Origin of the sequence: Enterovirga rhinocerotis, from assembly GCF_004363955.1 — a bacterium.
Taxonomy (GTDB): domain Bacteria; phylum Pseudomonadota; class Alphaproteobacteria; order Rhizobiales; family Beijerinckiaceae; genus Enterovirga; species Enterovirga rhinocerotis.
On sequence record NZ_SNZR01000011.1, the window covers coordinates 338603 to 566145 of the forward strand.

The 227543-nt window shown below is 68.9% G+C and carries 204 protein-coding genes, 1 tRNA gene and 1 pseudogene (2 of these 206 running past the window's edge); 105 read left to right on the top strand and 101 right to left on the bottom strand.

What is annotated here, in order from left to right; all coding sequences use genetic code 11:
• The 8 genes from EV668_RS02195 to wecB form a co-directional block, all read left to right on the top strand.
• A protein-coding gene (locus EV668_RS02195) for an efflux RND transporter periplasmic adaptor subunit (RefSeq protein WP_133768214.1) crosses the window boundary here: on the top strand, positions 1 to 812 show its 3' portion. The gene continues 445 nt to the left of window position 1, outside the view; only the last 812 of its 1257 coding nucleotides appear in the window; its start codon lies off the left edge, out of view; it ends in the stop codon at positions 810 to 812.
• 9 nt (positions 813 to 821) lie between these two features.
• Positions 822 to 3995 (top strand): multidrug efflux RND transporter permease subunit, encoded by a 3174-nt coding sequence (locus tag EV668_RS02200; protein ID WP_133768215.1) that lies wholly within the window; start codon positions 822 to 824, stop codon positions 3993 to 3995.
• A gap of 311 nt (positions 3996 to 4306) precedes the next feature.
• The gene (locus EV668_RS02205) at positions 4307 to 5326 is read left to right on the top strand and encodes a Gfo/Idh/MocA family protein (protein ID WP_133768216.1); all 1020 of its coding nucleotides are present in this window, start codon (positions 4307 to 4309) and stop codon (positions 5324 to 5326) included.
• A 166-nt stretch (positions 5327 to 5492) separates the two neighbouring features.
• The gene (locus EV668_RS02210) at positions 5493 to 6836 is read left to right on the top strand and encodes a DUF1800 domain-containing protein (protein WP_245512776.1); all 1344 of its coding nucleotides are present in this window, start codon (positions 5493 to 5495) and stop codon (positions 6834 to 6836) included.
• Between the two features lie 4 nt (positions 6837 to 6840).
• Entirely contained in the window at positions 6841 to 8067 is a 1227-nt protein-coding gene (locus EV668_RS02215) for a DUF1501 domain-containing protein (protein ID WP_133768218.1), read from the top strand.
• Between the two features lie 261 nt (positions 8068 to 8328).
• Positions 8329 to 8577 (top strand): hypothetical protein, encoded by a 249-nt coding sequence (locus EV668_RS02220; RefSeq protein ID WP_133768219.1) that lies wholly within the window; start codon positions 8329 to 8331, stop codon positions 8575 to 8577.
• Between the two features lie 14 nt (positions 8578 to 8591).
• On the top strand, positions 8592 to 10547 hold the full coding sequence (locus EV668_RS02225) for a heparinase II/III family protein (protein WP_133768220.1): 1956 nt from the start codon (positions 8592 to 8594) through the stop codon (positions 10545 to 10547).
• Between the two features lie 670 nt (positions 10548 to 11217).
• Positions 11218 to 12351, top strand: coding sequence for a non-hydrolyzing UDP-N-acetylglucosamine 2-epimerase (gene wecB, locus EV668_RS02230; RefSeq protein WP_133768221.1), 1134 nt, complete (start codon positions 11218 to 11220; stop codon positions 12349 to 12351).
• A gap of 97 nt (positions 12352 to 12448) precedes the next feature.
• On the opposite strand, the gene rfbA is transcribed toward wecB, so the two are convergent.
• Positions 12449 to 13336, bottom strand: a complete 888-nt coding sequence (gene rfbA, locus EV668_RS02235; RefSeq protein WP_133768222.1) for a glucose-1-phosphate thymidylyltransferase RfbA — start codon at positions 13334 to 13336, stop codon at positions 12449 to 12451.
• A 491-nt stretch (positions 13337 to 13827) separates the two neighbouring features.
• A complete protein-coding gene (locus EV668_RS02240; protein ID WP_133768223.1) occupies positions 13828 to 14541 on the bottom strand; it encodes an RluA family pseudouridine synthase in 714 nt (237 codons plus the stop codon).
• Positions 14542 to 14585: 44 nt separating this feature from the next.
• On the opposite strand from EV668_RS02240, the gene ftsY reads away from it, so the two are divergent.
• Positions 14586 to 15965 (top strand): signal recognition particle-docking protein FtsY, encoded by a 1380-nt coding sequence (ftsY, locus tag EV668_RS02245; RefSeq protein WP_133768224.1) that lies wholly within the window; start codon positions 14586 to 14588, stop codon positions 15963 to 15965.
• Position 15966: 1 nt separating this feature from the next.
• Here the strand turns inward: ftsY and EV668_RS02250 are convergent, their stop codons facing one another.
• The 3 genes and pseudogenes from EV668_RS02250 to EV668_RS02260 form a co-directional block, all read right to left on the bottom strand.
• Entirely contained in the window at positions 15967 to 16308 is a 342-nt protein-coding gene (locus EV668_RS02250; RefSeq protein ID WP_133768225.1) for a DUF2147 domain-containing protein, read from the bottom strand.
• Between the two features lie 69 nt (positions 16309 to 16377).
• Positions 16378 to 16707, bottom strand: a pseudogene (locus EV668_RS02255) (type II toxin-antitoxin system VapC family toxin); the annotation flags it as partial.
• A gap of 30 nt (positions 16708 to 16737) precedes the next feature.
• On the bottom strand, positions 16738 to 16998 hold the full coding sequence (locus EV668_RS02260; protein WP_166652311.1) for a type II toxin-antitoxin system VapB family antitoxin: 261 nt from the start codon (positions 16996 to 16998) through the stop codon (positions 16738 to 16740).
• Positions 16999 to 17078: 80 nt separating this feature from the next.
• On the opposite strand from EV668_RS02260, the gene EV668_RS02265 reads away from it, so the two are divergent.
• Positions 17079 to 17672 carry a septation protein A gene (locus EV668_RS02265; RefSeq protein ID WP_133768228.1) on the top strand — a complete coding sequence of 198 codons (594 nt, stop codon included), beginning with the start codon at positions 17079 to 17081 and terminating at the stop codon, positions 17670 to 17672.
• Between the two features lie 124 nt (positions 17673 to 17796).
• On the top strand, positions 17797 to 19587 hold the full coding sequence (locus EV668_RS02270; RefSeq protein ID WP_133768229.1) for a flavin-containing monooxygenase: 1791 nt from the start codon (positions 17797 to 17799) through the stop codon (positions 19585 to 19587).
• A 123-nt stretch (positions 19588 to 19710) separates the two neighbouring features.
• Here the strand turns inward: EV668_RS02270 and EV668_RS02275 are convergent, their stop codons facing one another.
• From EV668_RS02275 to EV668_RS02320, 10 genes are all read right to left on the bottom strand, one after another.
• Entirely contained in the window at positions 19711 to 20472 is a 762-nt protein-coding gene (locus EV668_RS02275; protein WP_245512780.1) for an ABC transporter ATP-binding protein, read from the bottom strand.
• On the bottom strand, positions 20469 to 21485 hold the full coding sequence (locus EV668_RS02280; RefSeq protein ID WP_133768230.1) for a FecCD family ABC transporter permease: 1017 nt from the start codon (positions 21483 to 21485) through the stop codon (positions 20469 to 20471). Before EV668_RS02280 ends, EV668_RS02275 begins: the two co-directional genes overlap by 4 nt.
• Entirely contained in the window at positions 21485 to 22531 is a 1047-nt protein-coding gene (locus EV668_RS02285) for an iron ABC transporter substrate-binding protein (RefSeq protein ID WP_133768231.1), read from the bottom strand. The genes EV668_RS02280 and EV668_RS02285 overlap by 1 nt, the downstream gene beginning before the upstream one ends.
• Entirely contained in the window at positions 22528 to 23022 is a 495-nt protein-coding gene (gene tsaA, locus EV668_RS02290) for a tRNA (N6-threonylcarbamoyladenosine(37)-N6)-methyltransferase TrmO (protein ID WP_133768232.1), read from the bottom strand. The genes EV668_RS02285 and tsaA overlap by 4 nt, the downstream gene beginning before the upstream one ends.
• A gap of 2 nt (positions 23023 to 23024) precedes the next feature.
• Positions 23025 to 23234 carry a TOBE domain-containing protein gene (locus EV668_RS02295; RefSeq protein WP_133768233.1) on the bottom strand — a complete coding sequence of 70 codons (210 nt, stop codon included), beginning with the start codon at positions 23232 to 23234 and terminating at the stop codon, positions 23025 to 23027.
• Positions 23235 to 23294: 60 nt separating this feature from the next.
• A complete protein-coding gene (locus EV668_RS02300) occupies positions 23295 to 24167 on the bottom strand; it encodes an HpcH/HpaI aldolase/citrate lyase family protein (protein ID WP_133768234.1) in 873 nt (290 codons plus the stop codon).
• Positions 24164 to 25990, bottom strand: coding sequence for a hybrid sensor histidine kinase/response regulator (locus tag EV668_RS02305; protein WP_166652312.1), 1827 nt, complete (start codon positions 25988 to 25990; stop codon positions 24164 to 24166). The genes EV668_RS02300 and EV668_RS02305 overlap by 4 nt, the downstream gene beginning before the upstream one ends.
• A gap of 76 nt (positions 25991 to 26066) precedes the next feature.
• On the bottom strand, positions 26067 to 27434 hold the full coding sequence (locus EV668_RS02310; RefSeq protein WP_245513028.1) for an ATP-binding protein: 1368 nt from the start codon (positions 27432 to 27434) through the stop codon (positions 26067 to 26069).
• A gap of 5 nt (positions 27435 to 27439) precedes the next feature.
• Positions 27440 to 28162 (bottom strand): response regulator, encoded by a 723-nt coding sequence (locus EV668_RS02315; protein ID WP_133768237.1) that lies wholly within the window; start codon positions 28160 to 28162, stop codon positions 27440 to 27442.
• Positions 28163 to 28165: 3 nt separating this feature from the next.
• Positions 28166 to 28720 (bottom strand): MarR family winged helix-turn-helix transcriptional regulator, encoded by a 555-nt coding sequence (locus EV668_RS02320; protein ID WP_133768238.1) that lies wholly within the window; start codon positions 28718 to 28720, stop codon positions 28166 to 28168.
• 89 nt (positions 28721 to 28809) lie between these two features.
• Here EV668_RS02320 and EV668_RS02325 point away from each other — a divergent pair, with 89 nt between their 5' ends.
• From EV668_RS02325 to EV668_RS02340, 4 genes are all read left to right on the top strand, one after another.
• Positions 28810 to 29694: a branched-chain amino acid aminotransferase gene (locus tag EV668_RS02325; RefSeq protein WP_133768239.1), complete on the top strand. Its 885-nt coding sequence runs from the start codon at positions 28810 to 28812 to the stop codon at positions 29692 to 29694.
• A gap of 22 nt (positions 29695 to 29716) precedes the next feature.
• Entirely contained in the window at positions 29717 to 30151 is a 435-nt protein-coding gene (locus EV668_RS02330) for a hypothetical protein (protein WP_133768240.1), read from the top strand.
• Between the two features lie 93 nt (positions 30152 to 30244).
• Positions 30245 to 31195, top strand: a complete 951-nt coding sequence (locus EV668_RS02335; protein WP_133768241.1) for a TIM44-like domain-containing protein — start codon at positions 30245 to 30247, stop codon at positions 31193 to 31195.
• 277 nt (positions 31196 to 31472) lie between these two features.
• Positions 31473 to 31703, top strand: a complete 231-nt coding sequence (locus tag EV668_RS02340) for a hypothetical protein (protein ID WP_425359608.1) — start codon at positions 31473 to 31475, stop codon at positions 31701 to 31703.
• Between the two features lie 6 nt (positions 31704 to 31709).
• Here the strand turns inward: EV668_RS02340 and EV668_RS02345 are convergent, their stop codons facing one another.
• Positions 31710 to 32099 carry a hypothetical protein gene (locus EV668_RS02345; RefSeq protein WP_133768242.1) on the bottom strand — a complete coding sequence of 130 codons (390 nt, stop codon included), beginning with the start codon at positions 32097 to 32099 and terminating at the stop codon, positions 31710 to 31712.
• Between the two features lie 132 nt (positions 32100 to 32231).
• Here EV668_RS02345 and EV668_RS02350 point away from each other — a divergent pair, with 132 nt between their 5' ends.
• Genes EV668_RS02350 through EV668_RS02370 form a run of 5 tightly spaced genes read left to right on the top strand, consistent with a single transcriptional unit; the run spans position 32232 to position 35133 of the window.
• A complete protein-coding gene (locus tag EV668_RS02350; RefSeq protein ID WP_133768243.1) occupies positions 32232 to 32762 on the top strand; it encodes a prolyl-tRNA synthetase associated domain-containing protein in 531 nt (176 codons plus the stop codon).
• Between the two features lie 59 nt (positions 32763 to 32821).
• Complete coding sequence (gene trxA, locus EV668_RS02355) at positions 32822 to 33715, top strand: thioredoxin (protein WP_133768244.1); 894 nt, start codon at positions 32822 to 32824, stop codon at positions 33713 to 33715.
• Between the two features lie 15 nt (positions 33716 to 33730).
• Positions 33731 to 34402 (top strand): LON peptidase substrate-binding domain-containing protein, encoded by a 672-nt coding sequence (locus tag EV668_RS02360; protein WP_133768245.1) that lies wholly within the window; start codon positions 33731 to 33733, stop codon positions 34400 to 34402.
• The gene (locus tag EV668_RS02365) at positions 34399 to 34611 is read left to right on the top strand and encodes a Trm112 family protein (protein WP_133768246.1); all 213 of its coding nucleotides are present in this window, start codon (positions 34399 to 34401) and stop codon (positions 34609 to 34611) included. Before EV668_RS02360 ends, EV668_RS02365 begins: the two co-directional genes overlap by 4 nt.
• Positions 34612 to 34617: 6 nt before the next feature.
• Complete coding sequence (locus EV668_RS02370; protein ID WP_133768247.1) at positions 34618 to 35133, top strand: hypothetical protein; 516 nt, start codon at positions 34618 to 34620, stop codon at positions 35131 to 35133.
• A 7-nt stretch (positions 35134 to 35140) separates the two neighbouring features.
• Here the strand turns inward: EV668_RS02370 and EV668_RS02375 are convergent, their stop codons facing one another.
• The 6 genes from EV668_RS02375 to EV668_RS02400 form a co-directional block, all read right to left on the bottom strand.
• On the bottom strand, positions 35141 to 39490 hold the full coding sequence (locus EV668_RS02375) for a translocation/assembly module TamB domain-containing protein (protein WP_133768248.1): 4350 nt from the start codon (positions 39488 to 39490) through the stop codon (positions 35141 to 35143).
• The gene (locus EV668_RS02380; RefSeq protein WP_133768249.1) at positions 39490 to 41487 is read right to left on the bottom strand and encodes an autotransporter assembly complex protein TamA; all 1998 of its coding nucleotides are present in this window, start codon (positions 41485 to 41487) and stop codon (positions 39490 to 39492) included. The genes EV668_RS02375 and EV668_RS02380 overlap by 1 nt, the downstream gene beginning before the upstream one ends.
• 189 nt (positions 41488 to 41676) lie before the next feature.
• Positions 41677 to 43347: a GMC family oxidoreductase gene (locus tag EV668_RS02385; protein ID WP_133768250.1), complete on the bottom strand. Its 1671-nt coding sequence runs from the start codon at positions 43345 to 43347 to the stop codon at positions 41677 to 41679.
• Between the two features lie 60 nt (positions 43348 to 43407).
• Positions 43408 to 44655: a CaiB/BaiF CoA transferase family protein gene (locus tag EV668_RS02390; RefSeq protein ID WP_133768251.1), complete on the bottom strand. Its 1248-nt coding sequence runs from the start codon at positions 44653 to 44655 to the stop codon at positions 43408 to 43410.
• A gap of 110 nt (positions 44656 to 44765) precedes the next feature.
• Positions 44766 to 45650 (bottom strand): beta-keto acid cleavage family enzyme, encoded by an 885-nt coding sequence (locus EV668_RS02395; protein ID WP_133768252.1) that lies wholly within the window; start codon positions 45648 to 45650, stop codon positions 44766 to 44768.
• Between the two features lie 71 nt (positions 45651 to 45721).
• Positions 45722 to 46669 (bottom strand): LysR family transcriptional regulator, encoded by a 948-nt coding sequence (locus EV668_RS02400; RefSeq protein ID WP_133768253.1) that lies wholly within the window; start codon positions 46667 to 46669, stop codon positions 45722 to 45724.
• Positions 46670 to 46858: 189 nt separating this feature from the next.
• Here EV668_RS02400 and EV668_RS02405 point away from each other — a divergent pair, with 189 nt between their 5' ends.
• From EV668_RS02405 to EV668_RS02425, 5 genes are all read left to right on the top strand, one after another.
• Positions 46859 to 47632 (top strand): SDR family NAD(P)-dependent oxidoreductase, encoded by a 774-nt coding sequence (locus tag EV668_RS02405; protein WP_133768254.1) that lies wholly within the window; start codon positions 46859 to 46861, stop codon positions 47630 to 47632.
• A gap of 84 nt (positions 47633 to 47716) precedes the next feature.
• The gene (locus EV668_RS02410; protein ID WP_166652313.1) at positions 47717 to 48823 is read left to right on the top strand and encodes a TRAP transporter substrate-binding protein; all 1107 of its coding nucleotides are present in this window, start codon (positions 47717 to 47719) and stop codon (positions 48821 to 48823) included.
• Positions 48824 to 48999: 176 nt separating this feature from the next.
• Entirely contained in the window at positions 49000 to 49542 is a 543-nt protein-coding gene (locus tag EV668_RS02415) for a TRAP transporter small permease subunit (protein ID WP_133768255.1), read from the top strand.
• 21 nt (positions 49543 to 49563) lie between these two features.
• A complete protein-coding gene (locus EV668_RS02420; protein ID WP_133768256.1) occupies positions 49564 to 50901 on the top strand; it encodes a TRAP transporter large permease in 1338 nt (445 codons plus the stop codon).
• A gap of 94 nt (positions 50902 to 50995) precedes the next feature.
• Positions 50996 to 51967 carry an HpcH/HpaI aldolase/citrate lyase family protein gene (locus EV668_RS02425; protein WP_133768257.1) on the top strand — a complete coding sequence of 324 codons (972 nt, stop codon included), beginning with the start codon at positions 50996 to 50998 and terminating at the stop codon, positions 51965 to 51967.
• A gap of 6 nt (positions 51968 to 51973) precedes the next feature.
• Here the strand turns inward: EV668_RS02425 and EV668_RS02430 are convergent, their stop codons facing one another.
• From EV668_RS02430 to EV668_RS02465, 8 genes are all read right to left on the bottom strand, one after another.
• The gene (locus tag EV668_RS02430) at positions 51974 to 52993 is read right to left on the bottom strand and encodes a 5-oxoprolinase subunit C family protein (protein WP_245512786.1); all 1020 of its coding nucleotides are present in this window, start codon (positions 52991 to 52993) and stop codon (positions 51974 to 51976) included.
• Complete coding sequence (pxpB, locus tag EV668_RS02435; protein ID WP_133768258.1) at positions 52990 to 53712, bottom strand: 5-oxoprolinase subunit PxpB; 723 nt, start codon at positions 53710 to 53712, stop codon at positions 52990 to 52992. The genes EV668_RS02430 and pxpB overlap by 4 nt, the downstream gene beginning before the upstream one ends.
• Positions 53713 to 53794: 82 nt before the next feature.
• Entirely contained in the window at positions 53795 to 54142 is a 348-nt protein-coding gene (locus EV668_RS02440; RefSeq protein WP_133768259.1) for a response regulator, read from the bottom strand.
• Positions 54143 to 54401: 259 nt separating this feature from the next.
• Positions 54402 to 54950, bottom strand: coding sequence for a hypothetical protein (locus tag EV668_RS02445; RefSeq protein WP_133768260.1), 549 nt, complete (start codon positions 54948 to 54950; stop codon positions 54402 to 54404).
• Between the two features lie 17 nt (positions 54951 to 54967).
• Complete coding sequence (locus tag EV668_RS02450; RefSeq protein WP_133768261.1) at positions 54968 to 55351, bottom strand: DUF3618 domain-containing protein; 384 nt, start codon at positions 55349 to 55351, stop codon at positions 54968 to 54970.
• Positions 55348 to 55740, bottom strand: coding sequence for a phage holin family protein (locus EV668_RS02455; RefSeq protein ID WP_133768262.1), 393 nt, complete (start codon positions 55738 to 55740; stop codon positions 55348 to 55350). Before EV668_RS02455 ends, EV668_RS02450 begins: the two co-directional genes overlap by 4 nt.
• Positions 55741 to 55749: 9 nt before the next feature.
• Positions 55750 to 56298, bottom strand: coding sequence for a hypothetical protein (locus tag EV668_RS02460; protein ID WP_208111471.1), 549 nt, complete (start codon positions 56296 to 56298; stop codon positions 55750 to 55752).
• A gap of 75 nt (positions 56299 to 56373) precedes the next feature.
• Positions 56374 to 57513, bottom strand: coding sequence for a YihY/virulence factor BrkB family protein (locus EV668_RS02465; RefSeq protein WP_133768263.1), 1140 nt, complete (start codon positions 57511 to 57513; stop codon positions 56374 to 56376).
• Positions 57514 to 57681: 168 nt separating this feature from the next.
• Between EV668_RS02465 and modA the strand changes: the two genes are divergently transcribed.
• The 10 genes from modA to EV668_RS02515 all read left to right on the top strand — a co-directional run bounded on the left by modA (position 57682) and on the right by EV668_RS02515 (position 66970).
• Positions 57682 to 58449: a molybdate ABC transporter substrate-binding protein gene (gene modA / locus EV668_RS02470; protein WP_425359609.1), complete on the top strand. Its 768-nt coding sequence runs from the start codon at positions 57682 to 57684 to the stop codon at positions 58447 to 58449.
• Between the two features lie 10 nt (positions 58450 to 58459).
• Positions 58460 to 59158 carry a molybdate ABC transporter permease subunit gene (modB, locus tag EV668_RS02475; RefSeq protein ID WP_133768265.1) on the top strand — a complete coding sequence of 233 codons (699 nt, stop codon included), beginning with the start codon at positions 58460 to 58462 and terminating at the stop codon, positions 59156 to 59158.
• A gap of 126 nt (positions 59159 to 59284) precedes the next feature.
• On the top strand, positions 59285 to 60121 hold the full coding sequence (locus EV668_RS02480; protein ID WP_166652314.1) for an ABC transporter permease: 837 nt from the start codon (positions 59285 to 59287) through the stop codon (positions 60119 to 60121).
• Positions 60122 to 60129: 8 nt separating this feature from the next.
• A complete protein-coding gene (locus EV668_RS02485) occupies positions 60130 to 60939 on the top strand; it encodes an ABC transporter ATP-binding protein (RefSeq protein ID WP_133768267.1) in 810 nt (269 codons plus the stop codon).
• A gap of 13 nt (positions 60940 to 60952) precedes the next feature.
• The gene (locus EV668_RS02490) at positions 60953 to 62320 is read left to right on the top strand and encodes an amidase (protein ID WP_133768268.1); all 1368 of its coding nucleotides are present in this window, start codon (positions 60953 to 60955) and stop codon (positions 62318 to 62320) included.
• Complete coding sequence (locus EV668_RS02495; RefSeq protein ID WP_133768269.1) at positions 62317 to 63009, top strand: DUF2848 domain-containing protein; 693 nt, start codon at positions 62317 to 62319, stop codon at positions 63007 to 63009. Before EV668_RS02490 ends, EV668_RS02495 begins: the two co-directional genes overlap by 4 nt.
• A gap of 9 nt (positions 63010 to 63018) precedes the next feature.
• A complete protein-coding gene (locus EV668_RS02500) occupies positions 63019 to 64005 on the top strand; it encodes a magnesium transporter CorA family protein (RefSeq protein WP_133768270.1) in 987 nt (328 codons plus the stop codon).
• Between the two features lie 61 nt (positions 64006 to 64066).
• Positions 64067 to 65071, top strand: coding sequence for a TRAP transporter substrate-binding protein (locus tag EV668_RS02505; protein WP_166652419.1), 1005 nt, complete (start codon positions 64067 to 64069; stop codon positions 65069 to 65071).
• Positions 65072 to 65082: 11 nt separating this feature from the next.
• Positions 65083 to 65910: an SDR family NAD(P)-dependent oxidoreductase gene (locus EV668_RS02510; RefSeq protein WP_133768272.1), complete on the top strand. Its 828-nt coding sequence runs from the start codon at positions 65083 to 65085 to the stop codon at positions 65908 to 65910.
• 91 nt (positions 65911 to 66001) lie between these two features.
• Entirely contained in the window at positions 66002 to 66970 is a 969-nt protein-coding gene (locus EV668_RS02515) for a TAXI family TRAP transporter solute-binding subunit (RefSeq protein WP_133768273.1), read from the top strand.
• A gap of 15 nt (positions 66971 to 66985) precedes the next feature.
• On the opposite strand, the gene EV668_RS02520 is transcribed toward EV668_RS02515, so the two are convergent.
• From EV668_RS02520 to EV668_RS02530, 3 genes are read right to left on the bottom strand one after another with little or no spacing between them, the layout of a single operon-like run.
• Positions 66986 to 67522, bottom strand: coding sequence for a methylated-DNA--[protein]-cysteine S-methyltransferase (locus EV668_RS02520; RefSeq protein ID WP_133768274.1), 537 nt, complete (start codon positions 67520 to 67522; stop codon positions 66986 to 66988).
• A gap of 15 nt (positions 67523 to 67537) precedes the next feature.
• Positions 67538 to 67747, bottom strand: coding sequence for a hypothetical protein (locus EV668_RS02525; RefSeq protein ID WP_133768275.1), 210 nt, complete (start codon positions 67745 to 67747; stop codon positions 67538 to 67540).
• Between the two features lie 35 nt (positions 67748 to 67782).
• Positions 67783 to 68973, bottom strand: coding sequence for an acyl-CoA dehydrogenase family protein (locus tag EV668_RS02530; RefSeq protein WP_133768276.1), 1191 nt, complete (start codon positions 68971 to 68973; stop codon positions 67783 to 67785).
• A 358-nt stretch (positions 68974 to 69331) separates the two neighbouring features.
• Here EV668_RS02530 and EV668_RS02535 point away from each other — a divergent pair, with 358 nt between their 5' ends.
• From EV668_RS02535 to EV668_RS02550, 4 genes are all read left to right on the top strand, one after another.
• Positions 69332 to 70384 carry a Ppx/GppA phosphatase family protein gene (locus EV668_RS02535; protein ID WP_133768277.1) on the top strand — a complete coding sequence of 351 codons (1053 nt, stop codon included), beginning with the start codon at positions 69332 to 69334 and terminating at the stop codon, positions 70382 to 70384.
• A complete protein-coding gene (locus EV668_RS02540) occupies positions 70381 to 71124 on the top strand; it encodes an RlmE family RNA methyltransferase (RefSeq protein ID WP_133768278.1) in 744 nt (247 codons plus the stop codon). The genes EV668_RS02535 and EV668_RS02540 overlap by 4 nt, the downstream gene beginning before the upstream one ends.
• Before the next feature lie 121 nt (positions 71125 to 71245).
• Positions 71246 to 74011 (top strand): valine--tRNA ligase, encoded by a 2766-nt coding sequence (locus tag EV668_RS02545; protein ID WP_133768279.1) that lies wholly within the window; start codon positions 71246 to 71248, stop codon positions 74009 to 74011.
• Positions 74012 to 74199: 188 nt separating this feature from the next.
• Positions 74200 to 74910, top strand: coding sequence for a DUF2459 domain-containing protein (locus tag EV668_RS02550; protein WP_133768280.1), 711 nt, complete (start codon positions 74200 to 74202; stop codon positions 74908 to 74910).
• Between the two features lie 6 nt (positions 74911 to 74916).
• On the opposite strand, the gene EV668_RS02555 is transcribed toward EV668_RS02550, so the two are convergent.
• The 3 genes from EV668_RS02555 to EV668_RS02565 form a co-directional block, all read right to left on the bottom strand.
• On the bottom strand, positions 74917 to 76092 hold the full coding sequence (locus EV668_RS02555; protein WP_133768281.1) for a vWA domain-containing protein: 1176 nt from the start codon (positions 76090 to 76092) through the stop codon (positions 74917 to 74919).
• A 61-nt stretch (positions 76093 to 76153) separates the two neighbouring features.
• On the bottom strand, positions 76154 to 76546 hold the full coding sequence (locus tag EV668_RS02560) for a type II toxin-antitoxin system VapC family toxin (protein ID WP_133768282.1): 393 nt from the start codon (positions 76544 to 76546) through the stop codon (positions 76154 to 76156).
• Positions 76536 to 76778, bottom strand: coding sequence for a FitA-like ribbon-helix-helix domain-containing protein (locus tag EV668_RS02565; protein WP_133768283.1), 243 nt, complete (start codon positions 76776 to 76778; stop codon positions 76536 to 76538). The genes EV668_RS02560 and EV668_RS02565 overlap by 11 nt, the downstream gene beginning before the upstream one ends.
• Positions 76779 to 76903: 125 nt before the next feature.
• On the opposite strand from EV668_RS02565, the gene EV668_RS02570 reads away from it, so the two are divergent.
• The 3 genes from EV668_RS02570 to EV668_RS02580 all read left to right on the top strand — a co-directional run bounded on the left by EV668_RS02570 (position 76904) and on the right by EV668_RS02580 (position 79823).
• On the top strand, positions 76904 to 77284 hold the full coding sequence (locus tag EV668_RS02570) for a HesB/IscA family protein (protein ID WP_133768284.1): 381 nt from the start codon (positions 76904 to 76906) through the stop codon (positions 77282 to 77284).
• 206 nt (positions 77285 to 77490) lie between these two features.
• A complete protein-coding gene (locus EV668_RS02575) occupies positions 77491 to 78924 on the top strand; it encodes a lipopolysaccharide biosynthesis protein (RefSeq protein ID WP_133768285.1) in 1434 nt (477 codons plus the stop codon).
• Positions 78925 to 78935: 11 nt separating this feature from the next.
• The gene (locus tag EV668_RS02580; RefSeq protein ID WP_133768286.1) at positions 78936 to 79823 is read left to right on the top strand and encodes a glycosyltransferase family 2 protein; all 888 of its coding nucleotides are present in this window, start codon (positions 78936 to 78938) and stop codon (positions 79821 to 79823) included.
• A 14-nt stretch (positions 79824 to 79837) separates the two neighbouring features.
• Here the strand turns inward: EV668_RS02580 and EV668_RS02585 are convergent, their stop codons facing one another.
• Entirely contained in the window at positions 79838 to 80887 is a 1050-nt protein-coding gene (locus EV668_RS02585; protein WP_245512787.1) for a GGDEF domain-containing protein, read from the bottom strand.
• A 171-nt stretch (positions 80888 to 81058) separates the two neighbouring features.
• Entirely contained in the window at positions 81059 to 82579 is a 1521-nt protein-coding gene (locus EV668_RS02590) for a DEAD/DEAH box helicase (protein ID WP_133768287.1), read from the bottom strand.
• Positions 82580 to 82932: 353 nt separating this feature from the next.
• Between EV668_RS02590 and EV668_RS02595 the strand changes: the two genes are divergently transcribed.
• Positions 82933 to 84285, top strand: coding sequence for an AmpG family muropeptide MFS transporter (locus tag EV668_RS02595; protein WP_133768288.1), 1353 nt, complete (start codon positions 82933 to 82935; stop codon positions 84283 to 84285).
• Between the two features lie 44 nt (positions 84286 to 84329).
• Entirely contained in the window at positions 84330 to 85244 is a 915-nt protein-coding gene (locus EV668_RS02600; protein WP_166652315.1) for a class I SAM-dependent DNA methyltransferase, read from the top strand.
• A gap of 30 nt (positions 85245 to 85274) precedes the next feature.
• Here EV668_RS02600 and EV668_RS02605 read toward each other — a convergent pair whose 3' ends face one another.
• Both EV668_RS02605 and EV668_RS02610 read right to left on the bottom strand, forming a co-directional pair.
• Positions 85275 to 86096, bottom strand: a complete 822-nt coding sequence (locus EV668_RS02605) for a MetQ/NlpA family ABC transporter substrate-binding protein (RefSeq protein WP_133768289.1) — start codon at positions 86094 to 86096, stop codon at positions 85275 to 85277.
• A gap of 350 nt (positions 86097 to 86446) precedes the next feature.
• Positions 86447 to 87121: a GntR family transcriptional regulator gene (locus EV668_RS02610; RefSeq protein WP_133768290.1), complete on the bottom strand. Its 675-nt coding sequence runs from the start codon at positions 87119 to 87121 to the stop codon at positions 86447 to 86449.
• 127 nt (positions 87122 to 87248) lie between these two features.
• On the opposite strand from EV668_RS02610, the gene EV668_RS02615 reads away from it, so the two are divergent.
• On the top strand, positions 87249 to 90638 hold the full coding sequence (locus EV668_RS02615; protein ID WP_133768291.1) for a molybdopterin-dependent oxidoreductase: 3390 nt from the start codon (positions 87249 to 87251) through the stop codon (positions 90636 to 90638).
• A gap of 100 nt (positions 90639 to 90738) precedes the next feature.
• A complete protein-coding gene (locus EV668_RS02620; protein ID WP_245512788.1) occupies positions 90739 to 92133 on the top strand; it encodes a short-chain fatty acid transporter in 1395 nt (464 codons plus the stop codon).
• A gap of 51 nt (positions 92134 to 92184) precedes the next feature.
• Here the strand turns inward: EV668_RS02620 and EV668_RS02625 are convergent, their stop codons facing one another.
• The 3 genes from EV668_RS02625 to EV668_RS02635 form a co-directional block, all read right to left on the bottom strand.
• Positions 92185 to 92985 carry an enoyl-CoA hydratase-related protein gene (locus tag EV668_RS02625; RefSeq protein WP_133768293.1) on the bottom strand — a complete coding sequence of 267 codons (801 nt, stop codon included), beginning with the start codon at positions 92983 to 92985 and terminating at the stop codon, positions 92185 to 92187.
• Positions 92982 to 93326: a winged helix-turn-helix domain-containing protein gene (locus EV668_RS02630; RefSeq protein ID WP_133768294.1), complete on the bottom strand. Its 345-nt coding sequence runs from the start codon at positions 93324 to 93326 to the stop codon at positions 92982 to 92984. Before EV668_RS02630 ends, EV668_RS02625 begins: the two co-directional genes overlap by 4 nt.
• 97 nt (positions 93327 to 93423) lie before the next feature.
• Entirely contained in the window at positions 93424 to 94383 is a 960-nt protein-coding gene (locus tag EV668_RS02635) for a LysR family transcriptional regulator (protein WP_133768295.1), read from the bottom strand.
• Positions 94384 to 94485: 102 nt separating this feature from the next.
• Here EV668_RS02635 and wrbA point away from each other — a divergent pair, with 102 nt between their 5' ends.
• From wrbA to EV668_RS02665, 6 genes are all read left to right on the top strand, one after another.
• On the top strand, positions 94486 to 95085 hold the full coding sequence (gene wrbA / locus EV668_RS02640; protein ID WP_133768296.1) for an NAD(P)H:quinone oxidoreductase: 600 nt from the start codon (positions 94486 to 94488) through the stop codon (positions 95083 to 95085).
• Between the two features lie 180 nt (positions 95086 to 95265).
• Positions 95266 to 96198, top strand: coding sequence for a ring-cleaving dioxygenase (locus EV668_RS02645; protein ID WP_133768297.1), 933 nt, complete (start codon positions 95266 to 95268; stop codon positions 96196 to 96198).
• A gap of 5 nt (positions 96199 to 96203) precedes the next feature.
• Positions 96204 to 96815 carry an alpha/beta hydrolase gene (locus tag EV668_RS02650; RefSeq protein WP_133769942.1) on the top strand — a complete coding sequence of 204 codons (612 nt, stop codon included), beginning with the start codon at positions 96204 to 96206 and terminating at the stop codon, positions 96813 to 96815.
• A 197-nt stretch (positions 96816 to 97012) separates the two neighbouring features.
• Positions 97013 to 98050 carry a branched-chain amino acid ABC transporter permease gene (locus tag EV668_RS02655; protein ID WP_133769943.1) on the top strand — a complete coding sequence of 346 codons (1038 nt, stop codon included), beginning with the start codon at positions 97013 to 97015 and terminating at the stop codon, positions 98048 to 98050.
• A complete protein-coding gene (locus EV668_RS02660; RefSeq protein ID WP_133768298.1) occupies positions 98047 to 99831 on the top strand; it encodes a branched-chain amino acid ABC transporter ATP-binding protein/permease in 1785 nt (594 codons plus the stop codon). The genes EV668_RS02655 and EV668_RS02660 overlap by 4 nt, the downstream gene beginning before the upstream one ends.
• Positions 99828 to 100571, top strand: coding sequence for an ABC transporter ATP-binding protein (locus EV668_RS02665; protein WP_133768299.1), 744 nt, complete (start codon positions 99828 to 99830; stop codon positions 100569 to 100571). The genes EV668_RS02660 and EV668_RS02665 overlap by 4 nt, the downstream gene beginning before the upstream one ends.
• Before the next feature lie 243 nt (positions 100572 to 100814).
• Here the strand turns inward: EV668_RS02665 and EV668_RS02670 are convergent, their stop codons facing one another.
• The 3 genes from EV668_RS02670 to EV668_RS02680 all read right to left on the bottom strand — a co-directional run bounded on the left by EV668_RS02670 (position 100815) and on the right by EV668_RS02680 (position 102771).
• Positions 100815 to 101261: a DUF192 domain-containing protein gene (locus EV668_RS02670; RefSeq protein ID WP_133768300.1), complete on the bottom strand. Its 447-nt coding sequence runs from the start codon at positions 101259 to 101261 to the stop codon at positions 100815 to 100817.
• 28 nt (positions 101262 to 101289) lie between these two features.
• Positions 101290 to 101874, bottom strand: coding sequence for a cold-shock protein (locus tag EV668_RS02675; protein ID WP_133768301.1), 585 nt, complete (start codon positions 101872 to 101874; stop codon positions 101290 to 101292).
• Between the two features lie 120 nt (positions 101875 to 101994).
• Positions 101995 to 102771, bottom strand: coding sequence for an SIR2 family NAD-dependent protein deacylase (locus EV668_RS02680; protein WP_133768302.1), 777 nt, complete (start codon positions 102769 to 102771; stop codon positions 101995 to 101997).
• Positions 102772 to 102841: 70 nt separating this feature from the next.
• Between EV668_RS02680 and EV668_RS02685 the strand changes: the two genes are divergently transcribed.
• The gene (locus EV668_RS02685; RefSeq protein ID WP_133768303.1) at positions 102842 to 103828 is read left to right on the top strand and encodes a heparan-alpha-glucosaminide N-acetyltransferase; all 987 of its coding nucleotides are present in this window, start codon (positions 102842 to 102844) and stop codon (positions 103826 to 103828) included.
• Between the two features lie 9 nt (positions 103829 to 103837).
• On the opposite strand, the gene EV668_RS02690 is transcribed toward EV668_RS02685, so the two are convergent.
• The 4 genes from EV668_RS02690 to EV668_RS02705 are packed head-to-tail and all read right to left on the bottom strand — an operon-like array spanning position 103838 to position 106689.
• Entirely contained in the window at positions 103838 to 104788 is a 951-nt protein-coding gene (locus EV668_RS02690; RefSeq protein WP_133768304.1) for a metal ABC transporter solute-binding protein, Zn/Mn family, read from the bottom strand.
• 16 nt (positions 104789 to 104804) lie between these two features.
• Entirely contained in the window at positions 104805 to 105668 is an 864-nt protein-coding gene (locus tag EV668_RS02695) for a metal ABC transporter permease (RefSeq protein ID WP_133768305.1), read from the bottom strand.
• A complete protein-coding gene (locus EV668_RS02700) occupies positions 105665 to 106480 on the bottom strand; it encodes a metal ABC transporter ATP-binding protein (RefSeq protein WP_133768306.1) in 816 nt (271 codons plus the stop codon). The genes EV668_RS02695 and EV668_RS02700 overlap by 4 nt, the downstream gene beginning before the upstream one ends.
• The gene (locus EV668_RS02705) at positions 106477 to 106689 is read right to left on the bottom strand and encodes a hypothetical protein (RefSeq protein ID WP_133768307.1); all 213 of its coding nucleotides are present in this window, start codon (positions 106687 to 106689) and stop codon (positions 106477 to 106479) included. Before EV668_RS02705 ends, EV668_RS02700 begins: the two co-directional genes overlap by 4 nt.
• 117 nt (positions 106690 to 106806) lie before the next feature.
• Between EV668_RS02705 and EV668_RS02710 the strand changes: the two genes are divergently transcribed.
• A complete protein-coding gene (locus tag EV668_RS02710; protein ID WP_245512790.1) occupies positions 106807 to 107337 on the top strand; it encodes a Fur family transcriptional regulator in 531 nt (176 codons plus the stop codon).
• On the opposite strand, the gene EV668_RS02715 is transcribed toward EV668_RS02710, so the two are convergent.
• From EV668_RS02715 to EV668_RS25545, 3 genes are all read right to left on the bottom strand, one after another.
• The gene (locus EV668_RS02715; protein ID WP_245513031.1) at positions 107313 to 108428 is read right to left on the bottom strand and encodes an acyltransferase family protein; all 1116 of its coding nucleotides are present in this window, start codon (positions 108426 to 108428) and stop codon (positions 107313 to 107315) included. The two genes, EV668_RS02710 and EV668_RS02715, sit on opposite strands and share 25 nt — an antisense overlap.
• Positions 108429 to 108711: 283 nt before the next feature.
• Complete coding sequence (locus EV668_RS02720; RefSeq protein ID WP_133768309.1) at positions 108712 to 111864, bottom strand: glycosyltransferase family 61 protein; 3153 nt, start codon at positions 111862 to 111864, stop codon at positions 108712 to 108714.
• Between the two features lie 500 nt (positions 111865 to 112364).
• Positions 112365 to 113492: a calcium-binding protein gene (locus tag EV668_RS25545; RefSeq protein WP_166652316.1), complete on the bottom strand. Its 1128-nt coding sequence runs from the start codon at positions 113490 to 113492 to the stop codon at positions 112365 to 112367.
• 380 nt (positions 113493 to 113872) lie between these two features.
• Between EV668_RS25545 and EV668_RS25550 the strand changes: the two genes are divergently transcribed.
• Positions 113873 to 113995, top strand: coding sequence for a hypothetical protein (locus EV668_RS25550; protein ID WP_280960082.1), 123 nt, complete (start codon positions 113873 to 113875; stop codon positions 113993 to 113995).
• A 278-nt stretch (positions 113996 to 114273) separates the two neighbouring features.
• Here the strand turns inward: EV668_RS25550 and tcuB are convergent, their stop codons facing one another.
• Positions 114274 to 115431 (bottom strand): tricarballylate utilization 4Fe-4S protein TcuB, encoded by a 1158-nt coding sequence (gene tcuB / locus EV668_RS02735; protein ID WP_133768311.1) that lies wholly within the window; start codon positions 115429 to 115431, stop codon positions 114274 to 114276.
• Positions 115424 to 116854 (bottom strand): FAD-dependent tricarballylate dehydrogenase TcuA, encoded by a 1431-nt coding sequence (gene tcuA / locus EV668_RS02740; RefSeq protein ID WP_133768312.1) that lies wholly within the window; start codon positions 116852 to 116854, stop codon positions 115424 to 115426. The genes tcuB and tcuA overlap by 8 nt, the downstream gene beginning before the upstream one ends.
• 423 nt (positions 116855 to 117277) lie before the next feature.
• Between tcuA and EV668_RS02745 the strand changes: the two genes are divergently transcribed.
• From EV668_RS02745 to EV668_RS02795, 11 genes are all read left to right on the top strand, one after another.
• The gene (locus tag EV668_RS02745) at positions 117278 to 118447 is read left to right on the top strand and encodes an ABC transporter substrate-binding protein (protein WP_245512791.1); all 1170 of its coding nucleotides are present in this window, start codon (positions 117278 to 117280) and stop codon (positions 118445 to 118447) included.
• A gap of 22 nt (positions 118448 to 118469) precedes the next feature.
• A complete protein-coding gene (locus EV668_RS02750; protein WP_133768313.1) occupies positions 118470 to 119336 on the top strand; it encodes a branched-chain amino acid ABC transporter permease in 867 nt (288 codons plus the stop codon).
• 3 nt (positions 119337 to 119339) lie between these two features.
• Positions 119340 to 120320, top strand: a complete 981-nt coding sequence (locus EV668_RS02755; protein WP_133768314.1) for a branched-chain amino acid ABC transporter permease — start codon at positions 119340 to 119342, stop codon at positions 120318 to 120320.
• 15 nt (positions 120321 to 120335) lie between these two features.
• Positions 120336 to 121100 (top strand): ABC transporter ATP-binding protein, encoded by a 765-nt coding sequence (locus EV668_RS02760; protein ID WP_133768315.1) that lies wholly within the window; start codon positions 120336 to 120338, stop codon positions 121098 to 121100.
• A complete protein-coding gene (locus EV668_RS02765) occupies positions 121093 to 121785 on the top strand; it encodes an ABC transporter ATP-binding protein (protein ID WP_133768316.1) in 693 nt (230 codons plus the stop codon). The genes EV668_RS02760 and EV668_RS02765 overlap by 8 nt, the downstream gene beginning before the upstream one ends.
• Complete coding sequence (locus EV668_RS02770) at positions 121785 to 122615, top strand: N-acyl homoserine lactonase family protein (protein WP_133768317.1); 831 nt, start codon at positions 121785 to 121787, stop codon at positions 122613 to 122615. The genes EV668_RS02765 and EV668_RS02770 overlap by 1 nt, the downstream gene beginning before the upstream one ends.
• A gap of 35 nt (positions 122616 to 122650) precedes the next feature.
• Positions 122651 to 124078, top strand: coding sequence for an aldehyde dehydrogenase family protein (locus EV668_RS02775; RefSeq protein ID WP_133768318.1), 1428 nt, complete (start codon positions 122651 to 122653; stop codon positions 124076 to 124078).
• A 48-nt stretch (positions 124079 to 124126) separates the two neighbouring features.
• Positions 124127 to 125311, top strand: coding sequence for an iron-containing alcohol dehydrogenase (locus tag EV668_RS02780; RefSeq protein WP_208111472.1), 1185 nt, complete (start codon positions 124127 to 124129; stop codon positions 125309 to 125311).
• A gap of 73 nt (positions 125312 to 125384) precedes the next feature.
• Positions 125385 to 126434, top strand: a complete 1050-nt coding sequence (locus EV668_RS02785; RefSeq protein ID WP_133768319.1) for a LacI family DNA-binding transcriptional regulator — start codon at positions 125385 to 125387, stop codon at positions 126432 to 126434.
• A 36-nt stretch (positions 126435 to 126470) separates the two neighbouring features.
• Positions 126471 to 127559 carry an NADH:flavin oxidoreductase/NADH oxidase gene (locus EV668_RS02790; RefSeq protein ID WP_133768320.1) on the top strand — a complete coding sequence of 363 codons (1089 nt, stop codon included), beginning with the start codon at positions 126471 to 126473 and terminating at the stop codon, positions 127557 to 127559.
• Positions 127556 to 128731, top strand: coding sequence for an NADH:flavin oxidoreductase/NADH oxidase (locus EV668_RS02795; RefSeq protein WP_342636816.1), 1176 nt, complete (start codon positions 127556 to 127558; stop codon positions 128729 to 128731). The genes EV668_RS02790 and EV668_RS02795 overlap by 4 nt, the downstream gene beginning before the upstream one ends.
• A 166-nt stretch (positions 128732 to 128897) precedes the next feature.
• Here the strand turns inward: EV668_RS02795 and EV668_RS02800 are convergent, their stop codons facing one another.
• The 8 genes from EV668_RS02800 to EV668_RS02835 are packed head-to-tail and all read right to left on the bottom strand — an operon-like array spanning position 128898 to position 137246.
• Entirely contained in the window at positions 128898 to 129560 is a 663-nt protein-coding gene (locus EV668_RS02800) for an ABC transporter ATP-binding protein (RefSeq protein WP_245512793.1), read from the bottom strand.
• Positions 129561 to 129601: 41 nt separating this feature from the next.
• Positions 129602 to 131365: a branched-chain amino acid ABC transporter ATP-binding protein/permease gene (locus EV668_RS02805; RefSeq protein WP_133768322.1), complete on the bottom strand. Its 1764-nt coding sequence runs from the start codon at positions 131363 to 131365 to the stop codon at positions 129602 to 129604.
• Positions 131355 to 132251 (bottom strand): branched-chain amino acid ABC transporter permease, encoded by an 897-nt coding sequence (locus EV668_RS02810; RefSeq protein ID WP_133768323.1) that lies wholly within the window; start codon positions 132249 to 132251, stop codon positions 131355 to 131357. Before EV668_RS02810 ends, EV668_RS02805 begins: the two co-directional genes overlap by 11 nt.
• Positions 132252 to 132281: 30 nt before the next feature.
• Complete coding sequence (locus tag EV668_RS02815) at positions 132282 to 133415, bottom strand: ABC transporter substrate-binding protein (protein ID WP_133768324.1); 1134 nt, start codon at positions 133413 to 133415, stop codon at positions 132282 to 132284.
• A gap of 31 nt (positions 133416 to 133446) precedes the next feature.
• Positions 133447 to 134241: an enoyl-CoA hydratase/isomerase family protein gene (locus EV668_RS02820; protein WP_133768325.1), complete on the bottom strand. Its 795-nt coding sequence runs from the start codon at positions 134239 to 134241 to the stop codon at positions 133447 to 133449.
• A complete protein-coding gene (locus EV668_RS02825) occupies positions 134238 to 134573 on the bottom strand; it encodes a Zn-ribbon domain-containing OB-fold protein (protein ID WP_133768326.1) in 336 nt (111 codons plus the stop codon). The genes EV668_RS02820 and EV668_RS02825 overlap by 4 nt, the downstream gene beginning before the upstream one ends.
• On the bottom strand, positions 134566 to 135729 hold the full coding sequence (locus tag EV668_RS02830; RefSeq protein ID WP_133768327.1) for a thiolase domain-containing protein: 1164 nt from the start codon (positions 135727 to 135729) through the stop codon (positions 134566 to 134568). The genes EV668_RS02825 and EV668_RS02830 overlap by 8 nt, the downstream gene beginning before the upstream one ends.
• A complete protein-coding gene (locus tag EV668_RS02835; RefSeq protein ID WP_133768328.1) occupies positions 135729 to 137246 on the bottom strand; it encodes an acyl-CoA synthetase in 1518 nt (505 codons plus the stop codon). Before EV668_RS02835 ends, EV668_RS02830 begins: the two co-directional genes overlap by 1 nt.
• 110 nt (positions 137247 to 137356) lie before the next feature.
• Here EV668_RS02835 and EV668_RS02840 point away from each other — a divergent pair, with 110 nt between their 5' ends.
• The gene (locus EV668_RS02840) at positions 137357 to 137989 is read left to right on the top strand and encodes a TetR/AcrR family transcriptional regulator (RefSeq protein WP_133768329.1); all 633 of its coding nucleotides are present in this window, start codon (positions 137357 to 137359) and stop codon (positions 137987 to 137989) included.
• A 62-nt stretch (positions 137990 to 138051) separates the two neighbouring features.
• On the opposite strand, the gene EV668_RS02845 is transcribed toward EV668_RS02840, so the two are convergent.
• Together EV668_RS02845 and EV668_RS02850 are read right to left on the bottom strand one after the other, a co-directional pair.
• Entirely contained in the window at positions 138052 to 139308 is a 1257-nt protein-coding gene (locus EV668_RS02845; protein WP_245512795.1) for an acetyl-CoA hydrolase/transferase family protein, read from the bottom strand.
• An 11-nt stretch (positions 139309 to 139319) separates the two neighbouring features.
• Positions 139320 to 140486 (bottom strand): acyl-CoA dehydrogenase family protein, encoded by a 1167-nt coding sequence (locus EV668_RS02850; RefSeq protein ID WP_133768330.1) that lies wholly within the window; start codon positions 140484 to 140486, stop codon positions 139320 to 139322.
• 392 nt (positions 140487 to 140878) lie between these two features.
• On the opposite strand from EV668_RS02850, the gene EV668_RS02855 reads away from it, so the two are divergent.
• The 3 genes from EV668_RS02855 (at position 140879) to EV668_RS02865 (ending at position 147826) form a co-directional block, all read left to right on the top strand.
• On the top strand, positions 140879 to 144025 hold the full coding sequence (locus tag EV668_RS02855) for a hypothetical protein (RefSeq protein ID WP_133768331.1): 3147 nt from the start codon (positions 140879 to 140881) through the stop codon (positions 144023 to 144025).
• Positions 144025 to 145677, top strand: coding sequence for an SWIM zinc finger family protein (locus EV668_RS02860; RefSeq protein WP_133768332.1), 1653 nt, complete (start codon positions 144025 to 144027; stop codon positions 145675 to 145677). The genes EV668_RS02855 and EV668_RS02860 overlap by 1 nt, the downstream gene beginning before the upstream one ends.
• A 319-nt stretch (positions 145678 to 145996) precedes the next feature.
• Positions 145997 to 147826, top strand: coding sequence for a reverse transcriptase family protein (locus tag EV668_RS02865; RefSeq protein WP_133768333.1), 1830 nt, complete (start codon positions 145997 to 145999; stop codon positions 147824 to 147826).
• A gap of 28 nt (positions 147827 to 147854) precedes the next feature.
• Here the strand turns inward: EV668_RS02865 and EV668_RS02870 are convergent, their stop codons facing one another.
• The 3 genes from EV668_RS02870 to EV668_RS02880 all read right to left on the bottom strand — a co-directional run bounded on the left by EV668_RS02870 (position 147855) and on the right by EV668_RS02880 (position 151264).
• Positions 147855 to 149153 (bottom strand): DUF1963 domain-containing protein, encoded by a 1299-nt coding sequence (locus EV668_RS02870; RefSeq protein WP_166652317.1) that lies wholly within the window; start codon positions 149151 to 149153, stop codon positions 147855 to 147857.
• A gap of 303 nt (positions 149154 to 149456) precedes the next feature.
• Complete coding sequence (locus tag EV668_RS02875) at positions 149457 to 150671, bottom strand: ABC transporter substrate-binding protein (protein ID WP_133768335.1); 1215 nt, start codon at positions 150669 to 150671, stop codon at positions 149457 to 149459.
• A gap of 518 nt (positions 150672 to 151189) precedes the next feature.
• Positions 151190 to 151264, bottom strand: a tRNA-Thr gene (locus EV668_RS02880).
• A gap of 381 nt (positions 151265 to 151645) precedes the next feature.
• On the opposite strand from EV668_RS02880, the gene murA reads away from it, so the two are divergent.
• Entirely contained in the window at positions 151646 to 152938 is a 1293-nt protein-coding gene (murA, locus tag EV668_RS02885) for a UDP-N-acetylglucosamine 1-carboxyvinyltransferase (RefSeq protein WP_133768336.1), read from the top strand.
• An 86-nt stretch (positions 152939 to 153024) separates the two neighbouring features.
• Positions 153025 to 153282: a hypothetical protein gene (locus tag EV668_RS02890; protein ID WP_133768337.1), complete on the top strand. Its 258-nt coding sequence runs from the start codon at positions 153025 to 153027 to the stop codon at positions 153280 to 153282.
• Positions 153283 to 153388: 106 nt separating this feature from the next.
• Here the strand turns inward: EV668_RS02890 and modC are convergent, their stop codons facing one another.
• The 5 genes from modC to EV668_RS02915 all read right to left on the bottom strand — a co-directional run bounded on the left by modC (position 153389) and on the right by EV668_RS02915 (position 161630).
• Positions 153389 to 154489: a molybdenum ABC transporter ATP-binding protein gene (gene modC / locus EV668_RS02895; RefSeq protein WP_133768338.1), complete on the bottom strand. Its 1101-nt coding sequence runs from the start codon at positions 154487 to 154489 to the stop codon at positions 153389 to 153391.
• 16 nt (positions 154490 to 154505) lie between these two features.
• Complete coding sequence (locus tag EV668_RS02900; protein WP_133768339.1) at positions 154506 to 156578, bottom strand: hypothetical protein; 2073 nt, start codon at positions 156576 to 156578, stop codon at positions 154506 to 154508.
• Between the two features lie 322 nt (positions 156579 to 156900).
• On the bottom strand, positions 156901 to 159693 hold the full coding sequence (locus EV668_RS02905) for a DUF4159 domain-containing protein (protein ID WP_133768340.1): 2793 nt from the start codon (positions 159691 to 159693) through the stop codon (positions 156901 to 156903).
• Positions 159693 to 160610, bottom strand: coding sequence for a DUF58 domain-containing protein (locus EV668_RS02910; protein WP_133768341.1), 918 nt, complete (start codon positions 160608 to 160610; stop codon positions 159693 to 159695). The genes EV668_RS02905 and EV668_RS02910 overlap by 1 nt, the downstream gene beginning before the upstream one ends.
• Positions 160611 to 160619: 9 nt before the next feature.
• Complete coding sequence (locus tag EV668_RS02915; RefSeq protein WP_133768342.1) at positions 160620 to 161630, bottom strand: AAA family ATPase; 1011 nt, start codon at positions 161628 to 161630, stop codon at positions 160620 to 160622.
• Positions 161631 to 161838: 208 nt separating this feature from the next.
• Here EV668_RS02915 and EV668_RS02920 point away from each other — a divergent pair, with 208 nt between their 5' ends.
• From EV668_RS02920 to EV668_RS02930, 4 genes are read left to right on the top strand one after another with little or no spacing between them, the layout of a single operon-like run.
• Positions 161839 to 162441, top strand: coding sequence for a DUF1285 domain-containing protein (locus EV668_RS02920; RefSeq protein ID WP_133768343.1), 603 nt, complete (start codon positions 161839 to 161841; stop codon positions 162439 to 162441).
• An 8-nt stretch (positions 162442 to 162449) separates the two neighbouring features.
• Complete coding sequence (locus EV668_RS02925) at positions 162450 to 163091, top strand: CoA pyrophosphatase (protein ID WP_133769949.1); 642 nt, start codon at positions 162450 to 162452, stop codon at positions 163089 to 163091.
• Positions 163088 to 163345, top strand: coding sequence for a DUF6111 family protein (locus tag EV668_RS25185; protein ID WP_245512801.1), 258 nt, complete (start codon positions 163088 to 163090; stop codon positions 163343 to 163345). The genes EV668_RS02925 and EV668_RS25185 overlap by 4 nt, the downstream gene beginning before the upstream one ends.
• A complete protein-coding gene (locus tag EV668_RS02930) occupies positions 163342 to 164550 on the top strand; it encodes a CCA tRNA nucleotidyltransferase (RefSeq protein WP_245512803.1) in 1209 nt (402 codons plus the stop codon). Before EV668_RS25185 ends, EV668_RS02930 begins: the two co-directional genes overlap by 4 nt.
• 9 nt (positions 164551 to 164559) lie before the next feature.
• On the opposite strand, the gene EV668_RS02935 is transcribed toward EV668_RS02930, so the two are convergent.
• Together EV668_RS02935 and EV668_RS02940 are read right to left on the bottom strand one after the other, a co-directional pair.
• Positions 164560 to 164754, bottom strand: a complete 195-nt coding sequence (locus EV668_RS02935) for a hypothetical protein (protein ID WP_133768345.1) — start codon at positions 164752 to 164754, stop codon at positions 164560 to 164562.
• Positions 164755 to 164778: 24 nt separating this feature from the next.
• The gene (locus tag EV668_RS02940) at positions 164779 to 165294 is read right to left on the bottom strand and encodes a YciE/YciF ferroxidase family protein (RefSeq protein WP_133768346.1); all 516 of its coding nucleotides are present in this window, start codon (positions 165292 to 165294) and stop codon (positions 164779 to 164781) included.
• Between the two features lie 402 nt (positions 165295 to 165696).
• Between EV668_RS02940 and EV668_RS02945 the strand changes: the two genes are divergently transcribed.
• Positions 165697 to 165945 carry a hypothetical protein gene (locus EV668_RS02945; protein WP_133768347.1) on the top strand — a complete coding sequence of 83 codons (249 nt, stop codon included), beginning with the start codon at positions 165697 to 165699 and terminating at the stop codon, positions 165943 to 165945.
• A 39-nt stretch (positions 165946 to 165984) separates the two neighbouring features.
• On the opposite strand, the gene EV668_RS02950 is transcribed toward EV668_RS02945, so the two are convergent.
• From EV668_RS02950 to EV668_RS02980, 7 genes are all read right to left on the bottom strand, one after another.
• Positions 165985 to 166602, bottom strand: a complete 618-nt coding sequence (locus tag EV668_RS02950) for a cysteine hydrolase family protein (protein ID WP_280960083.1) — start codon at positions 166600 to 166602, stop codon at positions 165985 to 165987.
• A gap of 246 nt (positions 166603 to 166848) precedes the next feature.
• Positions 166849 to 167673 (bottom strand): ABC transporter ATP-binding protein, encoded by an 825-nt coding sequence (locus EV668_RS02955; protein WP_133768349.1) that lies wholly within the window; start codon positions 167671 to 167673, stop codon positions 166849 to 166851.
• Positions 167660 to 168217, bottom strand: coding sequence for a GIY-YIG nuclease family protein (locus EV668_RS02960; protein ID WP_133768350.1), 558 nt, complete (start codon positions 168215 to 168217; stop codon positions 167660 to 167662). The genes EV668_RS02955 and EV668_RS02960 overlap by 14 nt, the downstream gene beginning before the upstream one ends.
• 98 nt (positions 168218 to 168315) lie before the next feature.
• The gene (locus tag EV668_RS02965) at positions 168316 to 169647 is read right to left on the bottom strand and encodes an ABC transporter substrate-binding protein (RefSeq protein ID WP_133768351.1); all 1332 of its coding nucleotides are present in this window, start codon (positions 169645 to 169647) and stop codon (positions 168316 to 168318) included.
• 39 nt (positions 169648 to 169686) lie between these two features.
• Complete coding sequence (locus EV668_RS02970; RefSeq protein WP_133768352.1) at positions 169687 to 170136, bottom strand: hypothetical protein; 450 nt, start codon at positions 170134 to 170136, stop codon at positions 169687 to 169689.
• 37 nt (positions 170137 to 170173) lie between these two features.
• Positions 170174 to 171250 (bottom strand): branched-chain amino acid ABC transporter permease, encoded by a 1077-nt coding sequence (locus EV668_RS02975; RefSeq protein ID WP_133768353.1) that lies wholly within the window; start codon positions 171248 to 171250, stop codon positions 170174 to 170176.
• A 285-nt stretch (positions 171251 to 171535) separates the two neighbouring features.
• Positions 171536 to 171886 carry a septal ring lytic transglycosylase RlpA family protein gene (locus EV668_RS02980; protein WP_133768354.1) on the bottom strand — a complete coding sequence of 117 codons (351 nt, stop codon included), beginning with the start codon at positions 171884 to 171886 and terminating at the stop codon, positions 171536 to 171538.
• Between the two features lie 230 nt (positions 171887 to 172116).
• On the opposite strand from EV668_RS02980, the gene EV668_RS02985 reads away from it, so the two are divergent.
• Entirely contained in the window at positions 172117 to 173007 is an 891-nt protein-coding gene (locus EV668_RS02985) for an MBL fold metallo-hydrolase (RefSeq protein ID WP_133768355.1), read from the top strand.
• Positions 173008 to 173226: 219 nt separating this feature from the next.
• On the opposite strand, the gene EV668_RS02990 is transcribed toward EV668_RS02985, so the two are convergent.
• The 8 genes from EV668_RS02990 to putA all read right to left on the bottom strand — a co-directional run bounded on the left by EV668_RS02990 (position 173227) and on the right by putA (position 182978).
• Positions 173227 to 174882 carry an ABC transporter permease gene (locus EV668_RS02990; RefSeq protein ID WP_133768356.1) on the bottom strand — a complete coding sequence of 552 codons (1656 nt, stop codon included), beginning with the start codon at positions 174880 to 174882 and terminating at the stop codon, positions 173227 to 173229.
• Positions 174883 to 175173: 291 nt separating this feature from the next.
• The gene (locus EV668_RS02995; RefSeq protein WP_133768357.1) at positions 175174 to 176199 is read right to left on the bottom strand and encodes an extracellular solute-binding protein; all 1026 of its coding nucleotides are present in this window, start codon (positions 176197 to 176199) and stop codon (positions 175174 to 175176) included.
• Positions 176200 to 176345: 146 nt separating this feature from the next.
• Entirely contained in the window at positions 176346 to 177440 is a 1095-nt protein-coding gene (locus tag EV668_RS03000) for an ABC transporter ATP-binding protein (RefSeq protein WP_245512805.1), read from the bottom strand.
• Positions 177441 to 177442: 2 nt separating this feature from the next.
• The gene (locus EV668_RS03005) at positions 177443 to 177784 is read right to left on the bottom strand and encodes a hypothetical protein (RefSeq protein ID WP_133768358.1); all 342 of its coding nucleotides are present in this window, start codon (positions 177782 to 177784) and stop codon (positions 177443 to 177445) included.
• Positions 177785 to 177894: 110 nt separating this feature from the next.
• A complete protein-coding gene (locus tag EV668_RS03010; RefSeq protein ID WP_245512807.1) occupies positions 177895 to 178263 on the bottom strand; it encodes a hypothetical protein in 369 nt (122 codons plus the stop codon).
• A gap of 97 nt (positions 178264 to 178360) precedes the next feature.
• Positions 178361 to 178540: a hypothetical protein gene (locus tag EV668_RS03015; RefSeq protein ID WP_133768359.1), complete on the bottom strand. Its 180-nt coding sequence runs from the start codon at positions 178538 to 178540 to the stop codon at positions 178361 to 178363.
• A complete protein-coding gene (locus EV668_RS03020) occupies positions 178537 to 179118 on the bottom strand; it encodes an ADP-ribosyltransferase domain-containing protein (RefSeq protein ID WP_133768360.1) in 582 nt (193 codons plus the stop codon). Before EV668_RS03020 ends, EV668_RS03015 begins: the two co-directional genes overlap by 4 nt.
• 59 nt (positions 179119 to 179177) lie before the next feature.
• Positions 179178 to 182978, bottom strand: a complete 3801-nt coding sequence (gene putA / locus EV668_RS03025; RefSeq protein WP_133768361.1) for a trifunctional transcriptional regulator/proline dehydrogenase/L-glutamate gamma-semialdehyde dehydrogenase — start codon at positions 182976 to 182978, stop codon at positions 179178 to 179180.
• A gap of 121 nt (positions 182979 to 183099) precedes the next feature.
• Here putA and EV668_RS03030 point away from each other — a divergent pair, with 121 nt between their 5' ends.
• The 8 genes from EV668_RS03030 (at position 183100) to EV668_RS03065 (ending at position 191057) form a co-directional block, all read left to right on the top strand.
• Positions 183100 to 183561: an Lrp/AsnC ligand binding domain-containing protein gene (locus EV668_RS03030; protein ID WP_425359578.1), complete on the top strand. Its 462-nt coding sequence runs from the start codon at positions 183100 to 183102 to the stop codon at positions 183559 to 183561.
• 243 nt (positions 183562 to 183804) lie between these two features.
• Positions 183805 to 185613 carry an IlvD/Edd family dehydratase gene (locus EV668_RS03035; RefSeq protein ID WP_133768362.1) on the top strand — a complete coding sequence of 603 codons (1809 nt, stop codon included), beginning with the start codon at positions 183805 to 183807 and terminating at the stop codon, positions 185611 to 185613.
• Positions 185614 to 185621: 8 nt separating this feature from the next.
• Positions 185622 to 186602 carry a Bug family tripartite tricarboxylate transporter substrate binding protein gene (locus tag EV668_RS03040; protein WP_133768363.1) on the top strand — a complete coding sequence of 327 codons (981 nt, stop codon included), beginning with the start codon at positions 185622 to 185624 and terminating at the stop codon, positions 186600 to 186602.
• Between the two features lie 13 nt (positions 186603 to 186615).
• A complete protein-coding gene (locus tag EV668_RS03045; protein WP_133768364.1) occupies positions 186616 to 186984 on the top strand; it encodes a cupin domain-containing protein in 369 nt (122 codons plus the stop codon).
• A gap of 250 nt (positions 186985 to 187234) precedes the next feature.
• A complete protein-coding gene (locus tag EV668_RS03050; RefSeq protein ID WP_133768365.1) occupies positions 187235 to 188656 on the top strand; it encodes an HD domain-containing protein in 1422 nt (473 codons plus the stop codon).
• A gap of 51 nt (positions 188657 to 188707) precedes the next feature.
• On the top strand, positions 188708 to 189241 hold the full coding sequence (locus EV668_RS03055) for a hypothetical protein (protein WP_133768366.1): 534 nt from the start codon (positions 188708 to 188710) through the stop codon (positions 189239 to 189241).
• 126 nt (positions 189242 to 189367) lie between these two features.
• Complete coding sequence (locus tag EV668_RS03060; protein WP_280960096.1) at positions 189368 to 189835, top strand: peroxiredoxin family protein; 468 nt, start codon at positions 189368 to 189370, stop codon at positions 189833 to 189835.
• A gap of 667 nt (positions 189836 to 190502) precedes the next feature.
• A complete protein-coding gene (locus EV668_RS03065) occupies positions 190503 to 191057 on the top strand; it encodes a hypothetical protein (RefSeq protein WP_133768368.1) in 555 nt (184 codons plus the stop codon).
• Here the strand turns inward: EV668_RS03065 and EV668_RS03070 are convergent.
• Positions 191029 to 192192 (bottom strand): M20 aminoacylase family protein, encoded by a 1164-nt coding sequence (locus tag EV668_RS03070; protein WP_133768369.1) that lies wholly within the window; start codon positions 192190 to 192192, stop codon positions 191029 to 191031. The two genes, EV668_RS03065 and EV668_RS03070, sit on opposite strands and share 29 nt — an antisense overlap.
• Positions 192193 to 192394: 202 nt before the next feature.
• Between EV668_RS03070 and EV668_RS03075 the strand changes: the two genes are divergently transcribed.
• Both EV668_RS03075 and pdeM read left to right on the top strand, forming a co-directional pair.
• Positions 192395 to 194911, top strand: coding sequence for a ligase-associated DNA damage response DEXH box helicase (locus EV668_RS03075; protein WP_133768370.1), 2517 nt, complete (start codon positions 192395 to 192397; stop codon positions 194909 to 194911).
• Positions 194908 to 195624, top strand: a complete 717-nt coding sequence (gene pdeM, locus EV668_RS03080; RefSeq protein WP_245512809.1) for a ligase-associated DNA damage response endonuclease PdeM — start codon at positions 194908 to 194910, stop codon at positions 195622 to 195624. The genes EV668_RS03075 and pdeM overlap by 4 nt, the downstream gene beginning before the upstream one ends.
• Before the next feature lie 36 nt (positions 195625 to 195660).
• On the opposite strand, the gene EV668_RS03085 is transcribed toward pdeM, so the two are convergent.
• The 3 genes from EV668_RS03085 to EV668_RS03095 all read right to left on the bottom strand — a co-directional run bounded on the left by EV668_RS03085 (position 195661) and on the right by EV668_RS03095 (position 200987).
• A complete protein-coding gene (locus tag EV668_RS03085; protein WP_133768371.1) occupies positions 195661 to 196437 on the bottom strand; it encodes a TIGR02186 family protein in 777 nt (258 codons plus the stop codon).
• Positions 196434 to 197360 carry a sulfite exporter TauE/SafE family protein gene (locus tag EV668_RS03090; RefSeq protein WP_133768372.1) on the bottom strand — a complete coding sequence of 309 codons (927 nt, stop codon included), beginning with the start codon at positions 197358 to 197360 and terminating at the stop codon, positions 196434 to 196436. The genes EV668_RS03085 and EV668_RS03090 overlap by 4 nt, the downstream gene beginning before the upstream one ends.
• 291 nt (positions 197361 to 197651) lie before the next feature.
• Positions 197652 to 200987, bottom strand: coding sequence for a tetratricopeptide repeat protein (locus EV668_RS03095; protein WP_133768373.1), 3336 nt, complete (start codon positions 200985 to 200987; stop codon positions 197652 to 197654).
• 248 nt (positions 200988 to 201235) lie between these two features.
• Between EV668_RS03095 and EV668_RS03100 the strand changes: the two genes are divergently transcribed.
• Positions 201236 to 203029 carry an acyl-CoA dehydrogenase C-terminal domain-containing protein gene (locus EV668_RS03100; protein ID WP_133768374.1) on the top strand — a complete coding sequence of 598 codons (1794 nt, stop codon included), beginning with the start codon at positions 201236 to 201238 and terminating at the stop codon, positions 203027 to 203029.
• Positions 203030 to 203204: 175 nt separating this feature from the next.
• On the opposite strand, the gene EV668_RS03105 is transcribed toward EV668_RS03100, so the two are convergent.
• On the bottom strand, positions 203205 to 203933 hold the full coding sequence (locus EV668_RS03105; RefSeq protein ID WP_133768375.1) for a transporter substrate-binding domain-containing protein: 729 nt from the start codon (positions 203931 to 203933) through the stop codon (positions 203205 to 203207).
• Between the two features lie 174 nt (positions 203934 to 204107).
• Between EV668_RS03105 and EV668_RS03110 the strand changes: the two genes are divergently transcribed.
• From EV668_RS03110 to EV668_RS03125, 4 genes are all read left to right on the top strand, one after another.
• Positions 204108 to 205316 carry an acetyl-CoA C-acetyltransferase gene (locus tag EV668_RS03110; protein ID WP_133768376.1) on the top strand — a complete coding sequence of 403 codons (1209 nt, stop codon included), beginning with the start codon at positions 204108 to 204110 and terminating at the stop codon, positions 205314 to 205316.
• A 362-nt stretch (positions 205317 to 205678) separates the two neighbouring features.
• A complete protein-coding gene (locus tag EV668_RS03115; RefSeq protein ID WP_133768377.1) occupies positions 205679 to 207889 on the top strand; it encodes a 3-hydroxyacyl-CoA dehydrogenase NAD-binding domain-containing protein in 2211 nt (736 codons plus the stop codon).
• An 80-nt stretch (positions 207890 to 207969) separates the two neighbouring features.
• Positions 207970 to 209109 (top strand): amidohydrolase/deacetylase family metallohydrolase, encoded by a 1140-nt coding sequence (locus EV668_RS03120; protein ID WP_133768378.1) that lies wholly within the window; start codon positions 207970 to 207972, stop codon positions 209107 to 209109.
• On the top strand, positions 209106 to 210056 hold the full coding sequence (locus EV668_RS03125) for an extensin family protein (RefSeq protein WP_133768379.1): 951 nt from the start codon (positions 209106 to 209108) through the stop codon (positions 210054 to 210056). Before EV668_RS03120 ends, EV668_RS03125 begins: the two co-directional genes overlap by 4 nt.
• 279 nt (positions 210057 to 210335) lie before the next feature.
• Here EV668_RS03125 and EV668_RS03130 read toward each other — a convergent pair whose 3' ends face one another.
• The 5 genes from EV668_RS03130 to EV668_RS03150 form a co-directional block, all read right to left on the bottom strand.
• A complete protein-coding gene (locus EV668_RS03130) occupies positions 210336 to 211799 on the bottom strand; it encodes an MFS transporter (protein ID WP_133768380.1) in 1464 nt (487 codons plus the stop codon).
• A gap of 215 nt (positions 211800 to 212014) precedes the next feature.
• On the bottom strand, positions 212015 to 212419 hold the full coding sequence (locus EV668_RS03135) for a type II toxin-antitoxin system VapC family toxin (RefSeq protein WP_133768381.1): 405 nt from the start codon (positions 212417 to 212419) through the stop codon (positions 212015 to 212017).
• Positions 212416 to 212685, bottom strand: coding sequence for a type II toxin-antitoxin system VapB family antitoxin (locus EV668_RS03140; protein WP_133768382.1), 270 nt, complete (start codon positions 212683 to 212685; stop codon positions 212416 to 212418). Before EV668_RS03140 ends, EV668_RS03135 begins: the two co-directional genes overlap by 4 nt.
• A 104-nt stretch (positions 212686 to 212789) precedes the next feature.
• Complete coding sequence (locus EV668_RS03145; RefSeq protein WP_133768383.1) at positions 212790 to 213737, bottom strand: bifunctional helix-turn-helix transcriptional regulator/GNAT family N-acetyltransferase; 948 nt, start codon at positions 213735 to 213737, stop codon at positions 212790 to 212792.
• Positions 213738 to 213772: 35 nt separating this feature from the next.
• On the bottom strand, positions 213773 to 214867 hold the full coding sequence (locus tag EV668_RS03150) for a zinc-binding metallopeptidase family protein (protein WP_133768384.1): 1095 nt from the start codon (positions 214865 to 214867) through the stop codon (positions 213773 to 213775).
• 149 nt (positions 214868 to 215016) lie between these two features.
• On the opposite strand from EV668_RS03150, the gene EV668_RS03155 reads away from it, so the two are divergent.
• The 7 genes from EV668_RS03155 to EV668_RS03185 all read left to right on the top strand — a co-directional run bounded on the left by EV668_RS03155 (position 215017) and on the right by EV668_RS03185 (position 220179).
• Positions 215017 to 215862 carry an alpha/beta hydrolase gene (locus EV668_RS03155; RefSeq protein WP_133768385.1) on the top strand — a complete coding sequence of 282 codons (846 nt, stop codon included), beginning with the start codon at positions 215017 to 215019 and terminating at the stop codon, positions 215860 to 215862.
• A gap of 123 nt (positions 215863 to 215985) precedes the next feature.
• A complete protein-coding gene (locus EV668_RS03160; protein ID WP_133768386.1) occupies positions 215986 to 216336 on the top strand; it encodes a RidA family protein in 351 nt (116 codons plus the stop codon).
• A gap of 178 nt (positions 216337 to 216514) precedes the next feature.
• Positions 216515 to 216649: a 50S ribosomal protein L34 gene (gene rpmH, locus EV668_RS03165; RefSeq protein WP_133768387.1), complete on the top strand. Its 135-nt coding sequence runs from the start codon at positions 216515 to 216517 to the stop codon at positions 216647 to 216649.
• Positions 216650 to 216696: 47 nt separating this feature from the next.
• Positions 216697 to 217113 carry a ribonuclease P protein component gene (gene rnpA, locus EV668_RS03170; protein ID WP_133768388.1) on the top strand — a complete coding sequence of 139 codons (417 nt, stop codon included), beginning with the start codon at positions 216697 to 216699 and terminating at the stop codon, positions 217111 to 217113.
• Positions 217106 to 218947 (top strand): membrane protein insertase YidC, encoded by a 1842-nt coding sequence (gene yidC / locus EV668_RS03175; RefSeq protein ID WP_133769954.1) that lies wholly within the window; start codon positions 217106 to 217108, stop codon positions 218945 to 218947. Before rnpA ends, yidC begins: the two co-directional genes overlap by 8 nt.
• A 207-nt stretch (positions 218948 to 219154) precedes the next feature.
• Entirely contained in the window at positions 219155 to 219814 is a 660-nt protein-coding gene (gene yihA, locus EV668_RS03180; RefSeq protein WP_133768389.1) for a ribosome biogenesis GTP-binding protein YihA/YsxC, read from the top strand.
• Positions 219811 to 220179: a DUF423 domain-containing protein gene (locus EV668_RS03185; RefSeq protein WP_133768390.1), complete on the top strand. Its 369-nt coding sequence runs from the start codon at positions 219811 to 219813 to the stop codon at positions 220177 to 220179. The genes yihA and EV668_RS03185 overlap by 4 nt, the downstream gene beginning before the upstream one ends.
• A gap of 6 nt (positions 220180 to 220185) precedes the next feature.
• Here the strand turns inward: EV668_RS03185 and EV668_RS03190 are convergent, their stop codons facing one another.
• Positions 220186 to 220491, bottom strand: coding sequence for a hypothetical protein (locus EV668_RS03190; protein WP_133768391.1), 306 nt, complete (start codon positions 220489 to 220491; stop codon positions 220186 to 220188).
• A 149-nt stretch (positions 220492 to 220640) separates the two neighbouring features.
• On the opposite strand from EV668_RS03190, the gene EV668_RS03195 reads away from it, so the two are divergent.
• The 5 genes from EV668_RS03195 to EV668_RS03215 all read left to right on the top strand — a co-directional run.
• On the top strand, positions 220641 to 222266 hold the full coding sequence (locus tag EV668_RS03195) for an acyl-CoA synthetase (RefSeq protein ID WP_133768392.1): 1626 nt from the start codon (positions 220641 to 220643) through the stop codon (positions 222264 to 222266).
• Between the two features lie 354 nt (positions 222267 to 222620).
• A complete protein-coding gene (locus EV668_RS03200; RefSeq protein ID WP_133768393.1) occupies positions 222621 to 223799 on the top strand; it encodes a CaiB/BaiF CoA transferase family protein in 1179 nt (392 codons plus the stop codon).
• Positions 223800 to 223964: 165 nt separating this feature from the next.
• Positions 223965 to 225446, top strand: coding sequence for an aldehyde dehydrogenase (locus EV668_RS03205; RefSeq protein WP_133768394.1), 1482 nt, complete (start codon positions 223965 to 223967; stop codon positions 225444 to 225446).
• A 330-nt stretch (positions 225447 to 225776) separates the two neighbouring features.
• Entirely contained in the window at positions 225777 to 226793 is a 1017-nt protein-coding gene (locus EV668_RS03210; protein WP_133768395.1) for a TRAP transporter substrate-binding protein, read from the top strand.
• A protein-coding gene (locus EV668_RS03215; protein ID WP_133768396.1) for a ribulose-bisphosphate carboxylase large subunit family protein crosses the window boundary here: on the top strand, positions 226793 to 227543 show its 5' portion. It continues 518 nt past the right edge of the window; the window shows 751 of its 1269 coding nt (coding positions 1-751); the start codon lies at positions 226793 to 226795; the stop codon falls past the right edge of the window. Before EV668_RS03210 ends, EV668_RS03215 begins: the two co-directional genes overlap by 1 nt.

Here is a 227543-nt window from a genome sequence, read left to right on the forward strand (position 1 = left end):
GCATGAAGCAGGCCGAAGCCGCCCTTGCCGGTGCGAAGGCGGCGCAGAGCCGCGCCCGGTTGAACCTCGACTACGCCACCGTCCGCGCGCCCATCAGCGGCCGCATCGGTCGCGCGCTTCTCACCGAGGGCGCCCTCGTCGACGCGAATTCCGCCCAGAACCTCGCCACCATCCAGCAGCTCGACCCGATCTATGTCGACATCACGCAATCGGTCGGCGAATTGCGCCGCCTGCGCAGGGATCTCGCCAGCGGCGAGCTGTCTCAGATCGCGCCGGACGTCGCGACCGTCCGCCTGATCCATGACGACGGCACGCTGTACGAGCATTCCGGCCGCCTCCTGTTCTCCGAGGTGACGGCCGATCCGTCGACGGGGCAGGTGACGCTGCGCGTCGAGATCCCGAACCCGTCCGGCGAGCTCTTCCCCGGCATGTATGCCCGGGCCCGGATCGAGCAGGCGATCGACCAGGACGCCATCGCGGTGCCGCAGCAGGCCGTCCAGCACGACCTCGACGGGCAGCCCCAGCTCTACGTCGTGCAGGACGACGACACCGTCGCGGCCCGTCCGGTCAGCCTCGGCGACGTCGTCGACGGGCAATGGATCGTGCGCGACGGCGTGAAGTCCGGCGATCGGGTCGTCGTCGACGGCTTCCAGCGCATTTCGATGGGGATCAAGGTCAAGGCGGTGAAGCTCGAAGGCGGGCGCTTGACGCTGAACGCCCCGGCTCCCGCATCCTCCTCGGACCGTCTCGCTCAGTCGGAGACGGCCTCGGCGCCGCGGCAGGAGCCGCAGACGACCGGCTCGATTCGCTGAGGCCCGGACATGGCGAGTTTCTTCATCGACCGCCCGGTCTTCGCCTGGGTGGTGGCGATCTTCATCGTGCTCGGGGGGATACTTGCGATCCCCTTCCTGCCGGTCGCGCAATATCCGGTCATCGCGCCGCCTTCGATCGCGCTCGCGACCTCCTATCCCGGCGCGACGGTCGAATCCCTCTACACCTCGACGACGAGGCTCATCGAGGATGAGCTGAACGGCGCGGCGAACATCCAGTCCTTCGAATCGGCGACGGACACGTTCGGCACGATCGAGATCACGGCCAACTTTGCCCCCGGCACGGATACGAGCCTTGCCGGCGTCGAGGTGCAGAACCGCCTGAAGCGCGTCGAGGCGCGCCTTCCGGCCGAGGTGCGGCTGCAGGGCATCCTCGTCGAGGAGGCCTCCGCCGCGACGTTGCAGATCATCACGCTCGAATCGACGGACGGGAAGACCGACGAGGTCGCCCTCGGCGACTTCCTGATGCGCAACGTCATCAACGAGATCCGGCGCATTCCCGGCGTCGGCCGGGCGACGCTCTATTCGACGGAGCGGGCGCTCCGCATCTGGATCGATCCAGACAAGCTGCGCGGCCTCTCGCTGACGGCCGACGACGTCACGAACGCCATCGGCCGGCAGAACGTCCAGGTCGCCTCCGGCGCGGTCGGCGCCGAACCGAGCCCGGCGAACCAGACCACGACGGTCCCGATCGTCGTGAAGGGGCAGATGACGACGCCGGAGGATTTCGGCGCGATCGTCCTGCGGGCGAACGAAAGCGGCGCGACGGTGCGGCTGCGCGACGTCGCGCGGATCGAGCTCGGCGGCGACGACTACAAGTTCACGACGCGCCTCAATGGCGGGCCGGCGGCCGGCCTCTCCGTCACGCTCGCCCCCGGCGCCAACGCGCTCCAGACGGCGAACGCCATCCGGGCGAAGATGCACGAACTCGCCCAGTTCTTTCCCGACAACCTGAAGTGGGACATTCCCTACGACATCACGCCGACGATCAACGTCTCGCTGAAGAAGGTGCTGCTCACGCTGATCGAGGCGGTGGTCCTCGTCTTCGCCGTGATGTTCCTCTTCCTCCAGAACTTCCGCTACACGCTCATTCCGACCATCGTCGTGCCGATCGCGCTGTTGGGCACCTGCCTGACGATGCTGCTCGCCGGCTTCTCGATCAACGTCCTCACGCTGTTCGGCATGGTGCTGGCGATCGGCATCCTCGTGGACGACGCGATCGTGGTGGTCGAGAACGTGGAGCGCATCATGCAGGAGGAGGGCCTCTCACCGAGGGAGGCCACCAAGAAGGCGATGGGGCAGATCACGGGCGCGATCATCGGCATCACGCTCGTCCTCGTCGCCGTCTTCATCCCGATGGCGTTCTTCCCCGGCTCGGTCGGCGTGATCTACCGGCAGTTCTCGATCGCGATGGTGACGTCCATCGCCTTCTCGGCCCTGCTGGCGCTGTCGCTGACCCCCGCGCTCTGCGCGACCATGCTGAAGCCCATCGAGGCCGGGCATGGCCATGCGAAGACCGGCTTCTTCGGCTGGTTCAACCGCATGGTGGACCGCGAGACCGCGCGCTACGGGCGCGGCGTCGGCATGATGATCCGGAAATCGGGGCGGGTCATGCTGATCTACGCGATCATCTGCGCCGGCATGGGCTATGCCTTCTGGCGCCTGCCGACGGGCTTCCTGCCGCTCGAGGACCAGGGCTTCTTCACGGTCGACATCCAGACCCCGCCCGGAGCCTCGTTCAGCCGCACGCAGCTCGCCGTGAAGGAGACCGAGAAGCACCTCCTCGCCCAGCCGGGCGTCGCGACCGTGACGATCCTCAACGGCTTCTCGTTCTCGGGCCAGGCGCAGAACACCGCGCAGGCCTTCGTGACGCTGAAGGACTGGTCGGAGCGCGACGCGGAGAATTCGGCCGCCAATCTCGTGAAGAAGGCCAACCGCGAACTCGGCCGCTACCGGGATGCGACGATCCAGGCGCTCGAACCGCCGCCGGTCGACAATCTCGGCAACGCGTCGGGCTTCTCGTTCCGCCTCCAGGACCGGGCGCAGAAGGGCTATGACGAGCTGAACAAGGCCCAGGAGCAGCTTCTCGCGCTCGCCCGCAAGAGCCCGCTTCTGCGCGAGGTCTATGTCGAGGGCCTGCCGCCCTCGCCGCGCGCGGAGCTGATCATCGACCGCGAGAAGGCCGGTGCGCTCGGCGTCGGGTTCGACGAGATCAACAAGATGCTGACGACCTATCTCGGCTCGTCCTACGTCAACGATTTCCCGAACCGCGGAAAGATGCAGCGGGTGATCGTCCAGGCCGAGGATTCCCAGCGTCTCCAGGCCTCGGACGTCCTGAGCTACGCGATCCGCAACGCGTCCGGCGCGATGGTCCCGGTTTCGTCCTTCGCCTCGCTCGAATGGCGGATGGGGCCGACCCAGATCGTCGGCTTCAACGGCTATCAGTCGGTGCGCTTCACCGGCGAGCCGGCGCCCGGCTACACCACCGGCGATGCCATCGCCGAGATGGAGCGGCTGATGCAGCAATTGCCGAAGGGCTTCGGCCATACCTGGACCGGGCAGTCGCAGCAGGAGAAGGAGGCGGGCTCGACCGCCTCGCTCCTCCTCGCCCTGTCGGTGCTGATCGTCTTCCTGTGCCTCGCGGCGCTCTACGAGAGCTGGTCGATCCCGACCTCGGTGCTGCTCGTCGTGCCGCTCGGCGTGGTCGGGGCGCTCGCCGCGGTCTATGCGCGGGGACTGCCGAACGACGTCTATTTCAAGATCGGCCTCATCACGATCATCGGGCTCGCGGCCAAGAACGCGATCCTGATCGTCGAATTCGCCAAGGACCTGCGCCACCAGGGCAAGCCGCTGGCGGAGGCGACGGTCGAGGCGGCGCGGCTGCGCTTCCGGCCGATCGTGATGACGTCGCTCGCCTTCATCCTCGGCGTGGTGCCGCTCGCCATCGCGACGGGCGCGTCCTCGAAGAGCCAGCAGGCGATCGGCACGGGCGTCATGGGCGGCATGATCTCGGCGACGGTGCTCGCGATCTTCTTCGTTCCGGTCTTCTTCTGGGTGGTGATCCGCCTGACGGACAAGGCGGCGCGCCAGGAGCCGCAGCCGGAGAAGCCGGCCGCGGTCGCGGCCGCGCCGGATGACGGGGAGGCGGCGCAAGGCGCGCATTGAGGACTGAGCCCGCTCTCGGATCCCTCCCCTCAGGGGAGGGCGAGTCGGCGCCAGCCGACCGGGGCGGGGTGACGCCGCGGTCGGGCTCTCCCCACCCGGCTCGACGCTTCGCCTCGACTCGACCCTCCCCTCCAGGGAGGGATCGGCGGCGCGCCGCCTTCGGGTTGCGCGGTTCGAGGCGCGGGCCTATGGCCCGCTCATCGGCATGACGCCCGCCGCGTTCGGCGTCGACGTTTCGAAGACGGCGTCATGCTGAGGGTCGCGTCGCGGCCCGTCTCGACGCACGCAATCCGGTCTGGGCAAGTCAAGCGATGGCATCCACCGAGTTCCCCAAGGTCGCCGTGGTCGGCGTCGGCATCTGGGGCAGGAACCACGCCCGCAACCACGCCGAGATCGGCTCGCTCGCGGCGGTGGTCGACAAGGATGCGGAGGCGGCCGCGCGCATCGCCGGCCAGCACGGTGTCCCCGTCAGGAGCTTCGACGAGGTGCTGGCCGATCCGGCCATCGAGGGCATCGTCTTCGCCCTGCCGCCCTCGCAGAACCTGCCGCTCGGCCGGCGCGCGATCGAGGCGGGCAAGCATCCCTTCGTCGAGAAGCCCCTCGCCATGAACGGGCGGCAGGGGGCGGAGCTGGTCGCGCTCGCCGAGGCCGCCGATCGCCGGCTGATGATCGGCCATATCCTGCATTACCATCCGGCCTTCGTGGCCCTGGCCGGCCTCGTCGCCGAGGGGCGGCTCGGCCGCATCCTCTCCTGCGTCTCGCATCGCATGGATCTCGGCCGCATCCGGCGCGAGGAGGATGCGCTCTGGGCGCTCGGCACGCACGACGTGTCCATGATCCTGCGGCTGATGGGCGCCGATCCGCTGCACGTGACGGCCACCGGCGGCCGGCACACCCATCCGACCATCGCCGACACGACGCATGTCGCCATGGATTTCGGCGCGGGCGCGGCGGCCGAGATCCGCGTGTCCTGGCTGCATCCCTTCAAGGAGCAGCGGCTCGTCGTGATCGGCGAGGAGGCGATGGCCGTCTTCGACGATCTCCAGCCCTGGGATACGAAGCTCGTCCTCTATCGCCACCGCTTCGGCGAGCGGGACGGGCGCCCCTTCGCCGAGAAGGCGGACGGCGAGCCGGTTCCCGTCGAGCCGGGAGAGCCGCTGAAGCGCGAATGCCTCCATTTCCTGGCCTCGATCCGCTCGGGCGAGACGCCGCTCACGGACGGGCGCGAAGGGCTCCGCGTGCTGCGCGTGCTCGAACGGGCGAGCGCGTCGCTCGCCGACGAGGCCCGCATCAAGGCCTATGAGCGCATCCGCGGCACGCCGCGGAGCTGACCGTCTACCGGGGCCCGGCATCCTGCGACATCCCGCCCGGGCGGGATGCCATATTGCGCCCGCATTGCCCGGCTCCACATGACGCCTGTCGCGAACGGGGATGCCCTTGCTCAGCAGGAGCGCTGTAGCCGCATTGGGACGATTCGGGCTCGGCCCTCGCCATGACATGAGCGAGGCCGTCGGGCGCGATCCCCTGGGCGCGTTCCGCGAGGAGATCGGCCGCGGCACCGTTCCTCAGCCGACCGCGCCGGACCTCATGCCGACCGCCCAGGCTCTCAAGGAGCTGGAGGAGGAACAGAACCTGTTCCGCGCGGCCCGTCGGAAAGGCAATGCCCGCGTCGCCGCCAATCCCCAGTCGGAGCCGACGCCCGAGGAGACCATGGTGCCGAAGCCGCCGCTGGTCTTCCAGCGGCAGCTGGCATCGGAGCTGAAGGCCCGCCTTCGCCTCGCGATCGAGAGCGAAACCGGCTTCATCGAGCGGCTGGTGTGGTTCTGGTCGAACCACTTCGCCGTCTCGATCTCGAAAGGCGCGCAGACGCGCGTCAGCGTCGGATCGTATGAGCGAGAGGCGATCAGGCCGCATGTCCTCGGCCGGTTCGAGGACATGCTTCTCGCCGTCGAGCAGCATCCGACCATGCTGTTCTACCTCGACAACCAGCTCTCGGTCGGCCCGAACTCGCCGGCCGGCCGCAATCGCCGCCGCGGCCTGAACGAGAATCTCGCGCGCGAGATCCTCGAGCTCCACACGCTCGGGGTGAATGGCGGCTATGGCCAGGACGATGTCGTCGCGCTCGCCAAGATCCTGACCGGCCATCAGATCGCGGGGCTGGACGGCCGCCTCGGCGAGCCGGGAACGACAGTCTTCAATCCCGGTCTGCACGAGCCCGGTCCCGTGACGCTCCTCAAGACGGTCTATCCCGATACCGGAGCCGACCAGGCGCGGTCCGCATTGAGGGCGCTCGCGCATCACCCGTCGACGGCCCGTCACATCGCCCGCAAGCTCGTCGTGCATTTCCTGAGCGACCGGCCGGATGCGGCAGCCGTCGAACGACTGGAATCGGTCTTCCGCAAGACCGGTGGCGACCTCAAGGCCGTCTCGCTCGCGCTCCTCGACCTGCCGCAGGCCGGCGAGACGGAGTTCTCCAAGATCCGGCTGCCCCAGGAATTCGTCGTCGCGGGCTTCCGCCTCTGCAATCTGCAGGCGGACAGGCTCTACGGCGTGTTCATGCAAGGCCTTCGCGCTCTCGGCCAGGCGGTGTGGAATCCGGGCGGCCCGGACGGCTTCCCCGACGACGCCGCACACTGGGAATCGGCCGAGGGGATAAAGACCCGCCTCGACGTCGCCGCCTCGATCGCCCGGCGGGCCCAGTCGCTCGACCCCCGCTTGCTGGCCGAACAGGGCCTCGGGGAACTCGCCGCCGCCGAGACCCTTCAGAGCATCCGGGCCGCGGAGAGCCGGGCCCAGGGCATCGCCATCCTGCTCATGTCTCCCGAATTCCAACGGAGATAGGCCAATGACCGGATGTTCCGACTATCTCTCGCGCCGCGCGGTGCTCGGATCGGCGGGTGCGATGTTCGCCTGGGGGTTCGCGCCCCGCTTCGCCCAGGCCGCCGGGGGGCGGGATACGCGCTTCCTCTGCATCGTCCTGCGCGGCGCGATCGACGGCCTGTCGGCCGTCGCGCCGCTGGGCGATCCGGCCTATGCCGGCCTGCGCGGCAGCATCGCGCTCAGCGCCACGGGCGAGGTGCCCGCGCTGCCGCTGGACGGCTTCTTCTATCTCCACCCCGCGCTGCCCGAACTGCATCGCAGCTTCCAGGCGAAGGAAGCCCTGATCTGCCATGCGGTCGCGACCGGATACCGGCAGCGGTCGCATTTCGATGGCCAGGACGTGTTGGAAAGCGGACAGCCGAAGCCCGGCATGACGGCGTCGGGCTGGCTCAATCGGCTGGTCGCCCAATTGCCCGCCGGCAGCACGGTGCGGGGAAATAGCGGCCTGGCCGTCGGCACCGTCCCGCCGCTCGTCCTGCGCGGACCGGCACCGATCGTCGGCTGGGCTCCTCCGGTGATCGGCCTCGCCGACGACGATCTCGCGGAGCGCGTGCTGAGCCTGTACCGGCAGCGCGACCGCCGGCTGGCCGACGTGCTGGAGCGAGGGTTGGACGTCCGCCGCACGGTGATGGAATCGGGGCGGGCTGCGGAGCGGATGGACGGCAATCCGGGTACGCCGGGCGGCATGCGAACGATCGCGCGGGGCGCCGCTCGCCTCCTGGCCGCTCCGGATGGGCCGCGCGTCGCGGCCATGGCCTTCGAGGGGTGGGACACCCATGCCAACGAGGGCGGAGCAAAGGGGCGGCTGGCGCATCTCCTCGGAGGATTGGATCAGGCGCTCGTGGCGATCCGCACCGAACTCCAGGAGCACTGGAAGGATACGGTTGTCATGGTCGTGACCGAATTCGGTCGTACGGCTCGCGTGAACGGGACGGTCGGCACGGATCACGGGACCGGCACGATCGCCCTGCTCGTCGGTGGCTGCGTGAATGGGGGGCGGGTGATCTCGGATTGGCCGGGGCTGAAGCCGGGCGATCTGCACGACGGCCGCGATCTGAAACCGACGCTGGATGTGAGGGCGTTGGCGAGCGGGTTGTTCGCCGATCTGTTCGGTGTCTCGCGGGCGCGGCTCGGTGAGGTCGTCTTCCCGGAGACGATCGGGCTCCGCCCGGTTTCCGGCCTCATCGTGTGAGGGCGGCGGGGAGGAGGCCATCGGGGGCACGGGCCATGTGAAGCCCCGTCAGGCCGTTGAAATCAAATTGAAACCAAGTGCGACATTCTGTCAAAGAAAGTGACCTAGTCCTTGAGGAAAAAGCGAGGCAAGGCGTGAGCCGATCATCGCTTCGACACAGGATTGGCATAGCGTGATGCTGCCTGACCAAGCGTAGAAGCCATCATCTGCCGGGGGCTTCGGCGGGTTGTTTGGTCCGGACAATTATTGAGGAGGGGCGAGTTGAATAACGACACTATTAAGACGTTGCGTGATCGGGTTGAAAACGACGGACTCTTGACGAAGGACGAGCAGCTTTTGGTCCTCCAAGATCTTTTTCGCGCGAATCGCCGCATTCTGGCTGCCAAAAAGGCCGGTTATCGCGAGAATGCGGCTGATCGGGGTGTCTGGATGTCTCCTTCGGCCCGTCCGGCAGAAAAGTCTGCGGGCTCCCAGGACGATGAGACGGTCTCATCTTCGCAGATACTTTGAAACTCATTAAATCCATGACGGTTTTCATGAAGGCCTCGGGAGCCAAGACTCTCGAGAAGTTGACCAAGCTCGCGACCTCGCCCGGCCCGCCGACGCGCGACGAGGTCGGAGAGGCGCGCTCGCTCCTGCAACGGATCAGAGCTTTGCCGGCTGCAGGCAACAGCGAGCGCCAGCAGGCCGTCGAGGCCTTTGGCCGGATCCGAGAGTCCTATGCTGCCGAGGTCGAGCGTCGCCGGGTCGAGCCTGCCGCGAAGGCCGAGAACCACGACAGGGCGATCGGTAAACCGTCCGAAGCCATCCGAATTGAGCCGGATCGTCTCTCGGCCGCTTTGGCCGCCGTCCGCGGCCGTCCCCTGGTCCGACGGACGCGAAGCGCGCTGATCGAGTCGGATTTCGGTGTGTTCGGCGGGGTGCCGACCGGCGGCGCGGAATCGGTGATCGTCGCCGTGCAGGAGGCCGAAGGCTGGAAGGCCCGGAGCGATACGCTCGGATGGGTCGTCCCGGATCCCATCGACTGGTCCGCGGACCCCTTCGGGGACAAGAATTGGGTCGCCCAGTTCCACGGCTGGCGGCTGATGAACGTCTACCTGCGCGCCTATTCGGCCTCGCGCGATCCGGAGATGCTGCGCCGGATCGTGCCATGGATGGTGGCGTGGGCGCAGTACCGGCGCGATCTCGCTCCCGATCGGCACAATCACGTCGACCCGCAATCCGGCATGCGGTCGACCGGCCTCGCGGTCGTGCTGGACTCCATTCGCCGCGGCGAACTTGTGGTGTCGGCGGAGGACGAGGTCGCGTTGCACGATCTCGCGCTCGATCAGGTCGCGTGGCTGGCAGGCGGAAACATCGCCTACATGAACCACGCCTATTACCAGATCATCGGGCTCGAGCTGATGTGCCGCGTGCTCGACGACGAGCCCTGGGCGCCGCTCTGCCGGGATCATGTCGCCGGAGTCTTCGAGGAGTTTCTCGCCTCGCAGTTTACCGACGAAGGGGTGCATGTCGAGAATTCGCCGAGCTACCATTTCTACGCGATCAGCCAGATCATGCGCGGCAATCTCGGCAGCCTCAGCGACAAGGCGGCGGAGATCGTGGCCAGGGCGGACGAGGCCTATCCGTGGTTCGTGCTTCCGCATGGACGCCTCGCGACGATCGGCGATACCTCGGACCGTGAGGATCCCGTGCTCGCCGATGCCCGGGACCATGTCCGCGTCGTCGGCGATGCCACCTACGCCGTCGCTCCGTTCTGGTCGTCCGGATATGCCGTGGTGCGTTCCCTGCCCGACGTGCCGCCGTCCGACGCGTCGATGCTGATCCTGGCGGGGACGAGCCGCACCCATATCCACAGCCATGCCGACAAGCTGAGCTTCATTCTGTTCGAACGCGGCCAGCAGGTTCTGATCGACACCGGCAAGTACGGCTACACGCGTGATCCGATGCGCTCCTATGTCGAGAGTGCGGCGGCTCACAACACCGTGGGGCTGGCGACGACGGATATCGGCCGCCTCGCCTTCCGGCTCGGCTCCGCCAGTCTCGATGCCCCGCGGGTCGAGGGTGATGAGATCGTCCTCGGGGGCGAGGTCGAGTGGACGCCTCACCGCTACGCCGATTTCGCCTTCGGCCACCGGCGGGAGCTTCGTTACGCCCCGGGCAGGCACCTGACGATCCACGACACGCTGCGATCCGACACGGCGATGTCCTATGCGAGCCGCCTCCATCTCGCGCGCGATATCGAGCTCGTCCGCGAGGGGCCCGTCTTCACCGGGCGGCTCCTGGACGGAACCGGGCTGCGGATCGAATGCCTCGAGCCGGATGCGGAGATCCGAACCTATCGCGGCAGCATGGATCCTGTCCGAGGCTGGGAGACCGTCGATTATCTGAAGATGGAGCCGGCGACGACGCTGGAGGCGGTGTGCTCCGGCGACGATCGCGTCATCCGATGGACGGTCAGCTTCCTGCCGGCGACATGACGTCGTGCAAGCGAAGCTCGCGCGGTGCGAGGGTCGTTCGGTGAGGTTCGCGTGGTCCGTGTCAGCGACGTTTGAAGGAGAGAGCTGTTGCCGGATGGAGACATCGCGTGCTGAGCGGAAGTGATAGCGTCGCCCTCGCTATGCGCAACGAACACCGCTCAACCGCAGGCGTCCAGCCGACGCGGCCGAACGTGCCGGCCGAGGCGGTCTTCACGCCGTTCTTCGGCCCGAGCGTCCGGGCGGGATCGGGCGCCGCATACGATCCTCACTTTCCCGGTGCGAAAGAGGCTCAGACGGCTCAGGCCGAACGCCAGGGCCCGGGACGACGGGCCTTGCCGTCGGTCTGAACCGTCCGGCGCGTGTGATCGTAGTTTCATCGAAGCGCCCTATCGTGCGTCATGCGGCGGGGCCGCCCGTCCACGAAACACGGGGGAAAAGGCCATGGGCTAAGGCGACACGATTTCGTCGCAAGCCGCTCACGGTCGTTTCGGCTCACGCGGGGATGTCGCCGGATCGCGTTCGGATCGCATGGGGTGCCTGCCTGCTGATCTGCCCGCCGGGTCGGTGTTGAAGTAGTATGTTGCGTCTGTTGGTCTCCGTGACGAGACGGAGAGCAGAACGCAGATCGATCGAACGAAGCCCGCAAGTTTCCGTGAGGACATCGGTGAATATGATCAACGCAGATGAAAAGAAGCACGTCGTATGCGTTGTGGGCACGCGGCCGGAAGCCATCAAGATGGCGCCGGTCATCGCCGAGCTGAAGCTTCGTCCCTGGTGCAGGGTGACGGTCGTGGGCACCGGGCAGCATCGCGAGATGATGCACCAGGCGCTCGGCGCCTTCGGCCTCGGCGTCGATGTCGATCTCGACGTGATGACGCCCAACCAGCGCCTTTCGACCCTGTCGTCCCGGATCCTGTCGGGCTTCGACGCCTATCTCCAGAAGGAGAATCCCGATCTCGTCCTCGCGCAGGGCGACACGACGACGGTGATGGCGGTCGCCCTATGCTGCTTCCACGCCAAGGTTCCGCTGGGCCATGTCGAGGCCGGGCTTCGGACCTCGCAGATCGACAATCCCTTCCCCGAGGAGTTCAACCGCCGCATCGCCTCGCTCGCGGCTGCGCTGCATTTCGCGCCGACGGGGCGGGCGAAGGAGAAGCTCCTCGCCGAGAACTACGATCCCGCCACCGTCTTCGTCACCGGCAATACGGTGATCGACGCGTTGCTCACGATCCTGAAGCAATATCCCGAGTCGTCGGCCAAGTCCGACATCGTGCTGGTGACGATGCACCGGCGCGAGAACCATGGCCTGCCGATGGAGCGTGTCTGCGAGTCGATCGCCCGGCTGCACGATCGCTATCCTCATCTTCGGTTCCGCCTGCCCGTCCATCCCAATCCGGCGGTCAAATCCGTCGTCGAGGCGAAGCTGAAGGGGCTCGAGCGGATCGTCCTGTCCGACCCGCTCTCCTATGGCGAACTCGCCTGCGTGATGCGGGACAGCCTGCTCATCCTGACCGATAGCGGCGGGATCCAGGAGGAGGCGCCCATCCTGCGCAAGCCCGTCCTCGTGCTGCGGTCGGAGACCGAGCGGCCCGAAGCCCTCGATGCCGGCGTCGGCAAGCTCGTCGGGACGGATAGCGCGCTCATCGAGGCGGAGGTCGACCGCCTCCTGACCGACGAGGCCTATTATGCCTCGATGGCATCGGGAGCCTCTCCCTACGGAGACGGCCAGGCGGCCCAGCGGATCGCGGATCGTTGTGCCGCCTATCTCGGGCTCGGCGGCACCGTGATGCCCGACTTCGCGTAGGCCCGAAACGGGGCCCGGCTTCCGGGCGACAGAGGGCGTCTGAGCCTGCCGTCATGTCGATGACGGCAGGCTTTCTCGTTCCAGCTCCCCGCGGGGTTCAGGAGCGACCGCGGCTGCCGAGTTCCTTGGCCGTCCGGATGAGATACTGCCCGTACTGGCTCTTGCCGATCCGGCCGCCGAGCTCGGCCAGCTGGTCCGGAGCGATCCAGCCGTTGCGGCAGGCGATCTCCTCGGGGCAGGCAATCCGCAGGCCCTGGCGCTGCTCGAGGGTGCGCACGAACTCGCCGGCGCCGAGAAGGCTGTCCGGCGTTCCGGTATCGAGCCAGGCGAAGCCGCGATTCATCGACTCGACGGAGAGTTCGCCCCGCTCGAGATAGACGCGGTTGACGTCGGTGATCTCGAGTTCGCCGCGGGGCGAGGGCTTGAGGCCCTTGGCGATGTCGACGACCTGGCCGTCGTAGAAATACAGCCCGGTGACGGCCCAGTTCGATTTGGGAGCCGTCGGCTTCTCCTCGATGGAGATGGCCTTGCCGGCCGCGTCGAACTCGACCACGCCGTAACGTTCCGGATCGCTGACGTGATAGGCGAAGACGGTCGCCCCGGCCTGACGCTCCTTGGCCCGGTGCAGCACCTCCGCCAGCGCATGGCCGTAGAACAGGTTGTCGCCCAGGATCAGCACGGACGGCTGGCCGGCGACGAAGTCCTCGCCGATGAGATAGGCCTGAGCCAGGCCGCCCGGATGAGGCTGCTCGGCATAGCTGAACTCGAGGCCCCATTCGGCGCCATCGCCCAGCAGCTGCTTGAAATGCGGCAGGTCATGCGGCGTCGAGATGATCAGGATCTCGCGAATGCCGCCGAGCATCAGCGTCGAGAGAGGGTAGTAGATCATCGGCTTGTCGTAGACGGGCAGAAGCTGCTTCGACATCGCCAGCGTCATGGGATGAAGCCGGGTGCCGGAACCGCCGGCCAGAATGATACCCTTCATCGTCTATCCTTGCTCTCTGAGGCAGGTGCTCATGGATAAGCTCTCCTATGCCGAGAATTGTCGTGCAATGATGGCGAGGTCGTGCGCGAGGCCGCCTGCATGCATCGAAATGGCGGCTGCCCTGAACCGTCCCTTCAAGGGTCAGGCTCCCGCGCAACCACGCTCCCCGTAGCCAGGCTCGACGTCAATCGTATGGCGGCCGAAAGAGAAATGTCCGGGATGATCTGCCGCGATGCTTTCGTCGAGGCGCGCGCTGTCGAATATGCGAGCTCGACGACTTTGCCAGGCATGCGTTCGACTTCGCCCACGTCCGCCTCTCCAGCTCAAGGTTCGATGATCGAAGCGGCGGAAGCTGCGCTTGAGGGCTCGACTATAGGGCTCGTCTCGATGCGGCTCAAGCGCGAGTCGCGCGACATCGCGAATGGCGAAGGGTCCACAGGGCCTCGATGTGCTGTCGAAAGACTTGAGATGTCTTCGTCATATTGGCGCGCTCACGGAGCGGTATCGGCGGGGGGCGCGGCCGGCATCGCGGGCGCATCCTGCACGATGCGGCCCAGCGCCTCGGCCATCGGCGGCGGGACCGGCGCTTCGACGAGGATGGCCGGCTTCTTCGGATAGAGCGGAACCGTGACCGAGCGCGCATGCAGCATGAGGCGGGGCGCGCGCGTCCCGCCATAGGTCGCATCGCCCAGGATCGGCCAGCCCATGGCGGCGCAATGGACCCGCAACTGATGGGTCCGCCCCGTGACGGGCGTCAGTTCGAGCCAGGCGAGGCCGTCCACGCTGCCGAGCCGGCGCCAATGCGTGAGCGAGGGCTGCCCATCCTCCGCGACCCTCATCCGCCAGTCGCGCCGGTCGGGCGAGCGGCGGGCGAGGGGGAGGTCGATCGTGCCGGCCTCCTCCTGCGGGCCGCCCTCGACGAGGGCCCAGTAGCGCTTCTCGACCGCCCCGGTCGCGAAGAGCGAGGAGAGCCGGGCGAGGGCACGCGGATGGCGTCCGAGGACGAGGCAGCCCGATGTGTCGCGATCGAGCCGATGGGCGAGTTCCGGCCGGCGCGGCAGCCCGAACCGGAGATCGTCCAGCCAGTCGGTCAGCGTCTCGCCGCCCCGCCCGTCACGGTGGACCGGCAGGCCGGACGGCTTGTCCAGAACGAGCATCAGGGCATCGCGGTAGATGAGGCGAGCCGTTATGGTGGCGGCATCCATGCCGCCGGGCTACGCGCCGAAGGGCGGCACCGCAAGGATTGATGATGGCACTCCAAGGCCGAAAGCCCGGTTGGCTTCTCGACAGGATTCTCGGACGGCGGAGCGAGGAGGAGAAGCCCGCCGAGCCGCCCGCTCCCGCCGAGCCGATGCCGGCACCCGAGCCGGCTCACGGCGCCGAACCGTCGCCCCTGTCGCCCGCATCTCAATCCGAGGGCGTGCCCGATTTCACGACGGCTGCCGCCGAGGTCCCGCCGGCGGAGAGCGAGCCCGTCGGCGATCTGGCCGGCGCGGACTTGGCCGGCGCGGACTTGGCTGGTGCCGACCTGCCGGCGGAAGCGGGGACACAGGCCGATCCCGACATCCCGCAGGCGGAGGCGCCGGCCGAAGGCACGCCGCCCGACCTCGGCTCCGAGGGTGCGGACGGCGGCGCGTCCTTCGAAGCCTCGCTTCGCGAGGCACCTCAGGATGAGGCCGCCTCGGCCCCAGCACCGCCTCCGGAGGAGCCGCGGCGCGGCTGGTTCCGCCGGCTCACGGACGGGATGCGCCGCACCTCGTCCGCCATCGGCGAGAGCGTGACGAGCCTCTTCACCAAGAAGAAGCTCGACCGGGCGACGCTCGAGGATCTCGAGGACGTCCTCGTCGGTGCCGATCTCGGCGTCGAGACGGCGACGAAGATCACCCAGGCCATCTCCGCCGGCCGCTACGATCGCGAGATCGAGCCGGCCGAGGTGAAGGCGATCATGGCGGCGGAGATCGAGAAGGTCCTGGCGCCGATCGCGAAGCCCCTCGTGATCGACCGGGGCCGCAAGCCCTTCGTGCTGCTGATGGTCGGCGTCAACGGCGCGGGCAAGACGACGACGATCGGCAAGCTCGCCCAGAAGTTCCGCGGCGACGGGCTCGCGGTCACGATCGCGGCCGGCGACACCTTCCGCGCCGCCGCGATCGAGCAGCTCAAGGTCTGGGGAGAGCGGGTCGGAGCGCCGGTCATCGCGCGCCAGCAGGGGGCGGACGCCGCCGGCCTCGCCTATGACGCGTTCGAGGAGGCGCGCGGGCGGGGCGCGGACGTCCTGATGATCGACACGGCCGGCCGGCTCCAGAACAAGGCCGGCCTGATGGCCGAGCTCGAGAAGATCATCCGCGTGCTCCGAAAGATCGATCCCGAGGCACCGCATGCCGTGCTGCTGGTGCTCGACGCGACGGTCGGCCAGAACGCGCTCTCGCAGGTCGAGCTCTTCTCGAAGACGGCGGGCGTGACCGGGCTCGTGATGACGAAGCTCGACGGGACGGCGCGCGGCGGCATCCTCGTGGCGCTGGCGGCGAAATTCGGCCTGCCGGTGCATTTCATCGGGGTGGGCGAGGGCGTCGAGGACCTCGAACCCTTCACCGCGCGCGACTTCTCGCGCGCCATCGCGGGTCTCGAGTGAGCTAGCGCCTGGTCCAGGTCTCGGTCCGGCAGGCGGCCGTGCCGGCGAGGCAGCCCGTCAGTTGCACCGTCCGGCCGGACAGCGTCGCCCAGCCGCGATAGGCGCGGCCGGTCGCGGGATCGACGACGGTTCCGGAATAGCGCCCGTCGCCGGAGGCCGTCACATTGCCGATCCGCGTGCCGGCATGCGGGCCGGAGCGGAGCGTGATGCAGAGCTGGCCGGAGCAGGGGCGGACGACGGCCCGCCACCCCGCCGCATTGCGCCAGGAGCCGAGGATCGGATCGGCGGCGACGGCCGGCACGGCTCCGAACAGGGCGAGGACCAGGACGATCGAACCGCGCATCAAGACCCCTTCTCGCAATGCCGATACGGGGAGAGTCGCGAGAGGCCGGTCGGGTTCCACCGGCTGGGCTCAGCTTGCCAGGGCGGAGGCGAGATCGGTCTGCCCGAAATCGCGACCTTTGAAGAGCAGGGGCGCGCCGAGGTGCCGTGCCAACGCGTAGGCGAAACAGTCGCCGTAGTTCAGTCCAGCGGGGTGTCGTCCTTTGCCGTAGAGAGAAAACGCGTCGGCCGCGAGCCGAGCCTGCTCATGATCGACGGCCGAAACGTGGATCGCTTCAGCCCGCAGCCATTGATCAAGGACGTCTCGGCCGCCGAGCCGTGCGGACGCGATCATGGCGCATTCCAGATAGCTCCCGGCGCTGATGACGCGTTCCGGCGAACGGCGCAGCGCCTCTGACGATGCAGACGAAGACGGAGGTGGCGACGACGATCACCTCGGGAACCCATCCGCGTCATAGGCGAGGATCTCATCGAAGGGCCTGTCGTCGATCACGGGCAGGCTGTTCCACGCCTGCTGCAGGCGACGCGCGTTGTCCATTCCGGCCTTTACATCTTGTGCGACCTCGCCGTCGCTTCTCAGCTTCTCCTCACGAAGGAGGGAGAGGAGAAGGTCGGTCGTTCCTTTTCCGGTGCGTCGTTTCAACTCGGCCAGAAGCTCTTCCGCCTCGCGGTTCTTGATGTTGATGGGCACCTGAAGATCTCCCGTGCATTGCAGAATGCCCTCTGTTTTCTGTATCACGAGCCGCTCGCGCCCCAAAGACCGACTGGACCATGGACGAACCCCGCCGCTCCCCGCTCAATCCCCTCGCCAAGCTTGCGCTCGAACTCGGGCCGCTGGTCCTGTTCTTCTTCGCCAATGCCTACGGGGATCGGTTCGGCATCGCGCAGGATCGCCGCATCTTCGTCGCGACGGGGCTTTTCGTCGTCGCGACGCTGATCGCGCTCGCAGTGCATTACGTGCTCGTGCGGCGCCTGCCGATCATGCCGCTCGTCTCGGCGGTGGTGGTGGTGGTGTTCGGCGGGCTGACCGTGGCTTTGAACGACGAGATCTTCATCAAGCTGAAGCCGACCATCGTGAACACGTTGTTCGGAATCTGTCTCCTGATCGGGCTGTATTTCAGGAAGCCGCTCCTCGCGATCGTGCTCGATTCCGTCTTCGACCTCACCGAAGAGGGCTGGCGCAAGCTGACCTTCCGCTGGGCGATCTTCTTCTTCGTCCTCGCCGCTCTCAACGAGATCGTATGGCGCACCCAGACGACCGATACCTGGGTGAACTTCAAGGTCTTCGGCATCATGCCGCTGACCCTCGTCTTCGCGCTCGCCCAGACGCCGCTCCTCATGCGCCATGAGGTGAAGCGGAGCTGACCGGGTCGGCCTCAAACGGCTCTCCGGCGGTTGCGCGGGCGGGCCGCTTTGACGACACTGCGCTTCGAATGCCGCAGCGACGGCACGGCCGGCGGGTTGCCGGCCACGGATCGAGGAAGCGCAGATGTCCGTTACCGAGGAGGCCAGAGCGGCCGTCGAATCCTGGCTCGCCGCCTTTGAGGGGGCTCTGTCCGGGGGCGACGAGGCGGCGCTCGCGGCTTTGTTCGAGCCCGATTGCCATTGGCGCGACGTCCTCGCCCTGACCTGGGATTACACGACCGTGAGCGGCCGCGATTCGGTGGTCGCCGGGCTGGCCGCTCGCGCCCTGGGGACGCGTCCGCGCGGGTTCGCGCTGGCCGAGGGCCGCACACCTCCCCGTTCGGCGATGCGCGCCGGGCGGACCGCGACCGAGGCGATCTTCTCGTTCGAGACCGACGAGGGGCGGGGCAGCGGCGTCGTTCGCCTCGACGCAGGCGAGGATGGCCGGCCGAAGGCCTGGACGCTGCTGACCACGCTCGACGAGATCAAGGGGCACGAGGAGCGCATCGGGCGGGCGCGTCCGAAGGGCCAGGCCGAGGCCCGCGATTTCAGCGGGCCGAACTGGCTCGACAAGCGCCGCGCTGCCGCCGCCTATGCCGACCACGATCCGGCGGTGCTGATCGTCGGCGGGGGACAGGCCGGCCTCGCCATCGCCGCTCGCCTGCGCCAGCTCGGGCTCGACGCGCTGATCGTCGATCGTGAGGCCCGGGTCGGCGACAATTGGCGTCGCCGCTACCACGCGCTGACGCTGCACAATCAGGTCCAGGTCAACCACCTGCCCTACATGCCCTTCCCGCCGAGCTGGCCGACCTACATCCCGAAGGACATGCTGGCGAACTGGTTCGAGGCCTATGTCGAGGCGCTCGAGCTCAATTTCTGGACGGAGACCGAGTTCGAGGGGGGCTCCTGGGACGAACGCGCGGAGCAATGGACCGTCACGCTCCGCCGCGCCGACGGCTCACGGCGGACGATGCGCCCGCGCCACGTCATCCTCGCCACCGGCGTCAGCGGCATTCCGAACCTGCCCGACATCCCGACGCTCGACCGCTTCGCCGGCACGATCATGCATTCGGGCCGCTACGAGGACGGGGAGGCCTTCGCCGGTCGGAACGCGATCGTCATCGGCACCGGCAACAGCGCCCATGACGTCGCGCAGGACCTCGCGTCGAGCGGCGCCACGGTGACGATGGTCCAGCGCAGCCCGACCCTCGTGGTCAATGTCGAGCCGAGCGCCCAGCTCGCCTATGCGCTCTACGACGAGGGACCGCCGCTCGAGGATTGCGACCTCATCGCCACATCGATGTCGACCCCGCTCGCCCGTGTGGCCCACCGCCGGCTCACCGAGCGCTCACGCGAGCTCGACAAGGACCTCCTGGCCGGCCTCGAGGCCAAGGGCTTCCGGCTCGATTTCGGCGAGGACGGGACGGGCTGGCAGTTCAAGTATCTCACCCGGGGCGGCGGCTACTACTTCAACGTGGGCTGCTCCGATCTGATCGCGAAGGGCGATGTCGGGCTCATCCAGCACGGCGACATCGCCGAGTTCACGCCGGACGGATTGCGCCTCAAGGACGGCCGGACGATCCCCGCCGATCTCGTCGTCCTCGGCACGGGCTACAAGGGCCAGGAGGAGCTGGTGGCGAAGCTCTTCGGCGAGGAGACGGCGCGGCGTGTCGGCCCGATCTGGGGCTTCGGCGCGGGCGAGGAACTGCGCAACATGTATGTCCGCACGCCGCAGCCGGGCCTCTGGTTCATCGCCGGCTCGCTCGCGCAGTGCCGGATCAACTCGAAGTTCCTCGCCCTCCAGATCAAGGCGATCGAGGAGGGGCTGCTGCCGGCCTCGCGCGACGAGCCGGTGCGAGAGCTGGAGATGGCGTGAAGGGGGCGCGCCGCCCAAGGAGCGCGGCCGCCATCCTCCCTCCTCATGCTGAGGCGCCCCGCGCAGCGGGGCCTCGAAGCACGCGCTCCGGTCGAAGAGGAGCGGGAGGCTGAGGCCTCGCTCCTACCCCGGTAGGAAGGCGCGCCTCTCGCCCTCCCGCACCTCCTCGACCGGCGTGCCGTAGAGGCGCTCCAAGCGCTCGCGCAGGAGGATGTCCCGGGCGGGGCCGCTCTCGATCATGCGGCCGTCCCGGATCGCGGCGACGGCATCGGCGTGGCGCAGCGCCTGGTTCGGGTCGTGGGTGGTGAAGAGCACCGCGAGCCCAGCCTCCCGGAGGGCGCCGATCTCCCGCAGCACGCGGCCCTGGTTGCCGAAATCGAGGCTCGCCGTCGGCTCGTCGAGCAGCACGACGGCCGGTTCGGCGGCCAGCGCGCGGGCGATCAGCGTCAATTGGCGCTCGCCGCCCGATATCTCCGTGATCGGGCGCTCAGCGAGGCGAACGATGCCGAGGCGCGCGATCGCGGTCCGGGCGGCTTCCTCGTCGGAGGTAGAGGGGCGGGCGAAGGGCGAGGCGAAGGCCGTCCGGCCCATCAGCACGGTCTCGAAGACGGTGAAGCCGAAGCCGGCTCCCTGGCTCTGCGGCACGTATGCGATCCGCCGCGCCCGCTCGCGGATCGGAATGGCGGCGAGGGGCACTCCGTCGAGCCGGACCTCGCCCGCGAGCGGCGGGATCAGGCCGAGCAGCGTCTTGAGCAGGGTCGTTTTGCCGCCGCCATTCGGGCCGAGGAGCGCCGTCGCCCGTCCGGCAGCGAGGGCCATGTCGAGCCCCTCGCCGACGCGGCGGCCGGGATAGCCGATGGCGAGGCCGCGCCCTTCCAGGATCACGACCAGCCTCCGCGCGCCCTCGCGAGAAGGACGATGAAGAAGGGCGTGCCGATCGCCGCCGTCAGGATGCCGAGCGGCACCTCGATCGGCGCCATCGTCCGGGCGAGCGTGTCGATGAGGAGGAGATAGCCGCCGCCGAGGATCGCGGCCGTCGGCAGCAGACGCGGGAAGCTCGGCCCGACGAGGAAGCGCGCGAGATGGGGCACGACGAGCCCGACCCAGCCGACGATCCCCGAGGCGGCGACGCTCGCCGCCGTGACGAGCGTCGCCGCGATCACGATGGCGAGGCGGAGCGGGCCGGTCGCGGCGCCGAGCGAGCGGGCCTCCTCCTCGGGCAGGGACATCACGTTCATGCGCCAGCGCAGGAGGAGCAGCACGGCCGTCCCGGCAAGGACCGGCACGGCCAGCGGGAGGATGTCGCCCGGGCCGATCCCGGCGAGGCTGCCGAGCAGCCAGAAGGTCATCGCCGGGAGCTGGTTGTAGGGGTCGGCGAGGTACTTCACGAGGCCGATCCCCGCGCCGAGCAGAGAGCCGACCACGATGCCCGTGAGGACGAGGGCGAGGATCGCATCGCCGCCGCGGAGCGCGCTGCCGATCGCATAGACCGCAGCGACGGCGAGGAGGCCGCCCGCGAAGCTCGCCGCGCCGATCCCGAGGATGCCGAGCGAGAAGAAGATGCCGAGGACGGCGCCGAGCGCGGCACCGGTCGAGGCGCCGAGGATGTCGGGCGAGACGAGCGGATTGCGGAACAGGCCCTGGAACGCGGCCCCCGCGCTCGCGAGCGCGCTTCCGACGAGGAGCGCGGCAAGGACCCGCGGGCCTCGGATCTGCAGCACCACCGCCTCGACCGCAGGGGAAAGGCCGGTCGGCGCGCCGGTCAGCTTCGCGGCGAGGACCCGGAGCAGATCGGCGGGCGAGACCGGGTAGCGGCCGAGCGAGAAGGCGAGAAGGACGCCGGACAGGAGCACGAGCAACGCGGCCGCGAGGCCGAGCCAGCCTCGACCGGGGCGCATCACTCCCGACCCGCGAGAACCCGCGCCAACGCGTCGTCGCTCGGGGCGACGTGGTAGAAGGTCTGGTAGAAGCCGCGCGCCGTGGCCAGCATATCCTCGGGGAACAGCTCCGGGTGGAGGATCTTGCCGAGCCAGAGCAGGCCGATCAGCCGGTTCACCGAGGGCGGGAAATCGATCCAGCCGAAGGGCAGCCTCGGCGAGAGGTGGACGCGGCCTTCGCGCACGGCCCGCACCGGCGCCCAGGCCGGATCGTCGCGCACGGAGGCGGCGAAGCTCCGGTCGATCGTGACGATCACGTCCGGGTCCCAGGCGAGGACCTGCTCGATCGAGACCGTCGCGAGCCCGCCGCCCTCCTCGCCCGCGACGTTCACGGCCCCGATGAGAGCGAGGCTCTCGACGTTGATCGAGGTGCCGCGGCCCGTCTCGAGCCCGCGAGGGCCCCGGGCCACATAGACGCGAGGACGCTTTCCTTGCGGCACGCGGGCGATCCGTTCGGCCACGCGCGTCAGGATCGCCTCGGAGGCCCTCGCCATGCGCTCGCCGTCCTCCGGCCGGCCGATCAGCCGGCCGAGGTCGCGATAGGCCTTCGGTGTCGCCGAGAGCCGCCCGTCGAGGAGGGCATAGGGGATCCCGGTCTGCTCCTGGACGCGATCTGCGAGCGAGGCGAAGGTGCCGCGCGTCGAGCCGGAATCGAGGATCAGGTCCGGCTTAAGGGCGAGCACCACCTCCAGATTGGCGGTGTTGCCGCGCCCCGTGATGCGGCCTGTCTCGGGCCGGGCGCCGATCTCGAGAAGGAGGAGGTCACGCTCCTCGCTACTGAGCGCGCGGGGCCAGCCGATCAGGAGGTCGGGCGCGAGCGTGTAGAGGAGGATCGCAGCGGGAGGACCGGCGGCGAAGACGCGCTGGACCATTGCCGGGATCGGAACGGTGCGGCCGGCTCCGTCGGTCAGGCTCGCGCCGTCCGGGACGGCGGTGCCCTGGGCGAGCGCGTGCGGTATCGCGAGGGCGGCGAGGCCGCCGGTGAGGAGGCCGCGCCGACCGATCATGGGCCGGTCTCGAAATCGCCCGGCTGGGCCGGGGCGAGAGGGGTGAAGGAGCAGCGGTCCGGTTTGAGATCGATCAGCGGCGTGCCGTCGAGGCAATCGAGCCCGCGCACGAGGACGGTCGAGCCCTCGATGCCGACGAGCGCGGCGACCGAGGTCCCGATGGGGTTGGGGCGCACGGGCGAGCGCAGCGAGAAGACCCCGCGCGTCGTGCCGTCGCTCTTGGGGCTCTGGAGCAGGATGTCGCGGCGCGACTGGTCGAGCCAGTAGAGCACCTCGACCTTGTCGTAGCCCGAGAGACCGGCGAGCCCTCCTGCCCAGGGCTCATCGAACTCGATCCGGCAGACCGGGCCGTCGAGACGGCCCTGTCGCGGGCAGGCGAGCCGATCGGTCCAGGGCGTGCGGATCCTGCCGATGAAGACGAGGCCGGCGTCCTCGGCCGGCGGCATCGCGACAGCGACCTCGCCCTCGCGGATTTCGTTCCGCCGGACCATGGTCAGTCCACCGCCACCATGACGTCGGAGGCCTTGATCACGGCATAGGCGTCCTTGCCCGCCTCGAGGCCGAGTTCGTCGACGGCCTCGTTGGTCACGGAGGCGGTCACGATCGAGCCGTTGCCGAGATCGATCTTCACATGGGCCGTCGTTGCGCCCTTCTTGACGTCGACGACCGTCCCCTTGAGGCGATTGCGGGCGGAAATTCTCATCGTGTTTTCCTCCTGTGTCCCAGGGCTAGCCGCCGGGCGGCAGGCTGGCAAGGCGCCGCGTCAAGCCGAGGCGGCGATCGCGTCGGCGAGCGCGACGGTGCGTTCCGCCATCTCGGCGTGAAGCCGCTCGACCATGCGGCCGTTCAGCGAGATCACCCCCCGGCCCTGGTTCTCGGGCAGGGCGAAGGCCGCGATGATGGCCCGCGCCGCCTCGATCTCGGCAGGGGGAGGGGCGAAGACGTCGTTGGCGATGGCGATCTGATCGGGATGGATCAGGGTCTTGCCGTCCATGCCGAGGTCGCGGCCCTGTTCGCATTCGGCCCGGAAGCCGTCGAGATCCTTGAGGTCGTTGTAGACCCCGTCGAGCACGTCGAGCCCGTGGGCGCGGCCGGCGGCGAGGGCGAGGGCGAGCCAGGGCAGCATCGGCGCCCGGCCGGGCACGAGACGGGCGCGCGTCTCCTTGGCGAGGTCGTTCGTGCCGAGGATCATGCAGGCGAAGGGCGATGTGCCGCCGCGCGCGGCCGCGGCGATCGCGTCGATGTGCAGGATGGCGAGCGGCGTCTCGATCATGGCCCAGATCCGCGTCGCGGAGCCGGCGGGGATCGCCTTCTCGACCGCCTCGATCTCCGCGGGGCTCGAGACCTTCGGCAGCAGCACCGCGTCGGGCTTCGCGGCGATCGCGGCTTCGAGATCGGCGCGTCCCCACTCGGTCGCGGTGCCGTTGACGCGGATCACGACCTCGCGGGAGCCGAACCCGCCCTCCCGGACCGCGGCGGCGACGGCATCGCGCGCCGCCGCCTTGGCGTCCGGCGCCACCGAATCCTCGAGGTCGAGGATGACGGCATCGACCGGCAGGGTGCGCGCCTTGGCGACCGCGCGGGCGTTCGAGCCCGGCATGTAGAGCGCGCTGCGGCGGGGGCGGACGATCGTCATGCGTGAACCTTGTCGATGGTTTGGGCCGGAGACATTCCGGCGGGGGGGAAGCAGAAGGCCACTCGTGTACCCTCTCCCTCGCGGCTGTCGATGGCGACCGTGCCGCCGTTCTGACGGGCGAAGCCGGCGACCTGGGCGAGGCCGAGCCCCGTCCCGACGCCCGCCGCCTTGGTCGTGAAGAAGGGTTCGAAGGCGCGCCGCACCACCGCGGGCGTCATGCCGCTGCCTGTATCGGCGACCGTGAGGCAAACGTCGCCCGGGGCGCCCGTCTGAGGCGGGGTCGCTTTGGTCTCGATCGTCACGGTGCCGCCTTCGGGCATCGCGTCGCGCGCATTGACGACGAGGTTGATGAGAGCCGTCTCGAGGCCGGCCCGGTCCGCGAGGATGGGCGGCAGGCCGGAGGCGAGATCGAATTCCAGGGCGGCCTTCTTGCCGATGCTCTGGTGGAGGAGATCCGACAGGCCGGAGACGATCTCGGAGACGTCGAGCCGCTGCGGATCCGGCGGTTGGCGCCGGGCGAAGGCCAGCAGTCTCGCGCAGAGCTGCGCCGCGCGCTCGGCGCCCGCCCGCGCATTGGCCACGTAGCGTTGCAGCGGCGTGTCCTCGTCGCCCAGCCGCCGGGTCATGCGATCGAGATTGCCGATGACCACCGTCAGGAGGTTGTTGAAATCATGGGCGACGCCGGAGGTGAGCTGACCGATCGCCTCGAGCTTCTGCGACTGGCGGAGCTGCTCCTCGAGTTCGTCGAGGCTCCGCATCGCCGCGGCCCGTTCGCGCTCGGCGCGGGCGACGTCCTCGTAGGCCCAGAACTGGCGCATGGAGGCCGCGGTCACGGCGGCCACCGCCGCGGCGAGGAGGCCTGTGACGACGCCGAACGCGATCGCCTGATCCCGCCATTCGGCGAGGACGCTTTGCGCGGTGCGTTCGATCGCCGTCGCCATCGGAAAGCCCGGGACGAGGTTCCAGGCGACGAGGCTCGGGGATCCGTCGATGGGGGAGGGGCCTTCCTCGACGCTCGGCGGCCTCGCTCCGATCAGATCGCGGAGAGCCGGCGCGTCGGTCCGCTGGCCTATGCGCTCGGTCGTCGGGTAGCGTGCGACCAGGGTCCCGTCGAGACGCCAGAGGCTCATCGATGTCCCGCGGCGCAGGACCAGCGCGCTGTAGGATCGCGCGAAATAGGACAGGTCGATGGCCGCATAGACGACGCCGGCGAGTTCGCCCGACGGGCTCAGGAGCCGCCGGGCGAGGTAGATCGACCAGTCTCCCGTGGCCCGGTTCTGCAGAGGTTCGCTGAGGAACGGCTCTGGGGCTCTCTCCCGCGTCATCCGGCGAAAGTGGTCCCTGTCGGACAGGTCGATCTCGGGCGTCGGGAAGCCGCGCGAATGCGCGACGAGACGCCCGTCGCGATCGATGACGCTGAGAGCGGCGAGCTGCGGCAGGCCGACCACCCGCAGGCGCAGCATGTCATGGAGCGTCCGGTCTCGGCGGTAGCGATCCAGCGCCTCCGGCGAGGCGCCTCCTTCCTGCCGGATGTCGCCCTCGACGGTCTGCAGGACGAGATCGATGCTCTCCAGGGCGCGCCCGATGCTCTGCGCCGAAAGACCGTTGAGGTTCAGGAGGGCGACCTTCGCCGCCTTGACCTCGCGCTGGCGCGCTTCGGCAACGAGAAGCATGGCGCCGATGCCGACGAGCGCGAGCACCACGACGCCCGTGGCCAGCGCCGCCTGGACGGGGCGGCTGGCTCGCAGACGCGTCAGAAAACGTCGCGAAGGTGTGGTCGGCGCGCCTTCGGGAGGCAGCTTTCCGGGCATCAGCGTCGCCATGCCTCTCCTGCGGCTTGCGGTGCCGCAAGGGTAGCGAAGAGGAGACGCTCCGGGAAGCTTGGCCGTGGCGTTGCGCTCACGCCGGCAGCCGGACGGTCGCCCGCAAACCCCCGAGCGGGCTGTCGCCGAGGATGATGTCGCCGCCATGGGAGCGCGCGATATCCCGCGCGATGGCGAGGCCGAGGCCGGAGCCGCCCTCGTCCTGGTTGCGGGCTTCGTCGAGCCGGACGAAGGGCCGGAAGACCTCTTCCCGCTTGTCCGGGGGGATGCCGATGCCGTCGTCGTCGACATGGATCACCAGCCAGCGCGTCTCGTGATTGGCGGTGATGGCGATGCGGTCGCCGTGGCGGGCCGCGTTCGAGACGAGGTTGAACAGCAGGCGCCGGAAGGCATCGACGCGGACCGCGATGTTCGGTTCGCCGGCGATATCGAGCGTCGTATGGTGGCCGGCCCGCTCAGCGTCGGCCTTCAGCTCCTCGAGCAGCGGGCGCAGGTCCGTCGGCACGGCGGCCTCGCCCGTGTCGCCGCGCGCGAAGGCGAGATAGCCTTCCAGCATGCGGTTCATTTCGTCGACGTCGCGCTTGAGATCCTCCGTCTCGGGCGTCTCTTCGAGAAGCGCGAGCGAGAGCCGGAAGCGGGTGAGGATCGTGCGCAGATCGTGGCTGACGCCGTTCAGCATGGTCGTGCGGCTCTCGAGCGCCCGCTCGATGCGCCGTTTCATGTCGATGAAGGCGAGTCCGGCCTGACGCACCTCGCGTGCCCCGCGCGGGCGGAACTCGATCTCGCGGCCGCGGCCGAAATCCTCGGCCGCCGTCGCGAGCTTCTGGATGGGTCTGATCTGGTTCCTCAGGAACAGGATGGCGACGGTGAGGAGCACGAACGACGTCGTGACCATCCAGACGAGGAAGATGTGCGAGTTCGAGGCATAGGCGAGGCTGCGGCGGGCGAGGACCCGCATCACCCCGTCCTTGAGCTGGATGCGGATCTCGATGAGGTTCGAGCGCCCGACCGTGTCGATCCAGAACGGGCGGCGGACCTGCTTCGTGATCTCGTCGGACAGCGCTTCGTCGAGAAGCGAGAAGAACGGCTTCGGACCCGGCGGCGGAAGCGCATCGCCCTTGCGGAACTCGACATCGAGCACGAGCCGCTCGGCAGCGATCCGCGAGAGCTGATCCGGGCCCGGATGGAGCGGGTCGGTCTCGTAGAGGTCGATCAGGGCGGCCATGTCGGCGGTCACGGCTGCCGACAGGCGCTGCGTCACGAGCTGCCAATGGCGCTCCATGAAGACATAGGCGACGACCGATTGGAGCAGGACGACCGGTGTGATGATGATGATCAGCGAGCGGGCGTAGAGGCCCTTCGGCAAAGCCCCGGACAGCGCCCGGCGCGCGAGCCGGAACGCCCCGCGCAGGTGGCGGAACGAGGGGCGGGCGGGCGCGCGCATCGCCATCACGCGTCGATGACGAGCCGATACCCGACGCCGCGGACCGTCTGCAGAAAGGCGGGGTTCGCCGGATCCAGCTCGATCTTGCGGCGCAGCCTGTTCATCTGGACGTCGACCGCGCGTTCGTTCGGCCCGCCGCCGGCCCCGCCGGACAGTTCCTCGCGAGAGACCTCTCCCCCGCCGCGCTGGCCGAGCAGCGCCAGGATCTCCCGCTCGCGATCGGTGATGCGGATGACCTCGCCGCCGCGGGCGAGCTCCCCCCGGTCGAAGCGGAAGGTGAAGGGTCCGAACCGGATCGTCGCCGGCAGCGGCTTCGTCTCCGCCTCGGCCTGGGGCGCGCGTTTCAGGATGTTGCCGAGTCGCAGGATCAGTTCGCGCGGGTCGAAGGGCTTGGTCAGGTAGTCGTCGGCGCCGGTTTCGAGCCCCTTGATCCTGTCCTCCGGCTCGGCCTGCGCGGTCAGCATCAGCACGGGCAGGGCGCAGCCCTCGGCGCGCCGGCCACGCAGGAACTCGACCCCGCTCTCGCCCGGCATCATCACGTCGAGCACGATCGCGTCGAAGACGACATTCCGGGATTTGGCGCGCGCATCCGGCGCGCTCGCGGCGGTCGTGACGCGATAGCCGCGCTCGCGCAGGAAGCGGGATAGAAGCTCGCGCAGTCGCCGGTCATCATCGACCACCAGGATGTGGGGCGCGTCGTCCGGCGGGTCGGTTCGTGGGGACGTCATCCCTCAGGGATTATCACTCCCGCCGGGCTCCCGCACCCCGCAGCGTTCCGGCCGGTCGATCATCCTGCTCAGGAAAAGACGCGCTGCGGCCTCCAACTCGCCGTCCTCGTCTCGGCCGAGCGCGCGCCGGATGCGCCGCGTCTGGATGCGGACGAGGCGATCCGACAGGTCGAGCCCCGCCTCGGTCGGATAGAGCAGGCGCTGCCGGCGGTCCTGGGCGCCCACGCGCGCCTCGACGAAGCCCTTGTCGACCAGCTCCTTGAGGACCCGGTTCAGGCTCTGCTTCGTGATCTGGAGAAGATCGAGCAGGTCGGCCACGGGAAGCCCCGGCCGGCGCGCCACGAAATGGACGACGCGATGATGGGCACGTCCGAAGCCGAGTTCGCTGAGGACGCGGTCCGGATCGCCGACGAAATCGCGGTAGGCGAAGAAGAGAAGCTCGATGAGCTCGTAGGCGGGCGGGAGCGGCCGCGCCTCGGGCCGCCGGCCCGCGATGTCTTGCGCGCTGTCCAGGGAGGTCGTCACGCCATCCTCGAGATACGTCAGCCTTGTTGACATATCTCAGGGGCGCCGATAGCCGTCAAGTCGTCTTCGAGCCCGGTTCGCCGACCCGTTCCGGCTGCACGAAGCCCCGGGAGGAACGGTCAATGAGCGTGGTCCCCTTCGATCAGCGCGACGGCTGGATCTGGTACAACGGCGACCTCGTGCCGTGGCGGGACGCGAAGCTCCACGTGCTCTCGCACGGGCTGCATTACGCGTCGTCCGTCTTCGAGGGCGAGCGGGCCTATGACGGCGTGATCTTCAAGTCGCGCGAGCATTCCGAGCGCCTGAGGCATTCCGCGGAACTGCTCGATTTCGAGATCCCCTATTCGGCCGAGGAACTCTGCGCGGCCAAGGCGCTGTGCGTCGAGCGGAACGGCGATCCCAACGTCTATGTCCGGCCGGTCGCCTGGCGCGGCTCCGAGATGATGGCCGTCGCGGCCCAGAACGCGACCATCCACGTCGCCATCGGCGTCTGGCCCTGGCCCTCGATGTTCGACGTCGCGACCAAGATGAAGGGCATCCGGCTCGACATCGCCGATTGGCGCCGGCCCGATCCGGCCTGCGCGCCGTCCGCCTCCAAGGCGGCCGGCCTCTACATGATCGCGACGATGTCGAAACATGCCGCGGAGCGGAAGGGCTATGCGGATGCCCTCATGCTCGACTGGCAGGGCCGCGTCGCCGAATGCACGGGCGCGAACGTGTTCTTCACCCGCGGTGGACAGCTCCACACGCCGCTCGCCGACTGCTTCCTCGACGGCATCACCCGGCGCACGATCATCGACCTCGCCCGGCGCCGCGGCATCGAGACCGTGGAGCGCCGCATCATGCCGGGGGAACTGCCGAGCTTCAACGAGTGTTTCATCTGCGGCACCGGCGCCGAGGTGACGCCGGTGTCCGAGATCGGTCCGCATCGCTACGTCCCCGGAAACATCTCGCGGATGCTGATCGAGGATTACGCTGCCGAGGTCCGGCCGGGCGCGGCGATTTGAGAGCACTCTGACGGAGACCGAGATGCGCCTTTCGATTCTGTCACTGGTGGCGCTTCTGGCTGCGGCGCCGGCCGTGGCGCGGGAGCCCGCAGCCGCTCTGCAATCCTGGGGCATCCTCGGAAGCTGGGCTCCGTCCTGCGAGGCCCCTCCGAGCGACGACAACGTCTATTACATCTGGCTCGAGCGGGACGGAGATGCCTTCCTCCAGCGCAAGGGCGGCACCTTCGGTGATACCAGCCCCATCAGCGCCGCCCGCGTCACGCCGGAGGGCCTCCTCGAATACCATGTCAGCTTCGGCCGGCAGGTGATGATCAACAGCTGGGGCCGGGGCGAGAAGGGCATCCGCATCTTCGCCAACCGCTACGAAGGCGGTCGCCCGACCGTCCGGGACGGGCGGCTCGTGCATAACGGAAAGCCGACGCCCTGGCATTCGCGCTGCGACGGCGCGCCGGCCTGATTTCGGTCGCGCTTCCGCCCCGTCATGCCTTGTGATCGGGGCAGCCCCGTTCCATATACATGCGCGAGGGGATGCACCCTCCACGAGGAACGCATGATCAATCGCTTCAGGACCCTTACCCGCACGGCGCTCGTCGCCGGGCTCGTGACGGTGCTCGCGGCGCCGATCGCCGAGGCGCGGCCGGGCGGCGGCAAGAGTTTCGGATCGCGCGGCGGATCGTCCTGGTCGGCACCGAAGCCGACGCCGACGGCCCCGCGGGGCGGTGCCCCGATCCAGCGCAGCGAGACGCCGAGCACGGCGCAGCGGCCCGGCATGGCCGCACCGACCGCGGCTCAGCCTCGCCGCTTCGGTCTCGGCACCGGCATCATGGCCGGTCTTCTCGGCGCGGGCCTCTTCGGTATGCTGACGGGCAGCGGCTTCTTCGGCGGCATCGCCGGGCTCGCCTCGATCCTCGGCTTCCTCTTCCAGATCGCGCTGATCGCCGGCCTCGTCTGGCTCGCGCTCCGCTTCTTCCGCAGGCGGCAGGAGCCGGCTTTCGCGACGCCTGGCGCCGCGCCTCAGCCGGACCGGTCCGCAGGTCCGATGCCGGGCGCGCAGCGCAGCGGCCTCGGCGGTTTCGGCGGCGGCGGGCGTCAGCCGATCGAGATCGGGCCCGAGGACTACCAGGCCTTCGAGCGCAGCCTCGGCGAGATCCAGCTCTCGTATGGCCGCGGTGACGCGATGGCACTGCGCCGCCTCGCGACGCCCGAAATGGCCGGCTACATGGAACAGGATCTCGCGGCCGATCGGGCGCGTGGCATTCGCAACGAGGTCAGCCAGCCGAAGCTGCTCCAGGGCGATCTCGCCGAGGCGTGGCGCGAGGGCACGACCGAATACGCGACGGTCGCCATGCGGTTCGAGATCGTCGAAGCCCATGTCGAGATCGCGCGCGGCCGGGTTGTCGAGGGCAACCGGACCGCTCCGACCGAGGCCACGGAAATCTGGACCTTCCGTCGCGACATGAAGGGCCCCTGGCTCCTCTCGGCGATCCAGCAGGCGGCCTGACGGGCCGTCGACCCACGGAATGCGGAACGGCCGGCGTCATCGCCGGCCGTTTTCGTTTCGGGCGGCCCTCGCGCGCGCTCGAAACGCCGCCGAGTGCATGAGCGCAGTCGGGATCAGCCTCCTCACCTGCGACCGTACGCAGCGTCTTCTTCCGGAACCGTCCGCCTTCGCTCTGGTTGGTCCGGGAAGCTCGACAATTCGGAGAGGAGACGAACGAATGCACGTCGTTCACCACGCCGTCGCGCCCGCCTGTGGAATGATGCCGATATCTGCCTGGATCGCCGGCCCCGGCTCGCCCCGTCCCGCCAACCCGGACCATGAGCCGATCCCCGGCGGCAACATTCCGACGGAGGTGCCGCCGACCTCGCCGGACGAAATGCCGGATATCGGCCCGACCGGGCCGCGAACGCCTTATCCGGTCAACGATCCCGGCATCAGCGAGCCGACCGGACCGGGTTCGGAGCCGGATTATCTTCCCGGCAAGCCGTCGAGCCCGATGCAGCTGTAGCCGTGCTCAGTGGTCCCCGAGGGACTTGCGGATGTCTCGGGGAGAGTTGAGGATTTCGAGGAGGCCCTGCGCCACGTGCCGGGCCTCTTCGTCGTTCAGGCGCAGCACGAAGGGGGGCAGGGGGCCGGCCTGGAGAGCGACCACAGCCTGGCCATCCTCGTCGGTGCCGATGTCGATGGCGGGCGAGGTCACGTCCAGATACTCGTCCTCGCCATAGGCCTCGGTCGGCTCGGCCTGGGGATCCTCGTCCTGGTCGATCTTCAGCAGCATCTGGCCGAGCGCAAGGATGAGCGACTGGGCCGTGCCAGGGTCCATCACCACCGCAGTCGTATGATCGTTCTTCTCGAAGGCGAGTTGGATGTTGTTGCCTTCGAGAGTCACCGAGATGCCGGTCATATCGTGTCCGAGCCAGAACTGATAAGCCCCATATAGGCGCTTTGTTCGGCCAGTGTGAGAGGAGGTTGGCTTTCATCGGCACATCGTGAACAGCAGCCGGGTGACGAAACGGAAGCGCAAGCCCATCACGCCATGAAAACGACACCCGAGGCGATCCTCGCGCGCCTGTCCGCGCTCGGCATCCCGCACGAGACGCACCGGCACGAAGCGGTCTTCACCGTGGCGCAGTCGGCTCCGGTCAAGGCTGCGATCGCGGGCGCGCATACGAAGAACCTGTTCCTGAAGGACCGCAAGGGCAGCCTCTTCCTCGTCACCGCCAAGGACGACACGCAGATCGACCTGAAGCGCCTCCACGAGACGATCGGGGCGGCGAGCCGCCTGTCGTTCGGCTCGGCCGAGCTTCTCGTCTCCGTCTGGGGCGTCGAGCCGGGCTCGGTGACGCCCCTCGGCGCGGTGAACGACGTTCCGGCCAGCGTCCGCGTGATCCTCGACGAGCGCCTGATGGGTTTCGAGCGCGTCAACGTCCATCCGCTCGTCAACACCATGACGACGGGCCTCGCGCCCTCCGACCTCGTCGCATTCCTCGTCGCGACTGGGCACGAGCCGGCCATCCTGGCGCTGCCGGCTCCCCCTTCCGAGCCCGACATGCGCTCCGGCGATTGATTGACCCGCGCGCGCCTCCATCTTAGGGCTTCGCCGCATTCCCCACGCCGAGGCCTTCCATGCTCGCTGCAACCGCCGCGCCCGCCGACGGATTGATCAAGGACACGACCACGGCCGCGTTCCGGCAGGACGTGATCGCCGAATCGATGAACCAGCCGGTGCTCGTCGATTTCTGGGCTCCCTGGTGCGGCCCCTGCAAGCAGCTGACGCCGATCATCGAGAAGGCCGTCACAGCCGCCGGCGGCAAGGTGAAGCTCGTCAAGATGAACATCGACGAGCATCCGCAGATCGCGGGCCAGCTCGGCGTCCAGTCCATCCCGGCCGTCTTCGCCTTCGATCGCGGCCAGCCGGTCGACGGGTTCATGGGCGCGCTGCCCGAGGGCCAGGTGAAGGACTTCATCGAGCGTCTGGTCGGCCCGGGCTCGGCCGCTGCGGACGATCTTCTGGCGGAGGCCGCCGCGCGGGCCGAGGCGGGCGACGCCGGGGGCGCGGCCGAACTCTATGCCGCGGTCCTGGCCGAGGACCCGGAGAACGTCGCGGCCATCGCCGCCCTCGCCAAGCTCCATCTCGATCTCGGCGATCTCGACGGCGCCAAGCGCTTCCTGTCGATGGCTCCGGCCGCCAAGGCCAACGATCCGGCCATCGCCGGGGCGCGGGCCGCGATCGAGGTCGCCGAGCAATCGGCCTCGCTCGGCGATCTCGCCGAGTTCGAGCAGCGCCTCGCGGCCGATCCGGACGACCATCAGGCCCGGTTCGACCTCGCGCTCGGCCTTGCCGGCAAGAACCGCCGCGAGGAGGCGGCCGACCAGCTCCTGACCATCGTCCGCAAGGAGCGGGCCTGGAACGACGAGGCGGCCCGCAAGCAGCTCGTCCAGTTCTTCGAGGCCTGGGGGCCGATGGACCCCGCGACGCTCGCGGGGCGCCGCCGGCTCTCCTCGATCCTGTTTTCGTGAGGTGCGGCGGGAGGGCTGGCCATGAACGTCGTCTATGAAGGCCCCGGCGACCTGCCCGAGACGATCCCGGTCTTCCCGCTTGCCGGTGCGCTGCTTCTGCCGCGCGGGCAGATGCCGCTCAACATCTTCGAGCCGCGCTATGTCGAGATGATCGATGCCGCGCTGCGCGGGCCTCGCCTCATCGGCATGATCCAGCCGGAGGCGGACCAGGATTCCCGGACCACCGTGCCGCGCCTCTACCGGGTCGGCTGCGTCGGGCGCCTCGTCCAGTTCGCGGAGACGGGCGACGGGCGCTACCTCATCTCGCTCGCCGGGATCGCGCGCTTCGCGATCGAGGAGGAGCTGCCCGCCACGACGGCCTTCCGGCAATGCCGCATCACGGCGGAGCCCTTCGCGAACGACTTCAAGCCGAGGCTCGGCGAGGAGGAGGTGGATCGCGAGGCGGTGCTCAACGCGCTCTCGCGCTTCGCCGAGGCCCGCGGTCTCAAGATCGATTGGGAGGACGTGACGAAGGCGCCGAACGAGGCCCTCGTGAACGCGCTCTCCATGATGGCGCCCTTCGGCCTGCGGGAGAAGCAGGCGCTGCTGGAGGCGGCGAGCCTCAAGTCGCGTGCCGAGACCCTCGTCGCCATCACCGAGATGGAACTCGCCAAGACCGATCCCGGCTCGCAGAGTACGCTGCAATGACCGACGACACGCCCACCGTTTCCGGCTCGCCCGCGCCGCGGCTCGATCCGAAGCTTCTCGAGATCCTCGTCTGTCCCCTGACGAAGGGTCGGCTCGACTACGATTCCGACCGCCAGGAGCTCGTGAGCCGGGGCGCGCGGCTCGCCTATCCCATCCGCGACGGCATCCCCATCATGCTGCCGGAAGAGGCGAGGGCGCTGACGGAGTGACGCTGCGTGGCTTCGGAGCCTGACCGGCGCGCCGCAGGGCGCGTCGCAAGCGCATCGTCATGGGAGCCGGCGGAGTTTTCGGTTCAGTCCTTCGTCCGGGAACCAGGTGGGGTCGCGCTTTACGCCAAGGTCGTCTGTGACACCGGCGAAGCGGCTCGGCGGATGGTCGGGCGCCAGGCCGCCATCCACGGAAATGCCGCCGCTGTTCAAATCGCGGCAGGCGTATCCGCGCATCGGCGCGAGGCCCTGATCCTCGCCACCGCCGGTGAGCTTCCGTCAGGCTGGTTCGACCTCGTCTCCCCGCTACCGGGGGACCGCAGGAGCGACATCTCTCCGGTTCTCGCCGCAGCCGCAATGACGGTGATCCTGCTCCCCATCGCCCTCGTCGTCGTGGCGTTCGTCGTCCCGGCGGCGCTGGATCGGCTGCTGTTCTCCCTGCTCATGGTGGTCGCAGCCCCCATCGTCTTCGTTGCGATGTGGTTTTTGACGTTCGCCGTGATCCACTTTTCCGAGAAAGAGTAGCCCTGCCTCACCACTCGAACTGAGCGCCGAGCCCGACGGAGGTTCCGCCGGTCGCGCCGACTTCGCCCTGGACGCGGATCTCGTCGGTGATGCGCACGTCGACGCCGACGCCGGTCTGGGCGGCGGTCTGGCCGGCGCGCACGCCGACGCTGACCCGGTCGCCCAGCGACTGCTGAAGCCCGCCCATCAGCCCGCCTGAGCCGAGGCCGAGATCGACGCCCGAGAGGCCGAGCGAGCGCCGCAGGCCCTCGAAGGCTCCGTCGCCGCCGGAGAACTGGGCCGCCGTCTGGGCGAGCGCCACGGCCTGGAAGGCCGAGAGCTGCCCGGAGGGGGAGTTGAACAGGAGCCGCGACAGCACCTCGTCCGGCGGCAAGTCCGGGCTCGAGGTGAAGGCGAAGTTCGGATTGTCCGCCGGCCCGCTGACCGTGATGGTGATCGCGGCGCCGCCGGAATTCGTGTTGGCCACGAAATCGAGCTCGGGCGTCAGGCCGCCGGTGAAGGTGAGCCTGCCGCGGGAGAAGTCGAGCCGCGCCGTGCCGATCTGGGTCTGGCCGCGCTGGAGGTCGAAGCCGCCATTGGCGACCGGCTTCGAGAGCGTTCCGCCGAGGCGGAGCGACCCGCCGAGCTGGGCGTTGATGCCTCGCCCGCGCACGCGGATCGCGCCCGGCACCGTCAGCGTGAGGTCGAGGCTGGGGTCGAAGGCGGGGGCCGCCCGGCCGCCCTTTCGCTTCTGCTCGAGGGCGAGCCTCTTCTTCGCTGCGCGGGTCGGGTTCTTGTGGCGCGTGTTCGGGAGGGGCTTCAGGCTCCCGGGCAGGCTCTCGGGAATGCCGACATCGGCCGAGAGGATGTCGACGCGCCCGGCGATGCGCGGATCGCGTGCGAGGGGCCCCGAGAGGTTGAGGTTCAGGTTCGCGACGGCGGTGGCGAGCGAGCTGCGGATGAGCTCGGCATTGTTGCCGGCGATCCTGATCTCGCCTGGGAAGCCGGCACCGGGATCGAGGCGGACCCGGCCGGAGACGTTGATGGCGCCGCCGTTGCGTGTCGAGGCCTGGCCGCGCTCGATGACGATCTCCTGGCCGCGCGCGACGATGCGCGCATTGAGGTTCGAGAGCTGAACGCCTTGAGCCGCATCCGAGAAGCTGCCGCCCGAGAGGGTCGCGGAGCCGTTCGCGTTGGGTGCGGACGGCGTGCCCGTGAGCCGCGCATCGACCTCGACCCGGCCGGTCAGGCGCCGGCCCGCCGCGCCGAGGAGGCTCGCGGTCGCGGCGCCCGCATCGATCGCGCCGCGGATGGCGAGATCGAGCGCCCCTTCGCCGCCCGTGGGCACGGAGCCGTTGATGCGCAGGGTGCCGGCCCGCCCGGCCGTCACGTTGGACTCGATCGTGGCGCGGCGTCCGCCGAGGCGGCCGTTGGCGGTGATGTCGATCCGGCCGAGATTGAAGCTGCGGATCTGCGGCGCCGAGAGGTTGTCGATCCTGGCGCGGTACTCGCCCGAGGGATCCGACGGCGTGCCCTGGATGCGGGCCTCGCCGGTGAAGGTGCCGCCGAGGCCGAGCCCGGGCGAGGCCATGTCGGCGACCGAGAGCGGCACGGCGCGCGCGTCGGCCCGCAGGTCGAGCTTCGAGCCGACGAGCCCGTCGAGGCTCACCCGCCCGGAGCCGAGCGCAACGACGACGTTGCCGAGTTCCGCTCCGCCCTCGGCCAACGTCACGGTGGCGGGGCCGGCGAGCGCGAGCTTCTCGCGCCCCCGCGTCGCCGAAAGGCTCGCGATCTCGAGCCGCGTCCGGTCGCCCGGCACCACACGGCCGCGGGTATCGAGGCTGAAGCCGCGGGCATTCGCCGTCAGCGTCACGTCGGATGCGGTGCCCGCGCTCTTCGCGTCGAGGCGGACCCGGCTGATCCGCTCGCCGGCGACGGCCGCCTCGTCGATCGCGGCCCGCCCGGAGATCGTCGGCCGGCGGTAGATGTCGCCGAGCGCGAGATCGGCATCGGCCCGGTTCACGGTCACGCCAAAGGCGGACAGCCGAATGACATCCGCCTTGATCCTCGCGGCCTGGCCGCCGCCCTGGCTGTCGAGGGTCACGTCCGCCCGGACGGTCCCGGTCATGCGGCTCATGACGAGGGGGGAGAGGTCGTCGAGATTGGGGGCGTCGATCGCGATGCGGCCCTGGGCGAGGTTCGCCGCGTCGAGCGTGACGCCGCCCGTCGCCTTGACCGAGCCGATGGTGACGTCGATCCCGTCGAGAACCGTGCCGCCGCCGGCCGGCCGCGCGACGCGCAGGCCGCCGCGGGCGGGCTTGCGGTCCACCGTTCCGTCGAGCTTGAACGTCCCGTCGAGGGCGCCGGTGACGTCCTTGAGGTCGAAGCCGAGGGCGAGACGCGGGATCGGGCGCCCGAGCGCGGAGCCGTCCGCGACCGCGATCTCGCCCGTCACGTTCGGTGCCTTGATGCCGCCCGTCACCTTCGCCTGGAGGGTGCCGCGCCCGGTGAGGCGGGGATCGGCGCGCTTGAGGTCGGGCAGGTTGCCGGTGACGGCGAGGTCGGCGTCGTCCTGGTTGATCTGGCCGTTGACGCGCGCCTCGGCGAAGCTGCCGGTGAGGGTGAGGTTGTCGAAGCCGTAGCCGCCGGTCGGCTCGACGCGGATCGTGCCGCCGAGGCCGAGCTTGCCGCCGAAGAGGCCGTCCACCGGGGCGATGCCGGTGGCGAACCGCGTGATGTTGCCGTTCAGCGTCGCGTTGATGCGGTTGGCGCGGGGCGTGCCCTCGAGATCGGCGTCGAGATTGGCGGAGCCGGCGAGCCTCAGCTTGGCGACGCCGCTGAAGGCGGCGAGGTTTTCGGCCGAGATGCCGAGCTTGCCGCGCAGCTCGTCGGAACCGACCCGGCCCGCATAGCGCAGCCCGACCGTGGGCGTCGCGACGCGCAGGGTCTCGACATCCATCACGCCGGCGGAATCGGCCGTCCCGCGAAGCGTCAGGGTCAGGGCGTTGCCGAGCGCGCGGGCGAGCGCCGGGTCCCGCGGCGCGACGCCGCTCGCGCGGGCATCCGACGTCACCGTCATGAGGCGCTTCCCGCTCGGCTCCTTGCCGGCGGGCGCGACCTTCACGTTTGCCTCGAGGCCGCCGAGCCTGCCGGCCGGGAGCACGGCATCGGCGACCGAGAGCGTCGCGTCGAGATTGGGCTGGGCGAGCTGGCCGGTCAGGCGACCGGCGAGGGCGAGCTTCTTGATCTCGACGCCGCCGGTCGCCGTCGCGCCGTCACGGTTCGGCAGGTTCGTCGCGCTCAGCGTCATGTCGGCGACGCCCTCCTTCGAGAGCGTGCCGGCGATGTCGAGCCGCGCGGCCGCGGCGACGAGATTGATGCCGGGGATCGAGAGGGAGCCGTCGTCGCCGTAGCGGGCGCCGCCGGTCAGCTTCGTCGTGCCGGCGAAGACGGGCGCGGCGACCTCGGGCAGGAGACCTTCGATCCGCGCCGAGAGGTCGAGCGCGATCTGGCGGGCGGCACCCTCCCGGTTCACGGTGGCGCCGCCCTGGGCGCCGATGCTGGGGCCGGCCGTGAAGTCGAGCTTCGCCGCGAAGGCGTCGAGCGTGCCCTTGCCGTCGAGATCGAGCTTGACCGGCGGCTCGCCGGGAATGCCGCCGACCTTCGAGATCAGGCCGCCCTCGGGCTCGTCGACCTTGACCGAGAGATTCAGTCTCTCGCCCTCGGGGATCAGTCCGAGGCGGACGGCGAACGTGCCGGGATAGTCGACGCGGCGGGCGTCGAAGGTGAGGTCGAGGCCCTCCTTCGGATCGTTGCCGAGTCGCGCGTGGCCGCTGGCCGTCAGCTTCGCCGCCGTGCCGAGGATGGGCTCGCCGAGATCGAGCGCTTCGAGCTTGAAGGCCTTGACCTCCACCTTGACCGGCAGCTCCGGCAGAAGAGGCTCGTTCTCCCCCGCGACCTCGGTCTCGGCCGGGATCGGCCTGCGCGAGACCGTCAGCGTGCCGATGTCGAGCTCGTCGATCTGGAGGCGGCGCTGGAGGAGCGCGAGACGGCTCCACGAGATGCGCGCGCGGTCGAGCTTCAGCCAGACGCCGTCGCGGTCGGCGATCTCGATGTTCCGGATCGTGGCGTTCGAGGAGAGGGCGCCCTCGACGGCACCGATCGAGACGCGGGTCGCGGGCGTCGAGAGGGCGCGCGAGATGAGGCTCGCGAGGACGCCCCTGTCGTCTTCCGGCTGGGCCGCCGGTGCGCCCGGGGCCGACGGCGCGGGCTTGTTGCCCGATCCGAACCAGCCGCCGAACTGGGCGAGCGCTCCGGCCGAGGCGGTCGCGAGACCCGCCGCGAGGATGATCGTCGAGAGGCGTCGCCGCATCGCCATCAGAAGGCCTGCCCGAGCGAGACGTAGAGGACGACCGGCTGGTCGCCGCGGCGCTTGTTGATCGGCATCGCGACATCGACCCGGATCGGTCCGATGCTGGTGTAGTAGCGCAGTCCGACGCCGGCCGACATCTGCGGGTCTCCCTTGGTCAGGTCGGGGACCTTGCCGCCATAGGCCGCGCCGACGTCGAAGAAGGGCACGATCCCGATCGTGTCGGTGACCTTGATGCGCGCCTCGACATTGGCCTCGAAGAGCGAGCGGCCGCCGACGACCGTGCCGTAGACGCTGAGCGGCGAGATGGTCTGATAGCGGTAGCCGCGCACGGAGCCGCCGCCGCCGGTATAGAAGCGGTAGTTCGAGGGGACCTCGCCGAGGTTCGAGGGGCCGTCGAGCAGCGAGCCGACGCCGACGCGTCCCGCCAGGACGTAGTTCTTGTCCTCGTCGAGCGCGTAATAGCCCGACACGTCCGCCGTGCCGCGCGTGAAGCCGACGCTCGATCCGAGGAAGCCCGGATAGGTGGCGAGGTTCGCGTTGACGCGGAAGCCGGTCGTCGGGTCGAGCAGGCTGTCGGTGTTGTCGAATTTCAGGCCGACCGGGATGCCAACGAGGTCGTAATCGACATTCGAGATCGTATCGGAGGTCTGGCCCTTCTCGTATTTCACGCCGCCGGTGAAGAAGAGCGTCTCGTCCCACCGGTAGCGGAAGCCGACCGTGCCTCCCGCGAGGCGGTTGGTGTAGCCGCCGAACCGCGCGCTGCCGACCCGGTTGCGTTCCACGATGCCGTCGAGCGTGAAATCGAACGGGCTGCCGCCGATGGCGGGCTTCAGGAAGCCGACCGTGAAGCGCGCGCCGATATCGGAGATCTTGAGATCGCCGGGATCGCGGATGCGGCTGCCGTCGATGCGCGGGGCGAAGAAGGCGGCTCCCTCGAGCCGAAGCCGTTCCGCCCCGCCGAAGAGGTTGCGGTTCTCGTAGAAGACCCGGCCGGTCGGGCCGTCGAGCGTGGAATGGGCGACCTGGAAGCCGACGAGATTCGGCGAGCGGTCGGTCACTTCGACGAAGACGGGCAGGTTGCCGTAGGAATCGAGCGCGGTCCCCTCGCGAACCCGGACCGAGCCGACCGCGGGGATCGTCGCGACCGACTTCCGCATGTCGTTCAGCTTCTTCGGCGTGTAGGGCTCGCCGTAATCGAGATAGATGAAGGAGCGCGCGACATCCTGAGGGAAGGTCTGCGGGCGCTTCATGGTGATGGCGCCGATGCCCGCCTTCCGGCCCGTGTCGACGGTGAAGACGATGTCGACGGTCTGCGAGGCGTGGTCGACGACGGGCGCGGGGTCGAGAACGCGAACCAGCGGATAGGATTGGGCGCGGAACCAGTCGGTGATCCGCGCGATCGCGGCCCGCATGTCGGGCGTGCGCGCCGGGTCGCCGGGCTCGAGCTTGAGAAGCCGGGAGGGAAATTCCTCTTCCGAGAACGGGCGCCCGGTGGCCTTGTTGACGACGGCGATCTGGCGAAGGCGGAAGAGGGGGCCGAGATCGGCGACGACCTGGACCGGCACGCGCGCCCGGCCGCGATAGGCTTCCGCCGCGCGGGCAGCGCCGTTCGCCAGATCCTGGCCGAGCGAGAGCGGGCGGCCTGCGACGAGGATCGTGACCTTGGCGTTGTAGTACCCGGCGCTCCACAGCGCGTCGATCATGGCGGGGTAGTCGCCGCGCGCCCTGGCCTCGAGGGTCACGCCGTCGGGCGGAGCGTCGCGGCGAAGGCTGTAGAGGTTCGACACCTGCCGGATGACGGAGGACAGGTCGTCGTCGCCGCGCGTCTCGAACGAGACCTCGTAGGGGAGGGCGCCCTTGCTGGGTTCCGGGATGCCGTCGCCGAAGAGTCCGAAGAAGTCGAACGCGAAGGCGCGGTTGGCATTCAAGCCGCCCACCACGGACACCGTCACCAGGAGTGCCAGACCCAAATGCTTGGGGCCGGCTCGAAGAACGCGACGCATTTACCCTCCAGCCGGCACGAGGGCGAATTACGCACGCCCGCCGGATGTCGCCCGATTCATGTCCTGTCAGCCCTAACGGGAGATTAGCGCGGGCCGTTCGGGCATCACACCCCGGTTGGCGGACACGTCGGCAACCGGGGCATATGGGCAACAGGTCGGGCGGATCGCGCAGGGGCGTCCCTGTACGGCTCAGGCCGCGCGGGCCGGAATCTCCGCCCGCGGGGGCGCCGGAATGCCGCGGATGAGGTCGGCGCCCTTTTCAGCCAGCATGAAGGTCGCGGCCCCCGTATTGCCGGACGGCATGGTCGGCATGATCGAGGCGTCGATGACGCGCAGCCCCTCGACACCGATGACCTTGAGTTCGTCCGTGACGACCGAATCCGCGCGGTCGGCCGGCCCCATCCGGCAGGCGCCGATCAGATGATAGGCCGTCGAGCCGTCGGTGCGGGCGAAGGTCAGGAGATCCTCGTCGCTCGTCGCCGCCGCGCCGGGCGCTGTTTCCGACTCGATGAACCGGGCGAGGTGGCTCGTCGCGTAGAGCCGGCGGATGAACCTGATCCCTGCGACCGCGACCCGCTGGTCCCGCTCGGCGGAGAGATACATCGGCTGGATCGCCGGGGCCTCGAACGGGTCCGTGCTGCGGGCGCGGACCCAGCCGACGCTTTCCGGCCGCTCCTGGTAGAAGCCGGCGGTGAGGCCCGGAAAGGCGTCGAGCACGCCGGTCTCGCTCTTCCTGTAGCTGGCCGGCGCGAAGAGAAGCTGGATATCCGGATCGTCGAGCGATTCGTCCGTCTTCCAGAAGCCGCCGGCGACCGAGGGGCTGACCGACAGGATGCTCGGCTTGCCCATGAAGTAGCGCGCGATCTCGCGCCAGAGCTTCGGGCCGCTCTGGCAATCGTTGATGGTCTCGAAGCCGGCCTTCACCCGCGCCACGACGCGGATGCTGTAATGGTCCTGGAGGTTCTCGCCGACCGGCAGGTCCCGGACCACCGGCACGCCGAGCTGCCCCAGCACGCCGGCCGGGCCGATGCCGGAGATCTGCAGGAGCTTCGCCGTATTGGCGGTGCCGCTGGAGACGATCACCTCCCGCCGCGCCTTGATCTCCCGCGCCTCTCCGCCCCGCTCGCGACGGTAGCGCACGCCGACGGCGCGGACGCCGTCGAACAGGATCCTGTCGACATGGGCGTCGGTCAGGATCCTGAGATTCGGCCGCGATTTGGCGGGCTTCAGATAGACCACGGCCGAACTCATCCGGCGGCCCTTGTGGATCTTGCGCTGGTAGTAGCCGGCGTAGCCCTGCTGGGCGCCGTTATAGTCCTTGCCGCGCGGCACGCCGACCTCGTGGCAGGCTTCGATGAACGCGTCGCAGATCGGGTGGCGCCAATCGCAATCGGTCACGCGGACCGGGCCCTCGCTGCCGCGATAGAGCGGATCGGCCTCGCCCTCGGTGATGCGGGATTCGGTCCGCCGGAAATACGGCAGGAGGTCGGCATAGCTCCAGCCGCGGTTGCCGCGCTGGGCCCAGGTGTCGAAGTCGATCGGCAGGCCGCGCGTGTAGTTCAGCCCGTTGATGGAGGAAGAGCCGCCGAGGGTGCGGCCCTGCGTCGTGTTGATGCGTCGGCCGGCTGTGCCGTCCGAGGGCTCCGTCGTGAACTGCCACGCGTAGCGCGGGTTCTTGGCGATCTTGATGAAGCCGCCCGGGATATGAATGAAGGGATGGCGATCCGGCGGGCCGGATTCGATCAGGCAGACGGTCGAGCGTCCGTCCTCGGTCAGCCGGTTGGCCAGCACGCAGCCGGCCGATCCAGCGCCGACGATCACATAGTCGAATGTTTCGGCTGTTCCCGTACCGGCGGCCATGCGTCTTTCCTCTCCATCCATCATGCGCTCCACCGGCTTCAGCCCGAGCGCGAAGGCGTTCTAGATCGCCGATCCCTTCGCGGGTCTTGCGATCGCAGCGATCTCCTCGGACGACACCCCGAGCAGGCCGCCGAGGATGTCCTCGTTGTCGGCTCCCATCGGCCGGCCGGTGAAGCGCAGCTCGGCCGGCGTCTCGGACAGGCGCGGCACGGCGGCCGGAAGGACGACCTTGCCGATGCGCGGATCGTCGAACTCGACCATGTTGCCGCGCGCCTTGAAATGCGGGTCCTCGAAGATGTCCGCAATGGTGTTGAGCGGCCCGCAGGGCACGCCGCCTGCCGAACAGGCCGCGAGCACCTGCTCCTTGGTCAGGGTGCGGACCCAGTCCGCGACGATGCCGTTCACCTCCGAGCGCCGCTCGAGACGGGCCGCCGTCGTCACGTAATGCGGCGAGGTTGCGAGCTCCGGCCGTCCCATCACCTCGGCGAGCCGCGCCCACATCTTGTCGCTCGTGCAGGCGATCGCGATCCAGCTTCCGGTCGCGGTCTCGTAGTGGCTGTGCGGACAGACATTGACCGTGTCGGCGCCCATCCGCTCGCGCACGTAGCCGTGCCTCGCATAGGCGGGCGCGATCTCGTCGAGCAGGCGGAAGACGGATTCGTAGAGGCCGAGATCGATGAACTGGCCCCGCCCCGTGCGCTCGCGGACGCGAAGCGCGAGGAGGATGCCGATCGCGCCCCACATGCCCGAGCAGTAATCGGCCATCGAGGTCGAACCCGGCACGACCGGCGGGCCGTCCGCCTCGCCCGCGAGCGTCGAGAGACCGCTGAAGGCATGCGCGATCCGCGCGAAGCCCGGCTCGTCCTTCATCGGGCCGGTCTGGCCATAGGCGCTGATGCGCAGCATCACGAGGCGCGGATTGATGGCCCGCAGATCCTCGAAGCCGATCCCCCATTTCTCGAGCGTACCGGGGCGGAAATTCTCGACGACCACATCCGATTGCGCGACGAGCGCGCGGAAGAGGTCCGCGCCTCGCGGCGTCCGCAAGTCGAGCGTCACCGACTTCTTGTTTCTCGATTCGGACAGCCAGACGAGCGAGTCGCCACATTCGGTCGGGGTCCCGAAGCGCCGGAGGGGATCTCCCACCACCGGTTGCTCGACCTTGATGACCTCGGCGCCGAAATCGCCGAGGATCGTTCCGCAGAACGGCGCGGCGATGAAGGTGGCGATGTCGAGCACGCGGATCCCTGCGAGGGGCGCGCTCGGCGACGCATCGCGCGGTGGTTGTCCTGACGGCCCTTCGCTCACCTCGAACCTCCCGTTTTGTCGCCTTGCCGGCGTTTTCGAACGTTGGTCACTAGAAGCCGGGGGGCATGTGCGCAATCCGAATTATCGGCCGGATTGTCTCGAATCCAAGATCAATCCGCTGCGAGCCGGAGGAGCCGTTTCGTCTCCGCGACATCGGCGACGGGGCGCCCGGCCGCATGTGCGATGCCGGCCGCGCGCCGGATGACATCCTCGTTCGGCGGGGCGCCGAGTTCCCCGTAGGGATAGTCGCCGATCCCGATCGACAGGTTGCCGCCGCGCCGGATGATCGTATCGGCCAGCGCGAGGAGGTTTCCGCCGAGCACGTTCGCGGTCCAGTGCACGGAGCGATCGCTCGGCAGGAACGCCAGATGCGCGTCGAGCCCCGCTTCCGTTCCGGGGTGGCCCGTCAGGAAGACGCCGTCGGTCATGTGGAACAGGAGGTAGACCGGCTCGCCGACGAGGCCGGCATCGACGAGCGCGAAGGCCCGGCGGGTGAAGCCGACCGCCCAGCTCACGAGAATCGGCTTGATGCCGAGCCGCTTCAGCTCGCCCGCATGGGCGATCAGCGTGTCCGTGCGGTTCTCGTAGATCCGATCCGCATGGGAGAAGCGGCGCGTGACAGGGTCGTAGAGCTCCACGTTGGCGCTGCCGGTATCGAGGGGCGCGAAATCCGGCTTCGTCGCCGGATCGGCGGCGAGGGCGATGATGGTGTCGATCCGGCTCGCCGGGTCGGCGTCGTTCGCGACGAAGCCGAGCGTCGGATGGATGAGGATGTCGCAGCGCGCCCGGACCTTGGCGATGATCTCGGCATTGGCCTCGACGGCATTCTCCGGCCCGCCATCGGGCCGGCGGGCATGGTAGTGCAGGATCGAGGCTCCGGCCTCCCGGCAGCGGACCGCCGTCTCGGCGATCTCGTCCGCCGTCCACGGCACGTGGGGATTGATGTCCCGCATCGCATATTCGTTGATGCGGGCTTCGATGATCAGCGGCGTCATGCAGGCGGTTCCTCGTTATCTGGTCCCCGGCGAGGGGGCTTTTCTTGATTGATGGCGGCCGGCCGGGCGCGTCAGCGGGCCTCCCGGCGTGGCGGGCGCTTCCGCGGCTGCGCTCTCTTCGGATCGATCATCGCGCGGCAGAGCTGGGCGAGGCGGGCGGCGGCGGGCGACATCTCCTGGCCCCGGAGCGTGATGATGCTCACCTGCCGCAGCAGCGTCGGCGTGATGCGCAGGACGCGGACATCGGGATGAGGCGCATCCGGCAGCACCACCTCCGGCAGGATGGCGACGCCGAGGCCGGCGGCGGACATGGCGAAGAGCGTCGGCGCCTGGCTGAACTGGTAGCGCGCGGTGAGGGCGAGTCCGCGCTCGCGCATCGTGCGTTCGAGCAGGCCGCGCAGGGCGGTCGCGTTGTCGAGGAGAAGGAGCGGGAGCTCCGCCAGCGTCGAGAGATCGATCGTCGCGCGCCGCCCCCGCAGCATGCTGCGCGGCACGACGGCGTAGAGCGGATCGTCGACGAGGGGCTCGAAGGCGAAGTCCGGTGACGCCACGGCGGGCCCGATCCCGAAATCGACCTCCCCCCTGCGGATGCTCTCGAAGAGCGGCTGCGAGGTGATCTCGCGGACATGGACGGTGATGCTCGGATAGTCCGCCATGAACGCGGCGAGCACCGCCGGAAGACGCGTCGAGGCGACGGTCGGCGAGCAGGCGAGGGCGATCCGCCCATGCCGGATGTCGACCTCCTCCTGGATGCGGCGCAGGCCGCTCTCGACCTCGTGCAGGGCGCGCCGGCCGGCTTCGAGGAACTGCTCGCCGGCCGATGTCAGCCAGACGCGGCGCGTCGTCCGATGGAAGAGCGCGATGCCGAGCTGCTCCTCGAGCTGCCGGATCTGGGTCGAGACCGCCGATTGCGAGCGATGCGTGATCTCGGCGGCCTGGCGGAAGCTCGCGGTATCGGCGACCAGAAGGAAGGTCTGGATCAGCTTGAGATTGACGCGGCTGATGAGCGGGACGGACACGGGCCGGGGGGATCCGATTGATCGATATGCCCGCACAATCCCTAAAATAATAAACCTTGTCCAATCACGAGCAGGCCCCTAGTTTCGGCCCGGACGAGGCGATCGGGACGGCGAAGACCGCAAGACGCCCGGGAGGAGGGGACGTGGGGGAAACGTCGCAGCGGATGCGCGGTGTGGGGCGGCACAATGATGCCTGAGGCGCAGAATCTTCATCGGCTGGACGGTCGGACCGCGCTCGTGACCGGCGCGGGCGCGGGGATCGGCGCGGCCGTGGCTGTCGGGCTCGCGGCCGCGGGCGCGTCCGTCGTCCTGGTCGGCCGGCGTTCGGGGCCGCTCGACGAGGTTGCAGCGGCCGTGGCGCAGGCGGGCGGAACGGCGTCGGTCCGGCCGTGCGACGTTCTCGATACCGAGGCCTTCCGTGCGATCGTCGCCGGGCTCGACCGGCTGGACATCCTCGTCAACAACGCCGGGACCAACATTCCCGAGCCGATGCTCGAGGTGAGCGAAGATCATCTCGACCAGGTGCTGAACCTCAACGTCCGCTCGCTGTATCTCGCCTCGCAGGCCGGCATCCGGAAGATGCTCGATCGTCCCGACCGCCGGAGCATCGGCGGCGCGGTCATCAACGTGTCCTCGCAGATGGGTCACGTCGGCTCCCCGAACCGGACCGTCTACTGCATGACCAAGCATGCGCTGGAGGGGCTGACCAAGGCGATGGCGGTGGAACTCGCCCCGCAGGGAATTCGCGTCAACACCCTCTGTCCGACCTTCACCGACACGCCCCTCGTGCGCCGCGTCGTGGATACGGACGAGAAGCGGGACTACCTCTACTCGCGCATCCCGATGGGCCGGCTCGCGACGGTCGAGGAGGTCGCGGCCGGTGCCGTCTTCCTCGCCTCGCCGGCGGCCGCCATGATCACGGGAACGCATCTGCTCGTCGACGGAGGCTGGACGGCCCAGTAGCGGGCGCTCGCACGTGTCGCGGAGAAGCCGGACGATACCGGTCGCGACGACGCACAATTCAAACAAGCAACAGGGAGGATCGGCATGTCGAGTTTGAGAGGAATGGTGGCCGTCGGGGCTTTCGCCTTCGGCGTCCTCGCAGCGGCGGTGTCCGGGGCGCAGGCCCAAGCGACCAAGACCTTGAGGATTCAATCCTCGTTCCCGCCCACGAGCTTCATCGCCGAGAACCAGAAATACTTCGCCGACCGGGTCGCGGCGATGTCGGGCGGCAAGCTCAAGATCGAGATGCTGCCGGTCGGATCGGTGGTCCCGGCCTTCGAGGTGCTGGACGCGGTCAATGCCGGCGTCATCGACGGCGGCCACACGGCCATCGCCTATTGGCTCGGCCGCAACCGGGCGGCGACCCTCTTCGGCCCCGCGCCCGGCGGACCGTTCGGGATGGACGTGATCGACTATCTCGGCTGGATCAACGACGGCGGCGGCCAGAAGTTCTACGAGGAGTTCTACAAGGACGTCCTCAAGCGCGACATCCATCCGATGCCGCTGACGGCGCTGCCGAACCAGCCGCTCGGCTGGTTCAAGGAGCCGATCAAGAGCTGGGCGGACCTCAAGGGCAAGAAGTGCCGGCATGCCGGCATCACGGCCGAGGTCTTCGGCGCCGCCGGAGTCGCGGCGGTGAACGTTCCGGGCGGCGAGATCGTGCCTTCGGCCGAGCGCGGCGTGATCGAGTGCGGCGAGTTCTCCGGCATCGGCGAGGACACGAAGATCGGCTTCGCGACGGTCTGGAAGCACTTCTACGCCCCGTCCATGCACGAGCCGGCGACGGTGCTCGAGCTGATCATCAAGGGGCGGGTCTGGAACTCCCTCGCGCCCGAGCACCGGGAGATCATCCGCTCGGCCGCGATGGACGCCAATATCCGCTCCTCGTTCACCATCAACCGCACCAATGCGGAAGCGATGGCGGCCGCGAAGGCGCAGGGCGTGACCGTGCACAAGACGCCGGACGACATCCTCATCAAGACGCTCGAGGCCTGGGATGTGATCGCGAAGAAGGAGGCCGAGGTGAACCCCTTCTTCAAGAAGGTCTACGAGTCGCAGCGCGAATACGCTTCGAAGGTCGTGCCGTCGCGGCGGTTCAACGACGTGCCCTACTCGATCGGCGCCAACTACTACTGGCCTGAGAACAAATGACGTGACGGCCGCTGCGAGGCGGCCGCTCCGTTCCGCCATGCGCCGCATGGCTCCCCTCCTCCGCGGTGCGGGGGAGGGACGAGACGAGATGACCCTCCGGCCGTCCGGCTAGCGCCCCTCGGGCGCTCGCATGGCCGCCACAGGCTGCCGACCATGGCCTCAGCGAGATACCAGCCATGAAATCCACCATCCTGCGCGTGATCGGGGTGATCGACCGCGTGACGGCCTTCACGGGCTATGTGCTCGCGCTCCTGATCGTGCCTCTCGTCGGGGCGGGCGTCTTCGAGGTCGTCGCCCGTTACGTCTTCAACGCGCCGACGAACTGGGCCGCCGACGTGTCGGTCATGTCCTCGTCGACGATCTTCATGGTGGGCGCCGCCTATGCGCTGCTGAAGGGCGCGCATATCCGCACCGATCTCCTGTGGGACAACTTCTCGGACCGCACCAAGGGCGCGATCGACGCGGTCGCCTATCTGCTTCTCTTCCTGCCGGTGATGGCGGTCCTGTTCTTCATCTCGGTGGACGACGCCCTCTACGCCTACCAGATCGGCGAGACCTCTCAGCTCGGTCTCTGGCGGCCCGTCCTGTGGCCGTTCCGGGCGATGATCCCGCTCGCCGCCGCGTTGCTGTTCTTCCAGGGTATCTCCGAAGTCCTGAAGGCCCTCTGGCAGTGGAAGACGGGCATCGTGCTGACACACCACGAAAAGATCGAAATCTGAGGCCGGCCCGGGGCGACTGACATGGACTTCAACGCTTTTCTGGGCCTCCTGATGATGTTCGCGATGATCGCGATCATCTTCGTCGGATTCCCGATCTCCTTCACGCTGCTGTTCATCGCGCTGGTCTTCGGCTCGATCGGGCTCGGCTACGAATCGACCTTCTACCTCTCGTATCTCCAGATCTGGGGAACGATGAAGGATGACATCCTCCCGGCCGTGCCGCTCTTCATCTTCATGGGCTACATGACCGAGCAGGCGGGCCTGATGGAGCGCCTGTTCAAGGCGATCCGGAACATCCTCGCGCCCGTCCGCGGCTCGCTCTATCTCGCGGTCATCCTCACCGCGACCATCTTCGCCATGGCGACCGGCATCGTCGGCGCGGCCGTCACCGTCCTCGGCATCATGGCCGGGCCGATGATGGCGCGGGCGGGCTATTCCGCGCGGCTCTCGGCCGGCTCGATCGCGGCCGGCGGCACGCTCGGCATCCTGATCCCGCCCTCCGTCATGCTGGTCGTGATGGGGCCGACGATCGGCGTGCCCGTGAACCTGCTTTACGCCGCCTGTTTCGGGCCGGGCTTCATGATCGCGGGCCTCTACATCGTCTATACGCTGGTGCGGAGCTTCATCAATCCGAAGCTCGGCCCGCCGGTGCCGGTCGAGGAGCGGGTGACGGACTGGAAGGAGCTCGTGCGCGAGTTCCTGATCGGCGTCGTTCCGCTCGCCGCCCTGATCGGCTTCACGCTCGGCACCATCCTCGCCGGTCTCGCGACCGCGACGGAAGCGGCGGCCTGCGGCGCCTTCGGCGCGACGCTGCTGGCGCTGCTCTACGGCAAGCTCAACATCACCGCGCTGCGGAATGCGGGCCTCTCCACCGTGACCACCGCCTCGATGGTCATGTTCCTGGCCGTCGCCTCGAACATCTTCGGCGCGGTCTTCACGCAGCTCGGCGCCTCGAACCTCATCACGGCCTTCATGTCGAGCCTGCCGCTGCCGGATCTCGGCAAGCTGATCGCGGTGATGGTGCTGATCTTCATCCTCGGCTGGCCGTTCGAATGGCCCGCCATCATCCTCGTCTTCCTGCCGATCTTCCTGCCGGTGGTGCAGGACCTTCAGCTCGGCCTGTCGGGTGCGGAGCTGATGCTCTGGTTCGGCGCGCTCGTCGCGGTGAACCTGCAGACGGCCTTCCTCTCGCCACCGGTCGCGATGTCGGCCTTCTACCTGAAGAACGTCATGCCGAGCTGGGGCCTCGGGACGATCTACAAGGGCATGTTCGAGTTCATGATCATCCAGATCATCGCGCTCGCCATGCTGCTCACCTGGCCGTCCATCGCCCTTTGGCTGCCGCGGGTGCTGCATTAGCGAGGAGCGGCGGAAGCGCGCCGCTCCTTCCCATCTCACATGGCGCGCCGACGCTTCGCGGGCGCGAAACCTTGACCGAAAGACTCTCGTTCCCATGACACGACCCTACGGATTCGACCGCGGCCGCCTCCAGCGCTCGGAACTCGCCGTGCCGGCAACCTCCGAGCGCTTCTTCGCCAAGGCCGCGGCCGGACCCGCCGACGCGCTCTTCCTCGACCTCGAGGACGCGGTCGCGATCGAGCGCAAGGACGAGGCGCGGGCCATGGCGGTCGAGGCCATCAATGGGCTCGACTGGGGCACGAAGACCCTGGCGGTGCGGGTGAACGGCCTCGACACGCCCTGGGGCTACAAGGACATCATCGCGCTCGCCGAATCCTGCCCGCGGCTCGACCTGATCCTCCTGCCGAAGACGGGCCGCGCCGAGGACGTCTACGTCGTCGAGACGCTCCTGTCCGCCATCGAGCAGACGACGAAGCGTCCTCACCCGATGGGTATCGAGTGCCTGATCGAGACGGCGGCCGGCCTCGCCAATGTCGAGGCCATCGCGGCGGCCTCGCCCTCGCGCCTCGAGGCGCTGATCTTCGGCGTCGCCGATTTCGCGCTCAGCATCGGCGCCCGCGATGCGCTGACGGGCGCGCCGAACCCGCTCTACCAGGTGCTCTCGACGCCCGATGCGGGGGCCGAGCGCGTCCGGCACTGGAACGACCCCTTCCACTTCGCGCTGGCGCGCATCGCCACGGCCTGCCGCGCCAACGGCATCCGGGCGATCGACGGCCCCTTCACGAATTTCGGCGATCCCGAGGGCTACATCGCCTCGGCCGAGCGGGCGGCGGCGCTCGGCTTCGAGGGGAAATGGGCCATCCACCCGACCCAGATCGATCTCGCGAACCGGGTCTTCTCGCCCCAGCCGGAGGAACTCGCCTGGGCCGAACTCGTCGTCACGCGGATGGAGGAGGCGAAGGGGCGCGGCGCCATCGCCATCGACGGCAAGCTGATCGACATCGCCCATCTCAAGCGGGCGCGCGTGGTGCTGGAGCAGCGCGACAGGATCGCGGCGGCGGGATAGGCCCGCTCACCCCTCCGCGAGCGCGTCCTTCGCCTCTCCGGCGAGGTTCAGCGCCAGCATCTCCTCGACGCTCGGCAGGCCCGAATGGACGACGCGGAGCTGCGATGGGAGCGCCGCGATCGCCGCGCGCTGGGCGCGCAGGATCGCGTGGGCTTCGGCGACCGGAACGGCGGCGAAGCGGACCGCCGTTCCGACCCGGCGCTGGGCGAGGCGCGCGCGGTCGACGGAGATCACCGTCGCGATCTTCGGATAGCCGCCCGTCGTCTGGTGATCGGACATCATCACGATCGGAAGGCCCGAGCCGGGCACCTGGACGGAGCCCGCGACGAGCCCGTCGGAGACGATGTTGAACCCGCGCAGATGCTCGATCGGCTGGCCGGCGAGCCGGTAGCCCATGCGGTCGGCCTCCTCGGAGACCGTGTAGGTGTTGCCAAGGAAGGCCTCGACGGCGTCGGGCGGGAAGAGGTCGTCCTGGGGGCCGAGGACGACGCGGATCGGATCGGCATCGGGCCGCCAGGGCGGCAGGTCGTGTTCGGGGCCGGCCGGATCCTCGGCGGAGCGCAGCGGAATCCGGTCGCCGGCCCGGAACGGCCGGCCGTCCAGCCCCCCGATCCCGGCGCGCGGCTGGAGCGAGACGCTGCCGAGCTGCGGCGCGACGTCGAAGCCGCCCGCGACGGCGAGGTAGGCATAGATGCCCTCGCTCGCGCCGCCGATCGTGATCGTCGCTCCTTCGGGCGCCGTGCAGGATGTCGAGGGCGCGACCGGGGCGCCGTCGACCGTGAGCGCCATGCGGGCGCCGGCGAGCGCGATCCGGGCCGGCCCGCCGACGATCTCGAAGGTGCCGCCGACGAGCATGAGTTCGATCGCGCCGATATCCGGCGGATTGCCGACCAGGGCATTGGCCTCGGCGAGCGACAGGCCGTCCATGGCCCCGGAGCGCGAGATGCCGCTGCGGCCGGCCCCGATGCGGCCCGCATCCTGCAGGCTCGTCATCGGTCCGCAGGTCTTGACGAGAAGCGCGCTCACGAGACGGCCTCCGCGACGAGCTGCCCGGCCTCGGCCTCGCGGTCGAGCCGGATGAAATCGGCCTCGTCGATGCGCCGGAAGCGGACGCCGTCGCCTGGCTGGATGATCACGGCCGGCTCGCGCGTGGGCATGAAGTTCCGCACCGGCGTCCGGCCGAGGAGGTGCCAGCCCGACGGGGCCGCGAGGGAGGCGACGAGGGCCTGGATGCCGCCGATCGAGATCGTCCCCGCCGGCGTCTGGAGGCGGGGCGAGACGCGCCGTGACGTCGCGATGGAGGGATCGAGCCCGCCGAGATAGGCGAAGCCGGGCAGAAAACCGAGCATGTAGACGCGGTAGGTCGGTGCCATGTGCCGGCGCACGAGTTCGTCGGGCGTCAGGTCGTGCGTCGCCGCCGTCGCCTCGAGGTCGATGCCGTATTCGCCGCCGTAGCAGACGGGGATGTCCCAGATCGTGCCGGCCCTGTCCTCGCCCTTCAGATCGCGGGCGAGGTCGACGAGCTGTGCGCCGAGGTCGTCGTAACTCACGAGCGCCGGATCGTAGCGCACGAGGAGCGAGCGATAGGTCGGGATCGTCTCGACGATGCCGGGGAGGGCGGCCGCGGCACGGTCGAGTTCGAGAACGCGCGCATTCAGCGCCGGATCGATCTCTTCGCCGAACTCCACCGTCAGACCGGTATCTCCCGAGGGGAGAATCCGGGGGGGAGGAGGCGGCTGCGTCATGCCCGGGAGCCTAGCCTCCGTCATGCCGCAGCGCCAGCCGGAAGAACGGCCGCTTTTGTGCGGCCGCGCTGTGTCGTTCCGCTCAGCAGGCGATGCGGTGCCCCGGGCTCAGGCTGTTGCGGATCGCGGCCTGGCTGTAGGGCTTCGGGATGAAGCGCGCATGGCGCAGCCGCTCCGGCAATTCGCTCTGCCGCGAGCCGGACACGAAGGCGAAGGGCACGCGGCGCTCGTCGAGCCCGGCCGCGAGCTCGAAGCTCTTGCCGTCCGGCAGGTCCACGTCGAGGAAGGCGAAATCGGGCGTGTCGGAGAGCTGCTCGTGCATGTCCGCGAGGCTGCCGCAGAGGCCGACCACCTCATGGCCGCAGCCTTCCACGATGAGCTGAAGGTCGAGGGCGATCAGGGGATCGTCTTCGAGGATCACGATACGCATGGTACGCTCCGTTACGCCGCGTCCCGCGGGGCGGAGACCGGCTCGGCTCCGCAGGATGCCAGGGGAGAACCGGTGGGCGTGACCGCCCGTTCCAGCTCCGTCGACCACCAAGGCGCAGGATCGGCGCGCACGGTTAAGCTTAAGTTACGCGTAATCGAATCGCTCGAATTCGATCGATCTTACGGTGCGCCATCAATAGAAAAGGGCGAAGCCGAGGCTTCGCCCTTCATCCCGTCCACAGTGATGTCGTGACGAGGTGCTAGCGATCCGGCCGCCGCGTCCCGCCGGCGCCCTTGAGGTTCTCCCCCATCAGCGCGCGGCCCTGTTCGGCGACATCCCGCGCGATGTCGTGAGCATAGCGCAGGCCGTCGCGCTTGAACTCGTCGGCATAGCGCCCGAAGGCGCGGTTCTCCCGACGCGTCGCGGGCAGCAGCGAGCCGATGAGAAGGCCGGCGGCAAGCCCCGCGACCCCGACCATGATCGGGTTCTCGTCGATGAAGCTTTCGACGCCGCGGCGGCCGCGCCTGAACTCGACCGCACTCCGGCGCCGCGCGTAGGTCGCGTTCCTCGCGACGGATTCGTAGCCGTCATGCGCCCATTCCGAGGCCCGCTCGTAGCGGTCCGAGACCGCGTCACGGACGTGCTCGGCGGTGCGGGAGGCTTTGTCGGCGACGTTATGCGCCGCGTCCCGAACCGCCTCCTGGGCGCGGTCCAGCGGACCTGTCGCCGCCTCCTCGTCACCGCGCCGTTCGGGCTTGCGGTCGAGGCCCACGGGGTCGCCGCCGTAATGCTTGTCCACTTCGCTCATGATCGCCTCCGGTGGTGTCAGGCCTCGACGCGCTTCGTCTCCGCGCCATCCGCGAGCGGATGGCGGGACGAGACGTCGGGGTCGTAAACGCGTGTATGTCCGGTGTTCAGCGCGGGCACCGCGACCTCCTCGCCTGGGGTCCGCTCCCGCTCACGGCTCCGCCCCATCCGGTGGATGAGGAAGCCGATGCCGGCGGCCGCCAGCATCACCGGGAGGGGATGGCGGTTGAGAAGGCCGCGCAGCACGTCCTGGCTGCCCTCGAGCCTCGCGACGGCCGGGCGCGCGACGAATTCGTCGACCATCCCCGTCACCGTGAGCTTGTCCTGGATGCGGCCGATCGTCTGCTGCAGCCGGGCACGGGTCGCCTCCGCCTCGGCTTCGAGATCGCTCATCTCGCTCATGGCGCGGCCCTTTCCGAGAGAATGTCGGCGTCGCGCCGGACCGACCGCGCCGTCCGGGCCGGGGTCAGGCTCGCCGCGGAGACGTAGCGACGGCCGATCAGGATGAGGACGAGCGCGATGACGGCGAGCAGCCCGCCGACGATCAGCGCCGAGATCCATTTCGAGCCGGTGACGATCTCGAGCCCGTAGACCAGGGCCTGCGTCAGCCAGATGAGCGACGCGACCGCGAACACGGAGGCGGCGAGGAACATCCCGGCCCCCTTGGCGAAGCCCGTGGCGTTCGAGGCCATCTCCGCCTTGAAGAGGGAGAGTTCCGTCCGCGCGAGCGAAGCGCCGTCCCTAAAGACGGCGCCGACGAGATCCTGCAGGCTCGGTCCTGGCTCGGCCATGGCGCGTCCTCAGACCTTTGCCGCCGGGCGGCGGCGGCGCTCCGCGACGACCGCGCGCCTCGCCGCGGACCCCGCCGACAATTCGTCGGCCGACGACTTGATGAAGCGCGCGAGAAGGAACCCCGCCGCGAGGGCAACGGCTCCGACGACCGCCGGGGACCGGCGGGCATAGGCTTCCGCCTCGTCGTAGAGATCCCCGAAGCTCCGCTCGCGCAGGCCGCCGGCAAGCTGATCGAGCCCGTCGGCCGCGCTTTCGACGAAGGCCTGGATGCTCGGGCGCTCGCCGAAGCTGCGTCCGGTCTCGCGCAACCCCGTCGCGATATCGGAGACCGATTGCGCCGCCTCGTCCTTGCGCCGGTCGGCGAAGCCCGTCGCCTGGTCCTTCGCGCCCTGGAAGAACTGCCGGCCCTGATCGACCGCCGCGCTTTTCAGGTCATGGGCGGCGCTTTTGACCTCGTCGGCGACGGAGCCGAGATCGACGGGCTTCTCCTCAGCCTGACGCGAGGACGAGCGTGCCGCGTCCGGCTCGTCCTTCCAGTCCCGAACCCGATCGACCATGCCTCGTTCCTCCGGTTCCAGTGATGCTGCGCTAACACCGGCGCTTTCGCCGGGTTCCCGCCTGAGAGCGTATCGTCACTGCCCGACCCCGATCGAGTCGGCCATACGGGCTCCACGCTTCCCGATCGGGCGCGGCGGTCCGTCCGTCGTGTCCCTGGCCGTCTGATGCTCGGTCTCGGCGCTGATCTCGGCGCCGACCAGGACCACGGTCGCGGAGAGCCACATCCAGGTCATGAAGCCGATCACCGCGCCGAGCGAGCCGTAGGTTTCGTTGTAGGAGCCGAAATTCGCGACGTACCAGGAGAACAGCATCGATACGCCCATCCAGCCGAGCGTCGCGAAGATCGCCCCCGGGCTCAACCAGAGCCAGCGGGCCCGCCTGCGGCTCGCCCCGTAGCGGTAGAGGATCGAGATGGCGACGAAGGTCAGGAGAGCGAGGGCGGGCCAGCGCCCTGCCCAGACGATCCAGCCGGCCATCGAGCCGAGGCCGACGAATTGCAGCACGACCGGGATGACGACCACGGCGACGAGCGCGAGGACCAGGAAGGCGATGGCCGCGAAGGTGAAGGCGAGGGACCAGAGGTTCAGCACGACGATGTTGCGCTTCTCCTCCTCGCGGTAGGCGACGTTCAGGGCATCGAACATCGCCTTCATGCCGGCATTCGCGCTCCAGAGGGAGATGCCGAAGCTGACGAAGAAGGTGACGCCGAGCGCCGTCTCGCCGCCCGAGGCGAGGCGCTTGACCTGCTCGCCCACGATGTCGATGGCCCCGTCGGGCAGGAAGCCGGAGAGGGCGGTGAGATGCCCCGCGATCGTCGCGGGGTCCGCGACGAGACCGTAGAGCGCGACGAAGGCGCCGATCGCCGGGAACAGGGCGAGGAGACCGTAGAAGGCGACGCCGGCCGCGACCGCGAGGATGCGGTCGCGGGAGATCGAGTCGAAGACGCGGGAGGCGATGTCCCACCACCCGCGCGGCGGGATCGCGACGGGATGTTCGGCCTGCCGGCCGCGGCCCGGTTCCGCCGCACGCGTGGTCCATTCGTCCTGCCCGCCCCTCGGCTTGACCGGGTCTCCGGCCTCGACCGGCCGCCGGCTCGCACCTCCCATGAGCCTGGCCGCGCCGACGATGGCGAAGGCGGCCGCGAGAGTCCCGACTGAGGCGGAGAGAGAACCGCCGGCCTGAGAGGAGACGGGACTGGACGATGGGTCGGGCATTCACGGTTCTCGAGCCGGGCGAGCCATCCACGCGGCGTGACGCAAACGGTCACACCCCGCCCGCGTTCCCGCTCCGTCTCGGTAGACGGCACTCCGGCGACGCTGTATCCGTCAAGATATCGCGATGGGAGACACCGCATGAGGCCGATGACGCGTCTTTGGATGGGAATGGCGGGCCTGTTCGCCTGCATCCTCGCGGGAGGGGCTCAGGCGCAGAATGCGCAGGGGCCGACCGTCTTCGCCGCCGCGAGCCTGAAGAACGCGCTCGAGGAGATCACGGCCGCCTGGGCGAAGGACAGCAAGCCGCCGGTCAAGGTCTCGCTCGCCGCGTCCAACACCCTCGCCAAGCAGATCGAGCAGGGCGCTCCGGCCGATCTCTTCTTCTCCGCCGATCTCGACTGGATGGACTACGTCGCGGGCAAGGGCCTCGTCCGGCCCGAGAGCCGCGTCAACCTTCTGGCGAACGCCATCGTCCTGATCGCGCCGAAGGATTCGACCGCGACCGTCAAGGTCGGTCCGGGGATGGACCTCACGGGCATCCTCGGCCAGGGCCGGCTCGCGATGGGCAACGTGGATGCGGTCCCGGCCGGGAAATACGGCAAGGCCGCGCTCGAGAAGCTCGGCGCCTGGGCCGGCGTGAAGGACAAGGTCGCCCAGGCCGACAGCGTGCGGGCGGCCCTGCTGCTCGTCTCGCGCGGGGAGGCGCCGCTCGGGATCGTCTATGCGACGGATGCGGCGGCCGATCCGAACGTGAAGGTCATCGGCACCTTCCCCGAAGGCAGCCATCCGCCGATCGTCTATCCGGTGGCGGTGTTGAAGGACGCGAAGAGCGAGGCATCCGCCGCCTTCCTCGATTATCTGCGTGGTCCGGTGGCCGGTGCCGCGTTCCGCAAGCAGGGCTTCACGATCCTGAACAAGCCGCATTCCGGATCGTAGACCGTCCTTCATGGACTGGTCCCTGCGTCCCGAGGAGTGGACGGCGCTTCGGCTGAGCCTGCTCGTCGCGACGATGGCGACGCTGGTCAGCCTCGGCCCCGGCCTGCTGGTGGGCTGGCTGCTGGCCCGCAAGCGCTTCTTCGGCAAGGCGGTGCTCGACGCGCTCGTGCACCTTCCCCTGATCCTGCCGCCGGTCGTGACCGGCTACATCCTCCTCGTCGGTTTCGGCCGGCGGGGCGTGATCGGGTCGTTCCTCGAAAGCACCTTCGGGATCGTGCTCGCCTTCCGCTGGACGGGCGCGGTGCTCGCCTGCGCGGTCATGGGCTTCCCGCTTCTGGTGCGGGCGATCCGTCTTTCGATCGAAGCCGTCGACCGGCGTCTCGAGGATGCCGCCGGCACGCTCGGAGCCCCGCCGCCCTTCGTCTTCCTGATCGTCACGCTGCCGCTGATCCTGCCCGGCATCCTCGCCGGTGCGATCCTGTGCTTCGCCAAGGCGATGGGCGAGTTCGGGGCGACCATCACCTTCGTCGGCAACATTCCCGGCGAGACGCAGACCCTGTCGGCAGCGATCTACACCTTCCTGCAGGTGCCGAACGGCGATGCCGGCGCCCTCAGGCTGACGCTCGTCTCGGTCGGTGTGTCGGTCCTCGCGCTGATCGGGTCCGAATGGATGGCGCGGCGCATCGGTCGCCGCATCGCGTCGGCATAGGAGCGTGCCCAGGCGCGCTGTCCGGCCATGCGGGCGCCCGCATTGGCAGGGAAGCGGCCCTTTGCTAGACGGCCCGATCCCGCGGGCGCCTTCGCATCCCGCATCGCCAGGTTGGCTCCACCGCCCGTGACGTCCCGGTCCGTCATCGTCCTCAGCGCCGACGAAGTGCGCCGCGCTCCCTACGCGCTCGCGTTCGCCGATCTCGTGCGCGGCTTTCGCATGTCCCAGCTCTGGGGGGCGATGGCGTGGTTCGAGATCCGCCAGCGCTACACCCGCTCGACGCTCGGCCCGCTCTGGCTGACGCTGAGCCTCGCGATGTATACGGGCGCCATCGCCGTCATCTACGGCGCGCTCTTCAAGACGCCGCTCTCGGAGCTTCTCGCCTATCTCACGGTGGGCATGGCGATCTGGACCTATTGCACGGCCATCCTCAACGAGGGCTCGATCGTCTTCGTCGTCTCGGAGGTCGCGATCAAGCAGATGCCGGCGCCGCTGAGCGTGCACATCTACCGGCATGTCTGGCGGACGCTGATCCTGCTCGCCCACAACGCCATCGTGCCGGCTCTCGTGCTCGCCTGGGTGCATCCTCTCGCATCGCTCAAGGGCGTGCCGGAGGCCTCGATCGGCCTCCTCATCCTCGTGATCAACAGCGTCGCTGTCGTCATCACGCTCGGCACGCTCGGCGCGCGCTTCCGTGACCTCTCCCTCCTGATGACGAACCTGACCTCGCTCCTGTTCTTCGTCACGCCGATCTTCTGGCGGGCGGAGCAGCTCGGCGACCGGCAATGGATCGCGCTCGTCAACCCGACCTATCATTTCATCGAACTGATCCGGGCCCCGCTGCTCGGAGGGCATGCGGCCCTCTCGACCTGGATCTTCGCGCTCGTCTTCACGGCGCTGAACTGCGCCGTGGCCTTCCTGCTCTACGCCCGGTTCCGCTGGCGCATCCCGTACTGGCTCTGAGGCGCGCCATGAGCTCGATCGACGTCGAAGGCGTCAGCGTCAGCTTCCCCCTCTACGGGGGAATGGCGCGCTCCCTCAAGAACCGCATCATGTCGAGCGCGACGGGGGGACGCGTCGGCTCGGACCGGCGCTCGCGCACCGTCATCCAGGCGCTCGAGGACATCAACTTTTCCGTCCAGCACGGCGAGCGCGTGGCGCTCGTCGGCCATAACGGGGCCGGCAAGACGACGCTGCTGCGGGTCCTGTCGGGCATCTATCCGCCGCTCGCCGGCCGCCTCGTCATCGACGGGCGGGTCGCGCCGATCTTCGATATCGGCCTCGGGATGGACCCCGAGGCGACGGGCTACGACAACATCCGCATCCGCGGCCTCTATCTCGGCCTGACCCGCAAGGAGATCGAGGCCAAGATCCCCGAGATCGCCGAGTTCACCGAACTCGGCCCCTTCCTCGACATGCCGATGCGGACCTATTCGGCCGGGATGCAGACGCGCCTGTCCTTCGCCGTCTCGACCAGCGTCGATCCCGAGATTCTCCTCCTCGACGAGGGCATCGGGGCGGGCGATGCGTCCTTCATGGAGCGGGCGCGCGAGCGCCTGCGCGGCTTCGTCGAGCGCTCGGGCATCCTCGTCCTCGCCTCGCACGATGCCGGGCTTCTCGCGCGGCTCTGCAGCCGGGCGATCCGGCTCGAACACGGGCGGATCGTCGATGACGGCCCCTTCGACGACGTGATGGAGCGCTTCGGCAAGGCGACGGAGCGGCATCTCGCCGAACAGTCGCGGGATGCCACCGCCGCGCCGCAATCCGACAGCAAGTCCTGAGAGCGAGACGCCGATGCCCCAACCGTCCTTCCCGACCCTGGCCCGACTTGCCGACGATCTGGAGGCGGGACGGACGACGAGCCGTGCCCTCGTCGAGGAATGCCTCGCCCGGATCGAGGATCCGGCGGGGGAGGGCGGCCGGACCTTCATCAGCGTCGACCGCGAGGGGGCGCTCGCGGCGGCCGAGGCGATGGACGCTCTCCGCCGCGCGGGTGCGCCTCCGTCGCGCTATGCCGGCATTCCGGTCGCCATCAAGGACCTGTTCGACATCGCCGGCCAGGTCAGCCGCGGCGGCTCGAAGGCCCTCGACGACGCTCCTCCGGCGGAGCGCGATGCCGTTTCCGTCGCGCGCCTGCGCCGGGCGGGGCTCGTCGCCATCGGCCGCACCAACATGACCGAGTTCGCCTATTCGGGCCTCGGGCTGAACCCGCATTACGGCACGCCGGCCTCGCCCTGGCGGAGGGACGAGCAGCGCATCCCGGGCGGCTCGTCATCGGGATCGGCCGTCGCGGTCTCGGACGGCATGGCCTATGGCGGCCTCGGCTCGGATACCGGCGGCTCTTGCCGCATCCCGGCCGCCTTCACCGGCACGGTCGGTCTCAAGCCGACCGCCCGGCGCGTGCCGCTGGACGGCGCCCTGCCGCTGTCGAGCAGCCTCGATTCCATCGGCCCGATCGCCCGTTCGGTCGCCTGCTGCGCGGCACTCGACGCGATCCTGTCCGACGGCCCCGAGCCGGCCGCGCCGCTCGCCTCCGTGGCCGGCCTCCGCTTCGCCGTGCCGACCACCCTCGCCCTCGACGATCTCGACGCGACGGTGGCCGAGGCCTTCGACCTTGCCCTGTCCCGCCTGTCTGAGGCCGGTGCCCGCATCGAGCGGATCCCCGTGCCGGAATTCGCCGAGATCGCGCCGATGAACGCGAAGGGCGGCTTCACGGCCGCCGAGAGCTTCGCCTGGCACCGCAAGCTGCTCGCGGAGAGGCGCGACCTCTACGATCCCCGCGTGTCGTTCCGCATCGCGCGGGGCGAGTCGATCTCGGCCGCCGACTACATCGACATCCTGGAGGCGCGGCGCTCGCTGATCGCGCGGGCCGCCGAGCGCCTGTCCGCCTTCGACGCGGTGCTGATGCCGACCGTGCCGGTCGTGCCGCCGAGGATTTCCGATTTCGACGGTGACGAGAAGGCCTATTCGCGCATCAATCTCCTCGTTCTGCGCAATCCGACCTTCATCAACATGATCGATGGCTGCGCCCTCTCGCTGCCCCTGCCGGCGGCGGAGGAGGCGCCGGTCGGGCTCATGGTCGCGGCGCCCGGCGGCGAGGACCGGCGGCTGCTCGCCGTGGCCGGCGCCATCGAGGCGCTGTTCGGGGGAGGGCGGGCATGACCGGCCAGGATCTCGGCTTCGCCATCCATACGCGCACCGGCACGATGTCGGTGCGGCTCCCCGTCCGGCGCGCGGTCATCGCGGGCTGGACCGGGCGCGACGCCGCGGCGCGCGATCATCACATCGCCGAACTCGAGGCCCTCGGCATCGCCCGCCCCGCCTCGACCCCGATCTTCTATCGGGTTTCCGCGACGCGAATCCTCTTCGCCGACGCGATCGAGGTCAGCGGCGGAACCTCGAGCGGCGAGGTGGAGTTCGTGCTCGTGCGGGCCGGCGGCAAGACCTATGTCGGCGTCGGCTCGGACCATACCGACCGCGAGGTCGAGACCTACGGTGTCACCGTGTCGAAGCAGATGTGCGACAAGCCGGTGGCGCCGGAGTTGTGGCCCTACGAGGAGGTCGCCCCGCATTGGGACCGGCTGATCCTTCGTTCCCACGCCGTGATCGACGGGGCACGCGTCCTCTACCAGGAGGGCGCGCTCTCCGGCATGCTTCCGCCGGGCGAGTTGATCGAGAAGGGCTTCGGCCCCGGCGGCATTCCCGACGGAACGGTCATGTTCGGCGGCACCTTCGCCGCCAAGGGCGGCATCCGGCCGGCTTCGCGCTTCGAGTTCGAGCTCGAGGATCCCGTGCTGGAGCGGCGGATCGGTGCCGGTTACGACATCGTCGAATTACCGATCCTCGGCTGAGGCGCTGCCATGCTCCAGGTCCATCGCAGCGCCGGACCTGGGACGCCCCTGACGGCCGCGCCCGACGCCGTCCTCGACCCGGCCGCGATCTGGCTCGACCTCGACAATCCCACGCAGGAGGAGACGGCGTTCGTTCTGCGCATGACGGGGCTCGTCGTGCCGAGCCTGACGCAGCTGAGCGAGGTCGAGATCTCCTCCCGCCTGCGGCGCGAGCACGAGGCGGTCTATCTCTCCGTCCCGATCGTCTTCCGGGACGAGCACCGCCGCGCCCGCATCACCCCGGTGGGCTTCCTGCTGACGGAGAAGCATCTCGTCACCGTCCGGTTCGAGGATCTGAAGGCCTTCAAGTCCTGCCGCGAGACGATCGAGAAGCACGACCTCCATCATCCGTCCGCTCCCGGCATCCTCGTCACGCTGCTCGAAGCGATCGTCGACCGGCTCGCGGACGTGCTCGAGGAGACGGGCGAGGATATCGACCAGCTCTCCGAAGAGGTGTTCGGACGGGATGCGGACCCCTCGCGCACGCGGCGCCCGAAGGTGCAGGGCCAGCGTCTCCGCGTGACGCTCCGCCAGGTCGGGCGCTACCGCCAGCTGATCTCGAAGATCAGGGCGACCCTCCTTGCGATCGGGCGGCTCGCCCCCTTCCTCGAGGAGGAGGCCTCGTGGCTGTCCGAGCCGACCCGGGCCCGGCTGCATACCGTGGAGCGGGACGTCGTCTCGCTCGACGAGTACGAGGCGCATCTGTCGGACAAGGTGCAGTTCCTGCTCGATGCCGATCTCGGCCTCATCAATATCGAGCAGAACGACACCTTCCGCGTCCTGACCGTGGTCTCGGTCGTCGGCATCCCGCCGACGCTGGTCGCGAGCCTGTACGGCATGAACTTCGTCAACATGCCCGAGCTGAAATGGGAATACGGATACGTTTGGGGTCTGTCCCTGGTCGTGCTGTCGGCGGTCCTGCCTCTCGTGTGGTTCCGGTTGAAGGGCTGGTTCTGAGCGATTGACAATGACGGCCCGGCGGCCTTCAGGAGGGGCCGTCAGGGAGGACTTCATGACCATTACGGCAACCCGGCGCGCCGCGCTCGCCGGTTCGGCAGCGACGCTCGGGCTCTTTTCGATCGGGACGGCGCGCGCCGCGGATTTCACCTACAAATTCGCGACCAACCTTCCGACCAGCCACCCGCTGAACGTGCGCCTTCAGGAAGCCTTCGACCGCATCAAGGCCGAGACGAACGGCGCGCTGGTCATCAACCTCTTCCCGAACAACCAGCTCGGCTCCGATACCGACGTGCTGCAGCAACTGCGCACCGGCGCGGTCGAGTTCTTCACGCTGTCCGGCATCATCCTGTCGACCTTCATCCCGACCGCCTCGATCAGCGGGATCGGCTTCGCGCTGCCCGATTACGACACCGTCTGGAAGGCGATGGACGGGCCGCTCGGCGCCCTGATCCGGGCCGAGATCGCCAAGCAGCCGATCGTCGCCTTCGAGAAGATCTACGACAACGGCTTCCGCCACCTCACGACCAGCACGAAGCCGATCAACAGCCCGGACGACCTGAAGGGCGTGAAGATGCGCGTGCCCGTCAGCCCGCTCTGGACCTCGATGTTCCGGGGCTTCGGCGCCTCGCCCATCTCGATCAACGGCGCCGAGCTGTATTCCGCCCTCCAGACCAAGGTCGCCGACGGCCAGGAGAACCCGCTCGTCGCGATCTGGGTCACGAAGATCTTCGAGGTCCAGAAGTACCTCGCCCTCTCCGGCCACATGTGGGACGGGTACTGGCCGCTCGCGAACAAGCGCGCCTGGAACGCGCTGCCGAAGGACATGCAGGCCATCGCCGCGAAGCACATCAACCAGGGCGCCGTCGACCAGCGCGCCGATCTCGCGGCGCTCGGCGGCAGCACGCGCAAGGATCTCGAAGCGGCCGGCATCGTCTTCAACGAGGTCGACAAGGCCGCCTTCCGTGACCGCCTGCGCGAGGCCGGGTTCTACAAGGAATGGCGCGGGCGCTACGGCGAGCAGAACTGGAAGGTGCTCGAACAAGCTGCCGGCTCCGAACTCTGAGGACCGGCAGCATGAGCGAATCGACTGCACCGCGCGGCCTCGGGAGGATGGAGGGCAAGGTCGCCCTCGTCTTCGGTGCCGGCTCGTCCGGACATGCGTCCGGCCATACCGGCTGGAGCAACGGCTCGGCGGCCTCGGCGCTCTATGCGCGGGAGGGCGCGCGCGTCGTCGCGGTGGACCTCGTGCCGGCAGCGGCCGAGGCGACGCGCGACATCATCCTGAAGGAGGGCGGCGAGGCCATCGCCGCGAGCGCAGACGCGACGAAGTCCGACGACGTCGCCGCCGTGGTCGGGCAGGCGCTCGCCGCCTATGGTCGCATCGACGTGCTGCACAACAATGTCGGCGTGACCATCATGGGCGGCCCGCTCGAGATCTCGGAGGAGAGCTGGCGCCGGGGCCTCGACCTGAACCTCACAAGCGCCTTCCTCGCCTGCAAGCACGTGCTTCCCGTGATGATCGAGCAGGGCAAGGGGGCCGTGGTCAACATCTCCTCGGCAGCGGGCGCGGTCGTCAACGAGTACCCCTACGCATCCTATTATGCCTCGAAGGCCGGGCTGAACCATTTCACCCGGGCCATGGCGATCCAATACGCGAAGCAGGGAATCCGCGTGAACGCGATCATGCCCGGCATCATGGACACGCCGCTGATCTATTCGCAGATCTCGGGGCAGTACGGCTCGGTCGAGGACATGGTCGCCGCGCGCAACGCCCGGTCTCCGACCGGGCGGATGGGGGATGCCTGGGACGTCGCCCGCGCCGCCCTGTTCCTCGCCTCGGACGAGGCCAAATACGTGAACGGTGTCATCCTGCCGGTGGATGGCGGCTTGACCTGCCTGTAGCGACGGCGCCGGCCGTCCGGGTCGGCGGCGTCCTCACAACCCTTTCGAGACGGGAGAGGCGATCGTGAAGCAGGCAGGGGTGAGCCGGCGCATGCTGATCGGTATCGCCGGGGCTGCGGCGATCGGCGGGACCGCGATGATGGCGTGGCCCGCCCTGGCCCAGACGCGTCCGCGCTATCTGCTCGCCACAGGCGCGGCCGGCGGCAGCTTCCATGAATACGGGCCGGTTTTCGCCGAGATCGTCGGCCGGCGCGCGAGCATCGACCTCGATATCCATGCGACGGCCGGCAGCAACGACAACATCCGCGCGCTCGCGGCGGCCGAGGCGGATCTCGGCCTCGTCAGCCTCGGTCCGGCCTACGGGGCCTGGAACGGGCTCGGCCGTTTCGCGGCCGACGGCCCGCAACGCGGCCTGCGGGCCCTGTTTCCGATGTACGAGGCGCCGCTCGCCCTTCTCGCGCTGCCGGGCAAGGGCATCGGCAACCTGTCCGACCTGCGTGGGCGAAAGGTCGGCGTGGGTCCGGCCGGCGGGCCGGCCGACATCGTCTTCAAGGGGCTCGCCAAGGCGCTCGGGATCGAGGCGCGTGCCGTGACGGGCGCGCCCGGCGATCTCGCGCGCAAGCTCGAAGCCGGTCATCTCGACGCGCTGTGGTCCGGCTCGCCGCTGCCTGTCGCGGCCTTCGCGGACGTGCTGGAGAAAACCGGCGGCGTGATCCTCGGCCTCGGAGGCGATGAACTCGCGGCCCTGCGCGCCGCCTTCCCGTTCTTCACCCCGGCGGCGATCCCGGCTGCCACGTATCGCGGCCAGAGCGCCGCGGTCGCGACGGCGTCCGTCTGGAATTTCGGCCTGTGCACGGATCGTCTGCCCGACGACGTCGCCTATGCCCTGACGCGCGCGGCTCTGGGCGATGCCAAGGAACTGGCGGCCTTCGTGCCGGCCGCGGCCCGCACGAAGGCCGCCGACGCGGCTGCGAACACGTTCCTGACCTTCCATCCGGGAGCCGCGCGCTACTATCGCGAGGCGGGGGTCGCGATCCCGGCCGCGCTCGCGCCGGGCTGAGCCGCACGGCTCCTCTCAGAAGAGGCTCGGCTGTCCGTCGGGCGCGGCTCGCTCGATCGCGAGCAGCCGGTGCTTCGTCTCGGCGCCGCCCGGGGCGGAGAAGCCGCCGATCCGCCCGCCCGCCGCGAGGACGCGGTGGCAGGGGACGACGACCGGGATCGGGTTGCGGCCGAGCGCTGCGCCGACGGCGCGGGCCGCGCCCGGCTCCCCGATCCTCCGGGCCATCTCGCCATAGGTCATCGTCTCGCCGGGCGGGATGGTGAGCAGCACGTCGTAGACGCGCCGGTCGAAATCCGGCACGCCGTCCCAATCGAGCGGCAGGTGGGAGAGATCCCTCCGGCCGTCGCCGACCAGCGCGCGGATCGCCTCGATCGCCGCCGTCGTGGCCGGATCGGGCGAGGCCGGCACGGCGTCCGGGAAGCGGCGCAGCAGCTCGCTTCGCGTGGCCGCCTCGTCGCCTTCCGGAAGCCGCAGGCCGACAAGCCCGCGCTCGGACCAGACGAGACCGATCGTGCCGATCGCCGTCTCGAAGAGCGCGAAGCGGCGAGCCATCGGTCTCGGCCGGGCTTACTTGCCGTAGCCGGGTGCGCCCATGGTCGGCAGGACCGGGGCGGTGGCCGCGCCGTAGACGTCCATGCGGCGCTGCGTGCCGTAATCGTCCGAGCGCCCCGTGCCGCTCGTCGCGCTGGCATCGCTGCGGCGGTTGGCGGCGCTGGGGGTGCAGGCGGCGAGGCTCGCTGCGGCCAGCATGGCCGCGATCAGGCCGAATGTCTTCATCGTGTCCTCTCGTTTCCCAATTCTCGGAAGGGTGCTCAGCGCCCCATGCGCTTTGCGACCTCTTCCAGCATCACCTCGGTCGCCCCGCCGCCGATGGACTGGACGCGGGCGTCCCGCGCCATCCGCTCGATGGTCGATTCGCGCATGAAACCCAGGCCGCCGTGGAATTGCAGGCAGGCGGCCATGACCTCGTTCACGAGGTCTCCGCAATAGGCCTTGACCATGGACACCTCGCGCGTGGCGTCCGCGCCCCGCGCGTCCAGCCAGGCGGCGTGGTAGACGAGTTGGCGTCCGGCCTCCACCTTCGATTGGAGCATGGCCATCCTCTGCCGGATGGCGCCCTTGGCCCAGAGCGGCTCGCCGAAGGCCTGCCGGCTCGTCAGCCAGTCGAGCGTGAGGTCAATCGCGGCCTGGGCCTCGCCCATCGCCATGGCGCCGATCACCGTGCGCTCGTTCTGGAAGTTGCGCATGATGGCGTAGAAGCCGTGGCCCTCCTCGCCGAGGAGGTTCGCCGCAGGGACCCGGCAATTCTCGAAGAAGAGCTCTGCCGTATCCGACGAGCGCCAGCCGTGCTTGTCGAGCGCGCGGCCGACGCGCAGGCCGGGCGTGCCCTTCTCGACCAGGAACATCGACACCGACCGCGACGGGCGCTCGCCCTCGCCGCCGGTCTTGGCCGCGACGCAGTAGAGATCGGCGAGGACGCCGTTGGTGATGTAGATCTTCGAACCGTCGAGGACATAGGCGTCGCCGTCGCGCCGGGCGCGGGTGCGGATGCCCTTCACGTCGGAGCCCGCGCCGGGCTCCGTCACCGCGACGGCGCAGATCTTCCGGCCGGCGACGATGTCGGCCATATGCGCGTCCTTCTGCGCCTGCGAGCCGGCATGGGCGATGTGCACCGAGGCCATGTCGGTATGGACGAGCGCGGTGATGGCGAAGCCCGAGAAGGTCGAGCGGCCGAGTTCCTCGGCGAGGACGACGGTCGCGAGCGTGTCGAGTTCCGAGCCGCCATATTCGGCCGGGTAGCGGATGCCGAGGAAGCCGAGTTCGCCCATCCGCAGCAGGATCTCGCGCGGCGTGAAGCCCTGCTCCTCCCAGGCGAGGCCGTGCGGCTTGACCTCGTCCTCGACGAAGCGACGGATCTGCTCGCGCAGCATCTCGTGCTCGGGTTCGAAATAGGGCGAACGAGAGGTGCCGGATTCGGCGTCGGCCTGAGCAAGCGCGGTCATGGGGGAGGGTCCCGAGCGTTTCCGAGCGTCTGCCCGTCATAGAGGTTTTTTGCGCCGGGTCACGTCGGCCGACACCGCCGTCCCCGCCCGATTCCCGAAGCGCCGCGTCAGGGCCCGCGCCGCGGAAAACGGATGATCGAGCGCCTGTCGTTCCTGAACTTTCGCTGAACTCTTGGTGCGGACCGTGACGATTCCCTTGGCATCATCGCCATTCGCTTGATAGGCTTGTCCGACACGGGGCGCGCCGGCGGCAAGCCGGCCCGTCCGGAGATATGGGGCCTTGCCAGATCTGAGCGATCCACTCGCTCACGCCGATTGGGGGCGTGGACCACAAGGGGCACGCGCTCCCGCCGAAGGCGTGGCACAGGCCCCCCGTCGCTCCTATCCGCACGCCGTCAAATCGAGACCGAATCCCCGCCGGGCCTCGCCGGCCTATGCCGCTCTCGATCTCGGCACGAACAATTGCCGGCTCCTGATCGCCGAGCCGTCCTATCACGAGTTCCGGGTGGTCGACGCCTTCTCCCGCATCGTCCGGCTGGGCGAGGGGCTGGGCCTCGGCGACACCCTCGGGGAAGAGGCGATCGAGCGGACCGTCGCCGCCCTCAAGGTCTGCAAGTCGAAGATCGACTCGCGCAACGTCCTGCGCTCGCGGCTCGTGGCGACCGAGGCCTGCCGCCACGCCTCGAACGGCCTCGCCTTCATCGACCGCGTGCGCGACGAGGTCGGGCTCGATATCGAGATCGTCGACCGGCAGACCGAGGCGACGCTCGCGGTGATGGGCTGTGCGTCGCTCGCCCATCCGAAGGCCGGCTCCGTCATCATCTTCGACATCGGCGGAGGCTCGACCGAGGTCGCCTGGCTCGACGGGCAGACCGGGGGCGACGCGATCTGCGCGAGCGAGCGCATCCGGGCCTGGGACAGCCTGCCGGTCGGCGTCGTGACCCTGGCCGAGCGCTACGGCTCGGCGCGCGTCACCCACGCGATCTTCGAGGACATGGTGGCGGAGGTCGGCGGGCGGCTCCTGCCCTTCGCGCTCAAGGCCGGTCCGGCCGCCGCGACGCCGGGCTTCCACCTCCTCGGCACCTCCGGCACCGTGACCACGATCGGCGGCATCCATCTCGGGCTCGAGCGCTACGACAGGCGCCGCGTCGACGGGATGTGGATGCATGGCGACGATGTCGAGGTCGTCACGGACCGGCTGATCGAGAGCAGCCTGCAGGAGCGGGCGAGCAATCCCTGCATCGGCCGCGACCGGGCCGATCTCGTCCTCGCCGGCTGCGCGATTCTCGAGGCGATCCGGCGAGCCTTCCCGTCCCAGTATCTGCGCATCGCCGATCGCGGGCTGCGCGAGGGGATCCTGATGTCGATGATGCGCGAGGACAAGGTCTGGTCGCGCCGGAGCCGCACTTGAGCGCATCGGAACGGGGCGGCCGGGGAGCGGGCGCCGGAGGCAAATCGGCGCCGGGGCGACAGAAGGTCAGGAAGGGTGGCAACCGCACCCCCTCCCAGCGCGCCTGGCTCGAACGTCAGCTCAACGACCCCTATGTCGCGCGGGCGAAGCGCGAGGGCTATCGCTCGCGCGCGGCCTTCAAGCTGATCGAGATCGACGACAAGTACCGGCTCTTGAAGCCGGGCGGACGGGTGATCGATCTCGGAGCCGCCCCCGGAGGCTGGGCGCAGGTGGCCGCGGCGCGGGTCGGCCGGGCGACGGGGCGCGGCCGCGTGGTCGGGATCGACCTCCTGCCGATCGACCCGCTGCCGGGGATCGACCTCATCGAACTCGACTTCATGGCCGACGAGGCGCCCGATCGGCTGCGCGAGCTTCTCGACGGGGAAGCCGATCTCGTCATGTCGGACATGGCGGCGAACGCGACCGGCCATCGCAAGACGGACCATCTCAAGATCATGGGGCTCGCCGAGGCGGCGGCCGAGTTCGCGCGGGCCGTGCTCGCGCCCGGCGGCGCCTATCTCGCGAAGGTGCTGCAGGGCGGAACGGAGAACACGCTCCTGGCCGATCTCAAGCGCGATTTCGCGGTCGTCCGCCATGTGAAGCCCGCCGCCAGCCGCTCGGATTCCGCCGAGCTCTACGTGCTCGCCACCGGATTCCGCGGCCGCGCCGATTCGCCGGCATCCGAGCCGTCCGAGGACTGAGTCGCCGCTCTATGCGCCGTCCGGGTCGGCCGGCGCGCCGGGCTGCCCTCGCGCCGCGGTGTTGACGAAGCGGTCCGCCACCGGTTGAAGGACTGTTTCGTTCCACGACCGGCCGTTTCCGATGATCGACAAGACCTTCGACCCCACCTCCGTCGAGGCGCGCATCTCCGCGCGCTGGGAGGAGGCGGGCGCCTTCCGGGCCGGCCGCGCCGATCGCGGCGAGGGCGAGCCCTTCTGCATCGTCATCCCGCCGCCGAACGTGACGGGCTCGCTCCATATGGGGCACGCCCTGAACAACACCGTGCAGGACATCCTCTGCCGCTTCGAGCGGATGCGCGGCCGCGACGTCCTCTGGCAGGTCGGCACCGACCATGCCGGCATCGCGACGCAGATGGTGGTCGAGCGCCAGCTCGCCGCCGCCAAGGCGCCGGACCGCCGGTCGATGGGCCGCGAGGCCTTCATCGAGCACGTCTGGAAGTGGAAGGAGGAATCGGGCGGCACGATCATCAACCAGTTGAAGCGCCTCGGCGCCTCCTGCGACTGGTCGCGCGAGCGCTTCACCATGGACGAGGGCCTTTCGCGCGCCGTCCTCAAGGTCTTCGTCTCGCTGCACCGCGACGGGCTCGCCTATCGCGACAAGCGGCTCGTGAACTGGGACCCGAAGTTCTCGACCGCCATCTCCGATCTCGAAGTGCAGCAGATCGAGCTGAAGGGGAACCTCTGGTACATCCGCTATCCGCTTGAGGATGACCCGCAGCGCTATATCGAGGTCGCGACCACGCGGCCCGAGACGATGCTGGGCGACGTCGCGGTCGCGGTCCATCCGGACGACGAGCGCTTCAACGGCCTGATCGGCCGCAACGCGATCCTGCCGCTCGTCGGACGCCCCATTCCGATCGTCGCCGACACCTATTCCGACCCCGAGAAGGGGACGGGCGCGGTCAAGATCACCCCGGCGCACGACTTCAACGATTTCGAGGTCGGCCGCCGGCACGGCCTGCGCATGATCAACATCTTCGGGCCGCAGGCGGAGCTTCGGCTCGTCGAGAACGACGACTTCCTCCGGGACCTGCCGCCGTCGGAGACGCTGGACGCGATCCTCGCGATGGAGGGTCTCGACCGGGCCGAGGCGAGGAAGCGCATCGTCGCGATGCTGGAGGAAGGCGGCCAACTCGCCGCGATCGAGCCGCATACCCATGCGGTCCCGCATGGCGACCGCTCCGGCGTTCCCGTCGAGCCCTATCTGACCGACCAGTGGTTCGTGGACGTCAAGGGCCTCGCCGAGCGCGCCATGGCGGCCGTCCGCTCGGGCGAGACGCGCTTCGTGCCCGAGAACTGGGAGAAGACCTACTTCCAGTGGCTGGAGAACATCCAGCCCTGGACCGTGTCGCGCCAGCTCTGGTGGGGCCATCAGATCCCGGCCTGGTACGGCCCGGACGGGCAGGTCTTCGTCGCCGAGAGCGCCGAGGAGGCCGCCGCCGAGGCGCTCGCCCATTACGTCGTCAAGGGAACGCTCACCGAGGCGGAGGCCGAGGCCCTCGCCAACGATCCCGAGCGGCTCGACGGCTTCCTGACGCGCGACGAGGACGTGCTCGACACCTGGTTTTCATCGGCCCTCTGGCCCTTCTCGACGCTCGGCTGGCCCGACCGGACGCCCGAACTCGCGCGCTACTACCCGACGCAGACGCTCGTCACCGGCTTCGACATCATCTTCTTCTGGGTCGCCCGGATGATGATGATGGGGCTCTACTGCACCGACCGGGTGCCCTTCGACACGATCTACATCCACGCCCTCGTGCGCGACGAGCGCGGGGCGAAGATGTCGAAGTCCAAGGGCAACGTCATCGATCCGCTCGAGCTGATCGAGAAATACGGGGCGGATGCGCTTCGCTTCACCCTCGCTGCGATGGCCGCGCAGGGCCGCGACATCAAGCTTTCGCTCCAGCGGGTCGAGGGCTACCGCAACTTCGCGACCAAGATCTGGAACGCGGCCCGCTTTGCCGAGATGAATGGCGCGGTTGGGGCCGACGGCTTCGATCCGGCCTCGGCCAAGGACACGCTGAACCGTTGGATCCTTGGCGAATGCGCCAAGGCGGCGGCGGAGATCACGAAAGGGATCGAGGAGTACCGCTTCAACGAGGCGGCGGGTGCGGCCTACCGCTTCACCTGGAACACGTTCTGCGACTGGCATCTCGAACTCGCCAAGCCCGTTCTCCAGGGGCCGGATGGACCGGCCAAGGACGAGGCGCGGGCGACCATTGCCTTCGTCTTCGACACGGTGCTGACGCTGCTGCACCCCTTCATGCCCTTCCTGACGGAGGAGCTGTGGGAGCTGCGCCGCGCCGGCGCGAAGCGGCCGCTCCTCGCCCTCGCGCCCTGGCCGGCTCTCGGCGATCTCAACCGGCCCGAGGCGGAGGCCGAGATCGGCTGGCTGGTCGACCTCGTCTCCGAGATCCGTTCGGTCCGCTCCGAGATGGGCGTGCCGCCCGGCGCGCAGGTGCCGCTCGTCCTCGTCGCCCCGTCGGCGGAGACGCGCGCCCGCGCCGAGGCGCATGACGGGACGCTGCGGCGGCTCGCGCGGCTGTCGGACGTGACGGTCGCCGAGGCGGCGCCGCCGAAATCCGTCCAGGTCGTCGTGCGCGGCGAGGTCTCCGCGCTGCCGCTGGAAGGCGTCATCGACCTCGCGGCCGAGACCGAGCGTCTGACCCGCGAGGGCAAGAAGCTCGACGACGAGGTCGCGAAGATCGACGCTAAGCTGTCTAAGCCCGACTTCCTGGCGAGGGCGCCCGAGGAGGTCGTCGAGGAGCAGCGCGAGCGCAAGGCGGAAGCCCTGGCCCGCCGCGCCAAGATCGACGAAGCCCTCGCCCGCCTCCGCGACGCGGGGTGAGGGGAGCGGTTCCGGTCGAGCATGTCACGGGGCTCCGCGCCTGATCCCTCCCCTCCAGGGGAGGGCGAGTCGGCGTCAGCCGACCGGGGTGGGGTGTTGCGACAGCGGGGTTTCCCCACCCCGGTTCAAAGCTTCGCTTCGACTCGGCCCTCCCCTCCGGGGAGGGATCGCCCGGAGGGGAGGGCCGCATGAGGTGGGCTCTCCGGGTCTTTGCGGTTCTCGCCGTCGCGTTCGGCCTTCTCGCCGTCCTGACCATTCGCTTCGGCGATCGGGCCCTCTATCCGCCGAGGCCCGGCGAGGGCGCGGTCACGATCCATCTCGTCAGCAACGGCTACCATACTGGCCTCGTCCTGCCCCGCCAGCAGGTCTCGGAGATCGCGGGCCGCGAGGGCCGCGCTCTGCTGGCGACGGTCGCGGCGCGGTTCGCGCATTACGACTGGATCGAGACGGGCTGGGGTGAGGACGCCTTCTACCGCGAGGTGCCGACCGTCGCCGCGCTGAACTGGCGCCTCGCCCTGCGCGCCCTGTTCCGGCCGGGCAACGCCTCGGTGATGCATGTCGTCGGGATCGAGGGGGACCCGCTCGCCCCCTACCGCGATGAAGACACGCGGCGGATCGTCCTGTCCGAGGCCGGATTCGCGCGTCTCCTCGCCGGGATCGACGCCTCCTTCGCGCGCGGCGGGGACGGAGCGCCGGAGGTTCTCGGCCAGGGGCTCTACGGGCCGAGCCTGTTCTACCGCGCCGTCGGGGCCTTCAGCCTCGCCAGCCTCTGCAACCATTGGACGGCGCGGCGGCTGAACGAGGCAGGATTGCCGGTCTGGCTCCTCCCCGCGACGCTGCCGCGGGGGATGCTGCTCGATCTCGACTGGCGGGCGGGGACCCGGTCCTCGGCGACCTGAGGCAGCTCAGCGGGTGAGGCTGCGCATGGCCGCGTCGATGCCGTCGAGGGTCAGCGGAAACATCCTGCCGCCGAAGAGCTTGCCCATCATCCCGATGGACTGCGAGTAGTTCCAGCGGGTGCGCGGGGTGGGGTTCAGCCAGACCGATTTCGGGAACTGCGTCGTCAGCCGCTCGATCCAGACCTGCCCCGCCTCCTCGTTCCAATGCTCGACCGAGCCGCCGGGCATGGCGATCTCGTAGGGGCTCATCGAGGCGTCGCCGACGAAGACGGCGCGGTAATCGGACGGATAGGTCCGCAGCACGTCCCAGGTCGGGATGGTCTGGTCGTGCCGGCGCCGGTTTTCCTTCCACACCCGCTCGTAGGGGCAGTTGTGGAAGTAGAAATGCTCGAAATGCTTGAACTCGGACCGCGCCGCCGAGAAGAGCTGCTCGGCCGTCTCGATATGCCAGTCCATCGAGCCGCCGACATCGAGGAAGAGCAGCACCTTGACCGCGTTGCGGCGCTCGGCGCGCAGCTTCACGTCGAGCCAGCCCTTGTTGGCGGTCTCCTTGATGGTCTCGTCGAGGTCGAGCTCCTCGGCCGCGCCGGTGCGGGCGAACCGGCGCAGGCGCCGCAGCGCCACCCGCATGTTGCGGATGCCGAGTTCGACCGTGTCGTCGAAATCCTTGAAGTCGCGCCGGTCCCAGACCTTCACAGCCCGGAAGTTGCGGTTCTTGTCCTGGCCGATCCGGATGCCTTCCGGATTGTAGCCATAGGCGCCGTAGGGCGACGTGCCGGCGGTGCCGATCCATTTCGAGCCGCCCTGGTGGCGGCCCTTTTGCTCCTCGAGCCGCTGCTTGAGCGTCTCCAGCAGCTTGTCCCAGCCCATCGCCTCGATCTGCGCCTTCTCCTCCTCGGAGAGGTACTTCTCCGCCATCTTGCGGAGCCATTCGTCGGGGATCTGCGCCGCTTCGAGCCCCGCGCCGAGCGTCTCGAGGCCCTTGAAGACCTGTCCGAAGACGCGGTCGAACTTGTCGAGGTTGCGCTCGTCCTTCACGAGCGTCGCGCGGGACAGATAGTAGAATTCCTCGACCTTCTTGTCGGCGAGGTCGCGGTCGAGCGCCTCCATCAGCGTGAGGTATTCCCGCAGCGTGACGGGGACCTTGGCGGCTCGCAACTCGGTGAAGAAGGTCAGGAACATGCCCGGTTGTCGGGCGCCCGGGCAGGGCGGTCAAGCGGGGCTGGGGGCGGGCTGGCTGACGCTACAGCAGCACGGTCTGGATTCGAGCCCGGCGCGCGGCGGAGAACTGGCGTTCGTCCGCGGTCACGAGTGTCGTCCCGACGCGATCTGCGAGAGCGATGTACAGACAATCGTAGACCGGATGTCCGAGCCGCCGCATGAGTTGCATGGCGGGTGCGATGAGATCGTCCGTCGCGGCTGCGCCCGCGAAGAGCTGATCCATCACATCCATGCTGCTCTCGAGGGCGGATGGTGTCATGGCGCCCCGCCGAACGCCTTTCCAGAGCACATGCGCGACCTCCAGCCGGATGATGCCGGGGGCGATCAAGTCCTCGTCGGCGAGAAGGGCGCGTGCCTCGTTTGTCCGATCCTCGGCGAGGAACCATTTCACTGCGACGGAAGCGTCAACGACCATCGTCCTCGCCGTCGCGCAGCCTGCGAAGTTCGGCGCCGCTATCGACCATGCCGCGGGTGCTTTGCGCTCGAATGCGATCGATCTCGGCGATCAGATCCGCCTTGGATGGCCGAGCCGCTTCGCGGAGGGCGCGCCGGGCGAATTCCTCCAGCGAGGTACCGCTCGCTCGGGCTTTCCGCCTGAGCTCCTGCACGACACCCTCCTCCAGGTTGCGTACGAGAACCTGCGCCATTGCCGATCCCGGTCCATCCTTCCTGCTATCCGGACGATAGCACGTCGCCGCCCGCCCCGCCTTTGAAAAAGGGCCGCGGTGGGCTTACATTGTCCTGCATCAAGCAAGCCGCTTCGGGATCCATCATGGCCGCGTCTGGCTTCAAGGTCGTCACCCTCACCGATTCCGCCGCCGAGCGCGTGCGCTCGATCATGGCGCGGTCCGAGAAACCGATCGCGGGCCTTCGGGTCGGCGTGAAGAACGGCGGCTGCGCGGGCATGTCCTACACGATGGAATATGCCGATGCCGTCGGACCGCACGACGAGGTCGTCGAGGACAAGGGCGTCAAGATCCTGATCGACCCGAAGGCGATCATGTTCCTGCTCGGCACGCAGATGGATTTCCAGACGAGCAAGATGTCGTCGGGCTTCACCTTCAACAACCCGAACCAGACCTCGGCCTGCGGCTGCGGCGAATCGGTCGCGATCACGCCGGCCTCCGCCGAGCGGCTCGGCGCTCCGGCCTGACGCCTCGTCCGCCTGTCCCGGCGAAAGCCGGGGTCCGGGCCGGATTTTGAATCCCGGCCTTCGCCGGAACGAGCGGCGGATGCCCCAGGCGGACATCGCGTCCTTGATGCTTCGTTGACGGTCCCGAGCGGATTGTCTCGGCGTCTCAACCTTCCCTTGAGCGAGCCCTGATATGGCACGGCGATGTCGTCGCCGGCCGTTCCCTGATGGGCATTGTCCTCACCTTCGCGCTGAACGCGGTTCTGAATCTCGTCGTCGGCCTCGTCGTGGCGGGCGTGCTCGGCCCCGCGGAGTACGGCCGGTTCGCCATCGCCTCGATGGCCGCGATCGTGCTGTTCACCGCCCTGTTCGACTGGGTCAGGCTCTCCGCCACGCGGTTCACCCATGGCGACGCGAAGGAGGCCGGCCTCGATGCCAGCCTCGATGCGGCCTATCTCGCGATGGTCGCGCTCGTCCTCGTCGGTGCCGCGGGCATCGCGGTGGCGGGGCCGAGCCTCGGCCTGCCGCCCGGTCTCGTCCTCGTGGTCGCCGTCGCCGCGGCCGCGACGGGCCTGATCGAGATCGGCGCGGCGCGGACCCGCGCCCTGTTCCTGAACGGCGCCTATATCCGCCTGATCCTGGCGAAGAACGTGCTCGCCTTCGTCCTCATGGTCGCGGCGGCCTGGCTGACCCATAGCGCCCTCTGGGTGCTGGCGATGTTCGCCCTCGCGAACGGGCTCGCCTCGCTCGCATCCGGGAGGCGTCTGAGGCCGGTGCCGTCGGCGCTCTCGAAGGCGACGCGAAACCATCTCGCGACCTTCGCCCGCTACGGCTTTCCGATCGTCGTGGCCAATCTCGTCTATCAGGGGATCGTGCTCCTCAATCGGGGCGTCGTCGCGGATCGCTTCGGGTTCGCCGAGGCTGGCCAGTTGTCGCTCGCGACCGACCTGACGATCCGTCTCTTCCTGTCGGTCGGGGCGGCGCTCGACGCCTATCTCTTCCAGGTCGCCGTGCGGCGGCAGGCGGAGGAGGGCGAGGCGGAGGGGCGGCGGCAGATCGCCCTCAACATGCTGATCGTCCTCGCGGTCCTGTCCTTCCTCGGCGCATCCTATGCGGCCGCCATGCCGGCCCTGGAGGCCATCTTCGTGCCGCAGCAATTCCGCGGCTCGTTCGGCCCGCTCGCCCTGGCGATGCTGCCGGGCGTGCTCGCCTTCTGCTTCGGCCAGTTCGCCGTGGGCCCGGTCTTCCAGCTCACGCACCGGACCTCCGCGCTGCTCTGGACGACGCTCGTCGCGCTGGCCGTGGATGGAGTGCTGCTCTGGTTCGTTCCGGCCGAAGCTGGTCTCCTCGCCATCGCGGCCATCCACTCGCTGAGCCTCGCGGCGGGCCTCCTCGCCGCGCTCGTGACGGCCTCCTCGCTCCGGGGCTGCTGGCCAACCTTGGGCCAGGTGGGGACGGTCCTGCTCGCAGCCCTGCTCGCGCTCGGGGCGATGTGGCCGATGCGGAGCCTCGGCTCGCCGTGGCTCGCCTTGATCGCGGCCGGTCTCGTCGGGCCCGTCGTGTTCGCCGGGACGCTGTGGCTGCTCGACCTCGGCGGATTGCGCCAGGCCCTCGCATCCCAGGTCCGGCGGCTGCGCCGCGCCTCCGCTTCTCCGACATGAGGACGCCGGGCATGAGTGGAAACCGTCTTGCGGTCATCGTCGCGACGAAGGGGAGGGCGCCTCTCGCCGGCACGCTCGTCGACAGCCTGTTCGCGCAGACGCGGCCGCCCGAGACCGTGATCGTCGTCGGCTCCGAGGCGGCCGACCTGCCGGCCCTCGATCCGGCCCGCCCGGAGGTGACGGCCTTCGTCGGCCGGACCGGCTCCTCGCTCCAGCGCAACGACGGGCTTGCGCTCGTCCGCGACACGCATGACGTCGTCGCGTTCTTCGACGACGACTTCATCCCGTCCCGGTTCTGGCTGGACCATGCCGTCGCGGCCTTCGCCGCGAGGCCGGATCTCGGCGGCTTGACCGGCATCGTCCTCGCCGACGGCGCGAAGGGGCCGGGGATCGCGCTCGACGAGGGGCGGGCCATCGTCGCCGAGGCCGATCGCGCACCGGAGGCGCAGGGAAGTGCGCTCGACGAAAGCTTCGGTCCCTATGGCTGCAACATGGCCTTCCGGACGAGCGCCATCGCGGGCCTTTCCTTCGACGAGGCGCTGCCTCTCTACGCGTGGCTCGAGGATTTCGATTTCGGCGGCCAGATCCGCCGGCGCGGCGGCCGCACGGCTCGGGCCGAGGCGCTGTGGGGCGTCCATCTCGGCAACAAGACGGGGCGCGAACGGGGCGCCCGCCTCGGCTATTCGCAGATCGCCAACGCGGCCTACCTCGCCCGGAAGGGCAACGTCTCCTCGGTCGAACTGGCGAGGCTGGCCTTCCGGAACCTCGCGGCCAACGCGATCTGTTCGCTGCGGCCGGAGCCGCATGTCGACAGGGCGGGCCGATTGCGGGGGAATCTCCTGGCGGTCGCAGACCTGTTGCGAGGCCGCATCAGGCCCGAGCGCATCCTCGATCTTTGAGGACGGAGGGCGGCTCAGGCCGCGCTGGCGAGCGGGGGCTCGTCCAGGTCCCAATCGGCGAAGGAGGCGTTCCGCCCGGCCTGCTTGGCTCTGTACATGCAGGAATCGGCGCGTTCGAGGAGCGTCGTCGCCGTGTCGCCCGGCCGGAGTTCCGCGAGCCCGAGCGAGATCGTGACGCGGCCGAGCGATTCGCCCGTCGAGCGCTTCAGGAGTTCCCGGCCCATGACGTTGCGGCGGATCTTCTCCGCGCAGGCGAAAGCCTCGCCGGGTCCGATTCCGGGGGCCAGCATCGCGAATTCCTCGCCCCCGAAACGGGCGAGCGTCGCGCCGACGGTGACGTGCTCACGCATCGCCGCTCCGACGAGCCGCAGGACCTGGTCGCCGGTAAGGTGCCCATAGGTGTCGTTGAAGCGCTTGAAATGGTCGATGTCGATCACGGTCAGGATGAGGGGCGCGCGTTCCGCCGAGGCGTGAGCGACGTTCGCCGCCAGCGTCATCTCGAAGTGCTTGCGGTTCGCAAGTCCCGTCAGCGCGTCGGTCAGGCTCTCCGTCCGCACTTCTTCCAACACCTTGTGAAGGGATTCCACTTCTCCGCGCGAGATCTTCAGCCGCTGTTCGAGTTCCTGGTTGCTCGCCGCGACGGCGCGGGTGGCGCCGATCAGGGTCTCGACGATTTCCTTCATCTGGGTCTTCTCGAGGCCGGGCTGAAGGTTGCTCTGGATCGCCTCGAGCGAGACGCCGTATTCCGAGGTCGAGCCGGCGGCGGCTTCGATCAGGTTGATGACGCGCCCCATCTCCATGAGAAGGCGCGAGCCCACCTTGTCGGTCTCCTCGCTCAGGGCCATCGTGCCGATGTGAGCCGCGTAGAGGCGGTCGATATCGTCCGCCGCGAGAAACAGGTTCTCCGACAGGTGGGATTTGACGGCTTCGTTGAGGCGCGGCCTCAGCCCCGTGACGTAGGTGTACCAGAGTTCATAGGATTGCGGCGACGCGCCGCGCGCATAGGCGCGCATCAGCTCCCACGCCCGTTCACCGATGGCGATGGTCCTGTCGACCCTCTTCATGGTCGTCTCCCCGACCGCCGAACTTCTGCGGTCGCGCTTCAACTAGGGCGGGAGAATGCATGGCGTCTGCGAAGGACAGGTTAAGCGGGGCTGCCTTCTATGTGTCATTAAACGTACAAAACCGCCGGCCTGACGGGATCGACGGCCGCGACCCCCCGCGGCCGGCCTTTGTCAGGCGCTCGATTTGGGGCGCACGGGCCGGGCCAGGAAGGCCGGAACGTGATCGCCGAGCCCGACCACCGTCCGGCCGTCATCGGACGAGTCCGCACGAGGGTTGCGGCGGCGGCCAGGTTCTTGAGGCGCCGGCGAGGCGGCGCGGGGCGCAGGCTGCTCGCGGACACGGGCGGGGCGTTCTTCCGCCACCTCCTCATGGATGGGCGGGCGTGGATCGCTTCGGCCCTCCGACGGGCTGCGCTCACGGCGGGGCCGGGCACTGCGCTCGCCGCGTCCGGGCTTCTCGGACCGTTCGGCGCGCTCGGCACGGCCGGTCCGCTCGGTGCGCCCGCCTCGCGCGCTGCGTCCGCCGCGTCCGCTCCGGGGCCGCGACTCGCCTTCGGGAAGGTCTGCGACACTGGGGCCCTGCCATTCGACGCTCTGGCCGATCAGGCTCTCGATGGCGGCGAGCGACTTCTCGTCGCCGGGCGCGATCAGGGTGAAGGCGTGGCCCGTCCGTCCGGCCCGTCCGGTCCGGCCGATCCGATGGACGTAATCCTCGGCGTGGTGGGGGACGTCGTAGTTGAAGACGTGGCTCACGGCCGGGATGTCGAGCCCGCGGGCCGCGACGTCGCTCGCGACGAGGAGCGGAATCTCCCCGGTCCGGAACTTGTCGAGCGCCGCCATGCGGGCGCGCTGGTCGAGGTCGCCGTGGAGGGCGCCGGCGCTGAAGCCGTGCTTCTGCAGGGATTTGTGCAGGATCGCGACTTCGCGCTTGCGGTTGCAGAAGATGATCGCGTTCTTGAAGTCGGCCGAGTTGCGGATCAGGTCGCGCAGGCTCTCGCGCTTCTCGTGGCCGTCGGCACCGGTCGCGACGAGGCGCTGGGTGATCGTCGTCGCCGCGGAGGCGGGCCGGGCGACCTCGGTCCTCACCGGATTGTGCAGGAAGGTATCGGCGAGGCGCTGGATCTCGGGGGGCATCGTCGCCGAGAAGAACAGCGTCTGGCGCGTGAACGGGACGAGTTTCGCGATCCGCTCGATATCCGGGATGAAGCCCATGTCGAGCATGCGGTCGGCTTCGTCGATCACGAAGAGCTCGACGCCCGTCAGCAGCAGCTTTCCGCGTTCGATATGGTCGAGCAGGCGGCCCGGCGTCGCGATCAGCACGTCGACACCGCGGGCGATCTTCGTGTCCTGATCGGAGAAGGACACGCCGCCGATGAGGAGCGCGACCGACAGGTTGTGATTGGCGCCGTAGCGCTCGAAATTCTCGACGACCTGGGCTGCGAGCTCGCGCGTCGGCTCCAGGATGAGCGTGCGGGGCATGCGTGCCCGCGCCCGCCCCGTCTCGAGCAGCGTCAGCATCGGCAGCACGAAGGCGGCCGTCTTGCCTGTCCCCGTCTGGGCGATGCCGAGAACGTCGCGGCGGGCGAGGACGTGAGGGATGGCCTGGGACTGGATCGGAGTGGGCTGGTCGTAGCCTGCGGCTGCGACTGCTCCTAGGACCTTCTCGCTCAGACCGAGATCAGCAAAAGACATACAGGGGAGAGACCATGCAGGGTGCGCGCTTGCGGACCCTCGACAGAGACCGGAGCGTCCTCACGGATACTCCGGAGATGACGCCAGCAAGCGGCGGCACCTGCGGCCGCGCTGACCTGGGCGTATAGCCCGAGGAGGGCGGGCGCTGTCAATAAGGAAGATGACAGTGCACCTTACGATGGCATGCCGCGAAGATCGCATGCCGTGCCGGCATGCGTGCCTGGCAGCCTTTGGCCTGCGACATCGAGGAAGTGCTCCGTCGGTCGCAGTGTTCGCCGTCGACTGCCCTTCTTTAACCATCCATCGACGATACCGGATGGGATGGCCGGCTGCGACCGGCGCGCGAGACCGGCATGCTGACGAAGCTCCGTCCCTATCTCGACCGGCGCGTCATGCTGATGCTGGCGCTCGGCTTCTCCTGCGGCCTGCCGTTCCTGCTGGTGGCAGGCACCTTCAGCGCGCGTCTCGCCACGGCCGAGATCGACATCAAGGCGATCGGGCTCTTCGCCTATCTGCTTCTGCCGTACAGCCTGAAGTTCCTCTGGGCGCCGATCGTGGACGCGATCGATCTGCCGTTCCTCTCCCGCCGGCTCGGCCGCAGGCGGTCCTGGATGGTGGCTTCGCAGGTCTGCGTCGCCCTCGCGCTTCTCGCCATGGCAGCCGCCGACCCGATCTCCAGCCTTCCGCTGCTCGGTCTCGCCGCCTTCCTGATGGCGTTCTCGGCCGCGACGCAAGACATCGTCATCGACGCCTGGCGCATCGAATCGACGCCCGTCGAGCGCCAGGGGCTGATGCTCGCCGCCTACCAGCTCGGCTATCGTCTCGCGCTGATCACGGCGGGAGCCGGAGCGCTCATCCTCGTCAGCGAACTCGCCGGGCCGGATGCGGCGAAGGAGGCGATGTCGGCCTCCTGGAAGGTCGCCTATCTCGTGATGGCGGCGCTGATGCTGGTCGGGATCACGGCCTCCCTGCTCGCCCCGGCTCCGCCCGAGGCGGCTCCCGCAGCCGGCAAGCCGCGCGAGCCCTTCCATTTCGGGCGCGCCATCGTCGCCCCGCTGGCCGATCTCTACCGCCGCCAGGGGCCGCGCCTGATCGCGGTGCTGGCGCTCGTCGCCTTCTATCGGCTCCCGGATTTCGTCTCGGGCGTGATGGCGAACCCGTTCTACATCAAGATGGGCTACACGCTGCCGCAGATCGCCGCCGTCTCGAAGCTCTACGGCATCTGGGTCGGGATGCTCGGCGCCTTCGTCGGAGGATGGGCGATCATCCGCTACGGCCTCTATCCGGTGCTGATCGCCGGGGCGATCGCGGGCGCGGCCTCCAATCTCGCCTTCTCCTGGCTGGCCATGGGGCCGCCGGAGGTCTGGCGGCTGACGGTCGCGATCTCGGTCGAGAACTTCTCCGGCACCTTCGCGGGCACGGCGCTGATGGCCTACATGTCGAGCCTGACGGGCCTCGGCTTCGCCGCCACCCAATATGCGCTGCTCTCCTCGCTCTATGCGCTGCCGGGCAAGCTCGTCTCGGGCCTGTCGGGCTTCATGGTCGCGGCCTGGGGGTTCCCGGTCTTCTTCGCGGCTACGGCGGCCGTCGGTCTTCCGGTCGTCATCCTCGCGATCCTCTTCGGGCGAGGGGAGGCCGAGAAGGAAGCCGGGCCCGGCTCGGATGCCGGGGCGCCGGACGCGGTCTCGCCGCCCCGCCCCGCCTGACCGGGTGGATCGCCGGTTTCGGGCGCGGCTCCGCGAGTTTCAGCATGGATGCCTCCGGCGAGGACCTCGCCTCTTCCGACGCGGCCGCTGTCGATGCCGCCCTGACGGCGGGCGATCCCGCCACCGCGGTGCGCCTTGCGCGTCAGGCCATCGCGCTCGCGCCGCGTTGTCCGGCGATCTGGTTCGGGCTCGGCGCGGCGCGCGAGTCGCAATATCGGGGCGCGCGCAGCATCGACGAGGCGGTCGAAACCTACCGCGACGCCCTCGCCGCCTTCGACATGGCCCTGCTGCGGGACCCTGCCGATTGCCGCGGTGCCGCCCTGCGGCTGGCTCGGCTCGGGATCGGCGATCCGCTCGCGGCGATGTCGCCGGATCATGTTCGCGCGCTGTTCGACGACGAGGAGGCCCGCATCGAGCGGCGGCCGGCTCCGTTTCACGACGCCCTCCGCCGGGCCGCGGGCGAGCTGGGGCGGCAGGCCCTCTTCGCCCACGCGCTCGATCTCGGCTGCGGCACGGGCCTCGGCGCCGAGACGGTCCGGCCGCAATGTGCCCACCTGGCCGGGATCGACCTCTCGCCCGCCATGCTCGCCGAGGCGCGTCGCAGCGGGCTCTACGATGACCTCGCCGAGGGCGACCTCCTCGATTGGCTGGCCGAGCGGCCGGATGGCTCGGCCGACCTCGTCCTCGCCGACGACGTCTTCGCCTATCTCGGGGAACTCTGGCCGGTCTTCTCGGAGACGGCGCGCGTGCTCGCCGAGGGAGGGCTCTTTGCCTTCACCGCGCGATCGCACGAGGGCAGGGGGACGATCCTCGGCGAGGATCTCCGCTACGCCCATGCCGAGGCCCATCTTGCCGATCTCGCCGCGTCGCACGGGCTCCGCCTCGTCCTGTCCGAGGCGCGGCCATGCGAGGATCGTGGGCGGCCGGTGCCGGGCCTGCTGGTGGTGCTGGCGCGCTGACGGCCGCGCCTTCGAGCGGAGAGCCGCGCTTCACCAAGCCGGCAGGATCGACCCCTTGAACTTCGCGGCGATAAAGTCCTTCACGGGCTGCGAGCGGTAGATCTCGATGAACTTGCGGATCCTCGGGTCGTCCTTGCGATCGGCCCGGGCAGCGAAGAGCAGGGTGAAATAGGGCTTGGCCTGCGCATCGGCCGCCTCGGCGACCAGCGCCTTGTCGAGGTCGAGACCGGCGAGATAGGCGTAGTTGGACGAGACGAAGGCCGCGGCGACGTCGTCGAGGGAGCGGGCGAGCTGCGCCGCATCGATCTCGATGATCTGGATCCGCCTGGGGTTCTCCACCACGTCGGTCAGCCCGGCGGAGAGGCCCGCATTGGGCTTCAGCTTGATGAGGCCGGCCTTCTCGAGCAGCAGCAGAGCCCGCGCCGCGTTGGTCGGATCGTTCGGGATCGCGACCTTCGAGCCCGCGGGGATATCCGAGATCTTCGTGAACTTCTTGGAATGGATGCCGGCGGGGACGAGGATCGAGTCCTCGAGGCCGACGAGTTCGTAGTTGCGGGCCTTGATCTGGTTCGCGAGGTAGAACTTGTGCTGGAAGTTGTTGAGATCGATGTCGCCCGCCTGGAGGGCCGCATTGGGCAGGTTCCAGTCGCTGAACTCGATGATCTCAGCCTTGAGGCCCTCCGCCGCCGACAGGCGGGCGGCCTCGCGCAGGATGTCGCCATAGGGCCCCGCCGAGACGCCGACCTTGAGGGGCTTTGTGGCATCCGCCTGAGCCTGGCCGGGGCCGCCGAGCGCGAGTGCGAGCAGCAGGGACGAAGCCAGGGCGAGGAAGCGGGAGCGGCTCGGGATCATGGGGATGGGGTCGTCCGGTGCGTTCGGATGGTGATCGGGCCCAAGACTCGCGTCGCGTCCGCGCTGCGTTTCCTTCTCTCGGCCCCGGCTGATGCGTCGACCTAGACCGGTCGAAGTCGGGAGCGTCAACGAAACAATATTTTCCAACCTCGGCGGATCGAGAGAAGAAACGATCTGTTTTGGATTGAAAGCGCCGGTCCACCTGCGTCAAGAAGCAACGATATGTTTCGATATGATGTTCTGATGGAAAATCGTTCTACTTCGCTGGTCGCATTCCTGCATTGAGCGGAGCGGCTGTTCGCTCCGGGGCCGGGGCGGGGGCTATAGTCCCGTCGCAGATGCCGTGCGGATCAACTGCGCGGAAGCTGGGCACCCGTCTGGGTCAGCGCGTCGACGAAGATCGGCTCCCACGAGCGGATATGCCGCCGCATGAGGGCCTCGAGCCGGTCCGCCTCTCCGGCTTCGGCGAGAGAGATGATCTCGTAATGCTCCGCGATCGATTCGATCTGGCGCAACTGCCCCGCGCGCGAGCGGATGCCGTAGAGGCGCATCGTGTCGCGCAGGCCCATCACCGTGTCCGTCAGCGCCGTATTGCCAGCCGCTTCCAGGAGGATGCGATGGTAGGCGCGGTCCGCCTCGAGATAGCGCCGCACGTCGTCCGCCTCGACGGCGCTCCGGATCTCGTCGGCGAGGGCGCCCAGCGCCGAGAGGTCCTTCCGGCTCTTCAGGGCCACGATCCGCGCCGCGTGGAGTTCGAGGATTTCGCGCAGGTCGAAGACGTCGCGAAGGGCCTGAAGGGTCGGCTCCTTCACCCGGAAGCCGCGGTTGCGAACGGGCTCGAGCAGGCCGCCCCGCGCGAGTTCGAGGAGGGCTTCGCGCGCCGGCGTCGATGAGACGCCGAGAGCGGCGGCGAGGGTCGGGGCGGTATACATCGTGCCGGGCGGGCTTTCCCCGGCGATGATCTCGGCGCGCACCCGCTGCAGGACCTGTTCGCGCAGATTTCCGGTGCCTTGATCGCCGTTCATTCCCGGCCGTCCCCCCTTCTCAGCGAGTCGCACTCTTACGAGACGCGCTTGACGGACGCCATCGCCTGCTTCTAATGGTAATGCATTACAGAAATGTGTTACACCTCGCCGCTGCGAGGAAGGGTCGATGGCGCGACGGTATCCGGGATACTGCACCCTTTGCCGGTCGCGCTGCGGCTCGGTCACGGTCGTGGAGAACGGCCGGATGACCGGCGTCGAGCCGCTGCCGGGCCATCCGACCGGCGGTGCGCTGTGCGCCAAGGGCCGGGCGGCGCCGGAGCTCGTTCACAGTCCGCGACGACTCACCGTTCCGCTGCGCCGGACGAGGCCGAAAGGGGAGGGCGATCCGGGCTGGGTCGAGATCTCCTGGGACGAAGCCCTCGATGAGGTCGCATCGCGTCTGGGCAGCGTCCGCCGCGAATCCGGCGCCGAGGCGGTCGCCTTCGCCGTCACGACCCCGAGCGGCACGCCCATGGTCGACAGCTCCGAATGGGTCGAGCGGTTCGTGCGCTGCTTCGGCAGCCCCAACATCATCTATGCCGTCGAGGTCTGCGGCTGGCACAAGGATTACGCCCACGCCTACACGTTCGGCCGCGGCATCGGCTTCCCCGACTACGAGCAGGCCGATGCGATCGTGCTCTGGGGCCACAATCCGGCCCGGACCTGGCTCGCCCAGGCAACCCGGATCGCGGATGCGAAGCGGCGGGGCGCGACGGTCGCGGTGGTCGATCCGAAGCCATCGGGTTCGGGCCAGCTCGCCGATCTCTGGCTGAGGATCCGGCCCGGCGCCGATGCCGCCCTCGCCATGGCCGCGATCCGCCACCTGATCGCGACCGAGACCTACGATTCCGATTTCGTGACCCGCTGGACCAATGGTCCGCTGCTGGTCGACGCCGCGACGGGTCGCTTCGTTCGGGCCGGCGATGTCGGCCTCGCGGGGGAGCCCGAGGCCTTCGTCGTGCTGGGCGCCGAGGGGCGCCCGGTCGCCTACGACACACGGCGCCCGCTGGCAGGCCCCGTCCGGCTGGATGCCGAGGCGGTCCTGACCGGCGCGGGTGGTGCGCGCATCGAAGCGTCGACCGCCTTCCGCCTCCTGCGCGAGGAGGCCGAGCCCTACACGGCGGCGGCCGTCTCGACCCTGACCTGGCTCGACGAGGATTCGATCCGGGCCTTCACCGCCCTCTTCGAGGGCGCGCCGCGCCTTGCCTACCATTCCTGGACGGGCGTCGGGCAGCACAGCAACGCGACGGCGATCGAGCGCTCCATCGCGACGCTCTACGCGCTGACGGGCGCCTGCGACCGTGAGGGCGGCAATGTCTGGGCGGTCCCGCCGCCGACGCGGGCCGTGAACGACCTCTCGCTCCTGCCGCCGGGCCAGAAGGAGAAGGCACTCGGGCTCGACCGGCTGCCGCTCGGGCCGCCGGCCAAGGGCTGGGTGACGGCGCGGGACTTCGCGGCGGCGGCCCTCGAGGGCAGTCCCTACCGGGTTCGCGCGCTGATGAGCTGGGGCACGAACTTCCTCGCCTCGCAGAGCGACGCCGATCGCAATCGCGCGGCCCTGCATGCCCTCGATTTCCATGTCCATGCGGACATGTTCATGAACCCCACCGCCGAGCAGGCCGATATCGTGCTCCCGGTGAACATGCCCTGGGAGCGCGAGGCGCTCCGGATCGGCTTCGAGATCACCCAGGCGGCCGCCGAGACGATCCAGTTCCGCGAGGCCATGCTGCCGCGCCACGGGGAGGCGAAGGCCGATTACGAGATCGCCTTCGCCCTGGCGGGCCGGCTCGAGATGGGCGAGCACTTTTTCGGCGGGGACATCCGGGCGGGCTGGAACCACCAGATCGCCCCGCTCGGCATCACCCTCGACGATCTGAAGCCGCACCCGGGCGGGCGTCGCTTTCCCCAGAGTTTCCGGCACGGCAAGTACGGGGCTCCCGCCGAAGACGGGAGCGTGCCCGGCTTCGCCACCCGGACCCGCCGGGCCGAACTCTATTCCGAACTCCTCCTCGATCACGGCCAGGCGCCGCTGCCGAGCCATGTCGAGCCCGGCGAAAGCCCCTTCCGCGCCGATGCGGATGCGCGCTTCCCGCTGGTCCTGACGACGGCGAAGAACGGCTGGTTCGTCCACACCTCGCACCGTCACGTCGCCTCGCTGCGCAAGAAATCGCCGGATCCGGCTGTCGAGATCAGCCCGGCTCTCGCCGCGTCGCGCGGCCTTCGCGAAGGCGATTGGACCATCGTCGAGACGCAGGGCGGCACGGCCCGCCTTCGCGCGCGGATCAACGAGGCGCTGGACGACCGCGTCGTCGTCGCCGAATTCGGCTGGTGGGAGGATTGCCCTCCGCTCGGCCGCAGCCGCAGCGACGGCGCCGCCGGCATCGGTTCGAACCTCAACGCGATCCTGAGCGACCGGCATGCCGACCCCGTCAGCGGCTCGGTGCCGCTGCGGGCGATCACCTGCGAGATCCGCCCGGACATGCCGGCCAATCGCGGGCGCTGGCGCGGGCGCCGCGCCTTCGCGGTCACGCGGATCCGGCGGGAGGGCGAGGAGACCGTCGCGCTCGACCTCGCCCCGCGCGACGGGGCCGCGCTGCCGGACGCCCTGGCCGGCCAGCATGTCGAGCTGAGCCTGCCCGGCGAGGCGGCGGGACGCTCCTATTCGCTGACGGGAGGGTGCGACGCGCCGACCGTGCTCTCGCTCGGGATCAGGCGCCAGCCTTCGGCCGATGGGAAACCCTCCCTGTCCGAGCGTGTCCATGCGCTGAGGGCGGGCGACGAGGTCCTGCTCACGGCACCGTCCGGCGTGTTCAACCCGCCGCTCGGGGGGACGCGGCCGATCGTCTTCCTGGCCGCGGGGATCGGCATCACGCCGTTCCTGAGCCATCTCGAAACGCTCGCCCTCCGGCCGGCCGCATCGAGGCCGTCCGAGATCAGGCTCTTCCACGGCTGCCGTCACGGCGAGCTGCATCCCTTCGCGGAGCGGCTCGCCGAACTCGACGCCGCCCTGCCGGAACTGCGACGCGTCACGGCCTATTCGGCGCCGCGGCCGGAGGATCGGCCAGGGCTCGATTACGACCACCGTGGCCGGATCGACATCTCCTCCCTCGAGCCGATCCTGGACCGCCGCCCGCTCGTCTATCTCTGCGGCTCGTCCGGCTTCGTCACCGACATGAAGGCGGCGCTCGTCCGCATCGGGATCTTCGCCTTCGACATCTTCGCCGAAGCCTTCGTCTCCCCCGCTTCCGTCCCCGACAACCTCGCGCCGCAGGAAATCCGGCTCGCGGGGAGCGACGCCTCCTTCCTGTGGCAGCCGGAAGCCGGCTCGCTGCTCGATGCGGCGCATCGGGCCGGAGTGCCCCTGCCGAGTGGATGCCGGGTCGGCCAGTGCGAAAGCTGCGCCGTCACCGTCGTCGCAGGAGAGGTCGCTCACCTCGTCGAAGTCGACACCGAGCCCGGCCGCTGCCTCGCCTGCATGGCAGTCCCGCTCGGGCCGGTCACGCTCGCAATCCAGTAGTAGCGGCACTGCGCCGCCCATTCCGAAGAGGGGTCTTACGATGAGCGATACCGCACGATCTGCGGGCGACGCACCGCATGAAGCGTCCGGCGAGACCTGGATGACCCGGTTCTCGCAGCGAATGGTGGTCTTCGCCGAACGCTGGTTCCCGGACGCCTATGTCTTCGTGCTCCTCGCCGTCATCGTGGTCGCCGGCGGCGCCATCGCGCACGGCTCCTCGGCGCTCGCGGTCAGCCAGGCCTTCGGCGACGGCTTCTGGAACCTGATCCCCTTCACGATGCAGATGGCGCTCGTGGCCATCGGCGGATACGTCGTGGCGATGTCGCCGCCGGTCGCGGCGGCCCTGAAATGGCTCGCCCGGATCCCGACGAGCGGACGCGGCGCCGTCGTCTTCATCGGCGTGCTGTCGATCCTGCTTTCGCTCGTGAACTGGGGCGTGAGCCTGATCTTCTCGGGCCTGCTCGTCCGGGAGATCGCCCGCCGCCGCGACATCCGCCTCGATTATCGCGCGGCCGGCGCGGCAGGCTATCTCGGCCTCGGCTGCGGCTTCACGCTCGGCATCACCTCCTCGGCGGCTCAGCTCCAGGCCAATGCGGCCAGCATCCCGTCCTCGCTCCTGCCCATCACGGGGGTCATCCCGTTCACGGAGACGATCCTGACCTGGCAGAACGGCGTCACGACGATCTTCATCACCATCATGTCGGCGATCATCTGCCACTACTCGACGCCCGTCGATGCACGCGCCAAGACGGCGGAGGATCTCGGCGTCCGGCTCGACAACGACCAGATCGAGGTCCGCAAGCCGACGCGTCCGGGCGATTACCTCGAGTTCAGCCCGATCCTGACCATCCTGATCGTCGCCCTCGCGCTCGGCTGGCTCTGGCAGACGTTCCGCTCCGGCAATCCGCTGATCACGCTGTCCGGTCTCAACACCTACAACTTCGTCTTCCTGCTTCTCGGCATCCTGCTCCACTGGCGCCCGCGCAGCCTCATCGAGGCCTTCGCCAAGGCGATGCCGAGCGTCTCGGGCGTCCTGCTGCAATTCCCCTTCTATGCGGGCATCGCGGCGATCCTGACCAAGGTGCAGAACGGGGCCGGCACGACCCTGTCGGACACGATCGCGACCTGGTTCGTCGGCCTGTCCACGAACTCGACGATCTTCTCGTTCGTGGTCGGGATCTACTCGGCCCTGCTCGGCTTCTTCATCCCGTCGGCCGGCGGCAAGTGGATCATCGAAGCGCCCTACGTCATGAAGGCCGCGAACGAGATCGGCGCCCATCTCGGCTGGACCGTCATGGTCTACAACATCGCCGAGACGCTGCCGAACTTCCTCAACCCGTTCTGGATGCTGCCTCTTCTCGGTATCCTCGGCCTCAAGTCGAAGGATCTGATCGGCTACACCTCGGTCCAGTTCTTCATCCACTTCCCGCTGGTGATGATCCTCGCGGCGATCCTGATGTCGACCTTCACCTATGCTCCGCCGGTGATGCCGTAACCTCGGCGGAAGAGCCGGCAACGGGGGAGGCGGTCGCGCCTCCCCCGAAGCTCAGGCGCCCCAGCGAGCGGGGCGCTTCTCGGCGAAGGAGGCGAGGCCTTCCTTCGCCTCATCGGATTGCCGCTTGGCGGCGTGAGCCTCGACGAGAGCCTGGAAGCCCTCGTCGATGATGTCGGCGAAGGCGCCTTCGAGCGTCAGCGCCTTGGTCTCGGCGATCGCATCGGGGCCGTTCTCCAGCACATGCCCGACGATCTTCTCGCCCGCGGCCGCCAGCCCGTCGAGCGGCACGACCTCGTGCACGAGCCCGATCCGCCGCGCCTCCTCGGCGCCGAAACGCTCGCCCGTCAGGGCGTAGCGCCGGACCTGCCGCACGCCGATCGCGTCGTTGAGCTGCGGGATGATGATCGCCGCCGTCAGCCCCCAGCGCACCTCCGCGATCGAGAACAGGGCATTCTCGGCCGCGATCACCACGTCGCAGGCGGCCGCGATCCCGGTGCCGCCGCCGAAACAGCCGCCCTGGATGAGGGCGATGGTCGGCACGGGCGCAATGTTGAGGAGGCGCACGGCCTCGGCGGTGGCGGCGGAGACGCGCAGATTCTCCTCGGCGTCGGATTCGCGGACCGCGTTGATCCAGGTGAGGTCCGCCCCGGCCTGGAAATGCCGCCCGTTGCCGGAGAGCACGACCGCGCGCAGGCCCTCGGCGTCCGAGAGCGCCTCGAGCGCTTCGAGCACGCCGTCGATCAGGGCCGCGTTATAGGCGTTGTTCACCTCCGGCCGGTTGAGCACGACGCTCGCGACGCCCCTCGCGTCGATGTCCCAGAGAACGGGGCCGGTCTTGCGTGACGTGCTCATTCTGTGTCTCCCCCCGGGCTGCTCAGGCGGGCGAGGTGCCGCTCCGCCATCTCCTCCGCCTCCCGTTCGATCGTCCGGTAGCAGGCGACGAGCCTCGCGCCAAACGGCGTCAGCCGGGCGCCGCCGCCGCTTTTTCCCCCCGGCTGCGCCTCGATGACGGGTTCGGCCAGCGTCCGGTTCATCTCGTCGACGAGGAGCCAGGCGCGCCGGTACGACATGGCGAGCGCGCGCCCGGCGGCCGAGATCGAGCCGTGCTCGGCGATCAGTTCCAGGAGCCTGATCTTGCCGGGACCGACCCGGACGCCGGGGGCGAGATCGATCCGGATGCTGAGGGAAACCATGGGGGACCGTTCCGACGCCTGCGGGTGCTGTTGGAGCGCCCGGACGGGCGCGGGAGACAGGATAGACGATCGCGCCGATCGCGACAGACCGATGCGATCAGTCCCGCCGGGCGCGGGCGGGCTGCGGGGCTGCGAAAGCCTGGTCGCATTTCGCCCAGGGCGCGCTCGACAGGCTGCGCGCGAGGTGCTCCATCAGCACCGTCACGCGGGCGGGGCGCAGGCTGCCGGGCGGCGTGACGAGGTGGAGGGCGATCTCGGGCAGCGACCAGCCGGGCATCGCCGGCTCGAGCAGGCCCGCCTCGAGATCCTGCCAGACCATGAATTCCGGCTGCACGGCGAGGCCGAGCCCGGCTCGGAGGGCCGGACCGAGGGCGTCGCCGTTATTGGCCCTGAGCGGCCCGACCGGGCGGATGGAGGCCTCCTCGCCCGCGGGATCGACGAAGATCCAACGGTCGGGCGTCGCCAGATAGGCGTAGCCGAGACAGACATGCCGCGCGAGGTCGCTGGGGTGCTCGGGCCGGCCCATGCGCTGGAAATAGGACGGCGCGCCGACGAGAAGGCGCCGGACGCCGCAGAGCCGGCGCGCCCGCAGGCTGGAATCGGCGAGCGCCGCGATCCGGAGCGAGAGATCGAAGCCCTCGCCCACGAGGTCGACCAGCGCGTCGCTGAGATGGAGATCGACCGAGACCTCGGGATAGGCCGCGAGGAAATCCGGCAGGACCGGTGCGACATGGGCGATGCCGAAGGACATGGGCGCCGCGAACCGGACGAGCCCGCGCGGCTGCGTCGAGCCGGCGGTCGCCTCCGCCTCGGCGGCCTCGCCCTCCGCCAGGATGCGGGCGGCATGGACAGCCGCGCTGCGTCCGGTCTCGCTCAGCGAAACGCGGCGCGAGGTCCGGTGGAACAGGGTCGCGCCGAGGCGGGCTTCGAGGCGGCTGACGGCCTTCGACACCGTCGCCTTGGAGAGGCCGAGATCGGCCGCGGCGCGGACATAGGAGCCCGTCTCGGCGACCTTCGCGAAGATGGCCCAGGCTTCGAGATCGGGTAGACGCTGCATCGCAAATCCGGAAACGATCCGTTTCGACTGTTTCTCTTTCGGAGCCGGGAGACAAGCGCCACTTTGGGTCCTCGATCAACCGGACCCGAAAGGCCGATCCCGATGCCCAAGGTGCTCGTTCTCTATTATTCCAGCTACGGCCATATCGAGACGATGGCCAATGCCATCGCCGAAGGGGCCCGGTCCGCCGGGGCCGAGGTCGCGATCAGGCGCGTGCCGGAGACGGTGCCCGAGGATGTCGCGCGCTCGAGCCATTTCAAGCTCGACCAGGCCGCTCCGATCGCCACCATCGACGAGCTTCCGGATTACGACGCGATCATCGTCGGCACGGGAACGCGGTTCGGGCGGATCTCGTCGCAGATGGCCGCCTTCCTCGACAAGGCCGGCGGGCTCTGGGCGCGCGGTGCGCTGAACGGAAAGGTCGGTGCCGCCTTCACCTCGACGGCGAGCCAGCATGGCGGGCAGGAGACGACGCTGTTCTCGCTCATCACCAACCTCCTGCATTTCGGCATGGTCGTGGTCGGGCTGCCCTATTCGTTCCAGGGCCAGCTGCGGATCGACGAGGTGACGGGCGGGGCGCCCTACGGCGCGACCACCATCGCCGGCGGCGACGGCTCCCGTCAGCCGAGCGAGACCGAGCTCGACGGTGCTCGCTATCTCGGCAAGCACGTCGCCGAGGTGGCCGGGAAGCTCGCCGCCTGAGCGCGCGCCTCGCTTCTCCCCTTGCGGGAGAAGTCGAGTCACGCGTCGGCGTGACCGGATGAGGGGCCTCAGAAACACGCCGATACCGGTCGCGCGCGCCCCTCACCCGGCCGCCGCCTCCGGCGTCGCTCGACCTCTCCCGCAAGGGGAGAGGTCACACCCACGCGAAAGGATACGACGATGACCCACGGTATCCATCACGTCACGGCGATCGCGGGGCCCGCGCGCCGGAACATCGACTTCCACACCCGCATCCTGGGGACGCGGCTCGTGAAGAAGACGGTCAATTTCGACGATCCGGGCACCTATCATCTCTATTACGGCGACGAGGCCGGCACGCCCGGCACGATCCTGACCTTCTTCCCCTGGGAGCATGTGGCGCCCGGGCGGATCGGGATCGGTCAGACGCAGGAGACGGCCTTTCGCGTGCCGCAGGGCTCGATCGGCTACTGGTCGCAGCGCTTCGTCGAGCAGGGCGTCAAGCATCAGGCGCCGGTGCGCCGGTTCGGCGAGACCGTACTCTCCTTCGAGGACCCGGACGGGATGCCGCTCGCTCTCGTCGGCGTCGCGGGAGCGGAGACGGAGCCGGCCTGGACCGGGTCCGACATCCCGGCGGAGCACGCGATCCGCGGGTTCCACGGCGTCACGCTGCTGCTGCGCGAGGCCGAGCCCACGGCGGCGATCCTGACCGACGTGCTCGGCTTCCGCGAGGTCGGCCGCGAAGGGACGATTCTGAGGCTCGAATCGGACGCGGCTGCCGGCAGCGTGGTCCAGCTTCGCGCGGTCGGGGATTTCCCGTCCGGACGGGCCGGCGGCGGCACGGTGCACCACGTCGCCTTCCGTGCGTCGGACGACGCCGCGCAGGCGGAGATGGTCAGGCGCCTCGCCGAGGGGCACGGCATCGAGGCGACGGAGCAGAAGGACCGCAACTACTTCAGGTCGGTCTATTTCCGCGAGCCCGGCGGGGTGCTGTTCGAGATCGCGACCGACGATCCGGGCTTCGCGGTCGACGAGCCCGTCTCGTCCCTCGGACAGACCCTGAGGCTGCCGGGATTCCTCGAGCCCCGGCGGGGCTCGATCGAGGCGGTCCTGCCTCGGCTCGAGGCGGCGTGACGGCGATGGCACTGACCTTCATCCATCGCTACGAGCCGGCGCAGCCTTCGGCGCCGGCCGGATCTCCGCTGCTCCTGCTTCACGGGACCGGCGGCGACGAGACCGATCTCCTGCCCCTCGGCAGGATGATCGCGCCGCGCGCGGCCCTGCTCTCGCCACGCGGCAAGGTGCTGGAGCGCGGCATGCCGCGCTTCTTCCGGCGGATCTCCGAAGGCGTCTTCGACGAGGACGACCTCACCCGCCGGACGAACGAGCTGGCCGAATTCGTCGGCGAGGCGCGGGAGGCCTACGGGCTTCCGGCTCCCGTCGCGGTCGGCTTCTCGAACGGCGCCAATGTCGCGGCCGCCCTGCTGCTGCTCCGGCCCGGCGTGCTGGCGGGCGCGGCGCTGATCCGGGCGGTCGTCCCGTTCCGCGAGCCGCCGCCGGCCGATCTCGCCGGGACGCCGGTCCTCGTCCTGTCGGGTGCCGCCGATCCGATCGTGCCGGCGGCGGATTCGGAGCGGCTCGCCGCGCTTCTGACCGAGGATGGCGCGGCGGTCCGGCACGTCACCCTGCCGGCCGGCCACGGCATCACGCGCGAGGATGTCGACCTCGTGCGCGACTGGTTGCCGGCCTGAGGGCAGCCAAGCCAAGGGGCAGCGTGTCGCGCGCCGCCCCTTGGTCGAGCCTCCCGGTCCCGGCTCCATCTTCGACGGATTGCGCATTTCGCGGTTGCTTGACGCTCCCGCCCCTTCGCGGCCATGTGGGGCTGCGTGCGGAAGCCGGACGCGGCCCGTCCCGCGAGGTCGTGCCGGCCCGCGTGACGGGAACGGCCTTGGACCTTTCGATTTCGCTCATCCTCCTCCAGGACGGCGTCGTGAACGCGGCGATCTACGCGTTGCTGGCGCTCGCCATGGTGCTGCTCTTCACCGTCACGCGCGTGATCTTCGTGCCGATCGGAGAATTCGTCTCGTTCGGCGCCCTGACGCTCGCGGCGCTCGAAGCGGGCCACATGCCCGGGACCGCTTGGCTGCTGGTGCTCTTCGGTCTCGCGGCCGCGGTCGCGACGCTCTGGGCCGAGCGACGCAATCTCACCACGCGCATCTGGCTGAAGACGCTCGGCGAGACGATCGTCCTGCCCGCTGCCATCGTCGGTCTCGTCCTGCTTCTCGCGCCGCTCAAGCCGCCTCAGGCGGTCCAGGTCGCGCTGGCGCTGCTGATGACGGCGCCGCTCGGCCTCTACATGTATGCGACCGTCTACCGGCCCATCGCCGAGGCCTCGGTGCTGGTGCTCCTCATCGTCTCCGTGGCGCTGCATATCGCGCTGGTCGGGCTCGGCCTCGTCTTCTTCGGGGCGGAGGGATCGCGCACCACGGCCCTGTCCGAGGCGAGCCTCGCGCTCGGCGATCTCGTCGTCAGCGGACAGGCTCTCTCGGTCCTCGCCGTGACGGCGGCGCTGATCGCGGGTCTCTACCTCTTCTTCGAGCGGACCCTGATCGGCAAGGCGTTGCAGGCGACGGCGGTGAACCGGCTCGGGGCGAGGCTCGTCGGCATCTCGCCCGCCTTCTCGGGCCGCTTCGCCTTCGGCCTCGCGGCCCTGATCGGCACGCTCGGCGGCATCCTGATCTCGCCGTTGACGACGGTCTATTACGATACCGGCTTCATCATCGGGCTGAAGGGCTTCGTCGCCGCCATCATCGGCGGCCTCGTCAGCTATCCCATCGCGGCCGCCGCTGCGATCCTCGTCGGGGTGATCGAGAGCTTCGCCTCCTTCTTCGCCAGCGAATTGAAGGAGGTGATCGTGTTCATGATCATCGTGCCGATCCTTCTCATCCGCTCGCGCGGGGCGCTGGTGCTGGAGGACGAGGAGTGAGCCGCGCCGTCTCCATTCCCGCTCTCGTCGCGCTGCTCGCGGCGATCGCGCTGCCCCTCGTGCCGGGCGTGCCGACCTACTGGATCACGGTCGCGAGCTATATCGGCTTCTCCGGCATCGTCGCGCTCGGCATCGTCGTGCTGACGGGCGTCGCGGGCGTCGTCTCCTTCGGCCAGGCGATGTTCGTCGGCTTCGGCGCCTACACGACCGCGATCCTGACGACCCGCTACGGCTGGCCCGCCTTCGCGACGCTGCCCGTCGCCATCCTCATCACGGGCACGCTGGCCTGGGGGATCGGGGCGATCACGCTGCGCCTGAAGGGCCATTACCTGCCCGTCGCGACCATCGCCTGGAACATCTCCTTCTTCTATCTCACCGGCGGGCTCGACTTCTTCCGCCGCTTCGACGGCATCTCGGGCATCCCGCCCATCGCCATCGGCGACTTCACCTTCACGAGCGGCGGGGCGAGCTTCTACTACCTGACCCTCGCCATCGTGGCGCTGCTCGTGGTCCTGACGGCGAACCTCCTCGACAGCCGCGTCGGACGCGCCATCCGCGCGCTGCGCGGCGGCGTGCTGGCCGCCGAATCCTTCGGCATCGACACCGGCCGCGCCCGCATCCTCGCCTTCGTCTACGCGGCGGTGCTGGCCTCGATCTCGGGCTGGCTCTACGCGCATTTCCAGCGGGCCATCAATCCGTCGCCCTTCTCGATCAACGCCTCGATCGACTACCTCCTGATGGCGGTCGCGGGCGGGATCGGGCAGATCGGCGGGGCCTTGCTCGGCTCGGGCATCGTGACGATCGTCCGCGAGAAGCTGCAGGACGTCCTGCCCCATCTCATCGGGACGCAGGGGAATTTCGAGGCCATCGTCTTCGGCTTCGTCCTGATCCTGATCTTCCAGTTCGCGCCCGAGGGGCTGATGCCCTATCTGCGCCGCCTCGGTGGCCGCCTGAGCCGGGCGGTGTCGCCGGAGAGGCCGGTCGTCGCGGCGCCGCCGCCCGCGCGCCTGCCGCCGGAGCGCGGCACGGAGGTGCTAGGCGTCGCGGATCTGCGCAAGACCTTCGGCGGGCTCGTCGCCGTCGACGATATCGGCTTCACCGTGCGGGCGGGCGAGATCGTCGGGCTGATCGGTCCGAACGGCGCCGGCAAGTCGACCACCTTCAACCTCGTCACGGGCGTGATGCCGGCGAGCGCGGGCGAGGTGCGCTTTCTCGGCCAGCCCGTCCAGGGCTGGCTGTCGCGCCGGATCGCCCGGCTCGGGCTCGCGCGGACCTTCCAGCACGTCAAGCTCGTGCACGGCATGAGCGTGATCGACAACGTCGTCATCGGGGCCCATCTCGACGGCCATGCCGGCGCGATCCAGGGCGCGCTGCGGCTCGACCGGGCGGAGGAGGAGCGGCTTTTCGCGCGGGCGCGGGCCGCGATCGCGCGGGTCGGGTTGTCCGAGTACGAGCAGACGATCGCGACCGAGCTCGCCCTCGGCCAGCAGCGCCTCGTCGAGATCGCGCGGGCTCTCGCGGCCGACCCCGTCATGATCCTCCTCGACGAGCCGGCCGCGGGGCTGCGCCATGCCGAGAAGACGGCGCTCGCGGATCTCCTGCGCGACCTGCGCGAGAGCGGCATCGCGGTGCTGCTGGTCGAGCACGACATGGATTTCGTGATGGGGCTGACAGACCGGTTGGTCGTGATGAATTTCGGCTCCGAACTGGCGCAGGGCCGCCCGGCCGAGATCCAGAGGAACCCGGCCGTTCTCGAAGCCTATCTCGGGAGCGCGGCGTGACCCCGGCCGACGGCGCGGCGCCGCTCCTCGCGCTCGAGCGCTTCTGCGTCGCCTATGGCCGCGTCGAGGCGGTGCACGAGGTCTCGCTGAACGTGCCCGAGGGATCGATCGTGACGATCCTCGGGCCGAACGGCGCCGGCAAGACGACCCTCCTCTCGGCGATCATGGGCGTCCTGCCCGCGCGGGGCGGCGCCACCTTCCGCGGCGCTCCCCTCGGACGCCGGAGCGTCGAGGAGCGCGTCCAGGACGGCATGAGCCTCGTCGCCGAGAAGCGCGAACTCTTCGTCACGATGAGCGTCGAGGACAATCTGCGCCTCGGCGGCTTCCGCCGGCGGGGCACGGCCGCCTTCGACGAGGCGCTGGAGGCGATGTGGCGGCTCTTTCCGCGTCTCGACGAGCGCCGCAGCCAGCTTGCGGGGACGCTCTCCGGCGGCGAGCGGCAGATGCTCGCGACCGCCCGTGCCCTGATGAGCGGCCCGCGCCTCCTGATGCTCGACGAGCCCTCGCTCGGCCTCGCGCCGCTGATCGTGAAGGAGGTCTTCCGCATCATCGCGGAACTGCGCCGCACCGGCGTCTCGATCCTCCTCGTCGAGCAGAACGCCCGCGCCGCCCTCGAGGCCGCCGACTACGCCTATGTGCTGGAGAACGGCGAGGTCGTCCTCGAAGGCCCGGCCGCCGATCTCCGCCAGGACGAGCGCGTCATCGCGACCTATCTCGGCATCAAGTCGGTCGCGACCTGAGGGTCCGGCCGGAAGGACGACGGGTTCCTTCGATCGTCGGCGGAGCGGTCGAGTTACCGCATCGGTCTCGCTCCGCCCCACCCTCCCCTGGAGGGGGAGGGTCGACGGCGAAGCCGGCGGGGTGGGGTGACACCCACCTCTCCGCTTCCGCAGCGTCGTCGAGGCGGAGATCCCGCATCACCCCACCCCGGACCTTCGGTCCCACCCTCCCCCTCCAGGGGAGGGTGGGCGTGTCGGGATTCCTCAGCGCGAGCCGGCGAAGAGCGGGTGCTCGACCTTGTCGCCGGCCTTGATGCCGAGGCGCTTGGCGGTGCCCGCGATCACTTCGAGCACGGACAGGACCGGCTCGCCCGAGGAGACGACCCGCGTCGACAGCGGCTCGGTGTTCTCGGCGATGCGGGCGATGCTGCCATCCCTGCGGATGAAGATCATGTCGAGCGACAGATAGGTGTTCTTCATCCACATCGAGATCGGCTCGACGCGCTTGAAGTCGAACAGCATGCCGCGGTCCGGCGCCATGCTGCGCCGGTACATCAGGCCCTGCGCCCGCTCATCGTCGGTCCGCGCCACCTCCACCTCGAAGGCGTGGCGTCCCGATTGCGAGACGATCGTCAGCGGCTCGAAGGTTTGCGCCGAGGCGGAGCCGGCAAAGCCGACGGCGAGAAGGAGGAGGCAGAGGAGAGCACGCATGGGACCGGAGAATAGGTCCGAGCCGGCCTCAATGCGAGACCGGCAGCGCGCTTTCGGCGAACCGGACCTCGGCCGCCATGGTCCCCTTCGAGCCGTCGCCGTAGCGAACGAGCACGCGGTCGCCGGGCTTCAGCTCCGCGATGCCGTAGCGCCGCAGGGTCTCCATATGCACGAAGATGTCCGGCGAGCCGTCCCCGCGCGTGAGGAAGCCGAAGCCGCGCAGCCGATTGAACCACTTCACCGTGGCCTGTTCCAGCGCGCTGGTCGGCGTCACCGAGACATGGGTGCGCGGCATCGGCAGTTCGGACGGATGGAGCGCGCTCGTCTCGTCCAGCGAGACGACCTTCAGCGCCTGCAGGCCCCGCGGCCGCCGCACCGCCTCGACGACGACCCGCGCGCCTTCGTTAGCGGCCTGGTAACCGTCCTTGCGTAGACAGGTCACGTGCAGGAGGACGTCCGGCAGCCCGTCGTCGCTGGCGATGAAGCCGAAGCCCTTCGCGACGTCGAACCACTTGATCCGGCCGGAAACGCGGATGATTTCGGCCTCGGCGGAGCTGTCCGCCTCGTGGGCCGGCTCGCGGCCGGCATGCTCTACGATACGCTGTTCCGACATCGCCGCCTGCTCGAATCATGAACGCCTGATTCGCCTGTCACGATAGCATCGGGGATCGCCCGCGAAAGCGGCAAGTGAGGCCGTCCACCGTTGTGTCCGGGATGCACGGGACAGCCTGAGTCAATGCGTCGCGGCGAGCGGGCCGAGGATCGCGCCGATCTCGCCGTGCAACACGAGGTCGGCCACGTCGTCGAGCGCCGTCGGGTCGCGGTTGACGATGACGAGCCGGGCGCCGTTGCGCTTGGCGATCTGGGGAAACCCGGCCGCCGGATACACCTGGAGCGACGAGCCGATCGCGATGAAGAGGTCGCAGGCGAGCGTCCAGTCCGCCGCGCGCTGCATGGCGGCCTCGGGCATGGCCTGCCCGAAGGAGATCGTCGCCGATTTGACCGGCTCGCCGCATGCGACGCAGCGCGGGGCGCGGCCGCTCGCCTCGAACTCGGCACGGATCGCGGCGAGCTCATGCCGCCGCCCGCAGCCGAGGCAGGTCGCGTAGGTGCCGTTGCCGTGAAGCTCGACGATCTCGTCGTCCGCGAGCCCCGAATCCTGGTGCAGCCCGTCGATGTTCTGCGTGATCACGCCGGGCGACAATCCCCGATGGACGAGCCGGGCGAGGGCTGCGTGCCCCCGGCCGGGCTTCGCTCCGCGATAGAGGTCGTCCATCGTGAACTTGCGCCGCCACGCTTCGCGGCGAGCATCCTCGCTCGAGACGAACAGCTCGAAATCGATCGGCCGGTTCGCCAACCACGGGCTCCCCGGAGACCGGAAATCGGGAATGCCGCTCTCGGTCGAGATGCCGGCCCCGGTGAAGCTCACGATGACGCGCGAAGCATCGACCCATTCGGCGAGGCGCGACGCGGCGGCGGGATCGGTGGGAGGGGGGATGGTTGCCGACATGATCTGCCTCCTTTAACCGGAACCGCGTTGATTGGTTGCCAGTCGAGGAGCTTCGGCCGCCGGCCGCGTCATGATTCCGGTCACGAATACCGAGCTGGAGGGTCGGGCCCGGTCGGCGCCCCGCATTCCGGCCATCGACATCGCCCGCGGCCTCGCCGTGGTTGCCATGGTCGTCTACCACACCGCCTGGGACCTCTCGACCTTGGCCCTCGTCGATCTCGACGTGACGGGATCGCGCGAATGGAATCTGTTCGCCCGCTCGATCGCGGCGAGCTTCCTGGTCCTCGTCGGAATCGGCCTCGTCCTCGCCCATGGCGACGGCATCCGCTGGCCGCATTTCCTGCGGCGCGTGGCCGTCATCGCGACCGGCGCGCTGGCCATCACGGCCGCCACCGCCTTCTTCTTCCCGTCGAGCTACATCTTCTTCGGCATCCTCCACAACATCGCGCTGTCGAGCCTGATCGCGGTCCCCTTCCTGGCCCTGCCGCCCCTCGTGACGGCGGCGGTGGGTTTGGCGATGCTCTATCTGCCGACCGTCGTCGCGGGCGGCGTGTTCGACACACCGATCCTCGCCTTCCTCGGTCTCGGCCGCATCCCGCCCGTCACCTACGATTGGGTGCCGGTCGTGCCCTGGACGGGCTACGTCCTCGCGGGGATCGCGGTGGCGCGCCTCGTCGCGGGCGTGCTGCCGCGCGGGGAGGGCGGGCGCATCGGGCGCCTCTTCGCGACGCTCGGCCGCTACAGCCTCGTCATCTATCTCCTGCACCAGCCGCTCATCTTCGGCGCTCTGTTCGGGGTGCAGAAGCTCGTCGGACCCAATCCGAGGGCGGAGATCGCCCCCTTCGTGCGGGACTGCACGCAGACCTGTACCGCGTCAGGGCAGGAGGAGGGCTATTGCCGCAGCCGCTGCGAGCGCACCGTCACGTGCACGGCGGATGCCCTGCGCCGCGAGGGCATCTGGGCGGCTGTCCGCGACGGCACCGCCAGCGCCGAGTTCCGCCAGCGGGCCGGCAACCGCCACGCGGAATGCCTCAAGAAGACCCTCGAGGGCGGCTAGAGCGGAGGATCACTCCGCCAGGGCCCCGGCCAGCGTCTTCGCGTTGTGGCGCATGAGGGCGGGATAGGTCGGAGCCGGGCCGCCTTCGGCGGAGAGGGCGTCGGAATAGAGCTTGCCGCCGATCTTCGCCCCGCTCTCGCGCGCGATCTGCTCGATGAGGCGCGGATCGGCGACGTTCTCGAAGAACAGGGCGGGGATCTTGTCCGCCTTCACCTGCCGCACGATGCGGGCGACGTCCTTGGCCGACACGTCCCCCGACCGGGATACGCCGCGCGGGGCGACGAAGCGGATGCCGTAGGCGGCGCCGAAATAGGCGAAGGCGTCGTGATCGGTGATCACGCGCCGGCGCGCCTGCGGGATCCGGGCGATCTCGGCCTTGATCTCGGCGTCGAGCCGGTCGAGTTCTCCGAGATAGCGCGTGGCTTGGGCCTCGAAGACGGCCTTGCCGGCCCCGTCGGCGGCCACCAGCGCGTCGCGGATCGCCGCGACGTAGAGCTTGGCATTGGCGACGCTCTGGAAGGCGTGCGGATCGGCGTCGTGATCGTGGGCATGGCCGTGCGAATGCCCATGGCCGTGGCCATGCCCGTGCGCATGGCCCCCTCCGGGCGCGGCGATCGGCTTGACGCCGCGCGAGGCGACGACGACCGGCGCCTTGCTGCCGGACGCCTTCACGAGGCGGTCCATCCAGCCTTCGAATCCGAGCCCGTTCACGACGACGAGGCGCGCCTGGGCGAGCCGGGCCGCGTCGGCGGGGGAGGGCTCGAAGCCGTGCGCGTCGGCATCGCGCCCGACGAGCGAGGACACCGAGACGCGGTCCCCGCCGATCTCGCGGATGAAGTCGGCGAGGATCGAGAAGCTCGCGACGACGGGGAGCGGCGCGTCCGCCGCAGGCTGCTGGGCCCGGACGCCGGTCGCGGCCAGCAGGCCCGAGGCGAGGAGGATGCGACGTGTGATCGTCATGACGAAACCTCGTGGTCTATCCGCGCAGATGGCCCGCGGCCTGCGCATGGATGAGGGCGCCGCGCCGGCCGAACAGCATCGACAGGAGATAGATCGCCCCCGCGGACAGGATGATCGCAGGCCCCGACGGCAGGCCGGCGTGATAGGACAGCAGCAGGCCCGCGACGCTGGAGAAGGCCGCGATCAGGATCGCGATGCCGATCAGCGGGGCGAGATCGCGCGCCCAGAACCGCGCCGCGACGGCCGGCAGGATCATCAGCCCGACCGCGAGGAGCGTGCCGAGCGCCTGGAAGGCGGCGACGAGGTTCAGCACCGCGACGGCGAGGAAGGACAGATGCGTGAGCGCGCTCGCCCGGCCGGACAGGCGCAGGAACAGCGGATCGACGCATTCGATCACGAGCGGGCGATAGGCCACCGCGAGCCAGCCCAGCGTCACCGTCGCGACCGCGCCGAGCAGCACCAGCGCATCGTCGCCGAGCGCGAGCACGCTGCCGAAGAGGAAATGCAGGAGATCGACGCTCGATCCCCGCATCGAGACGAGGGTCACGCCCGCCGCGAGCGAGAGCAGGTAGAAGGCCGCGAGGCTCGCATCCTCGCGCAGGACCGTGTGGCGGGCGACGAAGCCCGCCCCGAGCGCGACCGCGACGCCCGCGACGAGGCCGCCCGCCGTCATCGCCGGAACGGACAGGCCCGCGACGAGGAAGCCGATCGCCGCGCCCGGCAGGATGGCATGGGCCATCGCGTCGCTCATCAGGCTCATCCTCCGCAGGACGAGAAACACGCCGATCGGCGGCGCCGAGAGCGAGAGCGCGAGGCAGCCGACCAGGGCCCTCCTCATGAAGGCGAATTCGACGAAGGGCCCGAAGACGGCGTCGATCATGCCGCCGCATCCTTGCGATGCGCCGTCGCGTGATCATGCGCATGGCCGTGCGAAGGCCCGTGCCCGTCATCCGCGCAAGGCTCCCGGTCGCTGGACCAGGCCTCGACGAGCTGTCGTGAGCGGACGAGGTTCTCGGGCGTCAGCACCTCCGCCGTCGATCCCCAGGCGACCGGGTTGCGGGCGAGAAGGAGCGTGCGCGGGAAGGCGCGGCGCACCTGATCGAGATCGTGCAGGGCCGCGATCACGGTGCGTCTCTCCCGATGCCAGCCGGTCATGACCGCGAGGAGGTCCTCGCTCGTGCGGGTGTCGACCGCCGCGCAGGGCTCGTCGAGGAGGATCAGCCGCGCATCCTGCACGATGGTCCGTGCGAACAGCGCCCGCTGGAGCTGTCCGCCGGACAGGGTGCCGATCGGCCGGGCCTCGAACCCCGTCAGCGAGACGCGGGCGAGGGCGTCGGCGATCCGGAGTTCCTCCTCGCGCCCCGCCCGCCGCCAGGCGCCGAGGCGCCGCCAGGCTCCGGTCGCGACGAAATCGTGGACGTTGATCGGGAAGCTCGCGTCGATCTCGGCCCGCTGCGGCAGATAGGCGAAGTCGCGCACGGTGCGGCCGCAGAGGTCGAGCCGGCCTCCGAGCGTCGCCACCTGTCCGACGATCCCGTTCAGGAAGGTCGATTTGCCGGCCCCGTTCGGGCCGACGACGGCAAGCAGGTCGCCCTCGTGCACGATGCCGTCGAGGTGATGGACCGCGGGGCGGCGGTCATAGCCGAGCGTCAGGTCATGGAAGACGAGCGCCGGAGAGCCGGCGGAGGTCACGCGAGGCCGAGGCCTATCGCCGCCCAGAGCAGAACCGTGCCGACGCCTGCGATCGCGAGTCGGCCGGCGAGCCCCATCCGCATCAGCGAGGCAGGCAGCCGGGGGGCCGCGCGCACCTGCGCCGGTGCTCGCGGATGGGCGAGCGCGCCCATGGCGGAGCCCTGGGAGAGGCTCACGCTCCGGGCGGGGCTCTTGGCGAGAGTGACCATGACGGCTCGGGATGATATCGTGAAATCCGTCACTATGTTATGTTGTAACGCTCACGGTTTCAATCCCGCGGGATCGGATCGGGAGGGCGAGAGAGAACGGCAGGATCGAGACGGGAGATGCCTGACCCCCATCGACACGACCACGACCACGACCATCACCATGCCCATGCCGGACACGACCACGGGCCGTGTGGGCATTCCGATCCGGCGGCCTTCATGCGGCACGCGGAGGAGATCTGCCGCGCGAAAGGCACCCAGCTCACGCCCCTGCGCCGGCGCGTGCTGGAAGCGCTCGCCGCGGCGGAGAGGCCGCTCGGCGCCTATGATCTCGTCGAGCGGCTCGGCCGCGAACGACGCATCGCGCCGATTTCGGTCTATCGCGTGCTCGACGTCCTGATCGAGGCGGGCCTGATCCACCGGATCGCGACGCGCAACACCTATCTGCCGTGCAACCACGCGCACGAATCCCATGCCGCGACGGTGTTCCTCGTCTGCTCCTCCTGCGGGGGGGTCGACGAGGTGACGTCGGACGAGATCGCCGCGAGCCTCACCGGAACCGCCGCGGCCACCGGCTTCCGTCCCGGGGCGCGGGCGGTCGAGGTCGAAGGCGAATGCGCCGGCTGTCAGGCCGCGGCCTCTCCGCGGTGAGAGCGTAAGGCCCGGCTGAGGTCGATCTTCGGCTGCTCGGCCGGGGGCGAGAGAGGGGGCTCCTGCCCCGTCTTCGGCGTCAGCCGCGCCCAGGAAGGGCGCTCGTAGAGGAAGCCGAAGCGCGTGCCGCGCACCAGCCGCTCGCAGAGGAGCGGGAACAGGACTGCGACCAGGGTCACGATCGCCGCGACGATGCCCGGATCGGAGATGACCTCGTAGCGTGTCAGCAGAAGGCGCGTGAAGGCCATCGGCAGGAAGAAGGTCAGGTAGATCGCGATCGATTTCGAGCCCGCATAGCGCAGTGGCTCGGCAACGCGTGCCCGGGTCAGGAGCACGCCGATCACGACGATGGCCGCCGCTCCCGCAAGGCCGAGCAGAAGGGAGATGCCCGGCAGTTCGGCAAGGGTCGTGGCGCCGAGGAAGGATGCCGGCGTGAAGGCGAGACCTCCGTTGATCACCGCCCAGATGCCGAGGCCGGCGAGAGACGCGGCGACGTGCGTTCGCGCGAATTCGGCGAGCCGGAAGATGCGGTCCGCGAACAGGTAGCCCGCGAGGAAGAAGACCCAGCGCTCGCAGAACTCGTCGATCAGAAGATAGCCGGTCTCGATCGGTGCCATCTGGAGCAGGGCCGCGGCGGCGAGAACGACGAGCCCGGGCACCGGCCGCAGCAGCTTCGTGACGACCGAGAACACGGCCAGCAGATAGACGAACCACAGCGTCGAGAAGGGCTCGACCATCGAGACGGCGAGGTGCTGGAGGAACCCGACGATCGTCCCGTCCGAGACCTGGCTGAACTTCACGGCCGACTGGATGACGAGCCACAGCACGTAGAAATAGGCGAAGTGGAGGACGCGCTTGTCCGCATAGACCCGCCAGGGCCGATCGATCACGCGCGAGAGGAACAGGCCCGAGAGCAGGAAGAAATCGGGCATGCGGAACGGCTTCGAGAAGGCCACCGCCCAATGCATGAAGCCTTCGCGCCCCATGGCGGCTTCGACGCCGAGCGTGGCATGCATCATCACGACGAGGACGATGCAGATGCCTTTCGCCGTATCGACCCAGTCGAGGCGCGGCGCGGCCCCCGTCGGCACGACGGGTCCGAGGGGCCGGCCCTCCGGCGGCCGATCGCCGCCTTGCGGGGCGTAGCTCACGATCTCCATGGGGACGGGAGCCTAGACGTCAAACCTTCCGCGAGGGTTATCGGAACCACCGAATGCGCGCGGTATTTGAGGCGAATTGTCGAGGACCGGTTCGTTTCAGGCCGGCTCGCGCGGCCGGATCGGGCGCCCCGCGACCTGCCGCCGGGCGATGACCGATCGAGATCGACCGCCACCGCTCGCGGCATGAAAAGCCCGGTCGGCCGATGGCACGCGCTCAGTCTTTGGCGATCCCGCCTGAATCCCCGGTTGGCCGCCCACGAAAAGCCTGCCGCATTCCGAACAACGCGCCGGCGAGCCGAGCCCACAGGCGACGGCCGAAGACCGAGCCGGACGACATCGGACCGCGCGGCTCGACGATTGGGGCGTCGATGGGGTCGTCGGCAACCGGCTTCGTCACCTCGACGAATGCCGCATCGGCCGTTGTGGTGCCGACATTCGCGCTTGGCCGCTCGTGACTTCCGCGAGGCGGCAATCCCAGTCGGTCGGAGATGACGATCAGGAGATCATCCGCCAAATCGGGCGGCAGCAGCGCCAGACATCGATGCGTCACGAAGATTGCGTCGGCGCCATACCGCTCGATCCGTTCCGGGGAACCTTCGGTCTGAACGAGTGACTGTAGCCTGCTGGCCATCGCCGCGGCCCGTTGAGGATCTCTGCCCGACCAGTACCACATCAGCATCGCAGCGATCGGCCAGGAGGCCTCGGCGTGATGGGTCGCCTCATCCTCTTCGGCGGGCGTCAGGTCCTTTCTTGCGCGCTGCGCGAGATTGACGTGGGTATAGATCCAGGCCTCCGAATGCAGCTCGATCGTGCGCTGCGCAACGCCAGTCGCGTCGCCTTCGGCGCGTTGCGTAACGAAGCCGTTCTCCGCCAGGTACTGAAGCAACGGCTCGAACTCCACCACCTGCGGCAGAACGCGCCACATGGAGGTGAGCGGGACCTCGCGCCCGCCCGAGCTCAAGCACTGAATGAAGGTGGTGGGCGCCCCAGCCACAACGGCGCTCAGGAAGTATTCTCTCATTGGCAGCCCATCGACAAACATATGAAGATGCGGCCGATGCAGCGAGAATAAGATATTGTGCATGGCTGTGCCGCTGCAGCCAAATATGTGCCTGTGGGAGTTGAAGACCTTGATTTGCTCCTCGAAGCTCATCGTCTCCGGATGGGCGATGGCGAAGCCGTTGTCCGACAGGATTTTTTCGAGAGCGGCCTCTCCAATGGTTTGCCGATAGCTGCTCGAGAGCTTGTTTCTGCTGATATAGAGCGGCTGATCGCTCACTTGGTCTGGACCATGTTCGCCCAGCACTCTTCGAGCCGCATCGCGGTAGAGTTCACCTGTCCGATCATGGGCCCAATGGGCGAGTTCCGAGATCGCTTCCGGGACGTGCACGCGCCGCAGGAGGGTCGCTTCTGTCGGAAAGAGCAGGCGCTCGGGATCGATGCCGAAAGCCGACAGAACCTTGCGCTGGACCGCGGTGGTTCCCCTGCCGTTGAACACGATGGGTAGCGACGGGTCGAATTGGGCGATGGCCCAAAGTCGGCACGGTGTCTCCAGGATGAAGTGTCCGTACTGACCGAAGATCCAGCCGCCGTAGATCACGTCCTGCGCCAGAACCTGCGCGGGCTTGACCTGCATCGGCTTCGGCCAACGGCGGCCGGAAGCCTCCGCGATCACGCTGCCGTCCTCATGCAGAAGGCCGCCGCGGTCACCCGGACCTCCGTTGGTCACGGCGACGGAATCCGGCACGAAAATCAGGTCTTCCAGCGTGCTCACGCGCAACTCGTGCGAGCGGATACCCAATCGGTTGACCATGTCCCGAATATGGTTGACGTCTTGATCAAGAAACCGAAAGGAGAATGCATCGCCGCTGAGATTTTTCTCACCGCGTTTGATTGCTAACTCGCTTGCGTTTCTTCGCCTCGTGTTGCCATTTTGCGCTGCGCCGAGCTTGTCGAAGGCGGCAGCCTGGAGATCATGGGCCAGATCGGCCGGCAGCGACGTCAGAGAGCGGCGCATCGCCAGGATCGTGTCGGCGCCGTATCGCTCGATCCTCTCCGGCGATTGTTCGGCCTCGACGAGCGTCAGCAGCTTGCCCGCGAGTGCCTCTACACGCTGCTGGTCTCGGTCCAGCGAGTACCACATCAGCGCCGCGGCAACCGGCCACGAGCCTTCCGCATACTGGACAGCCTCATCCTCCTCGGTCGATGTCAGCGGTTCTTTGCTTCGCTTCGCGAGAATGATGCGGGAGAATACCCACGCTTCGGAATGCAGAGCTGTCGCGTGATCGGAAACATAGGCCGTGTCGTTGCGGGATATTTCGGTGATGAACCGATGCTCTGTCAGATATTGCAGAAGTGGCCAGAATTCAATCAGTTGCGGGAGCAGGCGATGGGCGGCGGTTCGTGAGTCCTTGTGCTTCCCTGAGCTTAGACATTGAATGAAGGTGGTTGGTGCCTCCGCAATAGCGGACGTCAGAAAAAACTCCCTCGGTGGTAGCCCATCGACGAAGATATGCAGATGCGGTCGGTGAAGTGAGAACAGGGCGTTATGAAGCGCGGTGCCGCATGTGCCGAAGATGTGCTTGTGGGAATTGAAGAGCTTGATTTGATCGGCAACGCTCATCGTTTCCGGATGAGCGATGGCAAATCCGTTTTCGGTCAGGATGCTCTCGAGTTCCGACTCGCCGATCGTCTGGCGATGGCTGCTGGATAGCTTGTTTCTGCTGATATAGAGGGGCTGATCGCTGATGTGGTCGACGGCACATTCACCCAGAACCCGTCGTGCTGCGTCGCGGTAGAACCCGCCAGTCCGATCATGAGCCCAGTGGGTCAGTTCCGCGATCGGCTCCGGGATATGCACGCGCCGTAGCCGGGTCGGTTCGGTCAGGACGATCAGGCGCTCGGGATCGATGCCGAAGACCGAGAGAAGCTGATGCTGGGTCGAGGTGAAGGCCTGCACGTTGAACACGATGGGCAGGGACGGGTCGAATTGCGCGGCGGCCCAAAGGCGGCACAGCGACTCGAGGAGGAAGACTCCGTAATGGCCGAAGACCCGTCCGCCGTAGATGACGTCCTGGTCTACGACCGTCGTGGGCGTGACGGGCATCGGCTTCGGCCAGCGCCGGCCGGCGGCCTCTGTGACCACGCTGCCGTCACCGTGAAGAAGCCCGCCGCGGTCGCCTGCGCGCCCGTTGGCCGCTGCGACGGCATCCGGAACGAAGATCGCATCGTCCAGCGTCTTCACGCGCAGTTCGTGTGATCGAACGCCCAGGCGGCGAACCACCTCCCGCATGTGGCCGAGTTCGTGATCCAGATAACGAAAGGAAAACTGATCTCCGCTCAGCTTTCTCTCGGCATTCCTGCCCATCGCCGCGTTCCGCTCCGTTTTGGTCGAGGCTTTGGTGCCCCTTGTCGGAGAGCGCTATAGTGTCGCGGGCGTGGGCGCAACTTGTTGTTGCTCCTCGGCGGCCGGACAGGGGCGTGGGCTCGAGCGAGTTCTGCTGATCCGGAAGGTGAGCCGTAGCCGAGGGCTCGATGGGTGAGCTCCGTTGTGATGCGCACCAGTCAGGGACCCAGCCGGCGGTGTTGGCCTCCGCTATGGGGCTGGATTCGACGCAGCCACGTTTGGCTGTACGGCCGAAGGCTCCCGCCATCCCGTTTGCCGGCTGGCGATCAGCGTCATTCGAGGCGCGACAGTGATCCACATCGCCATCGACCGCATCGTCCTACGCCGCGTCGCCCGCCCCGCAGTATGTCCAAGAGGACTCTGGGATGGCCGTCTTCGGCACAGGGGTGCCGACCGGGACGTCCGTCCGGCCCGATGATCGGCGTGGATCGATGTGTTTTCGCGGGCTTCCGCCCGCGCGCTCAGATGACGATGTCGAAATGCGCGGCGGTGAGGGTGGGGTTGGTCGTGAGGACGGCGATGAGCTGCGGTGCCTCGTCCCGGCCGGAGCCGTCGGCATCGTAATAGAGATGCCCCTTGCTCTCGACATAGAGGAAGCGATCCGTCGCGCTCGTCGCCCGCCCGGTCGTGCTCAGCACGAATTGCTCGGGCGTGAGCTCGTCCCCGGCGATCAGGCCGCCGCCGAAGAGCGAGGCGCTGATCTGGAGCATGTCCTCGGCCGCCGCGAAATCGCGGATCATGTCGCGGTCGGCCGTCGTCGCGGTGAGGACGAAGGTGTCGGCGCCGATCCCGCCATAGAGGTTGTCGATGCCCGCGCCGCCGATCAGCGTGTCGTTGCCCGCGCCGCCTCGCAGCGTGTCGCGCCCGCCCCCGCCGAAGAGGACGTTGTCGCCCCCGTTGCCCTGGATCAGGTTGTCGAGGTTGTTGCCGGTCGCGGTGGTGACGCCGTCGCGCAGGATCAGCCGCTCGACCGAGACGCTGTGGGCGAGGACGTAGCCGTCGACGCCCAGCATGGCGGTGTCGTAGCCCTCGCCGGCGACCTCGAGGATGACGTCGCCGCGATCGTCGATGTAGTAGGTGTCGTTGCCGGTGCCGCCGATGAGGGTGTCGGCGCCTGCCCGCCCGTCGAGCCTGTCGTTGCCCGCTCCGCCCCAAAGCGTGTTCGTGCCGGCATTGCCCATCAGGATGTTGTCGAGCTCGTTGCCATAGCCGATGAGATCGGCGCTTCCCATCAGGAACAAGTTTTCGACGTTGTCGCGGAGCACGTAGTTCGCGAGCGTCGTGCGGACCTGGTCGATCCCTTCGCCGGCGAGTTCCACGACGACGTCGTTCACATTGTCGACATAGTAGATGTCGTTGCCGGTGCCGCCCGTCATCGTGTCGGCCCCGAGGCCGCCATCGAGGCGGTCATCGCCCGCGCCGCCGCTGAGGCTGTCCGCAGCCGAGCCGCCGATCAGGATGTCGCCGAAATCGCCGCCGACGAGCGTGCCGGTGCCTGTGTTCCCTGCGAGGCTGATCAGAAAACCCCGGTCGGTCGCGGTGATCGAGTTATCGACGAACGGGGCGGCGACGCCGTCGTCGTAGGTCATGGCGGAGTCAGGGTGAGCGCCCTGCTGGTATCGAGGCGATTGATCGTAGCGTCCGACGTAAACCGAGCGTGAGGGAAAGCCGCCGTTAATCCAGTTCGTAGCGCTGTTCGGATTGATGTCTCCGCCGAGCGTGAAGTTGACAAACATGATTGCCCATCCTCGCGCGTCGCTATGATGGTTGCGCGCCCATGTGCCCGGAACCGAACGAACCAGCCATCAGATGCGGATGATCTCTCTCGTTCATCGCGATTTTGATACGGTTCTTCTCATGCTGGCAAGGGCGGGGAGGGGTGCGATGGCGTCCGCTCCCCTTCAGGGAGCGAGCGTTGTCCTTCACATCCACGCGCGATGGCCTCAGGACGGGAGCAGTCGGAGGCATCGTGATGATGCTGGTCGGCGTTTTGCTTTTTGCCGTCAACGATACGCTCGGCACGTTTCTCCTCGGCACCTATGCGGTGGGCCAGCTCATGCTGGGGATCGAGCCTGCTGCTCGGTGGAGGTGAGCCGTTGTTGAGGGCTTGATGGGGCGAGCACCGTTGTGACGCGGGCCGGCCAGGAACCGAGTGCTGCCTTGGCTGAGTTTTCTCGCGGCAGGCTGGCAGGTTATGCGCCGCCAGCTCCACGGTGTCGGTGCGCGGCCCGAGGAAGATTTCGGCGGCCTCGGGGCGAAAGGGCCTCGCTCTCCATCATGCCGAGATCGCAGCAGGGGGAGGGCGATGGCTCTCGCGAGCGATTGTGCGGCGCCGCCGCCCGAGCCGGCCCCGCCTTCCCGCGGCCTGCTCTAGCCGTGGCTCTCCAGCCGGCGCTCGTGGGCGTAGCGCACGAGGGCCAGCGCCCGATAGATGCCGTGCACGAACTTGCCGTAGGGCATCGTCAGGAAGAGCGCGAAGACGACGCCGAGATGCACGGCTAGCATCACGCCCATGGCGGGCGTCGCACGCAGGACGAGCAGGAGCAGGCCGGTCAGGCTGGTCAGGAACAGCATCGCGATGAAGGCGACGTCCATCCCGAGACGCGTCTCGTCGATGAGATCCGGCTCGCGCCGCCACTTCGCGGCGAGGAGGCCGGCCGGGCCGATCAGAAGACCGATGCCGCCGACCGTGCCGAGCACCACCGGCAGGTCGTACCAGGGATACGGCGCCTCCAGGCCGAGGAGGTAATGGTAGAGCGTCGCCGTCGAGGTGGCGGCGAAGCAGAGCATGAAGCCGTAGAAGGTCAGGTGATGATAGAGGCGCCGCGCATCGCTCGGCTTCTCGTCGTCGTTCATGCAGCCGACCCCGCCGCCGTCGAGATAGCGCAGGCTCCCGGCGTCCTTGACCGCCTGCCAGATCGACGCCCAATCGGTGATCGCGGCGCGCGGCGCGGCGATGTCGCGCCAGAAGGCGCGGATGCCGAGGGCGATCGCGACGACGGCATAGAGCGAGACCGCGCCGAACAGGGCGACCATCGTGTTGTGCGGCATCAGCCGGTAGAAGGCACCGGGACCCGTATGGGTGCCGAACAGGGTCGCCGCGTCGTGCCAGGCGGCGAAGCCGATGATGAAGGCGGCGACGCCGAAGGCGGCCGCGAGCGCGATGAAGAGCCCGTTCCGCGCGAAGACGCCCGCCAGCGCGCCCGGCCAGACATAGTGCGCGTAGCTGTCGTTGCGGACCTTCGCCAGCACCTTCGGCACGTTGACGTCGAATTCGTGCGGCGGAGAGAACTGGCAATCCCAGTAGCAGGCCCCGCAATTGTGACAGAGATTGGCGAGGTAGTTGAGGTCGCCGTCCGGAAAGGCCCGGCGCATCTCCATGGCCGGGAAGACGGCGCACAACCCCTCGCAATAGCGGCAGGAATTGCAGACCGTCATCAGGCGGTCGGCCTCGGCGAGCGAGGCCGTGGCGTGGTTCGGCACCGAGCCTGCGGTCGCGGTGCGCTCAGCGAAGAGTGCTTCAGACATCGGTCGCTTCCTTCGCCGCGATGGTTCCCTGGGCTCGATTTCCGCGGGCGGTCCGCGCCGCCTCACGCCCTGCGATGCGGCCGAAGACGCCGCCGATCGTCATGCCGATCCCGGCCGCGTAGCCCTCGCCGAGAACGTTGCCGGCCATGATCTCTCCGGCCGCGAACATGTTCGCGGAGGGGCGGCCATCCGCCATCAGGATCTGCGCCTCCTCGTTCACGCGCGTGCCGAGATAGGTGAAGGTGATGCCGGGGCGGACGGGGTAGGCGTAGAACGGAGCCTCCTCGATGCGCCTTGCCCAATGGGTCTTCGGCGGGTCGAGCCCGTCGGTCCGGCAATCGTCGAGGACCTTGTCGTCGAAGGTCCCCGGCTGCACGGCCGCGTTGAATCCGTCCACCGTCTCGCGAAGCGCGGCGGGCTCGAGCCCGAGCTTCTCGGCGAGGCCCTCGATCGTCGACGCCGAGATCGGCGGGAAGAGCGAGGGCATGAACAGCTTGAGCGAGGAGGCGTCGAAGATGATGTAGGCGATCTGATCGGGCTGGGCCGCGACGAGGCGCCCCCAGATGGCGTAGCGCTTCGGCCAGATGTCCTCGCCCTCGTCATAGAAGCGCTGGGCGTGCTTGTTCACGACGATGCCGAAGACGACGCAATCGAGCCGCGTGATGATGCCGCCGTCGTATTTCGGCGCCCGCGCATCGATCGCGACGGCGTGGCACTGGGTCGGATCGCCGACCTCCTGGACGCCCGCGTCGAGAAGCAGGCGAAGGATGGTGCCCTTGTTGTTCCGTGTGCCGCGGATCAGGAAGTTCTCGGCGGCCTCGCCCCAGTAGCGCTTCAGCCATTCGATGTTGGATTCGAAGCCGCCCGCCGCCGCGACCAGCGCCTTCGCGCGCAAGGTCTCGCCGTTGACGGTCGCGGACAGGAACATGCCGTCCGCGATCTCGAGCGCCGTGACCTCGGCCTCGTAGCGGATCTCGACGCCGAGCGTCTCGGCGGTGCGATAGAGCGCATTCAGCATGGCGCGGCCGCCGCCGAGGAAGAACGAGTTGGTGCGCCCGAGCGAGAGCGTGCCGCCGAGCGAGGGCTGCCAGCGCACGCCCTGCTCCTCGATCCAGGTCAGCATCGTCTTCGACTCGCGGATCATGTGGCGCGCGAGATCCTGATCGGTGCGGCCCTTCGTGACCCGCATCAGGTCCTCGAAGAACTCCTCCTCGGTGTAGGGCCCGGAGAGGCTCTCGGTCGCCGCGTCGTGGGCGCAGCGCATGTTGCGGGTATGGCGCGTGTTGCCGCCCCGCCAGAAGGCGTCAGACGCCTCGAGCACCAGAACGCGCGCGCCTTCGCGGCGGGCGCTGATGGCGGCGCAGAGGGCGGCGTTCCCGCCCCCGATCACGAGGACGTCGTACGAGGTTTCGTCGGAGGGCATGTGGGGGCGGTGGGGGATCGTGGGGGAGCCCGTTGGGGCGACTAGTATGCAAGTGTATACATATATATCTTAGAACGTGTCAAGACTGGATCGGCGTAGGTGCGGGCGTCTCCATCCCGATGTCTTCGAGATGCGGCGTCGCCGTTCGCCGGGTGGTGTTCACCGCCGTCGGCCCGGCCGAACACGAGCGTCCGATCATCCACAAGGCATGATGAAGCGTTTCATATTTTTGCGCTTTCGCTCGCCTCGTGGCGTATCGTGGCGTCTTGACGAGGTGCGAGATGGGTCCTCGGCGGCGTTGATTGCGCAGGGATTTGCGGGGCCCGCTTGACGATGCCGATCGGATGTGGCTTTCGTTCGTTCGAATTGAAGCGTTTCAAAAAATCGCAACGGTCGTTACCGATATCGAAAGGGAGAAGTAGGTTGCAGACAAAAGCAGCGAAACGCATCGCGGTATCTCTGATCGCCCTGACCGTCGCCGGCGGCGCACAGGCCTGCGAATTCAAGATCGGCGCGGCTGGCCCGCTCTCGGGTGCGGCGACCCAGTGGGGCATGGCCATCAAGGGAGCGGCCGAATTCGTCGCCGCCGAGGCCAACCAGCGCGGCGGCCTCAAGGTCGGCGGCGAGACCTGCAAGCTGCAGGTCGTCTCGATCGACACGAAGTACACGGCCGAGGGAGCAGCCGCGGCTGCCAACAACTTCGCCAGCCTCGGCGTGAAGTTCATCCTCGGGCCGATGGGCTCGCCCGAAGTGACCGGCATGAAGCCGCTCGCGAACCGCAACAAGATGATCATGTTCAGCGACAGCTATGCGCGCGATGCCATCGGCCCGCGCTGGCCGCTGACGTTCCACATGGGTCCCGGCCCGGCGGCCTGGGGCGATCCGATCGTCAAGCTCGCCAAGGAGAAGTTCGGGATCAAGTCGGCTCTGACGATCGCTCCGAACGATCAGGCCGGGACCGATGTCGCCGAGGTTGCGGCCGAGGTCTACAAGAACAACGGCGTGACGACGCGGCTCGAGTACTACCAGCGCGGTACGACGAACTTCGCGCCGATCGTGACCCGCATCATCTCGGCCAATCCGGACGTGGTGGATACGGTCTCGACGCCGCCCGGCGATGCGGGCATCCTCATCAAGCAGCTCCGTCAGGCAGGCTATCAGGGCGTGATCGGGCGCCTCGGCGGCCCCGGCACGGAGGAAATCCTGCGCATCGCGGGCGGCAAGGATGTCGTTCGTAACTTCTACTGGTTCGAGCCGGTCTATATCGACGAGAAGGTCCGCAAGCTTCAGCAGGACTACAGGTCCCTGCTCAAGGCAGAGCCGCCGGAGAACAACTTCTTCTACCTGTTCGTGGCGGGCGGACGCGCGCTGACCCAGGCGATCGAGAAGGCCGGAACCCACAAGGACGCCGAAAAGGTGGCCGAGGCGCTGCGCGTGCTGCAGGTCTCCGACCCGAACCTCGGCGAGGGCAAGTGGATCGGCCAGAAGACCTACGGGATCCGTCAGGAGCTTTCCCTGCCCTTCGGCATCGGTCTGATCGAGAACGGCGAGCACAAGCCCGACCTGCGCGTCGAAGCGCCCACCGACGAATGATCCCGGACCCGAGGTAGCAACAGTGGTAGAGATCGTTTCGGCCGGCCTGATCGGCCTGTCGCTGGGGGCGCAATACGCGCTCCTGGCGCTGGGCTTCACCTTGATCTTCGGGATCATCGGGGTCGTGAACTTCGCCCACGGGGGATTCTACCTCCTCGGCGGATATGTCGCCTATGCCTGCGTCAGCATGGCCGGGCTGCCCTACCCGGTGGCGGTGCTCGCCGCCGCCCTGGCCACGGCCGCGCTGGGCTATCTCTTCGAGTTGCTCCTCCTGGAGCGGGTGATCGACGATCACCTCTCCACCCTCATCCTCACGCTCGGCTTCTCGCTCGTGATCACGACCGGCATCGTGCTGGTCTTCGGGCCGGACGCGCCGCTGTTCCAGTTCCCGGTGCAGGGCGTTGTGCGGTTCCTCGGCATCATCGTGCCCTTGGCCAACATCATCGTCTTCGCCATCTGCTTCGCGGCGATCGGCGTGGCGTATGCGCTGATCTACCGGACGAATTTCGGCCGCAGCCTCCGCGCCCTGTCGGAGGACCGGGCCGTCGCGGAGGCGCTGGGGATCCGGGCGCGGCTGATGTTCCCGCTGGCCTTCGCGCTGGCGACGGGCCTTGCCGGAATGACCGGCGCCCTCGTGACGCCGATCCTCTCGCTGACGCCCCATGCCGGCGAGCCGGTCCTGGCCGCGTCGTTCCTGGTGGTGATCCTGGGCGGCCTCGGCAGCCTCGGCGGCGCGACCCTCGCCGCCTTCCTGGTCGGAATGATCGAGGCCTATGCCGCCGTCTATCTCGGGGGCTCGAAAGGCGCCCTGATGCTGTTCGTGCTCGTCCTGATCGTGCTCCTGGTCCGGCCGACGGGTCTGTACGGCCGCACGGCCCGCGGAGCCTGACCGATGCAGACGAAAACCTCTCTTCTGAGCCGCATCGGCGCGGCGGAGCTCATCGCGCTCGCCGTGATGGTCTCGGCGCTGGCCCTGCCGTTCTTCGTCTCGAACGCCGCGACGGTTTCGCTGCTGACGCAGATCATGATCGGCGTGATGGGCGCGCTCAGCGTCTACATCATGCTGCGCATGGATCTGATGATCTTCGCGGTCCCCGCCTTCATGGCGATCGGCGGGTATACGGCCGCGATCCTGAGCGTTCGGCACGACGTGACGGATGTCTTCCTCCTCGTCGCGGCCTCCTTCGGCATTCCCTTCCTGGTCGCGATCCCGCTGGGCTTTCTGGTCCTGAGGATGCGCGGCGTCTATTTCGTCCTCGTCACCTTCGTGCTGGCGGAGATCATGCCGCTGCTGCTGTTCGAGACGCCCCGTCTCACCGGCGGCTCCAACGGCATCGCCGGCCTGCCCGCCGTGGTCGCGTTCGGGCGCCCCATCGAGGACAGCACCAGCATCCTCTTCATGTGCACGGCGCTGGCCCTGCTCGCCACGGCCATCACGGTCGCGCTGACGCGGGTGTTCCGTCCGCAATTCGAGTCGATCCGGGAGAACGAGCTGCTCGGCCAGAGCCTCGGATTGCTCGCCTGGAAGTACAAGATCTACGGCTTCTGCGTGTCCGCCGGCATCGCGGGTCTGGCGGGGTTCGCCCTCGTCGAGATGCTCATGACCGCGCATCCGAGCTCGTTCTCGGCGCTCTCGTCGGTGAACTACGTCGCCTACACGATCGTCGGCGGCCAGGCCTCCATCCTCGGCCCGCTCGTCGGGGCGGCCCTCCTGGTCTGGGCCTCCAATCTCTTCAGCCTGCAAGGAGAGGTGTCGCAGGGCCTGTTCGGCATCCTGCTGATCGTTGCCGTGATCTTCGCCAAGGGCGGGATCGTCGGGGTCGTGGAGAAGCTTCGGCCGAAGCCGAAGGCCTCGCGCCTCACCGCATCCTAGACAAGGGCTGATCCCATGCGCGACCCCGCTCCCAGCGGCTCCGCCGTCCTGCAGGCCGACAACGTCTCGAAGCGGTTCGGCGGCAACACGGTCTTCGCCGACGTCTCCCTGTCGCTCGGCGACAAGGAGATCGTCGGGGTCATCGGCCCCAACGGTGCCGGCAAGACCACGCTCATCAACATCCTCTCCGGACAGCTCGAACCGACCGCCGGACGGGTCCGGCTGCGGGGAGGCGACGTCACCGGCGTCAGTCTCGCCAAGCGCGCCAAGCTCGGCGTCGTCCGGACGTTCCAGCAGACCAAGACGTTCAAGTCGGGAACGGTCGAGGAGAATCTGCGCCGGGCGCAGATGTTCTCCGGCAGCAACCTGCGGATGGACGAGCCCTATGTCCGGGCGCTGCTCGACCGCGCAGGACTGCTCGCCCGCCTCGATCACCTGTCCGACACGCTGCCCTACGGGATGCAGAAGATGCTCGGCCTGATCATGGCGATCCTGACGAAGCCCGGCGTGCTCCTCCTGGACGAGCCGGCCGCCGGCCTCGAGCGCAGCGAGCGGTTCTTCATCGACGATTACGTCGCGGCCGTCGTGCGCGAGCTCGGCGCGAGCGTGCTTCTCGTCGAGCACGACATGGAACTCGTCAAACGGCTATGCCCGCGCATCGCGGTTCTGGACGGTGGACGGCTGATCGCGGAAGGCCCCCCGGCGGAGGTCCTGTCCCGCCGCGACGTCATCGAGGCCTATCTGGGCACGGCGGACGAGGAGGATTTGGCCGATGCTTGAGATCCGCGATCTCACGGTCCGCTACGGCGGCATCCTCGCGCTCGACAAGATTTCGATCACGGTGCCGAAGGAGGAGACGGTCATCCTCGTCGGAGCCAACGGCGCCGGCAAGTCGAGCCTGATCAACGCGATCATCGGCATGGTCCCGACCGCCGGCGGCAGCATGACGTTCGAGGGAGTCGATCTCGCGAAGGTCGCGCCCTCCATGCGTGCCGGCCACGGCATCGGCTATTCCCCCGAAGGCCGCCGCGTCTTCCCGACCATGACCGTCCGCGACAACGTGCTCGCGGGTGCCTCGCGCATCGGCCGGGCCGCTCAGGCCGACGTCTACGACAAGCTCGCGACCCTGTTCCCGATGCTCCGGGACAAGTCCGACGATCTCGCGGGCTATCTCTCGGGCGGCCAGCAGCAGATGGTCGCGATCGCCCGCGCGATGAGCGCATCGCCGAAGCTTCTGCTGCTGGACGAGCCGTTTCTCGGCCTCGCTCCCGTCTGGATCCAGCAGATCTCCGATGCCATCCGCCAGTTCAGCAAGTCCGGCGTGACCGTGCTGATGACGGAGCAGATGGCGGTTCCGGCTCTCAAGGTCGCGACGCGCGGCTACGTGATGCGGGGCGGGGCGATCCTGCGCGAGGGTCCGGTGGCCGAGTTGCGCAGCGCGGCACTGGCGGAGGAGTATCTGTGATGTCGTCCGCACCGTCGAAGACGCCGGCCTATCGCCTGTACACGATGCTCTATGCCGAGAGCCCTCCGACGCGGCGCGCGCAGCACAACTTCATGTCGGCCGTCGATTTCCACGACATGCCGATGCCGCTCGACTTCTATTGCTGGGTCGCCGTGTCGGACGATCGGGTCTGTCTGATCGACAGCGGTTGCGACAAGGAGACCTGCGACAGGCGCGGCCACATCTTCCACCGCTGCATCACCGAGGGGCTCGCCGATCTGGGCATCCGGGCGGAAGACGTGTCTGACGTCGTCGTCACCCACATGCACTGGGATCATCTCGGGAACCTCGAGAAGTTTCCGAATGCCCGCATCCACGTCCACAAGACGGAGATGGCGCACGCGACGGGTTGCAGCATGTGCCATGAGCCGCTTCGGCGGCCCTACGACGTCGAACAGGTCTGCACCGTTCTGCGGGCGCTCTATGCGGGGCGGGTGAGCTTCACGAGCGAGGCCTCCGAGATCGTGCCTGGCGTGTGGATCCATCCCGTCGGCGGCCACGCGCCGGGCCTGCAGATCGTCGAGGTCGCGACGGAGCGCGGCAAGGTGGTCCTCGCCTCCGACGCGATGCATTTCTACGCCAACGGCGAACTCTCCAACCCCTATCCCGTGATCGTCGACGTGCGCGAGTATCTGGACGGGCTTCGGTTCCTGGAGCGTCTCGCCGAGACACCCGATCACATCATTCCGGGGCACGATCCGAAGTTGCGCGATCGCTTCCCGCCCGTCGCTGGCCTGAACGGGATCTGGGACGTGTCGCTTGCGCCCCTGACGCCATCGACACGCCCGTGAGGGCCTAACCCCATCCCGTATGGAAGTTGAGAGACATGGCTCGAGCGAGCAATCAAGACAGGCTGCTGATCGATGGCGAATGGGTCGAAACGCCGACCCGCTTTCCGGTTCACGATCGCTTCTCCGGCAAGCTGATCGCGGAGGTCTGCGCGGCCTCCGTCGAACTCGCCGACCTCGCGGTGGCGCGGGCCCTGGCCGCGCTGGAGGCGGGCGTGCCGGCGCCTCATGAGCGGGCCGAGATCCTGTATCGGGCCGCCCGGCTGCTCGACGCCTACAAGGATCGCTTCGTCGATTCGATGGTCTCGGAAGCGGGCTTCACGCTGATCGATGCCGCCAGCGAGGTGTCCCGCGCCAAGCTGACGCTGGAACTCTCGGCCGAGACCGCCAAGACCCTGTGCGGCCATGTCGTACCCTTCGGCGCCCATCCCGGCTCGGAGAGGCGGATCGGCTTCACCGTCCGCGACCCGATCGGCGTCGTCTGCGCGATCACGCCCTTCAACTCGCCGCTGAACACGGTGCTGCACAAGATCGGCCCGAGCTTCGCCGCGGGCAACCCGACCGTGCTCAAGCCGTCCTCGCTCACCCCGCTGACGGCCGGCATTCTGGGCGAGCTGCTGCTCGAAGCCGGGATGCCCAAGGGCTTCCTGCACATCGTCCACGGGAACGGCGACGTCGGTGAGGCGCTCCTGCGGAACCCGGACGTCGCCTTCTACACGTTCACGGGCAGCACGCGCGTCGGCAAGATCATCCAGCAGCATGCGGGCCTGCGCCGGACCCAGATGGAACTCGGGTCGATCGCCTCGACGATCGTCTGCGCCGATGCGGACCTGTCGGTCGCGCTGCCCAAGATCGCCAATGCCGGGCTGCGCAAGGCCGGGCAGGTCTGCACCTCGGTGCAGCGTCTCTACGTTCATGAATCGATCTACGAGGCCGTGGTCGGGACGCTGGCCGAGCTGGCGCGCGGCCTGAAGGCGGGCGATCCCCGCGACGAGGCCACCAAGGTCGGCCCGCTCATCAGCCTGCAGGCGGCCGAGCGCGGCGAGGCCTGGATCCGCGACGCCGTCGCGGCCGGCGCGACGCTCCATTGCGGCGGCACCCGCGAGGGAAGCGTGATCACGCCGGCGGTCCTCACCGACGTGCCCGAGAGCTGCGAGGCCTGGTGCCGCGAGGCCTTCGCGCCGCTGATCGTGGTGCGGCCGTTCAAGGACCTGAAACAGGCGATCGACGGCGCCAACGACACCCCGTTCGGCCTTGCCGCGGGCGTCTTCACCAAGAACATGGACATTGCGATGCAGGCCATGCGCACGCTTCGCTTCGGAACCGTGCAGATCAACGAGACGTCGTCGGCCCGCGCCGACGTCATGCCCTTCGGCGGCGTCAAGGAGAGCGGCTTCGGCAAGGAAGGGCCTGCCTATGCCGCGGTGGAGATGTCCCTCGAGCGTCTGATCGTCCTGAACCCCTGAAATCCGTGATCGACGCGGCTGCCGCGCGATCGGCGGCCGCTCGGTGAAATGTCTCAGAAAGCGCACCTGGTCATGCTGCTCGCCCAATCGTCCTATTTCTGCCCGACGCGCATCGTCATGGGATCGGGAAGCTACAAGCAGCTCGACGGCATCCTTGCGGACTTCGCCGCGAGGAAGGTCCTGCTGACCATCGACCCGGCGCTTGTCGAGACGGCCTTCGTGGCGGACGTGCTGGAGATGCTCCGCAAAGCGGGCGCGGGCTTCGAGATCTTCTCGAACATCGAGCCGGATCCGAGCGACACGTCGGTCGCCGAGGCTCTCGATCTCAGCCGCGCGCTCGGTTCGGAACTGGTCCTCGCCATCGGCGGCGGCTCCACGATCGACGTCGCCAAGGCCGTGGCGATCGTCAGCACCAATGGCGGGCGCATCCACGACTACGAGGGCATCGAGAAGTTCTCGGTCCCGCCGCTGCCGCTGATCGCGGTTCCCACCACGGCCGGCACCGGCTCGGAGGTCTCGGGCTCCTGCGTGATCAGCGACACGCAGCGCGGGTTGAAGATGTCGATCCGCCACGCGTCGCTCAATCCGGCCCGCGTGGCGATCCTCGACCCCCTGGCGCTGCGCACGGTTCCCACGACGGTCGCCGCCCATTCCGGGCTGGACGCCTTCGTCCACGCGTTCGAGTCGTATATTTCCCGCAACGCGAACCCGTTCACCGACGCCGTCAACCTGCACGCGCTTCGCCTGATCTCGGCGAATATCGGACCGCTGGTGGCCAATCCGGAGAATGCCGAGGCCGCGCTCGCCATGCTGACCGGCTCGGCCTTGGCGGGAATGGCCTTCGGACAAACCGGCCTCGGCAACGTGCACTGCATGGCCCGCTTCGTCGGCGCCAAGTATCACATCCCGCACGGGCTCTCGAACGCGCTCTGCCTGCCGGTCGTGGCCCGTTTCAACGCGATTGCGAATCCCGCCAAGTATGTCGAGATCGCGCGTGCGATGGGGTGCCATGTCGAGGGCCTGAGCCAGACGGACGGCGCGCAGGCGGCGGTCGTGGCGATCCAGGATCTCTGCGCGGAACTCGGGATCCCGCGCCATCTCGCCGATGTCGGCGTGAAGAAGGAGCACATCCCGGAGCTCGCCGAGCTCTGCGTGCGAGCCGGCTACAATCGCTGGAACCCGCGCACGACGTCGAAGCGGGATTTCGAGAGGCTCTTCGCTGAAGGGCTCTGACGACGCCACCAGGCCGCGTCCGCAGCGTCACGGAAGCTGAAGCGCGGCGAGCGGCGGGCGGAGACCGAGGACGATGGCAGGCAAGAAGGGGCAGGGGGGTATCGCGGGCGGGCGCATCACGGCGCAGGACGTCGCGGCGCGGGCCGGGGTGTCCATCGGCACGGTCTCGCGGGTGATCAACAGCGTGCCGGGTGTCAAGCCGGCCATCGCCGCCAAGGTGCAGAAGGCGATCGACGAACTCGGCTGGAGCCCGAACCTGGCCGCGCAGACCATCCGCGCATCGTCCTCGCGCATGATCGGCTTCATCTTCTCCGATATCCGAAATCCGCTCTACGCGATGATGACGAAGGGCGCGGAGGAGGTCCTGTCCGCGCGCGGCTACCTGCTGGTCACGGCCAGCAGCGACGGTCAGGCCGCCAAGGAGGTCGCACTCATCAACCTGTTCAAGCGGCGCCGGGCCGACGGCATGATCCTCACGGTGGAGCGGGAGGGCGACGCCGAGGTCAATCAGACGGTGTCTCGGGCCAGCATGCCGTATGTGATGATGGAAAGAGAGCTGCCGATCGGCGGGATGTCGGTCGGAGCGGACCATTACAACGGCATCCGGCAGGCGACCGACTACCTTCTCGGACTAGGGCATCGCCGGATCGCCGTCATCACGGGCGGGCGCGGAACGCGGGTCGCGCGGGACCGCATGCGGGCGTTCCAGGATTCGCTGGCCGCGCGCGGGATGGCCCCCGACGACGACCTGATGAAGCTCGACAGTTTCGCGTCCGAATACGGATACCGGCAGATGAGCGTCCTGCTGGGGATGCGGGACCCGCCGACGGCCGTTCTGTCGCTCGGGGTCCGCCTGCTGCCGGGCGTCGTCTCGGGGCTTCGCAATCTCGGCAAGTCCTATCCGGACGATGTTTCGCTGATCTGCAGCAACGATACCGATCTCGCCACGATGGCGTCCCCGCCCATCACCGCCGTTCGCTACGACGCGATGGCGCTGGGCCGCCTCGCAGCCGAAGCGCTGCTGGATCGGATCGGCTCCGGCGAGGCCCTGACGTCGCCGCTGCGCATCGAATTGGCCACCGAACTCGTCCTGCGCGGTTCCTGCCGCGCGCTGACGGACTGACGGCGGCCCCGTTCATTCTCGAGGATGGCAAAACGCATGGACCTGCTCTTTCAACCCTTCACGCTTCGCGATCTGACGCTGCCGAACCGCATCGTGGTCTCGCCGATGGCGCAATACTCGGCCGGCAATGACGGCCACGTCACCGATTGGCACCTGATGCATTACGGCACGTTCGCCGCGTCCGGAGCGGGGCTCACCGTCCTCGAAGCCACGGCCGTCCTGCCGGAAGGGCGCGTGTCCCCGAACTGCCTCGGCGTGTGGGACGATGCCCATATCGCGGGCCTGAAGCGCGTCGTCGATTTCTTCCGGCGTCCCGCCGGCGGGATGGTCGGCATCCAGTTGGCCCATGCGGGCAGGAAGGCGTCCGTGGCGCCGCCCTGGACGGGCGTCGACGCGCTGACGAGCAAGGACGGCGGCTGGGCGATCTGGGGCGCCAGCGACTGCCCCTATCCGGGCCGCGAGGCGCCGATCGCGCCGTCGCCGGCGGATCTCGAGCGGATCGCCGACGCCTATGTGGCGGCCGTGGGACGTGCCGACCAGGCGGGCTTCGACCTCATCGAGCTGCACTGCGCTCACGGCTATTTCCTGAACAACTTCCTCTCGCCGCTCAGCAACACGCGGCAGGACGAATGGGGCGGCGATCGCGAGGGGCGGATGCGCTACCCCCTCGAGATCTTCCGGCGGCTTCGGGCGGCCTGGCCGGCCGGTAAGCCGATGGGCGTGCGCATCTCCGCGACCGAGTGGGTCGAGAACGGCTGGGACCTCGAGGATTCGGTCGTGTTCTCGCAGCGGCTGAAGGATCTCGGCTGCGATTACGTCGCGCTGTCGAGCGGCGGCACCTCGCCGGATCAGAAGATCGCCGTCGGCCCCGGCTATCAGGTGCCCTTCTCGGAAGAGGTCCGCCGGCGCAGCGGCATCCCGACCGTGGCCGTCGGCATGCTGTCGGATCCGCAACTCGCCAACGACGTCCTCGAAGCGGGCCAGGCCGATCTCATCGCGATCGGGCGCGGCATGCTGTTCAATCCGCGCTGGGCCTGGCACGCGGCCGCCGAGCTGCAGGGCACCATGCGCGTGCCGCCGCCCTACCTCCGCTGCCATCCTTCGATGAGAAACCTGCCCCGATGATGCTTGCGCAATCCGAGCCGGCGCCCGCCTCCATCAAGCTGCTGGAGCCGTTCACGCTGCGAGGCGTCGAACTCCCCAACCGGATCGTCATGTCGCCGATGGCGATGTACGCCGCCGACGAAGGGGAGGTGAACCAGTTCCATCTGACGCACTACCACAAGGTCGCCATGGGCGGAGTGGGGATGGTGGTCGTGGAGCAGACGGCCGTCTCCCGGCGCGGGCGCATCACCAATGGCTGCCTCGGGCTGTGGCACGACGGGCAGATCGAGGGGATGCGCCGGCTGGTCGCCGGAATCCACAGCTTCGGCGCCAAGGCCGCGATCCAGATCAACCACGGAGGCCGCAAGGGCAGCGCCCAGCGCGCCTGGCAGGGCAACGGCGCCCTGACGGCGGACGACATCGCGCGCGGCGAGGAGCTGTGGGTCCCCGAGGGGCCCTCGGCGATCGCCTTCGCGGAAGGCTGGCCGATACCGGACGCGATGTCGCTCGACGACATCGCGCGCCTGCGGGCGGATTTCGTGGCGACCGCGCAGCGTGCGCTGCAGGCCGGCTTCGACGTCATCGAGATCCATCTCGCGCACGGCTATCTTCTGCAGAGCTTCCTCACGCCGCTCGCGAACAAGCGCGAGGACATCTACGGCGGCTCGCTGGAGAAGCGGATGCGCCTGCCGCTGGAGATCGCCGAGGACCTCCGGTCGGCCCTGCCGGAGAGCGTGCCGATCATCGCGCGCATCTCGGCCACGGACTGGGTCGAGGGCGGCTGGACGCTCGACGACAGCGTCGTCCTCGCCGCAGAACTCAAAAGCCGCGGGATCGATCTGATCGATTGCTCCTCGGGGGGCAATCTGCTGCGGGGCGCGACGAATGCGAGCCTCGCGCGCGGGCCGGGCTATCAGGTTCCGTTCGCGGACCGGATCCGCAACGAGGTCGGCGTGCCGACGATGGCTGTCGGCATGATCCATTCCGGGGCCCAGGCCGAGCAGATCCTCCAGGAGGGCAAGGCCGATCTGATCGCGATCGGCCGCCGGATGCTCTTCGACCCGTTCTGGGCGCTTCACGCGGTGCACGAGATGGGGCTGGACGACGACTTCGTCCGCTGGCCGAAGCCCTATGGCTGGTGGCTGGAGAAATGGGCGCGGTCGGTGATGACCACGCCGCAGACGCCCGAGTGAACCCTCGGCGATGATGGGCGACGGGTGGCCCGGCGCGAACCGCGCCGCTCCGTCGCGACCATGCGGTGATCGACCCCATCGCGTAGCCGGAGGAGGCCGGCGCGGAGCCTTCGGCGCCTCCGAGCCCGGTCCGCTCCGCGGCGGGCTGGGTCGACCTTTGGCCCGGCTATCCCAGATAGCTGTCGATCAGCGATCGGCTTTTCCTGAGGTCTTCGGCCGGCCCGGAGATGACGACGCGACCGCGCTGCATCACATGCCCCTCGTCGGCGATCTCGAGCGCGAGGTGAGCCAGTTGCTCGACCAGGAGGATGGCGAGGCCGCCATCGGCCAGGCTCCTCAATGCGTCGAGAATGGTGCGCACGACCTGCGGAGCCAGGCCGAGAGACGGCTCGTCCAGCATCAGGAGCTTCGGTCGCATCATGAGGGCGCGGCTGACCGCGAGCATCTGCTGCTCGCCGCCGGACAGGTTGCCTCCGAGAATGTCCTGCCTCTTGTCCAGCACCGGAAAGCGCGCGAACTCGCGGGCCAGCCCGGTCTCGATCTCGGCTGCGCCCAGCCCCGCGACGCGCTGGGCGCCGATCAGCAGGTTGTCCCGCACGCTCAGCGTAGGGACGATCTGCCGGCCTTGCGGCACATGGACGAGCCCCGCGCGGGCCAGCCGATGCGGCTCGGACGCCATGGTCGGAGTGCCGTCGAACACGATGCGCCCGGCACTGGGCCGGACGACGTTGGAAATCGTCCGTAGCAAGGTGGTCTTGCCGGCGCCGTTGGCCCCGATCACCGAGACGAGACGCCCGGCCGGAACGGCGAGCGAGACGTCGTGCAGCACCTGCACGACGCCGAAGCCCGCGGAAACGTTCTCCAACGTGATCACGCCGCTTGTGTCTCCTGTCCGAGATAGGCGCGCAGGACCGCCGGATCGGCCTGGATGGCGGCCGGCAGGCCGGCGGCGATCGCATGGCCGAAATCCAGGACCGTGATCGTGTCGGCGATGCCCATCACGAAATCCATGTTGTGCTCGACGACGAGCACGGTGATCCCGGCCTCCTTGAGCCGGCGCACGATCCCGGCGATCGCCTGGGCCTCCAGCGGGTTCAGGCCGGCCACGGGCTCGTCGAGAAGGAGCACGGAGGGGCGCTGCGCGATGGCGCGGGCGAGCTCGACCAGCTTCCGATGACCGTAGGCGAGGTCCTTGGGCAGGTGATGGGCGTAGGGCCCGAGCCCCACGAGTTCGAGGATCGCGAGCGCCTCTTCGCGTTCGCCCGCCTCGTGGCCCCGCCCCGTGAACCAGCGGGCGACGTCGGTGACGATGCCGTCGCGGGCGCGCATGCCGAGCATGACGTTCGCAAGAACGTCGACCCCGCCGATCAACTGGAGGTTCTGGAAGGTCCTGACGAGGCCGAGCCGCGCCCGCTGATGGGCCGCGAGCGCCGTCACATCCTCGCCTCCGAGCAGGATCCGCCCTGCGCTCGGCCGGTACAGGCCCGCCACGACGTTGATGAAAGTGGATTTGCCGGCTCCGTTGGGGCCGATCAGGGCATGGACCTGGCCGGGCGCGATCGACAGCGACACGGTCGTCAGGGCCGAGACGCCCGCATAGTTCTTGGACAGCCCCTCCACGACGAGGTCTCGCGGCTGGGCGCTCTCGATCTCGTAGGCCGGCCGCGCCGGGGCCGTCTCGACCGCCGCGTCCTGCCGCCGCTTGCCGGCGAGACGGCGGAAGAGACCGACCAGGCCCTCCGGCACGAGCAGCAGCACGGCGAGCAGGATCGAGCCGTAGATCATCGGGCCGTATTGATGCAGGCTCGCGATGGTCTCGGTCAGTCCGAGCAGAACGGCGGTCCCGAGCAGCGGCCCCCAGCTATTGCCGAGCCCGCCGATGACGGCCGCGATCAGCAGGCCGATGGTCAGGCGGATGTTGAAGGCGTCGCTCGAGACGAAGCCGCTCTGGTGCGCGAACAGGATGCCCGCGAGGCCCGCGAAGACCGCGCTCGCCGCAAAGATGCCGATGCGCCACGCCGGGACGTTGAGCCCCACCGTCTGAGCGAAGGCCTCGCTCTCCTTGATGGCCCGCAGACGCCGGCCGGTGGCGGACCCGAACAGATAGTCGCTGCCGATCTGGCAGAGGAGCAGGAGGCCGGCGGCCACCCAGAAGAAGTAGGTCGGCCCCATGGCGAAGTTGCCGAAATCGATCTGGGGGATGGCCATGAGCCCCATCGTGCCGCCGGTGAGGCCGACCCACCGTTGCGCCAGGATCTCGACGATGAAGCCGAAGGCGAGCGTCGCCATCGCGAGATAGAGCCCGCGGGTCCGGAGCGCGACCATGCCGACCGCGAGGCCCGCGAGGAGCGTCAGCAGCAATCCGGCGAGCGCCGTCAGGCCGATCGGCCAGCCGAGCGTCGTCGCGAGGATCGCCGTCGCATAGCAGCCGATCGCGTAGAAGCCGCCATGGCCGAGAGACATCTGGCCGGACAGGCCGAGCAGGATGTTGAGGCCGATCACGGCGATCGCCGTATAGGCGTAGATCTGGCCGAGATGGACGTAGAAGGGGTTCGGCGCGAGCGACGGCAGCAGCACGATCAGGAGGGCTGCGGCCGCGTAGCCGACGAGGCGCAGGCGGGTGTCAGCGGACATCGGCGGCTCTCGTGCCGAAGAGGCCGGTCGGCCGGAACGCGAGGAGGATCAGCACGGCGATCAGCGGATAGAGATCGCCGAAGGCGCTGTCGAAATAGTTCGAATAGGCCTCGGCGATGCCGAAGAGGAGCCCGCCCGCGAGCAGGCCGAGCGGATTGCTGAAACCGCCGATGGAGGCGACCGCGAAGGCCTTGATGGTGAAGACGAGACCCATATGCGGCTGCACCGAAACGAGCGGCCCGACGAGGAAGCCCGAGATGCCCGCGAGCATCGAGGCCAGCACGAAGACGAGGATGACCGTGCCCTTGACGTTCACCCCGAGGAGGGCGGCGGCCTCGGGATTGAAGGCGACCGCATAGATCGCCTTCCCCCATCGCGTCCGGAACAGGAACACGTAGAAGGCCGTCACGGCGAGGAAGGCGACGAGGATGATGGCCAGCTCCTCGACGAAGATGCCGACCTCGCCGATCCGCACGACGTTGTTGCGCGTCGCCGAGAAGATCGGCGGCGCGTATTGGGCGGACTTCCCCCAGACGAGTTCGACCACGTTCTGCAGGATCAGGGCGCAGCCGGCCGTGGTCAGCACCCAGGCGTAGCCGCCCGTCTGGTCCCCGGCTCGGTCGAGGGGGCGGATCGCGACGCGCTCCAGCCCCCAGCCGAGGATCGCCATCGCGGCGAGCACGGCCAGGAGCACGAGGGGCGCCGGGACGCCCGCGAGCAGCAGACCGAGCGACAGGTAGGCTCCGACCATCAGGAAGTCGCCCTGGCCGAAATTCAGCCGGTGCGTCGCCAGATGCGCGATGAAGAGCCCCTTCGCGGTCAGCGTATAGATGGCGCCGACCGCGATGCCGCTGATCAGAAGCTGAAGCGCATTCGTGAAAGACATTCGCGTCGCCCTGTCCGCCCGCTCCGCCGATCAGTATTTCAGCCTGACGACTTGGCCGCCCTTCCAGACGCCGAGGAAGACATGCTCCTTGTCGAGGCATTCGTGATCGGTGGGCGAAAACGGCTTGGCCGGCGTCGCCGAGATGGCGGCGATGCCGTCGATCGCCTCGAGCGCGTCGCGGATCGCCTTGGGGTCGCTCTTGCCGACCTTCTCCACGGCGGCGAAGACGACCTGGCCGGTGTCGTAGCCGAGCGCAGCCAGAACGGGCCAGCGATAATCGCTGCCGTATTCCTTGCGCATCCGGTCGTCGAACGCCTTGGCCTTCGGATCGGCGAGATCGAGCGCCTGACCCATCACGGTTCCCTCGATCGCCTCCCGCCCGACGATCTGCTCGACCTTGAGCGAGGACAGGCCCCAGTTGCCGGCGATGACGGGGCGGTAGTCGAGACGGGCCATCGGCCGATAGACCAGCTCGAAGGATTCGTGGAAGTTGAGCACGAGCTCGGCGCCCGCATCGCGCATCTTGATCATCTGCGGCGTGAGGTCGTTGACGCCGGGCGCGGCAGCCTCCGTCGCCACGAGTTCGCGGCCGCGCGCCTTCAGGCCGGCCTCGACCTCCTTCGCGGTGACGCTGCCGTAGCCGGTCGTCGAATGGACGAGCCCGATCTTCTTGAAGGTCTTCACGCCCCAGTCGAGGATCGCCTCGATCTGGAACTTCTCGACCATCGAGCAGCGGAAGATGTAGCTCGGCTTCTGGTCGATGAACTGGGTCGTGATCGGCGTCGCGATCGACGGACCCGCGACGAGCGGGATTCCGGCGCGCTGCAGGATCGGCGCGAAAGCCAGGACGTTGCCGCTGCTGACGGTGCCGACGACGACCGGCACGCGATCGTTCTGGACGAGGCGCTGCACGACGGACACGGCGCGCTGCGGATTGGCTTCGTCGTCATAGACGACGAGTTCGATCTTGGTCTTCGGGCTCTTCGCCAGATGGTCCTTGAGCGCGAGCTTGAGGCCCTGGAGATAGGATTCGCCGAAATCCGTGATCGCCGGCGGACCGCTCAGTCCTTGGACGACGCCGACCTTCACCGTCTCCTGCGCAAGCGCGCTCGTGCAGAACGCGGCGATGGCGGCCGCGAGGGCCAGGCTTCGTGCTCGCTTCATCTTATTATCCTCCCGTCGTCTTTATCGTTGCTCAGTCGCCGCGGAACCGGGCGGCTCGTTTTTCCCGGAAGGCCGTCGTGCCTTCGCGAATGTCCTGCGTCCCGCCGAGGTCGTAGAAGGAGCGCGATTCCAGCCGCAAAGCCTCCTCGAGCGTCATCCCGACGGAGCGTCGCATGACGTCCTTGGCGAAGCGCTGCGGGAGCGGGGCGCGGCTCGCGAGCATGGCGGCGTAATCCATCGCCTTGCCGAGGAGCTGATCCGCCGGGTGGATGCGGTTGACGAGGCCGATCCGGAAGGCGTGCTCGGCGTCGATCCTCTCGCCGGAGAGCACGATCTCCATCGCATGGCCGAGCCCGACGATCTGCGGCAGTCGGATCAACCCGCCGTCGCAGGCATGGAAGCCCCATTTCACGTCCTGCAGCGCGAACTCGGCATTCGGCGAGCAGAACCGGATGTCGCAGGCGAGGGCGAGCTCGAACCCGCCGGAAATCGCGAAGCCGTTGATCGCCGCGACGATCGGCTTGCCGATCTCCATATTCCGCGTGATGCCGCCGAAGCCGGGACCGTCGGTGTAGCGCTGGCGGAATTCCGGGGCAGGGCGGTTGGCGAAATCGATCGTGTAGGTCTTCAGGTCGGCGCCCGCGCAGAACGCCTTGTCGCCCGCACCGGTGATGACGGCGACGCGAGCCTCCGGATCGGCATCGAAACGGCGCCAAGCCTCGACCAGCGCGTCGTTCGCCGCGAAATCGAGCGAGTTCATCGTGTCGGCGCGGTCGATCGTGATCAGCGTGACCGGCCCGCGGGTTTCGGTGAGGATGTCGGTCACGTCGTGCGCTCCGTGAACAGGTAGGCTCCGTCGTGTTCGCCGGTCGCCCGCAGCGGCAATGCGAGCCTGAGGCGGTCCGGATCGCCCGCGATGCGGCCGGTGAGACGCAGGCCGGATTCGAGATCGACGACAGCGATCACGTAGGGGGCCTGGCCCTTGAAGCGCGTCGGCGCACGGCGGATCGTGGTCCAGGAGACCAGCGCGCCGTCGCCGGGCAGCTCGGTCGGTTCGAGATCCGGGCTGTGGCATGCCTCGCAGAGATCGCGGGGGCCGGGATCGAGCCTGCCGCAGGCGGCGCAGCGCAGGGCTTTGATCAGGACGGGATCAGGCATCGAGGCGCTTCAGGATGTTGACGGAACAGGCGACGCCGGTGCCGCCGAGGTTGTGGGTCAGGCCGATCGCGGCATCCCTCACCTGGTTCGGATGCTGGCCCCGGAGCTGGAGGACGGTCTCGTAGATCTGGCTGATGCCCGTCGCGCCGACCGGATGGCCCTTGGACAGAAGGCCCCCGGAGGGGTTGATCGGGACGTCGCCGCCGACCCGCGTCCGGCCTTCGGCGGCATAGGCCGCTCCGTGGCCGCGGGGCATGAGACCGAGATCCTCGCCATCGATGATCTCGGCGATCGAGAAGCAATCGTGCAGTTCGACGACATCGACGTCCTGCGCCGTGATCCCGGCCTGGGCGTAGGCGGCCTGCGCGGCGGCGACGGTCGCCTCGAAGGTGCAGAGATCGGGATGGCCGGCGATCCGGGCGGAGCCGCGCGTCTGGGCGGCGGCCAGAACCTCGACGGGCATCGCCGCGAGGTCGGGCCGGCGATCGGCCGCGACCAGAAGCAGCGCCGATGCGCCGTCGCTGGTCGGGCAGCAATCGTAGAGGCGGAGCGGATCGCAGATCAGCGCCGATTGCACGATCTGGTCGTTGTCGAGGGTCGCGCCCATCTGGGCGAGGGGGTTGAGCAGGCCGTTCGCCTTGTTCTTCGTGACGACGGCCGAGACCTGCTCGCGGCGGGTGCCGTAGCGCTCGGCATGGACCTGCCAGGCGAGCCCGAAGAGCCCCGGGAACGTGAGCCCGCTGACCCCGTCGCTGCGGTTGTCCATGGCGCAGTTGAGCGCCGCCGTGGTGGTGGCCGTATCGGCATGCGTCATCTTTTCGACGCCGACCGCAAGCGCGACGTCGCAGAGCCCGCTGGCGATGGCGAGATAGGCGTGGCGAAAGGCGATGCCGCCGGAGGCGCAGGCGCCCTCGACCTTCGTGCAGGGGATCTGCGCCAGGCCGAGCCCGTCCGCCACGAGACCCGCCAGCACCTCCTGGCCGGTCAGCGGCCCGGATACGAAATTGCCGAGATAGAGCGCGCCGATCTCGCGCCGGTCGATCCCCGCTTCGCGGATCGCCGCATCGGCGGCCCGGATGGCGAGGGACTGGATAGCGATGTCGCCGTGGCGACCGAAGGGGGTGGAGCCGATGCCGGCGACCAGGACCTTGCGCATCAGGGCGTCTCCTCCGCGAGGACGCGGCGCAGTTCGGTCTTCAGCACCTTGCCGTAATTGTTCTTCGGCAGCGGCCCGACGAAGCGATAGCCCTTCGGGCGCTTGAAGCGCGCGATGTTGTCGAGGCAGAGCCGGTCGAGTTCCTGCTCGGTCACGGTCTCGTTGGGCTTCGCGACCACGAAGGCGATCACCTCCTCGCCCCAATCGGGATGCGGATTGCCGACCACCGAGACCTCGAGCAGCGCCGGATGGCGCAGCAGCACCTCCTCGATCTCGCGCGGATAGATGTTCGAGCCGCCCGAGATGATCATGTCCTTCGAGCGGTCCCGAAGGGTCAGGTAGCCGTGCTCGTCGAGGCTGCCGAGATCGCCCGTATGCAGCCAGCCGCCGCGCAGGGCCTTCTCGGTGGCATCCGGATTGTTCCAGTAGCCCAGCATCGTGCAATCGCTTTTCGAGATGACCTCGCCAACCTCGCCCGGCGGCACATCCCGATCCTCCTCGTCGACGACCCGGACGAGAACGCCCGTGCGGGGCACGCCGCAGGATGCGAGCCGGTCCTCGATCGGCGGCCCGTCCGGCGAGACGTGGCCGGCCTTGTCGAGCCCGGTGATCGTCATCGGCGATTCGCCCTGGCCGAAGAGCTGATAGAGGCGCGGGCCGAAGATCTCGATCGCACGCTTCAGGTCGGCGACGTACATCGGGCCGCCGCCGTAATAGATCGTCTTGATCCGAGCCGGATCGATTGCACGGGCGACGGGCGAATTGACGAGCCGCGTCAGCATGGTCGGCGCGGCGAACATGGTGACGTTCCGATGCCGGCCGATGGTCTCGGCGATGACGTCGAGATCGAAGCCCGGCAGCACGATGTGCCGCGCGCCTTTCAGGAAGAACGGCAGGCCGTAGAGGCCCGAGGCATGGGACAGGGGCGCTGTGTGAAGCTTGACGTCGTCCGGCGTCAGCGCGTCGATATCGGCGAAATAGCATTGGCAGGCGAAGAGCAGCACGCGATGGCTCAGCATCGCGCCCTTCGGCCGGCCCGTCGTGCCGCTGGTATAGAAGAGCCAGGCGAGATCGTCGGGCTCCGACGGATGAAGGTCCGCGGGATGTTCCGCGAGCAGGGCCTCGTAATCGGCAGTGCCGGTCGAGACGACCCGGCACGCGCTCTCCCGAGCGGCCTCGGCCGCCTGAGCGGCGAGGCCCGGGGTGGTGATCATCAGGGTCGCGCCGCAATCGCCGATCACATGCGCGACCTCGCGGGCATGAAGCTTGGCGTTGCACGGCACGGCGCAGAGGCCGGCCGCCCAGCAGCCGAACAGGCACTCGAAGAATTCGCCGCAATTCTCCATCCAGAGGACGATGCGATCACCGGGCCGGCAGCCGCCGGCGCGGAATGCCCCTGCGAGGCTCCGCAGGCGATCCGCGAACTGGCCATAGGTCAAGTCGGCCGTCTCGGAGCTGACGGCAGGAGCGGCCGGTTGCCGGCGCGCGACGTCGATCACCAAATGCGCGAGGCTCATACGCCCTCCCTTTACGCGCCAGTAAAGTTTTATGTCCTTGCCGTTAAGCTAGCGCACGCTATCCTGCTCCGCAACGGGGTCTGCGAGGAGATATTGAGAATGGGACGCGGATGACGCGGCAGGGTCTCGGGGCCTTCGGGGCAGCTTTCGATCGCGAGGATCAGCGCAGCCGCAAGCGGGACGCCGTCGTCCGCGCCGCCGCCGTGGCCTTCAACGAGCGCGGCTTTTCGAACACGTCGATGGATGATGTCGCGGCCGCCCTCGGCGTCTCGAAACCGACGCTCTACCAGTACTTCAGCAGCAAGCAGGAGATCCTCTACGAATGCCATCGGCTCGCGGCCTTCCACGGCGAGCAGGGGCTCGCGGATGCGCGGGCTCACGACGGCCCCGCCCTCGACAAGCTGCTCGTCTACGTCCGGCGCTTCATGATGGGCTTCTTCGACGATCTGGGATCCTGCGCGGTGCTCCTCGACATCAACTCCCTGACGGAGGCCAATCGCGACGAGATCGCTCGGCGTCGCGACGCCGTCAGCGAGGGGGTCGCATCCCTGATCGCGGCCGGCATTCGCGATGGCAGCATCGCATCGTGCGATCCGAAGCTCGCCGCGCTGTTCATCTTCGGCGTCGTGAACTGGATGTCGGTCTGGTATCGTTCGGGCGGGCCGAAAGCCCCGGACGAGATCGCTTCCGAATTCCTGAAACTCTTCCGCTTCGGTCTGCAATCGCCGCCGGAGCCACAGTGACGGCCGGGGGCCGTGCGGAGCACGATCCGTAGCGGACGCTCGCCGCGCTCCGGCGTTCCCCGTCAGGCCCTCTCGCGCGAGGCGCGTTCCAGCGCCTCGCGATGCTCGGGCGCCGCGATCGCGATCATGCGGCGGGCGCGCTCGGCGAGGCCGATCCCGCGGAGGTCGGCGACGCCGTGCTCGGTGACGACGAGGTCGGCGTCGCTCCTCGCCACGGTCACGGTGCCGATGCCGACGGAGATGCGGCTCGTCCTGCCGTCCTTCGTCGTCGAGGGGAGGGCGATGATCGAACGCCCGCCCTCGCTCGCGAGCGCCCCTCGGACGAAATCGACGAGGCCGCCGACGGCCCCGACGTAGTTCTTGCCGGCGATCTCGGAATTCACCTGCCCGGTGAGATCGACCTCGATCGCCGAATTGATGGCGCGGACGTTCGGGATCGCGGCGATCGTCGCATGATCGTGGGTGCGCGAGGCCGGATGCACCGCGACCGCCGGGTTGTCGTGGACGTGGTCGAACAGGCGGCGCGTGCCGAGCACGGTGTTGGCGATGGTGACGCCCCGGTCGAAGGGCTTGCGGGCATTGGTGACGGCGCCCCGTTCGATCAGGTCGACGCAGACGTCGCCGATGACGCCGGAATGGATGCCGAGATCGCGATGCCCCCCGAGCCCGGACAGCGCCGCGACCGGGGTCGCCCCGACGCCGAATTGCAGGCAGGCGCCGTCCGGAACGAGGGACGCGACATGGCGCGCGATCGCGGCTTCCGTGTCCCCGAAGCGGGCCGCTCCGAGTTCCTGCGGCGGGGCATCGGCCGCGACATAGAGGTCCGGCGCCCGCTCCTCCGGGAGGGCCGCGCCATGGGTCCAGGGCGCCTGCGGGTTCACCTCGGCGATCACGAGGCGCGCGTGACGAGCGGCGAGGGCCACGTAGTCGTGGGTGAGCGAGAGGCTGTAGCCGGAGCGCCCGGGCGGCGGCGGGGCGACCTGGAGGAGGACGACGTCGGCGCGCATCGCACCCGTCCGGAAGGCCCGTTCGAGGGCGCTGTAATGGCAGGACAGGACGTCCAGAACGCCCGCCCGCGCCAGGGCAGCACTCGTCCCGATCGCCCCGTAGCTGCGGAACGCGATGCCGGCGCTCCGCTCGGGCGCGAAGGTGTCCGAGAACGTCGCGCCGAGGAAGCAGGTGAAGGGGCCGATCGCATCCTTCTGCGCGACGAGGCGCCGCGTCAGGGTCAGCGGCTCCGCCGTGCCCTGGCCGCACAGGACGAGGTCGCCCGGCCTGATCAGGCCGGCGAAGTCCACGCTGTCCGCGGGTCGGATCACCGGGCGGCCCCTCAATAGGATTTCGGCAGCCCGAGCACCTTCTCGGCGATGAAGCAGAGAACGAGCTGCGGGCTGACGGGCGCGATGCGCGGGATCATGACCTCGCGCAGGTAGCGCTCGACATGGTATTCCTTGGCATAGCCGAAGCCGCCATGGGTCATGACGGCCTGCTGGCAGGCGTTGAAGCCGGCCTCGCCGGCGAGATACTTGGCCGCGTTGGCGGCCGGCCCGCAGGGCAGGCCGTTGTCGTATTGCCAGGCGGCCGACATCACCATGAGCCAGGCGGCCTCGAGCTCCATCCAATTCGCGGCCAGCGGGTGCTGGATGGCCTGGTTCTGGCCGATCGGCCGGTTGAAGACCTGCCGCTCCTTCGCATAGGCGGTGGCGCGCGAGAGCGCGAGCTGGCCGAGACCGACGGCCTCGGCCGCGATGAGGATCCGCTCCGGGTTCATGCCGTGCAGGATGTATTCGAACCCCCGGCCCTCCTCGCCGATCCGGTCCTCCATCGGGATCTCAAAATCCTCGAAGAAGAGTTCGTTCGAATCGACGGCCTTGCGGCCCATCTTCTCGATCTCGTGGACCTTGATCCGGTCGCGGTCGAAATCGGTATAGAAGAGCGTGAGGCCGTGGGTCGGCTTCGTCACGTCTTCCAACGGCGTCGTGCGGGCGAGCAGCAGGATCTTCTTGGCGACCTGGGCGGTCGAGATCCAGACCTTTTGGCCGTTGACGACGTAGCGGTCGTTCTTGGCGACGGCGCGCGTCCTGAGCTGCGTCGTGTTGAGGCCCGTATTGGGCTCCGTGACCGCGAAACAGGCCTGCTCGCGGCCCTCGACCATGCCGGGCAGCATGCGCCGCTTCTGCTCGTCCGTGCCGAAGACGACGACGGGGTTCAATCCGAACACGTTGATGTGGACGGCCGAGGCGCCCGTCATGCCCGCGCCCGAGCGCGCGATCATGCGCATCATCAGCGCGGCCTCCGTCACGCCGAGGCCCGAGCCGCCATATTCCTCCGGGATGCAGATGCCGAGGAAGCCGCCCTCGGCCATGGCCTTGAAGAACTCGGTCGGGAAACCGCCCTCGGTGTCGCGGCGATGCCAGTAATCGTCGCCGAAGCGGGCGCAGATGGCGCCGACGGCCTCCTGAATGGCCTCCTGATCGGGGGACAACGCGAAATCCATCTCGGTCCTCGTTCAAATGCCGGTGGCGGCCGGGGCGGCGGAGGGGACCCGTTCTTCGGCCCCGTCTTCGGGCAGGCCGGTCCCGCGCAGGATCGTGCGCTGCCCTGGTGTCGGGGCCAACCCACGGGGCGATCTCGCCATCGGGCTCGTCATGACGTCGGCGCCGTCATCGGCGAACCAGCCGCCGCGACGGCGACCGCCCAGGCCGTCGTCCTGTCGAGACTGCAATAGCCGCCGAGCGCTCCCATGCCGCTATCGATCCAGCTTCGTGGACGGATTGTCCAGCGCTGCGAGGGTTTGCGGGACGATCCGGGATGGGCTCGGGCCGGCGGCTTGGTGTGCCCCGGCGCGCTTGCTATACGTCCGGCCGGCTTGGCAACGAACGGGTTTTGATGAGGATCGTCCGAGCGGCGCGGCTGTGGTTCAAAGGCGGCTCGTCCGACAAGCTGTACGAGGTCGACCTCGTCGAGAACGACGGCCTGTTCGGCGACGCCCGATTCCTGGTCAATTTCCGCTATGGGCGCCGCGGCTCGAGCCTGCGCGAGGGAACGAAGACCACGGTCCCGGTGACGCGCGAGGCGGCCGAGAAGGTCTTCGACAGCGTCGTCGTCGCCAAGGTCAACGAAGGCTATCGCAGGACCGACCAGGGGGCGGCCGCCCCCTCTATCGCGACGTCTCCGGAAGCCCCGGCTCCCGAAGCGGTCGAGGGGCGTGGGCTGAAACTGCTCGGGCGGCTCGAAGCGCATCTGCGCAGCCCCTGGCCCGGCCCGGATCGCGACCGGCTGCTCTGGCGCATCGGCGAGGTCCGCCTTCGCGCGGCGACGCCGACGCTCCTCACCCTCGCCGAGAAATCGGGCCCGGAGGCCAGCTATTCGCTTGTCTTCGCCCTCGCCCGCGCGGCCGGCGCCGCCGCTGCCGACAGGCTGAAGACGATCGCGCGCTCGGCCGACAGCGCGCTGGTGCGGGACCTCGCCGCCTTCGCCCTCGTCTCGCCCCTGATGGGTGACGCACGCGAGACCGGCGCGCTCGATTCGTCCCTGCCGCGATCGGTGATCGAGGCGGGGGAGGCGCGCGATGCCGATCGGATCGTCGGTGCCCTCGCGGATCTCGCGGCGAGTGCGAAGGGGCGCTCGCTGGACGTGGGACGTTCGCTCGTCGCCCTGGCGCGTGCCGCGCAGGGCGATGCGGCGCTGAACGCCGCGCTCGCCGCAGCCGTCGCGCGCCTTCCGGCCCGGCCGCCCTACCTGTTCGGCCTGCGCAAGCTCTACAAATATGCCGAGATGGCCGACGACGCGGCCCTGTTCGGAGCGAGCGCGCACCGCTTCGAGACCGCGACGCCGATGTACAAGACCTCGCGCGTCTATCGCGGCCGCGTCCACGTGCCCGAACTCGGGACGCGCCTTCAGCTCGACGAGGTGCGCGACAGGCCCGACACGCAGATCGGGCTCGCCGATGCGACGCTGCGCTATTTCAAGCGCCGGATCTGGCGCACCTTGCGCAAGCGCGGCGAGCTCGGCGATCCGACCTTCGCCGAACTGGCCACGTCCTATCTGCTGGCCCTGCAGCCGGCCGATCTCAGCGCGCCCGCAACCTGGACGCATTTCGTCTACGGGGCGAACGGCCAGTGGAACCGCGAGGCGCGGTCCTCCGGCCCCCTGTCCAAGAACTGGACGGCGAGCCAGCTCCTCCAGCGCAACGACCGGCGGTCCGTCGCCCGCTACGGCAGCCTGACCTTCCAGGAGCGGCCCTCGGCTCCGCCCGGGGAGGGGCGTCCGGAAGCCTTCCCCGACCTGTGGAATGCCCGCCCCGACCTCGGGCTCCGCCTCGCGGCCGAGAGCCCGGTCTGGCCGGCGGCCATGCTCGGCCTTCGGGTGCTGAAGGCCCAGCCGGCTTTCGTATCCGCGCTCGCCTCTGCGGAGATCGGGCGTCTGCTGGCCTCGCCTCATGCCGAGGTCGCGGCTCTCGCCTTCTCCGAGGCGCGCGACCGGCTCGCGACGGGCACCGCGGACGACGACCTCCTCGCGGCCCTGCTCGGGGCCGATCTCGTCGAGGCGCGCCGGCTCGCGACCGAGAGGATCGAGCACGATGCGAGGTTGCCCTGGTCGGGGGAACGCCTCGCCCTCGCGGCGATCACCGCCTCCCATTCCGATCTCGCCGAGCCCGTCGCCCGCTGGTCGCGGGAGCGGCGGCTCGCGCCGGGCCTCGCCGAACCGCTCGCCCGCGCCGTCGTCGCCTGGCTCCTCGCGGTACCGGCCCATCCCGACGCCCCGGCCGAAGCCGTCATCCGGGCCGCCCGGTCGCGCCTGCGGCTTCTCTGGCCGGACCGGACCATGCCGGCCCGTCCGGAAGACGTGCGACAGCTGATGGCGCATCCGGCCCCCGCGATCATGGCGGCCGGCATCGACATCCTGGGCCTCAGCGGAACCGATCCGTCGACGATCGCCGACGAGACCTGGCGCGCCCTACTCGGTTCGTCGTCGGAGGATGTCCAGGAGGCGGCGCTGACGCTCTTCGGAGGCCTCGGCGACGAGGACCTCTCGACCCACGCGCCGCTCGTCGTCGCCTTCGCGACCTCCTCGTCGAGCCGCCTCCGGCAGGCCGCCCGGCCTCTCGTCGCACGGATCGCCGAGCGCGACCCGGCTCTCGCCGACCGGCTCGCCCACGACCTGATCGGAACGCTGTTCCTCTCCGCTCCGGACGAGGATTATCCGGCCGACATCATCGCGCTCCTGCGCGAGGCGATGCCCCGGCAACTCGCCGCCCTGGACGAGGCGACGGTCTGGCGGATGCTGCAGGCGCGGGCCAAGGGCGCGCAATTGCTCGGCGCGGATCTCCTTCTCGGCCGCGAGCCGGCTGCGTTCTCGGTCAGGCAGATCGCCCGGCTCGGCAATCACGCGCATCTCGCCGTCCGGCAATGGGCGATGGCCGCCTATGCCGCGGCGCCCGAGCGCTTCCGCGCCGAGGCGGCCGACGCCGTCCTGCTCGTCGAGAGCGAATGGCCCGAGGTCTACGACTTCGCCCGGCAGCAATTCGAGACCTGGCCGCCGGAGGCCTGGACGCCCGAGACGCTCGCGGTCGTCACCGACAGCGTGAAGCCGCCGGTCCTCGACTTCGCGCGCCACCTCCTGCGCAGCCGCCTCGCCCCGGCCGATGCCGAGGCGCAGCTGACGCGGCTCCTCGAACATCCCGCGCAGGCGATGCATCTCCTCGTCACCGAGATGCTGACGCAGGAGGCCGCCGGGTCCGACGCGGCCTTCGCGAAGCTCCTGCCGCTCGCCCGCATCGTCATGCTTCAGGTCCTGAAGGGCCGGGTCGCGAAGGACCGCATGGCCGCCTTCCTGACGGCGGAGGCGCTGCGCGATCGCGGTCGGGCGGAGCGCGTGGCGCCGCTCTTCGCCGATCTGACGCTCAGCGGCACGGAGCGCGACCGGGCCCATGCGGTGCTCGCGCTTCGCGACATCGCCCGTGCCCATCCGGGCATCGCCCTCCCGATCGCGTCCCGACCCGCGCCCCTCCGACCGACCGGCCGAGCCGCCTGATGAACTTCGTCCATCGCTATTTCGGCGAGACCCGCGCCTCGTCCGACGCCGTCTCGACCCTTCTCGGCTTCGCGCCCGACACCTTGCGCGAGCCGACCTATTTCGTCGGCCGGGTGGCGCGCCATCTCCCGTTCCGCGAGGCGATCTCGGCTCTCCACCACGTCGTCGTCTCGGACCTTCGCTTCAAGCCGAAGGACCGCACGGAGTATCTCGCCTGGCTGAAGGCGCACGAGGAGCAGCTCCTCGCCGAGGCCCTCGCCAGCGGCGAGGATGCGCAGGCGAAGATCGAGAGCCTTCGCCGCGAACTCGATGGCATCTACAAGAAGTCGAGCGCGATCATGGCGCCGTTCTACAAGGCGCAGCAAAAATACTTCAACTGGCTGTACACGGCCGATCGGGATGCCTGGATCGTCCTCGACCCCGTGATCACGGTGCATCCGGACGAGGTCTTCTTCGAGTGCTTCAGCCTCGACGAATCCACCTATGGCCGGCTGTCCTGCGACCACGACGTCTTCGAGCGGATCGAGGACATGGCCTGCGGCACGACCAATATCGATTACAGCCACGCCCTCTACGACGAGTTCCAGAAGATCAGGAGCTACCGCGACACGACCCTGTCGATAGACCCCACCGGCTTCGAGGTGCAGACGAGCGGCGAGGCAGCCTATCGCGAGGACAAGATCGAGCTTCCGGATTCGTGGATGCGCGGCTTCCTGCAGGTCTCGAGCGCGATGGCGCAGCCGGCGCATGTCGTCGACCTGCATCCGGTCGACATGCACGCCATCCTGACGCGGCTCGCCGCGAAGAAGGAGCGCCACGGCCCGCGCTCGCTCCGCTTCCTGCTGGAGCCGGACAAGCCGGTCTCGGTCCTGATCGAGCCCTGGAACGAGAGGCTCACCTTCCGGCGCTCGATCTACAAGGGCCGGGAGGGCGCGGAGATCCGGATCTGGGGTCGTCGCCGCCTCGCCATCCTCGCTCGCGCTCTGCCGCTCGCGAAATCGGTGCGGCTGCATCTCCTCGGGACGGGCCTGCCCTCCTTCGCGGTGGTGGATTTCGGCGGCCTGCGCTTCACGCTGGGGCTGTCCGGCTGGACGGCGAACGATTGGTCGCGCGCCGGCCAGTTCGACCTCCTCGCGCCCCGCGCCCGAGTCGATCAGGCGAGTGCCGAACGCGTCTTCGCGGCCCTGGGGGCGCGCTATTCCGCGACCGTCGACGAGATCGCCGCCGATACGGGTCTCGACCGCACGCTCGTCGCAGGGGCCCTCGGCCTCTACGTGCAGAACGGCCGCGCCATGTACGACCTCGACAAGCGCGTCTTCCGCCTGCGCGAACTGACGCGCGAGCCGCTGCATGCCGGCGCGCTTCGCTTCGCGTCGGAGCAGGAGGAGAAGGCCGACCGTTTCGTCGAGGCGCGCCTTGTCACCATCGCCTCGACCGATCGGCGCGACGGCCGCCGGATCGTCAACGGCGAGGTGATGGACGACGGCAAGACGGTGCGGCCGATGATCGCCCTCGATGCGGATGACCGCCTGGTCGAGGGGCGCTGCGAATGCTGGTTCTACGGACACAACAAGCTGATGCGCGGCCCCTGCGAGCACATGCTGGCGCTTCGCCGCCTGTTCCACGCCCAGGTGGAGGGGAAGGCGGCGTGATGGACAGCTTGCCTTCGGCACCGCCGGCCCGTAACCATTTCCCAACGAGGGGCGCCGGTCGGACAGGACCTTGCAACCTGGGCGGCGTTTCGCCGTCCCTGCACCCTGCCCGGCAAAGCGTCACTGGCCCGCTCTTCACTGGGGGACCCCAGCCCACCCGTGCGGATTTCCAGTTTGGGTTCCTTGAACCCAAATCCGCACGGGTGGGCGGGGTCCCTTCGAGTGGACCGAGCCAGTCCCGAGATGAGACGAAGGCATCCCGGCCGGCGCCCCTCGTATTCTCCCCCCACGCGTCTGTGTCCGGATCGGGAGCGCGGCCATGACCGTGCAGCCCGGCAGCCTGACGCGCCAGCAGCTCTACGACCGCATCCGCGAGAGCTCGAAGGACGAGGTCGTCCTCGAGGAGATGATCCGGCTCGGCTTCTGGCCGGGGAACGAGAAGCAGCCGAACCTGCCGGCCGACCTGATCAAGCGTCGCGGCGAGATCCAGCGCGAGATCGGCGAGCTCTACAGGCAGCAGCGGCTGTGGCGCGATCCGGAGAGCGCGCTCAAGGAGATGCACAAGCGCCGCAAGAAGGAGGCCTTGCTGCGGCGCAAGGAGACCCGGCGCCGGAACGCCGCCGCGCGCCACGAGCGGGCGCTGGCCTGGCACGAGCGGCGGAAGACGGAAATCCTCTATCTAGGCGCCGGAGTGTCGGGCGGCCTGGGGGCGAACGAACCGGAACTCGGCCGCTCGCCGAGAGACGGCCTGCCCGAGGTCGCGACCCCGAAGGCGCTCGCCGACGCCATGGGCATCCCGCTCGGCGAGTTGCGCTTCCTCGCCTATGACCGGGCGCTGTCGCGGGTCAGCCACTACCAGCGTTTCACGATCCCGAAGAAGACGGGCGGCGAGCGGCTGATCTCGGCGCCCATGCCGCGCCTCAAGCGCGCGCAATATTGGGTGCTCGACAACCTCCTCGCCAAGGCGCCGCTCCACGAGGCGGCGCATGGCTTCGTGCCGGGCCGCTCGATCCTGACCAATGCGGGTGTCCATGTCGGCCGCGAGGTCGTGGTCAATCTCGACCTCAAGGACTTCTTCCCCTCGCTCACCTTCCGGCGCGTCAAGGGCAAGTTCCGGGGGCTCGGCTATCCGGAAGCCGTCGCGACGGTGCTGGCCCTCCTCTGCACCGAGCCGGATGTCGACGAGCTCGACCTCGATGGCGAGCGCCTCTTCGCGGCCCGCGGTCCGCGACGCCTGCCGCAGGGCGCCCCGACGAGCCCCGCCCTGACGAACCTCGTCTGCATCCGGCTGGACAAGCGCCTCACCGCGCTCGCCGGCTCCCTCGGCTTCGCCTATACCCGCTATGCCGACGACATGACCTTCTCGGCCTCGGGCGAGGGGGCCGCCAAGGTCGCCGTGCTGCTGAAGATGGTCGGCGAGATCGTCGCGGACGAAGGCTTCACGGTCCATCCCGACAAGACGCGCGTGATGCGGCGGGGCCGGCGCCAGGAGGTGACGGGCCTCACGGTCAACGAGCGCGTGGCCGTGCCGCGCGATACGCTGCGCCGCTTCCGGGCGCTCCTGCACGGGATCGACAAGCAGGGGCCGGAGGGCAAGAGCTGGGGTGTCGCCCGCGACGTCTTCGACGGGGCCCTCGGCTTCGCCTTCTTCGTCCGCATGGTCACGCCGGAGATCGGCGAGCCGCTGGTCGCCCAGGTGCGGGCGCTCGCGGCGCGGCATGGCGGACGGGACGTCGCCGCGCCCGCCATCTCCGCCTTCCGGGCGAAGGCCGCGCGCGGCGAGGCGCCGCTCGATCGTTGGTGGCAGCCGGCCGAGAGGCCCGCGCCCAAGCCGGAGCCAGTCCTGGCCGGGGCCGCGCCCGCCCCGGCGCCGAACGGCATCCGAAGCGCGCCCGGCGCGGCGGCCGGTACCGGCCGGCCGAGCCCGGAGGCGACATCCGTCTGGGGACCTGGCCCCGCGCGATCGGCGCCGGAATCCGGCTCGCCGAGCGTCACGGGGTCCCTGTGGCGCCTCTCGATCGGCCTGCTCAAGCTCGCCGCGCTGCTGATGCTGTTCTCGGCCGGGATGGTCTTCGCCCCGCGTCTCGCGATCCTCGGCGTCTTCGCCCTGATCGGCGTCCTGGCCTATCGCTTCATCCGGAGGGGCTGAGCCGCCTCGGGACTCGGTCCCGGACGGCTCAGGTCTGCTGGTAGACGACGCGGACGCGCGAGAAATCCCGCCGGTCGAGATCGTCCCGCGCGATCACGAAGTACAGGGTTCCCTCGGTCTCCATCTGCGACAGGTCCGCGATCGAGATCTGCAGGAGCAGTCGCCACCGGTCGGCCTTCTCGCTCATGGCCGCTGTCGCCTCGGCGTCCCAGGGATAGGCCGCTCGCTCCGTCGCCGGAATGGCCGAATAGCGCGGATCGTCCTGTTCCGGGTCGGCCGGCCCCATGAGCCGGTTGCGCCGCGCCTCGCGCATCAACCAGGGCTGGGTGACGCGCATGTCGGCGGCATCGGCGCTGAACGGGCCGGCGTCGTTGCTCGTCAGGAGACTGTAGACCTCCCTCGTCGTCTCGCCGTCCGCGATCCGGCCCAGCATCTTGTCCCGCTCGAGTTCGAGCGTGCCGCGCGACGGCAGCACCTTGAGCGCCGTCAACCGGACCGGCCGGGCGGGATGGACGAAGGGCTTCTTCTGCGTGTCATCGGGATCGGAGGAAGACCGGGCAACCTCCCGTATCGCGGCCGCGGCCTCTTTCTGACCGCTCGCCTCGAGGGATTTCGCCATCTCCTCCATGCGCGCGATCTGAACCGGGTCCGGCGCCCTCCACCAGGCTTCCATCCGATCGAAGGCGTCGGGGATCGAGAGACGCTCGAGCCCGGCCGGCGGGGTCGCGTCGTGGCGGACCCGGCAGGCCGGGCCACCGCCTTCGGGATCGCTCATCAGGACGGCGGTATCGACGAAGAACGACAGCCGGCCGGCCGAGGGCAGCCCCGCCGCCGCACTGCCGATCCGCGCGGCCTCGGCGAGGTCGACCTGCCCGACGAATTCGTAAGGCACGGCCTCGGCCAGTTGCCGTGCGATCCAGTTGCTCTCGCCATGCGTCGCGGCTGCCTCGCGTGCGAGGTCCGGCAGGGCGGGCCGCACGGGCCAGGCCTCCCCCTTCGGCAGGTCCGGCGCTCCGCCCAGCCGGGAGGCGCCCGGCGGCGCGTCGCCGCTCGAGGCGTCGAGCCAGATCTGCTCGCTCAGTCGGGAGACCAGGACAGCGATCTGATCGTCGTCCAGGAGCGGCTTCCCATCGACGACGGAATAATCGCGGATGATCCGCCGGGCATCGTCGTCGGACAGGAACAGGGGCTCGCGCCGCTTCCCCTTGTCCTCGGGCGGGCGGGACGCATCGCGGGCGAGGACGCCGCCCCCCGCGGAGGAGGCTCCGAGGAGGCCTGCCGGCAGAAGCGCTTTGAGCCATGCGAGAAGCGACCGACGATCGACCAAAGGATTCACCGGGGAGGCCGCTTCGGCATGACGGTATGGGCCGGGGCCGGTGCCGTCATCGCGATGGCCAGGGATGTGTTCGCCATCGCCGCATCGTGCCATGACGCGGCCGATCTCGCCAGCCGGCTCCGAGCCATCGGGCTCGGCCGGCATCCGCACAGCGGCCGCAGCGATGGCGGCAGGAGTCGATGCCGCCGAGCGAGGTCGCTGGGCCGGAGAGGAGGATTGCCACGGCCAGCCTCTCGCGACCCTCGGACGGCTCGGCTCCCCCTGCGGGCTGCAGGCCGCCCGCGACGCGCAGAGCTACCGCGGAACGAGCTTGCAGGTGCTGGCCGAGAGCGGCCGATAGGCCTCGTCCGCCGGGACCGTTCCGATGTGCTTGTAGAAGTCCCAGGGCCGCTTGCTTTCCTCAGGTGATTTCACCTGGAAGAGGAAGATGTCGTGCACCATGAGCCCATCGGGCCGGAGCCTGCCGTTGCGGGCGAACAGATCGTCGAACGTCGACGCCCGAAGGTGCTTCATGACGGCATCCGCGTCGTCCGTGCCCGTGGCCTGGACGGCTTTGAGGTAATTGGTGACGGCGGAGTAGGTGCCGGCATGTGTCAGGGTGGGCATCTTTCCGAGGCGCTTGAAGTATCGTTCGGAGAAGGATCTGCTCTTCTCGTCCATGTCCCAGTAGAAGTCGGCGGCAAGCACCAGTCCCTTCATGTTCTCAAGGCCGACGGCATTGACGTCGCTCACGAAGACCAGAAGGCCGGTGATGCGCTGTTTGCCGGAGACGCCGAGGCCGAACTCCTGGGCGGCCTTCATGCTGTTGATGAAATCGGTGCCGGCATTCGCGAAGGCGATGACTTTCGCTCCGGAATTCTGGGCGGCCAGGATGTAGGACGAATAGTCGGTGGTGCCGAGAGGATGGAACGTGCTGCCGACGACCTTGCCGCCCGACGACGTGACGATGTCGGAGATATCCTTGGCGAGCGTGCGGCCGAACGTATAATCCGCTCCGATGATGAACCAGCTGTCGCCGCCCTGGGCCAGAATCCCGCGCGCCGTGCTGCTCGCGATGGCGTAGGTGTCGCTGCGATACTGGACGACATAGGGCGTGCAGCGCGAATTCGCGACTTCGGCCGAAGCCGCGTTGGTCGCGAGCACGATGCGCTGTCGCTCCGCGCCGATGGCCATGACCGCCAAAGTATTCGCCGACCCGACGATGTCGGTGATCACGTCGACCTTCTCGACGTCCCACCAGCGGCGGGCGATGGAGGATGCGATATCCGGCTTGCTCTGATGATCCGCCGACACGATCTCGATCGGCCGTCCGAGGACGGAGCCTCCGAAATCTTCGGCTGCCATCTTCACGGCCTCGACCATGCCGACGCCCGAGATGTCGGCGTAGACGCCGGACATTTCCGACAGGACGCCGATCTTGACCATGTCGTCCGACAGTTTGGGCTGTTGAGCGCTTCCGGAAGCGATCAGACCAAAAAATAATACTGCAGCCGATAAAGCTCGTGCCATTCCGAATCCTCCCGATAGTATTTTTCTGATGATCTTTTTGTATTTGTTCTGAAATACTGTTGCTTTGTGTCTTCTGCATTCGCGTAGTTCGTGTTCGGAGGCAGGGGCCCCATAGGATTTGCCCGAGTAGAGGCGAGGATGGACGTTAGTCGGCGTGGGCGCGGGCTCGCAAATGCAATTATCTCAAGGATTGTTCAGTATTTGTGATGGGCCTGCTTTCCCCTGCCGGCTCGGTCGACGCGAGGCGTCATCGTCGGGAAGGCAGGCGGCATCCGCATGTCGCACGGTCACGCCTCGGCGAGGCTCCCGATGGCCGATGGGCTCGGTTGCGCGGGATACGATCGGGCGATCGAGAGAGTCGTCGGTTGGGCCGAGTGCCCGATTCGGTGCGGCCCTTCCGCGACGGTGGGCGGGAGCGCTGCGCTCTCGGCGTGCGATCCAGGTGTTATGGGCCGATCATCCCGTGCCGCGCGGCCTGGCCGGGCGAGCGATGTTTCCGAGGGGATCAACCAGGCGGCTGGTGCTGCGAGAGAGGATTGAACTCTCGACCTCTCCATTACCAATGGAGTGCTCTACCACTGAGCTACCGCAGCATGCTGACCGGCGCGGCCTAGGGGGCGCGTCGCGGTGGGGGGCTGAATAGAGGATGGGCTCGCGGCGCGCAACCGTGATGTCCGACGATCGGCCGGCCGGCGCGGATTTGCCGGTGGAGTGTTGCCGCCAAGCCCTATCGCGCCCCGATTCCCGCGCCTAGATTCCGACTTTGGCAAAGCGGGGCCGGTCCCGGATCGCCGGACCATGCAAGAACACGACACGGCTCGGCGCGACCGCCTCAAGGCGGCGCTGCGGGAAAACCTGAAGCGACGAAAGGCCCAGGCGCGCGCCTGGGCGACGGCTCCGGCTGGGCCTGCGGACGGATCGACGGCGTCCGATTCGGCTCCCCGGCGACCGACGGAACCCCGTCAGGAGGATTGATGGACAGGATCAGGATCAAGGGCGGCCGTCCGCTCGAGGGCCGCATCCCGATCTCGGGGGCGAAGAACGCGGCGCTGCCGCTCATGATCGCGAGCCTGCTCACCGGCGAGACGCTCGAACTGCGCAACGTGCCCCGCCTCGCCGATGTCGGGCTGCTGCTGCGCATCCTCGGCAATCACGGCGTCGACCACACCGTCACGGGCAAGCGCCCCGGCCAGACCTCCGAGACAGGCCAGACCATCCTGCTCGACGCCTCTTCCGTCATCGACACGCGCGCGCCCTACGAACTCGTCTCCCGCATGCGGGCGAGCTTCTGGGTGATCGCCCCGCTCATCGCGCGCTTCGGCGAGGCCTCCGTCTCGCTGCCCGGCGGCTGCGCCATCGGCACGCGCCCGGTCGATCTCCTGATCATGGCACTCGAGCGTCTCGGCGTCTCGATCGAGATCGAGAGCGGCTATGTCCAGGCGAAGGCGCCGAAGGGCCTGAAGGGGGCGGAGATCGTCTTCCCGAAGGTCACCGTCAGCGGCACGCATGTCGCGCTGATGGCCGCGACCCTCGCGGATGGCGAGACGGTGATCGAGAACGCCGCGCGCGAGCCGGAGGTCGTCGACCTCGCCGATTGCCTGAACAAGATGGGTGCGCGCGTCTCCGGCGCCGGCACCTCGCGGATCGTGATCCAGGGCGTCTCGCGCCTCCGGGGCGCGACGCATACCGTGATGCCCGACCGCATCGAGACCGGCACCTACGCGATGGCGGTCGCGATGACCGGCGGCGACGTGCTGCTCGAAGGGGCCCGCCCGGAATACCTGCAGAGCGCGCTCGACATCCTGTCCGAGGTCGGCGTCGACATCCAGGCGAATAACGAGGGCATCCGGGTGCGCCGGAACGGGGCGAAGCTGCGCTCCGTCGACGTCACCACCGATCCGTTCCCCGGCTTCCCGACCGACCTCCAGGCCCAGTTCATGGCGCTGATGACGCGGGCGGACGGCACCTCGCGCATCCGCGAGACGATCTTCGAGAACCGCTTCATGCACGTGCAGGAGCTCGCCCGCTTCGGCGCGCATATCCGGCTCGACGGCGATGCGGCCCTGGTCGAGGGCGTCGAGACGCTGACCGGCGCCCCGGTCATGGCGACGGATCTGCGGGCTTCGGTGTCCCTCGTCATCGCGGGCCTCGCGGCCGAGGGCGAGACGGAGATCCACCGCGTCTATCACCTCGATCGCGGCTTCGAGGCGCTCGAGGCCAAGCTGTCGCGCTGCGGCGCGGAGATCGAGCGCCTGCGCGCGGCGTAAAGCCGCTCGCGCGAACCCGGAATCGCGCCGTCCTGACCTTGCCTCGGCAGGAGCGGCGGCGCATTCTCGGGATCATGCCGGAATTGGTGATCCCGATCATCCTCGTCGCGCTCGCGGCGATCGGAATAGGACTTCTGCTGACGGCGATCGGCATCTATCGCCGTCTGGCCGAGCTGACGATGACGCTCGGCGATCTCCGCAATCTTCTCGTCGACAACCAGGCCGAGCTGTCGCAGGCCGCGAAGGGCATCGAGCGGGTCCACGACGATCTCACCCGCATCGTCGCCAATAGCAGCAAGGGCGCGGAGATCGTCCGCTCCTTCACCCGCCTGCCGACGCGGTAGCGGCCGCACTGCGCCGTGGGGTGCGTGCTTCGACACGCGCCTCCGTCGCTCCCCGGCACGATGCGGGCAGTGGAATCGACCGAACGAAGCCTGTGCCGCGCCGGGCTCACGCCCCCGGCGGCTCGCCCGTGGCGGTCTCGAAGCTCATCGACTTGACGAGCGCATGGACGGGCCGGCCCGGCGACAGGCCGAGATCGTCGACGGATTTCCGCGTGACGCGCGCGAGGAGATGCGCGTCGCCGCAGGCGATGCGCAGTTCGACCGAGGCCGCATCGTGCCGCGCCGCTTCGATCCCGGCCACTTCGCCGGACAGGACGTTCAGCGCGCTGATGCCCGTGGGCCGCTCGGTCGCCACCATCACCTCGCGGGCGGGCACGAGCAGGCGGACGGATCCGCCGATCGGCCGCAGGCCCGGCACGAGCAGATCGCCCGCTTCCGTCGCGACCCGGGTCAGGCCGTAGGCCTCCTCGCGGCCCACCACCGTGCCGGCGAGGACGGCGCCGGAGCGCGGGTCTTCGGCCAGCGGCTCGATCCGCGGCGTCGAGAGAACCTCAGCCGCCGGCCCGGTCGCGGCGACGCGGCCGCCATCGAGGACGACGACCATGTCGGCGAGCCGCGCCACCTCCGCCACCGAATGCGACACGTAGACGATCGGCACTCCGGCCTCGTCGCGCAGGCGCTCGATATAGGGCAGGATCTCGGCCTTGCGCGCCTCGTCGAGCGCGGCGAGCGGCTCGTCCATGAGGAGGAGGCGCGGGCGCGCCAGGAGGGCGCGGCCGATCGCGACGCGCTGCTTCTCGCCGCCGGACAGCGTCCCCGGTCGCCGCGCGAGGAGATGGCCGATGCCGAGGAGCTCGACCACGGTGCCGAGATCGGGGCCGCCGCTCTCGCCGCGTGTGAACCAGCGCCCGAACAGGAGGTTCTGGCGGACCGTCAGGTGCGGGAAGAGGCGCCCCTCCTGGAAGACGTAGCCGACCCGGCGCCGATGCTTGGGCAGGAAGACGCCGGACCCCGTGTCGAGCAGCACCGTGTCGCCGACGGCGATCCGTCCCTCGCGCGGGCGGATGAGGCCGGCGATCGCGTTGACGAGGGTCGTCTTGCCGGCGCCCGAGCGGCCGAACAGGCAGGTCAGGCGCCCGCTCGAGCGGAAGGCGATCTCGGCGAGGAAGCCGCCTTGCGCGTGCCGGATGTCGACGGCGAGAGTCAAAGTCCTGCGTCCCCGTTCAGGCGCGCCGGCGGCGGCCTTCCACCACCCAGGCCAGAAGCACGAGGCCGAGGAGACCCGCAAGGCCGAGGAGCCCGAGGCCGAGCGGATAGACCGAGACGCCGCGCACCACGGCCGCCTCGCTCGGGCGGAGCCCGATCCAGTCGGCGCCCGACGCGCGGGCTCCCGAGCGCACCATCTGGATGCGGGGGACGGTCGGTGCGCCGGTCTCGGCGGCGACGCGGCGCACCGATCCGCCGGTCGCTTCGACGAGCGGACGCAGCCGCTCGGTATCCGAGAAGACGTCGGAGAGTTCGCGCGGATTGGCCGGGCCTACGCTGGCGAAGGCGATGAGGTCGCCGGAGCGGATCGTGTGCAGGCCGAGTTCGCCCGCCTTCACTTCGGTCCGGAACAGCCCCGGCCGGGCCTCCGCCATGCCGGTGGTCTGCTCGCGCCCGGAGGGCGAGGTCACGCGGATTTCGCCGGGTTCGCGGCCCATCGTCTGGCGCTCGATCCGGATCTCCCGCCCGGCGGCGGTGGCCCGCAGCGCCTCCTCCTCGAGCGCCGGCTCCTTCATCAGCCAATGGGCGAGACGGCGCAGCAGATCGACATGCGGTCCGCCATCCTCGTAGCCGCGCGCCCAGAGCCAGGCATGGTCCGAAAGCAGCACCGCGACGCGGCCCTTCTCCTCGCGCGAGAGGACGAGGAGCGGGCGCTCGCCGGCTCCCGCCATCACGCTCGTGCCGCGCCGGATATTCGCGCCGATCGTCCGGAGCCAGCTGCCCCAGGCCGGAGGATCGCTCTCCGAACCGGGCAGGTCGCGCGCGACGGGATGCCGCTCGCCGTCGCGTGTGATCTTCGGCCGGAACGGCTCCTCGAGGATCTGCCCGTCCGGGGTGCCGGGCAGGATCGCGGTGAGGCGCGTGCGGGCGAGGCTCGCCGGGCTCGCAAATTCCGGCCCCGCCGCGATCAGGAGCGCGCCGCCCTCGCGCACGTAGCGCGAGATGTTGTCGAAATAGGTCGAGGGCAGGACGCTCTGATTGGCGTAGCGGTCGAAGATGATGAGATCGAAATCCTTGATCTTCTGCTGGAACAATTCGCGCGTCGGGAAGGCGATCAGCGACAATTCGTTGATCGGCGTGCCGTCCTGCTTCTCCGGCGGGCGCAGGATGGTGAAATGGACGAGGTCGACATTGGCGTCCGACTTCAGGAGGTTGCGCCAGGTGCGCTCGCCCGGATGAGGCTCGCCCGAGACGAGGAGGACGCGCAGCTTCTCGCGAATGCCCTCCATCGTCACCACGGCGCGGTTATTGGCCTGGGTCAGTTCGCCCGGCAGGGGCTCCGCCTCGATCTCGACGACGTTCGGCCCGCCATGGTCGAGGCGGATCGTCACGCTGAAGGGCGTGCCGGTGCGGACATTCTGGGTGCGGACGAACTGCCCGTCGCGGCGGATCGTGACCTGCGCCGTCCCGGTGCCGCCGCGTTCCGAGACCTCGGCACGAATGGTCTGGTCCTTGCCGACGATGCCGAATCGCGGCGCCTCGATCAGCGCGATGCGCCGGTCGCGCTCGCCGGGCCGGCCGGTCACGAGCGCATGGAGCGGCGCCCTGAAGCCGAGTTCGGAGAGATCGGCCGGGATGTCGTGCACGACGCCGTCGGTGATCGCGATCACGCCCGCAAGACGGTCCGGCGGCACGTCCGCGAGGGCGCGGCCGAGGGCGGCGAAGAGGCGCGTGCCGTCCTCGCCCTCCTGCTCCCCGGCCTCGACGAAGCGGATGTCGAGATCGGGAAGGGTGCCGAGGCGCCGTTCGACCTCCTCGCGCACGCGGTCCGTCATGGCGGCGCGGTCGGCGAGGGTCTGCGAGGTCGAGCGGTCCGTGACGACGGCGACGACGCTGCGGACGGGCTCGCGCTCCTCCTGGACGAGGGAGGGATTGGCGAGGGCCGCGAGGACGATGGCGAGGGCGAGGGCGCGGATGATCGCGACCGGCCCCCGCGAGAGGATCGCCACCACGGCGAAGGCGAGCGCGACGAGCCCGATCGCGATCAGCGCCCAGAGCGGGACGAAGGGCGTGAAGGACAGGGTCAGCATCGGCGCGAGCCCGCCTGCTTCTGCGGAGAGTCGCCGGGCCCTTCACAACGACGGACGAGATGCGTCGCTGGCGGGCGTGCGCTTTCCCTCCCCCCGCGAAGCGGCGGGGAGGGCCGAGTCGCGCCGCAGGCGCGAACCGGGGTGGGGGGACGCCGACGCGGGCATCCAGACCTCCCGGCAGGCTGAGCCGCTTCCCACCCGGCTCGCGCTTCGCGCGAGTCCGCCCTCCCCACCGCAAGCGGGGGGAGGGTTGAGCCGGCGGAACCCGGCAGGCGCGATCTTCCCGGCCCGTCGCCAGGGTAGGGTGAAATGAGCGCCGCCCTCATTGCCCGAGCCTGTCGAGCAGGGCGGGGACGTGGACCTGGTCGGCCTTGTAGTTGCCGGTCAAGGTGTACATCACGATGTTGACGCCGCCGCGGATGGCCATCTCGCGCTGGCGCAGGTCGGGTCCGACGGTCGGGAACATGGGTTCCCCGGCCCGGTCGACGGCCCAGGCCGCGGCGAGGTCGTTGGCGGTGATGATGAGGGGGGAGACGCCGTCGCCCGCGCGGGCGGGGCGGCGCTCGCCCTCGGCGGCCGGCGGCAGCGCCTCGACCCAGGTCTGGCCGGTGGCGTAGCGGCCGACGAAGGCGTCCAGCAGGTAGAAGGTCTTGGTCAGGACGTGGTCGCGCGAGACCGGCTCGAGCTCCGGGATGTCGAGCGTCGCCAGCATGCGCCGCAGCGCCTGGCCTTCGGGCGTCGGCTGGCCGCCGGGGCGGGCGCTCATCGCGTCGCGCGTGTCGAAGATGACGGTGCCGCCGTTCTTCATGAAGGAATCGAGCTTGCGGATCGCCGCCTCGGGGAGGGGCGGGCGGCCCGCGACGATCGGCACGTAGATGATCGGGAAGAAGACGAGCTCGTCGCGGGCGAGGTCGATGCCGACCGGGTCGCCCGGCTCCATGGCGGTGCGGCTGGCGAGGGCCTGGGACAGGCCGGTGAGCCCGGCGCGGCTGATCTGATCGACCGCGCCGTCGCCCGTCACCATGTAGGCGAGCTTGGTCACGAGGGCCGCGTCGAAGGGTTTCGCGCCGGCCTTGTCCTGGGCGAGGGCGCCACCGGTGCCGCAGGCGAGAAGGCCGATCGCGGCGATGGCGAGGGCCGCCGCGGCGGCCGGCCGGCGCCCGATGCGGGCACGGCCGAGATGGCCGCCGAGCCAGAGCGAGGCGAGCGTGTCGAGGAGGAGGAGCAGGATCGCCGCCGTGAGCAGCGCTCCGCGGATATCGACGGTCTCGGCCTTGGCCAGCGGATGCACGGTGCCGCCGAGCGGCCCGAGATCGAGCGGGGCGAGCCTGTCCCCGGCGACGAGGGCATTGACGGCGATGGCCGAATCCGGCGGTCCGTAGAAGCCGGGAGGATGTTCCTGGCGCGCCCGCTCGGCATAGGTGCGCGGCACGGCGCGGGCATCGGCGGTCGGCGGCGAGAACGCGCCGAAGCCGTCGAGGATCCGGGTCGGGGCGACGGTCGGCACGTCGCGCGCGGCTTCGCCGGAGGAGGCCGCCGCCTCCTGCGTGCCCGACAGCGCGACGGTCCGGCGCAGCATGTCGACGAAGAGGCCGGTCAGCGGCAGGTTCGACCAGGCCGCATCCGCCGTGACATGGACGAGGACGAGGAGGCCGTTGCCGCGCTTGTCGGCGGTCACGATGGGGGTGCCGTCCTCGAGCGCGGCCCAGGTCCGGCGCGAGAGCTCGCCGTCGGGCTCGGCGAGGATCTGGCGGCGGATGCCGAGATCGGCCGGCAGCCCGAGGCCGTAGAAGGGGCTCTCGCGGCCGAAGGGGGCGAAGGTGCGCGGCGCGTCCCACGAGAGCGTGCCGCCGAGATTGCGCCCGCCGCGCCTCAGCCGCACCGGGACGAGGTCGTCGCTGCCGCCCGCCATGCGGGTGCCTGCGAAGCGCAGGAGGAGGCCGCCCTTCTCGACGAAGCCCGTGACCTTGGCGAGGGTGTCCCGGTCGAGCGTGCCGACATCGGCGAGGACGAGGACGGAGATCTGCTGGTCGAGCAGCGTCGAGATCGCGTCCGCGACGCCGCCCGGCGCCTCGCGCACGTCGGAATAGGGGCCGAGCGCGCGGGCGATGTAATAGGTCGGCGCGAGCAGCGGCTGGGCCTGGTCGGCGCTGGCGCCCGAGACGAGGCCGACGCGCCGGCGCTTGCCGCGCTCGTCGAAGAGGGCGACGGCACCGGCCGAGGCCTCGCCGAGGATGTCGATCCGCGCGATGGCGTTGCGCACCTCCATGGGCAGGGCGAAGGCCGCCTGCGTCTCCGTCGCGCCGGAGGGGAAGGTGAAGGCCGTGTCGGCCAGCGGCAGGCCCTTGAGGTCGACCGCGCGGAGCGTGCCGGCATCGCGCCCGTTGGGTTCGGCCCGGACGATGCGCACGGAGAGCTGCGCCGGGGCGTTGTCCGCCCCCGCGAGAGCCAGCGCGCCGGAGCGCGGCGCCGCGATCACCGAGACGGTGCGTGCGCCGGCCGCGGAGGCGAGGGCGGCCGAAAAGCCCTGGTCGCCGATTCCCGCCGTCCGGTCGGCGATCCAGACGATCTCGGCCTCGGGCGTCGCGGCGAGGAAGGCGCGGAGCGTGTCGAGATGCGCGCTCCGGTCGACGAGCCAGGGCTGGGGCTTCATCGCCCGCAGGCGCTCGAGCGCCGCGCCGGGGGCCGAGGCCGCGATGGCGACCGGCTTGTCCGCGCTCGCGACGAGCGCGACGGGCCGGCCGTCCCGCACCGCCGCCGCGACGCGCTCCTCGGCATAGGCCGCGCGCTCGCGCCAATCATGGGCGGCGGGAACGCCGTTATCGACGAAGAGCAGGAGAGGGCCCGTCCCGCCGGCCGCGCCGGGGTTCCAGACCGGCCCGGCCGCCGCGAGGATCAGAAGCGTCGCCATGAGGAGGCGCAGGATCAGCAGCCAGGGTGGCGTGCGGGCCGGGGTCTCCTGCTTCGGCAGGAGGTCGGCGAGGATCTTGAGCGGCGGGAAGTCGATGCGGCGCGGCTGGGGCGGCGTCACGCGCAGGAGCAGCCAGATCGCGGGCAGGGCGGCGAGGGCGGCCAGCACCATCGGCGCCATGAAGGAGAGCGGCAGCCCGAGCATCAGGCGCCCTCCCGCCGTCCCGCCGCGATCAGCGTCAGGAGGCGGAGGGCCGCCTCGCTTGCCGGGCGGTCGGTATGGTGCAGCGTCAGCGTCCAGCCGTGCCGGCGCGCGATGGCGTGGAGCGCGGCCCGGTGGGCGGCCATGCGCTCGCGATAGGCCTCGCGCCAGGAGCCGGCATCGCCGATGCGCAGCCTCAGCCCGGCTTCGAGATCGTGCAGCACGGCCTGGCCCTCGAACGGGAAGCTCTCCTCGACCGGGTCGACCACCATCAGGAGATGGCCCCGTGCCCCGCGCGCCGCGATGGCGGCGATGCGGCCGGCGATGTCGTCGGGCTGGCTGAGGAAGTCGCCGATCAGGATCGCCTCGTCCTGCCGGGGGATGCCGATGGCGGGCGGGAGGTCCTCGTCGAGGTCGCCGTCATGCGCCACCAGCGTCTCGGCGAGCCTCTCGACGATGCGGCGCGAGGCGGAGGGGGAGGCGAGGCCGAGGAGGCCGATCCGCTCGCCGCCTTCGACGAGCGTGTCCGCGAGGGCGAGGCCGATCACGAAGGCGCGCTCGTTCTTCGGGGCGTTCGCGAGGTCCGACCGGAAGGCCATGGAGGCGGAGCGGTCGAGCCAGAACCAGAGCGAATGCGGCGATTCCCATTCGCGCTCGCGCACGTAGAGGCGGTCGTCGCGGGCCGAGCGGCGCCAGTCGACACGGCTCGCCGATTCGCCCGCCACGAACGGCCGGAACTGCCAGAAGGTTTCGCCCGGTCCGGCCCGGCGTCGGCCATGGATGCCGTGGGCGAGGCTCGCCGCGACCCGGCGCGCCTCCAGCACGAGCCTCGGCATCCGGGCCGCGAGCGTCAGCGCGGCCCCGGCCTCGGCCCGGCCCGGCTGTCGGCTGTCTCGGGCTAGGACCTCGGTTCGCGCCATGTGGCCATCTCAGCCCGCGATCCGGGCCGAAAGACGGCCGATCAGGCCGGTCACGCTGTCGCCGTCGGCGCGGGCGGAGAAGGTCAGGGCCATGCGGTGCTTCAGGACGGGCTCGGCGAGGGCGACCACGTCGTCGATCGAGGGCGCGAGCCGCCCCTCGATCAGCGCCCGGGCGCGGACGGCGAGCATGAGCGACTGGCTCGCGCGGGGGCCGGGGCCCCACATCAGCTTGCCCTCGATCTCCTTCGCGCCGCCCTCGGGCCGGGCCGAGCGCACGAGGTCGAGGATGGCCTCGACCACGCTGTCCCCGACGGGCAGGCGGCGGACGAGGCGCTGCATGGAGAGCAGCGCGTCGGTCGACAAAACCGCGGGCGCCTTGGCCTCCTCGGCGCCCGTCGTCTCGAGCAGGATGCGGCGTTCGGCGACGCGGTCGGGATAGCCGACGTCGATCTCGAGCAGGAAGCGGTCGAGCTGGGCTTCGGGCAGCGGATAGGTGCCCTCCTGCTCGATCGGGTTCTGGGTCGCAAGGACGTGGAAGGGACGGGGCAGGTCGTGCCGCTCGCCCGCGACGGAGACGTGATGCTCCTGCATGGCCTGGAGCAGCGCCGATTGCGTGCGCGGGCTCGCGCGGTTGATCTCGTCCGCCATGAGGAGCTGGGCGAAGATCGGACCCTTGAGGAAGCGGAAGGAGCGGCGCCGGTCGGCGGCCTCGTCGAGGATCTCGGTGCCGAGGATGTCCGACGGCATCAGGTCCGGCGTGAACTGCACCCGGCGCGCATCCAGCCCGAGCACCGTCCCCAGCGTCTCGACGAGCTTCGTCTTGGCGAGGCCGGGCACGCCGACGAGCAGCCCGTGTCCTCCCGCGAGGATCGTCACCAGGGACAGGTCGACCACCGTCTCCTGCCCGAAGATGATGGTGTGGATCGCCTCGCGTGCCCGTCCGATCGTCTCGAGCGCGGCTTCGGCCTGGGCCACCACGGCGTCGTCGAGTGAGGTCGGGGCCTCCGCTGCCATCGTCATCGGCTACTCCGTGCCGCGATCCGCCGGGCGGAGCGCATCGGGCGAATGTGGGCCTCCTCGTCCCCCGCTGGCAAGCGGGGCCAAGAGACGCATCTGGGGACGCATCTGGGGACGCATCTGCGCGCGGCGGCTTCCTCCTGCAAGATCGTCCGCGGTCGCACCAGGGGCAGGATCGCAAAATTCCGCCCAAGCGGGTAGGACCTCGGGCATGGCCAAGGATGAGAATGCCGCGGCGGCGGCTGATTCGCAGGGCGACGCGATGGCGCGACTGGTCGAGGCGCTCGGCCCCCGCAAAGGGCGCGGGCCGGCCCCGGTCGAGCGCTGGAACCCGCCCTATTGCGGCGAGATCGACATGCGGATCGAGGCCGACGGGACCTGGTTCTACATGGGCACGCCCATCGGCCGGCCGGCGCTCGTGAAGCTGTTCTCGACGGTGCTGCGGCGCGATCCCGAGCGTTTCGTGCTCGTCACGCCCGTCGAGCGGATCGGCATCGCCGTCGCCGACGCCCCCTTCGCGGCGGTCGAGATGGCGGTCGAGGGAGACGGGGAGGGTCGCAGCCTCGCCTTCCGCACGAATGTGGACGACCTCGTCGAGGTCGGCCCCGACCATCCGCTGCGCTTCGAGGTCGGGGATGCGGACGGGGTGAAGCCCTACATCCTCGTGCGCGGCGGCCTCTGGGCGCGGCTGACGCGGGCGCTGACCTACGACCTCCTCGATCTCGGCGAGGAGCGCCTCGTCGAGGGCCGGTCCGCCTTCGGCATCGCCGCCGGGGGAGCCTTCTTCACCGTGCCGCAGGATCCGGCCGCGTGACCACCGCGATGGTTCTCGGTGCCGATTTCGAGGCGCGGGCCGCCGAAAGGCTGCGGCGTGAGCCGCCGAGCCTCGGCGAGACGCCGCGGGCCGACCTGAAGGGCGACCATGCGCTGACGCCGGGCCCCTGGACGCTGCCGGGCATCAGCGGGCCGCCCAGGCTCGCGGCCGTGCTGATCGCGGTCGTCGACCGTCCGGGCGCTCCGACCATCCTCCTGACGGAGCGCGCATCGAGCCTGCGGCAGCATTCGGGCCAGATCGCCTTTCCCGGCGGGAAGATGGACCCCGAGGACGACAGCCCGCTGGCGACCGCCCTGCGCGAGGCACGCGAGGAGATCGGGCTCGACGGCGCCCTCGTCCGCCCGGTCGGCTATCTCGACGCCTATCTGTCCGGCACGAACTATTTCGTCATCCCGGTGCTGGGGCTGGTGCAGCCGGGCTTCCGGCTGGCGCTCAACCGGGAGGAGGTCGAAAGCGTGTTCGAGGTGCCGCTCACCTTCCTGATGGACGAGGGCAACCACGAGATCCATGCGCGCGACCTGCGCGAGCGGATCCGCAGCTACTACGCGATGCCCTTCGGCAATCGCTATATCTGGGGCGTCACCGCGGGCATCCTGCGCAACATGTATGAAAGGCTCTACGGACGATGATCCGCATCCTGGTGCAGGAAATGGCGCTCTTCCTGTCGCCCTTCCTGCTTTACGCCATCGTTCTCGTGCTCCAGCGCAAGCACGTGCTCGACCTCCAGCACTGGTCGCGGAGTGCCGCCTGGCTGGCGATGGCGGGCCTCCTGCTCGTGATCGGCGGCTTCGTCTATGCCGGCCTCTTCGGCAAACAGAATACCGGCGCCTATGTGCCCCCGCACATGGAGGATGGAAAGCTCGTGCCCGGCCAGTTCAAGTGAGCGCCGAAGGGCTCGATCGCGATGCCGCCTCGGCGCTGGCGCGACGGCCCGGGGCGGGACGCCTGCTCGCTGTGCTCGACGGCGGCGGCGAGGAGACGCGGATCGTCGGAGGCGCCGTCCGCAATGCGCTGATCGGCCGGGAGGCCGCCGATCTCGACCTCGCGACGACGGCGCTGCCCGAGGAGACCATGCGCCGCGCCCGCGCGGCGGGGTTCAAGGCGGTGCCGACCGGAATCGAGCATGGCACGGTCACGGTCGTGGTGGCGGGCGAGCCCTTCGAGGTCACGAGCCTGCGCGAGGATGTCGAGACCGACGGACGCCGCGCCATCGTCCGCTTCGGCCGGGATTTCGCGGCCGACGCCCTGCGGCGGGACTTCACCATCAACGCGCTGTCGCTCGGCCGGGACGGCAGGATCCACGATCATACCGGAGGCCTCGCGGATCTCGCCGCCCGCCGTATCCGCTTCATCGGCGATGCGGCGACGCGCATCCGCGAGGATTACCTGCGCATCCTGCGCTTCTTCCGCTTCCACGCCGAATACGGCGCCGGGCCGCTCGACGGGGACGGGCTCGCCGCCGCGATCGGCGGGCGGGACGGGCTTGCGCTGCTGTCGCGCGAGCGGGTGAGGGCGGAGGCGCTGAAGCTGCTGTCGGCGCCGCGCGGGCCGGAGGTCGCAGCCGCCTTGGAGCAGGCCGGCCTTCTCGGCCGCCTCGTCTCCTGCCTCGGGGATGCCGGCCGCCTTCAGCGCTCTGCGGGATCGGACCCGGCGGGACGCATCGCCGCCTATCTCGTCCGGAGCGAGGGGGATGCCGAGCGCCTGGCCGAAGCGCTGCGGCTGTCGAAGGCGGAACGCGAGCGGCTGGCCGGCTATGCGGACGCGCTCGCGTGGCTGGTGTCCGGAGCGGCTTCGCTCGACGAGGCGGGCCTGCGCCGCTGCGTCGTCCTTCATGGCCTGCCGGCGACCGCCCTCGCCATCGCCGCGACCACGGGGGAGCCGCGCCCCACGGTGACGGCCGAGGCGCACCGCCTTCTCGCGCGCTTCAGGGCGGGCGAGCTGCCGCTGCCGCATCTTCCGCTCACCGGAGCCGCGCTGGTGGCCGGGGGCGTTCCCCCCGGCCCCGAGATCGGCCGCCGCCTCGCCGAGGCCAGAGCCGCCTGGATCGCCGCAGGCTGCCCGGACGATTGGGAGCCGCCCCGCCGCTGAAGCGCGAGGTCAGCCTTCGCCGGGCTTCGGCTGGGGCGGGCGGCCGACCTTTTGATCGGTCTCCGTCCCGTTGCCGCGCAGAGACGTCCGGTCCCCGCCGCCCTGGCTGCTGCCGCCGGGAAGGTCGGGCGAGCGGCCCTGTCCGGCCCTGGCCGGGGCCTCGGTGTCAGGAGGGCGGTGGTCCTTGCCGTCTGGTCGGGTCATGTCGCTCTCCATGCAGGCCCGACATCAGGCCGTGGCCGCCTCGGCCTGACGGTTCACGGATTTCTCCGCGAGCGCGCTGAGTGTCTCGTCGGTCGCCTTTTCCTCGGCCAGCGTCTCGGACAGGAGATCGGCGACATCAGACCGGCCAGCCTGTTTCGACCAGGCGATCAGCGTGCCGTAGCGAGAGATCTCGTAATGTTCGACGGCCTGGGCGGCGGCCAGCATGGCCGCGTCGCGGACGGCCGGATCGTCGCAATCCGAGAGCAGCTCCTCGGCCTCTTCGATGATGCCGTTGATGGCGGGGCAGGTCGCACCCTTGGCCGGCTGGCCCAGGAGGCCGAAGACCCGCTCGAGGCGGCGCACCTGCTCCTGGGTTTCCCCGAGATGGCGCTGGAACGCCGCCTTCAATTGCGGATTGGCGGCCTGATCCATCATCTTCGGCAGCGCCTTCGCGATCTGCGCTTCCGCGTAATAGATGTCCTGGATCGTGTGCAGGTAGAGATCGTCCATCGTCTTGATAGGGCTCGAGAACAGTCCCATGGTTCGTCTCCCTCGGGGTCATGATGTGGCGGGCGGTCGACCGGCAACTCGTCATGGTCATGGTCATGGACGCGGCCGGTTCTGAGGCTGTGTGACGACCAGCATCGCCGATATCGGGGCAACAAGCGGCCGATGGGATGGTTCCTGGCAAGTCGACGGCGCGTCGCATCTGTCGTCGGCAGGACGGTGGGCGCCATGAAGCGTAGCCATTACTTGTTCGATTGGCTTGTGCGTCAGGATCGGCGGCGATTGTCTTGATATCTGATCGAGTTGGTTGACGGCGTCTGCGCTGCCTGGCGTGGCGTGGGCCAGCCTTCGGCCGCGCGGGGGACGGTGCGTTTGGAGTCGCGCAGCGAGAGACGGGGCGCTACAACCGTCGGAGGTTGGAGGGAGCTGCCGAGCATGCCGACGGGTCGGACCGATGAACTGGAGCAACGCTTTGGATCCTCGGTCGCGTCCGCGATCACAGCCGCCTATCTCGCGACGATCGAACGGACATCGGGCCCCGGCGGCGTCCTGCAATTGTCGACCGACGAGCGCCTGGCCATCGTCCGGGCGCTGGTCCGGGAAGCGGAAAACGGCCGCGCCGACGCGCGGCACCTCGTCGAGATCGCCCTGGCGACCGTTCAACGCGCCAGGGGAGCCGTCTGACGGCCCAGCCGGCCGCATCGGGGAGCCGGAGCAGGCCCCTCACAGGGGCTCGGGCGTCCAGCGTCCGACGATGTCCTCGGCCGAGCTGACGCTCACCTGGCTGCTGTAGCGCTCGAGATAGAGCGTCACCGTGGCGTCATAGGCCTCGTCCGACGAACTGCAGAGACAATCCGCGGCAAGGACGACGTGGTAGCCGTGATCGATCGCGCCCAGCACGGTCGCGAGGACGCAGACATCCGTCTCCCCGCCGGAGACGATCACCACCTCGACGCCGCGCCGGCGCAGGCTCTCGTCGAGGCGCGAGCGGTGCCAGGGCGAGTAGACCGACTTGTCCACGACACGGGCGGGCGGCACGAACCGGCGCAGTTCGGGGACGAGATCGACCAGGCCCGGATCGAGCCTCTCCAGCGTCATGGACGGCCAGCGCCGGTAATAGCGGGCCCATTCGCCATGGGCGTCGTCCGCGCGGCTGACGGGGACGAAGCGCGTGAAGACGGTGGCCTCAGGTCCCGCGCCGACGAGACGTTCGACGTTCGGCAGAACCCGGCGCAGCCAGGGCGTGTGCCAGTCGGTGTCCTCGTCGAACATCCGCTGCATGTCGATGCAGAGATGGACGCAGCGTCGCGAGAACGGATCCGGGTCGGGGTCGGCGGCCACGATCGCGCCCCCCTCAGCCCGGTTTGCCGGTACGGATGAGGCGCAGCCCTGTCCCTCGCATCGCGTGCATGATCGGATCATCCCCTGTGCCGCTCCCATCGGAGGGCGGCTGAACCGTCAGCGAAAGCGGGTGGCAGGGATCGGGTTCCATCGGCGCAGCCCCGACGCGACCTCGCCCGGCGTCGGACCCTGGGGCTGAGCGTCACCGTGCCGGCGGGGGCGCTGCTCCCGCGGCCGGCCGCCGGTTCAGGCGAGCCAGCGCTTGCGGCGCTTGTAGCTCTTCACGTTGCGGAAGCTCTTGCCGGACGCCTCCGAGACCCCGAGGTAGAATTCCTTGACGTCCTCGTTCTCGCGCAGCGAGGCGGCCGGGCCGTCCATCACGACGCGGCCCGTCTCGAGGATGTAGCCATAGGTCGCGTAGCGCAGCGCCATATGCGTGTTCTGCTCGGCGAGGAGGAAGGAGACGCCCTCGCGGGCATTGAGGTCGCGCAGGATCTCGAAGATCTCCTCGACGATCTGCGGCGCGAGCCCCATCGAGGGCTCGTCGAGGAGGATCATCCTCGGCTTCGACATCATGGCCCGGCCGATCGCGCACATCTGCTGCTCGCCGCCCGAGGTGTAGCCGGCCATCGAGGAGCGGCGCTGGCGCAGGCGCGGGAAGGTCTCGTAGATGCGCTCGAGGTCGCGCCGGATGGCGGCGTTGCCGTCGCGGCGCGTGAAGGCACCGGTGAGGAGGTTCTCCTCGATCGTGAGGTGGCCGAAGCAGTGCCGGCCCTCCAGCACCTGGATGCAGCCGCGCCGCACGAGCTCGTTCGGCGAGAGCCGGTCGACCCGCTCGCCGGCGAACTCGATCGAGCCCTTGGTGACGTCGCCGCGCTCGGCCCGCAGCAGGTTCGAGATCGCTTTCAGCGTGGTCGTCTTGCCGGCGCCGTTGGCGCCGAGCAGGGCCACGATCCCGCCCCGCGGCACCTCCAGCGAGACGCCCTTCAGGACGAGGATGACGTGGTCGTAGACCACCTCGATGTTGTTGACCGCGAGGATGGTCTCGGCGGGGGCGTCAAAGCTTAGCATAATCAGGTGCCAGAAAGCGTCGCTGCCGACCGCCAAACCATACGGTTCGCGCAGGAAGGCCATCCAACTGGAAGTCAATCAAATCTGGCCAACTTGGATGGGGTCTTCTAAGGCGAGCCGTTTCGTAGTTGGTATTCCACCAACGATTTAGAACAGTGGCGCTCCTATTGGGGAGAGTTTTTGATTTTCGATCGTTCAGAGGAAGGGATAAAAAGCGGGCATGGAGCCACTCGCTGTAATCCAATGTTGTTTTGGTTGACTTTACTTTCTTTCCAGAAGGCTCCGCTGTCACGACCTCGCCGAGCCATATTTCAATGGGGCCAGTTATTCTTGAAATTTTATGATGCTGCTGTGTTAGTCGGTTACGCAAATTATTGGCAATCCCTATGTACTGAGGTGATTTTTTTTGTTCTTCGGGTTGCTTCCCAATTACCATATATAGTCCGTGGTCGTAGTCGACGGAAGCGGCCGAATGTGCCTCATTGAGAGTGCGATAGGGCCCAAACCAATCTATTGCAATCATCAAATGCCGGTGGCTTCCCATAGCTTTTCTCCGGAATAGCGAATTGTTTTCGCATATGTATGCGGGCGCTCCGAAGAACACGAATTGGTAGGGTCGGCTTATCCGACCCTAGTCTGCTATTACGAGTTCTTGTCGCAGGGCTCGGTCCGCTTGGGCCAGCCGGTGTTCTTCTCGACATATTCCCGCGCCGCCGCCTCCTGGAGCGGGGCGACCTTCTCGGTGAGGGGCGTGATCGGCTTCGTCACCGGCACGTATTTCTCGCCGTCGAACTCCTGCACGAAGGAGGCCTTGTGGCCGTTATGGTCGGCGCAGGTGAGCGCGATCGGCTCGGCGAAGCCCTCGAAGCCGAGTTCCTTCAGCCGGGCGGCCGAGAGGTTCATGGTCTCGAGGCCGCGGCGCACGTCCTCGCCCGTCACCTGCTTCTTTCCGGTGATCTTCTGGGCGTTGGCGATGCCTTCGGCGATCAGCATCGAGTTGTAGACGCCGCGGTTGTAGAGGACCTGCCCGATCGAGGCCTTGTCGGCCTTGCTCTGGCCCTTCTCGACGACGTGCTTGACGATGTCCTGGATGGCCGGGAAATTCGCGTTGGCCGCGTGCCAGTTGAGCGTCTTGAAGCCCTTCGCGCCGTCGCCCGCGCCGCGCGCGTCGTCCTCCGAGGGCCACCAGATGGAGATGAAGTTCTTCATCGGGAAGTTGATCTTCACGGCCTCCTTGATGGCGGTCGGGTTGAGCACGCCCCAGCCATACATGATCATGTAGTTCGGCCGGTCGCGCCGCACGCCCAGCCATTGCGAGGACTGGTTGGCCATCTCGGTCGCGGCGACCGGGTACATCTTCAGCTCGAAGCCGTAATCCTTGGCGAGCTGTTCGAGCAGCGGGATCGGCTCCTTGCCGAAGCCGGCATCGAGATAGATGTAGCCGATCTTCTTGCCCTTGAGCTTGTCGAGGCCGCCCTCCTGCTCGGCGATGTACTTGATGATCATCGAGGCCCCGTCCCAATAGGTGTTGGGCGGGTTGAAGATCCAGGGGAAGCGGTTGCCGTCCGCGGAGGCCGAGAGCCCGTAGGCCATGGACAGGACGGGGATCTTGTCGACCGCCGCCTTCGGGATCAGCGGCAGGGTGATGCCGGTGGACCAGGGATTGACCATGACGGGCTTCTTGCCCTTCACGGCCTCGTAGCATTCGACGCCCTTCTTGGTGTCGTAGCCCGTCTCGCATTCCTCGATGAGGAGCTTGACGCCGCCGATGCCGCCGTCGCGCGCGTTCAGCATCTCGAGATAGTCGCGCATCCCGTTCGCGATGTGGATGCCGGATCCCGAGAAGGGGCCGGTGCGGTAGGTGAAGAGGGGGACGTAGATCCCCTCCTGCGCCGTCGCTGGAGCCGGGCCGGCCAGCATGCCTGCGCCAAGAGCCAGGGCGAACGCGCCCGCCGCGAATGCGTGCCTCACCATGCGATCCTCCCAGATCACGTATCAGTTCGGGTGGCGCTTCTACGCCTTGCCGTCCGTTCTGCCCGAGTTTCCGCGCGTCGTCACGCGCGACGCATTGCCGACTTTAGTCGGGATGTCTCGCGCCGCTCGTGGGTCGAGCTGGATCATCTGGTGAAGCGGCGTTTCGGGGACCGGTGGCCGAGGGCGATAGGTCCCGAAGGCCTGGGCTCCCGAGACGCCGCTGGCGATGTCGGCGCCGGAAGGGTCTCCGTCGGCCGCCGATATGCGGCCGAGCGCGCGTTCGGCCCTCAGATACTCCTCCCGCCACAGCCAATAGGGCGCCAGGAGGATACGCAGGCCGAAGAAGCTGGACAGAAGCGCGAACAGAACTGGCCACGGGAGGTTGCCCTCCGGGATGGGTGTCACGCGAAACGCGCTCGGCACGGCGAAGAGGGCGACCAGGACGCATTGCGCGATGTCGATCCGGTGCGTGAAAGCTTCCCAGATCAAGCGTCGATAGAACTGCGCCAGGCCCAACGATCTCGCCTCAATACGGGAACGGCCACACCCTGAGCTTCTGCTTCAGCGTCTGCCAGAGGCGGGCGAGGCCGTGCGGCTCGAGGATCAGGAAGGCGATGATGAGCGCGCCGACGATCATGAAGGTCACGTGCTCGATGGTGGAGGGCGCGACGTCGAGCCCGATGGCGGGGGCGGCGAGGCGCATCGCGATCGGCAGGAGGTAGATCAGCCCCGCCCCGAGGAAGGAGCCCAGCAGCGAGCCGAGCCCGCCGATGATGACCATGAACAGGATCTGGAAGGAGAGCGTGATGCTGAAGACGTCGGGCTCGGCGGAGCCATACCAGAGGAAGACGAGAAGGGCGCCGGCGACGCCGCAGATATAGGACGAGACGGCGAAGGCGAGGAGCTTCGTCGGCAGGAGGCGGATGCCGATGAGCTGGGCCGCGATGTCCATGTCGCGCACCGCCATCCACATCCGCCCGATGCGGCCGTGGACGAGGTTCGAGCAGAGCAGCGTCAGCAGCGCCACGATGCCGAGCACGACGAGGTAGCGCACCGAGGGGGAGGCCGAGGGCCCCGTCACCGCGAAGCCGAAGGCCGTCCGGCCCGGCACCTCGATCGCGCCCGAGATGTTGTTGTTGTAGAGCCAGGGCACGCGCTGGAAGGCCCAGGACAGGAAGAACTGCGCGGCGAGCGTCGCGACGGCGAGGTAGAAGCCCTTGATGCGCAGGCTCGGCAGGCCGAAGACGAGGCCGACCATCGCCGAGAACAGCCCCGAGGCCAGGATCCAGACGACGATGTTCACCTCGGGGAAGAAGGTCGTCAGCTTGTAGCAGGCATAGGCGCCGACCCCCATGAAGCCGCCCGTGCCGAGCGACAGCAGCCCCGTATAGCCGACGAGGATGTTCAGCCCGATCGCCGCCAGCGCGTAGATCAGGAAGGGGATCATCACGACGTTGAGCAGGTAGTCGCTGCCGAAGAGCGGCACGACCGCGAAGGCGACGAGCAGGATGACGGCAAGGCCGATCCTGTCCTCCCGCAGCGGGAAGACGGCCATGTCGGCCGCGTAGCTGGTCTTGAACTGCCCGGCGTCCCGATAGAACACGCGCGCCCTCCCGCCGGACGCTCCCGGCCGGTTCCCGGCTCCGCGTCCTATGAGGCCGTTAGAGGCGAGCCCGCGAGGCGCGTCAATTACGCCATCAGTCCAATGCGGGGCGAAGCGCTTCGAGCCTCAGCACGCGGGGATGCCCCTCCGCTCCTCATCCTGAGGTGCACCGCGCAGCGGGGCCTCGAAGGACGCAGCACGCTCGTGCGTGCTTCGAGGGCGACCTCCGGTCGCCACCTCAGCATGAGGAACATGGGGGGACGCGCCTACGCCACGAGCCGAACCTTACAGCAGGCTGAGCCTGACATGCGCGATGCCGCCCATGCCGATGGCGTCGGCGGCGGCGCGGGAGAGATCGATCACGCGGCCGCGCGTGAAGGGGCCGCGGTCGTTGATGCGCACGACGACGGAGCGGCCGTTCGCGGCCTCGACGCGGACGCGCGATCCGAAGGGAAGCGTCCGGTGCGCGGCCGTCAGGGCGCGGGTGTTGAAGCGTTCGCCGCTCGCGGTCTTGCGGCCGTGGAAGCCGGGTCCGTACCAGGTCGCGATGCCGGCACCGGCCGAGCGGCCGCCGGTTGCGGGCTGGGTCGCGGCGGCGCGCGAGCGGGCCGGCTGCGCGGCCGCGTGACGGCTCATGCTGAGTTGGGGGAAGAGGGGATCGACCTCGATCCGGTTCGTGGAGCCCGCGAGCGCCGCGGAGGCGGAAAGGCAAAGGGTGGCCGCAACGCATGCGGACAGCAGTGGTGACTTCTGCAACAATCCAACTTTCGATGTTTGGGGAGGCGGCGCGTGTCCTCCATCGAGACGGCCAAAAGATGGCAAGCTGATCCGGGCGCCGCCGGAGCTTGCGAGAGCAGGGGGGAGATGTGACGAAATTCCGGATCGGCGATGTCACGGTGCAGAGCATCTGGGAGATGGACGATACGTCCTTCGCCATGCGCTCGTTCTTTCCCGCATCTGACGATGCGGCCGTTGCGGCCGAGATCGACTGGATCGCGCCGCAATTCTACGATCCGCAATCGGGTATGGTCAGGCTCAGTATTCATGCCTGGCTGATCGAGACGTCTCGCTCGCGGATTCTTGTCGATACCTGCGTCGGCAACGACAAGGAGCGGCCGAGCCGGCCGCAATGGCACCGGCGCGAGACGCCCTTTCTCGACCGGCTGGCCGCGGCGGGCATCGCGCCCGAGAGCATCGACTACGTCCTCTGCACCCACCTCCATGCCGACCATGTCGGCTGGAACACGCGCCTCCTCGACGGGCGCTGGGTGCCGACCTTCCCGCACGCGAAATACGTCTTCGGGCGCGCCGAATACGATCATTGGGAGAGGGTCTTTCGGAGTGCCGAGCCCGGCGCCCATCACCTCGCCGCCTATGCCGACAGCGTGCTCCCGGTGATCGAGGCGGGGCAGGCTCTCGTGGTCGATGACGGCTTCGTCATCGACGATCGCCTCACCGTCGAGCCCGCGCCGGGCCATACGCCGGGTCACATCGCGGTCTGGCTGCGCTCGAACGGGAGCAGCGGCGCCTTCACGGGCGACGTCATCCACCACCCGATCCAGCTCTGCCATCCGGACTGGAGCTGCTCGGGCTGCCAGGACCCGGCGCTCTCGGCCCGCACGCGCCGCCGCATCCTCGAGCGCCTCGCCGATACCGACACCCTGCTGATGACCGGCCATTTCGTGGCGCCCCATGCCGGCCACGTCCTCTCGCGCGGCGAGGCCTTCGGCTTCCGCTTCCTCTGCGAGGAGGCGTAGGGGGCGGGACAGAAGCTGCGGCTCTGGAGGCGGCATTCACCCTCCCCTGGAGGGGGAGGGTCGGACCGAAGGTCCGGGGTGGGGTGATGCGCGCGATCCGCCACGAGAACGCTGCAGAAACGGAGAGCGGATTTCACCCCACCCCGCCGGCTTCGCCGTCGACCCTCCCCCTCCAGGGGAGGGTTGGCACACGCCCGACGTCGGACGCGATCTGGCGCGTCAGCGCCGGGTCTGGAGCCGGCTGACGAGGATCAGCGGCAGCATGCCGACGGCGACGATGATGAGGGCCGCGACGGCGCCGTCCTCGTAGGTGCCGCGAGCGGCCTCGCCGTAGAGATGCGTGGCCAGCGTCTCGACGTTGAGCGGGCGCAGCAGCAGCGTCGCCGGCAGTTCCTTCATGCAATCGACGAAGACGAGGAGGGCGCCGCTGGCGATGGCCGGCGCGGCGAGCGGCAGGTGGATCCGCCAGACCGTCGACAGTTTTCCGTGCCCGAGCACGCGGCTCGCCGCGTCGAGGTTCGGCGGGATCTTGGCGAGCCCGGCATCGCTCGAGCCGACGGCGATCGCCATGAAGCGCACGCAATAGGCGTAGATCAGCGCGACCGAGGAGCCGAGGACGAGCGTGCCCATCGAGAGCCCCGTCACGAGCTCGACGAGCGTGGCCAGCCCGGCATCGAGCGCCGAGAGCGGGGCGAGCAGCGAGACCGCGAGCACCGTCCCCGGCACCGCATAACCGAGCCCCGCCATCCGCAGCAGCGCGCGCGCCCGTTCGGACGGGTTGAAGCGCACCCCGATCGCGAGGGCGAGGCCGATCGCGACGGTCAGCAGCGTCGCGGCGCCCGAGAGAAGGACGGTGTTCAGCGTCTCGTCGAGGAGGCGGGGCGAGAGCCCGGCGAAGGCGATGCGCTTCGCACTCTCGACGACGAGATGGCCGGCCGGCGCGAGGAACCCGATCGCGACCGGCAGGAAGCCGGCGGCGAAGGCGGCGGCGGCCGCGAGCCCGCGCAGCGGACGACGTGCCGGAGCGCGGGCCGAGGCGGTCTGCCGGGAATGGCGCCGGGCCCAGCCCTCGAGGAGGATGAAGGCGCCGACGACGGCGAGCATGGCGAGGGCGATCTGCGAGGCGCCCGGCAGGTCCGAGCGGTTCACCCAGGTCGTGTAGATCGATACCGTCAGGGTGCGCACGCCCAGGAATTCGGAGGCGCCGATGTCGTTCAGCGCCTCGAGCAGCGCGAGCGTCGCGCCGATGGCGACGGCCGGGCGGGCAAGGGGGAGGGCGACGCGGAAGAACACCCGTGCCGGCCCGGCGCCGAGGGTGCGCGCGACCTCGAGCACGTTCGCGCCCTGCATCAGGAACAGCGCCCGCGTCGGCAGGTAGACGTAGGGATACAGCACGAAGCCGAGGAGCGCGGCGCAGACCGGGAGCGAGCGCACCTCCGGGAAGGGGAGGTCGCGCGGATTGGCGATGCCGAAGAGCGCGCGCAGGCCCGTCTGGACCGGGCCGATCGGGTGCAGCAGATCGAGATAGGCGTAGGCGATGATGTAGGTCGGCACGGCGAGCGGCAGGACCAGCGCCCATTCGAGGAGGCGCCTGCCGGGGAAGTCGTAGGCGGCGACGAGCCAGGCCGTCCCGGTCCCGACGCCCAGCACGACGATCGCGACCCCCGCGAGGAGAAGCGCCGTCTCGCGCAGGGCCTGCGGCAGCACATAGGCGAGAAGATGCGGCAGGATCTCCGAGCCCTGCGCGGCCGAATGGGCCAGCGACAGGAACGGCGCCGCGAGCGCGAGCACGATCAGCCCGCCGCCGAGAACGGCGAGGATAGAGCCGCGCGGGCGGGCGAGGCGCGAGGGAATCTCCAGCGGGGCGGCGCTCATCTGCAGGGCTCTCGTCGCCGCTGCTTCAGGATCGAGGGCCGGCGGCCGGATCGATGAGAGACGCTGTGGCTGACGCTACCCTCCCCCCGCGAAGCGGTGGGGAGGGCCGAGTCGCTCCAAGGGAGCGAACCGGGGTGGGGGGACGTCGACGCGAACTCCCGGCGTCGACATAGGCTGAGCCGCCCCCCACCCGGCTCGCGCTCCGCGCGAGTCCGCCCTCCCCGCCGCAAGCGGGGGGAGGGTTGCGCAGGCCGCGACCGAAGCGTGCGCGCGTCGCCGGAGCTCCGATGCTCAATTGTCGAAGCCGACCTTGTCGATGAGGGCGCTGGCCGCCTTGCGGTTCTTGGCGATCTCGGCGAGCGGCGTCGCGTCGGGCGTGACCTTGCCGACCTTCTCGATGATCGGATCGAGCGGCGCGCCGGGCTTCACCGGATACTCGAAATTGCCGCGGGCATAGATGCCCTGGGCCTCGTCGGAGACGAGGTATTCGAGCAGCTTGACCGCGCCGTCCTTGTTCTTGGCGTGTTTGGCGATCACGGCGCCCGAGACGTTCACATGCGTGCCGCCGCCCTTGAAGGTCGGGACCGGCGTCTTGATCGCCTCGCCCCAGCTCTGCTGGTCGGGGCCGCCCCGGCCGCTGCGCATCAGGCCGATATAGTAGGAATTGCCGATGCCGAGCTCGCAGAGCTTGGCCTTGATGTCGCGCGCGACCTCGCGGTCGCCGCCGCCGGGCTTGCGGGCGAGGTTCGCCTTGACGCCCTTCAGCCATTCCTCGGTCTTCGCCTCGCCGTTCCGCGCGAGATAGGCCGCGACGAGGGCCGTGTTGTAGGGGTGCTGGCCCGAGCGGATGCAGATCTTGCCCTTCCACTTCGGATCGGCGAGTTCGTCATAGGTGATGGCCGTGAGGTCCTTGAGGTCCGCATCGGCATAGACGAGACGCGCGCGCATCGAGAGGGCGAACCAGCGCCCGTCGGGATCGCGCAGCGCCGCCGGGATCGCCGCCTCGGCCGCCTTCGACTGGACCGGCTGGGCGAGGCCCTTGTCCACGAGTTCGATGAGGTTGCCGAGATCGACGGTCATCAGCATGTCGGCCGGGGAACGCTCGCCCTCGGCCTCGACGCGCTCGGCGAGGCCCTTGGCGACGAGCACGGTGTTGACCTTGATGCCGGTGGATTTCGTGAACGCGTCGAGCAGCGGACGGATGAGGCCGGGCTCACGCGTCGTGTAGAGGTTCACCTCCTGGGCGGAGGCCGCTCCGACACCGACGCTCGCCAGCATCACGGCGGCGACGGTCCGCAAAAGAGATCGGCCGAGCATTGTGTCTCTCCAGTCGTTCGATGAGCGCTTCAGTCCGGTGCATCAATAGCAGGCGCCAAGAAAAAGCAACGCATCTACATTAGAACCGTTGTAAAAAATGATTGGCGCGGTCCTGAAGTCGATCGGCGGAGGCTATCGGCGTCGGTCTAGTCTTTGGCGGCGGGGCTCCGCGACGCATCCTGCACGAAGATCCGCCCCGCCCCATCGGCGACGGCGAGCCGGATCGTCTCGCCCTCGTCGGGTGCCTGTCCCTCGACGGCGACCCGCAGCGGCGACGGCAGGCCCTTCACGGCGACCGAGAGCAGGACCGACGCGCCGCGGAAGGTCTTCGCCACGATGCGGCCCTCGGTTCCCGAGCCGGCCGGAGCGAGGCGCAGCACTTCCGGGCGCAGGCAGAGCCATCCGTCCGCTCCCTCCGCTCCGGCCGCCGACGGCGCGGGGATTGTGCCGAGCGGCGTCGCGAGGCCTCCGTTCGAGAAGCGTCCCGGCACCGCGTTGACCTCCGAGAGCGCCCGCGCGGCCGCGAGCGAGACGGGGCGGGCATACAGGTCCTGCGCGCTGCCGGCCTGGATCACGCGTCCCTCCCCGAGGAGGACGAGGTGATCGCCGATGGCGAGCGCCTCCTCCGGATCGTGCGTCACGACGATGGTCGTGATCGCGGCGCGGCGCAGGACGTCGAGGGTCGAGGACCGCACGTCTTCGCGAAGCCCGCGGTCGAGATTGGAGAAGGGCTCGTCCATCAGGAGGATGCGGGGGGAGGGGGCGAGCGCGCGGGCGAGCGCGACGCGCTGCTGCTCGCCCCCGGACAGCTGGCCGGGCCGCTTGTCCGCAAGGCGGGCGAGGCCGACGCCCTCGATCGCGCGCGCGGCGACCGCGCCGCGCTCCGCCCGGGGCAGCGCGCCGAGGCCGAAGGCGACGTTCTCGCGGACCGTCAGATGCGGAAAGAGCGCGTAGTCCTGAAACATCAGGCCGACCCGGCGATGCTCGGGCAGGACGAAGGCGGAGGGGCCGGCGACCTCCTCGCCGTCGATCAGCACCCGGCCCGCGCTCGGGCGCTCGATCCCGGCCGCGATCCGCAGCAAGGTCGTCTTGCCGCAGCCGGAGGGGCCGAGCAGCACCGTCACCCGCCCGGAGGGCGCGTCCAGCGACACGGTGTCGAGGATCAGCCGCGAGCCGAAGCGGCAGGAGATCGCGTCGAGGCGCAGCGTGCCGGCGGCACGCTGCGGAGCGTCGGAGGCCATGCTCAGTCCAGGGTCAGGTCGCGCAGCGGCGCCAGCCCTTCGACCGACTGATCGTAGGTCGAAGGCGGGGCGCCCTTGATCCATTCCTGAGGCTGGCAGGGGCCGGCATTGATGCGGGCCTGGCCCGGCGCGCAGGCCGACAGGTCGGGATAGGTCCCCGCCGTCGGCGTGTTGGGCGGGGGCGGGATCTGGGTCTCCGGGCCGAGGGTGCCCGAGATGCCGGACCGGCCGCCGCCCTTCAAGCCCTGGGCGCCGAAGCCGAACGCGCTTGCGCCGCCCTGCGACTGGGCGAAGGCGGGCGCGGCCGCCAGAAGCGCGACGAGAAGGGGGAGCGTGCGGCGCATCGGCTGTCTCCGGACCATGTGCGAGGGATAGGCCGATCCGGCCCGGCCGGCCAGAGGCCGATAGCCGCTGGGTCGCCTCGCCGTCTGCCGCCCCTCATCGGGAGCAGGCGTCAGTACGGATTGCTGCGCTCGAGGATCTCCTGGCCCATCAGGGCGCAGGTGCCGGGGATCCGGGCATAGATCAGGCGGATGCGGTAGTTCGCCTTGTAGACGTGGCCCTCGACCTCGACCACGTCGAGCGGCTTGCCGCCGACGAGGGCCTTCACGGTGCCGATGCCGCGCAGGCTCGCCGCGTCGACGCTCGCCCGGTCGTCGGCATCCGTGTGGAGCTTCAGCAGCTTCCGGGCCGCCTCCACGGCCTCGGCCGCGCAGGCCGGCTTCCCGGCAGGCTGGGCGAAAGCGGGCCCGGCGAGGGCTGCGAACAGGATCGACAAGCTCAGCGTGCCCATGAGGCACGTGTCCTGCGCGAGAGCGGACATCAGGGAGCGTCCTGCCGAGGGCTTTCTAACGGTCAACGTCATCCTCCAACGGCATCGCGTCTCGCCATGCCGCCATCTGCTCGGGTGGCGGCTCGGATCACTGCCCGCATCCCTGCATGCGTCGCTGCTGAGGGGTGATCGGCCAATCCTTGGCGATGCCCACCTTGAAGAATTCGTCGGTTGCGCGTTTCTCGTCCGAGGTCGTCTTCGAACCACCTCGGCGGGCGCCTGTCTCCTGTCGTGGCCGATCCCGTGTCTCGTCGGATTGCGCGGTCATGGTCGAAGAAGCTCCTCCAACACGATGCTGACCTGACGATCGGCCGATGTCGATTCGATGACGCGGAAGCGGCAGCCCGTCGGCAAAAGGACCTCGTCCTCGACGAATGTCGGAGCGAAATGCCACACCGAGCGGGCATTCTGTGAGCGAATGGTGAACAGGACGTTCCCGCCATAGGCGCTTCGCCGGTCATAGGTCGCGCTGGTCAGGCCGGGAAACACCACCTCTCGTCCGGCCCGATACCTCTCCCGGACGGCATCGAGATCATCGGCCATGACGCCGCGATAGACCGTCGCGGCGCTTCCGCGAAGCGCCGGAAGCTTGGCGAGCGCGCCGTCCACCACATCGGCATAGGCTCTGACGGCGTCCGAAGGCCGGCCGGACCAGAGTTCGCGGTTGATGGCCTGATGCCAGCCCGAGATGTTCGAGTAGACGTAGAGCGCGAGCGCCTCGTAGGTGACGATCGCTTCGAAGAAGGGTTCGTCGAGAGCGTCCGCTCCGAACCGCGCCGCGCAATGTCGAGCGTCCTGCTGGCCGAGAAGGCGCTCGAGCAGGAGAAGGAAGGCGGCGCCCGTCATGTCGGCAGACGATCGTAATCGACACTGGCGTATCGGATCGCGCGAGCCGGCGGAAGTCCCTACCCGATCGACATCAGGCTCGCATTCCCCCCGGCCGCAGCGGTGTTGGTCGAGATGGATCGCTCCTCGAGGAGGCGCGTGAGATCGTAATCGGTGCCGCCGGCGAGCGTCGACTGAACCTGGAGGATAGCCCCCTTCCGACCTGACAGCCGCTGCAGGAGCGCCGTCAGTGCGGCGTTCTCGCCCTCGTAGAGAAGGCCGCGCAGGCCGGGATGGCTGAACCAGTCGCCCGAGCGCTCGACCTGTCGGGACAGGTCGGCCGGCAGATCCTCGGCGAGGGTCCCGCCGGTCGCCTCGACGGGCAGCACGGCGATGTTGCCCGTCGCCAGGATCGCGCCGATCTGGATCAGAAGACCGCTCTCCGTCTCCGCCAGAGCCGCGATGCGTCCGCGCGGACCGAGGGTGTAGAGATTGCGCTCGCCGACCGGTCCCGACAGCTCGACGCTGGCGCCGAGCGGCGAGCGGGAGAGGAAGCCGATGCAGGCCTCGGCCTCCCGGTGCCGTCCGAGGCCCTGAAGCCAGGCCGCATAGGCTCTCGCCGGAGCGAGGGCCGATCCGGATGCATCGAGCCCGTCGAGCAGGGGCTGCGGCGGATGGGGCAGGAGGCGGCCGAGATAGAGCGGCCCGCCGGCCTTCGGCCCGGTGCCCGACAGGCCCGAGCCGCCGAAGGGCTGCACGCCCACCACCGCGCCGATGATGTTGCGGTTCACGTAGAGATTGCCCGCCTCGACCTTGCCCGTGACTCGCGCGATCGTCTCGTCGATGCGGGTATGGAGCCCGAAGGTCAGGCCGTAGCCGGTGTCGTTGATCGCCCCGATCAGGGCGTCGAGCTCCGAGCGCTTGTAGCGCAGGACGTGGAGCACGGGGCCGAACACCTCGCGCTCGACATCGGCGATGGCGCCGATCTCGATGATGGTGGGCGGCACGAAGGTGCCGTGCCCGGCGTCCTCGGGGAGGGGCAGGCTCTCCACCCGGTGGCCGCGCGCCCGCATCGTCTCGATATGGGCGAGGATGCCGTCCCGCGCCTCGGCCGTGATGACGGGGCCGATATCGGTCGAGAGCTGTGCGGGGTTGCCGAGGGCGAGCTCGCGTAGTGCGCCCTTCAGCATGGCGAGACTGCGCTCGGCGACGTCCTCCTGCAGGCACAGGATGCGGAGCGCCGAGCAGCGCTGGCCGGCGCTGTCGAAGGCCGAGGCGATGACGTCGCCCACCACCTGCTCGGCGAGGGCGGAGGAATCGACCACGAGCGCGTTCTGCCCGCCGGTTTCCGCGATGAGGGGGATCGGCTGGCCGCCGGGCGTCAGCCTGTCGGCGAGCTGGCCCTGGATCAGCCGGGCGACCGCGGTCGAGCCGGTGAACATCACCGCCATCACGCGCGGATCGCCGACGAGCGCGGCGCCGGTCTCGCCCGCGCCGGGCACGAGCTGCAGGACGTCCGCCGGGATCCCCGCCGCATGCAGGAGCCGCACCGCCTCGGCCGCGACGAGGGGCGTCTCCTCGGCGGGCTTGGCGAGGACCGGATTGCCGGCGGCGAGCGCCGCCGCGACCTGCCCGGTGAAGATCGCGAGCGGAAAGTTCCAGGGGCTGATGCAGACGACGGGGCCGAGCGCCTCGTGCCGGCCGGCGCCGAGGAGGCGCGTGATCTCCGCCGCGTAGTAGCGCAGGAAGTCCACCGCCTCGCGCACCTCGGCGATGGCGTTCGCATAGGATTTGCCGGCCTCGCGCACGATGAGCCCGAGGAGGACAGGCATCCGCGCCTCCATGGCCTCGGCGGCGCGTTCCAGCGCGGCGGCCCGCTGCGCGGCGGGCGTCGCGGCCCAGCCCGGCGCGGCCGCCGTCGCGGCGGCGAGGGCGGCGTCGATCCCGGCCGCGCTCGCGTGGCGGACCTGGCCGACGACGTCGCGGTGATCGGCGGGGTTGAGGACGGGATGGAAGGGAAGCGTGCCACTCGCAGCATCCGCTCCCGCTGATCCCTCCCCGGAGGGGAGGGCCGAGTCGACGCGACGCGTCGAACCGGGGTGGGGAGAACCCCGGTGGGGCAGCACCCCACCCCGGTCGGCTGGCGCCGACTCGCCCTCCCCTGGAGGGGAGGGATCATGGCCGGCGATCGACGGCTCAGCCCGCCATGCCGTCGCCGCGCTTTCCTCGAGCGCCCGTGCAAGATCGACGAGGCGGTGCTCGTCGGCGAGGTCGAGGCCGGCGGCGTTGCGGCGGGTGCCGTAGAGGGCGAGCGGGGCCTTGATCTTCTCGTGCGGGGCGCCGAGCGGCACGATCTCCTTCGCCGCGGCGACGGGATCGACGATCAGCTCCTCGACCGGCACCGCCTCGTCGGCGATGCGGTTGACGAAGGAGGAATTCGCCCCGTTCTCGAGCAGCCGCCGCACCAGATAGGCGAGCAGCGTCTCATGCGTGCCGACCGGCGCGTAGATGCGGCAGGGCCGGTCCCATTGCGGGTTGCCGACGACCTCCGAATAGAGCGGCTCGCCCATGCCGTGCAGGCACTGGAACTCGTATTGGCCGCGATAGAAGTTCGGCCCGGCCATGACCATGATGGCGGCGAGGGTCTGCGCGTTATGGGTCGCGAATTGCGGGAAGACCGCGTCCGGGGCCGCCAGCAGTTTCCGCGCGCAGGCGAGATAGGAGACGTCCGTGTGGACCTTGCGGGTGAAGACCGGGAAATCCGGCTGCCCGTCGACCTGGGCGCGCTTGATCTCCGAATCCCAATAGGCGCCCTTGACGAGCCGCACCATGATGCGCCGCTCCGAGCGCCGGGCGAGGTCGACGATCCAGTCGATGACGAAGGGGCAGCGCCGCCCATAGGCCTGGATGACGAAGCCGATGCCGTTCCAGCCGGCGAGGTCGGGGTCGAGCGCGAGGGCTTCGAGGAGGTCGAGCGAGATCTCGAGCCGGTCCGCCTCCTCGGCATCGATGTTGAGGCCGATATCGTATTGGCGGGCGAGGAGGGCGAGCCCGCGCACGCGCGGCAGAAGCTCGCCCATGACCCGGCCGATCTTGGCGCGGGCATAGCGCGGATGCAGCGCCGAGAGCTTGATCGAGATCCCCGGCCCCTCGTAGATGCCGCGCCCCGCAGAGGCCTTGCCGATGGCGTGGATGGCGGTCTCGTAATCGGCGAGGTAGCGCGCCGCGTCCTCGGCCGTCGTCGCGGCCTCGCCCAGCATGTCGTAGGAATAGCGGAAGCCGCGTCCCTCCATGGCGCGGCTGTTCGAGAGGGCCTCCGCGATCGTCTGGCCGGTCACGAACTGCTCGCCCATCATCCGCATGGCAAGGTCGACGCCCTTGCGGATCACGGGCTCGCCGCCGCGCCCGATGAGGCGGGTGAGGGCGCCCGACAGGCTGGTCTCGTTGGTGGTCGCGACGAGGCGGCCGGTCACGACGAGCCCCCAGGTCGCCGCGTTCACGAAGAGCGAGGGCGAATGGCCGAGATGCGCCCGCCAGTCGCCCGTCGCGATCTTGTCGCGGATCAGCGCGTCGCGCGTCGCGCTGTCGGGGATGCGCAGCAGCGCCTCGGCGAGGCACATCAGCGCGACGCCCTCCTGGCTCGACAGCGAATATTCGTGGATCAGCCCCTCGACGCCCGAATGGCTCGCCTTGGCGCGCAGCCGCGTGACGAGCTCGCGCGCGATGCCCGCGGCCTTCGCCGCGCCCTCCGGCGACAGGCTCGCGGGGCCGATCAGCGCGGCGACGCAATCGGGCTCGGGCCGGCGCGTCGCGGCCGTGATCGCGTCGCGGAGCGGCGTCTGCGCCTTCGCGCCGATGGAGAAGAGGGGGGATGCGGTCATCGAAGGCTCGCGATGAGAGACGATCGCCGTATAGCGCGGCGACGACAGCCGATCGATAGGGTGATCGGTCGCAATGTCCGTCGATTTCACTATCGATTGGCAATCGGGTAGAGAGATCGTTATGGACGCCACCGACGCCAAGCTCCTCGCCATCCTCCAGCGCGACGGCCGCATCTCGACGGTCGATCTCGCCGAGCGCCTGCGCCTGTCCCCGACCGCCACCGGCGAGCGGCTGAAGAAGCTGACGCGCGACGGCACCATCACCGGCTACGGCGCCCGGCTCGATCCGCACCGGCTCGGCCTCGGGCTCCTCGTCTTCGTCGAGGTCTCGCTCGACAAGTCGAGCCAGGACGTCTTCGAGCAATTCGCCCGCGCCGTCCGCACGACCACCGAGATCCTCGAATGCCACATGGTGGCCGGCGGCTTCGACTACCTCGTGAAGGCCCGCATCCCCGACATGGCCGCCTATCGCCGCTTCCTCGGCGAGGTCCTGCTCTCGCTCCCGGGCGTGAAGGAGACGCGCACCTATGCGGTGATGGAGGAGGTCAAGAGCGAGGCCGCGCTTCCGGTGCGGGTGGGGTAGGGCGCATGCCCCCGCTTCTCCCCTTGTGGGAGAAGTCGAGTCGCCCGGCAGGGCGACCGGATGAGGGGCGGACCCATCGATGTCGCGGCGGGCCCCTCACCCGGTCGAAAGCGGCCGCTTTCGACTCGACCTCTCCCGCAAGGGGAGAGGCGTCCCCCACCCATCCCCTGTTGATCTCGCCGCGGGTGCGGTTCACAACGATTCCAAGCTGCGGCCCGCAGAGGCCGCATCCTGGGAGAGATCATGTCCGACGCCCCTCGCCGCATGAAGCCGGAAGACCTGCGCTCGCGGAAATGGTTCGACAATCCCGACAATCCGGGCATGACGGCGCTCTATCTCGAGCGCTACGTCAATTTCGGCATCACGCCCGAGGAGCTGCGCTCCGGCAAGCCGATCATCGGCATCGCGCAGACGGGCTCGGACCTCTCCCCCTGCAACCGCCACCATCTCGAACTGGCCAAGCGCGTGCGCGAGGGCATCGTCGCGGCGGGCGGGGTCGCCTTCGAGTTCCCGTGCCATCCGATCCAGGAGACCGGCAAGCGCCCGACGGCCTGCCTCGACCGCAACCTCTCCTATCTCTCGCTGGTGGAGGTGCTCTACGGCTACTTCCTCGACGGCGTGGTGCTCCTCACCGGCTGCGACAAGACCATGCCCGCCTGCCTGATGGCGGCGGCGACGGTGAACATCCCGGCCATCTCGCTCAATGTCGGGCCGATGCTGAACGGCTATTGGGGCAAGAAGCTCTCGGGCTCCGGCACCGTCGTCTGGGAGGCGCGCGAGCGCCACGCGACGGGCGAGATCGACTACGACGAGTTCATGGACATCGTCGGCTCCTCGGCGCCCTCGGTCGGCCATTGCAACACCATGGGCACGGCCTCCACCATGAACGCCCTCGCCGAGGCGCTCGGCATGTCGCTGCCGGGCTCGGCCGCCATCCCCGCGCCCTATCGCGAGCGCGGCCAGGCCGCCTACCGCACCGGCCGGCGCATCGTCGACATGGTCTGGGAGGACCTGAAGCCCTCCGACATCATGACGCGCGAGGCCTTCGAGAACGTCATCGTCGCCAATGCCGCCATCGGCGGCTCGACCAACGCGCCGATCCACATCAACGCCATCGCCAAGCATATCGGCGTCGAGCTCGACAACGACGATTGGGAGCGGATCGGCTTCGAGATCCCGCTCCTCGTCAACATGCAGCCGGCCGGCCATTGGCTGGGCGAGGAGTATTTCCGCGCGGGAGGACTTCCGGCCGTGCTCGCCGAGCTGATCGACGCCGGCAAGATCCACGAGGGCGCGATCACCGCGAACGGCAAGTCGATCGGCGAGAATTGCCGCGGCAAGCACACGTGGAACCGCGAGGTGATCTACGAATACAACGCGCCCCTCGTCGCGAGCGCGGGCTTCCTCAACCTCAAGGGCACGATGTTCGACAGTGCCATCATGAAGACCTGCGTGATCTCGAAGGAGTTCCACGACCGCTTCCTGTCGAACCCGGACGACCCGATGGCCTTCGAAGGCAAGGTCGCCGTCTTCGACGGGCCGGAGGATTACCACAAGCGGCTCGACGACCCCGCGCTCGGCATCGACGAGCACACGATCCTGATCATGCGCGGCGCCGGCCCCATCGGCTATCCTGGCGCGGCCGAGGTCGTGAACATGCACCCGCCGACGGAGCTGCTGCGCCGGAACGTCCACGCGCTCCCCTGCATCGGCGACGGCCGGCAATCGGGCACCTCCGGCTCCCCCTCGATCCTCAACGCCTCCCCGGAAGCCGCCGCCGGCGGCGGCCTCGCCCTCCTCCAGACGGGCGACCGCATCCGCATCGACCTCAAGAAGCGAACCGCCGACATCCTGCTGCCCCCCGAGGAGCTGGAACAGCGCAGGGCCGACCTCGCCGCACGCGGCGGCTACGCCTACCCCGCCTCACAGACCCCCTGGCAGGAGATCCAGCGCAGCATGGTCGACCAGCTCGACCAGGGCATGGTGTTGAAGCCGGCCGTGAAGTTCCAAAGGGTGGCCCAGACGATGGGCGTGCCGCGCGACAACCACTGAGCTGAATCATGACCGGACGTTTCTTCGCCCGCCTCGCGGCGGCGTGCTCCCTCACGGCCGCGCTGCTGGCAGCTCCCGTCGTGGCAGAGGCCCAACAGGCCTATCCGAGCCGCACCATCCGTCTCGTCGTCGGCTTCCCCGCCGGTGGCCCGACGGACGGCCCCGCCCGCATCATCGCCGACAAGCTTCGCACCTCGCTCGGCCAGCCCGTCGTTGTCGAGAACAAGCCCGGCGCGGGGGGCGCCATCGCCGTCGCGGACGTGCTCTCGCAGCCGCGCGATGGCTACTCGCTGCTTCTGTGCACCTATATCGACCCGATCAACACGGTGCTTCTCAAGAACGTCAGCTACAAGATCGAGGACCTGCAGCCGATCTCGCAGGTGACGAAGGCCTATTACGGCCTTGCTGTCGACAAGGCGCTACCGGTCAATTCGGTCGCGGAGTTCGTCGCCTACGCCAAGGAGCGCCCCGGCAAGCTCAATTACGGCCATGTCGGCGTCGGGTCGGCGCCGGAACTGATCGCCCGCGAATTCGAGCTGCTGACCGGGATCAAGATGACCGGCGTCCCCTTCCGCGGCACCGGCCCGGCGCTGCAGGAGATGGTGGCCGGGCGGCTCGACTTCCTGGTCGGCCCGCTCGTCGTGACGATGCCGCTCGTCGAGGCGAAGCAGATCAAGCTGCTCGCGATGACGAGCCCCGAGCGGCTCGCGATCGCGCCCGACGTGCCGACCCTGACCGAGCAGGGCGTCAAGCTCGTCAGCTATGGCTGGCTCGGCGTCTGCGGCGGATCGGGACTGCCGACCGACGTGGTCGCCCTCCTCAACCGCCATGTGCGCGAGGCCGTCGCCTCGCCCGAGTACCAGGCGCTGATGAAGCAGACGGGCGTCCTCGGCGTCGCCACCGGGCCGGAAGAGTTCGGCAAGGTCATCGCCGAGACCGCCGCCGAGGCGCGCACGCTCGCGACAAAGCTCGGCATCCCGACCAACTGACCAGGAGCAAGCCATGAGCGGCCCCGTGAAGGCCTATAACTGGAGCGATGTGCCCGCGCGCGAGGTGCGCCCCGGCGTAACGCAGCGCGGCTTCCGGGGCGACCAGTGCCTCGTGACCTACAACACGCTCGCCCCCGGCATGGAGCCGAAACCCCACAGCCACCCCTTCGACCAGGTCTTCATGCTGATCTCGGGGCGCGTGACGCTGCATGTCGGCGAGCAGGTGATCGAATGCGGCCCCGGCACGGTGGTCCAGATCCCGCGCGACGTCGTCCACTGGGCCGACGCCCCGTCCCCGGAGGACGGCATCGCCGTCAACATCGACGTCTTCGCCCCGATGCGCGAGGATTACGGGTACATGGTGGCGTATCAGGAGCGGTGAGGGGGACGGTGGCGCACGACGTTCGGGACGTGGGCGGCGTATGTTAGGCATATGGGGCTGGCGGCGGCGACGCCTACCCGGACGCTCAGAGCCCCTGGCGGGAGATTCTGCGCGCGATGGTCGATCAACTCTCGGAGGCATGGTCCTGAAGCCGGCCGTGAAACACCGGCGGGTGGCGCAGACGCTGGGCGTTCCGTGGGGCAATCATTATACGCCCAAAGCAGTACGCTAGAACCTCTGAGGGACAGGCGTGCAAGCATTGCCTCCAGAGGGAGACAAATGCTCAATTCGGTACGGCGGCCTGCGTGTGCTGCAGGCTGCCTTGCTTGATAGAGTGTCTGCCGTGACGCGTCCGAAATTTTTTAGAGACCCCCTCCACCTGCAGATCAGGTTCGATCTTGCTGATGAAGGAAAGAGATATGGAGCCACCCTCCTTCGAATTATCGACTCGGGGGTTTTTCAACGGTTGCGCTTTGTCCGTCAGAACGGGCTTGCCAATCTAGTATTCCATGGCGCCGAGCATTCAAGATTTGCCCACAGTATGGGCGTCATGCACGTCGCTCGCACTATGTACGAGCGAATCTCAAGAAATATGTCTGAGCCAGAGAGCGAGGACGAGAAATTTCTCATACAGGTCGCAGGTCTAGTTCATGATGTTGGTCACGGCCCTTTCTCCCATACAATGGAGGAGGTGCTAAAAGAAAATGGCGTCGATTTTCATCATGAGAATATGACTAAGCGATTTATACTGGAGGATGGTTCCGAAATATTTAGATTGTTATCTGATATAGACCCGGATATTCCTGATAAATTGATGCCATTCTTCGACAAAAAGAGGCGAGTTATCGATAGCTGGCAATATCGAATTGTGTCGAGCCAGATGGATGCGGACCGTCTGGATTATGTACAGAGAGATGCTTTATTCGCAGGTTTGCGTGGGCATGGTTTCGATATCGAGAGGGTATTCGATTTATTATTTCACCATGAGAATTCGATCGCCGTCGATCGCGGCGCGATCGAGGCTGTGGAAGCTTATTTGGTTACTATGGACCAATTGTATAGAGCGATTTATAATCACCATGCTGTTCGTGCTGCGACGCAGATGCTCCTTAGACTTTTTCGGCGGGCGGTTAAGCTTCACCAGGGCGGCAATCATTCAGTGTTTCCGCCTGTATTAGGGGCGTCTCATCCAATGTCGGAACTTTTAGTTCAAGGTGATAAGATCGAGCTTGATAAGTATCTACGCCTTACAGACGCGGCCATGTGGTCCCTCATAGACGTATGGCAGTTCAGCGACGACCAGATATTGTCTGATCTAAGCAGTCGGATCGTTGGTCGACGTCTTTTCAAGACCATCTCAATTGATCCTATTGATGTGGCGAAAACGCAATCGTTAATTGCTCGGGCCGAAGACGAGGTGGCCAGAGTTTACGGCGAAGAAGCGAGGGATTATTATGTGATGATCGATGAGCCGACTCGAACGAGCTATAAAGGGTATGACTGGCGCCCCGATACGCCCAACGAGTCAATTTGGCTCACGGGTGGGGGGCAGGCGCCGCGGCCGCTTGAAGACGAGGATGAAAATGCAATCGTGACCGCTTTTAAACAGAAGCGGCATTTTCCCCGGTTGGTGCTCCCGGAAGAGGTGCGCGAGGCGCTAAGAAAGTGTTAATTATGTTCCTGTTTCGTTCTGTGGGCCGAATCGGCTATGCGGAGGTTGGCTATGGCGGGCATTGATACGCTGGGCTCATTGATTGGCCTAGTTGATGCTGCAGGAGGGCAGATCGATGCGCGGATTAAAATTCAGAAGGAAGCTTATTTGCTCGCAGCTTATGGGGCTGTCAGGTTCAATCTGACGGCGTTTGCATACCATCATTACGGCCCATACAGTCGGGAGATTTCTGATGCTCTCCAGTTTGCGGTCTCTTCGAATCTTCTATTCGAAAGTAAAGAACAGGGTTCTGGTGCTGGCGTAAAGTATTCTTATCGAATGACTTCCGCCGGAAGGAATTTCCTTGATCATGTTGGGAAATTTGGCGAACGTGAAATTCGCTTGGTGCGCGAACTAAGTACATTTCATTGGCGCGCCCTGGAACTTGCGGCCACCATACTCTTCCTTGAAAGAGAGGACGCTTCTCTTGGGAGAGAAGCGGTTTTCGGGCAAGCTATCCAATTGAAGCCAGATACGAAGGCGTACCGCTCGGAGGCGGATCGCGTATTAGCGAGAATGAGTGATACTTATGGAGCTGCTGCTTAGCTCCTACCAAGGTGCGGTTTATTCGATACTCAGGCGAGGCTTTTTCGTAGAGAGTACGATGACCCGAAGCCTTATTTCGCCCTCAGCCTCCTCGCCCTCCCTGCGGCCGCCCTCGACATCGGCCCGCTGCTCGGAAGCAAGGCTCCGGCGCTCAGCGTCCGCGATGCCGCCGGGCAGCCGACGAATCTGGCCTCGGTCGCGGGGGCGAAGGGGCTCGTCCTGGTCTTCACGCGCTCGGCCAAGTGGTGCCTCTATTGCCAGAACCAACTCATCGGCCTGAAGGAGGCCGAAGCGGAACTCGGGCGGCGCGGGTTCCCGATCGCGGCCGTGAGCTACGATCCGCCGGCCGTGCTCGCGGGCTTCGCCAAGGCGCGCGCCATACCCTATCCGCTGCTCTCCGACGAGGGCCCGAAGACAATCGACGCCTTCGGGCTGCGCGATCCCGCCTATGCGCCGGGCCATTATGCCCACGGCGTGCCGCACCCGGCCATCCTCATCCTCGCCCGCGACGGCACCGTGCTCGCCAAGGATGGCTATCGCACGCGGCCGACGAACGAGGCGATCCTCGAAGCCGTGGGCCGGCTCGGAGGCTGAGCCCGCCCTCTCCCGGGAGGGAGAGGAAGGCCTCCCGGCCGTCTTTGCGAGGAGGCGGAGCCGACGACGCAATCCAGGGCCGGCGCGTGACGGATAGGCTGGGTTGCTTCGCTGCGCTCGGAATGACGGGATGCGTGGTGCCATCTGCGGATAGGCCCACCCCTCACCCGGCTCGGGCTGCCGCCCGAGTCCGCCCTCTCCCGCACGGGGAGAGGGGACGCGCGGGAGGGCGGCTGGCGCAGATAATTCTTGACAGAACTAGGAACATAAGCCTATATCGCTGCCGTCCTGTCCACGAGGGGCGCGCTCATGAGGCGTCAGGTTCGCGGGACGGGATCGGCGCCTGCGGGCGGGGTTCGCGGCCCCGCGCTCGGGAGGCCGGGTCGAATGCCGCCCTCCGGATACTACGGTCCGGGCGCCGCTAGTGCGGCTAGATCGGGCGGAGATGCCCTGGGGTCCCTGGTCGAATCCTCTCCGCGAGGGGAGTGGAGGCCAAACCGCAGGATCGTCTCCGATCCCGTGACGAGTGGCCGGCCCAGCCCAAAATCGCCGAACCCGAGACGCCGGACGGCTCTCCAAACAACAATCTGATCGAGTCCCCGGCGTTTCGGGTCCCCTCGACCGATCCACCGCGCTTCGGGCCGCCCGGCCGCGAGGAGGCTGTCGCATGTCCGCATCCGATCCGACCGACATCGTCTCGATGCCCGCCGAATCCGCGCCGCTCCGGCGCGGCGAGCCGGCCCGGCCTCGCAGGCTCCGCCGCCGGCGCGGCGCCTCCACCCGGCCGCTGCCCGAGAGCTACCTCCGGGACGTCGAGACGATCCGCGCCCTCGTCGACTGGTTCGGCGCCCATCTCATCTGCCCGCGCTCCGGCTGCGGGCGGGCCGGGCGCTGCACGGATGTCGGGGAGCCGCGCTTCCCCTTCTGCTTCCGGCATTATCGCGGCGAGATCCGCTACGCGCTCGAGCTCGTCGGCGCCCATCTCGGCCTCGACGGCGCATGGTACGGCGTCGAGGCCCCGCATCGCGGCCCCTCCTTCCTCGGGGCCCTCGCCGCCCAGGGCGTCAGGATCGAGGCCCTTCGCCAGCCGCGCGGGCGGCGCGAGGAATGGTCTTGGGCGAGAGATCCGGACGCGACGGCGCGGCTCGCGGAGCTTCGCGCCGAGGGGAAGGCTCGCCGCGCCGCCGCCCCCCTCAGGCCGCCGGCATGCGGGTCTCGATGAGGCGGGCCCAGAGCGAGGCGCCGTAGGGGATGGCGGTGTCGTCGAAATTATAGGCCGGGTGGTGGCAGGCGGCGGATTCGCCGTTGCCCATGAAGATGTAGGCGCCCGGCCGCTTCTCCAGCATGAAGGAGAAATCCTCCGCCCCCATCTCGGGCGGGATGTCGGTGCGCACGGAGCGGCCGACCGTGCGGGCGACCTCGGCCATGGCATCGGCCTCGGCGGCATGGTTGAACGTGACCGGGTAGCCGCGCCGATAGTCGATCGTCGCGCTCGCGCCGAAGGCCTCGGCCGTGCTGGCGACGACGGCCTTGAGGCGGGCCTCCATCAGGTCGCGCGTCTCGGGCTTCAGCGTGCGCACCGTGCCCATGAGCTGGGCCTGTTGCGGCATGACGTTGTAGGTCTCGCCCGCCTTGAAGGAGCAGACCGAGAGCACGGCGGAATCGAGCGGATCGACGTTCCGCGCGACGATGGCCTGGAGCGCGACGACGACCTGCGAGGCGCAGAGCAGCGTGTCGATGTTGCGGTTCGGCTGGGCCGCATGGCCGCCCCGGCCCTCGATCTCGATGACGAAGCGGTCGGCGGCGGCCATGATCGGGCCGCGGCGGATGGCGAATTCGCCGACCGGCACGCCCGGCCAGTTATGCATGCCGTAGACCTCCTGGATGCCGAAGCGCTCCATGAGCCCGTCCTTCACCATGGCCTCGCCGCCCGCGCCGCCCTCCTCGGCGGGCTGGAAGATGATCACGGCGGTGCCGTCGAAATCGCGCGTCTCGGCGAGGTATTTGGCGGCGCCGAGCAGCATGGCGGTGTGGCCGTCATGGCCGCAGGCATGCATCAGGCCGGGATGGGTCGAGCGGTAGGGCAGGTTCGTCGCCTCCTCAATCGGCAGGGCGTCCATGTCGGCCCGCAGGCCCACCACCTTGCCGCTGGCGCTGCCCTTTCCCTTGATGACGCCGACGACGCCCGTGCGGCCGATGCCGGTCACGACCTCGTCGCAGCCGAACTCGCGCAGCCTGTCGGCGACGAGGCCGGCCGTCCGGTGGACCTCGTAGAGAAGCTCGGGATGGGCGTGGAAGTCCTGCCGCCAGGCGGCGATCTCGGGAGCGAGATCGGCGATGCGGGGGATGACGGACATGAAGAGCCTCTGGATGCGGGCGCCGCCGCCGGCGCCCTGAATGCGGGATCGAGACTAGGTCATGGGCTCGTCGCCCCGCAACCGGAGGCGCGCCGAACGGGGCGGCGGCCGATCCGCGGCGTGCGTCGTCCGCATGCGACCGTCATGCGGCCCGCACGAGAATGCGCTGGCCTTGTCGAGAACAGAGCATGTACACAGGGGCATGGCGCGGCCCCTCCGCAGACTGCCCGAGCCCTTCGCGGCCTGGTTCGCCGCCCGGGGCTGGGCGCCGCGCGCCCATCAGCTCGATCTGCTCGCCAAGGCCCAGGCGGGCCGCTCGGTCCTTCTGGTGGCGCCGACCGGCGCCGGCAAGACGCTGGCCGGGTTCTTGCCGAGCCTCGTCGAGCTGGCGGGAGCGGAGAGGTCGGCGAACGGCAGGGCGGTCGCCCAGCGTGGCCTCCACACGCTCTACATCTCGCCCCTGAAGGCGCTCGCCGTCGACGTCGCCCGGAACCTCGAGACGCCCGTCCGCGAGATGGACCTTGCCATCACCGTCGAGACGCGGACGGGGGACACGCCGCCCCACAAGCGCAAGCGGCAGGTCGAGCGCCCGCCCGACATCCTGATGACGACGCCCGAGCAGCTCGCTCTCCTCCTCGCGAGCCGGAGCGCCGCCGACCTGTTCGGCGGGCTGCGGCGGGTGGTGCTGGACGAGCTCCATGCGCTCGTCACCTCGAAGCGCGGCGACCTGCTGTCCCTCGGCCTCGCCCGCCTGCAGGCGCTGGCGCCGGGCCTTGCGACCATCGGGCTCTCGGCGACCGTGCGCGAGCCCGACGCGCTCCGCCGCTATCTCGTGCCGCAAGGGGAGAAGGGGAGCGGCGGCCTCTCCGATCTCGTCATCGTCGAGGGCGGCGCGGCGCCGGATATCCGGCTCCTGACCCTGCCGCGCGACCTGCCGCTCGCGGGGCATATGGGCTCGCTCATGCTGCCCGCGATCTACGACCTGATCCGCGAGCACAAGACGACGCTCGTCTTCACCAACACGCGCTTCCAGGCCGAGTACACCTTCCAGGAACTCTGGCGGATGAACGAGGAGACGCTCCCGATCGCGATCCATCACGGCTCGCTCGACGTCGAGCAGCGCCGCCGGGTCGAAGCCGCCATGACGGCCGGCAAGCTGAAGGCGGTCGTCTGCACGGCGACGCTCGATCTCGGCATCGACTGGGGCGACGTCGATCTCGTGATCAATCTCGGCGCGCCGAAGGGGGCCTCCCGCATCATGCAGCGGATCGGCCGCGCCAATCACCGCATGGACGAGCCCTCGAAGGCCTATCTCGCCCCGACCAACCGCTTCGAGATCCTCGAATGCACGGCCGCGCTCGACGCGGTCGAGGCGGCGGCCCAGGACACGCCCGATCCCCGCCGAGGGGGGCTCGACGTCCTCGCCCAGCATGTCCTCGGCATGGCCTGCGCCGATCCGTTCGCGATGGAGGCGCTCTACGAGGAGGTTCGCTCGGCAGCGCCATACGCGGACCTCACCTGGGAGGATTTCGAGCAGGTCGTCGATTTCGTCGCGACCGGCGGCTACGCGCTGCGGGCCTATGAGCGCTTCGCCAAGATCCTGCGCGGCACGGACGGCCTCTGGCGCGTGCGCGACGGGCGCGTCGCGCAGCAATACCGCCTCAATGCCGGCACCATCGTCGGCGGCACGATGCTGAAGGTGCGGCTCGTGCGCCAGATGCGCGGCAAGCCGGGCGCCGTCGTGCCGCGCGGGCGCGTTCTCGGCGAGGTCGAGGAGGGCTTCTGCGAGATGATGGTCGCCGGAGACAGCTTCGTCTTCGCCGGCGAGGTGCTGCGCTTCGAGACGATCTTCGAGGATTCGGTCCTCGTCACCCGCGCCGCCGCCGCGGACGATCCGTCCATCCCGAGCTATGCCGGCTCCAAATTCCCGCTCTCGACCTTCCTCGCCGAACGCGTCCGCGGACTTCTCGCCGAGCCGGCCGAATGGGACCGGCTGCCGATGGGCGCCGGGCCCTGGCTCCGCCACCAGCAGCAGCGCTCGCTGATCCCGGCGCCCGGCGAGCTTCTGGTCGAGACCTTCCCGCGCGAGAAGCGCTTCTACCTCGTCGCCTATGCCTTCGAGGGCCGGCTCGCGCACCAGACGCTCGGCATGCTGCTGACGCGGCGCCTCGAGCGCGCGCGCCTCCGCCCACTCGGCTTCGTCGCCAACGATTACGGCATCGCGGCCTGGTGCCTGCGGGACATCGGCGCCCATGCGGCCGAAAACCCGGCCTTCCTCGACGACCTGTTCGGCGAGGACATGCTGGGGGACGATCTCGAAACCTGGCTCGACGAGAGCGCGATGATGAAGCGGACCTTCCGCGACTGCGCCGTCATCGCGGGGCTGATCGACCGGCGCCATCCGGGCGAGCGCAAGACGGGACGCCAGGTCACGATCTCGACGGACCTCGTCTACGACGTCCTGCGGCGGCACCAGCCGGACCACCTCCTCCTTCGCGCGGCGCGAGCCGATGCCGCGACGGGCCTGCTGGACGTGCGCCGGCTCGGTCAAATGTTGGGCCGCATCCGCGGACGAATCAGGCATAAGCCCCTCGATCGGGTCTCACCCCTCGCCATCTCGCTGATCCTCGAGATCGGTCGGGAGCGGGTCTTCGGCGAGGCGGCGGACGAGATCCTGGGCGAGGCGGAAGCGATGCTAATCGAAGAGGCGACGGCGTGACGGCTTCGCGGGCGGCAGTTCCTCAGGCTGGGCGCATCGCCCCGGTCGAACTGACGATCGCGGGGCAGGCCTGTCTCCTCGATCATTCCGGCGTGCTCGTCCTGCCGGATGCCGGCACGCTCGTCGTCGCCGATCTCCATCTCGAGAAGGGCTCCTCTCTCGCGCGGCGCGGCTCTCTGCTGCCGCCCTACGACACGGGAGCGACCCTGGCGCGGCTGGCGGAGGTCGTGGCGCATTACCGGCCGGCCCGCGTCGTCGCGCTCGGCGACAGCTTCCACGATCGCGGCGGTCCGGAGCGGCTGGCCGAGCTCGACCGCGCCGCTCTCCGGCGTCTGACGGGCGGATGCGACTGGACCTGGGTGGTCGGCAACCACGATCCGGTCCTGCCTCCCGCCATCGGAGGCGAGGTGGTCGAGGAGGTCGCCATCGGCTCGCTCGTGCTTCGGCATCACCCGGCAGCCGGCCCGGTGCGCGAGCTCGCGGGCCATCTCCATCCGGTGGCGCGGGTCGTGATGCACGGGCGGGGCGTCAGGGCGCGGGCTTTCCTGACGGACGGCGGCCGCTGCGTCCTCCCCGCCTTCGGCGCCTATGCCGGCGGGTTGAACGCCTGCGACGCCGCCTTCGCGCCGCTTTTCCCCGCCGGCTTCACGGCCCATGTCCTCGGCCGCTCGCGCATCTTCGCGCTGTCGCGCGGCGTGCTGTGCGGCGATTGAACGGCCAGAATGCCACCGGCTTGGGATGGAGCCTGCTCAATCCCGCCGGAAGATCACGCTCGCCATCCAGCCGAACAGCAGCGACATCGCCCCGATCCCGAGACCGTAGGGGAGAGATCGCTCCTGGGACAGGGCGGTGATCCGTTCCTCGAACCCCGTCTTGACCACCTCGAAGCTCGCAATGCGCCGCGCCGCGAGCCGGTCTCCCGACAAAAGCACGACCTCGACCTCGTAATTGCCCGTCGGCGCGGTGCCCGGCACGCTGATCGGTGCGCGGAAGAAGCCGGGGCCGACGAAGACGACGCCGCGCGGGTCCTCGCTCCAGTGGCCTTCCTTCGTCTTGAGGCGGATGAGGGCCTGGCGGAAGGGCTCGTCCGGATCGTGCGATTCGAACGACATCTCGGGCGCGTCGACGATGGCCCGCAGCCCGAGCCGCATCTGCCGCCGCGCCGCATCCGTCGCGATCTCGCCCGTGGGGCGGTTCGAGGCGACGGCCAGCACTGTCGGGACGGCGACGAATTTTTGCTGGCTCCGATTGATCCAGACGAAGCCGACCCGCTCCTTCTGCCGCACCGTCATGCCCTCCCGGGGGCCGCGGACGGTCACGACGACGTCGTAGGACTCGAGGTTCAGCAGATCGCGTCCATCGTCCTCGACGACGCCGAAGAGCGCCATCTGCGCGCCGGTGTAGTTCGAACCGATCGCGATCTGGTGGGCCGAGAGCGACACCATCAGCCGTTCGGCCTTGGCAGGCAGCGCCGGGAGCAGCCCCATCGCCGCGAGCAGGAGAGCGGAGAGGATCCGGAACGTCATCGCCGGCCCTCCGGCAGATAGATCGAGAAGGGTTCTGCCGGCGTCAGCGCGATCTCGACGGCGAAGCGGATGCCGACGGCGAGGACGAGGAGCCCCAGCAGGAACCGGAACAGATCGGCCCGCAAGGCGCGCCCGGCCCTCGCACCGAACTGCGCCCCGAAGACGCCCCCGACGATCAGCATGATCGCGAGGACGATATCCACCGCCCCGTTCAGGGTCGCCTGGAGGATCACGGCGAGAAGGGCGGTGAACAGGACCTGGACCTGCGAGGTGCCGATGACGACGCCGGTCGGCACCCGGAACAGATACAGCAGCACCGGCACCATGATGAAGCCGCCCCCGATGCCGAGGATCGTGCCCGCGAAACCGACCAGGAACGAGATGCCGGCGACGGGCAGCACGCTGACGTAGAGTTTGGAGCGCGGGAACTTCATGCGCAGCGGCAGGCCGAACATGGCCGCATGGCCGCCCGCGCGGCGGCGCGGTTTCGCGGTGCCCTTCCAGCGGCTCCAGAAGTCGCGCGCGCTCTCGCCGACCATGAGCATGCCGATGGCCGTGAACAGCGTGACGTAGGAGAGGACGATCACGAGATCGAGCTGGCCGGCGCGCCTCATGGCGGCGAAGGCCCAGACGCCCATCACGGTCCCGACGAAGCCTCCGGCGGTCAGCACGGCGGCGAGCTTGAGATCGAGAGCATCGCGCCGCAGCGCCGCGAGCGCGCCTGTCGTGGAGGACGCCGCGATCTGGGCCGATTGGGTCGCGACCGCAATGGCGGGCGGAATCCCGAGGAAGATCAGGAGCGGCGTCATCAGGAAGCCGCCGCCGATTCCGAACATGCCGGACACGAAGCCGACGGCCGCGCCCATTCCGAGGATCAGCAGGACGCTGACCGGCATCTCGGCAATGGGAAGATAAATCTGCACCGCACCCTGCCCGACACGACGGGATACCAGAATGGCGCCCCGGTCCTGTCGGCCCGGCCCGCCCGCTATTCCTCCCGATCCCGTAGAGCATTCTTGCCCTGAAGGGGGGCGGAAGAGCAACGAATGATCGGCCGAAGCGGGGTTCGTGCCAAATTCGTCGCGCGGGACCTTTCGCCGGCGGCGTCTGAACGGGGCCTGAGCGTGGTCGCCCGCGGGGCGCTGCGGGCTCTAAGTCAGCGTTCGTCGCATGCTGTTTTCGAAGAGCCGGATTCCAGCCTCCCGCAGCATGCTCTAAGCGCGCGCCTCGCGGGCGCCGCGCGTCGCGGTCGAGGTCTCGGGCCAGCCTTGCGGCGGCACCAGCACCTCGTTGGCATTGACGCTCCCGGGGGTCGCGCGCCAGCGCTCGGCGCCCGATTTCGCGCGGGCGAGATCGGCCGGCGACAGGCGTGCCCCGACCTCGTCCCGCTTGCGACCTGCATCGTCGTCGCCCTGGAGCGCGGCGACGGCGAGCCAGTGATAGGCGCGCGAGAGATCCTGACGGGCACCGAGGCCGCGAGCGTAGAGGACCGCCAGGTTGAACTGGCTGTCCTTGACCCCGTGTTCGGCGGCGCGGTTGAACCAGCCGATCGCACCGGCATAATCCGGCTTCGCGCCTGCGCCGTCCGCCAGCAAGACGGCGAGATTGTGCATGGCGCGGACATTGCCGCTCTCCGCCGCGCGGCGATACCAAGTCTTCGCCTGATCGATGTCGCGCGGAAGGCCGATCCCGCGCTCGTAGCCGTTGGCGAGGCGGTACTGCGCAGGCGCAAGCCCTTTCTGGGCCGCCTTCTCGAACAGGGACGCGGCGGCCTTCGGATCGCGCGGCACGCCGCGGCCCTCCGCCGTTCGGATGCCGAGTTCGTAGAGCGCGATCGGATCGCCGGAGGCCGCAGCCTGCTTGATCCCCTTCGGAAGCTCCAAAGGGTTCTGGCCGACCGGGCTCCGCGCGGAGATCCCTGCCGGCGCCGAGGCCGGCGTCTCGCCGATCCGCGCCGCATCCTTGTCCGGCCCGATCGATTGCGTCGTCACCGGATCGGGCGCTGCGGCGGGGGATGGAGCCGGGGCATTCGCGCCCTCCGCCGGAGCGGGTGGTGCGGCGGGCATCGCGGGCGGGGGAGCGGGCGTCGTCGCGGCCGTGACTTCCGGGGAATCGGCCAGCCGGTCGGGCTGGGTCCCGCTGGCGATCCGCGAGGTCTCCTTGACCACCGGGGCGGAGGCGACGGTCGTCGCGCCGTCACGGGTGTCGAGGACGAGCCGGGCGAACTGGACGGTGCCGAGCGTCAGGACGAGGGCGGCGGCGGCGAGGAGGAGCGGCCGCCGCTTCGAATCGATGAAGCGGCGCAGGCGATGGGTGATGTCGGACGACGTCGCCGATCCGCTTCTGCCGCCTGCTTCGGCCTTCGTGCCCTTGCGGCGCGCCTCTGGCGCATCCGCTGCGGCGGCCTGCGCGGCCCGGCGTGCGGCAGCAATGAAGCTCGACTTGATATCCGGTCCGGCTTCCGCGACCGCTGGCGGGGTCGGGGTCTGCACGCCGGCGCGGGGCCGCGAAGGCTTCCCGGCGCCCGGCTCCAGCAGCACCTCGTCGAGAGGGACGGGACGAACCTTGCCGAGATCGCCCGCCTCGGCCGACTTGCGCGACGGCTGCGCGGTCTCCTGACGGGAAGGGCGTGCCAACGGCGCGAATTCGTCGAGCGGGCTTGCGCGTGGCGCATCGCGGCCGGCCGGGGTGCCTTCGAGGGTCGAAAGGCGCGACATCACGTCGGACAGGCTGGTTTCGACGCTCGCCAGGCTCTGCCGCGTGCGCTCCTCGGCGGCGGCGTAGCGATCGCCGATCTCCATCAGATGGCGCTCGACCTCGGCCGCGACGGGCATGGCCTCAATCGTCTCGGCCACGGCCGTGCGGGCGGCGCGCTCGGCCGCCTCGATCGTCCCGTCGCGCCAGGTCGCGGCCTGGGCGAGGAGGTCGCTCATCGAGCGTTCCAGGGCCGCGATGCCGGGATCGCGCGCGGAGGTCTCGCCGATCCGCGCGGCGATCGCCTGGACCTGCCGCTCGAGATGGTCGAGCGCGTTCGGATCGCCGACCCGGCTCTCGACCCGGTCGAGCTTGTCGACGAGGGCCGCCAGCATCGTCTCGATGGGCTGGCGGACATCGCGCACCGCCTGGGCCATCTGGCGGCTCTGGTCCTGCGGCGCGGCGAGCGTCTTGAACGAGGTGCGCAGATCGTCGACCGCCGAGCGGAGGGAGGCGAATTCCTGGGCGTTCACCTGCTTGCCGCTGACCTGCGCGACCTCCCGGCGGAGTTCGGTCAGGTGCTCGTCGACGAGCCGCAGGGCCTGGGGTGCGGAGGCGCCGGCGAGGACCCGGCGCACGTCCTCGATCTGACCCGAGAGGGCCTCGATGACGCGCGGATCGACGCCTTTCGCGGTCACGCCGTCGAGCTTCTGCGACAGATGCTCGATCTCGCGCGACAGCGGCCGGGGATCGAATGCGGGCTGGCGCTCGGCGAGCCGGCGGATCTCGGCCTGCAGGGCGGAGAGGTCCGGACGGGCTCTGCGCTCCGCCAGTTCGCGGATTTCGGCTTTCAGCTCCGACAGGTCCGGGGCAGGGCGGTGCTCCGCCAGACGCCGAATCTCGGCCTGGAGGGCGGCGAGTTCGGGCTGTTCGGCACCGCGATGATCGGTGCGGCGGAGTTCCGTGATGTCGGCCGTCAGTGTCTGGAGCCCTCGCTCCAGCCGGCCGAGATCGTCGCGTCGGGCGACATCGCCCATGGCGCGCCGAAGCGTCTCGACCTCGCGCTGCAGGGCTTCGTCCGGCGCGGCCGTGGGAAGCGGGATGTCCTCGATCCGGCTCGCGAGCTTGGCGACGTCGGCGCGCAGGCTCGTCAGCATCGCGGTCTGCGAGCGGGCAAGCGTGCCGAGCGCGGGCAAAGTCGGCGCCGGCCTCGGCGAAGCAGGGTCGCTTTCGAGCCTGCTCTGATGGGAGCGGATCTCGTCGACGGCATCGCGAAGCTCCGTGCCCGGCTTCAGGCTGCGGCGGCCGAGAGGCTTCGGCATCGCGGGAAAGCGCTCGAAGAGGGCGCTGATGCGATCCTCGACTGCGCGCAGGGACTTCTCGATCTCCCCCTGGTCGCGACGCTCGGACGTATCGGCGGGCCTCGCATCGAGCCGCGCCTCGATTCGCCGGATCGCCGCCATCGCGTCGGCGAGCCCCTGATCGGGCGAGCCCTCGCGGCGATCGAACTCGTGGATGCGGCGCTCGTGCGTGTTGACGGCCCCGCTCAGCATCGCGGCCGCATCCTCCGCGCGGGTCGGCGCCTGGTTCGAGTCTTCTAGTTGCTGCTGTGCCCGCTCGATCCAGGCCGCAACCGAACTCAGCGCCGCCGCCGTTTCGGCGGTCTGACGTTCGCTGGCTGCCGAGGAATGATGAGGGTGGGCGTCCGACGCGTCGCGCCCATACGGGCTCCGGCCGTAAGGGCTGCGCCGTTCCGCCAGCCTGTCCTCCGCCTCGCGGCGCAGGCCGGCATCGGCCCAGGGATCGCTTTCCAGCGGCGAACCGAGGTCGCCCCGACGGTGGTGGCTTCTCGTCATCTCGGCAGCGCTCACGACACGGGACGGCGGACCGATCGTCCCACCCCGCTTCGGGACGATCCTCGGCGCCGCGGGGATGATTCCATGAACGATCCCCTAAGATGCACCGATGTCCCGCAGCTTTGCGGTTCAAGGTAAATACCGGGTTAATTGGTTAACGATCCGTGGCCTCGGCGAAGGTTGTGTTTCCGCGACGACCGCCATCGTCTATCCCTTGGTGGCCGCGCGATCGCGGCGGGAGGGTCGCGATGCCGAGCTTCAAGGCGCCTGTCGAAGACGTCCTGTTCATCCTCGACGACGTGCTGAATTATCAGCGCCACAGCAATCTGGCCGGCTTCGCCGATGCGACGCCGGACGTGGTCGAGGCGATCCTCCGGGAGGGCGCGAAGCTCTGCGAGGAGGTGATCCAGCCCCTGAACGCGGTGGGCGACCGCGAGGGATGTCGGCGAAGCGAGGACGGCTCGGTCGCGACGCCGACGGGCTTCAAGGAGGCCTACGAGGCCTACCGCACCGGCGGCTGGATGGGCCTTTCGGTGCCCGAGGAATTTGGCGGGCAGGCGCTGCCGATGACCCTCAACACCGTGATGCAGGAATTCATCTCGGCCGCGAACCTCTCGTTCGGCATGTATCCCGGCCTGACGCAAGGCGCGATCGCGGCCCTTCTCGTCCACGGCTCGGACGAGCAGAAGCGGACCTATCTGCCGAAGATGGTCTCCGGTGACTGGACCGGCACCATGAACCTCACCGAGCCGCATTGCGGCACCGATCTCGGGCTCCTGAAGACCAAGGCCGTGCCGAACAGCGACGGCTCCTACGCCATCACCGGCACCAAGATCTTCATCTCGGCCGGCGAGCACGACCTCGCCGAGAACATCGTCCACCTCGTCCTCGCCCGGATCGAGGGCGCGCCGGCGGGCACCAAGGGCATCTCACTCTTCGTCGTGCCGAAAGTCTTCGTCGAGGAAGACGGTGCTCTCGGGGGACGCAACGCCGTGTCGTGCGGCTCGCTAGAGCACAAGATGGGCATCCACGGCAACGCGACCTGCGTCATGAACTATGACGGGGCCCGGGGATGGCTCGTCGGCGGCGAGAACAGGGGCCTCGCGGCCATGTTCGTGATGATGAACGAGGCCCGGCTCGCGGTCGGCATCCAGGGGCTCAGCCAGTCCGAGGTCGCCTATCAGAACGCCGTCGCCTACGCGAAGGAGCGCCTCCAGGGACGCTCGCTGACCGGCCCCAAGGCCCCCGACAGGCCGGCGGATCCGATCATCGTCCATCCCGACGTCCGCCGCACGCTGCTCCAGATCCGCGCCTTCAACGAAGGAGGGCGCGCACTCGCCCTGTGGGCCGCGCTCTCGTCGGACATCGCGCACAAATCGGAGGATCCGAAGGAGAGGCAGGAGGCGGACGACCGGCTCCAGCTGCTGACGCCGGTCATCAAGGGCGTCCTGACCGAGCTCGGCTTTGCCAATGCCGTCCAGGCCCAGCAGATGTTCGGCGGACATGGCTATATCGAGGAATCGGGCATGTCGCAGTTCGCGCGCGATGCCCGCATCACCATGATCTACGAGGGCGCAAACGGCGTCCAGGCCATGGACCTCGTCGGCCGCAAGCTCGGCCGCGACGGTGGCCGCGCGGTCATGTCCTTCTTCGGCGAGGTTGCCGCCTTCTGCCAGGAGAACAAGGACGACGAGGCGCTGAAGCCCTTCGTCGCCTCGCTCGGCAAAAGCCTCGAACACTGCCAGGCCGCTGCGATGTGGTTCATGCAGAACGCGATGGCGAAGCCCGACAATGCCGGTGCGGGCGCGACCGACTTCATGCACCTCCTCGGTCTCGTCGCCATCGGCTACATGTGGGGCCGCACGGCGAAGGCGGCGCTCGCCAGGAAGGCGGCCGATCCCGGCTCGACCGAGCGCATGGACGCGAAGCTGATCACGGCCCGCTTCTTCGCCGAACGCATGCTGCCCGAGACGACCGTCCTCTACCGCCGCATCCAGGCGGGTGCGGATGCCGTCATGGCGATGCCGGCGGAGATGTTCTGAGCGGTCGACTCGACGCAGGTCTCCCTAACTCTCCTCATGCTGAGGTGCCGGCTGAAAGCCGGCCTCGAAGCACGCGCGACCGTGGTGCGTCCTTCGAGGCCCCGCTGCGCGGGGCACCTCAGGATGAGGAAGGAGGAAGTGTCCGGCCGGGCTCTCCGGATGAGGAGGAGGGTGTTCAGGCAGCCCCGGCGACCGAGAGCCGGCCCTCGACACCATGCTTCGCGATCAGGCCCGCGATGAATCCCGACCGCTTCGCCTCCTCGACGAAATCGCGCAGGAAGGCGGCGGCAGCCTCGTTGCGCTTCGGCGTGCCGACGGCCTGCTGCACGGAGCTGAAGCGGCCGTCGAGGATGCGCGCCCCGGCCAGCGTCTCGGCATCCGTGACGAGGCGAGGACGCAGGCCCGCCAGGACGTCGAGCTTCTCCCCGACGAAGAGGTCGTACGAGCCCTGGATGGTCGGGGAGCGGACGAGTTCCGCCTTCTCGATATGGCGCTCGAGCCAGAGATCGTAGGCGCTGCCCGCGCAGACCGCGATGCGCACGCCGGGCTGGTCGACCTCGGCGATGGAGCGGATCGGCGAGCCTGCCGGCACGAGATAGGTCGATTCGATCTCCGAATAGGCCGCCGAGAAGGCGATCTTCTGCGCCCGCGCCGGCTCCGCGCCGATCAGCCCGATATCCCATTCGTCGGCATCGGCCGCGTCCGCGAGTTCGTTCGGCCTCGGATAGGTCACGTACTGCACCGTGACGCCGAGCTTGTCGGCGATCGCGCGGGCGAGGCTCGGCGAGACGCCCTCGGGTTCGCCGTCCGCGCTGCGGCCCGTGACCAGCAGAAAGTTCGACAGGTTGATCCCGGCGCGCAGGACGCCCGTCGGTGCGAGTTCGGCGACGACGCGTTCGTTCATGAGCTTCCTCCTGGGGCCGCCGCGAAGGGCGCGGCGGCGACTCTCCCGCCTTCCGCTTAGCCGGCGCGGCGCTCGAGACAAAGATATGCGGGCCGCCCTCCACACCGGCCCGGCGAGCCGCTATATCAGGACATCCTTCGGAGCCCCCTGGCCCGAAGCCAGGGAGGCCGCCGGATGCCTGAAGCCTTCATCTACGACCACGTCCGCACGCCGCGAGGACGCGGCAAGAGCGACGGATCGCTCCACGAGGTGACGGCGCTCGCCCTCGCCGAGACGGCCCTGCGCGCGATCAAGGACCGCAACGGCCTCGATACGAAGCTCGTCGACGACGTCGTGCTCGGCTGCGTCGATCCGGTCGGCGAGGCGGGCGGCGACATCGCCCGCGCCGCGGCCCTCGTCGCCGATTACGGCAACCATGTGCCGGGCGTGCAGATCAACCGCTTCTGCGCCTCGGGGCTCGACGCGGTGAACTTCGCCGCCGCGCAGGTGATGTCCGGTCAGCAGGACATGGCGATCGGCGGCGGCGTCGAATCCATGAGCCGGATCGGCCTCGGCGCCTCGGGCGGTGCCTGGCCGGTCGATCCCGCCATCGCCGTGAAGTCGTACTTCATGCCGCAGGGCGTCTCGGCCGACCTGATCGCCACGAAATACGGCTTCTCGCGTGACGACGTCGACGCCTACGCGGTCGAGAGCCAGAGGCGGGCCGAACGCTCCTGGAAGGAGGGCCGGTTCAAGAATTCGGTCGTCCCCGTGCGGGACGTCAACGGCCTCACCATCCTCGCGCATGACGAGCACATGCGCCCGCAGACCGACATGCAGTCGCTCGCGAGCCTCAAGGCCTCCTTCGTGCAGATGGGCGAGATGGGCGGGTTCGACGCGGTCGCGATCGACGCCCATCCCGAGATCGAGGCGGTGGACCACGTCCACCATGCCGGAAATTCGTCCGGCATCGTCGACGGGGCGGCGGCGGTGCTGATCGGCTCGAAGGAGGCCGGCGTCGCGGCGGGGCTCAAGCCTCGCGCCCGCATCCGGGCCTTCGCCAATATCGGCTCCGAGCCGGCGCTCATGCTGACGGGACCCGTCGACGTGACGGAGAAGCTGTTCAGACGGTCCGGAATGACCACGGCCGATATCGACCTCTTCGAGCTGAACGAGGCCTTCGCCTCGGTCGTCCTGCGCTACCAGCAGGCCTTCGACATCCCCTCCGACAGGCTCAACGTCTGCGGCGGCGCCATCGCCATGGGCCACCCGCTCGGCGCGACGGGTGCAATGATCCTCGGCACCGTGCTCGACGAGCTCGAGCGCACCGGTAAGGCGACCGCTCTCGTCACGCTTTGCATCGGGGCGGGAATGGGCACCGCGACGGTGATCGAGCGGGTGTAGACTCGAGGGAGGGCGGAAATGACGCTACCGCAGAATGTTGTTTCTCCGCAGGATTCCTGGCGGCTAGCCACTGTCGATAGAGGAAACGGCCCAGTACCTGATATACTCGTAGATGGAGGCGGCGCCATTGACGCCGATTCTCTAGCTCTCGGATTTTGGGCCGGCGAGCCACGATTAGCGTCGCGTTGGGATGCATCTCAAACGAACGACAAAGGCAACCCGATCTCTCGTGGCTATGCCACTTGGTATATTCTCCCTCCTTGGATGGAGCGCGCCGTCCTAGATGGAGCTGTAATCACAGGTAGAATTACGGCAACGGAGCACGCTCGCGCGCTCGACTTCCTTATAGGGCAAGGTGCTCCATGAACCTGACGCAGTTCCGCTTCGAGATCGATGCCGACGGCATCGCGACCGCGACCTGGGACATGCCCGGGCGATCGATGAACGTCATCACCCCCGAGGTGATGGAGGAGTTGTCGCAGATCGTCGAGACGGTCGCCGGGGACGACGCGGTCAAAGGCTGCGTGATCACCTCGGGCAAGGAGACGTTCTCCGGAGGTGCGGACCTCACCATGCTCCAGGGCCTCGGCGCCGCTTACGAGCGCCTTCGCGAGGAGAAGGGCGAGGAGGAGGCGATGCGCTTCTTCTTCGAGGAATCGCGCCGGCTGACGCTGCTCTTCCGCCGGCTCGAGACCTGCGGGAAGCCCTTCGCGGCGGCCGTGCACGGGATCTGCCTCGGCGGGGCGTTCGAGCTGGCGCTCTCCTGCCACTACCGGGTGCTGTCCTCGGACGACGCGACGAAGGTCGGCCTCCCGGAGATCCTTGTCGGCCTTTTCCCCGGAGCCGGCGGCACGCAGCGCGTCACGCGGCTGATGCAGACGGGCGATGCGCTGCAACTCCTCTTCCGCGGCAGCCAGACCCGGGCCCTGATGGCGAAGAATATGGGCCTCGCCCACGAGGTCGCGCCGCGCGCCGAGATCGTCGAGAAGGCCAAGGCCTGGATCCGCGCGGGCGGCAAGGGCGTCGCGCCGTGGGACGAGCCGAAGTTCAAGGCGCCCTCCGGTAAGGTCTATTCGCCGGCCGGCATGATGATCTGGCCGCCGGCCAACGCCATCTATCGGCGCGAGACGCACGACAATTACCCTGCCGCCAAGGCCATCCTGCAATCGGTCTACGAAGGCCTGCAATTGCCGATGGACGCGGCGCTTCGGGTCGAGAGCCGCTATTTCGCGAAGATCCTCCGCTCGAAGGAGGCCGCGATGATGATCCGGTCGCTGTTCCTCTCGAAGGGCGAGCTGGAGAAGGGCGCGCGCAGGCCGAAATCCGTGCCGCCCACTTCGCTGAAGACGATCGGCATCGTCGGTGCGGGGTTCATGGGGGCGGGCATCGCCTATGTGACGGCCAATGCCGGGATGGAGGTCGTCCTCGTCGACCGGGACATGGAGGCGGCCGAGAAGGGCAAGGCGCTTTCGCACAAGCTCGTCACCGACCAGATCAACAAGGGCCGCGCGAAGACGGCCGACCGGGAGGCGTTGCTCGGGCGCATCAAGGCGAGCGCCGACTACGCCGATCTCGCCGCCTGCGACCTCGTCATCGAGGCGGTGTTCGAGGACCCGAAGGTCAAGGCCGAGGTGATCGCGAAGGTCGAGGCGGCCATCCGCCCGGACTGCATCTTCGCGTCCAACACGTCCACCCTGCCGATCTCGGGCCTCGCCAAGGCGTCCAAGCGGCCGGAGGAGTTCATCGGCATCCATTTCTTCTCGCCGGTCGACAAGATGCTGCTGGTCGAAATCATCATGGGCAAGGGGACGGGCGATCCGGCGCTCGCTGCCGCGCTCGACTACGTGCGCGCGATCAAGAAGACGCCGATCGTCGTCAACGACAGCCGCGGCTTCTTCGCCAATCGCTGCGTGACGGCCTACCTCCTCGAAGGCCATCTCATGCTGGGCGAGGGCGTGCCGCCCGCCATGATCGAGAACCTCGCCAAGATGGCCGGCATGCCGGTCGGCCCGCTCTCGCTGAACGACGAGGTCGGCGTCGATCTCGGCCTGAAGGTCCTTCGCGCCACCGAGGCGCAGCTCGGGCCGGAGGTGATCAACCCCATTCAGCGCACCATCTTCGAGACGATGGTTGAGACGGAGGGGCGTCTCGGCCGCAAGAACGCCAAGGGGTTCTACGACTATCCCGAGAAGGGCAAGGGGCCGAAGCGGCTCTGGCCGGGCCTCGCCGCCTTCGCGAGTGCGGCGCCCGATCCGGATTCGATCGACCGCCAGGAGATCAAGGATCGGCTGCTCGTGGCCCAGGCCCTGGAGGCCGCGCGCACCGTCGAGGAAGGCGTCATCACCGATCCCCGGGAGGCGGATGTCGGCTCGATCCTCGGCTTCGGCTTCGCGCCGTTCACGGGCGGTGCGCTGTCCTTTATCGACGGCATGGGCGCCAAGGCCTTCGTCGAACTCGCGAAGAGGCTCGAAGAGACGCACGGTCCCCGCTTCCGCCCGAACAAGCTCCTCCTCGACATGGCCGAGACGGGTCAGACCTTCTACGGGCGCGCGGCGGAGAAGGCGGCCGCCTGAGCCTTGTCCCGCCAAGCGCGGCCGTTCATCCTGCGATCAGGAACGGTCGGGCACGGCGGGACGATAGCTTCGGGGGGCGCATGGCTTACGATCTGATCCTGAGGGGCGGGCGGGTGATCGACCCCTCGCAAGGCATCGACGGCGTCATGGACGTCGCCTTCGCCGGCGGAACGGTCGCCGCGATCGGGCCAGGCCTCGAGGGCGGGGCGGATGTCCGGGACGTTTCAGGCCTGATCGTCACGCCCGGCCTGATCGATCTGCACACCCACGTCTATTGGGGCGGCACCTCTCTCGGCATCGATGCCGCCGAGTTCTGCCGGACGAGCGGCGTCACCACGGCTGTGGATACGGGCTCGGCTGGGCCGGGCAACTGGATGGGCTTTCGCAAGCACGTCATCGAGCCGTCCCCGGTCCGCATCCTCGCCTATCTCCACGTCTCGCATGCCGGCATCTACGGCTTCGACAAGCGCGTGATGGTGGGCGAGAGCCGCGAACTCCTCCTCATGAACCCCGTCGATTGCGCGGCCGTCGCCGATGCCAATCGCGACCTGATCGTCGGCATCAAGGTGCGCGTCGGCCTCAACGCCTCCGGCACCTCCGGCACGGTTCCGCTCAACATCGCGCTTCAGGTGGCCGAAGAGGTCGGCATGCCGGTGATGGCGCATATCGACCAGCCACCGCCCTCCTACGAGGAGGTGATCGGCATGCTGCGGCCGGGCGACGTCCTGACCCACGCCTTCCGCCCGTTCCCGAATTCCCCGATCAACGGCCAGGGCCGGATCAAGGACGCCGTGATATCGGCGCGCAAGCGCGGCGTCCTCTTCGATATCGGCCACGGCAAGGGCTCGTTCTCCTTCAAGACGACGCGCGCCATGCTGGCCGGCGGCTTCGAGCCCGATACGATCTCCTCCGACGTTCATACGCTCTGCATCGGCGGGCCGGCCTTCGATCAGGTCACGACGCTGTCGAAGTTCCTCTGCCTCGGCATGCCGCTCGACCGCGTGATCGCTTCGACGACGGTCAATGCGGCAATGGCGATGAAGCGCCCGGAACTCGGCACGCTGAAGCCGGGCTCGGTCGGCGATGCGACCATTCTCAGGCTCGCCGAGGGCCGCTTCGATTACGTCGATGTCGTCGGAGAGCATCTCGAAGGCGATCGCCGGCTGACGAGCGAAGGCGTCGTCCTGGCCGGACGCTGGTGGCATCCCGACGCCGCATGAGGGTTTTCAGGGCCGGGCATCTGGCGCTCGGCGTTTTCCTCCTCGGCCTCTCGGGGGGCTCGTCCTCGGCCGCCGCCGTTCCGTTGCCGCCCCCGCGGCCGGCGGAGCTCGGCCGCGTGCCGCAGGACGATCCCGAGCCCGTCCTGCCCGCCTCCGGTCCGGGCGCTGCCATGGGCGAGGCGCCTTCGACGCCCTGGCCGACCGTGGGCGCCTGGCGCATGCGGCCCCTCCAGCAATCGCCCGAGGCCGAGCCCACGGCGGAAGCCCCGCCCGAATCGGCCGTGGCGCCGGTCGCTCCCCCCCCTGTCGCTGCCGTGCGGATTCCCTTGCCGCCGCGGCGCCCGACGGCGCTCGGCGGCATCGCGCCGCTTGAGGCCGATCCCGAGAGCTTCGCGGATGCGAGCGGCTGTCTGGCCAAGCTCACGGCGGCAGGGGCGATCTTCGTGCCGGCGGGGCAGCCGGGCGGAAATCCGGTCTGCGCGATCGACATCCCGATCCGCCTCTCCGCCATCGCCGAACGGTCCGCACCGGGCGGGACGGTGGCGCTGCCGGATCGCCCCGTGATCTCGTGCCGCCTCGCTCTGCACTTCGGCGATTGGCTCCGGGCCGCAGCGCCGGTGCTCTCGGCGAGCCGGGGCGCCGCGCTTGCCTCGATCACGACCGGACCCGGATGGGAATGCCGCCGCCGGAACCGCCGCGCCCATGGGAAGATGAGCGCGCATGGCAACGGGCTCGCGCTCGACGTGAACACCTTCTTCTTCGCCAACAAGGCGAGGCTGCCGGTGAAGGGCCATGGCTCGGATCCCGCCTTCGCTGCCGTTCGGCGAGGAGCCTGCGCGATCTTCACGACAGTGCTCGGGCCGGGATCGGACGGCTATCACGAGGATCATCTGCATCTCGACATCCTTCGGCATGGCCGGGACGGCAAATACAGACTGTGTCGATGAGGTGATCGATCCGATCTGCGTCAAGTTGCCTGCCGAGCGCTCGCAGTGCGGCCCTCGCCATGCCGCGGGTTGTACGGACCAGTGCACCCAAAAAGCCACATTCACATCAGAAGAGCAAAGTTCATTCAGATTCTGCACACCTCGTGGGCAGTGTTCTCTTGCTCAAAGCTGGGGTCCGGCATAGGTTGAACTTACGTGATGACGTGCTCTCGCACGAAATCGCTGCCCTCCTTGGGCGTTTCCTCCCTGGACTTGGGCCGCGCGCGAGCGCGGCCCCTTTTATGTGCGATCGGGAGGAGCCGCCGAGAGCGGCGCCGCGATCTCCTCGAGCGGGCGGCCCTCGCTGGCGACCCCCCATATGGCCTGCACGATGCCCGCGCCGATCATGAGCGCCGAGCCGAGAAGGTAGCCGCCGAAGACGCTCATGCGGGAGCCGGTATCCACGAGCGCGCCGAACAGGACCGGTCCGATCGCGCCGCCGATTCCGGTGCCGATCGCGTAGAAGATGGCGATGGCGAAGGCGCGCACCTCGAGCGGGAAGGTCTCGCCGACCGTCAGGTAGGCTGAACTCGCGGCCGCGGAGGCGAAGAAGAAGACCACCATCCAGGCGATCGTCTGCCCCATCGCCGACAGAAGCTCCTGCTGGAACAGCCAGCCGGAGCCCGCGAGCAGGATGCCCGACAGGATGTAGGTCGACGAGATCATGATCCGTCGTCCCACCGTATCGAACAGGGGGCCGAGCAGGAGCGGGCCGAGGAAGTTCCCCGCGGCGAACGGCAGGATGTACAGCCCGACGCGGTCCGCCGGGATGTCGTAGAAGTCGGTCAGGACGAGGGCATAGGTGAAGAAGATCGCGTTGTAGAAGAAGGCCTGCGAACTCATCAGCGCGAGCCCGACCAGAGACCGCTGCCGGTGCCGGCGGAACAGCGTGTCGAAGACCTCCCGAAGCGGCGTATGAGAGCGGGCGTGGAGGCGAGTCTTCCGGACCTCCCCGCCCGGCAGAGCGGTCGCGTGACGCTCGATCTCCGCCACGACCGCCTCGCCCTCCCGTGCCCGGCCGTGGGTGACGAGCCAGCGCGGGCTCTCCGGGATCCAGGTCCGCAGGAGCAGGATGATCAGGCCGAGCGCCGCCCCGACCAGGAAGCAGAGCCGCCAGCCGAGTTCGGGCCTGAAGAGCGTCGGGTCCAGCAGCAGCACCGAGCCGCCAGCGCCGAGGGCCGCTCCGATCCAGAAGGAGCCGTTCACGAGAAGGTCGACCCGGCCGCGGTACTTCGCGGGGACGAACTCCTGGATGGTCGAATTGATCGCGGTGTATTCGCCGCCGATCCCCGCGCCGGTCAGGAAGCGGAAGAGGCAGAAGCTTGCGAGGTTCCAGGAGAAGGCGGTCGCCGCGGTCGCTGCGAGGTAGACGGCGAGCGTGATGAAGAACAGCGTCTTGCGGCCCCAGCGATCCGTGAGCCAGCCGAAGAACAGCGCCCCGAAGACCGCGCCGAGCAGATAGGCGCCGTGCGCGTAGCCGATATCGGTGTTGGTGAACCGGAGGGTCGGGCTTTCCTTCAATGCGCCCGAGACCGCGCCGGCGAGCGTGACCTCGAGCCCGTCCAGGATCCAGGTGACGCCCAGCGCCAGGATGACGAGCGTATGGAAGCTGTTCCAGGGCAGCCGGTCGAGCCGGGCGGGGATGTCCGTTTCGACTACGGCGGAAGCCCCGCCATCCGATCTCGTCCGCACCTGACCCGCCATCCATCGCCTCCGGCCCGAGCCCTTTTAGCAGGCAACGGCGGAGAGGTGTCCTTGTTCGGCATGATCGGGCAGCAGCCGGTCGCAGTCAGCATTCCCTGGCAGGGTCGCGGGTCTCATGAAGCCCCGAGGTCTCGCCCTCGGACAGCGTCACGATGGAGACGGCGGCGGATTGCAGACGCTCGTCGAGCGGGTCGACCCGATCCTGCGTCCAGCCGCTAGCGCGGCAATGCAGATTGCACGTCGGTCAGCGCGAAATCGTCGCCGACATAGAGGAGCGGCGCCGAATGCCGTTTAGCAAGCGCATAGGCGAAGCAGTCGCCGAAGTTCAGGCCGCCCCGCGCTCCGAACCCCTTGCCGTAATCCAGGCGCGCTCTCACGGCAGCCCGCGCAAGGTCTTCATCGACGGGCGCAATCGCGATGCCGAAGTCAGTCAGGAACGCATCGAGATCGGCGATCGCCTCGTGCCTGGCCCCGTGCTTGATCCGTCCCGCCATGACCGTGCCGGTCTCGACATAGTTCACGGCCGATATGAGCCGTGAAGCGCTCACCTGCAGCGCGGTCATGCACTCTGCCCCTTCCGCCTCCTCGAACATGATCGCGGACGCGTCGACGACGATCATCGCGGGCCAAGCTCGACGGGCGTGTCGCCGACGGCCTCGTCCCACTCCTGCTTGGTCACGGGCCTACGATCGTATCGGCCGGCGCGCGCACGGACGAAGGCTTCCATGCGTGACACGTAATCCTTCCGTGCCTCCTCGGCGGCGCGCAGCCGTTCCAGCCGCTCGCGCATGGCCCGCGTGATGGCCTCCGTCATGGTTTCACCGGTCAGGCGGGACAATTCCCGCGCCAGGCGGTCCGCTTCATCGGTCTTGATGCTTAAGGCCATGTCAGGCTCGGTCTAGATCACGGGTCTAGATAGCATCTCCTCGCTGATCCTTCCACCGAATGGCCGCAAACCTAACCGGAAGCGGTCGTCGTAGGCCTTGGGGGTCAACGCTGGCGCCTCGGCGGCTGAAGCTCCAGCGACCAGTTCTGGCCCACGAGATCCCTGCCGAAGGAGCGATGGGGCTCCTCGTCGATCAGCGTGAACCCCGCCTTCCGGTAGATGTGGAGCGCGGCGTCGAGGCCGGCATTGGTCCATAGCGTGAGTGTGCGGTAGCCCCGCGCCCGCGCGAAGGCGATGCATTCGCCGACGAGGCGGGAGCCGAGGCCGCTGCCGCGGGCCGCCGGCTCGACATAGAGGAGGCGGAGCTTCGCCACCTCGTCGCTCTCGCGCATGCAATAGACCGAGCCGAGGATGTCGCCGTCGCGCTCGGCGATCCAGGCGCGTTCCCGCGCGGGGTCGTGGGTGCGCTCGAAGCCGATCAGGATCTCCGCGACCAGAGCCTCGAAGCTCGCATCGAAGCCGTATTCCCGCGCGTAGAGCAGGCCTTGGCGGTGGGCCACCCAGCCGAGATCGCCGGTCTTGTGCGGGCGCAGCGCGATCCCGGCCGGTTCCTCGTGCCGTCGGCCTGACTCGGACAGCAGCCCCTCGATCCTCGACATGGCCGCGACGAGGTCGCTGCGCTCGCGCGGGCCGAGCGCGCGCAGACGGCCGCCCCATTGCTCCTGGGACAGCCTGTCGAGCGGCGCGAAGGCCTCGCGGCCCGAAGCGGTCAGCGTCAGCGCGGACCGGCGTCCGTCATCCGGAGCGATGTCGCGCGCGAGAAGGCCCTCGGCCTCGAAACGCTTCAGGATGCGGCTGAGATAGCCGGGGTCGAGGCCGAGATCGCGCGAGAGATTGGAGGCCGAACAGGTGCCGCGCGCGCTGAGTTCGTAGAGCACGCGACCCTCGCTGAGCGAGAACCGGCTGGCGAGGAAGACTTCGTCGAGGAGTTCAGTGAGCCGCGTGTAGAACCGGGTGAAGCGCCGCGCGGCGGCGATGGCATCGGCGGGCATGGTGCTGTTGTCCTCACGCCCGGACGATGCGTCAATTATTTGACTGAGTCAATTAACTCCGAAGGTCCCCGCGATGCGTTGATCAACTCCCGGATGAAGGCGAGCTTGCCGATGACGGCGGGAGGCAGCACGAACGGATAGAGGTCGCGCTGACCCATGCAGCGGTTGACGGCGTTCATCGCGAAGGCGACCGGGACCCAGGTCTGGACGAGCCGGCCCATATCGTCCTCGGCATAGGGGTCGACCTCCGGCCGGGCGGCCAGGATCCCGGCCTGATCGAGGCGCGGGGCAACCGCGAGGCCGAGCGCCCGCGCCATCTCCAGCGAATCGACGATGTGGAGGTAATGCGCCCAGGTCTCGGCGAAATCCTCCCACGGATGGGTGGTCGCGTAGCTGGAGACGTAGTGCTCGGCCCAGTCCGGCGGCGGCCCTTCGTCGTAATGGCGCTGCAGGGCGGCCTGGTAATCCTGGCTGTCGTCGCCGAACACCGCCCGGCACGCGTCGAGCCGTCCCGCATCCCGGACGAGGCGGTCCCAGTAGTAATGGCCGACCTCGTGCCTGAAATGTCCGATCAGGGTCCGATAGGGCTCGCCCATCGCGGCCCTGCGGCTCTCGCGCTCGGAATCGTCGGCCTCCGCGAGCGCGATGGTGATGAGCCCGTTCTCATGACCGGTCATCACCTTCGGGGCGCCGGGATCGGCCTCGTCGGCCAGGAAATCGAACACGAGCGGCTCGGGCACCTCGCCCGGAGCGGGGATCGGCAGGCCGAGATGGCGCAGCGTGTAGATGAGACGGTGCTTGGCCGCTTCGATCTGCTGCCATTTTCCCTGCGCAGTCGGTTCCGACAGGTTCGGGACCTGGCGGTTGTGACGGCAGGCGAGGCAGAAGACGGCTTCGTCCGCGGCGGGAATCAGCCAGTTGCAGACGTCGTGCTGGGCGTTCTCGCAGAAGCGATAGGAGCGGCTCGATTCCGCCTTGACGCGCCAGGTGCCGGGCAGGTCGTCGGCCGGCTCGAGCGCCGTCATGAGATCGGTCTCGGGCATGTAGCCCGTCCTGCGGCCGCAGCGGCCGCACGCCGTGTTCTCGAAATGGAGGATCTGGGCGCAGCAGGGGCAGGAGAAGAGCTTCATGGGCGTCCGGAGCCGGCATGGTGCGGCAAGCCCCCGATAAGCGTCGCTGATGGCCGTTGTTCCTGCATCGGCTGGCCGAATTACGGGCAGCCGGCCTATCGTGCCGTGCTTGGCGCTGCACGGCGTCGCCTCGGAGCGGCCGCTGGCCCATGGCTTTTCTGCGTTTTCTGATGGGCTTTCTGGCCCTCGGCACCGTCGGCTACCTGGCGCTCGTGCTCGTGGTCTATCTCAGCCAGTCCAGCTATCTCTATCCGTCCGCCTCCGAGCCCGTTCCGCCGGGCGCGGCGGAGAAGGCCGGGTTCGAGGCCGTCGCGATCGAGACCGAGGACGGGATCCGCATCCATGGCTGGTGGAAGCCGCCGCAGCCGGGGCGGGCGCTCATCCTCTATTTCCACGGCAATGGCGGCAATCTGCTCAACCGCGCCGAACGGGCCCGGATGCTCACGGAGGAGGGGAGAGGCCTCCTGCTCGTCAGCTACCGTGGCTATTCCGGTGCCGGCGGCACGCCCTCGGAGGAGGGGCTGCGGCGCGACGCGCTCGCCGCCTATCGGTTCCTGTCGTCCTACGATCCGGCGCGAATCGTCGTCTACGGCGAGTCGCTCGGATCGGGCGTCGGCGTCCGGCTCGCCTCCGAGCGCCGGGTCGGCGGCGTGATTCTCGACGCGCCCTTCACCTCCGTGCCGGACGTCGCCCGGCGCGTCTTCTGGTATCTTCCGGTCGATCTCCTGGCGCGCGATCGGTACCGCTCGATCGACCGGATCGGTGCGATCGGTGCGCCGCTCCTCATCCTGCACGGCGAGGAGGACGGGCTGATTCCCGTCGCGCTCGGCGAGAGGCTGTTCGCTGCGGCGAAGGAGCCGAAACGCTTCGTCGCGCTTCCCGGCGTCGATCATGTCGGCGTGCTGGAGGAGGGCGGTCTGCCGCATGCGCGCGCGCTCCTCGCCGAGGTCGAGCGATCCTTCGCTTCGGCCGCAAGCGGGCTCGACCGGCGCTAGGATCGCCTGGCCGGCGGGGCCTCGATTCGGGCGCGACGCATTTTCTTCGCGCGGGCGGGTCCCTCCCGTCCCAGAATCCTTTAGACGCCCTTGGAGCGGCCATGCGGGCCGCGGGAGGACGACATGACGATCCAGCGCATCGAGCCCGGCCCACGCATGAGCAAGGCGGTGGTCCACGGCAACACCGTCTACCTCGCCGGCCAGGTGTCGCAGAACGCCGTCGGCGGCAGCGTGACCGATCAGACCAAGGACATCCTGGCCATCATCGACGGGCACCTGAAGGCGGCCGGCACCGACAAGTCAAAGCTCCTGTCGGCCAATATCTGGATCACGGATATCGCGACCTTCGCCGAGATGAACGCCGTCTGGGACGCCTGGGTCTCTCCCGGCAACGCGCCTGCCCGCGCCACGGTGGAGGCCAAGCTCGCCGCGCCGGGTCTCAAGGTCGAGATCATGGTGATTGCCGCGAAGTAAGCGGAGAAGGGATGCGCGGCGGCGGCGACTTGGCCGCGGCCGCGTTGACTTTTGAGACCGGCCTTGCCTATAAGCCTGCCATTGCGTGGGCGCCCCATCGGCGCCCACCTGCCTTTCTATAACAGCCTGTCGAACGAAGCGGCCAGGAGCCGCCCGGACACGCGACCGGAGATGACCCGTGAAGAGGACCTACCAGCCGTCGAAGCTCGTGCGCAAGCGGCGCCACGGCTACCGGGCCAGGATGGCGACGGTCGGGGGGCGCAAGGTGATTGCCGCCCGCCGCGCCCGTGGCCGCAAGCGCCTGTCGGCCTGAGGGCTGACCGGGGCGCTGCCGAATCGACCGGCCCCGGCGGCCGACCGATGTCGGTCCAGCGCCTGCTGAAGCGTGCCGATTTCGTGGCGGCCGCCCGCGGTCGCCGCTTCCATACCGAACGCATGACCGTCCAGGGGCTTCGTGCGCCCGTGGATGTGCCGGAGCGCGGGCTGAGGCTCGGTCTCACCCTGACCAAGAAGGTCGGGCATGCGACCGAGCGCAATCGCATCCGTCGGCGTTTGCGCGCCGCTGCGGCTGTCGCCCTGCCGCCCTTCTCCTCGCATCCGATCGACATCGTCGTGATCGGCCGGCGCGAGGCCATCGCCTGTCCCTTTCCTATCCTGATCGAGGACCTGAGCCGTGCGCTCGCCTCCGTCACCAGGCCTGCCGCGGACGGCAGCCGGGGCGGCGGCGGACGCCGGTCCGGGTCTCGTGCCGATTCCCTGCGTGGCGACGATGCGTGACGACAACAAGAACCTGATCATGGCCATCGCGATGTCGGTGGCGGTGCTGATCGGCTGGAACTACTTCTTCGGCTCTCCCCTGATGGAGAAGCAGAAGCAGAGCCAGCAGCAGCCGGCCCCGCAGGCCGCCGGCAGCGGCCATACCGGCCCGACCATCCCCGGCGCGGCTCCCCAGCAGGGTCAGCCCTCGACGCCGAGCGCCTCGACGGTGCCGGGCGTCGCTGGCTCGGGCGTGCTGCAGACCCGCGAGGCGGCCCTGTCGCGCTCGCCCCGGATTCGCATCGACACGCCGGCCCTGTCGGGGTCGCTCGCGCTCAAGGGAGCGCGCGTCGATGACGTCTCGCTGAAGCGGTATCACGAGACGGTCGATCCGAAATCGCCGGAGATCGTGCTGCTGTCACCTCCGGGCAGCCCGACGCCCTATTACGCCGAGTTCGGCTGGGTCGGGCCCGGCGCGCCGAACCAGGACACGGTCTGGACGGCGGATTCCCAGGTCCTGACCCCGGAACGGCCGGTCACGCTGACCTATGACAACGGCCAGGGGCTGGTCTTCCGGCGGCAGATTTCGGTCGACGACAAGTTCGTCTTCACACTGCAGGACACCGTCGAGAACAAGGGTTCCGCCCCGGTCAGCCTCAACGCCTACGGTCTCGTCTCGCGCCACGGCAAGCCGCCGACCCAGGGCTATTACGTGCTGCACGAGGGCATGATCGGCGTCGTCGGCGATCACGGCCTGCAGGAATATGGCTATTCGGCCCTCGACAAGGAGCCGCCGATCCCCGGCCAGCCGACCCGCGGCAAGGTGTGGGACGGCGTGACGGGCGGCTTCGTCGGCATCACCGACAAGTACTGGGCGGCGGCCATTCTGCCGAACCAGCAGCTGCCCTATCAGGGCTCGTTCACCTCCCGCGAGGATAACAAGCAGTTCACCTATCAGGCCAACGTCCTCGGCGAGACGAAGACGATCGCGCCCGGTGCCACGCTCGAGTTGACGCAGCACCTCTTCGCGGGCGCGAAGGAAGTTACCCAGATCGACGCCTACGAGAAGGCGCTCGGGATCAAGAAGTTCGATCTCCTGATCGACTGGGGTTGGTTCTATTTCATCACCAAGCCGATGTTCAAGGCGCTGGACTTCTTCTACCGGATGTTCGGCAATTTCGGCGTCTCGATCCTGATCGTGACGGTGTTCCTGAAGCTGTTCTTCCTGCCGCTGGCCAACAAGTCCTACGCCTCGATGGCGAAAATGAAGGCCGTCCAGCCGGAGATGACGGCCATCCGCGAGCGCTACAAGGACGACAAGGCCAAGCAGCAGCAGGAAATGATGGCGCTCTACAAGCGCGAGAAGATCAACCCGGTTGCGGGCTGCTGGCCGATCCTGATCCAGATCCCGGTCTTCTTCGCGCTGTACAAGGTGCTGTTCGTCACCATCGAAATGCGGCACGCGCCGTTCTTCGGCTGGATCCGCGACCTTGCCGCGCCCGACCCGACCTCGATCTTCAACCTGTTTGGCCTGCTGCCGTTCTCGGTGCCGGAGTTCCTGCATATCGGCGTGTGGCCGATCATCATGGGCATCACGATGTTCCTGCAGATGAAGATGAATCCGGAGCCGCCGGATCCGATCCAGAAGGCGATGTTCTCCTGGATGCCGCTCATCTTCACCTTCATGCTGGCGAGCTTCCCGGCCGGTCTCGTGATCTACTGGGCCTGGAACAACCTGCTCTCGGTCGCTCAGCAATACGTGATCATGCGGCGGCATGGCGTGAAGGTCGAATTGTGGGACAACCTGCGCGGCATGTTCGCCAAGAAGAAGCCGCCGGCGGAAGCGAAGAGCTGACGCCGCATCGCGCACCGCTTCTCCCGTTCGGGAGAAGCGCCTGCCTGCGGGCTTGACCCGACGGTCGAGGTGCTCGTCAGAGCGACCAGATGAGGGACGTGGGAGCCGCGCCGCTGCGGTTGGCTACGCCTCACCCGGTCGACGCCGCCGGCGTCGCTCGACCTGTCCCGCCAGGGGAGAGGTACCGCCTCGCCCGGAGGATATGCCATGGACCCGACACAACCGGACGAGGTCGATTTCGTCGAGGCCGGCCGCAAGCTCTTCGCCGGGGAGGCCGGGTTCGTCTGGGCGGCGAGCAAGGCCGACAACCTGCCCCCCATGAAGGGCGTCGAGATCGCCTTTGCCGGGCGTTCGAATGTGGGCAAGTCGAGCCTCGTCAACGCGCTCACGGGGCGCAAGACGCTGGCGCGCACGTCCCACACGCCCGGCCGGACGCAGGAACTGAACTTCTTCGATCTCGGCGAGGCCCTGCGGATCGTCGACATGCCGGGCTACGGCTACGCGGCGGCGGCGAAGGAGAAGGTCGCGTCCTGGACGCGGCTCATCAAGGCCTATCTGCGCGGCCGCGCCAATCTCGCCCGCGTCTACGTCCTCATCGATTCCCGGCACGGATTGAAGCCGAACGATCTCGAGGTGCTCGATCTGCTCGACGTCTCCGCCGTCTCGTACCAGGTGGTTCTGACCAAGGGTGACGAGCCGAAGGCGGCCGATCTCGACCGGAGGATCGCGGAGACGCAGGCCGCGCTGGCGAAGCGTCCGGCGGCCTTTCCGATCATCCGGCCGACCTCGAGCCGGACCGGAGAAGGCGTCTCGGAATTGCGATCCGACATCGCCCGCCTGCTCGCGGAGCGCGGCGGCCCGGCATGACGATGCTCGATCGGAGCCTGATCGTTCTGGGCGGGATCGCCGGGCTCACAGGCGTCGCGCTCGCGGCCATGGCGGCTCACGTCACGGGAGGCGGCAATCTGCAGACCGCGTCCCAGTTCCTGCTGGTCCACGCCCCGGCCGTGCTCGCCGCTGCGATTCTCGCCGGGTCCGGCCTCGTCCACGGCCCGATCGCGCGGGCGGCCGGCTTCGCCTTCGTCGCCGGCCTGATCCTGTTCTGCGGCGATCTGAGCCTGCGCGCGCTCTATGCGGTCGCGCCGTTGCCGATGGCGGCGCCGACCGGGGGCATGATCCTGATGGCGGGCTGGCTGGCGCTGGCGGTGGCCGGCCTGTTCGGCCGGCGCTGAGGCCGCCTAAGCGAACGCGACGGTGAGATCCTGGCCGTCGCGCGCGACGACGCGGCAGGGGCGGAGCCGTTCGCATTCGCCGATCGAGAGCTTGAAGATCGGCGGCACGCCTGCCGCGCTCGCGACACGGATCTCGGCCTCCGCCTCGGACAAGGCGTGGATGGTGCAGGCGATCGTCGACTGGCCGGCATTGAAGATGATGCGGCCCGACTTCGAGACGTTGTGGCGGATGGAGGAAAGCCCGGCCCTGGCCGGATCGGCGGCCATCTGGCCCCCTGCTGCTTGACTGTACATGATACTCGACTGGTTCATGATGAGAGCTCCATTCGTCGTTGCGAATGGGGCGGGAAGACGGCACTCATTGCTGAGCGGTCCGTCTGTCGGGCCCGATCTCAGCATGGGTGTGTTGAGGAACACTTAGCGTTCAAACCGGCTGCGGCCGGGGGACGCGATTGGAGGGGTTGGACGCCTTGTATGATCGCCATCTCGACCGCAACGCGGCCAATTATCAGCAACTGACGCCGATCTGGTTCCTGGCGCGGGCGGCCGGAACCTTCCCGGCCCGCACGGCGATCATCCACGGCAGCCTGCGGCGCAATTACGCGGAGTTCTTCGCCCGGTCCCGGCGGCTCGCCTCGGCGCTTGCCGGGCGCGGCATCGGACGCGGCGACACGGTCGCGGTCATGCTGCCGAACATCCCTGAAATGCTGGAATGCCATTACGGCGTGCCGATGACGGGCGCGGTGCTCAACGCCCTCAACACACGGCTCGACGCGCGCGTCCTCGCGTTCTCGCTCGACCATGGCGAGGCGAAGGTGCTGATCGTCGACCGGGAATCCGCGCCGCTGATGCAGGAAGCGCTCGCGCTTGCGACGGTGAAGCCCTTCGTCATCGACGTGGACGATCCGGAATATGCGGGACCGGGAGAGGCGATCGGCGAGATCGGCTACGAGGCCTTCCTCGCGGGCGGCGATCCCGATTTCGCCTGGGAGGCGCCCCTCGACGAATGGGACGCGATCGCCCTCAACTACACCTCCGGCACGACGGGCGATCCGAAGGGCGTCGTGACGCATCATCGTGGCGCCTATCTCTCGGCGCTGGCGGACGTGATGGCCGGCGATCTCGGCCGCGGGCCGATCTATCTGTGGACGCTGCCGATGTTCCACTGCAACGGCTGGTCCTTCCCCTGGACGATCTCGGCCGTGAACGGGACGCATGTCTGCCTGCGCCAGGTGCGGGCCGGCGCCATCTTCCAGGCGCTCGCCGAGCATGGGGTGACGCATATGTGCGGTGCGCCCATCGTCATGTCGACGCTGCTCGGCGCCAAGCCCGAGGACAAGCGCGATCTGCCCCAGCGGGTGAGCTTCATCACCGCCGCCGCGCCGCCGCCGGAATCGGTGCTCGCCGCCATGGGCCGGGCCGGGTTCGACGTGACCCACGTCTACGGCCTCACCGAGACCTACGGTCCCTCCGTCGTCAACGAATGGGATCAGGCCTGGGACGCGCTGCCCGGCGACGAGCAGGCCGCCAAGAAGGCGCGCCAGGGCGTGCGCTACATCGCTCTCGAGGGGCTCGACGTCTTCGACCCCGAGACCATGGAGCCCGTCCCCGCCGACGGCGAGACCATGGGCGAGGTCATGATGCGCGGCAACATGGTCATGAAGGGCTATCTCAAGAACCCGAAGGCGACCGACGCCGCCTTCGCCGGGGGCTGGTTCCATTCGGGCGATCTCGGGGTGAAGCATCCCGACGGTTTCATCCAGCTCAAGGACCGTTCGAAGGACATCATCATCTCGGGCGGCGAGAACATCTCCTCGATCGAGGTCGAGGAGGCGCTCTACAGGCACCCGGCCGTCGCCGCCGCCGCGGTCGTCGCCAAGCCCGACGAGAAATGGGGCGAGACGCCCGTCGGCTTCGTCGAGTTGAAAGGCTCGGAGATGGTCTCCTCCGAGGAACTCGTCGCCTGGTGCCGCCAGCACCTCGCCCATTTCAAGGCACCGAAGCAGGTGGTGGTGACGGAATTGCCGAAGACCTCGACCGGCAAGATCCAGAAGTTCCGCCTGAGGGAGATGGCGAAGGCGCTTTAGGGAGGGGCCTTACTCTCCCTCTGTGGGAGGGGTCGGGCGACGGACGCGTCGACCGGGCGCAGCCCGCCAGGGGCCGCGCCCGCGGAGCGGGAAGGGGGCGGCGGAGGGGAGGGGGAGCCACACAGCATTGGCGTGGTTCCTTCGCCCCTCATCCGGTTCCGCTGACGCGCAACGCGACTTCTCCCGCAAGGGGAGACGCGAAGCCGTGTGCCCTGTCTCCTCGCATGAGCGCCATGCCTTTCATGCGAACAAAAAACGGTCGCGTTCCGAGGCGGGATGGGGCAGAAGGCCGTCAGACAATCTGACAGGGGGAACCGTGACGATGGCGCGTCGGATGCTCGAGAGATCGGCCTGATGGGAGGCTTGCAGCCCGAGGCACGAGGCCCCCTCGCCGATATCCGCGTGCTCGACCTGTCGCGCCTTGTCGCGGGCAACATGCTGAGCCTGCAACTCGCCGATTTCGGCGCGGACGTGATCAAGCTCGAACCGCATCGCGGCGATCCGCTCCGCCATTGGCAGGAGGAGGGCATCCAGGCCTGGTGGAAGGTCTATGCCCGCAACAAGCGCTCGATCCGCCTGGACCTCAAGACGGACGAGGGCAAGGCGGTGCTGCGCGCGCTCGTGCCCACGGCGCAGGTGCTCATCGAATCCTTCCGTCCGGGCGTGATGGAGAAGGCCGGGTTCGGCCCCGACGCGCTCCTCGCGCTGAACCCCGGCATCGTGATGGTGCGGCTCTCCGGCTTCGGCCAGACCGGCCCCTATTCCGCGCGGCCCGGCTTCGGTTCCCTGATCGAAGGCATGAGCGGCTTCGCGGCCAAGAACGGCTTCGCCGACAAGCCGCCGGCCCTGCCCAACATGGCCCTCGCCGACATGGTGGCCGGCATCTCCGGCGCCTTTGCCGTCATGGTCGCCATCCGCGAGGCCGAGAGGCCGGACGGCAAGGGGCAGGTCGTCGACCTCTCGCTCCTCGAGCCTCTCCACGCGACCCTCGGTCCCGATGCCGCGATCCACCGCCTGACCGGCCGCTCGCCGTCGCGCGTCGGCAATCGGGTCTCGATCACCGCCCCGCGCAACGCCTACGAGACGAGCGACGGCCAGTGGATCGCGCTCTCGGCCTCGACCCAGGACATGGCCGCGCGCCTGTTCCGCGTGATCGGCCGGGAGGACATGATCGACGATCCCCGCTTCGCGACCAATGCGGCTCGGCTCGATCATGTGGACGAGGTCGACGCCGTCGTCGGGGGCTTCATCAAGGCGCGCACGCTCGCCGAGAACCTCGCCTTCTTCGAGCAGGCCGAGGTCACGATCGGCCCGATCTACGACGCGGCCGGCTTCGGCGAGGACAGGCATGTGAAGGGGCGCGGCGTCCTCGTCGAGGTCGAGGATCCCGACCACGGGCCGATCCCGATGCATGCGCCGTTCCCGCGCCTCTCGCGCACGCCGGGAGCAATCCGCCGCCTGGCCCCGAGCCTCGGCGAGGACGAAGAGGCGGTCCGCGCAGAGCTTGCCGGTGACGTGAGCAGGGCATCGTGAGCCGGGATCCGCTCGAGGCCGGCATCGGGCAGGGGCGCTGAGCCCCGGCTCGACGCGCAGCCGGGCCTTCGACGATCCCGGCCTTCCGGTCCCTCCGCGGGCCGACGCAGATAGAATTCGACATAGGGGCGGCGTGCCGCCCGACCAGACCAGGAGGAAAACGGCATGAAGACGTATCAGCTCTATATCGACGGCGCCTATGTCGATCCCGTCAAGGGCGAGTATTTCGACACGGTCGATCCCTATCGCGGCGAGGTCTGGGCAAAGATTCCGAAGGCGTCGCGCGAGGACGTCGATCTCGCGGTCGCGGCCGCGAAGCGGGCGATGTGGGAAGGCCCCTGGGCCAAGATGAACGCGACCGCCCGCGGCAAGATCATGCGCAAGATCGGCGACCTCGTCACCGAGAACGCGCAGCGCCTCGCCGAGATCGAGGTGCGCGACAACGGCAAGCTGATGGCCGAGATGCACGGCCAGCTCCGCTACCATCCGGAATGGTGGTATTATTACGGTGGCCTCGTCGACAAGATCGAGGGCGGCGTGCCGCCGATCGACAAGCCGGAGATGTTCGCCTTCACGACGCATGAGCCGGTCGGCGTCGTCGCGGCGCTGACGGCCTGGAACTCGCCGCTCATCTTCATCGCCTGGAAATGCGCCGCGGCCATCGCGGCCGGCTGCGCGGTCGTCGTGAAGCCCTCCGAGTTCACCTCGGCCTCGACGCTCGAATTCGCCGCCCTGACCAAGGAAGCGGGCCTGCCCGACGGCATGTTCAACGTCGTCACCGGTTTCGGCCCCGAAACCGGCCAGGCGCTCGTGACGCATCCCTTCGTGTCCAAGATCACCTTCACGGGGTCGGACGCCACGGGCGCGCGCATCTACGAGCAGGCCGCGAAGGACATGAAGCGCGTCTCGCTCGAGCTCGGCGGCAAGTCGCCGAACATCGTCTTCGCCGATGCGGACATGAAGATGGCCGCCGCCGGCGTCGTCTCCGGCATCTTCGCCGCGACCGGACAGACCTGCATCGCCGGCTCGCGCCTGCTCGTGCAGAAGTCGGTCAAGGACGAGTTCATGGACCGTCTGCTGACACTGGCGCGGTCGGCCAAGATCGGCAACCCGATGCTGCCCGAGACCAATATCGGACCGGTCACGACCCCGGCCCAGTACAAGAAGATCCTCGATTACATCGACGTCGCCAAATCCGAGGGTGCGACGCTCGTCATGGGTGGGAAGCCGGCCTCGGGCGAGGGCCTCACCGGCGGGCAGTTCGTCGAGCCGACCATCTTCACCGACGTCAAGAACACGATGCGGATCGCGCAGGAGGAGGTCTTCGGGCCCGTCCTGTCCGTCATCGACTTCGAGACCGAGGAAGAGGCGATCCAGATCGGCAACGACGTGATCTACGGCCTCGCGGCCGGCGTGTGGACGAAGGATATCGGCCGTGCGCTCCGCATGTCGAAGGCGCTTCGGGCGGGTTCGGTCTACGTCAACACCTACCGGGCGGTCTCGTACATGATGCCTTTCGGCGGCATGAAGCATTCGGGCCTCGGCCGGGAGAGCGGCATCCACGCGATCCACGAATTCCTCGAGCCGAAGAGCGTGTGGCTCTCGCTGGCCGAGGACGCGCCGGAAAACCCGTTCATCCTGCGCTGAGGGGCATCGCCGCCCTCTCTCTTCCGGGAGGGCTATCGCGTTCCGGACATCCGGTGCGCGATCAAGGACCGAGGTCGGCGCTCGTCCTTCCCCCTCGTGGGGAAGGTGGTCCCGAGCGAAGCGGAGGGTCGGATGAGGGCGGGCCACCGGCCTCGCGGTCAACGCGAGCCTCGCGCCCCATCCCCGGCCCCTCCCCCGCAAGGGGGAGGGGAGGAGCGGCCTTGAGGCCGCGTCCATAAGCAATGTCCCTCCCCCTCCAGGGGAGGACCGGGAGCGGAAGCGCCGTGCGCCTTCGCCTCGCATCAATGATCGAAATAAAGAGGAAACGTCATGGCTCGTCTTAGCCGGCGCACCGTTGTCACGGGAGCCGCCGCCACCTTTGCCGGATTCGGTGTTCCGCTGCGCGGCGCGCGCGCGGCCGATTTCACCTTCAAGGTCGGCACGGACGTGCCCGACACCCATCCGATCAACATCCACATGAAGAAGGCCGCCGAGACGCTAGCCAAGGAGACGGGTGGCCGCGTCGAGCTGAAGCTCTTCGCCAACAACGTGCTCGGCGGCCAGACCGACATGTTCTCGCAGCTCCGCTCCGGAGCGCTCGAATGCTTCGCCCTCTCGGGCGTGAACGTGCTCTCCCAGCTCGTTCCCGGCACCGCCCTGCACGGCCTCGGCTTCATCTTCCCGAACTACGACACGGTCTGGAAGGTGATGGACGGCAAGGCCGGCGCGCATATTCGCGGGCAGATCGAGAAGGCCGGCATCGTCGTCCTCGACAAGGTCTGGGACAACGGATTCCGCCAGATCACGAACAGCGTCCGCCCGATCCAGCAGCCGAAGGACCTCCGGGGCCTGAAGATCCGGGTGCCGGTCTCGGCGCTCTGGACGTCGCTCTTCCAGTCCCTGGGCGCCGCCCCCGCCAGCCTCAACTTCGCCGAGGTCTATTCGGCTCTCCAGACGAAGGTGGTCGACGGACAGGAGAACCCGCCGCTCATCATCAACACGGCGAAGCTGTTCGAGGTGCAGAAATACTGCTCCGTCACCAACCACATGTGGGACGGCTGGTGGTTCCTGATCAATCGGCGTGCCTGGGGAGCCATGCCCGCCGACCTCAAGGAGACGTTCGCCAAGGTCGTGAACGCGCAGTGCCTCGAGCAGCGCAAGGACGTCGAGCGCTTGAACGGCAACCTGCGCGACGAACTGACCAAGAGCGGCCTCGTCTTCAACGACGTCGATACCGAGCCTTTCAAGGAAGAGCTGCGAAAGGCCGGCTTCTATGCCGACTGGCGCAAGCGCTTCGGCGACGAGGCCATGGGCCTCCTCGAAGAGCAGGTCGGAAAGCTCGGCTGATGACCACGCGACCCGAGTTCCGCGCGCGCTACTGGATCGAGAGCTCGACTCCCCTCGCGAAGGCCGCCGAGGTCATCGCGGGTGAGCAATCGAGCGGCACCTTCCTCAAGCTCGCGAGCGAGACGGACGTGCTCAAGGAGCGCTCGCGGGCTCGGGTCGTCGCGGTCGAGCCGCAGGGAGAGGCGGCGACGCCCTCCCTGCATTCGGCGCACGAGGAGCGGCGGGGCGCCGCCGGACCCTATCATCAGGGCGAGATCGAGATCGCCTTCCCGATCGCGAATGTGGGTCCGCATCTCGGAACGCTGCTCGCGACGATCGCGGGGAACCTGTTCGAACTCGGCGAGGTGACGGGCTGCCGCCTGCTCGATCTCCATCTCCCGGAGGATTACGCCCGGCAATTCGCCGGGCCGCGCTTCGGCGTGGCCGGCACGCGCGAGCATGCCGGCGTGTCGGGCCGGCCCATCATCGGCACGATTATCAAGCCCTCGATCGGCCTCACGCCCGAGGAGACCGCCGCGCTCGTCGACACGCTCTGCGAGGCGGGGCTCGACTTCATCAAGGACGACGAACTGATCTGCGATCCGCCCTACGCGCCGTTCGAGGCGCGGCTCGCGGCGGTCATGCCGGTGATCGAGCGTCACGCCGACCGGCTCGGCCGCAAGGTCATGTACGCGATCAACATCTCGGGCACGCCGGACGAGATGCGGCGACGGCAAGACCAGGTCGCGGAGGCCGGCGGCACCTGCGTCA

Coding starts and splice junctions, on each gene's coding strand:
- EV668_RS02200 (WP_133768215.1), top strand. CDS start 822: ATGGCGAGTTTCTTCATCGACCGCCCGGTCTTCGCCTGGGTGGTGGCG.
- EV668_RS02205 (WP_133768216.1), top strand. CDS start 4,307: ATGGCATCCACCGAGTTCCCCAAGGTCGCCGTGGTCGGCGTCGGCATC.
- EV668_RS02210 (WP_245512776.1), top strand. CDS start 5,493: ATGAGCGAGGCCGTCGGGCGCGATCCCCTGGGCGCGTTCCGCGAGGAG.
- EV668_RS02215 (WP_133768218.1), top strand. CDS start 6,841: ATGACCGGATGTTCCGACTATCTCTCGCGCCGCGCGGTGCTCGGATCG.
- EV668_RS02225 (WP_133768220.1), top strand. CDS start 8,592: ATGACGGTTTTCATGAAGGCCTCGGGAGCCAAGACTCTCGAGAAGTTG.
- wecB (WP_133768221.1), top strand. CDS start 11,218: ATGATCAACGCAGATGAAAAGAAGCACGTCGTATGCGTTGTGGGCACG.
- rfbA (WP_133768222.1), bottom strand. CDS start 13,336: ATGAAGGGTATCATTCTGGCCGGCGGTTCCGGCACCCGGCTTCATCCC.
- EV668_RS02240 (WP_133768223.1), bottom strand. CDS start 14,541: ATGGATGCCGCCACCATAACGGCTCGCCTCATCTACCGCGATGCCCTG.
- ftsY (WP_133768224.1), top strand. CDS start 14,586: ATGGCACTCCAAGGCCGAAAGCCCGGTTGGCTTCTCGACAGGATTCTC.
- EV668_RS02250 (WP_133768225.1), bottom strand. CDS start 16,308: ATGCGCGGTTCGATCGTCCTGGTCCTCGCCCTGTTCGGAGCCGTGCCG.
- EV668_RS02265 (WP_133768228.1), top strand. CDS start 17,079: ATGGACGAACCCCGCCGCTCCCCGCTCAATCCCCTCGCCAAGCTTGCG.
- EV668_RS02270 (WP_133768229.1), top strand. CDS start 17,797: ATGTCCGTTACCGAGGAGGCCAGAGCGGCCGTCGAATCCTGGCTCGCC.
- EV668_RS02280 (WP_133768230.1), bottom strand. CDS start 21,485: ATGCGCCCCGGTCGAGGCTGGCTCGGCCTCGCGGCCGCGTTGCTCGTG.
- EV668_RS02285 (WP_133768231.1), bottom strand. CDS start 22,531: ATGATCGGTCGGCGCGGCCTCCTCACCGGCGGCCTCGCCGCCCTCGCG.
- tsaA (WP_133768232.1), bottom strand. CDS start 23,022: ATGGTCCGGCGGAACGAAATCCGCGAGGGCGAGGTCGCTGTCGCGATG.
- EV668_RS02295 (WP_133768233.1), bottom strand. CDS start 23,234: ATGAGAATTTCCGCCCGCAATCGCCTCAAGGGGACGGTCGTCGACGTC.
- EV668_RS02300 (WP_133768234.1), bottom strand. CDS start 24,167: ATGACGATCGTCCGCCCCCGCCGCAGCGCGCTCTACATGCCGGGCTCG.
- EV668_RS02305 (WP_166652312.1), bottom strand. CDS start 25,990: ATGGCGACGCTGATGCCCGGAAAGCTGCCTCCCGAAGGCGCGCCGACC.
- EV668_RS02310 (WP_245513028.1), bottom strand. CDS start 27,434: ATGCGCGCGCCCGCCCGCCCCTCGTTCCGCCACCTGCGCGGGGCGTTC.
- EV668_RS02315 (WP_133768237.1), bottom strand. CDS start 28,162: ATGACGTCCCCACGAACCGACCCGCCGGACGACGCGCCCCACATCCTG.
- EV668_RS02320 (WP_133768238.1), bottom strand. CDS start 28,720: ATGTCAACAAGGCTGACGTATCTCGAGGATGGCGTGACGACCTCCCTG.
- EV668_RS02325 (WP_133768239.1), top strand. CDS start 28,810: ATGAGCGTGGTCCCCTTCGATCAGCGCGACGGCTGGATCTGGTACAAC.
- EV668_RS02330 (WP_133768240.1), top strand. CDS start 29,717: ATGCGCCTTTCGATTCTGTCACTGGTGGCGCTTCTGGCTGCGGCGCCG.
- EV668_RS02335 (WP_133768241.1), top strand. CDS start 30,245: ATGATCAATCGCTTCAGGACCCTTACCCGCACGGCGCTCGTCGCCGGG.
- EV668_RS02345 (WP_133768242.1), bottom strand. CDS start 32,099: ATGACCGGCATCTCGGTGACTCTCGAAGGCAACAACATCCAACTCGCC.
- EV668_RS02350 (WP_133768243.1), top strand. CDS start 32,232: ATGAAAACGACACCCGAGGCGATCCTCGCGCGCCTGTCCGCGCTCGGC.
- trxA (WP_133768244.1), top strand. CDS start 32,822: ATGCTCGCTGCAACCGCCGCGCCCGCCGACGGATTGATCAAGGACACG.
- EV668_RS02365 (WP_133768246.1), top strand. CDS start 34,399: ATGACCGACGACACGCCCACCGTTTCCGGCTCGCCCGCGCCGCGGCTC.
- EV668_RS02375 (WP_133768248.1), bottom strand. CDS start 39,490: ATGGCGATGCGGCGACGCCTCTCGACGATCATCCTCGCGGCGGGTCTC.
- EV668_RS02380 (WP_133768249.1), bottom strand. CDS start 41,487: ATGCGTCGCGTTCTTCGAGCCGGCCCCAAGCATTTGGGTCTGGCACTC.
- EV668_RS02385 (WP_133768250.1), bottom strand. CDS start 43,347: ATGGCCGCCGGTACGGGAACAGCCGAAACATTCGACTATGTGATCGTC.
- EV668_RS02395 (WP_133768252.1), bottom strand. CDS start 45,650: ATGACGCCGCTGATCATCGAAGCCCGCATCAACGAATATGCGATGCGG.
- EV668_RS02405 (WP_133768254.1), top strand. CDS start 46,859: ATGCCTGAGGCGCAGAATCTTCATCGGCTGGACGGTCGGACCGCGCTC.
- EV668_RS02410 (WP_166652313.1), top strand. CDS start 47,717: ATGTCGAGTTTGAGAGGAATGGTGGCCGTCGGGGCTTTCGCCTTCGGC.
- EV668_RS02415 (WP_133768255.1), top strand. CDS start 49,000: ATGAAATCCACCATCCTGCGCGTGATCGGGGTGATCGACCGCGTGACG.
- EV668_RS02420 (WP_133768256.1), top strand. CDS start 49,564: ATGGACTTCAACGCTTTTCTGGGCCTCCTGATGATGTTCGCGATGATC.
- EV668_RS02425 (WP_133768257.1), top strand. CDS start 50,996: ATGACACGACCCTACGGATTCGACCGCGGCCGCCTCCAGCGCTCGGAA.
- pxpB (WP_133768258.1), bottom strand. CDS start 53,712: ATGACGCAGCCGCCTCCTCCCCCCCGGATTCTCCCCTCGGGAGATACC.
- EV668_RS02440 (WP_133768259.1), bottom strand. CDS start 54,142: ATGCGTATCGTGATCCTCGAAGACGATCCCCTGATCGCCCTCGACCTT.
- EV668_RS02445 (WP_133768260.1), bottom strand. CDS start 54,950: ATGAGCGAAGTGGACAAGCATTACGGCGGCGACCCCGTGGGCCTCGAC.
- EV668_RS02450 (WP_133768261.1), bottom strand. CDS start 55,351: ATGAGCGAGATGAGCGATCTCGAAGCCGAGGCGGAGGCGACCCGTGCC.
- EV668_RS02455 (WP_133768262.1), bottom strand. CDS start 55,740: ATGGCCGAGCCAGGACCGAGCCTGCAGGATCTCGTCGGCGCCGTCTTT.
- EV668_RS02460 (WP_208111471.1), bottom strand. CDS start 56,298: ATGGTCGATCGGGTTCGGGACTGGAAGGACGAGCCGGACGCGGCACGC.
- EV668_RS02465 (WP_133768263.1), bottom strand. CDS start 57,513: ATGCCCGACCCATCGTCCAGTCCCGTCTCCTCTCAGGCCGGCGGTTCT.
- modA (WP_425359609.1), top strand. CDS start 57,682: ATGGCGGGCCTGTTCGCCTGCATCCTCGCGGGAGGGGCTCAGGCGCAG.
- modB (WP_133768265.1), top strand. CDS start 58,460: ATGGACTGGTCCCTGCGTCCCGAGGAGTGGACGGCGCTTCGGCTGAGC.
- EV668_RS02485 (WP_133768267.1), top strand. CDS start 60,130: ATGAGCTCGATCGACGTCGAAGGCGTCAGCGTCAGCTTCCCCCTCTAC.
- EV668_RS02490 (WP_133768268.1), top strand. CDS start 60,953: ATGCCCCAACCGTCCTTCCCGACCCTGGCCCGACTTGCCGACGATCTG.
- EV668_RS02495 (WP_133768269.1), top strand. CDS start 62,317: ATGACCGGCCAGGATCTCGGCTTCGCCATCCATACGCGCACCGGCACG.
- EV668_RS02500 (WP_133768270.1), top strand. CDS start 63,019: ATGCTCCAGGTCCATCGCAGCGCCGGACCTGGGACGCCCCTGACGGCC.
- EV668_RS02510 (WP_133768272.1), top strand. CDS start 65,083: ATGAGCGAATCGACTGCACCGCGCGGCCTCGGGAGGATGGAGGGCAAG.
- EV668_RS02515 (WP_133768273.1), top strand. CDS start 66,002: ATGCTGATCGGTATCGCCGGGGCTGCGGCGATCGGCGGGACCGCGATG.
- EV668_RS02520 (WP_133768274.1), bottom strand. CDS start 67,522: ATGGCTCGCCGCTTCGCGCTCTTCGAGACGGCGATCGGCACGATCGGT.
- EV668_RS02525 (WP_133768275.1), bottom strand. CDS start 67,747: ATGAAGACATTCGGCCTGATCGCGGCCATGCTGGCCGCAGCGAGCCTC.
- EV668_RS02530 (WP_133768276.1), bottom strand. CDS start 68,973: ATGACCGCGCTTGCTCAGGCCGACGCCGAATCCGGCACCTCTCGTTCG.
- EV668_RS02545 (WP_133768279.1), top strand. CDS start 71,246: ATGATCGACAAGACCTTCGACCCCACCTCCGTCGAGGCGCGCATCTCC.
- EV668_RS02550 (WP_133768280.1), top strand. CDS start 74,200: ATGAGGTGGGCTCTCCGGGTCTTTGCGGTTCTCGCCGTCGCGTTCGGC.
- EV668_RS02555 (WP_133768281.1), bottom strand. CDS start 76,092: ATGTTCCTGACCTTCTTCACCGAGTTGCGAGCCGCCAAGGTCCCCGTC.
- EV668_RS02560 (WP_133768282.1), bottom strand. CDS start 76,546: ATGGTCGTTGACGCTTCCGTCGCAGTGAAATGGTTCCTCGCCGAGGAT.
- EV668_RS02565 (WP_133768283.1), bottom strand. CDS start 76,778: ATGGCGCAGGTTCTCGTACGCAACCTGGAGGAGGGTGTCGTGCAGGAG.
- EV668_RS02570 (WP_133768284.1), top strand. CDS start 76,904: ATGGCCGCGTCTGGCTTCAAGGTCGTCACCCTCACCGATTCCGCCGCC.
- EV668_RS02575 (WP_133768285.1), top strand. CDS start 77,491: ATGGGCATTGTCCTCACCTTCGCGCTGAACGCGGTTCTGAATCTCGTC.
- EV668_RS02580 (WP_133768286.1), top strand. CDS start 78,936: ATGAGTGGAAACCGTCTTGCGGTCATCGTCGCGACGAAGGGGAGGGCG.
- EV668_RS02585 (WP_245512787.1), bottom strand. CDS start 80,887: ATGAAGAGGGTCGACAGGACCATCGCCATCGGTGAACGGGCGTGGGAG.
- EV668_RS02590 (WP_133768287.1), bottom strand. CDS start 82,579: ATGTCTTTTGCTGATCTCGGTCTGAGCGAGAAGGTCCTAGGAGCAGTC.
- EV668_RS02595 (WP_133768288.1), top strand. CDS start 82,933: ATGCTGACGAAGCTCCGTCCCTATCTCGACCGGCGCGTCATGCTGATG.
- EV668_RS02600 (WP_166652315.1), top strand. CDS start 84,330: ATGGATGCCTCCGGCGAGGACCTCGCCTCTTCCGACGCGGCCGCTGTC.
- EV668_RS02605 (WP_133768289.1), bottom strand. CDS start 86,096: ATGATCCCGAGCCGCTCCCGCTTCCTCGCCCTGGCTTCGTCCCTGCTG.
- EV668_RS02610 (WP_133768290.1), bottom strand. CDS start 87,121: ATGAACGGCGATCAAGGCACCGGAAATCTGCGCGAACAGGTCCTGCAG.
- EV668_RS02615 (WP_133768291.1), top strand. CDS start 87,249: ATGGCGCGACGGTATCCGGGATACTGCACCCTTTGCCGGTCGCGCTGC.
- EV668_RS02620 (WP_245512788.1), top strand. CDS start 90,739: ATGACCCGGTTCTCGCAGCGAATGGTGGTCTTCGCCGAACGCTGGTTC.
- EV668_RS02625 (WP_133768293.1), bottom strand. CDS start 92,985: ATGAGCACGTCACGCAAGACCGGCCCCGTTCTCTGGGACATCGACGCG.
- EV668_RS02630 (WP_133768294.1), bottom strand. CDS start 93,326: ATGGTTTCCCTCAGCATCCGGATCGATCTCGCCCCCGGCGTCCGGGTC.
- EV668_RS02635 (WP_133768295.1), bottom strand. CDS start 94,383: ATGCAGCGTCTACCCGATCTCGAAGCCTGGGCCATCTTCGCGAAGGTC.
- wrbA (WP_133768296.1), top strand. CDS start 94,486: ATGCCCAAGGTGCTCGTTCTCTATTATTCCAGCTACGGCCATATCGAG.
- EV668_RS02645 (WP_133768297.1), top strand. CDS start 95,266: ATGACCCACGGTATCCATCACGTCACGGCGATCGCGGGGCCCGCGCGC.
- EV668_RS02650 (WP_133769942.1), top strand. CDS start 96,204: ATGGCACTGACCTTCATCCATCGCTACGAGCCGGCGCAGCCTTCGGCG.
- EV668_RS02670 (WP_133768300.1), bottom strand. CDS start 101,261: ATGCGTGCTCTCCTCTGCCTCCTCCTTCTCGCCGTCGGCTTTGCCGGC.
- EV668_RS02675 (WP_133768301.1), bottom strand. CDS start 101,874: ATGTCGGAACAGCGTATCGTAGAGCATGCCGGCCGCGAGCCGGCCCAC.
- EV668_RS02680 (WP_133768302.1), bottom strand. CDS start 102,771: ATGTCGGCAACCATCCCCCCTCCCACCGATCCCGCCGCCGCGTCGCGC.
- EV668_RS02685 (WP_133768303.1), top strand. CDS start 102,842: ATGATTCCGGTCACGAATACCGAGCTGGAGGGTCGGGCCCGGTCGGCG.
- EV668_RS02690 (WP_133768304.1), bottom strand. CDS start 104,788: ATGACGATCACACGTCGCATCCTCCTCGCCTCGGGCCTGCTGGCCGCG.
- EV668_RS02695 (WP_133768305.1), bottom strand. CDS start 105,668: ATGATCGACGCCGTCTTCGGGCCCTTCGTCGAATTCGCCTTCATGAGG.
- EV668_RS02705 (WP_133768307.1), bottom strand. CDS start 106,689: ATGGTCACTCTCGCCAAGAGCCCCGCCCGGAGCGTGAGCCTCTCCCAG.
- EV668_RS02710 (WP_245512790.1), top strand. CDS start 106,807: ATGCCTGACCCCCATCGACACGACCACGACCACGACCATCACCATGCC.
- EV668_RS02720 (WP_133768309.1), bottom strand. CDS start 111,864: ATGGGCAGGAATGCCGAGAGAAAGCTGAGCGGAGATCAGTTTTCCTTT.
- EV668_RS25545 (WP_166652316.1), bottom strand. CDS start 113,492: ATGACCTACGACGACGGCGTCGCCGCCCCGTTCGTCGATAACTCGATC.
- tcuB (WP_133768311.1), bottom strand. CDS start 115,431: ATGTCTGAAGCACTCTTCGCTGAGCGCACCGCGACCGCAGGCTCGGTG.
- tcuA (WP_133768312.1), bottom strand. CDS start 116,854: ATGCCCTCCGACGAAACCTCGTACGACGTCCTCGTGATCGGGGGCGGG.
- EV668_RS02755 (WP_133768314.1), top strand. CDS start 119,340: ATGCAGACGAAAACCTCTCTTCTGAGCCGCATCGGCGCGGCGGAGCTC.
- EV668_RS02760 (WP_133768315.1), top strand. CDS start 120,336: ATGCGCGACCCCGCTCCCAGCGGCTCCGCCGTCCTGCAGGCCGACAAC.
- EV668_RS02765 (WP_133768316.1), top strand. CDS start 121,093: ATGCTTGAGATCCGCGATCTCACGGTCCGCTACGGCGGCATCCTCGCG.
- EV668_RS02770 (WP_133768317.1), top strand. CDS start 121,785: ATGTCGTCCGCACCGTCGAAGACGCCGGCCTATCGCCTGTACACGATG.
- EV668_RS02775 (WP_133768318.1), top strand. CDS start 122,651: ATGGCTCGAGCGAGCAATCAAGACAGGCTGCTGATCGATGGCGAATGG.
- EV668_RS02780 (WP_208111472.1), top strand. CDS start 124,127: ATGTCTCAGAAAGCGCACCTGGTCATGCTGCTCGCCCAATCGTCCTAT.
- EV668_RS02785 (WP_133768319.1), top strand. CDS start 125,385: ATGGCAGGCAAGAAGGGGCAGGGGGGTATCGCGGGCGGGCGCATCACG.
- EV668_RS02790 (WP_133768320.1), top strand. CDS start 126,471: ATGGACCTGCTCTTTCAACCCTTCACGCTTCGCGATCTGACGCTGCCG.
- EV668_RS02795 (WP_342636816.1), top strand. CDS start 127,556: ATGATGCTTGCGCAATCCGAGCCGGCGCCCGCCTCCATCAAGCTGCTG.
- EV668_RS02805 (WP_133768322.1), bottom strand. CDS start 131,365: ATGTCCGCTGACACCCGCCTGCGCCTCGTCGGCTACGCGGCCGCAGCC.
- EV668_RS02810 (WP_133768323.1), bottom strand. CDS start 132,251: ATGTCTTTCACGAATGCGCTTCAGCTTCTGATCAGCGGCATCGCGGTC.
- EV668_RS02815 (WP_133768324.1), bottom strand. CDS start 133,415: ATGAAGCGAGCACGAAGCCTGGCCCTCGCGGCCGCCATCGCCGCGTTC.
- EV668_RS02825 (WP_133768326.1), bottom strand. CDS start 134,573: ATGCCTGATCCCGTCCTGATCAAAGCCCTGCGCTGCGCCGCCTGCGGC.
- EV668_RS02830 (WP_133768327.1), bottom strand. CDS start 135,729: ATGCGCAAGGTCCTGGTCGCCGGCATCGGCTCCACCCCCTTCGGTCGC.
- EV668_RS02835 (WP_133768328.1), bottom strand. CDS start 137,246: ATGAGCCTCGCGCATTTGGTGATCGACGTCGCGCGCCGGCAACCGGCC.
- EV668_RS02840 (WP_133768329.1), top strand. CDS start 137,357: ATGACGCGGCAGGGTCTCGGGGCCTTCGGGGCAGCTTTCGATCGCGAG.
- EV668_RS02850 (WP_133768330.1), bottom strand. CDS start 140,486: ATGGATTTCGCGTTGTCCCCCGATCAGGAGGCCATTCAGGAGGCCGTC.
- EV668_RS02855 (WP_133768331.1), top strand. CDS start 140,879: ATGAGGATCGTCCGAGCGGCGCGGCTGTGGTTCAAAGGCGGCTCGTCC.
- EV668_RS02860 (WP_133768332.1), top strand. CDS start 144,025: ATGAACTTCGTCCATCGCTATTTCGGCGAGACCCGCGCCTCGTCCGAC.
- EV668_RS02865 (WP_133768333.1), top strand. CDS start 145,997: ATGACCGTGCAGCCCGGCAGCCTGACGCGCCAGCAGCTCTACGACCGC.
- EV668_RS02875 (WP_133768335.1), bottom strand. CDS start 150,671: ATGGCACGAGCTTTATCGGCTGCAGTATTATTTTTTGGTCTGATCGCT.
- murA (WP_133768336.1), top strand. CDS start 151,646: ATGGACAGGATCAGGATCAAGGGCGGCCGTCCGCTCGAGGGCCGCATC.
- EV668_RS02900 (WP_133768339.1), bottom strand. CDS start 156,578: ATGCTGACCCTGTCCTTCACGCCCTTCGTCCCGCTCTGGGCGCTGATC.
- EV668_RS02905 (WP_133768340.1), bottom strand. CDS start 159,693: ATGCTCGGGCTGCCGCTCTCCTTCATGGCGCCGATGGTGCTGGCCGCC.
- EV668_RS02910 (WP_133768341.1), bottom strand. CDS start 160,610: ATGGCGCGAACCGAGGTCCTAGCCCGAGACAGCCGACAGCCGGGCCGG.
- EV668_RS02915 (WP_133768342.1), bottom strand. CDS start 161,630: ATGACGATGGCAGCGGAGGCCCCGACCTCACTCGACGACGCCGTGGTG.
- EV668_RS02920 (WP_133768343.1), top strand. CDS start 161,839: ATGGCCAAGGATGAGAATGCCGCGGCGGCGGCTGATTCGCAGGGCGAC.
- EV668_RS02925 (WP_133769949.1), top strand. CDS start 162,450: ATGGTTCTCGGTGCCGATTTCGAGGCGCGGGCCGCCGAAAGGCTGCGG.
- EV668_RS25185 (WP_245512801.1), top strand. CDS start 163,088: ATGATCCGCATCCTGGTGCAGGAAATGGCGCTCTTCCTGTCGCCCTTC.
- EV668_RS02935 (WP_133768345.1), bottom strand. CDS start 164,754: ATGACCCGACCAGACGGCAAGGACCACCGCCCTCCTGACACCGAGGCC.
- EV668_RS02940 (WP_133768346.1), bottom strand. CDS start 165,294: ATGGGACTGTTCTCGAGCCCTATCAAGACGATGGACGATCTCTACCTG.
- EV668_RS02945 (WP_133768347.1), top strand. CDS start 165,697: ATGCCGACGGGTCGGACCGATGAACTGGAGCAACGCTTTGGATCCTCG.
- EV668_RS02955 (WP_133768349.1), bottom strand. CDS start 167,673: ATGCTAAGCTTTGACGCCCCCGCCGAGACCATCCTCGCGGTCAACAAC.
- EV668_RS02960 (WP_133768350.1), bottom strand. CDS start 168,217: ATGGGAAGCCACCGGCATTTGATGATTGCAATAGATTGGTTTGGGCCC.
- EV668_RS02965 (WP_133768351.1), bottom strand. CDS start 169,647: ATGGTGAGGCACGCATTCGCGGCGGGCGCGTTCGCCCTGGCTCTTGGC.
- EV668_RS02980 (WP_133768354.1), bottom strand. CDS start 171,886: ATGAGCCGTCACGCGGCCGCGCAGCCGGCCCGCTCGCGCGCCGCCGCG.
- EV668_RS02990 (WP_133768356.1), bottom strand. CDS start 174,882: ATGAGCGCCGCCCCGCTGGAGATTCCCTCGCGCCTCGCCCGCCCGCGC.
- EV668_RS02995 (WP_133768357.1), bottom strand. CDS start 176,199: ATGCTCGGCCGATCTCTTTTGCGGACCGTCGCCGCCGTGATGCTGGCG.
- EV668_RS03000 (WP_245512805.1), bottom strand. CDS start 177,440: ATGGCCTCCGACGCTCCGCAGCGTGCCGCCGGCACGCTGCGCCTCGAC.
- EV668_RS03005 (WP_133768358.1), bottom strand. CDS start 177,784: ATGCGCCGCACGCTCCCCCTTCTCGTCGCGCTTCTGGCGGCCGCGCCC.
- EV668_RS03010 (WP_245512807.1), bottom strand. CDS start 178,263: ATGTCCGCTCTCGCGCAGGACACGTGCCTCATGGGCACGCTGAGCTTG.
- EV668_RS03015 (WP_133768359.1), bottom strand. CDS start 178,540: ATGACCGCGCAATCCGACGAGACACGGGATCGGCCACGACAGGAGACA.
- EV668_RS03020 (WP_133768360.1), bottom strand. CDS start 179,118: ATGACGGGCGCCGCCTTCCTTCTCCTGCTCGAGCGCCTTCTCGGCCAG.
- putA (WP_133768361.1), bottom strand. CDS start 182,978: ATGACCGCATCCCCCCTCTTCTCCATCGGCGCGAAGGCGCAGACGCCG.
- EV668_RS03030 (WP_425359578.1), top strand. CDS start 183,100: ATGGACGCCACCGACGCCAAGCTCCTCGCCATCCTCCAGCGCGACGGC.
- EV668_RS03035 (WP_133768362.1), top strand. CDS start 183,805: ATGTCCGACGCCCCTCGCCGCATGAAGCCGGAAGACCTGCGCTCGCGG.
- EV668_RS03040 (WP_133768363.1), top strand. CDS start 185,622: ATGACCGGACGTTTCTTCGCCCGCCTCGCGGCGGCGTGCTCCCTCACG.
- EV668_RS03045 (WP_133768364.1), top strand. CDS start 186,616: ATGAGCGGCCCCGTGAAGGCCTATAACTGGAGCGATGTGCCCGCGCGC.
- EV668_RS03055 (WP_133768366.1), top strand. CDS start 188,708: ATGGCGGGCATTGATACGCTGGGCTCATTGATTGGCCTAGTTGATGCT.
- EV668_RS03065 (WP_133768368.1), top strand. CDS start 190,503: ATGTCCGCATCCGATCCGACCGACATCGTCTCGATGCCCGCCGAATCC.
- EV668_RS03070 (WP_133768369.1), bottom strand. CDS start 192,192: ATGTCCGTCATCCCCCGCATCGCCGATCTCGCTCCCGAGATCGCCGCC.
- EV668_RS03075 (WP_133768370.1), top strand. CDS start 192,395: ATGGCGCGGCCCCTCCGCAGACTGCCCGAGCCCTTCGCGGCCTGGTTC.
- EV668_RS03085 (WP_133768371.1), bottom strand. CDS start 196,437: ATGACGTTCCGGATCCTCTCCGCTCTCCTGCTCGCGGCGATGGGGCTG.
- EV668_RS03095 (WP_133768373.1), bottom strand. CDS start 200,987: ATGACGAGAAGCCACCACCGTCGGGGCGACCTCGGTTCGCCGCTGGAA.
- EV668_RS03100 (WP_133768374.1), top strand. CDS start 201,236: ATGCCGAGCTTCAAGGCGCCTGTCGAAGACGTCCTGTTCATCCTCGAC.
- EV668_RS03105 (WP_133768375.1), bottom strand. CDS start 203,933: ATGAACGAACGCGTCGTCGCCGAACTCGCACCGACGGGCGTCCTGCGC.
- EV668_RS03110 (WP_133768376.1), top strand. CDS start 204,108: ATGCCTGAAGCCTTCATCTACGACCACGTCCGCACGCCGCGAGGACGC.
- EV668_RS03115 (WP_133768377.1), top strand. CDS start 205,679: ATGAACCTGACGCAGTTCCGCTTCGAGATCGATGCCGACGGCATCGCG.
- EV668_RS03120 (WP_133768378.1), top strand. CDS start 207,970: ATGGCTTACGATCTGATCCTGAGGGGCGGGCGGGTGATCGACCCCTCG.
- EV668_RS03125 (WP_133768379.1), top strand. CDS start 209,106: ATGAGGGTTTTCAGGGCCGGGCATCTGGCGCTCGGCGTTTTCCTCCTC.
- EV668_RS03130 (WP_133768380.1), bottom strand. CDS start 211,799: ATGGCGGGTCAGGTGCGGACGAGATCGGATGGCGGGGCTTCCGCCGTA.
- EV668_RS03135 (WP_133768381.1), bottom strand. CDS start 212,419: ATGATCGTCGTCGACGCGTCCGCGATCATGTTCGAGGAGGCGGAAGGG.
- EV668_RS03140 (WP_133768382.1), bottom strand. CDS start 212,685: ATGGCCTTAAGCATCAAGACCGATGAAGCGGACCGCCTGGCGCGGGAA.
- EV668_RS03145 (WP_133768383.1), bottom strand. CDS start 213,737: ATGCCCGCCGATGCCATCGCCGCCGCGCGGCGCTTCACCCGGTTCTAC.
- EV668_RS03150 (WP_133768384.1), bottom strand. CDS start 214,867: ATGAAGCTCTTCTCCTGCCCCTGCTGCGCCCAGATCCTCCATTTCGAG.
- EV668_RS03155 (WP_133768385.1), top strand. CDS start 215,017: ATGGCTTTTCTGCGTTTTCTGATGGGCTTTCTGGCCCTCGGCACCGTC.
- EV668_RS03160 (WP_133768386.1), top strand. CDS start 215,986: ATGACGATCCAGCGCATCGAGCCCGGCCCACGCATGAGCAAGGCGGTG.
- rnpA (WP_133768388.1), top strand. CDS start 216,697: ATGTCGGTCCAGCGCCTGCTGAAGCGTGCCGATTTCGTGGCGGCCGCC.
- yidC (WP_133769954.1), top strand. CDS start 217,106: ATGCGTGACGACAACAAGAACCTGATCATGGCCATCGCGATGTCGGTG.
- yihA (WP_133768389.1), top strand. CDS start 219,155: ATGGACCCGACACAACCGGACGAGGTCGATTTCGTCGAGGCCGGCCGC.
- EV668_RS03185 (WP_133768390.1), top strand. CDS start 219,811: ATGACGATGCTCGATCGGAGCCTGATCGTTCTGGGCGGGATCGCCGGG.
- EV668_RS03190 (WP_133768391.1), bottom strand. CDS start 220,491: ATGAACCAGTCGAGTATCATGTACAGTCAAGCAGCAGGGGGCCAGATG.
- EV668_RS03200 (WP_133768393.1), top strand. CDS start 222,621: ATGGGAGGCTTGCAGCCCGAGGCACGAGGCCCCCTCGCCGATATCCGC.
- EV668_RS03205 (WP_133768394.1), top strand. CDS start 223,965: ATGAAGACGTATCAGCTCTATATCGACGGCGCCTATGTCGATCCCGTC.
- EV668_RS03210 (WP_133768395.1), top strand. CDS start 225,777: ATGGCTCGTCTTAGCCGGCGCACCGTTGTCACGGGAGCCGCCGCCACC.